The sequence below is a fragment of the Janthinobacterium sp. PLB04 genome, assembly GCF_021165895.1.
GTDB lineage: Bacteria > Pseudomonadota > Gammaproteobacteria > Burkholderiales > Burkholderiaceae_D > Janthinobacterium > Janthinobacterium lividum.
On sequence record NZ_CP088968.1, the window covers coordinates 5,766,162 to 5,994,061 of the forward strand.

At 63.7% G+C, this 227,900-nt stretch carries 206 protein-coding genes and 1 pseudogene (2 of these 207 cut by a window edge); 84 read left to right on the plus strand and 123 right to left on the minus strand.

Annotated features, from left to right (window positions below):
• From LSO07_RS25455 to LSO07_RS25490, 8 genes are all read right to left on the minus strand, one after another.
• Window positions 1-297, minus strand: partial view of an ABC transporter substrate-binding protein gene (locus LSO07_RS25455; RefSeq protein WP_151096952.1) — the 5' portion only. It extends 723 nt beyond the left edge of the window; the window shows 297 of its 1,020 coding nt (coding positions 1-297); it begins with the start codon at window positions 295-297; its stop codon lies beyond the left edge, outside the window.
• Window positions 298-546: 249 nt separating this feature from the next.
• Window positions 547-1,833 (minus strand): MFS transporter, encoded by a 1,287-nt coding sequence (locus LSO07_RS25460; protein WP_151096954.1) that lies wholly within the window; start codon window positions 1,831-1,833, stop codon window positions 547-549.
• A 544-nt stretch (window positions 1,834-2,377) separates the two neighbouring features.
• Window positions 2,378-2,701 (minus strand): thioredoxin family protein, encoded by a 324-nt coding sequence (locus LSO07_RS25465; protein ID WP_151096956.1) that lies wholly within the window; start codon window positions 2,699-2,701, stop codon window positions 2,378-2,380.
• A gap of 18 nt (window positions 2,702-2,719) precedes the next feature.
• Window positions 2,720-3,415 (minus strand): fumarylacetoacetate hydrolase family protein, encoded by a 696-nt coding sequence (locus LSO07_RS25470; RefSeq protein ID WP_151096958.1) that lies wholly within the window; start codon window positions 3,413-3,415, stop codon window positions 2,720-2,722.
• A gap of 71 nt (window positions 3,416-3,486) precedes the next feature.
• Window positions 3,487-4,782 (minus strand): MFS family transporter, encoded by a 1,296-nt coding sequence (locus LSO07_RS25475; RefSeq protein WP_034780684.1) that lies wholly within the window; start codon window positions 4,780-4,782, stop codon window positions 3,487-3,489.
• A 153-nt stretch (window positions 4,783-4,935) separates the two neighbouring features.
• Window positions 4,936-6,138 carry a 3-oxoadipyl-CoA thiolase gene (gene pcaF, locus LSO07_RS25480; RefSeq protein WP_151096960.1) on the minus strand — a complete coding sequence of 401 codons (1,203 nt, stop codon included), beginning with the start codon at window positions 6,136-6,138 and terminating at the stop codon, window positions 4,936-4,938.
• A gap of 55 nt (window positions 6,139-6,193) precedes the next feature.
• Window positions 6,194-6,835, minus strand: a complete 642-nt coding sequence (locus LSO07_RS25485) for a 3-oxoacid CoA-transferase subunit B (protein ID WP_151096962.1) — start codon at window positions 6,833-6,835, stop codon at window positions 6,194-6,196.
• A 10-nt stretch (window positions 6,836-6,845) separates the two neighbouring features.
• Window positions 6,846-7,544 (minus strand): 3-oxoacid CoA-transferase subunit A, encoded by a 699-nt coding sequence (locus LSO07_RS25490; RefSeq protein ID WP_151096964.1) that lies wholly within the window; start codon window positions 7,542-7,544, stop codon window positions 6,846-6,848.
• A 166-nt stretch (window positions 7,545-7,710) separates the two neighbouring features.
• On the opposite strand from LSO07_RS25490, the gene LSO07_RS25495 reads away from it, so the two are divergent.
• Window positions 7,711-8,538 carry an IclR family transcriptional regulator domain-containing protein gene (locus LSO07_RS25495; RefSeq protein WP_151096966.1) on the plus strand — a complete coding sequence of 276 codons (828 nt, stop codon included), beginning with the start codon at window positions 7,711-7,713 and terminating at the stop codon, window positions 8,536-8,538.
• 14 nt (window positions 8,539-8,552) lie between these two features.
• Here the strand turns inward: LSO07_RS25495 and LSO07_RS25500 are convergent, their stop codons facing one another.
• Genes LSO07_RS25500 through LSO07_RS25515 form a run of 4 tightly spaced genes read right to left on the minus strand, consistent with a single transcriptional unit; the run spans window position 8,553 to window position 10,680 of the window.
• Entirely contained in the window at window positions 8,553-9,410 is an 858-nt protein-coding gene (locus LSO07_RS25500; protein ID WP_151096968.1) for a ChaN family lipoprotein, read from the minus strand.
• Window positions 9,411-9,452: 42 nt separating this feature from the next.
• Entirely contained in the window at window positions 9,453-9,884 is a 432-nt protein-coding gene (locus LSO07_RS25505; RefSeq protein WP_151096970.1) for a YeeE/YedE family protein, read from the minus strand.
• Window positions 9,885-9,892: 8 nt separating this feature from the next.
• Window positions 9,893-10,318 carry a YeeE/YedE family protein gene (locus LSO07_RS25510; protein ID WP_034780106.1) on the minus strand — a complete coding sequence of 142 codons (426 nt, stop codon included), beginning with the start codon at window positions 10,316-10,318 and terminating at the stop codon, window positions 9,893-9,895.
• 8 nt (window positions 10,319-10,326) lie between these two features.
• Window positions 10,327-10,680 (minus strand): ArsR/SmtB family transcription factor, encoded by a 354-nt coding sequence (locus LSO07_RS25515; RefSeq protein ID WP_034780109.1) that lies wholly within the window; start codon window positions 10,678-10,680, stop codon window positions 10,327-10,329.
• Window positions 10,681-11,013: 333 nt separating this feature from the next.
• Between LSO07_RS25515 and LSO07_RS25520 the strand changes: the two genes are divergently transcribed.
• Window positions 11,014-11,418 carry a PEP-CTERM sorting domain-containing protein gene (locus tag LSO07_RS25520; RefSeq protein ID WP_034780112.1) on the plus strand — a complete coding sequence of 135 codons (405 nt, stop codon included), beginning with the start codon at window positions 11,014-11,016 and terminating at the stop codon, window positions 11,416-11,418.
• Between the two features lie 70 nt (window positions 11,419-11,488).
• Here the strand turns inward: LSO07_RS25520 and LSO07_RS25525 are convergent, their stop codons facing one another.
• The 4 genes from LSO07_RS25525 to LSO07_RS25540 are packed head-to-tail and all read right to left on the minus strand — an operon-like array spanning window position 11,489 to window position 14,246.
• Window positions 11,489-11,668: a hypothetical protein gene (locus LSO07_RS25525; protein WP_034746783.1), complete on the minus strand. Its 180-nt coding sequence runs from the start codon at window positions 11,666-11,668 to the stop codon at window positions 11,489-11,491.
• The gene (locus LSO07_RS25530) at window positions 11,665-12,066 is read right to left on the minus strand and encodes a DUF3224 domain-containing protein (protein ID WP_151096972.1); all 402 of its coding nucleotides are present in this window, start codon (window positions 12,064-12,066) and stop codon (window positions 11,665-11,667) included. The genes LSO07_RS25525 and LSO07_RS25530 overlap by 4 nt, the downstream gene beginning before the upstream one ends.
• Window positions 12,066-12,653 (minus strand): DUF1697 domain-containing protein, encoded by a 588-nt coding sequence (locus LSO07_RS25535; RefSeq protein WP_151096974.1) that lies wholly within the window; start codon window positions 12,651-12,653, stop codon window positions 12,066-12,068. Before LSO07_RS25535 ends, LSO07_RS25530 begins: the two co-directional genes overlap by 1 nt.
• A 15-nt stretch (window positions 12,654-12,668) precedes the next feature.
• Window positions 12,669-14,246 (minus strand): sensor histidine kinase, encoded by a 1,578-nt coding sequence (locus tag LSO07_RS25540; RefSeq protein WP_070257436.1) that lies wholly within the window; start codon window positions 14,244-14,246, stop codon window positions 12,669-12,671.
• 205 nt (window positions 14,247-14,451) lie between these two features.
• On the opposite strand from LSO07_RS25540, the gene LSO07_RS25545 reads away from it, so the two are divergent.
• Together LSO07_RS25545 and LSO07_RS25550 are read left to right on the plus strand one after the other, a co-directional pair.
• Window positions 14,452-14,790: a hypothetical protein gene (locus LSO07_RS25545; protein WP_070257435.1), complete on the plus strand. Its 339-nt coding sequence runs from the start codon at window positions 14,452-14,454 to the stop codon at window positions 14,788-14,790.
• Window positions 14,787-15,632 (plus strand): HDOD domain-containing protein, encoded by an 846-nt coding sequence (locus LSO07_RS25550; protein ID WP_151096976.1) that lies wholly within the window; start codon window positions 14,787-14,789, stop codon window positions 15,630-15,632. The genes LSO07_RS25545 and LSO07_RS25550 overlap by 4 nt, the downstream gene beginning before the upstream one ends.
• A 162-nt stretch (window positions 15,633-15,794) precedes the next feature.
• Here the strand turns inward: LSO07_RS25550 and LSO07_RS25555 are convergent, their stop codons facing one another.
• The gene (locus LSO07_RS25555) at window positions 15,795-16,121 is read right to left on the minus strand and encodes a hypothetical protein (protein WP_034746769.1); all 327 of its coding nucleotides are present in this window, start codon (window positions 16,119-16,121) and stop codon (window positions 15,795-15,797) included.
• A 650-nt stretch (window positions 16,122-16,771) separates the two neighbouring features.
• Between LSO07_RS25555 and miaB the strand changes: the two genes are divergently transcribed.
• From miaB to LSO07_RS25610, 11 genes are all read left to right on the plus strand, one after another.
• Window positions 16,772-18,139 (plus strand): tRNA (N6-isopentenyl adenosine(37)-C2)-methylthiotransferase MiaB, encoded by a 1,368-nt coding sequence (gene miaB, locus LSO07_RS25560; protein WP_151096978.1) that lies wholly within the window; start codon window positions 16,772-16,774, stop codon window positions 18,137-18,139.
• Window positions 18,136-19,200, plus strand: coding sequence for a PhoH family protein (locus LSO07_RS25565; protein WP_151096980.1), 1,065 nt, complete (start codon window positions 18,136-18,138; stop codon window positions 19,198-19,200). The genes miaB and LSO07_RS25565 overlap by 4 nt, the downstream gene beginning before the upstream one ends.
• Complete coding sequence (gene ybeY, locus LSO07_RS25570; protein WP_034780171.1) at window positions 19,184-19,648, plus strand: rRNA maturation RNase YbeY; 465 nt, start codon at window positions 19,184-19,186, stop codon at window positions 19,646-19,648. Before LSO07_RS25565 ends, ybeY begins: the two co-directional genes overlap by 17 nt.
• A 4-nt stretch (window positions 19,649-19,652) precedes the next feature.
• Window positions 19,653-20,072: a DUF4259 domain-containing protein gene (locus LSO07_RS25575; protein ID WP_151096982.1), complete on the plus strand. Its 420-nt coding sequence runs from the start codon at window positions 19,653-19,655 to the stop codon at window positions 20,070-20,072.
• 117 nt (window positions 20,073-20,189) lie between these two features.
• A complete protein-coding gene (locus tag LSO07_RS25580; protein WP_034746750.1) occupies window positions 20,190-21,068 on the plus strand; it encodes an HlyC/CorC family transporter in 879 nt (292 codons plus the stop codon).
• A gap of 79 nt (window positions 21,069-21,147) precedes the next feature.
• Window positions 21,148-22,665: an apolipoprotein N-acyltransferase gene (gene lnt / locus LSO07_RS25585; RefSeq protein WP_081345693.1), complete on the plus strand. Its 1,518-nt coding sequence runs from the start codon at window positions 21,148-21,150 to the stop codon at window positions 22,663-22,665.
• Window positions 22,666-22,812: 147 nt separating this feature from the next.
• Window positions 22,813-23,730, plus strand: coding sequence for a glycine--tRNA ligase subunit alpha (gene glyQ / locus LSO07_RS25590; protein WP_151096984.1), 918 nt, complete (start codon window positions 22,813-22,815; stop codon window positions 23,728-23,730).
• 39 nt (window positions 23,731-23,769) lie between these two features.
• A complete protein-coding gene (gene glyS, locus LSO07_RS25595; RefSeq protein WP_151096986.1) occupies window positions 23,770-25,872 on the plus strand; it encodes a glycine--tRNA ligase subunit beta in 2,103 nt (700 codons plus the stop codon).
• A complete protein-coding gene (gene gmhB, locus LSO07_RS25600; protein WP_052139990.1) occupies window positions 25,872-26,459 on the plus strand; it encodes a D-glycero-beta-D-manno-heptose 1,7-bisphosphate 7-phosphatase in 588 nt (195 codons plus the stop codon). The genes glyS and gmhB overlap by 1 nt, the downstream gene beginning before the upstream one ends.
• Window positions 26,460-26,475: 16 nt before the next feature.
• Complete coding sequence (locus LSO07_RS25605; protein ID WP_034780186.1) at window positions 26,476-27,216, plus strand: lysophospholipid acyltransferase family protein; 741 nt, start codon at window positions 26,476-26,478, stop codon at window positions 27,214-27,216.
• Window positions 27,217-27,260: 44 nt separating this feature from the next.
• Window positions 27,261-28,184, plus strand: coding sequence for a M48 family metallopeptidase (locus LSO07_RS25610; protein WP_070281534.1), 924 nt, complete (start codon window positions 27,261-27,263; stop codon window positions 28,182-28,184).
• 123 nt (window positions 28,185-28,307) lie between these two features.
• Here the strand turns inward: LSO07_RS25610 and waaA are convergent, their stop codons facing one another.
• The 4 genes from waaA to LSO07_RS25630 all read right to left on the minus strand — a co-directional run bounded on the left by waaA (window position 28,308) and on the right by LSO07_RS25630 (window position 32,411).
• A complete protein-coding gene (waaA, locus tag LSO07_RS25615) occupies window positions 28,308-29,582 on the minus strand; it encodes a lipid IV(A) 3-deoxy-D-manno-octulosonic acid transferase (protein ID WP_151096988.1) in 1,275 nt (424 codons plus the stop codon).
• An 18-nt stretch (window positions 29,583-29,600) separates the two neighbouring features.
• The gene (waaC, locus tag LSO07_RS25620) at window positions 29,601-30,623 is read right to left on the minus strand and encodes a lipopolysaccharide heptosyltransferase I (RefSeq protein ID WP_151096990.1); all 1,023 of its coding nucleotides are present in this window, start codon (window positions 30,621-30,623) and stop codon (window positions 29,601-29,603) included.
• Window positions 30,624-30,627: 4 nt separating this feature from the next.
• A complete protein-coding gene (locus tag LSO07_RS25625) occupies window positions 30,628-32,010 on the minus strand; it encodes a phosphomannomutase/phosphoglucomutase (protein WP_034780201.1) in 1,383 nt (460 codons plus the stop codon).
• A 92-nt stretch (window positions 32,011-32,102) separates the two neighbouring features.
• Entirely contained in the window at window positions 32,103-32,411 is a 309-nt protein-coding gene (locus tag LSO07_RS25630) for an H-NS histone family protein (RefSeq protein WP_034780203.1), read from the minus strand.
• Between the two features lie 455 nt (window positions 32,412-32,866).
• Between LSO07_RS25630 and LSO07_RS25635 the strand changes: the two genes are divergently transcribed.
• The 7 genes from LSO07_RS25635 to LSO07_RS25665 all read left to right on the plus strand — a co-directional run bounded on the left by LSO07_RS25635 (window position 32,867) and on the right by LSO07_RS25665 (window position 39,314).
• Entirely contained in the window at window positions 32,867-33,706 is an 840-nt protein-coding gene (locus LSO07_RS25635; protein ID WP_092607863.1) for a symmetrical bis(5'-nucleosyl)-tetraphosphatase, read from the plus strand.
• A 107-nt stretch (window positions 33,707-33,813) separates the two neighbouring features.
• Window positions 33,814-34,734, plus strand: a complete 921-nt coding sequence (locus LSO07_RS25640) for an AraC family transcriptional regulator (RefSeq protein ID WP_099394842.1) — start codon at window positions 33,814-33,816, stop codon at window positions 34,732-34,734.
• A gap of 118 nt (window positions 34,735-34,852) precedes the next feature.
• Window positions 34,853-35,407: a carboxymuconolactone decarboxylase family protein gene (locus LSO07_RS25645; RefSeq protein ID WP_034780208.1), complete on the plus strand. Its 555-nt coding sequence runs from the start codon at window positions 34,853-34,855 to the stop codon at window positions 35,405-35,407.
• Window position 35,408: 1 nt separating this feature from the next.
• Complete coding sequence (locus LSO07_RS25650; RefSeq protein ID WP_092607857.1) at window positions 35,409-36,488, plus strand: acyl-CoA dehydrogenase family protein; 1,080 nt, start codon at window positions 35,409-35,411, stop codon at window positions 36,486-36,488.
• The gene (locus LSO07_RS25655; RefSeq protein ID WP_034780212.1) at window positions 36,485-37,285 is read left to right on the plus strand and encodes an ABC transporter ATP-binding protein; all 801 of its coding nucleotides are present in this window, start codon (window positions 36,485-36,487) and stop codon (window positions 37,283-37,285) included. The genes LSO07_RS25650 and LSO07_RS25655 overlap by 4 nt, the downstream gene beginning before the upstream one ends.
• A 17-nt stretch (window positions 37,286-37,302) precedes the next feature.
• The gene (locus LSO07_RS25660; protein ID WP_151096994.1) at window positions 37,303-38,547 is read left to right on the plus strand and encodes an ABC transporter substrate-binding protein; all 1,245 of its coding nucleotides are present in this window, start codon (window positions 37,303-37,305) and stop codon (window positions 38,545-38,547) included.
• A gap of 2 nt (window positions 38,548-38,549) precedes the next feature.
• Window positions 38,550-39,314, plus strand: coding sequence for an ABC transporter permease (locus LSO07_RS25665; protein ID WP_034780216.1), 765 nt, complete (start codon window positions 38,550-38,552; stop codon window positions 39,312-39,314).
• On the opposite strand, the gene LSO07_RS25670 is transcribed toward LSO07_RS25665, so the two are convergent.
• From LSO07_RS25670 to LSO07_RS25695, 6 genes are all read right to left on the minus strand, one after another.
• Window positions 39,311-40,057 (minus strand): lysophospholipid acyltransferase family protein, encoded by a 747-nt coding sequence (locus LSO07_RS25670; protein WP_092607848.1) that lies wholly within the window; start codon window positions 40,055-40,057, stop codon window positions 39,311-39,313. The two genes, LSO07_RS25665 and LSO07_RS25670, sit on opposite strands and share 4 nt — an antisense overlap.
• An 87-nt stretch (window positions 40,058-40,144) precedes the next feature.
• A complete protein-coding gene (locus tag LSO07_RS25675; protein ID WP_070255919.1) occupies window positions 40,145-41,446 on the minus strand; it encodes a dihydroorotase in 1,302 nt (433 codons plus the stop codon).
• Between the two features lie 24 nt (window positions 41,447-41,470).
• A complete protein-coding gene (locus LSO07_RS25680; RefSeq protein WP_034780223.1) occupies window positions 41,471-42,436 on the minus strand; it encodes an aspartate carbamoyltransferase catalytic subunit in 966 nt (321 codons plus the stop codon).
• The gene (pyrR, locus tag LSO07_RS25685; protein WP_151096996.1) at window positions 42,429-42,953 is read right to left on the minus strand and encodes a bifunctional pyr operon transcriptional regulator/uracil phosphoribosyltransferase PyrR; all 525 of its coding nucleotides are present in this window, start codon (window positions 42,951-42,953) and stop codon (window positions 42,429-42,431) included. The genes LSO07_RS25680 and pyrR overlap by 8 nt, the downstream gene beginning before the upstream one ends.
• Window positions 42,954-42,992: 39 nt before the next feature.
• The gene (gene ruvX / locus LSO07_RS25690; RefSeq protein ID WP_034747830.1) at window positions 42,993-43,376 is read right to left on the minus strand and encodes a Holliday junction resolvase RuvX; all 384 of its coding nucleotides are present in this window, start codon (window positions 43,374-43,376) and stop codon (window positions 42,993-42,995) included.
• 165 nt (window positions 43,377-43,541) lie between these two features.
• Window positions 43,542-44,144 carry a YqgE/AlgH family protein gene (locus tag LSO07_RS25695; protein WP_034746689.1) on the minus strand — a complete coding sequence of 201 codons (603 nt, stop codon included), beginning with the start codon at window positions 44,142-44,144 and terminating at the stop codon, window positions 43,542-43,544.
• A gap of 442 nt (window positions 44,145-44,586) precedes the next feature.
• Here LSO07_RS25695 and LSO07_RS25700 point away from each other — a divergent pair, with 442 nt between their 5' ends.
• A complete protein-coding gene (locus LSO07_RS25700) occupies window positions 44,587-46,050 on the plus strand; it encodes a cryptochrome/photolyase family protein (protein WP_151096998.1) in 1,464 nt (487 codons plus the stop codon).
• Here the strand turns inward: LSO07_RS25700 and LSO07_RS25705 are convergent.
• The 7 genes from LSO07_RS25705 to LSO07_RS25735 form a co-directional block, all read right to left on the minus strand.
• Complete coding sequence (locus LSO07_RS25705; RefSeq protein ID WP_151096999.1) at window positions 46,043-46,672, minus strand: hypothetical protein; 630 nt, start codon at window positions 46,670-46,672, stop codon at window positions 46,043-46,045. The genes LSO07_RS25700 and LSO07_RS25705 overlap by 8 nt on opposite strands.
• A 29-nt stretch (window positions 46,673-46,701) precedes the next feature.
• The gene (locus LSO07_RS25710; RefSeq protein ID WP_151097001.1) at window positions 46,702-51,981 is read right to left on the minus strand and encodes a hybrid sensor histidine kinase/response regulator; all 5,280 of its coding nucleotides are present in this window, start codon (window positions 51,979-51,981) and stop codon (window positions 46,702-46,704) included.
• A 40-nt stretch (window positions 51,982-52,021) separates the two neighbouring features.
• Window positions 52,022-54,259, minus strand: a complete 2,238-nt coding sequence (locus LSO07_RS25715; protein ID WP_034780233.1) for a methyl-accepting chemotaxis protein — start codon at window positions 54,257-54,259, stop codon at window positions 52,022-52,024.
• A complete protein-coding gene (locus tag LSO07_RS25720) occupies window positions 54,259-54,840 on the minus strand; it encodes a chemotaxis protein CheW (RefSeq protein WP_070256117.1) in 582 nt (193 codons plus the stop codon). The genes LSO07_RS25715 and LSO07_RS25720 overlap by 1 nt, the downstream gene beginning before the upstream one ends.
• 59 nt (window positions 54,841-54,899) lie before the next feature.
• Entirely contained in the window at window positions 54,900-55,265 is a 366-nt protein-coding gene (locus LSO07_RS25725) for a response regulator (protein WP_034780235.1), read from the minus strand.
• A 36-nt stretch (window positions 55,266-55,301) separates the two neighbouring features.
• Entirely contained in the window at window positions 55,302-55,724 is a 423-nt protein-coding gene (locus LSO07_RS25730) for a response regulator (RefSeq protein WP_070255929.1), read from the minus strand.
• Between the two features lie 85 nt (window positions 55,725-55,809).
• Entirely contained in the window at window positions 55,810-55,962 is a 153-nt protein-coding gene (locus LSO07_RS25735) for a rubredoxin (RefSeq protein WP_034780237.1), read from the minus strand.
• A gap of 96 nt (window positions 55,963-56,058) precedes the next feature.
• Between LSO07_RS25735 and thiD the strand changes: the two genes are divergently transcribed.
• On the plus strand, window positions 56,059-56,916 hold the full coding sequence (thiD, locus tag LSO07_RS25740; protein WP_034780239.1) for a bifunctional hydroxymethylpyrimidine kinase/phosphomethylpyrimidine kinase: 858 nt from the start codon (window positions 56,059-56,061) through the stop codon (window positions 56,914-56,916).
• 45 nt (window positions 56,917-56,961) lie between these two features.
• A complete protein-coding gene (hemL, locus tag LSO07_RS25745) occupies window positions 56,962-58,251 on the plus strand; it encodes a glutamate-1-semialdehyde 2,1-aminomutase (protein ID WP_034780241.1) in 1,290 nt (429 codons plus the stop codon).
• A gap of 5 nt (window positions 58,252-58,256) precedes the next feature.
• On the opposite strand, the gene LSO07_RS25750 is transcribed toward hemL, so the two are convergent.
• The 9 genes from LSO07_RS25750 to mpl form a co-directional block, all read right to left on the minus strand.
• On the minus strand, window positions 58,257-58,973 hold the full coding sequence (locus tag LSO07_RS25750; protein WP_151097003.1) for an HAD family hydrolase: 717 nt from the start codon (window positions 58,971-58,973) through the stop codon (window positions 58,257-58,259).
• A 286-nt stretch (window positions 58,974-59,259) separates the two neighbouring features.
• Window positions 59,260-60,225 (minus strand): magnesium/cobalt transporter CorA, encoded by a 966-nt coding sequence (gene corA, locus LSO07_RS25755; protein ID WP_034746658.1) that lies wholly within the window; start codon window positions 60,223-60,225, stop codon window positions 59,260-59,262.
• Between the two features lie 222 nt (window positions 60,226-60,447).
• Window positions 60,448-61,173, minus strand: a complete 726-nt coding sequence (gene mtgA / locus LSO07_RS25760) for a monofunctional biosynthetic peptidoglycan transglycosylase (RefSeq protein WP_070255932.1) — start codon at window positions 61,171-61,173, stop codon at window positions 60,448-60,450.
• Window positions 61,170-61,997, minus strand: coding sequence for a shikimate dehydrogenase (aroE, locus tag LSO07_RS25765; RefSeq protein ID WP_151097969.1), 828 nt, complete (start codon window positions 61,995-61,997; stop codon window positions 61,170-61,172). Before aroE ends, mtgA begins: the two co-directional genes overlap by 4 nt.
• Window positions 61,998-62,008: 11 nt before the next feature.
• Window positions 62,009-62,866, minus strand: a complete 858-nt coding sequence (locus tag LSO07_RS25770; protein WP_034780245.1) for an energy transducer TonB family protein — start codon at window positions 62,864-62,866, stop codon at window positions 62,009-62,011.
• 139 nt (window positions 62,867-63,005) lie between these two features.
• Window positions 63,006-65,093: a ribonuclease catalytic domain-containing protein gene (locus LSO07_RS25775; RefSeq protein ID WP_151097005.1), complete on the minus strand. Its 2,088-nt coding sequence runs from the start codon at window positions 65,091-65,093 to the stop codon at window positions 63,006-63,008.
• A 2-nt stretch (window positions 65,094-65,095) separates the two neighbouring features.
• Window positions 65,096-65,710, minus strand: coding sequence for a chorismate--pyruvate lyase family protein (locus LSO07_RS25780; protein WP_070281552.1), 615 nt, complete (start codon window positions 65,708-65,710; stop codon window positions 65,096-65,098).
• On the minus strand, window positions 65,707-66,291 hold the full coding sequence (locus LSO07_RS25785; protein ID WP_151097007.1) for a YqiA/YcfP family alpha/beta fold hydrolase: 585 nt from the start codon (window positions 66,289-66,291) through the stop codon (window positions 65,707-65,709). The genes LSO07_RS25780 and LSO07_RS25785 overlap by 4 nt, the downstream gene beginning before the upstream one ends.
• Window positions 66,288-67,628, minus strand: a complete 1,341-nt coding sequence (gene mpl / locus LSO07_RS25790; protein WP_231773024.1) for a UDP-N-acetylmuramate:L-alanyl-gamma-D-glutamyl-meso-diaminopimelate ligase — start codon at window positions 67,626-67,628, stop codon at window positions 66,288-66,290. The genes LSO07_RS25785 and mpl overlap by 4 nt, the downstream gene beginning before the upstream one ends.
• A gap of 151 nt (window positions 67,629-67,779) precedes the next feature.
• Between mpl and LSO07_RS25795 the strand changes: the two genes are divergently transcribed.
• The 8 genes from LSO07_RS25795 to LSO07_RS25830 all read left to right on the plus strand — a co-directional run bounded on the left by LSO07_RS25795 (window position 67,780) and on the right by LSO07_RS25830 (window position 74,741).
• The gene (locus tag LSO07_RS25795) at window positions 67,780-68,418 is read left to right on the plus strand and encodes a hypothetical protein (protein WP_151097011.1); all 639 of its coding nucleotides are present in this window, start codon (window positions 67,780-67,782) and stop codon (window positions 68,416-68,418) included.
• A 19-nt stretch (window positions 68,419-68,437) separates the two neighbouring features.
• Window positions 68,438-69,004 (plus strand): TlpA family protein disulfide reductase, encoded by a 567-nt coding sequence (locus LSO07_RS25800; RefSeq protein ID WP_034780251.1) that lies wholly within the window; start codon window positions 68,438-68,440, stop codon window positions 69,002-69,004.
• 82 nt (window positions 69,005-69,086) lie between these two features.
• Complete coding sequence (gene aroQ / locus LSO07_RS25805) at window positions 69,087-69,524, plus strand: type II 3-dehydroquinate dehydratase (RefSeq protein ID WP_034746628.1); 438 nt, start codon at window positions 69,087-69,089, stop codon at window positions 69,522-69,524.
• 91 nt (window positions 69,525-69,615) lie between these two features.
• The gene (gene accB / locus LSO07_RS25810) at window positions 69,616-70,077 is read left to right on the plus strand and encodes an acetyl-CoA carboxylase biotin carboxyl carrier protein (protein ID WP_151097013.1); all 462 of its coding nucleotides are present in this window, start codon (window positions 69,616-69,618) and stop codon (window positions 70,075-70,077) included.
• A gap of 101 nt (window positions 70,078-70,178) precedes the next feature.
• Window positions 70,179-71,594 carry an acetyl-CoA carboxylase biotin carboxylase subunit gene (gene accC / locus LSO07_RS25815; protein WP_034746622.1) on the plus strand — a complete coding sequence of 472 codons (1,416 nt, stop codon included), beginning with the start codon at window positions 70,179-70,181 and terminating at the stop codon, window positions 71,592-71,594.
• Complete coding sequence (gene prmA, locus LSO07_RS25820; protein ID WP_034780253.1) at window positions 71,591-72,535, plus strand: 50S ribosomal protein L11 methyltransferase; 945 nt, start codon at window positions 71,591-71,593, stop codon at window positions 72,533-72,535. The genes accC and prmA overlap by 4 nt, the downstream gene beginning before the upstream one ends.
• Window positions 72,536-72,543: 8 nt before the next feature.
• The gene (locus LSO07_RS25825) at window positions 72,544-73,791 is read left to right on the plus strand and encodes a DUF3426 domain-containing protein (RefSeq protein ID WP_151097015.1); all 1,248 of its coding nucleotides are present in this window, start codon (window positions 72,544-72,546) and stop codon (window positions 73,789-73,791) included.
• Window positions 73,792-73,802: 11 nt separating this feature from the next.
• Window positions 73,803-74,741: a carbohydrate kinase family protein gene (locus LSO07_RS25830; protein ID WP_070281558.1), complete on the plus strand. Its 939-nt coding sequence runs from the start codon at window positions 73,803-73,805 to the stop codon at window positions 74,739-74,741.
• A gap of 49 nt (window positions 74,742-74,790) precedes the next feature.
• Here the strand turns inward: LSO07_RS25830 and LSO07_RS25835 are convergent, their stop codons facing one another.
• Entirely contained in the window at window positions 74,791-75,324 is a 534-nt protein-coding gene (locus LSO07_RS25835; RefSeq protein ID WP_034780256.1) for a YggT family protein, read from the minus strand.
• 253 nt (window positions 75,325-75,577) lie between these two features.
• Here LSO07_RS25835 and LSO07_RS25840 point away from each other — a divergent pair, with 253 nt between their 5' ends.
• The gene (locus tag LSO07_RS25840) at window positions 75,578-76,585 is read left to right on the plus strand and encodes a hypothetical protein (RefSeq protein ID WP_191909762.1); all 1,008 of its coding nucleotides are present in this window, start codon (window positions 75,578-75,580) and stop codon (window positions 76,583-76,585) included.
• A 512-nt stretch (window positions 76,586-77,097) separates the two neighbouring features.
• Here the strand turns inward: LSO07_RS25840 and LSO07_RS25845 are convergent.
• Window positions 77,098-77,499 (minus strand): hypothetical protein, encoded by a 402-nt coding sequence (locus LSO07_RS25845; protein WP_151097019.1) that lies wholly within the window; start codon window positions 77,497-77,499, stop codon window positions 77,098-77,100.
• The gene (locus LSO07_RS25850) at window positions 77,486-78,406 is read right to left on the minus strand and encodes a LysR family transcriptional regulator (protein ID WP_151097021.1); all 921 of its coding nucleotides are present in this window, start codon (window positions 78,404-78,406) and stop codon (window positions 77,486-77,488) included. Before LSO07_RS25850 ends, LSO07_RS25845 begins: the two co-directional genes overlap by 14 nt.
• A 121-nt stretch (window positions 78,407-78,527) precedes the next feature.
• On the opposite strand from LSO07_RS25850, the gene LSO07_RS25855 reads away from it, so the two are divergent.
• Window positions 78,528-78,857 (plus strand): nuclear transport factor 2 family protein, encoded by a 330-nt coding sequence (locus LSO07_RS25855; RefSeq protein WP_191909763.1) that lies wholly within the window; start codon window positions 78,528-78,530, stop codon window positions 78,855-78,857.
• Window positions 78,854-79,630, plus strand: a complete 777-nt coding sequence (locus LSO07_RS25860; RefSeq protein WP_151097025.1) for an SDR family oxidoreductase — start codon at window positions 78,854-78,856, stop codon at window positions 79,628-79,630. Before LSO07_RS25855 ends, LSO07_RS25860 begins: the two co-directional genes overlap by 4 nt.
• Before the next feature lie 85 nt (window positions 79,631-79,715).
• On the opposite strand, the gene LSO07_RS25865 is transcribed toward LSO07_RS25860, so the two are convergent.
• The 8 genes from LSO07_RS25865 to LSO07_RS25900 form a co-directional block, all read right to left on the minus strand.
• Window positions 79,716-80,867 (minus strand): ribonucleotide-diphosphate reductase subunit beta, encoded by a 1,152-nt coding sequence (locus LSO07_RS25865; protein WP_070281563.1) that lies wholly within the window; start codon window positions 80,865-80,867, stop codon window positions 79,716-79,718.
• Window positions 80,868-80,985: 118 nt separating this feature from the next.
• Window positions 80,986-83,949, minus strand: coding sequence for a ribonucleoside-diphosphate reductase subunit alpha (locus tag LSO07_RS25870; protein WP_151097028.1), 2,964 nt, complete (start codon window positions 83,947-83,949; stop codon window positions 80,986-80,988).
• 391 nt (window positions 83,950-84,340) lie between these two features.
• Complete coding sequence (gene ampD / locus LSO07_RS25875) at window positions 84,341-84,952, minus strand: 1,6-anhydro-N-acetylmuramyl-L-alanine amidase AmpD (RefSeq protein ID WP_034780263.1); 612 nt, start codon at window positions 84,950-84,952, stop codon at window positions 84,341-84,343.
• A complete protein-coding gene (locus LSO07_RS25880) occupies window positions 84,930-86,000 on the minus strand; it encodes a sigma 54-interacting transcriptional regulator (protein WP_151097030.1) in 1,071 nt (356 codons plus the stop codon). Before LSO07_RS25880 ends, ampD begins: the two co-directional genes overlap by 23 nt.
• 111 nt (window positions 86,001-86,111) lie before the next feature.
• Window positions 86,112-86,372 (minus strand): PP0621 family protein, encoded by a 261-nt coding sequence (locus tag LSO07_RS25885; RefSeq protein WP_034780264.1) that lies wholly within the window; start codon window positions 86,370-86,372, stop codon window positions 86,112-86,114.
• Window positions 86,369-87,172 (minus strand): cytochrome C assembly family protein, encoded by an 804-nt coding sequence (locus LSO07_RS25890; protein ID WP_034780265.1) that lies wholly within the window; start codon window positions 87,170-87,172, stop codon window positions 86,369-86,371. Before LSO07_RS25890 ends, LSO07_RS25885 begins: the two co-directional genes overlap by 4 nt.
• 229 nt (window positions 87,173-87,401) lie before the next feature.
• A complete protein-coding gene (locus tag LSO07_RS25895) occupies window positions 87,402-88,391 on the minus strand; it encodes an ABC transporter substrate-binding protein (RefSeq protein ID WP_404811511.1) in 990 nt (329 codons plus the stop codon).
• A gap of 205 nt (window positions 88,392-88,596) precedes the next feature.
• Complete coding sequence (locus LSO07_RS25900) at window positions 88,597-89,484, minus strand: LysR family transcriptional regulator (protein WP_151097032.1); 888 nt, start codon at window positions 89,482-89,484, stop codon at window positions 88,597-88,599.
• Window positions 89,485-89,617: 133 nt separating this feature from the next.
• Between LSO07_RS25900 and LSO07_RS25905 the strand changes: the two genes are divergently transcribed.
• On the plus strand, window positions 89,618-90,820 hold the full coding sequence (locus tag LSO07_RS25905) for an MFS transporter (protein ID WP_208672435.1): 1,203 nt from the start codon (window positions 89,618-89,620) through the stop codon (window positions 90,818-90,820).
• A 90-nt stretch (window positions 90,821-90,910) separates the two neighbouring features.
• Here the strand turns inward: LSO07_RS25905 and LSO07_RS25910 are convergent, their stop codons facing one another.
• The 8 genes from LSO07_RS25910 to LSO07_RS25945 all read right to left on the minus strand — a co-directional run bounded on the left by LSO07_RS25910 (window position 90,911) and on the right by LSO07_RS25945 (window position 100,435).
• Window positions 90,911-92,905: a MacB family efflux pump subunit gene (locus LSO07_RS25910; protein ID WP_151097034.1), complete on the minus strand. Its 1,995-nt coding sequence runs from the start codon at window positions 92,903-92,905 to the stop codon at window positions 90,911-90,913.
• 5 nt (window positions 92,906-92,910) lie between these two features.
• A complete protein-coding gene (locus LSO07_RS25915; protein WP_052139997.1) occupies window positions 92,911-94,098 on the minus strand; it encodes an efflux RND transporter periplasmic adaptor subunit in 1,188 nt (395 codons plus the stop codon).
• A gap of 91 nt (window positions 94,099-94,189) precedes the next feature.
• Entirely contained in the window at window positions 94,190-94,531 is a 342-nt protein-coding gene (locus LSO07_RS25920) for a DUF3325 domain-containing protein (RefSeq protein ID WP_151097036.1), read from the minus strand.
• Complete coding sequence (locus tag LSO07_RS25925; protein WP_191909764.1) at window positions 94,528-96,231, minus strand: PepSY-associated TM helix domain-containing protein; 1,704 nt, start codon at window positions 96,229-96,231, stop codon at window positions 94,528-94,530. The genes LSO07_RS25920 and LSO07_RS25925 overlap by 4 nt, the downstream gene beginning before the upstream one ends.
• A complete protein-coding gene (locus tag LSO07_RS25930; protein ID WP_092607777.1) occupies window positions 96,228-96,509 on the minus strand; it encodes a hypothetical protein in 282 nt (93 codons plus the stop codon). Before LSO07_RS25930 ends, LSO07_RS25925 begins: the two co-directional genes overlap by 4 nt.
• A 116-nt stretch (window positions 96,510-96,625) precedes the next feature.
• Window positions 96,626-98,824, minus strand: a complete 2,199-nt coding sequence (locus LSO07_RS25935; RefSeq protein ID WP_151097038.1) for a TonB-dependent siderophore receptor — start codon at window positions 98,822-98,824, stop codon at window positions 96,626-96,628.
• Between the two features lie 112 nt (window positions 98,825-98,936).
• Window positions 98,937-99,929 (minus strand): FecR domain-containing protein, encoded by a 993-nt coding sequence (locus LSO07_RS25940; protein WP_191909765.1) that lies wholly within the window; start codon window positions 99,927-99,929, stop codon window positions 98,937-98,939.
• Entirely contained in the window at window positions 99,926-100,435 is a 510-nt protein-coding gene (locus LSO07_RS25945; protein WP_070255996.1) for a sigma-70 family RNA polymerase sigma factor, read from the minus strand. The genes LSO07_RS25940 and LSO07_RS25945 overlap by 4 nt, the downstream gene beginning before the upstream one ends.
• A gap of 239 nt (window positions 100,436-100,674) precedes the next feature.
• On the opposite strand from LSO07_RS25945, the gene ffh reads away from it, so the two are divergent.
• Window positions 100,675-102,042 carry a signal recognition particle protein gene (ffh, locus tag LSO07_RS25950; RefSeq protein ID WP_034780269.1) on the plus strand — a complete coding sequence of 456 codons (1,368 nt, stop codon included), beginning with the start codon at window positions 100,675-100,677 and terminating at the stop codon, window positions 102,040-102,042.
• A gap of 161 nt (window positions 102,043-102,203) precedes the next feature.
• Here ffh and LSO07_RS25955 read toward each other — a convergent pair whose 3' ends face one another.
• A complete protein-coding gene (locus tag LSO07_RS25955) occupies window positions 102,204-102,401 on the minus strand; it encodes a hypothetical protein (RefSeq protein WP_143451043.1) in 198 nt (65 codons plus the stop codon).
• 77 nt (window positions 102,402-102,478) lie between these two features.
• Between LSO07_RS25955 and LSO07_RS25960 the strand changes: the two genes are divergently transcribed.
• Complete coding sequence (locus LSO07_RS25960) at window positions 102,479-102,874, plus strand: SWIB/MDM2 domain-containing protein (protein WP_071653383.1); 396 nt, start codon at window positions 102,479-102,481, stop codon at window positions 102,872-102,874.
• A gap of 186 nt (window positions 102,875-103,060) precedes the next feature.
• Here LSO07_RS25960 and LSO07_RS25965 read toward each other — a convergent pair whose 3' ends face one another.
• A complete protein-coding gene (locus LSO07_RS25965) occupies window positions 103,061-103,687 on the minus strand; it encodes a lytic transglycosylase domain-containing protein (RefSeq protein WP_151097040.1) in 627 nt (208 codons plus the stop codon).
• Window positions 103,684-105,423, minus strand: a complete 1,740-nt coding sequence (locus LSO07_RS25970) for a proline--tRNA ligase (RefSeq protein WP_092607771.1) — start codon at window positions 105,421-105,423, stop codon at window positions 103,684-103,686. The genes LSO07_RS25965 and LSO07_RS25970 overlap by 4 nt, the downstream gene beginning before the upstream one ends.
• Before the next feature lie 204 nt (window positions 105,424-105,627).
• On the opposite strand from LSO07_RS25970, the gene LSO07_RS25975 reads away from it, so the two are divergent.
• On the plus strand, window positions 105,628-106,260 hold the full coding sequence (locus LSO07_RS25975) for an RNA pyrophosphohydrolase (protein WP_034780273.1): 633 nt from the start codon (window positions 105,628-105,630) through the stop codon (window positions 106,258-106,260).
• 102 nt (window positions 106,261-106,362) lie between these two features.
• Here the strand turns inward: LSO07_RS25975 and mqo are convergent, their stop codons facing one another.
• Window positions 106,363-107,961: a malate dehydrogenase (quinone) gene (gene mqo / locus LSO07_RS25980; protein WP_034780274.1), complete on the minus strand. Its 1,599-nt coding sequence runs from the start codon at window positions 107,959-107,961 to the stop codon at window positions 106,363-106,365.
• A 468-nt stretch (window positions 107,962-108,429) separates the two neighbouring features.
• Here mqo and LSO07_RS25985 point away from each other — a divergent pair, with 468 nt between their 5' ends.
• Together LSO07_RS25985 and LSO07_RS25990 are read left to right on the plus strand one after the other, a co-directional pair.
• Window positions 108,430-108,897: a DUF1203 domain-containing protein gene (locus LSO07_RS25985; protein WP_034780275.1), complete on the plus strand. Its 468-nt coding sequence runs from the start codon at window positions 108,430-108,432 to the stop codon at window positions 108,895-108,897.
• Between the two features lie 59 nt (window positions 108,898-108,956).
• A complete protein-coding gene (locus LSO07_RS25990) occupies window positions 108,957-109,379 on the plus strand; it encodes a DUF1841 family protein (RefSeq protein ID WP_077408521.1) in 423 nt (140 codons plus the stop codon).
• Window positions 109,380-109,514: 135 nt separating this feature from the next.
• Here LSO07_RS25990 and LSO07_RS25995 read toward each other — a convergent pair whose 3' ends face one another.
• From LSO07_RS25995 to nirK, 3 genes are read right to left on the minus strand one after another with little or no spacing between them, the layout of a single operon-like run.
• Window positions 109,515-111,800 carry a nitric-oxide reductase large subunit gene (locus LSO07_RS25995; RefSeq protein ID WP_151097042.1) on the minus strand — a complete coding sequence of 762 codons (2,286 nt, stop codon included), beginning with the start codon at window positions 111,798-111,800 and terminating at the stop codon, window positions 109,515-109,517.
• Between the two features lie 14 nt (window positions 111,801-111,814).
• The gene (ytfE, locus tag LSO07_RS26000; RefSeq protein ID WP_092607756.1) at window positions 111,815-112,492 is read right to left on the minus strand and encodes an iron-sulfur cluster repair protein YtfE; all 678 of its coding nucleotides are present in this window, start codon (window positions 112,490-112,492) and stop codon (window positions 111,815-111,817) included.
• Between the two features lie 26 nt (window positions 112,493-112,518).
• Entirely contained in the window at window positions 112,519-114,003 is a 1,485-nt protein-coding gene (nirK, locus tag LSO07_RS26005) for a copper-containing nitrite reductase (protein ID WP_151097044.1), read from the minus strand.
• 150 nt (window positions 114,004-114,153) lie between these two features.
• Here nirK and norR point away from each other — a divergent pair, with 150 nt between their 5' ends.
• The gene (gene norR, locus LSO07_RS26010) at window positions 114,154-115,710 is read left to right on the plus strand and encodes a nitric oxide reductase transcriptional regulator NorR (RefSeq protein WP_151097046.1); all 1,557 of its coding nucleotides are present in this window, start codon (window positions 114,154-114,156) and stop codon (window positions 115,708-115,710) included.
• A 14-nt stretch (window positions 115,711-115,724) separates the two neighbouring features.
• Here norR and LSO07_RS26015 read toward each other — a convergent pair whose 3' ends face one another.
• Entirely contained in the window at window positions 115,725-116,066 is a 342-nt protein-coding gene (locus LSO07_RS26015) for a c-type cytochrome (RefSeq protein WP_034780283.1), read from the minus strand.
• Between the two features lie 11 nt (window positions 116,067-116,077).
• Entirely contained in the window at window positions 116,078-116,407 is a 330-nt protein-coding gene (locus LSO07_RS26020; RefSeq protein ID WP_034746524.1) for a c-type cytochrome, read from the minus strand.
• 234 nt (window positions 116,408-116,641) lie between these two features.
• On the opposite strand from LSO07_RS26020, the gene LSO07_RS26025 reads away from it, so the two are divergent.
• The 8 genes and pseudogenes from LSO07_RS26025 to LSO07_RS26060 all read left to right on the plus strand — a co-directional run bounded on the left by LSO07_RS26025 (window position 116,642) and on the right by LSO07_RS26060 (window position 126,399).
• Window positions 116,642-117,511 carry an AAA family ATPase gene (locus LSO07_RS26025; RefSeq protein ID WP_034780284.1) on the plus strand — a complete coding sequence of 290 codons (870 nt, stop codon included), beginning with the start codon at window positions 116,642-116,644 and terminating at the stop codon, window positions 117,509-117,511.
• Window positions 117,512-117,520: 9 nt separating this feature from the next.
• Window positions 117,521-118,171, plus strand: a complete 651-nt coding sequence (locus LSO07_RS26030; protein ID WP_034780285.1) for a GNAT family N-acetyltransferase — start codon at window positions 117,521-117,523, stop codon at window positions 118,169-118,171.
• Window positions 118,165-119,334 carry a vWA domain-containing protein gene (locus LSO07_RS26035; protein ID WP_070256030.1) on the plus strand — a complete coding sequence of 390 codons (1,170 nt, stop codon included), beginning with the start codon at window positions 118,165-118,167 and terminating at the stop codon, window positions 119,332-119,334. The genes LSO07_RS26030 and LSO07_RS26035 overlap by 7 nt, the downstream gene beginning before the upstream one ends.
• Window positions 119,335-119,645: 311 nt before the next feature.
• Window positions 119,646-120,833 (plus strand): cation:proton antiporter, encoded by a 1,188-nt coding sequence (locus LSO07_RS26040; RefSeq protein ID WP_034780723.1) that lies wholly within the window; start codon window positions 119,646-119,648, stop codon window positions 120,831-120,833.
• Window positions 120,834-121,964: a YbdK family carboxylate-amine ligase gene (locus LSO07_RS26045; protein ID WP_070256033.1), complete on the plus strand. Its 1,131-nt coding sequence runs from the start codon at window positions 120,834-120,836 to the stop codon at window positions 121,962-121,964.
• A 390-nt stretch (window positions 121,965-122,354) separates the two neighbouring features.
• Window positions 122,355-122,837: pseudogene (locus LSO07_RS26050) on the plus strand (sigma-70 family RNA polymerase sigma factor); the annotation flags it as partial.
• A 54-nt stretch (window positions 122,838-122,891) separates the two neighbouring features.
• Window positions 122,892-123,671 (plus strand): FecR family protein, encoded by a 780-nt coding sequence (locus tag LSO07_RS26055; protein ID WP_225317483.1) that lies wholly within the window; start codon window positions 122,892-122,894, stop codon window positions 123,669-123,671.
• A 256-nt stretch (window positions 123,672-123,927) separates the two neighbouring features.
• Entirely contained in the window at window positions 123,928-126,399 is a 2,472-nt protein-coding gene (locus LSO07_RS26060; RefSeq protein ID WP_151097050.1) for a TonB-dependent siderophore receptor, read from the plus strand.
• Here LSO07_RS26060 and LSO07_RS26065 read toward each other — a convergent pair whose 3' ends face one another.
• On the minus strand, window positions 126,400-127,479 hold the full coding sequence (locus LSO07_RS26065; protein WP_151097052.1) for an alginate lyase family protein: 1,080 nt from the start codon (window positions 127,477-127,479) through the stop codon (window positions 126,400-126,402).
• Window positions 127,476-128,483 (minus strand): gamma-glutamyl-gamma-aminobutyrate hydrolase family protein, encoded by a 1,008-nt coding sequence (locus tag LSO07_RS26070; RefSeq protein ID WP_034780288.1) that lies wholly within the window; start codon window positions 128,481-128,483, stop codon window positions 127,476-127,478. Before LSO07_RS26070 ends, LSO07_RS26065 begins: the two co-directional genes overlap by 4 nt.
• Before the next feature lie 212 nt (window positions 128,484-128,695).
• Between LSO07_RS26070 and LSO07_RS26075 the strand changes: the two genes are divergently transcribed.
• Genes LSO07_RS26075 through LSO07_RS26085 form a run of 3 tightly spaced genes read left to right on the plus strand, consistent with a single transcriptional unit; the run spans window position 128,696 to window position 130,558 of the window.
• Window positions 128,696-129,004, plus strand: coding sequence for a hypothetical protein (locus LSO07_RS26075; protein ID WP_225317423.1), 309 nt, complete (start codon window positions 128,696-128,698; stop codon window positions 129,002-129,004).
• Window positions 129,001-130,038, plus strand: a complete 1,038-nt coding sequence (dapA, locus tag LSO07_RS26080) for a 4-hydroxy-tetrahydrodipicolinate synthase (RefSeq protein WP_151097054.1) — start codon at window positions 129,001-129,003, stop codon at window positions 130,036-130,038. The genes LSO07_RS26075 and dapA overlap by 4 nt, the downstream gene beginning before the upstream one ends.
• Window positions 130,016-130,558: a ParA family protein gene (locus LSO07_RS26085; RefSeq protein WP_151097056.1), complete on the plus strand. Its 543-nt coding sequence runs from the start codon at window positions 130,016-130,018 to the stop codon at window positions 130,556-130,558. Before dapA ends, LSO07_RS26085 begins: the two co-directional genes overlap by 23 nt.
• 55 nt (window positions 130,559-130,613) lie before the next feature.
• Here the strand turns inward: LSO07_RS26085 and LSO07_RS26090 are convergent, their stop codons facing one another.
• The 7 genes from LSO07_RS26090 to kdpF all read right to left on the minus strand — a co-directional run bounded on the left by LSO07_RS26090 (window position 130,614) and on the right by kdpF (window position 139,623).
• Window positions 130,614-131,363, minus strand: coding sequence for a TorF family putative porin (locus tag LSO07_RS26090; RefSeq protein ID WP_151097058.1), 750 nt, complete (start codon window positions 131,361-131,363; stop codon window positions 130,614-130,616).
• 132 nt (window positions 131,364-131,495) lie between these two features.
• On the minus strand, window positions 131,496-132,194 hold the full coding sequence (gene kdpE / locus LSO07_RS26095; RefSeq protein ID WP_034746496.1) for a two-component system response regulator KdpE: 699 nt from the start codon (window positions 132,192-132,194) through the stop codon (window positions 131,496-131,498).
• Entirely contained in the window at window positions 132,191-134,932 is a 2,742-nt protein-coding gene (locus tag LSO07_RS26100; protein ID WP_151097060.1) for a DUF4118 domain-containing protein, read from the minus strand. The genes kdpE and LSO07_RS26100 overlap by 4 nt, the downstream gene beginning before the upstream one ends.
• Window positions 134,933-135,054: 122 nt before the next feature.
• Window positions 135,055-135,630 carry a potassium-transporting ATPase subunit KdpC gene (kdpC, locus tag LSO07_RS26105; protein WP_070256047.1) on the minus strand — a complete coding sequence of 192 codons (576 nt, stop codon included), beginning with the start codon at window positions 135,628-135,630 and terminating at the stop codon, window positions 135,055-135,057.
• 10 nt (window positions 135,631-135,640) lie between these two features.
• On the minus strand, window positions 135,641-137,719 hold the full coding sequence (gene kdpB, locus LSO07_RS26110; RefSeq protein ID WP_092607725.1) for a potassium-transporting ATPase subunit KdpB: 2,079 nt from the start codon (window positions 137,717-137,719) through the stop codon (window positions 135,641-135,643).
• A gap of 9 nt (window positions 137,720-137,728) precedes the next feature.
• On the minus strand, window positions 137,729-139,534 hold the full coding sequence (gene kdpA, locus LSO07_RS26115; protein ID WP_151097062.1) for a potassium-transporting ATPase subunit KdpA: 1,806 nt from the start codon (window positions 139,532-139,534) through the stop codon (window positions 137,729-137,731).
• Entirely contained in the window at window positions 139,534-139,623 is a 90-nt protein-coding gene (kdpF, locus tag LSO07_RS26120; RefSeq protein WP_034746483.1) for a K(+)-transporting ATPase subunit F, read from the minus strand. Before kdpF ends, kdpA begins: the two co-directional genes overlap by 1 nt.
• 462 nt (window positions 139,624-140,085) lie before the next feature.
• Here kdpF and LSO07_RS26125 point away from each other — a divergent pair, with 462 nt between their 5' ends.
• The 5 genes from LSO07_RS26125 to LSO07_RS26145 all read left to right on the plus strand — a co-directional run bounded on the left by LSO07_RS26125 (window position 140,086) and on the right by LSO07_RS26145 (window position 148,400).
• The gene (locus tag LSO07_RS26125; RefSeq protein WP_151097064.1) at window positions 140,086-142,083 is read left to right on the plus strand and encodes a DNA topoisomerase IV subunit B; all 1,998 of its coding nucleotides are present in this window, start codon (window positions 140,086-140,088) and stop codon (window positions 142,081-142,083) included.
• On the plus strand, window positions 142,083-143,792 hold the full coding sequence (locus LSO07_RS26130) for a molecular chaperone HscC (protein ID WP_092607719.1): 1,710 nt from the start codon (window positions 142,083-142,085) through the stop codon (window positions 143,790-143,792). The genes LSO07_RS26125 and LSO07_RS26130 overlap by 1 nt, the downstream gene beginning before the upstream one ends.
• 12 nt (window positions 143,793-143,804) lie before the next feature.
• Window positions 143,805-145,607, plus strand: coding sequence for a J domain-containing protein (locus LSO07_RS26135; RefSeq protein WP_151097066.1), 1,803 nt, complete (start codon window positions 143,805-143,807; stop codon window positions 145,605-145,607).
• Window positions 145,608-145,655: 48 nt separating this feature from the next.
• The gene (gene parC / locus LSO07_RS26140; RefSeq protein WP_034780316.1) at window positions 145,656-148,010 is read left to right on the plus strand and encodes a DNA topoisomerase IV subunit A; all 2,355 of its coding nucleotides are present in this window, start codon (window positions 145,656-145,658) and stop codon (window positions 148,008-148,010) included.
• A gap of 201 nt (window positions 148,011-148,211) precedes the next feature.
• Entirely contained in the window at window positions 148,212-148,400 is a 189-nt protein-coding gene (locus LSO07_RS26145; RefSeq protein ID WP_034780317.1) for a helix-turn-helix domain-containing protein, read from the plus strand.
• Here LSO07_RS26145 and LSO07_RS26150 read toward each other — a convergent pair.
• From LSO07_RS26150 to LSO07_RS26210, 13 genes are all read right to left on the minus strand, one after another.
• Entirely contained in the window at window positions 148,391-148,744 is a 354-nt protein-coding gene (locus LSO07_RS26150; RefSeq protein WP_151097068.1) for a hypothetical protein, read from the minus strand. The two genes, LSO07_RS26145 and LSO07_RS26150, sit on opposite strands and share 10 nt — an antisense overlap.
• 26 nt (window positions 148,745-148,770) lie before the next feature.
• On the minus strand, window positions 148,771-151,086 hold the full coding sequence (locus LSO07_RS26155; RefSeq protein WP_208672436.1) for a M43 family zinc metalloprotease: 2,316 nt from the start codon (window positions 151,084-151,086) through the stop codon (window positions 148,771-148,773).
• A 164-nt stretch (window positions 151,087-151,250) separates the two neighbouring features.
• Window positions 151,251-151,727, minus strand: a complete 477-nt coding sequence (locus tag LSO07_RS26160) for a hypothetical protein (RefSeq protein WP_034780321.1) — start codon at window positions 151,725-151,727, stop codon at window positions 151,251-151,253.
• A 215-nt stretch (window positions 151,728-151,942) separates the two neighbouring features.
• Window positions 151,943-153,160 carry an acetate/propionate family kinase gene (locus LSO07_RS26165; RefSeq protein WP_151097070.1) on the minus strand — a complete coding sequence of 406 codons (1,218 nt, stop codon included), beginning with the start codon at window positions 153,158-153,160 and terminating at the stop codon, window positions 151,943-151,945.
• Window positions 153,157-154,572 (minus strand): bifunctional enoyl-CoA hydratase/phosphate acetyltransferase, encoded by a 1,416-nt coding sequence (locus LSO07_RS26170; protein WP_151097072.1) that lies wholly within the window; start codon window positions 154,570-154,572, stop codon window positions 153,157-153,159. The genes LSO07_RS26165 and LSO07_RS26170 overlap by 4 nt, the downstream gene beginning before the upstream one ends.
• Before the next feature lie 9 nt (window positions 154,573-154,581).
• Window positions 154,582-156,846, minus strand: a complete 2,265-nt coding sequence (locus tag LSO07_RS26175; protein WP_151097074.1) for a DUF3141 domain-containing protein — start codon at window positions 156,844-156,846, stop codon at window positions 154,582-154,584.
• A 47-nt stretch (window positions 156,847-156,893) separates the two neighbouring features.
• The gene (locus LSO07_RS26180; RefSeq protein WP_034780330.1) at window positions 156,894-158,018 is read right to left on the minus strand and encodes an ABC transporter permease; all 1,125 of its coding nucleotides are present in this window, start codon (window positions 158,016-158,018) and stop codon (window positions 156,894-156,896) included.
• A gap of 1 nt (window position 158,019) precedes the next feature.
• Complete coding sequence (gene rbbA, locus LSO07_RS26185) at window positions 158,020-160,764, minus strand: ribosome-associated ATPase/putative transporter RbbA (protein ID WP_151097076.1); 2,745 nt, start codon at window positions 160,762-160,764, stop codon at window positions 158,020-158,022.
• A gap of 2 nt (window positions 160,765-160,766) precedes the next feature.
• On the minus strand, window positions 160,767-161,840 hold the full coding sequence (locus LSO07_RS26190) for an HlyD family secretion protein (protein ID WP_034780332.1): 1,074 nt from the start codon (window positions 161,838-161,840) through the stop codon (window positions 160,767-160,769).
• Window positions 161,841-161,858: 18 nt separating this feature from the next.
• Window positions 161,859-163,307 (minus strand): efflux transporter outer membrane subunit, encoded by a 1,449-nt coding sequence (locus LSO07_RS26195; RefSeq protein ID WP_151097981.1) that lies wholly within the window; start codon window positions 163,305-163,307, stop codon window positions 161,859-161,861.
• A gap of 10 nt (window positions 163,308-163,317) precedes the next feature.
• Window positions 163,318-164,103, minus strand: a complete 786-nt coding sequence (gene fabI, locus LSO07_RS26200; RefSeq protein WP_191909766.1) for an enoyl-ACP reductase FabI — start codon at window positions 164,101-164,103, stop codon at window positions 163,318-163,320.
• A complete protein-coding gene (locus tag LSO07_RS26205; RefSeq protein WP_139144621.1) occupies window positions 164,100-164,285 on the minus strand; it encodes a hypothetical protein in 186 nt (61 codons plus the stop codon). The genes fabI and LSO07_RS26205 overlap by 4 nt, the downstream gene beginning before the upstream one ends.
• 427 nt (window positions 164,286-164,712) lie before the next feature.
• Complete coding sequence (locus tag LSO07_RS26210) at window positions 164,713-166,155, minus strand: IgA Peptidase M64 (RefSeq protein ID WP_151097078.1); 1,443 nt, start codon at window positions 166,153-166,155, stop codon at window positions 164,713-164,715.
• A gap of 209 nt (window positions 166,156-166,364) precedes the next feature.
• Between LSO07_RS26210 and LSO07_RS26215 the strand changes: the two genes are divergently transcribed.
• Both LSO07_RS26215 and LSO07_RS26220 read left to right on the plus strand, forming a co-directional pair.
• Entirely contained in the window at window positions 166,365-166,967 is a 603-nt protein-coding gene (locus tag LSO07_RS26215; RefSeq protein WP_151097080.1) for a TetR/AcrR family transcriptional regulator, read from the plus strand.
• A gap of 8 nt (window positions 166,968-166,975) precedes the next feature.
• On the plus strand, window positions 166,976-168,184 hold the full coding sequence (locus tag LSO07_RS26220) for a DUF418 domain-containing protein (RefSeq protein ID WP_191909767.1): 1,209 nt from the start codon (window positions 166,976-166,978) through the stop codon (window positions 168,182-168,184).
• A gap of 144 nt (window positions 168,185-168,328) precedes the next feature.
• Here LSO07_RS26220 and LSO07_RS26225 read toward each other — a convergent pair whose 3' ends face one another.
• From LSO07_RS26225 to LSO07_RS26235, 3 genes are all read right to left on the minus strand, one after another.
• Window positions 168,329-169,582 carry a cyanophycinase gene (locus LSO07_RS26225; protein ID WP_151097084.1) on the minus strand — a complete coding sequence of 418 codons (1,254 nt, stop codon included), beginning with the start codon at window positions 169,580-169,582 and terminating at the stop codon, window positions 168,329-168,331.
• Window positions 169,583-169,743: 161 nt separating this feature from the next.
• A complete protein-coding gene (locus LSO07_RS26230; RefSeq protein ID WP_070281601.1) occupies window positions 169,744-172,536 on the minus strand; it encodes a TonB-dependent receptor in 2,793 nt (930 codons plus the stop codon).
• Between the two features lie 31 nt (window positions 172,537-172,567).
• Window positions 172,568-173,569, minus strand: a complete 1,002-nt coding sequence (locus LSO07_RS26235; protein ID WP_151097086.1) for a MurR/RpiR family transcriptional regulator — start codon at window positions 173,567-173,569, stop codon at window positions 172,568-172,570.
• Window positions 173,570-173,770: 201 nt separating this feature from the next.
• On the opposite strand from LSO07_RS26235, the gene LSO07_RS26240 reads away from it, so the two are divergent.
• On the plus strand, window positions 173,771-174,907 hold the full coding sequence (locus tag LSO07_RS26240; RefSeq protein ID WP_151097088.1) for a succinylglutamate desuccinylase/aspartoacylase family protein: 1,137 nt from the start codon (window positions 173,771-173,773) through the stop codon (window positions 174,905-174,907).
• 18 nt (window positions 174,908-174,925) lie between these two features.
• Complete coding sequence (locus LSO07_RS26245) at window positions 174,926-176,314, plus strand: YfcC family protein (RefSeq protein WP_151097090.1); 1,389 nt, start codon at window positions 174,926-174,928, stop codon at window positions 176,312-176,314.
• A gap of 5 nt (window positions 176,315-176,319) precedes the next feature.
• On the opposite strand, the gene LSO07_RS26250 is transcribed toward LSO07_RS26245, so the two are convergent.
• Together LSO07_RS26250 and LSO07_RS26255 are read right to left on the minus strand one after the other, a co-directional pair.
• Window positions 176,320-176,745, minus strand: coding sequence for a GNAT family N-acetyltransferase (locus LSO07_RS26250; RefSeq protein ID WP_034780346.1), 426 nt, complete (start codon window positions 176,743-176,745; stop codon window positions 176,320-176,322).
• A gap of 183 nt (window positions 176,746-176,928) precedes the next feature.
• Window positions 176,929-177,135, minus strand: a complete 207-nt coding sequence (locus LSO07_RS26255) for a hypothetical protein (RefSeq protein WP_092607672.1) — start codon at window positions 177,133-177,135, stop codon at window positions 176,929-176,931.
• A gap of 273 nt (window positions 177,136-177,408) precedes the next feature.
• On the opposite strand from LSO07_RS26255, the gene argH reads away from it, so the two are divergent.
• The gene (argH, locus tag LSO07_RS26260; RefSeq protein ID WP_099389069.1) at window positions 177,409-178,806 is read left to right on the plus strand and encodes an argininosuccinate lyase; all 1,398 of its coding nucleotides are present in this window, start codon (window positions 177,409-177,411) and stop codon (window positions 178,804-178,806) included.
• 51 nt (window positions 178,807-178,857) lie between these two features.
• Here argH and LSO07_RS26265 read toward each other — a convergent pair whose 3' ends face one another.
• A complete protein-coding gene (locus LSO07_RS26265) occupies window positions 178,858-179,514 on the minus strand; it encodes a hypothetical protein (RefSeq protein ID WP_034780353.1) in 657 nt (218 codons plus the stop codon).
• A gap of 671 nt (window positions 179,515-180,185) precedes the next feature.
• Between LSO07_RS26265 and LSO07_RS26270 the strand changes: the two genes are divergently transcribed.
• From LSO07_RS26270 to LSO07_RS26325, 12 genes are all read left to right on the plus strand, one after another.
• The gene (locus LSO07_RS26270) at window positions 180,186-182,717 is read left to right on the plus strand and encodes a M4 family metallopeptidase (protein ID WP_034780355.1); all 2,532 of its coding nucleotides are present in this window, start codon (window positions 180,186-180,188) and stop codon (window positions 182,715-182,717) included.
• A 250-nt stretch (window positions 182,718-182,967) separates the two neighbouring features.
• Complete coding sequence (locus LSO07_RS26275) at window positions 182,968-184,161, plus strand: type II secretion system F family protein (RefSeq protein WP_070281608.1); 1,194 nt, start codon at window positions 182,968-182,970, stop codon at window positions 184,159-184,161.
• 25 nt (window positions 184,162-184,186) lie between these two features.
• Window positions 184,187-185,884, plus strand: coding sequence for a GspE/PulE family protein (locus LSO07_RS26280; RefSeq protein WP_151097092.1), 1,698 nt, complete (start codon window positions 184,187-184,189; stop codon window positions 185,882-185,884).
• Complete coding sequence (locus LSO07_RS26285) at window positions 185,871-186,659, plus strand: hypothetical protein (RefSeq protein ID WP_151097094.1); 789 nt, start codon at window positions 185,871-185,873, stop codon at window positions 186,657-186,659. Before LSO07_RS26280 ends, LSO07_RS26285 begins: the two co-directional genes overlap by 14 nt.
• Complete coding sequence (locus LSO07_RS26290) at window positions 186,650-187,192, plus strand: hypothetical protein (protein ID WP_034780361.1); 543 nt, start codon at window positions 186,650-186,652, stop codon at window positions 187,190-187,192. Before LSO07_RS26285 ends, LSO07_RS26290 begins: the two co-directional genes overlap by 10 nt.
• On the plus strand, window positions 187,180-187,800 hold the full coding sequence (pilO, locus tag LSO07_RS26295) for a type 4a pilus biogenesis protein PilO (RefSeq protein ID WP_092607661.1): 621 nt from the start codon (window positions 187,180-187,182) through the stop codon (window positions 187,798-187,800). Before LSO07_RS26290 ends, pilO begins: the two co-directional genes overlap by 13 nt.
• Window positions 187,797-188,333, plus strand: coding sequence for a hypothetical protein (locus LSO07_RS26300; protein WP_092607657.1), 537 nt, complete (start codon window positions 187,797-187,799; stop codon window positions 188,331-188,333). Before pilO ends, LSO07_RS26300 begins: the two co-directional genes overlap by 4 nt.
• A 17-nt stretch (window positions 188,334-188,350) precedes the next feature.
• Window positions 188,351-190,234, plus strand: coding sequence for a secretin and TonB N-terminal domain-containing protein (locus tag LSO07_RS26305; RefSeq protein WP_151097096.1), 1,884 nt, complete (start codon window positions 188,351-188,353; stop codon window positions 190,232-190,234).
• A gap of 8 nt (window positions 190,235-190,242) precedes the next feature.
• Window positions 190,243-190,725, plus strand: a complete 483-nt coding sequence (locus LSO07_RS26310; RefSeq protein ID WP_070281613.1) for a type II secretion system protein — start codon at window positions 190,243-190,245, stop codon at window positions 190,723-190,725.
• Between the two features lie 5 nt (window positions 190,726-190,730).
• Window positions 190,731-191,114, plus strand: a complete 384-nt coding sequence (locus LSO07_RS26315) for a type II secretion system protein (RefSeq protein WP_099389305.1) — start codon at window positions 190,731-190,733, stop codon at window positions 191,112-191,114.
• Window positions 191,101-191,637: a type II secretion system protein gene (locus tag LSO07_RS26320; RefSeq protein WP_225317424.1), complete on the plus strand. Its 537-nt coding sequence runs from the start codon at window positions 191,101-191,103 to the stop codon at window positions 191,635-191,637. Before LSO07_RS26315 ends, LSO07_RS26320 begins: the two co-directional genes overlap by 14 nt.
• Window positions 191,638-191,682: 45 nt before the next feature.
• A complete protein-coding gene (locus LSO07_RS26325) occupies window positions 191,683-192,906 on the plus strand; it encodes a M24 family metallopeptidase (RefSeq protein ID WP_151097098.1) in 1,224 nt (407 codons plus the stop codon).
• A 70-nt stretch (window positions 192,907-192,976) separates the two neighbouring features.
• On the opposite strand, the gene LSO07_RS26330 is transcribed toward LSO07_RS26325, so the two are convergent.
• The 20 genes from LSO07_RS26330 to paaA all read right to left on the minus strand — a co-directional run bounded on the left by LSO07_RS26330 (window position 192,977) and on the right by paaA (window position 213,495).
• Window positions 192,977-194,551 (minus strand): methyl-accepting chemotaxis protein, encoded by a 1,575-nt coding sequence (locus LSO07_RS26330; RefSeq protein WP_151097100.1) that lies wholly within the window; start codon window positions 194,549-194,551, stop codon window positions 192,977-192,979.
• A 65-nt stretch (window positions 194,552-194,616) separates the two neighbouring features.
• Window positions 194,617-195,024, minus strand: a complete 408-nt coding sequence (locus LSO07_RS26335; RefSeq protein WP_070281618.1) for a hypothetical protein — start codon at window positions 195,022-195,024, stop codon at window positions 194,617-194,619.
• A 10-nt stretch (window positions 195,025-195,034) separates the two neighbouring features.
• A complete protein-coding gene (locus LSO07_RS26340; protein WP_151097102.1) occupies window positions 195,035-196,297 on the minus strand; it encodes a hypothetical protein in 1,263 nt (420 codons plus the stop codon).
• A gap of 565 nt (window positions 196,298-196,862) precedes the next feature.
• Complete coding sequence (gene paaZ / locus LSO07_RS26345; protein WP_151097104.1) at window positions 196,863-198,914, minus strand: phenylacetic acid degradation bifunctional protein PaaZ; 2,052 nt, start codon at window positions 198,912-198,914, stop codon at window positions 196,863-196,865.
• A gap of 32 nt (window positions 198,915-198,946) precedes the next feature.
• Window positions 198,947-199,561: a phenylacetic acid degradation protein PaaY gene (gene paaY, locus LSO07_RS26350; RefSeq protein WP_151097106.1), complete on the minus strand. Its 615-nt coding sequence runs from the start codon at window positions 199,559-199,561 to the stop codon at window positions 198,947-198,949.
• A gap of 90 nt (window positions 199,562-199,651) precedes the next feature.
• Entirely contained in the window at window positions 199,652-200,383 is a 732-nt protein-coding gene (locus LSO07_RS26355; RefSeq protein ID WP_099394905.1) for an ABC transporter ATP-binding protein, read from the minus strand.
• Window positions 200,383-201,138, minus strand: a complete 756-nt coding sequence (locus LSO07_RS26360) for an ABC transporter ATP-binding protein (protein ID WP_034780381.1) — start codon at window positions 201,136-201,138, stop codon at window positions 200,383-200,385. The genes LSO07_RS26355 and LSO07_RS26360 overlap by 1 nt, the downstream gene beginning before the upstream one ends.
• A 1-nt stretch (window position 201,139) precedes the next feature.
• Window positions 201,140-202,123, minus strand: a complete 984-nt coding sequence (locus tag LSO07_RS26365; RefSeq protein WP_151097109.1) for a branched-chain amino acid ABC transporter permease — start codon at window positions 202,121-202,123, stop codon at window positions 201,140-201,142.
• Complete coding sequence (locus LSO07_RS26370; protein ID WP_034780386.1) at window positions 202,120-202,998, minus strand: branched-chain amino acid ABC transporter permease; 879 nt, start codon at window positions 202,996-202,998, stop codon at window positions 202,120-202,122. Before LSO07_RS26370 ends, LSO07_RS26365 begins: the two co-directional genes overlap by 4 nt.
• 72 nt (window positions 202,999-203,070) lie before the next feature.
• Window positions 203,071-204,222 (minus strand): ABC transporter substrate-binding protein, encoded by a 1,152-nt coding sequence (locus LSO07_RS26375; protein WP_151097111.1) that lies wholly within the window; start codon window positions 204,220-204,222, stop codon window positions 203,071-203,073.
• 73 nt (window positions 204,223-204,295) lie between these two features.
• On the minus strand, window positions 204,296-205,501 hold the full coding sequence (pcaF, locus tag LSO07_RS26380; protein WP_151097113.1) for a 3-oxoadipyl-CoA thiolase: 1,206 nt from the start codon (window positions 205,499-205,501) through the stop codon (window positions 204,296-204,298).
• 26 nt (window positions 205,502-205,527) lie between these two features.
• Window positions 205,528-206,856, minus strand: coding sequence for a phenylacetate--CoA ligase PaaK (paaK, locus tag LSO07_RS26385; RefSeq protein WP_151097115.1), 1,329 nt, complete (start codon window positions 206,854-206,856; stop codon window positions 205,528-205,530).
• Window positions 206,857-206,924: 68 nt separating this feature from the next.
• Window positions 206,925-207,350 (minus strand): hydroxyphenylacetyl-CoA thioesterase PaaI, encoded by a 426-nt coding sequence (gene paaI / locus LSO07_RS26390; RefSeq protein ID WP_370385414.1) that lies wholly within the window; start codon window positions 207,348-207,350, stop codon window positions 206,925-206,927.
• Between the two features lie 10 nt (window positions 207,351-207,360).
• Window positions 207,361-208,929, minus strand: coding sequence for a 3-hydroxyacyl-CoA dehydrogenase PaaH (paaH, locus tag LSO07_RS26395; RefSeq protein WP_151097117.1), 1,569 nt, complete (start codon window positions 208,927-208,929; stop codon window positions 207,361-207,363).
• 1 nt (window position 208,930) lies between these two features.
• Complete coding sequence (paaG, locus tag LSO07_RS26400; RefSeq protein WP_151097119.1) at window positions 208,931-209,722, minus strand: 2-(1,2-epoxy-1,2-dihydrophenyl)acetyl-CoA isomerase PaaG; 792 nt, start codon at window positions 209,720-209,722, stop codon at window positions 208,931-208,933.
• A gap of 50 nt (window positions 209,723-209,772) precedes the next feature.
• Window positions 209,773-210,852, minus strand: a complete 1,080-nt coding sequence (paaE, locus tag LSO07_RS26405) for a 1,2-phenylacetyl-CoA epoxidase subunit PaaE (RefSeq protein ID WP_034780398.1) — start codon at window positions 210,850-210,852, stop codon at window positions 209,773-209,775.
• A 40-nt stretch (window positions 210,853-210,892) separates the two neighbouring features.
• Window positions 210,893-211,426: a 1,2-phenylacetyl-CoA epoxidase subunit PaaD gene (paaD, locus tag LSO07_RS26410; RefSeq protein ID WP_151097121.1), complete on the minus strand. Its 534-nt coding sequence runs from the start codon at window positions 211,424-211,426 to the stop codon at window positions 210,893-210,895.
• The gene (gene paaC, locus LSO07_RS26415) at window positions 211,426-212,178 is read right to left on the minus strand and encodes a 1,2-phenylacetyl-CoA epoxidase subunit PaaC (protein ID WP_151097123.1); all 753 of its coding nucleotides are present in this window, start codon (window positions 212,176-212,178) and stop codon (window positions 211,426-211,428) included. The genes paaD and paaC overlap by 1 nt, the downstream gene beginning before the upstream one ends.
• Before the next feature lie 14 nt (window positions 212,179-212,192).
• Window positions 212,193-212,477: a 1,2-phenylacetyl-CoA epoxidase subunit PaaB gene (paaB, locus tag LSO07_RS26420; protein ID WP_034746356.1), complete on the minus strand. Its 285-nt coding sequence runs from the start codon at window positions 212,475-212,477 to the stop codon at window positions 212,193-212,195.
• A gap of 28 nt (window positions 212,478-212,505) precedes the next feature.
• Complete coding sequence (gene paaA, locus LSO07_RS26425) at window positions 212,506-213,495, minus strand: 1,2-phenylacetyl-CoA epoxidase subunit PaaA (RefSeq protein ID WP_058048221.1); 990 nt, start codon at window positions 213,493-213,495, stop codon at window positions 212,506-212,508.
• 267 nt (window positions 213,496-213,762) lie between these two features.
• Here paaA and paaX point away from each other — a divergent pair, with 267 nt between their 5' ends.
• Window positions 213,763-214,692: a phenylacetic acid degradation operon negative regulatory protein PaaX gene (gene paaX / locus LSO07_RS26430; protein ID WP_151097125.1), complete on the plus strand. Its 930-nt coding sequence runs from the start codon at window positions 213,763-213,765 to the stop codon at window positions 214,690-214,692.
• Between the two features lie 111 nt (window positions 214,693-214,803).
• Here the strand turns inward: paaX and LSO07_RS26435 are convergent, their stop codons facing one another.
• Window positions 214,804-215,064, minus strand: a complete 261-nt coding sequence (locus tag LSO07_RS26435) for a hypothetical protein (RefSeq protein ID WP_151097127.1) — start codon at window positions 215,062-215,064, stop codon at window positions 214,804-214,806.
• Between the two features lie 141 nt (window positions 215,065-215,205).
• Here LSO07_RS26435 and LSO07_RS26440 point away from each other — a divergent pair, with 141 nt between their 5' ends.
• From LSO07_RS26440 to LSO07_RS26455, 3 genes are all read left to right on the plus strand, one after another.
• The gene (locus LSO07_RS26440; RefSeq protein WP_034746346.1) at window positions 215,206-216,330 is read left to right on the plus strand and encodes a M14 family metallopeptidase; all 1,125 of its coding nucleotides are present in this window, start codon (window positions 215,206-215,208) and stop codon (window positions 216,328-216,330) included.
• Between the two features lie 371 nt (window positions 216,331-216,701).
• Complete coding sequence (locus LSO07_RS28410) at window positions 216,702-218,399, plus strand: methyl-accepting chemotaxis protein (RefSeq protein WP_151097129.1); 1,698 nt, start codon at window positions 216,702-216,704, stop codon at window positions 218,397-218,399.
• Between the two features lie 223 nt (window positions 218,400-218,622).
• Window positions 218,623-219,732 carry a cytochrome-c peroxidase gene (locus LSO07_RS26455; RefSeq protein WP_225317426.1) on the plus strand — a complete coding sequence of 370 codons (1,110 nt, stop codon included), beginning with the start codon at window positions 218,623-218,625 and terminating at the stop codon, window positions 219,730-219,732.
• Window positions 219,733-219,775: 43 nt separating this feature from the next.
• On the opposite strand, the gene LSO07_RS26460 is transcribed toward LSO07_RS26455, so the two are convergent.
• Both LSO07_RS26460 and LSO07_RS26465 read right to left on the minus strand, forming a co-directional pair.
• Entirely contained in the window at window positions 219,776-221,101 is a 1,326-nt protein-coding gene (locus tag LSO07_RS26460; protein ID WP_151097133.1) for an aminotransferase class V-fold PLP-dependent enzyme, read from the minus strand.
• 11 nt (window positions 221,102-221,112) lie between these two features.
• A complete protein-coding gene (locus LSO07_RS26465) occupies window positions 221,113-223,524 on the minus strand; it encodes a TonB-dependent receptor plug domain-containing protein (protein ID WP_208672437.1) in 2,412 nt (803 codons plus the stop codon).
• Window positions 223,525-223,922: 398 nt separating this feature from the next.
• On the opposite strand from LSO07_RS26465, the gene LSO07_RS26470 reads away from it, so the two are divergent.
• Window positions 223,923-224,924 carry a hypothetical protein gene (locus LSO07_RS26470; RefSeq protein ID WP_143450383.1) on the plus strand — a complete coding sequence of 334 codons (1,002 nt, stop codon included), beginning with the start codon at window positions 223,923-223,925 and terminating at the stop codon, window positions 224,922-224,924.
• 66 nt (window positions 224,925-224,990) lie between these two features.
• Here LSO07_RS26470 and pmbA read toward each other — a convergent pair whose 3' ends face one another.
• Window positions 224,991-226,343 (minus strand): metalloprotease PmbA, encoded by a 1,353-nt coding sequence (pmbA, locus tag LSO07_RS26475; RefSeq protein ID WP_034780420.1) that lies wholly within the window; start codon window positions 226,341-226,343, stop codon window positions 224,991-224,993.
• A 92-nt stretch (window positions 226,344-226,435) separates the two neighbouring features.
• Between pmbA and yjgA the strand changes: the two genes are divergently transcribed.
• From yjgA to LSO07_RS26490, 3 genes are all read left to right on the plus strand, one after another.
• A complete protein-coding gene (gene yjgA, locus LSO07_RS26480; RefSeq protein ID WP_070281632.1) occupies window positions 226,436-227,035 on the plus strand; it encodes a ribosome biogenesis factor YjgA in 600 nt (199 codons plus the stop codon).
• 73 nt (window positions 227,036-227,108) lie between these two features.
• A complete protein-coding gene (mog, locus tag LSO07_RS26485) occupies window positions 227,109-227,738 on the plus strand; it encodes a molybdopterin adenylyltransferase (RefSeq protein WP_099394915.1) in 630 nt (209 codons plus the stop codon).
• Window positions 227,735-227,900 carry the 5' portion of an alpha/beta hydrolase gene (locus tag LSO07_RS26490; protein ID WP_151097135.1) on the plus strand. It continues 503 nt past the right edge of the window, so only the first 166 of its 669 coding nucleotides appear in the window; the start codon lies at window positions 227,735-227,737; its stop codon lies beyond the right edge, outside the window. Before mog ends, LSO07_RS26490 begins: the two co-directional genes overlap by 4 nt.

Here is a 227,900-nt window from a genome sequence, read left to right on the forward strand (position 1 = left end):
TGACTTGTATTCTTCCGTATAGCCTTCGGCGGCGGCCTGCAGGTGCGGGTCGCCCGTGCCGCCCCACCAGATGTCCGATTTCGGGTTCGACGCTTCGGCGCGGATCTTCGCATACGCCTCGCCGGCGCTCTTCCTGATCATCGACACTTTGATCTTGCTTTCCGCCTCGAAGCGGTTCTTCATCAGCTGGCACCATTCCATGTCGGCCGAGCACAGCACGGACAGGCGTTCGTCGGCGGCCATGGCCGTCATCGGCAGGGCCAGGCTTATAGCGATCGCAACATTGCGCATCTTCATCGTCTCACTCCAAGTTTGTTGTCGTTGTGGTACTTCAGACCGCACCGCTATCTTGCGGTGTCACTGTCCCGGGATGTGCTTTTTCAAGACTTGCACTGCATTGCACACGTGTGCACACCTTACCACCAGCCGATTTTGACTGTCAACAAGAATCTCGGCAGGCGTGCGGCGTGGTGTTTTACCGACAAAAAAAACCGCCAGCTGTACGTACAGCTGGCGGCTTTCGGGGGCTCCGGGATCAGAGGCGTGTTACTGCCAGGCTTCCTTGCCCGCGCGTGGCTTGCCCACCATCAGCAGCGCGCCCAGTGTCAGCACGGCCGCCAGCGACAGGTAGTAGCCCACGTATTGCAAGCCGTAGTTGGTGGCCAGCCAGGTGGCGATGTACGGCGCCAGCGAGGCACCCAGGATGCCGGCCAGGTTGAACGTCAGCGAAGCGCCCGTGTAGCGCACTTCAGGCGGGAACAGCTCGGACAGCATCGTGCCCAGCGGTCCGTAGGTCATGCCCATCAGGCCCAGGCCGACGGCCATGAAGACGGTCACTTCCCAGGTCACGCCGGAACCGAACATGGGCGCGAGCACCAGGCCGAAGATGGCGATGGCGACGGAGACCCAGATCATGGTCGCACGGCGGCCGCGTCGGTCGGCCAGCACGGCCGAGAAGGGTATCGTCAGCGCAAAGAACAGCACGGCAAACAGCTGCACGATGAGGAATTCCTTGCGCGTGAAGCCCAGCTTGGTCGTACCCCAGCTCAGCGCGAACACCGTCATCAGGTAGAACAGCACGAAAGTGGCCAGGGCGATGATGGTGCCCAGGAACAACATGCGGCCATGCTGGCGGAACACGGTGGCGACCGGCAGTTTGACGACCTCTTTCTTGTCGATGACTTTCTGGAAGTCCGGCGTTTCCGTGATCTTCAGACGCACATACAGGCCGACGATGACCAGCAGCGCGCTGGCCAGGAACGGGATGCGCCAGCCGTAGCTGAAGAACTGTTCATCAGTCATGGTTTCGCTCAGCAGCAGGAAGATGCCGCCAGACAGGAAGAAGCCGATCGGCGCACCCAGCTGCGGGAACATGCCGTACCAGGCGCGCTTGCCCGGTGGCGCGTTTTCCGTGGCCAGCAGCACCGCGCCGCCCCACTCGCCGCCCAGGCCCAGGCCCTGGCCGAAACGGCACAGCGCCAGCAGCAGCGGCGCCAGGGTGCCGATGGCGGCATAGGTCGGCAGCAAGCCGATGATGACGGTGGAAATACCCATGGTCAGCAAGGCTGCCACAAGAGTAGCCTTGCGGCCGATGCGGTCGCCGAAGTGGCCGAACACGGCCGAACCGATGGGGCGCGCGAAGAAGGCGATGGCAAACGTGGCCAGCGACTGCAGCACGGCGGCCGACGGGTCGCCGGCGGGGAAGAACAGTTTCGGGAACACCAGCACGGCGGCGGTGGCGTAGATATAAAAGTCAAAGAACTCGATGGTGGTGCCGATCAGGCTGGCGAACAGCACCGTGCCGGGGGAATTTTTCTTGGGGGGGGTGCTCATTTACTGCGCTCCTTGGGGAGGGTGTCTAAAGGCCATTCTCTGGATGTTTTTTCAGGCAGCAGCACAGCACGTTGTCTCCGTGTCGTTCGCATATCATAGCCTTGCGCGCAGGCATTTGCCGCGCATTTGCTATTAAATTTGCAAACAAAAAACAACGGTTTTAGTTGCCGCAGCGAACTGCCGGCAACGCGCGCTAACGGGCCGTGATCAGTGCTGATTTAGAGAAACAACGGTCGTGCGCCATCCGGTTACCCGGGGCACGGCAGGAAAGGCGTCAGGGGATGGGCGACGTGTATCAGGCCCGGCGTATCGCCAGGCATTCCGTACCAGACCCGCGCGTCGGCATCGCGGCATCGGTCATTTGTGGTGAATCCTTGCCTGCGGCCCCTCCGGGTGGAGCGGGCCGGCGATGATCGCGCCTGCATCACGAAGGATGCGGTTGATCTTGCTGTAAGCGGCTTATGATACGCGCAGTGGTGCAGTGCGGCAAGAAGTTGTGATGGAGCATGTGCGGTGGTGTCGGCTTACGCTGCGCTAAGCCGACCTACGCATCAATCAATGCAAAAGTCTGCTCAATTTCGCGGCTGTCGAGCGGGCGCACGAGGCGCGCCACTTCCCGGCCATCCTTGAGGAAAATCAAGGTCGGCCACAGTTTTACACGGAACGAACGCCCCAGCGCGCGGCCGGGGCCGTCTTCCACGCGCAGATGCGGCACCGCGGAGTGCTGCGCAAACGCGGCGGCCAGCGGCGCCTGGGTGGCGCGGCAGTGGCCGCACCAGCCCGTGCCGAATTCAAGCAGGGCCGGCCCCGTCAAAGCGTCGATCTCGGCACGCGCCGGTTGCGCTGCAGAATACGTATCGTGCATCATGCCAGTCTCCCAGACAATTTAGACCACTTTGAGGCGCAAGGTCTCCAGGCCATCGATGGCGCCCACCAGCTCGTCGCCGCGCTGCACGGCCGCCACGCCAGCCGGCGTTCCCGTGTAGATCAGGTCGCCCGGCTGCAAGGTAAAGTAGGTCGACAGGTCGGCAATGGTTTCAGCCACGTTCCAGATCAGCATGTCGATCGTGCTGCCCTGGCGCAGCTCGCCGTTCACGTGCAGGGTGATGGCGGCATGCTTGACGTCGCCCGCCTTCGCGGCCGGGGTGATGGGGCCGATGGGCGCCGAGTGCTCGAAGGCCTTGCCCGTATCCCATGGACGGCCCAGTTTTTTCGCTGCGCCCTGCACGTCGCGGCGCGTCATGTCCAGGCCGATCGCATAGCCCCACACGTGGCCCAGCGCATCGGCCACGCCGATGTCGCTGCCGCCCTTGCCGATGGCCACCACCAGTTCCATCTCATGCTGGAAATCCTGCGTCTGCGCCGGATACGGCAGCTCGCCCGTCGTGCCGGCAGGCACGGGCAGCACGGCGTCGTTTGGTTTCATGAAGAAAAACGGCGCCTCGCGGCCTGTGTGGCCCATTTCCTTGGCGTGGTCGACATAGTTGCGACCCACGCAATAGATGCGGTGGACGGGAAAGCTGTCGGCGCTGCCCGTGACGGGAACGCTGGGCTGGATCGGTGCGGGAATGACATACGGCATAAAAACTCCTGATCGGCACGATAACGGTGATGAAAAAGGGACACCGCAGTGTCCCCCATTTTACGGCAAGCTTACTTCAACAGTCCCGAGCGGCTCGGGTCCGGCATGCGGATGGCAACGATGAAGGAAATCAGGCACATGACAGTCACGTACCAATAGAAATACTCTTCCACGTGCCAGGCCTTGAACTGCAGCGCCACGTATTCGGCCGAACCGCCGAACATGGCGTTGGCAACCGCGTACGACAGGCCCACGCCCAGCGCGCGCACTTCGACGGGGAACATTTCCGCCTTGATCAAGCCGCTGATCGACGTATAGAAACTGATGATGGCCAGGGCGATGATGATCAGGCCAAACGCCGCGTACGGGCTGGTGATGTCCTTCAAGGCATGCATGATCGGCAGCACGCACAGGGTGGCCAGGCCGCCGAAGAACAGCATCGAGGTGCGGCGGCCGATGCGGTCGGACAGGGCGCCGAACACCGGCTGCAGCACCATGTAGACCAGCAAGGCGCAGGTCATCACGGCGCTGGCCGTCTTGGTGTCCATGCCGGCCGTGTTGACCAGGTATTTCTGCATGTAGGTGGTAAACGTGTAGAACACGAGCGAGCCGCCGGCCGTAAAGCCGAGTACCGTGATGAAGGCGCGCTTGTGCTTGAGCAAGCCGCGCAGGCTGCCCGCGTCCTTGTCCTTGCGCTCGCTGGCGGTGGTTGTTTCCGTCAGGGATTTACGCAGGTTCAGCGATACCAGGGCCGCCAGGGCGCCAAACACGAACGGGATGCGCCAGCCCCAGGCACGCAATTCTTCCAGGGTCAGCAATTGCTGCAAGACCACCAGTACCAGCAAGGCCAGCAATTGGCCGCCGATCAGGGTCACGTACTGGAACGAGGCAAAGAAGCCGCGCTTGCCCGATTCCGACACTTCGCTCATGTAGGTGGCGCTGGTGCCGTATTCGCCGCCCACGGACAAGCCCTGGAACAGACGCGCCACCAGCAGCAGGAACGGGGCGAAGGCGCCGATGGTTTCATACGTGGGCAGCACGGCGATCATCAGCGAGCCGCCGCACATCATCAGCACGGAAATCATCATCGACTGGCGGCGGCCGTATTTGTCGGCGATGCGGCCGAACAGCCAGCCGCCCACCGGGCGCATGAGAAAGCCGGCGGCAAAGATGCCGGCCGTCTGCAGCAGCTGCGTCGTCGGGTTACCGGACGGGAAGAAGGCGTGCGAGAAGTACAGCGCGCAGAACGAGTAAATGTAGAAGTCGAACCATTCGACCAGGTTACCGGAGGAAGCGCCAATGATGGCCTTGATGCGCTGCTGGGATGTCAGCTGCGCAACGTCATGCGGAGTATCGTGGGATGTCATATCAGTCTTCTTGTTCGTGTGAAAAAGCCAACGCCAGCCGGGTTGCCCGGGCTGGTTTTGCATCATACGCCCTTGATCGGGGTCAAAAAGCCGCCCGGCATACGCGTTAATACGTATCGCCGGCAACTTTTTTTCGCCTGCGGGCGCGTGGAATCAGACCCGTTCCAGCACCAACGCGATGCCCTGGCCCACGCCGATGCACATGGTGCAGAGTGCATAGCGGCCGCCCGTGCGATGCAGCTGGTTGACGGCCGTCATCGCCAGGCGCGCGCCCGACGCGCCCAGCGGGTGGCCCAGGGCGATGGCGCCGCCATTCGGGTTCACGCGCGGGTCGTCGTCAGGCAAGCCCAGCTGGCGCAGCACGGCCAGGCCCTGGGCGGCGAACGCTTCGTTCAGTTCGATGACGTCGAAGTCGGCCAGGGTCAAGCCCGTCATGGCCAGCACTTTCAGGGTGGCGGGCGCGGGCCCGATGCCCATGATGCGCGGCGCCACGCCAGCCGTCGCCATGGCCACGACGCGGGCGCGCGGCGTCAGGCCAAAGCGGGCCGCGTTCGCTTCATCGGCCAGCAGCAGGGCCGCCGCGCCATCGTTCACGCCGGACGCGTTGCCGGCCGTGATCGTGCCGTCCGCGCGCACAACGGGTTTCAATTTGGCCAGGGTGTCGAGCGTAGTGGCGCGCGGATGCTCGTCACGGCTGACAACGACAGGATCACCTTTCTTTTGCGCGATGCTGACGGGGCAGATTTCACTGTCGAACACGCCCGCCTGCTGCGCCGCCAGGGCTTTCACCTGGCTGGCCAGAGCAAACGCATCCTGGTCCGCGCGGCTGATGCCGAAGTCGACGGCCACGTTTTCCGCCGTTTCCGGCATCGAATCGACGCCGTACTGCGCCTTCATCAAGGGATTGATGAAGCGCCAGCCGATGGTCGTATCTTCCATTTTCATGCCGCGTGCAAAGGCACTGTCGGCCTTGCCCATGACAAACGGTGCGCGGCTCATGCTTTCCACGCCGCCGGCGATCAGCAAGCCCGCCTCGCCGCTCTTGATGAAGCGGGCGGCACTGCCGATGGCGTCCAGGCCCGAGCCGCACAGGCGGTTCAGGGTGGCGCCCGGCACGCTGTCGGGCAAGCCCGCCAGCAAGGCCGCCATGCGCGCCACGTTGCGGTTGTCCTCGCCCGCCTGGTTGGCGCAGCCATACAGCACGTCGGTGACAGCCGTCCAATCCACGTGCGGATTGCGTGCCATCAAGGCACGGATGGGCACGGCGCCCAGGTCGTCGGCGCGCACGCCGGCGAGTCCGCCGCCATAGCGGCCAAACGGCGTGCGCTGGGCGTCGCAGATATATGCGTGGGTCATGTTCTTTCCTCCAAGAAAGTAGTTTGCGTATTGATGGTGACGTATTGATGGCGAACTAACGTCCGTCCGTCAGCGGCACGGCCGTCAAGGCTTGCAGCTGCTCAAAACTCAAGCCGTCGACCAGTTCGACGACCGTGGCGCCGGCGGGCGACAGGTCGAGCACGGCCAGGTCGCTGTAGATGCGGCTGACGCAGGCGATGCCCGTCAGCGGATAGGTACAGGCCTGCACCAGCTTGCTTTCGCCTCCCTTGGTCAGCAATTCCATCATGACCCAGGTTTTTTTCGCGCCGATGGCCAGGTCCATGGCCCCGCCCACGGCGGGAATGGCGTCCGGCGCGCCCGTGTGCCAGTTGGCCAGGTCGCCCGTGGCGGACACTTGAAACGCCCCGAGCACGCAGATGTCCAGGTGGCCGCCGCGCATCATGGCAAAGCTGTCGGCATGGTGAAAATAGCTGCCGCCCGCCAGCAGGGTGACGGGCTGCTTGCCCGCGTTGATCAGGTCGTAGTCTTCCTCGCCGGGTGCGGGCGCAGGTCCCATGCCGATCACGCCGTTTTCGCTGTGCAGGATGATGTCTGCGCCAGCCGGCAAGTGGTTCGCCACCAGGGTCGGCAAGCCGATGCCCAGGTTGACGACGGCGCCTTCATGGATGTCGGCCGCCACGCGGGCCGCCATTTGATCTCGATTCCATTTATTCACTTGATACTCCTCAGGCAGCTTTGAAGCCGGCGGGGCCGGTGGCCGTGCGCGGCACTTGCACGATGTGCTGCACGAACAGGCCCGGCGTGATGACGTGCTCGGGATCGATGCTGCCCAACTCGGCAACTTCATGTACGGAAGCAATGCTGACTTTCGCGGCCATGGCCATGATCGGGCCGAAGTTGCGCGCCGTCTTGCGGTAGGTCAGGTTGCCCCAGCGGTCGCCCTGCTCCGCCTTGATCAGCGCGAAATCGGCGTGGATCGGTGACTCGAACACATACATGCGGCCATCGATCTCGCGCGTTTCCTTGCCTTTGGCCAAGTCCGTGCCATAGCCCGTGGGCGTGAAAAAGCCGCCGATGCCGGCGCCGGCGGCGCGGATGCGCTCGGCCAGGTTGCCCTGCGGTACCAGCTCCAGCTCCAGCTTGCCCGCACGGTACAGGGCATCGAAGACGTGGGAATCGGCCTGGCGGGGAAATGAGCAGATGATTTTGCGCACCTGCCCGTTTTTCAGCAGGGCAGCCAGGCCCGTATCGCCATTGCCCGCATTATTGTTGACGATGACGAGGTCGCGCGCCCCCTGGGCGATCAAGCCGTCGATCAGCTCGGCCGGCTGGCCGGCGCCGCCAAAACCGCCAATCATGACGGTGGCGCCATCGTGGATATCGGCCAGCGCATCAATCACGCTGGAACGCAGTTTGTCGATCATTGCCTGCCTCCTCCAAATCAAAGCCATCTGTTATTTGTTCGCATAAAGAACAAATATTCGTATTTAGAACTTATTCGTGAGAATATGCCTGATCGGGGCGCTTGTCAATTTGCCGTTTTCGCCAGCGCCATGGCTATAATTGCCACCTTGATCAATTGGAATTGCCATGACCGACCTCCGCAGCACGCCCCTTTCCGCCGCAGACACCCTTGACGCCGACGGCGCACCGCGTCCCGGCGACAGCTATGTGCAATCGTTCGCGCGGGGGCTGGCCGTGTTGCGCAGCTTTGGCGCGGACGCGCCGCAACAGACCCTGAGCGAAGTGGCGGAGCGGGCGCAGCTGACGCGCGCGGGCGCGCGGCGCATCCTGCACACCTTGCTGCATCTCGGTTATGTGGAAGCGGATGGACGGCTGTTCCGTTTGACGCCCAAGGTGCTGGACCTCGGTTACGCCTATCTGTCGTCCTTGCCCGTGTGGACGCAGGCGCAGCCGCTGCTGGAAGAATTGATGCAGACCTTGCGCCAGTCGTGCTCGGCCACCGTGCTCGACGGCGATGACATCGTGTATGTGGTGCGCCTGTCCGCGCACCGCACCATGTCGATCAACCTGGGCATCGGCAGCCGCCTGCCCGCCTACTGCACCTCGATGGGACGGGTTTTACTGTCGGGCCTGGCGCCAGACGTGCTGCGCGCACGGCTGTTGAAGATGGCACTGCTGAAAATCACGCCGGCCACCAAGGTCGATATCGATCTCTTGATGGACGAGATTGCGCAAGTGCGGCGCCAGGGCTGGTGCCTGGTGCAGGAAGAGCTGGAACAGGGCTTGATCGCCCTGGCCGCGCCCGTGTTCGACCGGGCCGGCAAGGTGGTGGCGGCCATCAACGTCAGCGGCCAGACGGCGGGGCCGTCCGTGGCGCACCTGCTGGAACACAGCTTGCCGAAACTGCTCGAGACGGCCAGCCGGGTCAGCGCCCTGGTGCGGGTGCAGCAGTGATTATTTCTTAAACCTTATTTTTTAAACTTCAAGCACGGGTCCGCGCGCGGCTGCGCCGGCATCGTTTGCGTCAGGTCAAATGTGCCCTTGTAGCCGCTGCCGCCCTGCTCCAGGTAGCCGATGCTGCGCACGTTCAGCTGCGGGTCCGCCAGCTTCAGCCAGCGGGGCACGCCGATATCCTTGCGCACATGGGCATTGCCGGCGATCAGCACCACGTCGCGCGGCGCCTGGTCGCGGATCAGCTTGGCCATCCAGATATCGCGCGCCATCTGGGCGTTGACGACACCGTTGATCATCATGTCGGGCAGCATATTGCAGCGGGCCGCCTGGACTTCCTTCTGTTGCCCGTCCAGGATATCGGCCGGCACGGGTGCGGCCAGGTAAGTGGCCACCATGGCGGGCGGCATGGACCACTGGATGCCGTCGCGCACGATACGCGACGCATCGGCCGGCGACAGGTTGCCGGCGACCAGGCTCAGCTGGTAGCTGATGACGAGGTCCAGCACGGGCCGGTACAAGCTCCAGTCCCAGCGCGGCTGTTCCATCACGCGGATGATGCAGTCGGGATCGGCGCAATCGCGCGCGGCGCGCGTCAGCAAGTCCTGGTTTTCGCGGTCGAACTGCTCCATCACAATCACGGGGCGCCAGCCGGCTGCCAGGCGGCGGCGCAATTCTTCGACGCGCAGGCGCTGGCCTTGCGCATTGTCATGGACTTCGCCCAGCAGCAAGACTTGCGGATTGGGCAAGGTGTCGGCCACGGGCACGGGAGCGGGCGGCGCTTCCTTCTTCAGCAAGCTGCCGCAGGCGGCCAGCGCCAGCACGCTGGACAGCAGGGCGGCGCGCGCGCCGGCGCGGAAAATCACGGTCTTCATGTAAGCAGTATCCAAAGTGGCGATGCGCCAGATTGTACCGTCTCAGACCGGCGCGGGCAGCTTGCGGCGCTCCAGCACTTCAAACAGGACCATGCCGGCCAGCATGGCGCCCACAAACAGCCACGCTTTCGGCTGGCCCGCCAGCAGGGATACGAGGGCGGGACCGGGACAAAAACCGGCGATGCCCCAGCCCGCGCCAAAGGCCAGGCTGCCCAGCAGCAAGCGCCGGTCGCTGCGCCGCGATGCCGGCAACTGCATGGGCTCGCCCAGCAGCGCCGTGCTGCGCCGGTGCGCCAGCCAGAAGGCCGGCAGGGCCACGCCGATGGCGCCGCCCATCACCAGCGCCAGCGACGGATCCCAGGCCCCGGCCAGGTCGAGGAAAGCGAGCACCTTGGCCGGATTGCCCATGCCGGAGACGATCAGGCCCAGGCCAAAGAGGAGGCCGCTCAACAGGGAAAGGATCAGCTTGCTCATAAGCTTGCTCACAGATGGCGCAACAGATAGACGGTGAGGAATCCGGCCGCCATGAAGGCGATGGTGGCCGCCAGCGAACGCGGGGACAGGCGCGACAGGCCGCACACGCCGTGGCCGCTGGTGCAGCCGGCGCCATAGCGCACGCCCACGCCCACCAGCAGGCCCGCGACGATCAGGGCCGGCGTGCCCGCGTCGATCTGCACGGGCGGCAAGGCTTGCCACAATTGGTACAGCAGGGGCGTGCCGATCAGGCCGGCAAGAAAGGCGATGCGCCAGCCCAGGTCGCCACTGCGCGGCCGCAGCAAGCCGCCGAGGATGCCGCTGATGCCGGCGATGCGCCCATTGAACAAAATCAGCAGGGCAGCCGCCAGGCCGATCAGCATGCCGCCGGCCAGCGAGGCCCACGGCGTGAAGTGCTGCCAGGCTATGCTCATGGCAGCGTTCAGTCCGCTTCGTCGTTGAAGGCGGGGCGCGGCGCGCAAAATTGCGCGTACAGCACTTGCAGCACGGCCAGCACGGGCGGGCTGGCGACGCGGTAATAAATCTGCTTGCCATCGCGCCGCGTGGCCACCAGCATCTCTTCGCGCAGCACGCCCAGCTGCTGCGACAGGGTCGGCTGGCCGATGCCCACTTTTTGTTCGAGGTCGCTGACGCAATGCTCGCCCTGCGATAGCTGGCATAGCAGCATCAATCGGTCGGCATTGCCCATGGCCTTGAGCAGCGAGCTGGCCTTGTAGGCCGAGCCACGCATGGCGTCGAGGTTGTATGCGTGTTGCGGTGTTGCGACTGTCTCCATCTTGCCCTCCCACAGGCGGTCATATTGATCATCATGCGATAAACAATATACTAATCAATATACTGTTTTCCTGCTGGCGATTCGCACAAAAAAACAACAGTGTTTTTTGGCGATAGCGTGCTCATGCAAAGTGTGCGGCAACGATCATGTTTACACTATCAAAATGACAAATATTCGTAATAAAGAGGAAATAAACGTATCAAAATTGTCACGATCTGTGCTGTAATGGGAGAACAGCAGAAAAATCATGATACGCCCCCGTACAGGCGAATTATCCGTCCATGCGCAAGCCGGTTTCGGCTGCGCCGCGCGGTGAACAACAGGGAGAGCACGATGAGTATCTATCAGCCGTTATGCGTGGCCTTGCTGGCGCTGTCGGCCAGCACATGGAGCGTGGCGGCAGTCAGCGACACGGCGGCCGGCAAGCAGCAGGAAACCGGTGAACGCGTGGCGATCGATGAAAGCATCAGCTTGAATAATAATCCCGGCTGGGAAACGCCGGACTTGCCGTATGCACGCCTGCTTGCCAGCAGCGCGGCCGCGGCACCGCACTGGAGCACCAGTGGCGCGCACCATGTGGCCCTGGCGCCGCCCAGGCCCTTGACGGCCGCGCCCGCACAGCAAACCCACGTGCCGGCCCCCGTGCCTGAAGCGAGCATGTACTCGATGCTGCTGGTGGGATTGGGCCTGGTGGCCTTGAGCCTGCACGGCGAAAAACAGGAAAAATTCGATAACTGACGGCGCCAGCACTGGCAAGGCGCTGCTGAAAAACATTCCGCCTGGCGCGGAATGTTTTTTTATGGCGTCATCATTTGTCCAGCAGGCGGCAGACCCGTTCGATATTCCCCACCGGAATGCCCGACTTCAGGGCCCGCGCGATGCAGCCCGCCTTGTCCGGGCCCGAGGCGGAAATGAGCACGAAGGCCGTCACCACCACGCTGATGGCCACGAGCACGATCAAGACCCCCTTGACGATATCCCAGTTCATTGCGTCTCAACAATGTCATACGTAAAGTCATAATAATGCTTGCCGTCCTCAATGCGGATGGCCAGGCTGCCGGTGAGCCCTTGCAACTGCTGCGTCCCCGTATCGGGCACCACCGTCACCGACAAGGCGGGCGCGCCGCGCGTCATGGTGCCGCTGTGCTGCAAATAAAAACTGCCATGGCGCCCGTCCAGGCTGCCTTCCACCCGCTCCAGCGCCACATAGCCTGCCGAACCGGCCACGCTGGCGCGCGCGCTGAGCATCTCGCCCTGCGCGCTGGCGTCGAGGGCACCGTGGTAGCGCTTGTCGAGCGACATGCGCCCCAGCCCCGATTGCGCGGCCGTGTCCGACAAGGTTTCCGGGGTGAGGCTGACGTCGAAGGTTCCCGTAATGAAAGGCATCAGTACTCCTTGGTGAGTGAGGATGTGGCTGCCGCTTCCGGCCCGTTCAGCAGCGCATGTAATTTTTGCATGGTGGCCCAGTTGCGCGAAGTGACGCCATCGCCCAGCAGCACGCCCAGGGCCGCCACCACCTTGCTGGCCAGCACGCCATCGGGACACCAGGCATACGCGGCCCATCGCCCCAGCGCCAGCGCTTCCGGCTGCCACGGCTGCTGCAAGAGCGGCGCCAGACGCTGGACGTCGGCCGGATTGTTCAGCACCAGCACCAGCAGCCGGGCCGCATCGGCCGCCGGCGCCAGGGGGTTTTGTTCGATCAGTTCGGCAAACTGGCTGGCCGACAGCACCGTCACCCTGGCCGCCACGCCCAGTTTCAGCACCAGCGCTTCCTCGATGCGGGCAGCGGCGTCGGCCGGCGCAACCTTGCCCCCGTCATACACGACGTTGCCGCTGTTGAGCACGGTACTCACCTGTGCAAACCCCAGGTCGCCCAGCAGCTTGCGCAAGTCGGCCATGGCCACGCGCTTGGCGCGGCCCACATTGATCCCGCGCAACAGCGCCACCTGCTGACTGTTTTCCATCTGTGCCATATATTGTCTCCTTGCCTATGCCTGGCCGGCAGGACCGCTGGCGGCGCCTTCCGGCAATGGCGTCACCTTGGGCAGGCGCAGCAGGAACGTCGCGCCCTGCCCCAGCGTGCTGCTGACCGTGATGGTGCCGCCAAATTGCTTGGCAATCAAGTTGAATACGATATTCAAGCCCAGGCCCGTGCCGCCCTGCCCGCGCCGCGTGGTGACAAACGGGTCGAACACGCGGTCGAGCATGTCGGGTGCGATGCCGCGGCCATCGTCGCGCACCTGCATGGCGATCCAGTCGTTATCGCCAAGCACGCCGATATGGATATGGCCGTCCGTATCCGCATCAAAGGCGTGCTCGACGCAGTTCAAGACCAGGTTGGTCAGCACCTGCGCCAGCGCGCCCGGATAGCTGTCGAGCATGATGCCGGGCGGGCAATCGATATCGATGCGGATGCGCGTCTTTTTCAGGGTCGGCTGCAGGCTCGAAATCACTTCACCGATATAGTCGCGCAATTCGAACAAGCGGCGCGCCTCGCTGACCTGGTCGACGGCGATCTGCTTGAAACTGTGGATCAGGTGCGCGGCGCGATAGGCATTGTTCATGATCAGCCGCGCGCTTTCGCCGGCCGTTTCCAGGTAGCGCACGATATCGGTCTTCTTCACGCTGCCGCCGGCCACCGCCGTGCTGATGGCATCGGTGGCCTCCTTCAGCACCGAGGCGCTGGTCAGCGCGATGCCGACCGGGGTGTTGATTTCATGCGCCACTCCGGCCACCAGGCTGCCCAGCGAGGCCAGGCGTTCCGACTGCAGCAACGATTCCTGCGCGCGGCGCAGCTCGTCCATGGCCTGCGCCGTTGCCTGCTGCGAGCGGCGCGCCATGTCTTCCGCCTCGCGGCTGCCCTCGATGATGGACTTGAGCTTGCGCTGCACGGCATTGAAGCCGCGGATCACGTCGCCCAGCTCGTCGCGCCGGTTTTCCGGCAGCTCTTCGACATCGTCACTGCCGCGCGTGGCCAGGTCGAACAAGCCGTCGCGCAACTGTTTCAGGGGCCCGAAGACGATGCGCAGGCTCAGCGCGAGGGCGCCCACCAGAATGATGTCAAGCAGCAACACTTCCAGCACCTTGCGCCGCACTTCGCCGCGCAGGGCCGCATCGATCTGGGCGCGGCTGAAATTGACGATGACCTTGCCGACGATCACGGGCTTGCCGCCCGTGGCTGCGGCCACGGCGTCGCGGAATACCAGCGGCGCCTCGACGGGCGTGCCGCCCATGGCCACGTCGGCCGTCAGCGGCACCAGGGTGCCCGCCGCATCGCGCACTTCGCCCGCGAACAGGCCGACGGAGGCGTCGTAGACGCGGATGCCGACCAGTTCCGGCGGCAGCATTTCGGCCGCCACGATGCTGTCGACCTTGGATTTATCGAGATCCCACAGGGCGGAAGGCAAACTCGTCTGCAAGCGCGTGAGCACGCCGCTGCGCAGGCGCGCGCTGCCCGATTCGAGTTCCTTGCTCAAGGTATATTGGGTATAGGTACCCGAAATGCCCAGCACCAGGGTGACGATCACGACAAAAAGCAGGGTCAGCCGGACTTGGATACTCACCATCAATCAACACTCCCCGGGCCAGGCCGGTCGCCGGCCCGCGGCGCGGGCGCAGATACGTCAGCGGATAACAGCCTGAATCAAATGTACGGTATGACATGCTTATTGGCAAGATTTACAGCAATACCGTTTTCCACCGGGCCTTGATACAGGTTGAGACATTGCGTCATGGCAATGGTAATATCCCGCAATCATCTAAGGAGTCGTCATGGCGGTCATGCATCAACATCTACCCCTGGAACAAGTTCGTCCTGGCATGGTCTTGTCGGATGTCTTGCTCGATGCGCATGGACAAGTGCTGTTGCCGCAAGGCGCGGTATTGACTGAAAACATGCTGGCTCTGATGCCGCGCCACAACATCGACATGCTGCCGATCCAGGCGCCGCCACCGTCGCCCGAAGAAATCGCCGCACAACAGGCGGCCGACAGCGAACGGCTGGCCTACCTGTTCCGCAAGCATGACCCGGAGGATCCCCTGGACGCGGCCACCACCTTGCTGCGCAGCTATGTCACGGCATACCGCCTGGGCACGGGAGAGGCCGCATGAGCACCCAGCTGACCCTCGACGATATCGTCGCCCACCTCGACGATTTGCCCTCGCTGCCCGCCGTCGTCATGGAACTGCTCAACAGCATCGACCAGGAAGACGTCGATATTTCCGTACTGGCCAAAAAAGTGTCGTACGACCAGGCACTGACGGCGAAAACCCTGCGCCTGGCCAACTCGTCGCAATACGGCTTGCAAGTGAAGGCCACCACCATCCAGCAGGCGATCACGTACCTGGGCTTCCAGACCACGCGCAGCCTGATCATGTCGGCCGCCATCACGGGCTGCTTCCCGGAAGGTCGCTGCCCCGGCTTCGACGACAAGGCCTTCTGGCGCCATTCGGTGGCGACAGCCGCCTGCGCCAAGGTGCTGGCGCGGCAGATCCGCTTCAACCAGGATTACGCCTTCACGGCCGGCTTGCTGCACAACATCGGCCGCCTGGTGCTGGTCAGCAGCTTTCCCGCGCACTACGCGCAAGTCATCGCGCACCAGGCGGCGCACGATTGCAGCCTGCTCGAAGCGGAGCAAACCGTGCTGGGCGTGGACCACGTGCAGGCCGGCGTGGCGCTGGCCGAACACTGGAATTTTTCCGATACCATGCGCCTGGCGCTGGCCAACTACCTGCAGCCGGAAACGCCGGGGGCAGGCTTCCTCGCATCGCTGATCCACGTGGCCAATGCCATCGTGTGCGCGCTCGACCTGGCGCAGGCGGGCGACGACATGGTGCCGCGCGTCTCGCCGGTGGCCTGGGATGCGCTGGGACTGGGCGAAGACACGTATCTGCAGCTGTTCCGCGAAACGGAGCTGCGCTACGATGAAATCACCTCGGCCTTGCTAAGCTGATTGCTTAAGCGAACTCGGCAGGCACAGCCGCAAACGCAAACGGCTCTCGCTGCGAGGCGAAAGCCGTTATAGGTACTGCGGTACGTCCATGCTGCCCGGTCCACGCCAGCCTGTTGCCGCCAGCAGCTACGCAAGCGGCACAGTCAGCGTACAACCACCACATCAGTGCGCGTAATTCGATTCTTGCGCATCGCCGCGGTCTTCCGCTTTTGGACGGCCCTGGGCGTCGGACAGACGATACTTGGTGCGGCGGTCGCCCATCAAGTCACGCAGGTCACGAATGCTCATGCCCGTCACTTCGTGCATGCGGATCAGCAGCGAGGCGCCGACCGGCAAGCGGTGGTGGCGGATCTTGCTGATGACCGGTGGCGCCACTTCAAGCAGACGCGACAGGGCTGCATCGTTTTTCAGCTGCATCTTGCTCAGCAGAATGTCCAGCAGGTGGTTCGGGTTGTAACTCTCTTGCGATGCTAATGCATGATGTGCCATGATTTTTCCTCGTCTGGTGAATGTAGAAAATAATGCCGATACGAACTTAAGGCTGGCTTAGAGTGTTCAAATAAACGTCTTCCATCGGATTCAGCCCTCCCTCCTTATCGCACTGCCTGTACAGGACTCGCACTGCCACGCCCAGCCAACGTACGCAACTTGCCGCGTGAATAAAGACACTCAAAGCACGTATGACTCGCCAAAAATGAATTGCATATAAGGCAATATACTAGCCCAAACACGCAGCATCTGCGCCTCGCGCAAACTTCCTGATTGTTAAATATCAATCAAGCTGCTGGTTGGCTTGGCAACGATGCTATTTCAACACATTAGGATGCCAGCGGGCGCACACAAGGCTTTGCAGCAACTTGTTACAAATCAATGGTGTCGCACGGCAATAAATGCTTTTGAGCACCACGACACATGGCGGCATATGCAGGCGGCAACCTTGTCGGCAAGGTAAGCACAACATGGCCCGCCCCGGCGTTTTACGCTAAACTATGGCCTGAACTTGCAGCGAGCCTGCCGCCGGGCAGCCAGAGGCGCCAGGCCGGTCATCCACCGCGCCCGCTCTGAGCGGCCCCCTGCGCTGCAGCATCCCGCCCAGCCATCTTGTTTGCCGCCACATTTACCGATAAGCGCCCAACTCCATGCAGAAAAAAGTATTCATTAAAACCTTCGGCTGCCAGATGAACGAGTACGACTCGGACAAGATGGCCGACGTGCTGGGCGCCTCCGATGGCCTGGTGCGCACGGACACGCCGGAAGATGCCGATGTGATCCTGCTCAATACCTGCTCCGTGCGCGAAAAGGCGCAGGAAAAAGTGTTTTCCGACCTGGGCCGTCTGCGCGACCTGAAGCTGGCCAAGCCGCACCTCTTGATCGGCGTGGGCGGCTGCGTGGCGTCGCAGGAAGGCGACGCCATCGTCAAGCGCGCGCCGTATGTCGACATGGTCTTCGGCCCGCAAACCCTGCACCGCCTGCCGCAGATGATCGAGTTGCGCCGCGCCAGCGGCGCCTCGCAAGTGGACATCAGTTTCCCGGAAATCGAAAAATTCGACCACATGCCGCCGGCCAAGGTCGAGGGCGCTTCGGCGTTCGTCTCCATCATGGAAGGCTGCAGCAAATATTGCAGCTATTGCGTCGTGCCCTACACGCGCGGCGAGGAAGTGTCGCGCCGCTTCGAGGACGTGCTGACGGAAGTGGCGGGCCTGGCCGCCCAGGGCGTCAAGGAAATCACCCTGCTGGGCCAGAACGTGAACGCCTACCGCGGTGCGATGGAAGGCGGAGAGATCGCCGACTTCGCCCTGCTGCTCGAATACGTGGCCGACATCCCCGGCATCGAACGCATGCGCTTCGTCACCAGCCACCCGAAAGAATTCACGCAGCGCCTGATCGACGCCTATGCGAAGATCCCGCAGCTGGTCGACCATTTGTATCTGCCGGCGCAGCACGGTTCCGACAAAGTCCTCGGCGCCATGAAGCGCGGCTACACGGGCCTCGAATACAAGTCCATCATCCGCCGCATCCGCGCCGTGCGCCCGAACATGGCCATTTCGTCCGATTTCATCGTGGGATTTCCCGGCGAGACGCAGGCCGACTTCGACGCCATGATGAAGCTGATCGCCGACGTGGGCTTCGACAACAGTTACAGCTTCATCTTCAGCAAGCGCCCCGGCACGCCGGCCGCCAGCCTGGAAGACGATACGCCGCACGAAGTCAAGCTGGCCCGGCTTCAGCAGCTGCAGGCGGCCATCGACGCCAACACGCGCAAATACAGCCTGGCCATGGTGGGCAGCGTGCAAACCATCCTCGTCGAAGGCCGCTCCAAAAAGGATACAGACGATAGCGAACTGCAAGGCCGCACGGAAAACAACCGCGTGGTCAATTTCGACGCCGGCCCCGACGGTCTGCAATTGATCGGCCAGCTGGTCGACGTGCGCATCACCGAAAGCCATTCCTACACCCTGCGCGGCGAACTCGTCGCCAGCGCACCCGCATTGAAAAGAGCCAGTTGAAAACCAAAGCCCCGATACAGCCGCATTACTTCATCCCCGAGCCGCTGGACAACACGCGCCTGGCGCACCTGTGCGGCCCCCTCGATGAAAACCTGCGCCAGATTTCCGCCGCCCTCGACGTGACGATCTTCCGCCGCGGCGAGAAATTCATCGTCGGCGGCAGCAATGCCGAACGCGCCGTGGAAATCCTCGAGCAGTTCTACGCCATCGCCAACAAGGTCGTGCCGCTGGAAGAAGTGCAGCTGGCCCTGGTGGAACAGCGCGCGGGACTGTCCGCCGCCTCGGAACACCACGCCAACGCGCCCGTCAGCACCTTCGTCGAGCCGGACATCGCCAGCCCCGTGCTGAAAACGCGGCGCGCCGACCTGCGCGGCCGTACGCCGCACCAGATCGCCTACCTGCGCGACATCCTCGAACACGACATCAGCTTCGGCGTGGGCCCGGCCGGCACGGGCAAAACCTACCTGGCCGTCGCCTGCGCCGTCGATGCGCTCGAAAGGGACGCCGTCAAGCGCATCATCCTCACGCGCCCCGCCGTCGAAGCGGGCGAGCGCCTGGGTTTCCTGCCCGGCGACCTGGCGCAAAAGGTCGACCCGTATCTGCGTCCCCTGTACGATGCGCTGTACGATTTGCTGGGCTTTGACCGCACGCAAAAACTGTTTGAAAAACAGGTGATCGAGATCGCCCCGCTGGCCTACATGCGCGGGCGCACCCTGAACCACGCGTTTGTCATCCTCGACGAGGCGCAAAACACCACCGTCGAACAGATGAAGATGTTTTTGACGCGCATCGGCTTCGGCAGCAAGGCCGTGGTGACGGGCGACGTCACGCAAGTCGACCTGCACAAGAGCCAGACGAGCGGCCTGATCGACGCCGTACACGTGCTGAAAGACGTGCGCGGCATCGGCTTCACGCAATTTAACAGCACCGACGTGGTGCGCCACCCGCTCGTCGCGCGCATCGTCGACGCCTATGAAACGGCGCAGGCGGCCGGCGCCGACGCCGCCCAGTTACTCCCCTTGTTGAAACCAGCTGCCGCCAAAAATGTCCGAAAAAAATAAACTGTCCCTGTCCGTGCAATACCCGGATGCCCGCCTGGAAACCCTGATCACGCGCCCGAAAGTGCGCCGCTGGGTCAAGGCGGCCCTGTTCGCCCCTGCCGAATTCACGATCCGCTTCGTCGATGCGGAAGAAGGCCGTACCCTGAACCGCGACTACCGCGAAAAGGATTACGCCACCAACGTGCTGACGTTCGCCTACAACGAAGGCGAAGAGTTGAATGACGACGAGCCGACGCGCGCCGACATCATCCTGTGCACGGACGTGCTGGAGAAGGAAGCGGCGGAGCAGAAGAAGAGCGTGGAAGAGCACACGGCCCATTTGATCGTGCACGGCGTGCTGCATGCGCAGGGTTACGACCACATGGATGACGAGGAAGCCACCGAGATGGAAGGTCTGGAAACGGACATCCTCGCGAAACTCGGCATTACCGACCCGTACAAGGAGTAAGAGCATGGGAACCTGGGCACTGGATGCCTTCGGCAACGACTACGCCATGGATTGGGCGCAGGACTTGCACGAATATAAAACCCTGGAACTGGTCGAGACGACGCTCGACAACGTCATCGACAGCCAGGAAGCGCAACTGGAGGCGCCGTTCGCCGCCGAAGCGCTGGCCGCGCTGGAAGTGATCGCGCGCCTGCTGGGCAAGCCGGGCGAGGGCGACCCGGCCACCGCGGAAGTGGACGAATGGGTGGCCGCCTGCAAGAAGAAGGTCACGCCGCCGCTGCTGCAAAAAGCACGCCTGGTCTTCGACAAGATCGGCGGGGAAGCGTCGGAACTGCGCCAGCTGTGGCAGGACAGCGAGCATTTCGCCGACTGGCAGGCCGACGTGGCGGCCCTGCGCGCGCGCGTGCTGGGCGCGGACGCCTGAAACGTCGGGCAACGGCGCACTTCAACATATTAAATTTGCATCAAAAGCGGGGAAATCCGGTATTCCCCCACTTTTGGTGTATCCTATATCCCTTCGCAACAACGGCTCACGCCTCCTATGCCCGAGCACCCTAGTGGCGTCAGAACTGACGTCAAGCCCCACCGGTCACTGTTTGAACGCCTGACCGCACTCATTTCCCCCGAGCCAGAGAACCGTGCAGAATTGCTCGAAGTTCTACACGATGCGCATGAACGCAAGCTGATCGACGCCGACGCCCTGTCGATGATCGAAGGCGTGTTTCAGGTATCGGATCTCTGCGCGCGCGACATCATGATTCCCCGTTCGCAAATGGATGTCATCGACATCAGCAAGCCGATCGAGGAATGGATGCCGGAAGTCCTGTCCACCGCCCACTCGCGCTTCCCCGCGATCGAAGGCGAGCGCGACAAGGTCATCGGCATCCTGCTGGCGAAAGACTTGCTGCGTTATTACGCAGAAGAAACTTTCGACGTCCGCGACATGCTGCGCCCCGCCATCTTCATCCCCGAATCGAAACGCCTGAATGTGCTGCTGCGCGATTTCCGCGCCAACCACAATCACATGGCCATCGTCGTCGATGAATACAGCGGCGTCGCCGGCCTGATCACCATCGAAGACGTGCTGGAACAGATCGTCGGCGATATCGAGGATGAATACGACTTCGACGAAGCCGAGGACAATATCCTGTCGCTCAAGGAAGGCCAGTTCGGCCCCCGCTGGCGCGTCAAGGCGCTGACCGAGATCGAGCAGTTCAACGAAGAAGTGGGCAGCCACCTGGTCGACGACGACGTCGACACCATCGGCGGCCTCGTGTCGAAGTACCTGGGCCGCATGGCGCACAAGGGCGATATTTTCGACCTGGGCAATTTGCGCTTCGAGGTGCTGCGCGCCGATGCGCGCCAGGTGCACGTGCTGCTGGTCGAGCGCCTGCCCAACGTGCCGGAACTGGAACTCTGACATGCGCGTGCTGTAAATGCGTTTCAGACGCGCTGACCCCAACGCCCCCGCCAAACCGCCCCGCAGCATAGGGGCGCGCATGCTGACTGCCGCCGTTGCCGGCGCCGTCGCGGTGCTGGCGTTCGCCCCTTTCGGCTACTGGCCCCTGCAGATCCTCAGCCTGGGCGTGCTGTTCTACCAGGTGCTGCGCGCGGCGAACGTCAAGGCCGGCGCGCTGATCGGCTGGGCCTACGGTTTTGGCTGGTGTGCGGCCGGCACGCACTGGCTGTATATCTCCATGCACCGCTATGGCGACATGGCCGCGCCGATCGCGGTCATCGCCGTGGCCCTGCTGGCCCTCCTGATGGCCATTTACGTGGCCCTGGCCATGGGCGCGGCCGCCTGGCTGCGCCAGCGCTGGGTGCTGTCCCTGCCCGCCATGACCTTGCTGGTGCTGCCCGCCACCTGGACGCTGTTCGAATGGACGCGCGGCTGGCTGTTTACGGGTTTCCCGTGGCTGGCCACCGGTTACGCCCACAATGCCAGCCCGCTGGCCGGCTTTGCCCCCATCGTCGGCGCGTATGGCCTGGGCTGGCTGGCGGCGCTATCGGCCGGCGCCCTGCTATTGCTGACGCACCGCACGCGCTGGTTTGCGCTGGGCGGCGTCATCGCGCTGTACGCGGCAGGCATCGGCTTGCAGTACGTGGCGTGGACGCACCCGGTCGGACGCCCGATCACGGTGCGCCTGTTGCAGGGCAATGTGCCGCAGCAGCAGAAATTCGACCCCGGCTTCGTGCTGGGCGCCCTGCAAATGTATCAGAGCGCCATCACCAGCGCGCCGGCCGACCTGATCGCCACGCCGGAAACGGCCGTCACCGTGCTGCCGCACCAGCTGCCGCCCGGCTATCTGGATAGCCTGGCGGCTTATTCGCAGCAGACGGGCAGCACGATTTTGGTCGGCATGCCCGTGCTCGACGAGCAGCAGCGCTTCTACAATGCGGCCCTGGGAATCACGCCCAACGGCGCGCCGGGACCGTATTACCAGTACCGCAAGCACCATCTGGTGCCGTTCGGCGAATTCGTGCCGCCCGGCCTGCACTGGTTTGTCGCCATGATGGCCATCCCGCTGGGCGACATGGGCCGCGGCGCGGAAGTGCAGGCGCCGCTGCAGGTGCGCGACCAGCTGGTGCTGCCGAATATCTGCTACGAAGACTTGTTTGGCGAGGAAATCGCCGGCCAGCTGGCCAGCGCCCACCGCCATGGCAAGCAGTCGGCATCCGTGCTGCTGAATATCTCGAACCTGGCCTGGTTTGGCGATTCGATCGCCATCCCGCAGCATTTGCAGATTTCGCAGATGCGCAGCCTGGAAACGGGCCGCCCGATGCTGCGCTCGACGAATACGGGCGCCACCGCCGTCATCGACGGCAAGGGCGTGGTGCAAAGCCTGCTGCCGCCGGAACAGCAAGCCACGCTGGCGGCCAAGGTACAAGGCATGGGCGGCATGACGCCATACATTCTGTACGGCAACAAACTGGTGCTGGCCCTGGCCGCGCTGGCCCTGCTGGCAGCCTTCCTGCTGTCGCGCGCCGCCCGCCGTGGCCGCGCCGGGCAGCAATAAGCGGCCGATATTGCCCGAAGAGTCACAGTGGGCCCGTAAAAACCGCTAAAATTAGCAAAACTCCGGCCCGGACGCGCTTCCAAGCATGCGCCCGGGCTTCAAGCAAACCTTAACAGCGCGCAGTCTCCCGCGCGGCGAACTCATACGATGCTCACATTTCAACAAATTATCCTGACCTTGCAAACCTATTGGGACAAGCAAGGTTGCGCCCTGCTCCAGCCTTACGACATGGAAGTCGGCGCCGGCACCTTCCACACCGGCACCTTCCTGCGCGCGATCGGCCCGGAACCCTGGCGCGCCGCGTATGTGCAGCCGTCGCGCCGCCCGAAAGATGGCCGCTATGGCGAAAACCCGAACCGCATGCAGCACTACTACCAGTACCAGGTGGTGCTCAAGCCCGCGCCGGAAAACATCCTCGACCTGTATCTGGGTTCGCTGGCCGCGCTGGGCCTGGACTTGAAGCAGAATGACGTGCGCTTCGTCGAAGACGACTGGGAAAGCCCGACCCTGGGCGCCTGGGGCCTGGGCTGGGAAGTCTGGCTGAACGGCATGGAAGTGACCCAATTTACCTACTTCCAGCAAGTGGGCGGCCTCGATTGCAAGCCCGTGCTGGGCGAAATCACCTACGGCATCGAACGCCTGGCCATGTATCTGCAAGGCGTGGAAAACGTGTATGACCTGGTGTGGACCGAGTGGGAAGAAAACGGAGTCACGAAAAAACTGACCTATGGCGACGTCTTCCACCAGAACGAAGTGGAACAATCGACCTACAACTTCGAGCACGCGAATACGGACCTGCTGTTCGAACAGTTCGGCAACTACGAAGCGGAAGCGAAGCGTTTGATCGAGCTGCAACTGACCCTGCCCGCCTACGAAAAGATCATGAAGGCCTCGCACAGCTTCAATATGCTCGACGCGCGCGGCGCCATCTCGGTGACGGAACGCGCCGCCTACATCGGCCGCGTGCGCACCCTGTCGCGCCTGGTGGCGCAAGCGTATTACGACTCGCGCGAGCGCCTCGGTTTCCCGATGCTGCCCGCCGCAGACCAATCCGCCGCCGCTTGATCGCCTAGCTCATACACCGCCGTACCAGACAAGAACACCATGAACCAAACACTGCTCATCGAACTGCTGACCGAAGAACTGCCGCCGAAAGCGCTGGCCAAACTGGGCGCCGCCTTCACGGCCGGCATCGTCAACGGCCTGAAAGCGCGCGACTTCCTGGAAGCCGACAGCGTCGCCACCAGCTACGCCTCGCCGCGCCGCCTGGCCGTCTCCATCACCAACGTGCGCGAAGTCTCGCCCGACAAATCGATCCGCGAAAAAGTCTTGCCCGTCTCCGTGGCGCTGGACGCGAACGGCAACGGCACGCCGCCGCTGGCCAAGAAACTGGCCGCACTGGGCTTCCCCGAGCTGACGGTGGCCGAGCTGGAACGCGCCGTCGACGGCAAGGCCGAAAGCTTCTTCTACACCTACACGGCGCCAGGCAGCCAGCTCGCCACCGGCGCGCAGGCGGCATTGACGGAATCTTGCGCCAAGCTGCCGATTCCAAAGCTGATGAGCTATCAGCGCCCGGACGGCACCACCGTGCAATTCGTGCGCCCGGCCCACAGCCTGATCGCCCTGCACGGCATTAATATCCTGCCCCTGACCCTGCTGGGCTTGACGGCCGGCCGCACCACCCTGGGCCACCGCTTCCTCACCGATGGCGAACCGATCACCATCGCGCACGCGGAAAACTATGCGCCTTCGCTGATCCTCAACGCCAGCGTCATCGCCAGCAACGAGGAACGCAAGGAGCGCATCCGCGCCCAGTTGCTGGACAAGGCAGGCGCCGACCAGGTGCTGATGCCCGAAGCGCTGCTCGATGAAGTCACCGCCCTGGTCGAATGGCCGGTCGTGTATGAATGCCATTTCGAGGAAGAATTCCTGGCCGTGCCGCAGGAATGCCTGATCCTCACCATGCAGACGAACCAGAAATACTTCGCCCTGACGGACAGCGAAGGCAAGCTGCGCTCGCGCTTTTTGATCGTCTCGAACATCGAGACGGACACGCCTGAGCACATCATCGGCGGCAACGAGCGCGTCGTGCGCCCGCGCCTGTCCGACGCCAAGTTCTTCTTCGAGCAAGACAAGAAGAAGACCCTGGCATCGCGTCTGCCGCTGCTGGCTAACGTGGTCTACCACAACAAGCTGGGCACGCAAGCGGCCCGCACAGAGCGCGTCAAGTCGCTGGCCGGCGCCATCGCCGCCAAGCTGCAATATGACGTGGCACTGGCCGAACGCGGCGCCCTGCTGGCCAAGGCCGATCTGCTGACCGATATGGTGGGCGAATTCCCCGAACTGCAAGGCATCATGGGCACGTATTACGCGCGCCATGACGGCGAACCGGAAGAAGTGGCGCTCGCCGCCTCCGAACACTACCAGCCGCGCTTTGCCGGCGACAGCCTGCCGACCACCGGCACCGGCACCGCCGTGGCCCTGGCCGACAAGCTCGAAACTTTGGTCGGCATCTGGGCCATCGGCCTGGCGCCGACGGGCGACAAGGATCCGTTCGCGCTGCGCCGCCACGCCCTGGGCGTGCTGCGCATGCTGCTGGAGAAACGCTTGCCACTGTCGATCCAGGGCTTGCTGGCCGATGCCGCCGCGCAGTTCGCAACGGTGCCCGGCTTCAAGGATCCGGTCGCGGATGTCACCACCTTCATGCTGGACCGCCTGCGCGGCATCCTGCGCGAGCGCGGTTTCTCGCCGAATGAAATCGAAGCCGTCGTGGCGCAAAACCCGGACCGCCTGGACGACATCGTGCAGCGCCTGGAAGCCGTGCAGGCGTTTGCCGCCCTGCCGGAAAGCGCCTCGCTGGCCGCCGCCAACAAGCGCATCACGAACATCCTGAAAAAGAACGAGGAAGCCGTCAGCCAGGTCGCCGCCGGTGGCGTGAACGTGGCGCTGCTGCAGGACGAAGCGGAGAAAAAACTGGCCGCCGCCGTTTCGCGCGTGCAGCCGGAAGTCGACGCGGCCTTTGCCAAGGGCGATTTCACCAGCACCCTGCAAACCCTGGCGCAGCTGCGCGACGATGTCGATGGCTTCTTCAATGACGTGATGGTGATGGCCGAGGATGTCGCCCTGCGCAACAACCGCCTGGCCTTGCTGTCGTCCTTGCACGGCATGATGAACCGCGTGGCCGACATTTCCAAGCTGGCGGCATAATGGGTACTCCGGCGCTGAAACTGATTATTCTCGACCGCGACGGCGTCATTAATCATGACTCGCCGGACTTCATCAAGTCGCCGGCCGAATGGCTGCCGATCCCCGGTTCGCTCGAAGCGATCGCCCGCCTGAACCAGGCTGGCTATCGCGTCGTCATCGCCTCGAACCAGTCGGGCATCGCGCGCGAATATTTCGACATGACGGTGCTGAACGCGATCCACCAGAAGATGCACACCCTGGCGCAGCAGGTAGGCGCCGATATCGACGCCATCTTCTTTTGCCCGCACGCGGGCGCGGACAATTGCGACTGCCGCAAGCCCAAGCCCGGCATGTTCCATGAAATCTCGCAGCGCTACAACACCAGCCTGAAAGGCGTGCCCACCGTCGGCGATTCGCTGCGCGACCTGCAGGCCGGTTTCATCAGCGGCTGCGTGCCCTACCTGGTATTGACGGGCAAGGGCGAAAAGACCAACGAAACGGGTGGCCTGCCGCCTGGTACCCAGGTCTTCCCCGACCTGGCCGCCGTCGTCAGCCACCTGCTCAAGGCGCCCGCCGCAGCGGCGCCCAGCGTGGCATTGAGTATCTAATCTTCGGAGAACCGCATTGCGTAATATTTCCCTGTTCCTGCGATCCCTGCTGTTCATGATCATCATGATCGTGGCCACCATCGTCTGGGCCTGCGTGTGCTTTTTTGCCGCGCCATTGAGCTACAACAAGCGCTATTGGGTCACCTCGCGCTGGAACGTGTTTATCCTGTGGTGTGCCAAGGTCATTTGCGGCATCCGCTATGAAGTCAAGGGCGCCGAGAACTTCCCCGACGCGCCGGCCATCGTGCTGTCGAAGCACCAGTCGGCATGGGAAACCATCTTTTTACTTCCCAGCCTGCCACGCCCGCTCGTGTATGTGTTCAAGAAGGAGATTTTGTACATCCCGTTCTTCGGCTGGGCCATGGCGCTGCTGCGCATGATCCCCATCGACCGCAAGCAGGGCAAGCATGCGTTCAAGAGCGTCGTCGCGCATGGCAAGCGCCGTCTGGCCGATGGCCAATGGATTATCATGTTCCCTGAAGGCACGCGCATTCCCGTGGGCCAGACGGGCAAGTACAAGAGCGGCGGCACGCGTCTGGCCATCGCCACGGGCGCCGTGGTGGTGCCGATTGCACACAACTCAGGCGAGTGCTGGCCCAAGCAGTCATTCCTCAAACGCCCGGGACTGATCACCGTCTCGATAGGCAAACCGATTTCGCCGGAAGGGCAAACCCCGGACAGCATGATGCAACAGGTGGAAAATTGGATAGAATCAGAAATGCGCGTCATTTCGCCTCACGCCTACAACGCTGGCTAGACGGCATCAGCGCGGTCATCCAGGAGCCGACACTGCGCCAGCAGATGAAGACCATCAAGGTCGGCGACCAGCAACTGGATTTGTTCGCGCATGACGTCTCGACCAGCACGCCCCCGGCGGTGCGCCCCACGGCACCGCCAGCGCCGCCCGTGGCGCCACCGGTAGTGGCGCCCGCGCCCCCCATCATTCGTCCTGCCCCGCCTCCCCTGCCTTCCCCGCCACGCACCGCCGATGGCCCGCCGCTGCGCCAGCTGCAGTTGGGCAGCCACCTCGTCGAATTCGCCCTGCGCCGCTCCACGCGCCGCTCCATCGGCTTCATGATCGACGATAACGGCTTGCGCGTCACGGCGCCCAAGCGCGTCACCCTGGCCGAAATCGACAACGCCATCCGCGCCAAGCAAGGCTGGATCGTCTCGAAGCTGCTGGAGCGGGGCGAGCGCAAGGTGCAGCGCCAGCAGCGTCCGCCCGTGGCCTGGGTCGATGGCGCCGTGCTGCCCTACCTCGGCGGCGAAATCACCCTGCGACTGCACCAGGCGCCGCGCCACCGCGCCAGCTTCCAGCGCGAGACGAATGAGCTGCACGTATGGGTCACGCCCACGGGCAGCGAACAGCAATTGAAGGAAAAAGTGAAGGGCTGGTTCCAGCATGAAGCGCGCCAGCTGTTCGAGGCGCGGCTGGACCTGTATGCGGACAAGCTGGGCGTGCGCTACGACTCATTATCGCTATCGTCGGCCGGCACGCGCTGGGGCAGCTGCACCATCGAGCGCAAGATCCGCCTGAACTGGCGTTTGATCCACTTCGCCCTGCCGCTGATCGACTACGTGGTGGCGCACGAACTGTCGCACCTGCTGGAAATGAACCACAGCCCCCGCTTCTGGGCCACCGTGGAATCGATCTATCCCGATTACGACGGCGCCAAGCAGGCGCTGAGGAAGCGCTCGCAAGAGCTGCCAGTCCTGTTCGCGTAAACAACATTGTTGGCGTCGCCTGTCGGATTACGCGCAAGCGCTAATCCGACCTACCTCGATCACGGCAGTAGGTCGGATTAGGCCGCAGGCCGTAATCCGACAACATTGTTGGCCGTGCATCCATCACGGCAACAGGGGCTTGATGGCCGCTATCGTGCGCGGCGTGGCGCCCCGGTGCTGGTTGGCAAACGCCAGCGCTTTTTCTCCCATAGCCGCCAGGCGCGCGGGATCCTGCAGCAGGGCCGACGCCTGCGCCATCAGCGCATCGGCGTCCGCCACGCGTGCCGCGCCGCCGGCGGCAATCGCCTGCTCCGTGACCAGCGCAAAATTGAAGGTGTGGGGACCGATCAGCACGGGCTTGCCCAGGGCTGCCGGCTCGATCAGGTTTTGCCCGCCCAGCGGCAGCAGGCTGCCGCCGACGAAAGCGCAATCGCAAGCCGCATAGTACGCAAACATCTCGCCCATCGAATCGCCCAGCAGCACCTGCGTGGCCGCCGCAACGGAATCGCCATGCGCCAGGCCGGACCTGCGCTGCACGGCCAGGCCCTGCGCCGCGATCAGTTTTTCCACTTCGTCGAAGCGCTGCGGATGGCGCGGCACGACCAGCAGCAGCGCGTCAGGTGGCAGGCTGGCGCGCGCCAGTGCTTCGAGGATCAGCTGCTCTTCCCCTTCGCGCGTGCTGGCGCACAGCAGCACGGGACGTGCGCCGATGGCTGCGCGCAGCGCCGCCCCCGTCGCCAGCGCCGCCTCGGGCACGACGACGTCGAACTTGATGCTGCCCGTGACGACCACGTCACGCACGCCCAGCTGGCGCACGCGATCGGCGTCGTCCTGCGTCTGCGCCGCCACCAGGGTGATGCCGCGCGCCGCATCGGTGATGAGCTTACCCAGGCGCTGCGCCTTGCCCAGCGAGCGCTGCGACAATCGCGCATTGGCCAGCACCACCGGCACTTTGTAGCGATTGCATTGGTGGATCAGATTCGGCCACACTTCCGTCTCCATCAGGATGCAGATGCGCGGCGCGAAATGGCGGATGAAGCGGGCCGGCATGGCGCCCGTGTCGTACGGCAGATAGCTTTGCACGAGACGCGTGCCGTGTTTGGCGAACAGGGACTTGCCCGTGGCGCGCCCCGTCGGCGTCATGTGCGTGAGGACGATGCGGCAAGCGGGCCATGCGGCCAGCAGCGCATCGATCAGCGGCTCGGCCGCGCGCGTCTCGCCGACGGAAACAGCGTGCAGCCAGATGGTGTCCATGGCAGGGGCTGGCCGGCGCCCGTAAAAGCCCAGGCGCTCGCCCCAGTGCCGGCGGTAGCCGGGTTCCTGGCGTCCGCGCAGCCACAGCCGCGCCAGCACCAGTGGCAAGGCCAGCCACCAGGCAAGGGTATAAAGAAGTCGCATGATTGTTTGATGTTGAAGTCAGGCGGGAGGATAGTCGGCCAGCAGGCGCTGCGCCGCGGCCAGCACTTCCGGCACGCCGGGCGGCGCACCCTTGTCGCCCAGGTTGATGATTTTCGGCGACCAGTTGCCTTCCGTTTTCCACAACGGGGAATCGGCATAGATTTCCACGGTCGGGCGCACAAAGGCGGCGGCGATATGCGTCAAGCCCGTGTCGACGCCGATCACCAGCGCCGCATGGCGCGCCAGCAGGGTGGCATCGCCCATCGACAGCTTAGGCAGCACGCGCGCATTCGGCAGGCCGGCCGCCACTTGTTCGGCTTCCGCCTTTTCCTTGGGCGAACCCCAGGGCAGCAGAATCGGCATGGGCGCGAGCGCCTGGCCCAGGGCGATCCAGTTTTCCGGCGCCCATTTCTTGGCGTCGCGCGCCGTGCCGTGGAAATACACGCAGTAAGGCGCCTCGCCCATCCAGTCCGGGCGCGGCTCGCTGCCTGATACTTCCGGCAAGCCGAAATCGGCCGGCGTGTCGACCATGTAGCCGAGTGCCGCGGCGGCCACCAGGCGGCCGCGCGCTACCGCATGCGTGCGCGGGTCGAGGGGAATGCTTTTCGTGTGAAACAGGCGCGAGATGCCTTCATAGCCGGAACCTTCGCTGCCATTGGCCAGGCCGACTTTCTGTCCGCCCGGCGCCAGGCGCGCGGCGCCCATGATGATGCCCGTCTTGAGCAGGCCCTGGGTATCGAACACATAATCGTAGCGCGTCTGCCGCAGGCTGCGGAAGAAGGCGGCGATTTCCGCGCGCGTCTCTTTCTTGCCCAGGCTCTTGCGCCAGCGCCGTAGCGCAAACGGGAAGATGGTAGCCACGCGCGGGTTCAGGCGCACCAGGCTGGTATAGCCCTCCTCGACCACCCAGTCGATGGTCGCGTTCGGAAAATGGCGGGCGATGTCCGCCACCATCGGCAAGTTATGCAGCACGTCGCCCAGCGAAGATACCCGCACCAGCAGGATTTTCAAGGGCGCCTGTGCGTCAGGTTGACCGGCCATGCTGTCAGAACGGCAGGACAGCGTCTGGCTTGGCCGCCAGGATCACGCTCTTGAACTGCCCCTGGATGCGCGCCAGGGCTTCCGGCGTTTCCGCTTCGAAGCGCATGACGATCACCGGCGTGGTGTTCGACGAGCGGGCCAGGCCGAAGCCGTCCGCGTATTCCACGCGCAAGCCGTCGATGGTGATGATCTGTTCATTGCCGGGGAAGACGGCGTCGCGGCGCAGCATGTCCATCAGCGCGACGTTCTCGCCCTCCTTCAGTTCCAGGTGCAGTTCCGGCGTGCTGTCGGACTGCGGCAGGGAATTGAGCAGGCTTGACGGATCCGCTTCGCGCGTGAGGATTTCCAGCAGGCGCGCAGCCGAATACAGGCCGTCGTCGAAACCGTACCAGCGGTCCTTGAAGAAGATGTGGCCGCTCATTTCGCCGCCCAGCGGCGCGCCCGTTTCCCGCAGCTTGGCTTTCACCAGCGAGTGGCCCGTCTTGTACATCAGCGGCACGCCGCCATGCTTGCTGATCCACGGCGCCAGGTGGCGCGTGCATTTCACGTCATACAAAATCTGCGCGCCTGGGTGGCGGGTCAGCACGTCGGCGGCAAACAGCATCATCTGGCGGTCAGGGTAGATGATCTGGCCATCCTTGGTGACCACGCCCAGGCGGTCGCCGTCGCCGTCGAAGGCGATGCCGATTTCCGCATCCGTCTCGGCCAGGCAGCGGATCAGGTCTTGCAGGTTTTCCGGATGCGCCGGGTCCGGGTGGTGGTTCGGGAAATTGCCATCGACTTCGCAGAACAGTTCGATGACTTCGCAGCCCATGCCGCGGAACAGGTCGCCCGCGAATGCGCCGGCCACGCCATTGCCGCAGTCGACGGCGATCTTGATCGGGCGCGCCAGCTTGACGTCGCCCAGGATGCGCTCCAAATAGGCGGCGCGGATATCGTGCGTGGCATAGCTGCCCGGCGTGCTGCTGGCGCTGCCGTCGTGCGCGACGATGCTGTGGTACAGGGCCTGGATCGCTTCGCCGTGAATGGCTTCACCGGCCAGCACCATCTTGAAGCCGTTGTAGTCGGGCGGATTGTGGCTGCCCGTGACCATGATGCCGGAGCGCGTGTCGAGCACATTCGTGCCGAAATAAACCATCGGCGTGGCCACCACGCCCAGGTCGATCACGTCGATGCCTGCCGCTTGCAAGCCCTGCGCCAGCGCTGCCGTCAATTCCGGTCCCGACAGGCGGCCATCGCGGCCAATCACGACCCGCTGCTCGCCCTTGGCCAGGGCGGCCTGGCCAAATGCCTGACCGATCTTGTGCGCCACGCTGGCATCGAGGGTTTTAGCGATGATGCCGCGGATATCGTAGGCCTTGAAGATCGTTCTGGACAATGGAAGCATGGTGTGGGCGATATAAGTAAGGGAATAGTAGGGTGCCTGGCAAGGTGCAGCGAGCGGCTGACAGCTTGCTACTGCGCCAAGAGTATACCGAATTATACGCGCAGCAGATCGATCGACTTGCCCGATTCCACCCACTGCTTGACCCACAGCGGCTGGCGGCCACGGCCTGTCCATTGCTCGGTCGCATTGTCAGGGTGGCGGTAACGCACCGCGACCTTGCCCGTGCGCGGGTGCAAACCATCGAGTATCAGCTGTTTCAGCGGAATGCCCGCCTGCTGCGCGATGGCCATGATCTGTTCGCGCGCCTTGTTCAAGTCTTCGCGCTCGCGGCCGTTCAATTCCTGCTTCACATTATCTTCCAGCTTGCGCAATTCCAGCATTGTCATCGTTGACAGATCCATCCGCTACATCCTTTACATTAATTTAAATAATAAAATCACGGGAAATATACTACATTGTATAAACAGCTGCGCACCGTTGCATAATCCATCAACTATTGAATCGCGGCCATCAGCGTATTTATCTGCTCAACATTAAGATTCAATGAAGAATATGCCGAAAGCACGTGTGAAAAATAAATAAACAAGGATGCGTGGCATTCCGGAATGGCTGCGCATGCCGCTTGCAAGGCTGGCATGGCGCATGCCATCCATGCCGATAAACGCGCTGGCCGATTATTATCGATGTACGACAGAGGGAAATGCAGCCCTATTAAATCCCCATGCGGCATAATCGGCATCCGCTTTTTCCTTCCCTCCGGCCATGCGCGCAATTGCTCGCAGACCCGCAATGTCCCCAACGCCAAAGGACTGGCATGCTTATAATGCAGGCGCGTAGTTCACTTCACCCGGCACATATGAAAACTTACTTTATCGGCGATCTGCAAGGCTGCCACGCACAAACCGTCGAGCTGATCGAACGGATCCAGGCGGCAGCGGATGGCCCCTACCGCCTGCTGTTCGCGGGCGACCTGATCAATCGCGGCCCCGCATCGCTGGCCACCCTGCGCCACGTGCATGCGCTGGCGCGGCAGGGCCTGGCCGACAGCGTCCTGGGCAACCATGACTTGCACCTGCTGGCCGTGGCCAACGGCATCCGCCCCGAGCATGCGTCCGATACGCTGGCCGAGATCCTCGATGCGCCCGACCGCGAGGAATTGCTCGCCTGGCTGCGCCAGCGGCCACTGGCACTGGAACACGACGGCCATGTGCTCGTGCATGCGGGCTTGCTGCCGCAATGGAGCGCTGCCCAGGCCCTGTCGCTGAGCGGGGAAGTGTCCGCCATGCTGCGCAGCGACGGCTGGGTGGCGTTCCTGCGCACCATGTACGGCAACGAGCCGGCCGCCTGGCGCGACGACCTGCAGGGCGCCGACCGGCTGCGCTGCATCATCAACGCCATGACGCGGCTGCGCTTTTGCACGCCGGACGGCGTGATGGACTTCAAGATGAAGGAAAGCGGCAGCCCGCCGCCCGGCTCCGGCCTGCTGCCGTGGTTCGACGTGCCGGGACGGCGCAGCGCTGGCGACACCATCGTCTTCGGCCACTGGTCGGCGCTGGGACTGCAGTTGCGGCCACACCTGATTGGCCTCGATAGCGGCTGCGTGTGGGGCGGAAAACTGTCGGCCGTGTGTCTGGAAGACCGCTCGCTGCTGCAAGTCGACTGCCCTGCCTTCCAGCAGCACAGCGGCAAGCGGTAAGTGACAAGCATGGCGCGCATATGCTTAGTCGAAATCGGTCGTTGGCCTTGCCGCGCGTGGCCCTTATGATGCAACTTTTATGATGCAGCTTTTGTCTGTGCGATCCCATGCCCCCTGATACCGACAGACTGGCGCGCTGGCTGCTCGGCAGCCTGGAACTCGACACCGCCGTCCTGCATGTGGGCCAGTACTGCGGTCGCTGGCGCGCCTCCACGGCAGGCCGGGAACTGGGCAGCTTTCACCTGGTGCTCGATGGCCACTGCTATCTGCACCTCGATGGCGCGGCGCCAATCGCGCTCGGCCCGCGCGACGGCGTCTTCCTGCTACGCGACTTGCCGCACTTTCTGAGTCCCCACAGCGACCCGCTGCAGGCGGTCAGCGCGCAAGCCATGCTGCCGCTGCAGGCGCCCACGAAACTGCCGGCGACGGCGCTGGCCTGCGGCTTCTTTCAATTTCGCGGTGCCCTCTCAGCGCTGATCGTCGACTCCTTCCCGCCATATCTGCTGATACGCGGCGACGCGCCCGCCTTCAGCGCCGCCGCCGCGTTGTTCGACCTGATCCTGGCGGAAGCGGGCGGCGATCCGGAACAACCGTCGCCGCTCATCGCGCGCCTGGTCGAACTGCTGTTCTTTTACCTGATCCGCCATGTGGCGCAGGGCGAGCAGGTGGCGGCCGGCCTGCTGTCGCTGCTGCACCAGCCCGCGTTTTCGCCGCTGCTCGAACGCATGCTCGACGCCCCCGCCGCCGACTGGTCGATCGAGAACATGGCCAAGGCAGCGTGCATGTCGCGCGCCAGCTTCTGCAAGCATTTCGCCAGCGCCAGCGGCCACTCGCCGGCCCAGTTCCTGCTCCTGCTGCGCATGAAGATCGCGGCGCGCCGGCTGCACGACGGCGTCTCCGTCGAACGCGCGGCCGAACTGGTGGGCTACCGCTCGCACGCCGCCTTTACGCGCGCCTTCAAGCGGGTCACGGGCGAGCAGCCGGGCGCCTACCGGCGCGACCAGCGCCTGCGCCAGTTGGCCAGCTGAAATCAAGGATCTCACAATCGCAGACGAACGAGCACAAAAGGGCGACGCTGACGTCTGTTGCGCGCACGGCATGGCCGATATAATGGCCGGGTGACTTACCAACTTAGCAAGGTACCCCATGTCCCGTCTGACGCTGCACACTCTCGATACCGCTCCGGCCGATAGCCGTCCCTTCGTGGAAAAGGCCATCGCCAACAATGGCTTCCTGCCCAACCTGATCGGCGTGCTGGCCAATGCCCCGCTGGCCCTGGAAACCTATCTGACCGTCTCCGGCATCAATGGACGCGCCAGCCTGAGCCTGATGGAACGCGAAGTGGTGCAAATCACGGCAGCGCGCATCCATGGCTGCGATTTCTGCATCGCCGGCCATAGTGCCATCTCGCTGAAAAAAGCGGGCCAGACACCAGACACGGTGCGCGCCCTGCAGCACGGCCAGCCGACGGGTGACATCAAACTGGACGCCGTCGCCGCCTTCGCCACGGCCGTCATCGCCACGCGCGGCGCCGTCAGCGACGCCGAATATCAAGCCTTCCTGGCCGCCGGCTACGAGGAACAGCAGGCGCTGGAAGTCGTGCTGGGCATCAGCCTGGCCACCCTGTGCAATTTCTCCAACAGCCTGGCCGGCACGCCCGTCAATCCGCAGTTGACACCCTACCTGCCTGGCGCCGTCTGACATGGGCCGCCTCAATCACTGGCTGCACATGCATGCCGACCAGCTTGACCAATCATCGGAACTGGCTGAAACCGTTTTGCCGGCCCTCGCTGGCGACCAGCTGCTGGCCATCGGCGTGCCGCAGGCACATGGCGGCGCGGGCGGCGACGTACGCGACGCCATCGACGCCATCGCCAAAGTGGCCGAGCAATCGGTGACGGCAGCTTTTGTTTTCTGGGGCCAGCGCTGCTTCATCGAATTCCTGCTGCAAAGCGAGAACCGCGCGTTGGCCGAGCGCCGCTTGCCAGGCCTGCTGGCAGGCACGCAAGCGGGCGCCAGCGGTTTGTCGAACGCCATGAAATTCTTGTCCGGCATCGAGCAGCTGCAGATCACGGGCGCGCGCCATGATGACGGCCTGCTGGTCGACGGCGGCCTGGCCTGGGTGACGAACTTGCGCAAGGCGGGCTTTGTCGCGGCCGCCGCCGTGGCGCCGAACGACGGCGCGCCCCCCGTCATCGTCGCCTTCGACAGCGGCACGGCAGGCGTCAAGCGCAGCGAAGACCTGGACCTGATCGCCCTGCGCGGCAGCAATACGGCTTCCGTCAAGCTGGCGCAGGTGCACATTCCCGCCGCGGACATCATCAGCGACAATGCGCCAGCCTGGCTGCCGCAGGTGCGCCCATCGTTCCTCGGCATGCAGTGCGGCCTGTCGATCGGCCTGGCGCGCGCCAGCCTGGCAAAAGCGGCGCAGATTTCCGCCGGCTCGCGCAACCAGCTCACGCCCCGCATCGAAGCGCTGCAAGCCACCCTGGAAAACGCCGTCGCTACGCTGCTGGCCGGCGTGCATGATGGCCGCTTCCAGACGCAGGCACCAGCCATGTTCCGCTTGCGTATACAGCTGGCCGACGTGCTGCAGCAGGCGCTGATGCTGGAACTGCAAGCCATGGGCGGGCGCGCCTACCTGAACGCCGAGCAGCAGGGCTTTGCCCGCCGCTGGCGCGAATCGTCGTTCATCCCCATCGTCACCCCCAGCCTGACGCAATTGCAGGCTGCCTTGCAGCTGTTCGACAGCCAGCAGGCGGCAGCGGGAGCCCCGGCATGACGGCAGCGGCGCAAGACTGGGCGCTGCAGGCGCAGGACCTGAGCTACGCCTATCCCGGCACGGCGCCTGTGTTCCAGCACGTCTCGCTGGGCGTGCGCAAGCGTGAAATCGTCTGCCTGCTGGGCGGCAGCGGCTGCGGCAAATCGAGCCTGCTGCGCGTGCTGGCCGGCTTGCAGCCGCCATCGACGGGCGAGATCCAGTTCCTCGATGCGCCCATGCGCGAACCGGATCCGCGCAGCGCCCTCGTCTTCCAGCAAGCCAGCCTCTTGCCCTGGCTGAATGTCACGGGCAATGCCGGTTTTGGCCTGGACTTCAAGCACCAGCCGCAGCTCACGCGCGAGGCGCACCAGGCGCGCGTGGCGCAAGCCATCGAAGCGGTCGGCTTGAAGGGCCGCGAAAAACTGTACCCGTCCGCCCTGTCGGGCGGCATGGCGCAGCGCGTGGCGCTGGCCCGTGCGCTGGCGCGCGAACCGGAACTGCTGTTTGCCGATGAACCGTTTTCCGCGCTCGACGCCATCACGCGCGCCGAGATGCAGTCGCTGCTGGTCGACGTGGTGCACCGCTGGCACACGGCCGTGCTGCTCGTCACGCACGATATCGATGAAGCGATCCTCGTGGCCGACCGCATCTTGCTGATGGGCGGCAAGCCGGGCAACATCGTGCGCGAATGGCCTGTCGCCATCGCCCAGCCGCGCATCGGCCACAGCGCCGACGTGATCGCCCTCAAGATGGACATCCTTGACGCCCTGCAGGCGCTGCAAAAGCAGGATCAAACGCCCGCCTTTGCTCCTCATTAATCGACCGGAACATTCCCATGACATTCGAAGACCAAAACAAACCCCTGCACATCTGCGCCTCGTCCGATTGCGACTGCGGCCTGACGCGGCGCGACTTCCTGCGCATGTCGGCCCTGGCCACGGCCAGCGTCGCCTCGCCGCTGCTGTTCGCCGGCGACGCCATGGCCCAGCAAGGTCCGAAAGGCGACGACCAGCCCGTGAAGATCGGCTACCTGCCGATTACCGACGCCACCCCGCTGCTCGTCGCGCACGCCCGCAAGCTGTTCGAGGCCGAGGGCTTGCAGGCGGAAACGCCGCGCCTGTTCCGCAGCTGGGCGCAGATCATCGAAGCCTTCGTCGCCGGCCAGGTCAACGTCATCCACCTGCTGTCGCCGGCCACCCTGTGGGTGCGCTACGGCGCCAAGTTCCCCGCGAAAGTCGTCGCCTGGAACCACGTCAACGGTTCCGCGCTGACGGTGGCCAACGAGATCAACAAGGTCTCCGACCTGGGCGGGCGCACGGTCGCCATCCCGTTCTGGTACTCGATCCACAACATCCTGTTGCAGCAAATCCTGAGCGCCAATGGCTTGACCCCGGTCACGCGCGCGCGCAACGCAGCCATCAAATCGAATGAGGTCAATCTGATCGTGCTGGCGCCGGCCGAAATGGTCTCCGCGCTGGCCAGCAAGTCGATTGCCGGCTACATCGTGGCCGAGCCGTTCAATGCGGCGGCGGAAAACGCCGGCATCGGCAAGATCCTGCGCTTCTCGGGCGACGTGTGGAAAAACCATGCATGCTGCGTCACGTTCCTGTCCGAACGCGACATCAACACGCGTCCCGAATGGGCGCAAAAGGTCACCAACGCCATCGTCAAGGCGCAGCTGTGGACGCGCTCGAACCAGGTCGACACGGCCAAGCTGCTGTCGAACGTGGGCGAGCACCGCTACACGCCGCATCCGCTGCAAGTGCTGACGAAGGTGCTGGCCACCACCGATTACGCCAGCTATGAAAAACAGGGCCTGATCGCGCACAAGAACTGGCAGCAGCGCCGCATCGACTTCCAGCCATATCCGTTCGCCTCGTACACGGAAGAGCTGGTGCGCGCCATCAGCCGCACCAAGGTCGAAGGCGATACGCGCTTCCTGGCCAACCTCGATCCGAAGTTCGCCGCGCGCGACCTGGTCGATGACCGCTTCGTGCGCAAGGCCATCACGGCAGTCGGCGGCCCGGCCGCCTTCGGCTTGCCGGCCAACCTGCTGCGCAGCGAAACCGTGGCGGTCTGACGATGGCAAGCAAGTTGTTCACGAAGTTCGGCCTGCCCCTGGTGGGGCTGGCCTGTGCCTTGCTGCTGTGGTCCATGGGCGTGACGGCGCTGGAGAAATCCACGCCGATCGCCACCGCCTTCGCCCCCTTGCCCACGGCGCTGGCGTTCCAGGAGATGGTGGGCGGTTCGGATATCTGGCTGCACGTGGTACTGAGCCTGCAAAGGGTAGCCGTGGGCCTGGGACTGGCCATCGTCATCGGCGTGCCGCTGGGCGTGCTGGTGGCCATGTCGAAGAGCTTTTCCGGCGCGGCCATGCCGCTGTTCCAGCTGCTGCGCATGATTTCGCCGTTATCGTGGATGCCGATTGCCGTGATGGTGCTCGGTGTCGGTGACGCGCCCGTGTACTTCCTGCTGGCGTTTGCGGCCGTCTGGCCGATCCTGCTCAATACGGCGGCCGGCGTGGCGCGGCTCGATCCGAACTGGCTGCTGCTGGCCCGTAGCCTATCGGCCACGCGCAGCGAGATCGTCTTCAAGGTGATTTTGCCGGGCATTACGGCCGATATCCTGACGGGCGTGCGCCTGGCCATCGGCATCATCTGGATCGTGCTGGTACCGGCGGAAATGCTGGGCGTGTCGGCGGGCCTCGGCTACTTCATCCTCGACACGCGCGACCGGCTCGCGTACTCGGAGCTGATGGCCGCCATCGTGCTGATCGGCATACTCGGTTTCATCCTCGACTATCTGGCCCGCGCCGCGCATGCGCGCTGGCTGCACGTGAAGAACTAAGCCGCCTTGTCCAGCGGCAGCGTGGCGGCGATAGTCGCCTGCGTTGCCGCTGCCAGTTCACGGCGGTGCGCGTCGAGCGTCGCCACTGGCGCCAGACAGGTCAGGCGCGCCGTGATGGGCGGGCCGCTCAGAATCGCCACCATGCTTTGCGCAAAGCTCATGTCGCCGATGAAGTCGACGGCGTGGTGCAAGGCTCCCTTGTCATCCACATACACGAGCGCGAACGGCTGCACCGGCACTTGCGCGTCGATGGCAGCCTCGAACAGGTTGGCGTGAAACGGCAGGATCTGTCCTTGCGCGGCGGTCGTGCCTTCGGGGAAGAACGCAATGCGCTCGCCCGCCGTCAATTTATCCACCAGGCCCTGGAAAATCAAACGCAGGTCGCGCTTGCTGCCGCGCGAAATGAAGATGGTGCCGGCGCGCCCCGCCAGCCAGCCCAGGATCGGCCAGGCGCGGATTTCCGCCTTGGCGACAAAACGGCAGGGGTGGACGGCATTAATGACGAAGATATCGAGCCACGAAACGTGGTTCGCCACCACCATCGCATGGTCGAGTGCCGGCACGCTGTCTGCCGGCTGCGCCACGTGCACGCCGCAGATGTCGAGCAGTTGCGTCGACCAGCGGCGGATCCGCCGGTTGCGCCCCTCCAGGTCCAGCCAGGGAAAGAGCACGGCGCTCTTGGCCATGCCGCAGCCCAGGTGAATGGCGATGCGCGCGAGGCGGTAGGTAAGCAGAAGTTTCAAATCACACCAACAAATAAACCAGAACCGAAATCCGGGAGCAGACAAGGGATACCGGGGCAGCGCGCCCCGGTCCATGGATCTGATTTTTTAACGCTGAAACGCCACCTGTCCGGCAACGATGGTCGCCTTGACGATGCCGCTCAGCTCATAGCCGAGGAAAGGCGTGTGCTTGCCCTGGCTGGCCAGCGACGCCGACGACACGGTCCAGCGCGCGGCGGGATCGAAGACGCAGATGTCGGCCGCTTCGCCCACGGCCAGGCTGCCGGCCGGGATGCCGGCGACACGGGCCGCGTCGGCCGTGACCTTGGCCACGGCGCGCGCAAGCGGACGGGCGCCCGCTTGCGGCTGCGCCAGCGCATAGTCGTCGGCCCATTTCAGGGCCAGCGACAGCAGCAGCTCCAGCCCCGTGGCGCCGGGCGACGCTTCGCCGAACGGCAGCAGTTTTTCATCGTCGTCGACCGGCGTATGGTCCGAGCACATGGCGTCGACCGTGCCGTCAAACAGGCCGGCGCGGATCGCATCGCGGTCGCGCTGGCTGCGGAACGGTGGCGTGACGCGCGCATTCGGGTCGAAGAAGCCGATATCGGCGTCCGTCAGGTGCACATGGTGCACGCCCACGTCGCAGGTGACGGGCAAGCCTTCGGCCTTGGCCGCACGGATCAGTTCCAGGCCGGCCGCCGACGAGATGCGGCACAGGTGCACGCGCGCGCGGCTGGCGCGCATCAATTCGAAAATCGTGTGCAGGGCGATGGTTTCGGACATCACGGGCACGCCGGACAGCCCCAGGCGCGACGCCAGCGGGCCGCTGTGGGCGATGCCGCCACGGCCGATATGCGGGTCTTGCGGGCGCAGCCAGACGGTGTAGCCGAAGGTGTTCGCATACTGCATCGCGCGCAGCAGCACGGTGGTGTCTTCGATCGGCTCTTCCGCCTGCGCGAAGCCGATGCAGCCCGCTTCCGTCAGTTCCGCCATTTCCGTCAGCGACTTGCCCTTCAAGCCCATGGTCAGCGCGCCCAGCGGGTGCACGTGGGCCTTGTTCTGCGTCTTGGCGCGGTATTTCAGCATTTCCACCAGACCCGGCTCGTCCAGCACGGGGTCGGTGTCGGGCGGGCAGACCAGGCTCGTGACGCCGCCTTGGAGAGCTGCCTGCAATTCCGATTCCAGGGTCGCCTTGTATTCGTAGCCCGGCTCGCGCAGGCGCGCGGACAGGTCGACCAGGCCGGGGGAAACCACCAGGCCGGCCGCGTCAAACGTGGTGTCGGCCTTGAAACCGGCCGGGGCGCTGCCCACGGCCAGCACCTTGCCGTCGGCGATAAACAGGTCTTGCAAGCCATCGATGCCGTTGGCAGGGTCGATCAGGTGGCCGTTCTTGATATGTAGTGTCGTCATGCTCGCTTACTCGTCCTTGGGCTATCAGCCCTGATTACCAGCCAAAATACTCATCACCGCCATGCGCACGGCGATACCGAAGGTCACCTGCGGCAGGATCACCGCCTGCGGACCGTCGGCCACGGCCGAATCGATTTCCACGCCGCGGTTCATCGGGCCCGGATGCATGACGATGGCGTCCGGTTTCGCCAGCGCCAGGCGCTCGGGCGTCAAGCCATAGCTCTTGAAGTATTCCTGCGCCGATGGCAGCAGCGCGCCGCTCATGCGTTCATTTTGCAGGCGCAGCATGATGATCACGTCGACGCCCTTGAGGCCTTCATCCATGTTGGTGAAGGTGCGCACGCCCATCTGCTCCAGGCCGCCTGGCAGCAGGGTGTGCGGGCCGATGGCGCGCACTTCCGGCACGCCCAGCGTGGTCAGCGCGTGGATGTCGGAACGGGCCACGCGGCTGTGCAGGATGTCGCCCACGATGGCCACCGTCAAGTTGGTGAAATCCTTCTTGTAATGGCGGATCGTGTACATGTCGAGCAAGCCCTGGGTCGGGTGCGCATGGCGTCCGTCGCCCGCGTTGACAACGTGGACGTGCGGCTGCCTGGTGTCGATCAGGTGCTTGGCGATCAGGTAGGGCGCGCCCGACTGCGCATGGCGCACGACGAACATGTCGGCATGCATGGCCGACAGGTTGTCGATGGTGTCGAGCAGGGACTCGCCCTTGCTGGCCGACGACGCCTGGATGTTCAGGTTGATGACGTCGGCCGACAGCCTTTTTGACGCGATCTCGAAGGTGGTGCGGGTGCGCGTGGAGTTTTCAAAGAACAGGTTGAAAACGCTCTTGCCGCGCATCAGCGGGACCTTTTTCACATCGCGGTCGGAGATGCCGACGAACGAGGAAGCGGTATCGAGAATGTGGTTGACGATAGACTTCGGCAAGCCTTCGATCGTCAGCAGATGTTGCAGTTCGCCGTGTTTATTCAGTTGCGGATTAAGCATGGTGGGTATCTATGGTGAGCGTGAATTTTCCATCGTCGGCTTGCTTCAGGACCAGGGCCTGGCCCGGCGGCACGGCTGTGAAGGCGGCCACGAAATCGGCGGCCACCGGCAACTGGCGCTCGCCGCGGTCGACCAGGGCGGCCAGCATGATCTTCGCCGGGCGGCCATAGTCGAACAATTCGTTGATGGCCGCGCGCGTGGTGCGGCCCGTGTACAGCACGTCGTCGACCAGCAGGATGGTGGCGCCGGCCACGTCAAAACTGATCTGCGTCGGCTTGACGTCCGCATGCAGACCCTTCTGCGCAAAGTCGTCGCGGTAGAACGAGACATCGAGCACACCCAGGCGGTCGAGCAGGTTCAGGTCGCGCGCCAGGCGTTCGGCCAGCCAGGCACCGCCCGAATGGATGCCGACGATGGCCACGTTGGGGATGCCCGCCAGGCCGCTCTGCACTTGCTGCAGCAAGACCGCGTACAGGGCCTCGGCGTCGAGTTGGGAAGGATTCATAGGATGCGGCATAGAGTTCTTGATCATTCAGGGAGGAAGTCTAGGGTCAGATTAATAATTCGCGTCGAAATACTGTTGCAGGATGATGGCGGCGGCGCGGTCGTCGATCACTTCACCGCGCTTGGCGGCGATGACGGCCGAGGAGTAACGCTCATCGACAAGTTCCACCGGCAGGTTGAAGCGGCCATGCACCTGGTTGGCGAAACGGCGGCAGCGCGCGCTCATCTCGTGTTCCGTGCCATCGGGATGGCTGGGCAAGCCCACCACGATGCGGCTGGCGCCCCACTCCTTGATCAGGCTATCGATGGCGGCAAACTTCGGCTCGTTCGCCGTGGCCGTGATCACGCTGAGCGGCTTGGCCTGGCAAATCATGGTATTGCCGATGGCCACGCCGATGCGCTTCAAGCCGAAATCGAAGGCGAGGATGGTATCGATGGCGTCACTCGTCACAGCATTTTTCCATAATAAAGATCAACATAGGTGGTGCCAGAAACCGTAGCGAGCAAGCTCAATGTCGGGTTGAGTAGCGGAGCTGTACGAAGGTACAGCGAGCAACGGATGCCCGAAAGTGGGCTGCGCAGTAGGTTTATGGCATCCACCTCATGCGTGTCCGGCCTCGCTCGCCAGCATGAGGGGGTCGATGCCCAGCAACTTGATGGCCGCCACGTAGCGCTGCTCGATGGGGAAATCGAACAGGATGTCGGCCGAGGCGCCTACCGTCAGCCAGCCGTTGCGGCCGATCTCGTCTTCCAGCTGGCCCGGGCTCCAGCCCGAATAGCCGATCGAGACCAGCATGCGCTCGGGGCCATCGCCTTTGGCGACGGCTTCGAGCACGTCGATCGACGTGGTAAACGCCACTTCATCGGTCACCGTCAGCGACGAGGAATAGCGCGCGCCCGGCGTGTGCAGCACGAAGCCACGGTCGTCCTGCACGGGGCCGCCGAACATGATCGGTTCGTTGATGATGGGCGTGTCGCTGCCGGCCGCCAGTTTCAGGTCGATGCGGTCGAACAGCACTTCCATGGTCATGTCGGTGGGCTTGTTGATGACGACACCCAGCACGCCGTTTTCATTATGTTCACACACGTACACGACCGTGCCGCCGAAGATCGGATCTTGCATAGCCGGCATCGCAATCAGGAAATGGTTGGCCAGATTCAGGGTGGAGGAACCGGTCGCGGCCGGCTCTCCCACACCCTGCATCAGACGATGTCCTGGTAGAGTCTGGTCGATTTTACTCTTTTTCATACGCGATGCTCTCTCTGTGGGCTTGCTGGCAAGTCTCGCTTACCCCGCTATCGTACGCCTGGCACATCCTGCCGCGAATGCTGGGCGGCGGGAACCGTATTGCCAGGCGCTATTCTTGTTATGTTATAAATTAGTTATCAATTTGCTGTGCCATGCGGCGACATCCTGCACGCTGAGTGACTTGCTTGATAGGAAACGTCGCTTTCCCTGCAAGCGCATTTCAATGCCAATTGTAAAATTGATTGCAAAATCGCTGTCGCACATAAAGCACCATGAACATACCCGGTAGTTTACACTGAATTGCCGCCGCAGCGACGCCAAAGGCACGACGCGAGCGGCCATAAAGCCCTGTTGGCGGCAAAAAATCGCCTATCTTTGACCCTGAACACGCGAAATAATGACAATCAAGACTTCCCTGGTGTGGTTCCGGCGCGATCTGCGCGCGTTTGACCATGCTGCACTGCATCACGCCCTGCGCCAGAGCCAGGCCGTGCATTGCGTCTTCGTGTACGACACCGCCATCCTGGCAACGCTGCCGCGCCGCGACCGGCGGGTCGACTTCATCCATGCCAGCGTGGCCGAGCTCGCCAGCGAGCTGCGCCAGCTGGGCGGCGACCTGATCGTGCTGCACGCGGACGCGGCCGAGACCATCCCGCGCCTGGCCGCCGAGTTGAACGCCGACGCCGTTTTTGCCAACCACGACTACGAGCCGCAAGCGATCGCGCGCGATGCCGGCGTGGCCGCCGCGCTCACGCGCGACGCGCGCCTGTGGTTCAGTTTCAAGGACCAGGTCATCTTTGAAAAGGACGAGGTGCTGACGCTCTCGGCCAAGCCGTATACCGTCTACACGCCGTACAAGAATGCCTGGCTGAAGAAAATGCGCGCCGAACCCGCCTGCCTGGCGCCGTTCGATATCGAGCCGCATGCGGCCAGCCTGGCGCCGCCGCGCGCCGGCACGCCGGCGCCGCTGCCCACCCTGGGCGAACTGGGTTTCGAGGCCAGCAACCTGGCCGAACTGGCCATCCCCACCGGCATGGCGGGCGCCAGTCAACTGTTCGAGGATTTCCTGCCGCGCGTGGCCCGCTATGACGTGGCGCGCGATTTTCCCGCCCTGAAGGGGCCATCCTACCTGTCCATGCATCTGCGCTTCGGCACCGTGTCGCTGCGCTATCTGGTGCGCACCGTGGTCGACCTGATGGACCGCGGCGGTGGCGGCGATGGCGCGCCCGTGTGGCTGGCGGAACTGATCTGGCGCGATTTCTATGCCATGATTTTGTACCAGAACCCGCACGTGGAAGGCGGCGCCTTCAAACCCGCCTACGACGCCATCGCCTGGGAAACGGGCCCCGAGGCCGATGCCTTGTTTGCCGCCTGGTGCGAGGGGCGCACCGGCTATCCGCTGGTGGATGCGGCGATGGCGCAGCTGAACCAGACGGGCTACATGCACAACCGCCTGCGCATGGTCACGGCCTGCTTTCTGATCAAGGATCTGGGCATCGACTGGCGCCGCGGCGAAGCGTATTTCGCGCTGCACCTGAATGACTTCGACCTGGCCTCGAACAACGGCGGCTGGCAATGGGCCTCGTCGTCCGGCTGCGATGCGCAGCCCTACTTCCGCATCTTCAACCCCGTCACGCAGTCGGAAAAATTCGATGCCAGCGGGCGTTTCATCCGCCGCTACCTGCCGCAGCTGAAGGCGCTGGGCGACAAGGAAATCCATGCTCCCTGGCTGGTGCCGCGCATGCTGCTCGAGCAAAAAAACATCATACTGGGGCGCGATTATCCGGAACCGCTGGTGCAGCACGACGAGGCGCGCAAGGAGACCCTGGAGCGTTATGAAGTGGTCAAAGTGGTCAAGTAAGGCCACCGGCTTCCTGTGCGGTGAACGGCGTCCACACCGACCGCCAGGCGCCGTGCGGAAGTTTCGCCTGCATGGAAAGGGATAGTCCGCCCGTCCCCAGCTTGTCGCCGGACTGCCATTGCGCATTGTCAAGGCTCAGTGCCCGCGCCCTTCCCATATCCACATTGATCATTTCGCGCGTGTCATAGCCGACTTCCAATATGGGGTGCAGCACCCTCCCCATGCCTGACAAATACAGGGTATCGACATGGACATCGGGCTTGTCGAAACGTTCATACTGCCTCGTCGCGGCGGATTTGAACCCCTTGCCCATGGCGATGCCGATGGTGGCCGGACCATCGCACCCCAGCAGCGCGGCGAGTGCCCAATAGTCATGATCGGCAATGACCAGCCTTGCCAGGCAGCGTACTATCCATGCCGGCTCATCGGCCCTGAACGCATTCCAGTAGGGCTTCAGCGAGTTCTGCAGATAGCCCACTTCATGCAACGCCCCGACGAGGTTGATTTGCCTGTCGATGGAGTCGATATCCTGCAACAGATGGGCGACGGCCGCGGCGACCGCATGCTCACCTTTGGCCATGGCTTTGTCTTCGAGTTTTTTCAGTTTGGCGTGAAGGCTCATTGTTTTCCTGATTTGGCGATGCACGCCTGTTATGGCTGCCGCGGTGTTTCGGCACCAGCCTCCGTTTGCAGGCGCTGCACTTCCGCCAGCAATTCCTCTTCCTGGAACGGCTTGCCGAAATACGCATTCACGCCCAGCTCGAACGCATGCGCGCGGTGCTTGTCGGCGCTGCGCGAGGTAATCATGATGACGGGGATGGCGCGCGTCTTGTCGTCGCTGCGCACATTGCGCGTCAAATCAAAACCATCCATGCGCGGCATTTCCACGTCGACCAGCAGCAGGGCCGGCATGGCAGCCGGCTCCAGCGCATGCAGCTGTTCCAGCGCATCGACGCCATCCTTGGCCAGCAGCACCTGGTAGCCTTCGCGCTCGAACAGGCGCTGCATCACGCGGCGCACCGTCAGCGAGTCGTCGACCACCATCACGCGCACGGCAGGCACGGCCAGCGCGCTGGAAGCGGCATGCTGCTCGCTGCTGGCCAGCGCATACTGCGCCAACAGTTCCGGATGGTGCTCCAGATGCTGTGCCAGCGCCACCGGATTGAGGATCAGCACGATATCGCCCGTGCCCAGCACCGTGGCGCCGGCGATGCCCGGCATGCGCGCCAGCTGCGGGCCCACGTGCTTGACCACGACTTCGCGGTTGCCCACCACGTCATCGACCTGCAAGGCCAGCCTGTCATTGCCATTCCTCAGCAACAGCACGGGCGCATAGCGCTGCGTGGCCTGCGCCGCCGGCGTCTCGCCCAGCATGGCCGACAGGTGATGCAGCGCCAGCGACTGCCCGTGCGACTCGATGCGCCCGGCCGCCCGCACCTGCTCCAGCTGTTCGCCTTTCAGGTGCAGCACCTGCTCCACCAGCACCGATGGCAGGGCATACGTCTTGCCGCTGGCCGCCAGCAGCACCACTTGCGTGACGGCCAGGGTCAGCGGCAGGTGGATGGTGAAGCGCATGCCCAGGCCCGCCTGCGTCAGCGTTTCCACGCGCCCGCCCAGGGCCAGCGCTTCGGAGCGCACGATGTCCATACCAAAACCGCGCCCGGCCAGTTCCGTCAGGCTGTCGGCGGTGGAAAAGCCGGGCGTGAAAATCAGTTCGGCCGCCTGCGCGTCGGTCAATGGCGCATCCGTCGCCACCAGACCGGCGCCGTGCGCCTTGGCGCGGATGCGTTCCAGGTCCAGCCCCGCGCCATCGTCGGAAAAGGCGATCGCCACTTCATTGCCCTGCTGGCTGACCTGCACCAGCAGCTCGCCCGTTTCGCTCTTGCCCGCGGACAGGCGCGCGTCGCGCGGCTCGACGCCGTGCACGATGGCGTTGCGCAGCAGGTGCTCGAAGGGCGCCGCCATGCGTTCCAGTACACTGCGGTCGATTTCCACGCCGCCGCCGCGGATGTCGAGGTTGACGCGCTTGTCGACTTCCTTGGCGCTTTGCCGCGCCACGCGGAACAGCCGTTCGGCGATGCTGGCAAACGGCACCATGCGGATCTGCATCAGGTCGCGCTGCAGCTCGCGCGTCAGCCGCGCCTGCAGCACCAGGTCGTCCGTTACCGCATCGACGCTGTGGCTGAGGTTTTCGTGGAACGAGGCCACGTCGTTGACGCTTTCGGCCATCATGCGCGTGAGTTCCTGCAAGCGCGTAAAGCGGTCGAATTCGAGCGGGTCGAAATCGCGCTCGCTGCCGACGGCCATCCGCGAGGCGATCTGCGATTCGGCCTGCATTTCCACTTCGCGCAGCTGGCGCCGCAAGCGCGCCAGGTTGTCGGAAAACTCGGCCAGCGAAGCGCCCAGCACGCCCACTTCATTTTCCATCTTGGAGCGCGTGATCGACACTTCGCCAGCCTGGTTCACCAGGCGGTCGAGGATATCGGCGCGCACGCGCACCAGGGCCGCCTTCGGTTCGGCGGCCGGCGTGTCTTCCATGCCCGGCAAGGGCAGCAAGGGCTGCTGCAACTGTTCGAACAGGTGCAGCGCATGGTCGTAGTGGGCCAGCAATTCCTCGAAGGCCTGCGGCGTGGCGGTACCCGCATGCAGCATGTTTTCGATATGCGTCTCGATTTCATGCGCATGCTGGCCCAGGCGCATGGCACCGGCCATGCGCGCGCTGCCCTTGACCGTATGCAGGGTGCGCAGCAGCATCTGCGCCTGGCCACTGTCGTGCGGCTGCTGCTGCCAGCTGCGCAGCGCCTCGCCGATCTGCGGCAACAGGTCGGCGCCCTCCTCCAGGAAGACGGACAATAAATCGAGGTCGAGTTCATCGCTGATGCCGGCGCTCGCCGCCAGCAGCGCGGCCGCGTCGGCCGGCATGATGGCGGGCGCCGGCGCTTCCGGTGCCGCGTGCTCCAATGGCGGCGCGTGCTCGAAACCGGCGTCGAACAAGTCGTCGCTGGCGCCGCTGTCCTGCATCGGCGCCGGTGCCGGCACTTCGGCAGCAGCCGGCTGCAGCGCGTCGGCGACGATGCTCGCATACGTCGCCTCGAACAGGGTCTCGAGCTGGGGTACAGGAATCTCGGCCAATGCGTCGGCCGGCGCGCCGACGATGCTGGCGTAGGCGGCCGCAAACAGGGCGTCGAGCCGGTCTTCCTGGCTCTCGCCGGGCGGTGCCGTCAGGGCGCGCCACAGGGTGTTGAGCGCTTCGATCATGTCCGGCTGCGTTGGCGCCAGATCGCCCAGCGCGAACGCCTGCAGCATTTGCCCGATGCGCTGCGTGGCTTGCTCCAGCACGTCGTGCTGTTCGGCGCGCAGGCCGGCCAGCGGCGGCACCACCGTCTCGATCACCGTTTCAAGCGCATGCGCCAGGTCGCGCAGGGACTGGAAACCCACCGTGCCCGAGGTTCCCGCCAGCGTATGCACGGCTTGCAGCGCCTCCGCGCTGACGGCGCGCTGTTCATGGCGCCACTCGCCGAAGTCGCGCGTGAGCACGCGCAGCAATTCATCCGTTTCGGCCAGGTAGATGTTGTACAAGGGAAGGCTGATGCGCAGTTCGCCCACGTGCTTGAGGTGATCGTCCGGCGCTTCGTGCAGCGTGGGCGCCGTGGCCAGGGGAAGTCCGATCACATTGCCATTGCTGGCCACGGGCGCGGGCGGGCGCGGCTTGCGCAATTCGAACGGGCCGCCTTCGCGCACGCGCTCGGCCGCCATCAGCAGCATGCCGGCCTCGCGCTCGCGTCCCGCTCCGCCTTCCAGTTCGGCCACCCATTCGCTGAGCTGGTACCAGCCGTAATTCAGCAAGGTGAACAAGTCGTCGCTGACGGGGCGCGCCTCGGCCAGCCAGGTATTCATGACGCGTTCAATGGCGCCGGCCGCTTCGGCAAACTGCGCCAGGCCGATCATGCGGCTGCTGCCTTTCAGGGTATGGAACGAGCGGCGCAGCATGGCCAGGTGGTCGCCGCTGGCGGCCTGCTCTCGCGGCAGGGCCAGGGTGGTGTCGATAAAGGCAAGCACTTCGCGCGCTTCGGCCAGGAAGATATCGAGCATCTCCCCATCGACGTCGGTCACGGCGGGCGCGGCATCCATGCCAGCAGGCGCGGCGGGCGCCAGGGTCTGGTCGAGCAAGGGCACCGGTACGGCACCGGCGGCGGCGACTTTCTCAAATGGCAGGGCGCGGAAGGTGCCGGCGGCAGCATCGAAATGGAAACGCCCGCTGGCCGCCTGCGCATTGCGGCCCAGCATATCGACAAAAAAGCCCAGCGCGCTGACATTTTGCGCGATCTCGTCGAGCGCCTCCGCATGCGCCTCCGCCTTGGCGCCACTACCGGCCAGCTGCCGCACGGCCGCGTCGACCTGCAGCACGGCGGCGCACGCGTCTTCCTGTCCCAGCCCGGCCAGTTGCTGCTGCAACTGGCCCAGCACGGGCGCGACGCCATCGAGTGCCCCCTCCGGCCGCAACGTATCCGCGTAATAAGCGTTGAGCACCTTTTCCACCTGGCGCAGGCCCGTCTTCATTTCCTCGGCCAGCGCGGCCACCGTCTGGCCCTGTTCGATCTGGCGCGACATCTCGCCCGCCGTGACGGGCGGCGGCGCTTCGCCAGCCAGCAATGCCTGCAGGCGCGCGGCGATGGTTTCCGCATTGCCGGCAAAATCGTCGGGCAGGCGGCGCAGCTGCTCCAGCCCCGTGTCGGCAAACAGCAGCGCCACGCCGATTTCATTTTCCAGGGCCGCGCTGCGCCCGCTGGCCACGGCTTGCCGCGCCACGGCAGCGCATTCGCGCAGCAGGCTGGCCAGGGCCGGCTGCTTCAAGGACTCCACATGTGCGGCCACCTGTTGCAGCGACTCTTCGAAATCCGTGCCCAAGGCTGGATCGAGGTCGGCTTGCGCCAGGCGGCTCCAGCTGGCGCGCGCCTGCGCCAGGGCCGTGCGGGCGCCTTGCAAGGCATCCTGGTCAACCTGGCCGTAGCGCCGCGTTTCCACGTCGGCGGGAACCTGCCCCTCCAGGGCGAAAGCGGCGCGCAGCTGGCGTGCCTCCGGCGTCGGCTCGGTGGCGGCCGCGATGAAGAACAGGGCGTCGCGCAGCATCGATTCGGGCAGGCTGGCCGTACCCTGCGCCAGGCGGCGCAATTGCAGGTTGATCAGGCCGAACAGCTGTTTGACGTTGAGCGTGCCCATGCCCTCGCCGCTGGCCGCCAGCCCGGCAAAGGCCTGCATGGCGAACCAGAAGGTGCGCGCTGGTGCTTCCTGCTGCGCGTCGGCTACCAGGGTCAGGGTGGCGTGCAAGTCGCTGGCATGCTGGCGCCGCGCCGCGTCATCCTGCGCCTTCAGGAAGGGCAACAGGGACTTTTCAAAGCGTCCGCGCCAGGCCGGATAATCGGCCACCGGAGGCGCCTGCGCCAGCGCGATGGCATGCCCTTCCAGCATCGATGCCGGCGGAAAGAACAGGTCGGCCGGGTGTATACGCTCGGCGCCCAGCATGGCTTGCAGGTCGCGGTAGTAGGGAAACAAACGCGTGGGCTGCGGCGGCGTGCCGGCCACCAGATCTTCCAGGTATTCGGTCAGGGCCTGATACAGTTCGGCGACGACTTGCGCATGGTCCAGCGTGTATTCGAGGCTGCCGTCACGAAAGCGCGCCAGCGCCTGTTCCGCGCCGTCCGTCAGCAGGCTGGCGCCGGCCACGTCCACCATCACCAGCGCGCCATGCGCCTGGTGCAGATGCGAGCGTGCATGCTGCAGGGCCGTGGCGCGCTCCTCGCGCTCGCGGCCACCCGCCTCGAACAGGGCCGTTTTCGAGCGTCCCAGCGCTTCGCGGATTTCCACCATCACCCACGACAAAGGTTCGCTGTCGAACGGCTTGGACTGCTGTGGACTATCAGGTGTGCTCATGCATGCCTCGGTAAGGAAATCGCCTGGACTGGCGCGGCGTTCAGGCGGCGACGCGGAAGCGCGACACCGAATTCTTCAGTTCCTGCGCCAGCATCGACAGTTTATGGATCGATTGCGCCGTTTGCTGCGTGCCATCCTGGGTCTGCTCCGTCACGCTCAGGATATGCTGGATATTCAAGGCCACGCCGCTGGCCGAACCGGCCTGGGTTCCGGTGGCGAACGAAATGCCCTGGATCAGTTCTGCCAGGTGTTTCGACACCTGGCTGATGTCGTTCAAGGCTGCGCCGGCCGCGTCCGACAGGCGCGCGCCCTCGACCACGCCCTGCGTGGACGTTTCCATCGCCCGCGTCGCATCCTGGGTATCGGCCTGGATGGTGCGCACCAGCGCGCCGATCTGCTTGGCGGCGGCGGCCGAGCGTTCGGCCAGGCGCTGCACTTCCTCGGCCACGACGGAAAAACCGCGCCCCGCCTCGCCGGCCGATGCGGCCTGGATGGCGGCGTTCAGCGCCAGCACATTGGTCTGCTCGGTGATGTCGGAAATGAGCTCGGTGATCTCGCCGATTTCCTGCGACGATTCGCCCAGGCGCTTGATGCGCTTGGACGTATCCTGGATCTGCTCGCGGATTTCATGCATGCCCTTGATGGCGTTTTCCACCGCCGTCGAACCCTGCTGCGCGGCCGCCACCGATTGGCGCGCCACGTCGGCCGAGACGCTGGCCGACTTCGACACGTCGGTAATCGCATTGGCCATCTTGACCACGGTGGCGCTGACGCCCTGGATTTCGCGCGACTGCTGCTGCGACGCGATCAGCAGCTTGCTGGAAATGCTTTGCGCCTGCGTCGAGGCGCGATTGACCTGTTCGGCCGTCGCCGTCACCCTCCCCACCAGGCCGCGCAATTCCTCCACCGTGTAGTTGACGGAATCGGCGATGGCGCCCGTGATGTCTTCCGACACGGTCGCCTGCACCGTCAGGTCGCCATCGGCGACCTTCTGCAATTCATTCATCAGGCGCAGGATGGCCGCCTGGTTCTGCTCATTCCTGGCCTTCGCCTCTTCCTCTTTTCCCTGCGACTGGAGCCGCAGGATTTCCGCTTCCTGGCGCCGCCGCTCGGCGTCGCGCGTGCGGTTGACGGAGTCCTGCAGCAGCACGCGGCCGATGCCGGCCGCCGCGATCAGGGTCAGCAACACGCCGCCGACCATCATCCAGAAGGCGATGCCCAGGGTTTCCTGGTTCACGTGATACATCTGCTGCAGCAGGGTCAAACGCTGGCGCAGGTCTTCGTTCTCGTTGAAGATCAGCTGTTCGGCGCTTTTCGCCGAACTGAATTTGTCGAGCCGGTCGAGTATCGACGACACCAGCTTCTGGTACGTGTCGAAACTGGCTTTCAACGCCACCAGGCGGTCGCGCAGTTCGGCGTCGCGCGTGGGCGCCAATTGCAGCGACACGCTGCCATTGAGCAAGCCTTCCACGGCGGTGCGGAAATACGTCGTGTCGCGTCCCAGCGAAAATGCCGTTTCCGAGCTGATGCTGCCCGACGAGAGAAACTCGCTGGCGCTGCGGCTCATGCGCTGGCTCAGCATCATCAGGCGGCCGATGACGGCCAGGTCGCGCGCATTGCCGCCACGCTGCACCTTGAGCGCGGCGATTTCCTCGGTCTGCGCCAGCAGCGCCGGCGACAGCCCATTCAATTGCTGCAAGGTCTTGTCGAATTCGCCCAGCTCCGGCTTCAGGCGCAAGATGGTGCTGGCCGCGCGGTCGCTGCTGGCCCACTTCTTGCGCGCGTCGGCCACCGCCGCCAGCAGGGCGGCACGCGACTCGCCGATATCGCGGCCGTGATACGTCCCGCCGCGCAGCATCAGGCGGAAATCCTGGTTCAGTTCATTGCGGCTTTCCTCGAGCTGGCGGAAGGCTTCCGGATTGCCTTGCACGGCGTTGGGCGCGGCCTTGCCGATGCGCTGCGAATGCATCAGCGCATCGCTGGCCAGCTGCGTTTGCGCCGAGGCGATATTGCCGCTGCGCGTGTTCAGCCCCACGAACAGCAGGCTGGCGGCCAGGCTCAGGGCCATCAGCGTCGACAGGATGCTCAGCTGCTTTTGCAGCGGAAAATGGCCGATCAGCGGCAGCTTCAAGTCGCTGACCGGCGCGCTGGCCAGCGACTTGCGCCGTCCCAGCGCGTCGCGCAGGCGCAGCGGCAGGTCTGCCGCCGATGCCGGCGCGTCCGCAGCGTGCTGCGCTTCGGGCATGCCGGCCGCCAGAATGGGGGAATTGGCGCCCATCAGCAAATATCCTTGTGGTCGGGGTAGCCGTCAAAGCCGGCATCGAGGAAGCGTTCCGATTGCGCCAGCTGCGCCAGGTCCAGGCGCAGCCACTGCTGCCCTTCGCTGTCGCGCAGCGCCTGCGCCGCCCACGATGGGAGCACACCCTGCGCCGCATCGTGAACGCGCACGGATTGCATCGCGCGCAACTGGCGCAAGCCCAGCACGCGTTCGACCAGCAGGGCGCAATTGAGGCCCAGACGGGGAGAAAACGTGATGATGCGGCAGTGATTGCCCGACACGCAAGCCGGCTCGCCCATGTAGCGGGCCAGGTCGACGACCGCCGTCAGCCGTCCGCGCATGGCCGCCAGGCCCAGGTACCAGTCCTGCGCCAGCGGCACGCCCTGGATCTGCACGCCGGAAGCAATCACGATTTCGCCCAGCTGCGTCAGGTCGAGCAGGCACGGCCGGCCACCGAGCATCACGCCCAGTTCCTTGCGCGCTGCCAGCGCGCCGCTGCGCGCGGCCTGTATCCGCTCGATCAATTGCAGCTGATACTGGCGCAAGCGCCCCTGCCGCGCGCCCGTCTCGAAAGATGGCATGGCAGCGGCAGGCGAAAGGGCCGCTGTGGACACGCCGTGACCTGGCATCGTGTGCATTCTCAGGAAATCGCGGCGATCTTGGCCAGCAGCTCGGCTTCGACCACCGGCTTGACCAGGTAATCGCGCGCGCCCTGGCGCAAGCCCCAGATGCGATCCGTTTCCTGGCTCTTGCTGGAGCAGATAATCACCGGCACGTCCTGCAGTTCGGGATCGCGCGCAATCGCGCGCGTGATCTGGAAGCCATTCGCACCGGGCATCACCACGTCCATCAGGATCAGATCCGGCCTGGCCTGCTTGAGCTGCGCCAGCGCGTCGGCGCCATCCTGCGCCGTGAGGACGGCATAACCGGCACGCACCAGCATCTCGCTCAGGTAATAGCGTTCTGTCGGCGAGTCGTCGACGATCAGAATTGTGTGTATGGCCATCTGCTTCCTTGCTGCGTTGTCAATCAATAAAAACACTTATTCAAAATGCCCGGCCAGGTGCAACCGCACGGCCTCCAGCAACGCCTCGCGCGCCAGCGGCTTGGCCAGGCAGGCGCTGGCGCCCGCCATGGCCCCGCGCGCGCGGTCGAACAAGCCTTCCTTCGACGACAGCATCAGCACCGGCGTGGCGTGGAAGGCCGCACTGGCCTTGATCAGCGCGCAGGTACGGTAGCCGTCCAGGCGCGGCATCACAATGTCGCACACGATCAGCGCCGGCCGGCAATCGGCGATCTTGGCCAGGGCATCGAAGCCGTTTTCCGCCACCACCACGCGATAACCGGCCTCGCCCAGGATCTTCGCGGCCGCGCTGCGTATCGTCGCGCTGTCGTCGATGACGAGTATCGTGGCGCTGGCGCACACGGCATCGGGCGGCGCCTCGGGCAAAAAGGGACGCGTCATGTGATTATTCGACAATCTTTCATACCATAGCACAGGCAGCCGCCATACCTGCGTGCGGCAGCGGCATCCCATGAATCTCGATTGATTACAGCGCCACCATCTCGAAATCATCCTTGCGCGCACCGCATTCAGGACAGGTCCAGTTCATCGGAACATCGGCCCAACGCGTGCCCGGAGCGATGTCTTCGTCGGGCATGCCGGCCGCTTCATCATAAACCCAGCCGCAAATAAGACACATCCACGTTTGGAATTGCTGCGTTGTTTCGTTGCTACTCACGTTCTGCCACCCTTCAATCAAGTAAAATGCTGAATTAGGTATCTTAATCTACCCGCCGTGCAAAACCAAACTTCTCCCCTCATATTAAGCTTCGGCGTGTCCGATCCGGTCGGTGCGATCGGCATCCAGGCCGACCTGGCCACGTTTTCAGCCTTCGGCTGCCATGGCCTGTCCGTCACCACGGGCCTGTTGATCAGCGATACGGCGCGCGTGGAAGACGTACAGGCGGTCGACCCGGACTGGGTTTCCGACCAGGCGCGCGTGCTGCTGGAAGACATGTCCGTCTCGGCCATCAAGATCGGCGCGCTGGGCAGCGTGGAAAACGTCACGGCCATCGCCGAAATCGTCTCCGACTATCCGAACGTGCCGCTGATCCTCGATCCCTTCATTTCGGCGCTGCCGGAACAGGGCATGGACGATGAAGACATCCTGACGGCCGTGCGCCAGCTCCTGATCCCGCAAACCACCCTGCTGGTGCTCTCGCCGGTGGAACTGGAGCGCCTGGCCGAGACCTGGCGCGACGCCGATCCGGACGACACCCTGCAAAACGACGTCGACTACCTGGTCGCCCTGGGCTGCGAATACGTGCTCGTCACCGGCATGCCGGCCGACGCCAGCAAGTCCGGCACGGCCGAAGGCAAGCTGCGCGCCAACACCCTGTTCGGCGAGGACGGCGTGGTACGCCACGACGAATGGCAGCACCTGCCCGGCATCTTCAACGGTGCCGGCAGCACCCTGTCTGCCGCCGCCACCGCCCTGCTGGCCCTGGCGAATGATGAAGACGATGTGCCGCAGGTGGTCGTGGCGGCGCAGGAATTCACGGCCGGCGCCCTGGCCCACGCGCAGCGCCACGGCATGGGCAAGCTGGTGCCGAACCGCCTGTTCCGGCAACAGCGCCAGCGCGGCGCCCAATAAGCACAGACGACACAGACAACGATCCACTTTCAAGGCACGATTATCATGACGACGACTTCACAAAACGACATCCTGTTTGCCCGCGCACAAAAAACCACGCCAGGCGGCGTCAATTCGCCCGTGCGCGCCTTCCGCTCGGTCGGCGGCACGCCGCGCTTCATCACGCGCGCCGAAGGCCCGTACTTCTGGGACGCGGACGGCAAGCGCTATATCGACTACATCGGCTCGTGGGGCCCGGCCATCGTCGGCCACGCCCATCCGGAAGTGGTGAAGGCGGTGCAGGATGCTGCCGCGCTGGGCCTGTCGTTCGGCGCGCCGACGGAAGGCGAAGTGCTGATGGCCGAGGAAATCACGCGCCTGGTGCCATCGATCGAACAGGTGCGCCTGGTATCGTCGGGCACGGAAGCGACCATGAGCGCCCTGCGCCTGGCGCGCGGCGCCACGGGACGCGACAAGATCGTCAAGTTCGAAGGCTGCTACCACGGCCACGCCGACTCGCTGCTGGTGAAAGCGGGCAGCGGCCTGCTCACCTTCGGCAACCCGACGTCGGCCGGCGTGCCGGAAGATTTCGTCAAGCACACCCTGGTGCTCGACTATAACAACGTGGAGCAGCTGAAAGACGCCTTCGACAGCTTCGGCGCGGAAATCGCCTGCGTCATCGTCGAACCGGTGGCCGGCAACATGAACCTGGTGAAAGCTACGCCGGAATTCCTGCAGGCGATGCGCGAACTGTGCACGCAGCACGGCGCCCTGCTCATTTTCGATGAAGTCATGTGCGGCTTGCGCGTGGCCCTGGGCGGCGCGCAGGCGCTGTACGGCATCAAGCCCGATCTCACGGCGCTGGGCAAGGTGATCGGCGGCGGCATGCCGGTGGCGGCCTTCGGCGGCAGCGCGGCGCTGATGCACAACATGGCGCCGCTGGGCGCCGTCTACCAGGCCGGCACCCTGTCCGGCAACCCGGTCGCCGTGGCGGCCGGCATGGCTACCTTGAAACTGATCCAGCAGCCTGGCTTCTACGAGCAGCTGGGCGCCACGGCCAAGCGCCTGGCCGAAGGCCTGACCGCCGCCGCGCAAGAAGCGGGCGTGGTCTTCTGCGCCGACTACATCGGCGGCATGTTCGGCATCTATTTCAGCGCCACCCCGCCGACCAGCTACGCGGAAATGATGGCGGGCGACCGCAGCAAGTTCAACGCCTTCTTCCACGCCATGCTGGACGAAGGCGTATACTTCGCGCCCGCCGCCTTCGAGGCAGGCTTCGTCTCGGCGCAGCACGATGACGCCGTCATCGACGCCACCATCGCCGCCGCGCGCAAGGTCTTTGCCAAACTGGCCTAAGCGTTTTACACGGCCGCGGTGTCCATCACCGCGGCCACCAGCGCCGGCAGCCTGGCCATGTCGTTGAACACGACATGCGCACCGGCCGCCTTCAGGCGCGCTTCCTGGCCGGGCGCGATATGCCCGCCGCCAATAAACCCCAGCACCGTCATGCCCGCCGCCACGGCCGCCGTCACGCCCGTGACGCTGTCTTCCAGCACCAGACACTGGCCTGGCGGCACGCCGAAGGCGGCAGCTGCCGCCAGGTAGACGCCCGGATGCGGCTTGGCGTGGCCCACCAGGTCCGGCGTAAAGACGCGCTTGTCGAACAGCGGCGCCATGCTGGTCCGCTCGAGCGCCGACAGCACGCGCGCGCTGACGCTGTTCGAAGCGACGGCCTTGGGCAGGGGAATGGCTGCCAGCGCCTGCGCCACGCCAGGCACGGCGCGCAGCTGCGCGTCGCAGGCCGCATCGACGGCGTTGCCGATGGCCATGATCTCGTCGGCCGGCAATGGCGGCAAACCCAGCTCCTTGTAGATATCCTGCATCAGCGGCACCAGGCGCTGGCCCAGGCGCGGCTCGATCAAGCCTTGCAGGGTGACGCCCTCGGGCAGGTTCTGCAGGCGCGGTCCCAGCAATTCCAGCAGCGCTTGCAGGGCCACGGCTTCGCTGTCGATCAGCACGCCATCGCAGTCGCTGATCAAATGGGTATAGCGCAGTGGGGTGGTGGCGGTATCAGGCATGGACTCTCCAGAAGGCAACGGTGACGGGAAATGCGGCGGCCAGCCGGCCAAGGCAGGCATCGCAACGATCATAGGTGGAACAGGCGGACGCTACCACGCAGAAAACGTCTGAATGACGATACTTTTCTGCAAAAGGCAGCCAACGGGGGAAAGAATCGGGCGCCAGGCAGGCGTCGACGCGTAAATACCAATTCAATACCACGCAATACCAGTGATTATCGCTGATTTTTGAATTCGCTGCGTTCGTCTTGAAACCGGGACGCGGAAAGCGCCCCGGCGATGCGGTTTACTTCAGCCAGCCGCGGTGGCGGAAGTACAGGAACGGCGCGATGGCGCTGGTGATCATCAAGCCCCAGGCCCACGGATAGCCGAACGACCATTCCAGTTCCGGCATCAGCTTGAAGTTCATGCCGTATACGCTGGCGATCAGGGTCGGCGGCAGGAAGGCCACGCTGGCCACCGAGAAGATCTTGATGATCTTGTTCTGGTTGATGTTGATGAAACCGACGGTGGCATCCATCAGGAAGTTGATCTTGTCAAACAGGAACGAGGTATGGCCGTCCAGCGATTCGATGTCGCGCAAAATCTGCCGCGCTTCCTCGAACTGCTCGGAATTGAGCAAGCGGCCGCGCATCAGGAAACTCACGGCGCGGCGCGTATCCATCATGTTGCGGCGGATACGGCCATTCAAATCTTCCTCGTGGGCAATCGCATTCAGCGCTTCGGCCGCGTGCGCATCGGTAAATTCCTTTTGCAGCACGCGCGTGCTGACTTCTTCCAGGTTCTGGTAGATGCCTTCGAGCACGTCGGCCGAATATTCGGCATCGGTGGCGTACAGGTCGAGCAGCACGTCCATGTAGTCGGCAATCGAGCCGGGCCGCGAACGGGCGCGCATGCGCACCAGGCGGAACACGGGCAAGTCGTCCGTATGCATGGAAAACAGGATCTTGCGGGCCAGGATGAAGGCGACCGTGATGACGCGCGAGGGACCATCGTCCTCTTCGCGCAGGAAATCTGTGCGCAGGTGCAAATCGCCGTTTTCCGCTTCGTAATAGCGGGCCGACGCTTCAATATCCTTGACTTCGTCTTCGCCCGGCAGGGTGACGTTGTAGATGGCCTTGACCCAGGCCCGTTCATCATCGGTAGGGTCGGTCAGGTCGACCCACACCGGTTCGGCATTTTCGAGGTCTGCGCGGCTGTCGATCGGCACCTGGTTGAGCCGGCCATTCTGTAATACAAAGACATTGATCATGCGCGCTCTCAGCCGGATGTTGGGTTATCGTGATGTGCTGGCGCTGGCGCCAAAAATGAAAACAGCGCAAGTGTACCCGCAAAGGCCTTTTCACGACCACCCCCGGCACCGCTTTTTCACGGAAAAAGTGCGGCGTTGCACCAACCGGTGCCGATTAAGATGCTGCGCCGCAATAGTGCCAATCAGGCAGCTTTAACTTTATACAAAGAAAGCCGGCTGCCATCAAGGCAGTTCCGCCGCTCCCATGCGGCGCAGGATCACGCCCGTACGCCGGTTCAGGTAGCCCGTATCGCGGTGACGGTCATAAAAGCGGGGGTTCGGCAGCATCACGGCCAGTTTTGCCGCCTGCCCGGCGCTCAGGCCCGCCGCGCTGACCCGGTAATAGTGGCGCCCGGCCGCCTCGGCGCCGAAGATGCCCGTGCCAAACTCCACCACGTTCAAATAAATCTCGAAAATGCGCTGCTTTTCCATCAGGCTTTCCAGCATATACGTGATGATCAGTTCCTGGCCCTTGCGCACATAGCTGCGCGAGCCGGACAGGAACAGATTCTTCGCCAGCTGCTGCGTGATGGTGGAACCGCCCGCCACGACCTTCTGCTTCTTGCTGTTTTTTTCATATGCCTTTTGCAAGGCTTCCCAGTCCACGCCTTCATGCTCGGAAAAATTCGCGTCTTCCGAAGCGATGATGGCCCGTTTCAAGTTGTTCGAAATGCGGTTGTACGGCACCCACGTCTGCTTGATGGTGGCATTGGGATTCTTATCCTGCAAGACAGACAACTGTTCGCGCATGAAAGCCGTACTGGACGGGTTATGCTCGACCCACCACCAGATTTGCAGGAAGAAATACAGCTGCACGACGATAAACGCCAGCACGGGAACGATGAACAGCCACTTGATCCAGCCGTAGCGGCTGCCGCTGCGGCGCTGGCCCTTCTTGCCGGCGCTCACAGGGCACTGCGCAATTGCGCCAGCAAATCCTGCGTCCGCGGCCGCACGCCGCGCCACACGTAAAACGCTTCGGCCGCCTGCTCCACCAGCATGCCCAGGCCATCGCGCACCTGCGCGCCATGCTGCGCGGCAAAGTCCATGAAGACGGTGGGCTGGGCGCCATACATCATGTCCAGCGCCAGCGTGTGATCGCCGAAGATTCCCGGCGGCACGGGCGGCAAGTCGCCCGCCAGGCTGGCCGAGGTGGCATTGATGACGATATCAAAGACGCCATCGGGCTGCGTGTAGCCGCCGGCGCGCAACTGACCGGGGTGCGCCAGCGCATCGGCAAACTGCGCCACCAGCGCCTCGGCCGTGGCCACGGTGCGGTTGGCAATGTAGATTTCCTGCGGCCCCTGTTCCAGCAAGGGCAGCACGACGCCGCGCGCCGCGCCGCCCGCGCCCAGCAGCAGGACGCGCTTGCCGGAGACACTCACGCCCGCGTTGCGCACGATGTCCTCCACCAGGCCCGCGCCATCGGTATTGTCGCCAAGAATGGTATCGCCATCGAAACGCAGGGTATTGACGGCGCCGGCCGCTTGCGCGCGCGGCGTCAGGACGGTGGCCAGCGCGCACGCGTCCAGTTTGAAGGGCACCGTCACGTTCGCGCCCTTGCCGCCCTCGGCGGCAAACGTACGGGCCGCCAGGGCAAAGCCATCGAGCGGCGCCAGGCGGCGATCGTAGACGATGGGCTCGCCCGTCTGCAGGGCAAACGCGGCGTGGATCAAGGGGGACTTGCTATGGGCGATGGGATTGCCGAAGACACAATATTGATCGGGATTCATTTCTTGCTTGTTCAATTGCTGCCGCCAGTCAGGTTAGCTTCCATTTTTTCTTCGCGCGTAAATTTGAAGCGGGTAATGACGACCCACAGGTCATCCTTATCACTTGACAACATGTTCGGTGGGAAACGCCCATACGGCGCCGCGCGGCGCACGATGGCCAGGGCCGCCGCATCGAGCGCGGGGTTGCCCGAGCTTTTCTCCACGCGGGCGCCGCCTTCCTTCTGGTAAATCGTGCCATCCTGGAAGATGGGGATGTAGACAACCAGTTCGCCATACATCTTGCGGCCATTCTTTTGCGGGAAATTCAGGGTGCCGATTTCCTCGATGCGCTTTTGCAGGGTCTTGTAATACATGGCGTAGCCGACTTCCTGCGTGCTGGGCGTAATGAAAGTCTTGCGCGGACGCTTGTTCTGGTCTTCCACGGTCTGGCTGATCTCGGCCGCCATGCGCGCGATGGCCTTGCTGCTTTCCATCAAGTCCGAACCGGATGCGAGCGGATTGGGCTTGTCTTTTTCCGTAACGGGCGCGGCGCTGTAGGGCGTCGGCCTGGCCGCCTGCGTCAGCAGCTCCTGCTGCTTCTGCTCGAGTTCGGCAATGCGCCGGGCGCTGGCCTTGACGCTGTCGCCCTCTTCCACCTGGCGCATGTCGGGCAAGGGCGACTTGGCGCGGCCCTTGTCGGCTTGTCCGCCACCGTCGAGATTGGCTTGCGCCAGGGCATCGGCCTTCAGCGGCTTGTTCGCATGCTTGGCGTTGACCAGGATCACTTCCAGGCCGGGATCGGTAGCCACGGCCCGCTGCGGGGCCGGGGCGACAAAATGCATCGCCAGCAAGGCGCCGTGCGCCAGCAGCGATACCGCCACGGCAATCATCAGGAAACGATTCTCTCGGAAAGACTTCACGCGCAACCCAATTCGCAACAAACACACCATAACAAGATGGCTGAATTCTACGTCAAAGGGCGGTGCCGGCAACAGTTTTCAGCACCGCCTTGATGGCCTGACGACGGCCTTACTTGACCTCGGGTTCGCTGACCACGTCTTCGCTGGCCAGTTCCGCCACTTCCGCATCGGCGTCGCTGACCTGGTTCGCCGCTTCCGGCGATGCTTCCGGCGCCACGTCGCCCTCGTCGGCGCCTTCGTCACCCGATTCTTCTTCGTAATCCAGTTCGGCATCGGCCGCCGCATCCGGTACGGCGGCGATTTCCAGCAGGCGCGCTTCGATGCTCAGGTCGACCTCATCCCAGCGCAACAAGTCCAGTTTTACCTGGGCGCCGCGCGCCACCGATGGCATGCCCGGCAGCTTGATGACCAGCGGAATGTCGACCAGGCGCAGGATCTCGTCTTTCAGCACGACGGCATCGACCTGGCGCGCGTTTTCCTGGTGCAGCCAGCGCAAGCACCAATAGCGTTCCATGTTCGACTGGAAATCGCCATACGCGGCATACGCGGCGTCGAAGGCCGAAACGATGGCGAACAGATTCGCATCGCGCGGCTTGAACGGGGCCACCAGCGGCGCCGTCACGCCATGCTCGGCGCAAGCGATGATTTGCCATTGGTTCACCAGGTCCGTATAGCGGCGCAACGGTGAGGTGCTCCACGCATATTGATCGACGCCCAGGCCCTGGTGCGGCGCCGCATGGGTGACCATGCGCACCTGCATCTTTGCCGCCCAGCTATTGCCACTGCCGCCGCCCTGGCTGCGGTAGATCCCGGGCACGCCATGGTCGTGCAGCATCTTGCCCCAGGTACTGTTGGCAAAAATCATCAGTTCCGCGACGATCTTGTCGAGCGGCGCGCCACGCTTGCGGCGCGCCACGGTGACGATGTCGTTTTCCACATAGAAATTGAAATCGACGCGGTTATTCTGTTCCGGCTTCAAGCCGAACGCTTCGCGTTTCTTCATGCGGCCCTGTTCCAGCTGCTGCGCCCATTGCCACAGCACGGCAAAATCGGCCTTGTGCGGGTACTCGCCTTCGCCGCTGGCCAGGGTTTCCTCGTTGACCAGGTCATCCAGCTGGTTATGGCGCAAATTGCTGGCAATCGGCACCAGCTCGGCGCGCGTCTGCGTGCTGACCACGGCCCAGTCCGCTTTCGGGTCCAGCGTGGCGTACAGCGACAGGGCCGGGCACGTCGTGCCTTCCGCGAGCGTGAAGGCGTTGACGATTTCGTCCGGCAGCATGGTGATCTTGTCGCCCGGCATGTAGACGGTCGACATGCGCTGGCGCGCCATCTTGTCGATCACGTCTTCCGGGCGGATGCCCAGCCCCGGCGCGGCGATGTGTATACCCACTTTCACGGTGCCATCGGGCAGCGGCTGCACGGAGAAGGCATCGTCGATCTCGGTCGTGGTCACGTCGTCGATCGAGAAGGCGGCCACGTCGGCCAGCGGCAGCTTGGCCGTCACGGACGGCACGGGCACGCTCGGGAAGCCGGCGCCTTTCGGGAAGTTTTCGAAGAGGAATTTCGACAGGTGCAAATCTTTCGGTGAAGCAATACCGCCGACAGCCAGCATCAAACGCGGCGGCGTCGTGTGCAATTCCGTGCACGCCGCTTCCAGCGCCTTGTATTCAATCGTGTTCTTGTCCGGCTTGAACAGCAGTTGCAGCACCATGGGCTGCATCGAGGCAGGCAAGCGGTTCTGTTTCAGCTCTTCCACATAGGCGGCTTGCACCAGCGCCTGCTGCTTTTTCTTTTCGATACCGGCCAATGCCGCCTTCAGCGACGCTTCCGGCGCCGCCTTGTAGCGGCCACGGCCTTTCTTGTAGAAATACACGGGCGCCGAATGCAGGGCCAGGATCAGGCCGGCCGCTTCCGGCGGCAACGGTGCGTGGCCGAAATACTCGGCGCCCAGCTCGGCAAAGCCGAACTCGTCTTCGCCCGCCACTTCCCACAGGAAATCGAGGTCAATCTCGGCAGCAACGGCCTTGGCTTGCTCCAGCAGCTCGGCCGGAGCCGGTTTTTCATACTGCAGCAGCACATCCTTGACCTTGACCTTGGTACGCTTGCCGCTGGCCATTTCGACCTGGTACGCTTCACCCGCTTGCGACAGGACCGTGCCGACCTTGAAATCGCCGGATTCTTCAAAAAATAGATTCATTGTTATGCTTTGTTTATTAATGTGTCGGTTGCAACGGTGCGAGTGACGGACGTCAACTCCAGCACCGCCGGCAAAAATACTTCGGTTACCAGCAGCAATCCCTGGTGACGCTGGTACAGGCAGCGGCGGGCAAAAAACAGCGCCTGCTCGCCGGCGCGCTGCCCTTCCAATGCCAGCGCCGCCTGCGCCCGCTGCACCAGCGGGTGGCCGGCGCGCAAGCGGGCAAATTCCAGTTCGCCGCGCCGCACCATGCGGTCGCCAAACAAGGTCGTGCCCAGCGAGCGCTCGCCCAGCGCGGAAAACAAGGGCCAGTCCGTGGCCGTCGCCTGCATGGGCACGACGGTATGGCCAAACACGGCCGGTTTGTTATCACAACGCAACAGCACTTCGCGTTCCCATACCCGGCCCGCGCGGTGCAAACCAATGATGGCGGCCTCGTCCGTCAAACAGCGCGATGTTTTCTGATGCAAACATTGCACGCGGAACGCCTGGCTATGCGCTTTCAGTTTGGCCGTCAGCGAACCGCCGCCCGTGAGCCAGTGGCGCAAGGCCGGCGGCGCATTGACGGCGTTCACGTGCGCATGCCATTGCGCCTGCCGCAGCGATCCCGGCCTCACTTGGCCGCGTCCGCGTCGATGCCGCAAAATGCCAGCACGGGCGCCAGGTATGCGGCAAATTCGCTGATGCCATGGTCGCTGCCATCGATGACGCACTGCTGCGCCCCCTGATAATGCGCCACCATGTCGCGGTAGTCGAGCACTTCATCGCCCGTGGCGGCAATCAGGAAATAGCGTTGCGGCTCGGTAATTTTCTCTACGGCAAAGGTTCGCAGCTCGTCGATGTATTCGCGCTTGAACTCGAATGGCTTGTCCGAATGGAACTCGGTCGTCACGCCCACATGCTGTTCCAGGTCGATCAGGGGCACGATGGCAGGGTTCAGCAGCACGGCGCGGCAACCGAGCCGCTCCGCCAGCCAGGTGGCGTAATAGCCGCCCAGCGAGGAGCCGATGATCGTCAGGTCCGCCGACGCCACATCCTTGACCAGCGACAGGGCCAGTTCGATGGCCAGCTTGGGCGAGGCCGGCAATTGCGGGCACAGCCATTCGGCCTCGCGGCCCAGCGCCTGCATCTGCGCGGCCAGCAGGCGCGACTTCATCGACAGGGGCGACGAGCGAAATCCATGCAGGTACAGAATCATCGGCCCAGCGCCTCCAGCAACTTCTGGTGCACGCCGCCAAAGCCGCCGTTGCTCATGACCACGATCTGGTCGCCGAGACGGGCGCTGGCGGCCACGGCGGCCACCAAGGTATCGATGTCTTCGTAGGCGCTGGCAATCTTGCCCAGCGGCGCCAACGCGTCGCCCAGGCTCCAGCCCAGCGCGGCATGGCTACCGAAACCGAAGACCAGGTCGGCATCCTTGAGGCTGCCCGGCAGCGCATCTTTCATGGCGCCCAGCTTCATGGTGTTCGAACGCGGTTCCAGCACGGCCAGGATACGGCCGCTGCTGCCTATCTTCTGGCGCAGCCCGCCCACGGTGGTGGCAATGGCCGTCGGGTGGTGCGCGAAATCGTCGTACACGGTAATGCCGTTGACCACGCCGCGCACTTCCATGCGGCGCTTGACGCTCTCGAAGCTGGCCAGCGAAGCGCAGGCCTGGGCAATCGGCACGCCCACGTGGCGCGCGGCGGCGATGGCCGCCAGCGCATTGCTGCGGTTGTGCTTGCCCGTGAGCGCCCATGCCACATGGCCTTCCTGCTGGCCATTGAAATACACGTCGAAGCTGCCATCGGCCTGCTCTTGCAGTTGCCAGTTAGCATCTTGACCAAAACTTTCCTTTTCACTCCAGCAACCGCGCGCCAGCACGCGCTGCAGCGACGCTTCGTCGCCGTTGAACACGAGACGGCCAATGCCGGGCACGGTGCGCACCAGGTGATGGAATTGCGTCTCGATCGCGTGCAGATCGGGGAAGATGTCGGCGTGATCATATTCCAGGTTATTCATGACGGCCGTCTTCGCGTGGTAATGCACGAACTTGCTGCGCTTGTCGAAGAAGGCCGTGTCGTATTCATCGGCTTCGATGACGAAGAAGTCCGAGTCGGCGCTCTTGCCCTCGATTTTGCCGCTGAGGCGGGCGGAAATGCCAAAGTTCATCGGTACCCCGCCGATCAGGAAGCCCGGCGCGTAGCCCGCGTCTTCGAGTATCCAGGCCAGCATGGCCGAGGTTGTCGTCTTGCCATGCGTGCCCGCCACGGCCAGCACCCACTTGTTGCGCAAGATGTGTTCACCGATCCACTGCGGGCCGGATACATACGGCAGGCTGCGGTTGAGGATTTCTTCCACCAGCGGGTTGCCGCGCGAAACCACATTGCCAATCACATACAAATCCGGGTTCAGCTTGGTTTGTTCCGGATCAAAGCCCTGGATCAGTTCGATTCCCTGCGATTCCAGCTGGGTGCTCATCGGCGGATACACGTTGGCATCGCAGCCAGTGACTTTATGGCCGGCTTCCTTGGCCAGGACAGCCAGGCCGCCCATGAAGGTACCGCAAATGCCGAGAATATGAATATGCATGTGATCAGTGCGAAAGGTGCACGCTTAAGTAAGTAAGACGGTGAGATAAAAAACAGCAAGTGCAGGATTTTACCTGACGCCATGACTTTTTCCGCTTCGGAGTATCATCTCGCTCATGACAAACGATGCATTTGACGATAGCGCGCAGTTGCGCCTGGAAATCGCTGCCGCTGCCGCGCGCCTCGTGGCGCAGGATGGCGCCGACTATGGCAGCGCCAAGCGCAAGGCGGCGCGGCAAGTCCTCGGTGACGCGCCGAACCTGCCCAATATACTGCCTGACAACGACATGATCGAAGAACAGGTGCGCCAATACAATGCCCTGTTCCTGGCCGACAGCCAGCCGGCGCGATTGTTCCAGCTGCGCACGATCGCGCTGCAGGTGATGGAGGCATTGCAACAATTTCATCCTCTGCTCAGCGGCCCCGTGTTCAATGGCACGGCCGGCCCCCACGACGAGATCTATTTGCAGCTGTTTGCCGAGAGCGCCAAGGAAATCCACATCTTCCTGCTCAATAAAAATGTCGTGCTCGACATGTCCGAAAGCCCGCATTTCAAGGGAGCGCGTTATGATGCGGTCGAGACAGCCAGTTTCTTGTGGAAAAACGAAGGCGTGCACGCGGCCCTGTATGAGCTCGACGATATGCGCGGCGCGCTGAAAGCCAAGGCGGACGGCAAGGTGCTGCGCACCGATATCGCCGGGCTGCGCAGCCTGCTGGCCGCCAGCCTCGCCGATGGCGTGCCGGCTGCCGACTAACATTGATATAGATAAAGTTATGACAAAAAAGAATTGGATCGCCTGTGCCATCGTGGCGTTGATGTTTGGCGGCATGGGCGCTTACGTCGGTTTGAGCAAGGAAAAAGCGAAAGAAGCGGAGAAGGAAGCGGGACCGCTGACGACCGCCATCGCGCCAGGCGCGACGGGTCCCGTCAACGAGCTGTATGCGCTGTCCCTGCCGGACGCGGCAGGCGCCACGCAAGCCTTGTCGCAATGGAAAGGCAAGAATTTGCTGGTCAATTTCTGGGCACCGTGGTGCCCGCCGTGCGTGGAAGAAATGCCGGAGTTATCCGAAGTGCAAGGCCACTACGGGGCGAAAAACCTGCAGGTGATCGGTATCGGCATCGATTCGGCCAGTAATATTGCCACTTTTGCCAGCAAGGTCAAGATCGCCTATCCCGTGTATGTGTCCGGCATGAGCGGCACCGACCTGTCGCGTCATTTTGGCAATGCCACGGGCGGTTTGCCCTTTACGGTGCTGATCGGCGCCGATGGCGAAGTCAAAAAGACCTATCTGGGCCGCTTGAAATTTGATCAGTTGCGCGCCGATCTGGATAAATTGTAAATTCGGAGCGTGCTTTTTTCTCTTGCCAATGCGTATCTTTGGCGGCAAAATGCGGAACTTTCGCTAAAACGGTCTTCCATACATGGCAAAAAACCTCCTTCTGCTCAACGGTCCCAACCTGAATTTGCTGGGAACGCGCGAGCCTGAGGTCTACGGCGCCAGCACCTTGGCCGATATCGAGCAGGCAGCAATGGCGCAAGCCATGGCGGCCGGTGCCGACCTGGTTTGCTTTCAAAGCAACCATGAAGGCGCGCTGATCGACCGCATCCATGCCGCGCGAGCGGAAGGGATCGATGCCATCGTCATCAATCCGGGCGGCCTGACCCATACCAGCGTTGCTTTGCGCGATGCGCTGGCCGGGGTCGCCATCCCGTTCGTGGAAGTCCATATCTCGAATATTTATCAACGCGAAACGTTTCGACATCACTCATTTCTCAGCGCGATCGCGCAGGGGACGATCTGCGGCCTGGGTATCGATGGATATCGGTTTGCCATCGACTTTGCGCTTAAAAAACGTTAATCTACGCGATCTGCACGCATTTAGCGCGGCGATAGGTTCTTGGACATCACCGCATCACTCATAAAACAAACTACATTCCTAGGGGTTTTACATGGATCTACGAAAACTCAAGACCTTGATCGACCTGGTCGCCGAATCGGATATCGCAGAGCTGGAAGTTACCGAAGGCGAAAGCAAGGTTCGCATCGTCAAATCGTCGGCCATGCCGCAAAACCAGATGGTCATGATGCAGCCGCAAGGCATGCAAGCCCAATACCAGCCAGCCGCGCCAGCCGCAGCACCAGCGGCTGCTGCTGCCGTGGTCGCCGCCGAGCCAACCGGCTATGTGGTCAAGTCGCCGATGGTCGGTACCTTCTACCGTTCCTCCGCTCCTGGCAGCGCCGCCTATGTTGAAGTGGGCTCGACCGTCAAGGAAGGTGATACCCTGTGCATCATCGAAGCGATGAAGCTCCTGAATGAAATCGACTCCGATAAAGCCGGTGTCGTGACCCAGATCCTGGTTGAAAACGGCCAACCGGTCGAATTCGGTCAACCCTTGTTTGTGATCGGCTAAAACCCAGTCCACACGGCCGGCAACGGCCGTTTGCAGTTTTAGCCCCTCACACTTGTTGTTTCGCCGGCTCGCCGGCTCTCACAGACATACGCGAACCTACCATGTTTGAAAAAATCCTGATTGCCAACCGTGGTGAAATTGCCCTCCGTATTCAGCGCGCCTGCCGCGAAATGGGCATTAAAACGGTTGTAGTCCACTCCGAAGCCGACAAGGACGCGAAATACGTCAAGCTGGCCGACGAATCCGTTTGTATCGGCCCGGCACAGTCGTCCCTGAGCTACCTGAACATGCCCGCCATCATCAGCGCTGCTGAAGTGACGGATGCGCAAGCGATTCACCCAGGCTATGGCTTCCTGTCGGAAAATGCCGACTTTGCCGAACGCGTCGAGAAATCGGGCTTCGTCTTCATCGGCCCCCGCTCCGAATCGATCCGCTTGATGGGCGACAAAGTGTCGGCCAAGCAAACCATGATCAAGGCTGGCGTACCGTGCGTACCCGGCTCGGAAGGCGCGTTGCCGGACGATCCGAAAGCGATCGTGCAAATTGCCCGCAAGATCGGCTACCCGGTCATCATCAAGGCCGCCGGTGGCGGTGGCGGACGCGGCATGCGCGTGGTGCACACGGAAGCGGCCCTGATCAACGCCGTGGCGATGACCAAGACGGAAGCCGGCACGGCCTTCGGCAACCCTGAAGTGTATATGGAGAAGTACCTGGAAAATCCGCGCCACGTGGAAATCCAGATCCTCGCCGACGAACACAAGAACGCCGTCTGGCTGGGCGAGCGCGACTGCTCCATGCAGCGCCGCCACCAGAAAGTGATCGAAGAAGCACCAGCGCCGGGCATCCCGCGCAAACTGATCGAGAAAATCGGCGACCGTTGCGCCGAAGCTTGCCGTAAGATCGGCTACCGCGGCGCCGGCACGTTTGAATTCCTGTACGAAAACGGCGAGTTCTATTTCATTGAAATGAATACCCGCGTGCAAGTGGAACATCCGGTTACCGAGATGATCACCGGCATCGACATCGTGCAAGAACAGATCCGCATCGCGGCCGGCGAAAAACTGCGTTTCCGCCAGCGCGACGTCCTGCTGTCGGGCCACGCCATCGAGTGCCGCATCAACGCCGAAGATCCCTTCAAGTTCACGCCATCGCCAGGCAAGATCGTGTCGTGGCATGCACCGGGCGGTCCTGGCATCCGCGTCGACTCGCACGCCTACGCCGGCTACTACGTGCCGCCGCACTACGACTCGATGATCGGCAAAGTGATCGCTTACGGCGCCACGCGCGAGCAGGCGATCCGCCGCATGCAGATCGCCCTGTCCGAAATGGTGGTCGAAGGCATCAACACGAACATCGCCCTGCACCGCGAACTGATGATCGACGCGCGCTTCATCGAAGGCGGCACCAACATTCACTATCTGGAACAGAAACTGGCCGACATGCCGGACCTGGGCAAGAACCTGAATGGCGGCAGCCCCAGCATCGCCAAGAAGTCCGAAATCAAGGCGGGCGCATGAGCTGGACGGAAATCGTCATCGAAATCGCCCGTGACAACGCCGAGGCCATGTCCGACGCGTTGATGGAAGCGGGCGCCCTGTCGGTCTCGGTGGAAGACGCCGATGAAGGCACGGATGCCGAGCAGCCGCTGTTTGGCGAACCGGGCATGGAACCGAAGGAAGCGGCGTGGGAACGCAGCCGCGTGGTGGCGCTGACGGACGTCGACGCCGACCAGGCCGCCATCGTGGCCGCTGCGGCCCAGGCGGTCGGCATGGCGGAAGTTCCCGCCTTTGCCATGCGCCCCGTCGAAGAGCAGGACTGGGTGCGCCTGACCCAGTCGCAATTCGCCCCGATTCACATCGGCAAGAATATCTGGGTCGTGCCCAGCTGGCACGAGGCACCGGATCCTGACGGCCTGATCCTGGAACTGGACCCTGGCCTGGCCTTCGGTACGGGCAGCCACCCGACCACGCGTTTGTGCATGGAATGGCTGGAAGCCAATCCGGCCCCTGGCAAGACCGTGCTCGACTACGGTTGCGGTTCCGGCATCCTGGCCATGGTGGCCAAGAAACTCGGTGCGCAAACGGTGGCCGGCGTCGACATCGACCCGCAAGCGATCGAATCGGCGCGCGACAATGCCGAACGCAACCAGTGTGAGATCGAATATTTCTTGCCAGACACGTTTGCCACTTCGGCACACGCCACGGCCAAGTTTGACATCGTCGTCGCCAACATCCTGTCGAGCCCATTGAAGCTGATGGCGCCGATGCTGTCGGGCCGTGTCGCCGATGGCGGCGCGCTGATCCTGTCCGGCGTGCTGGCACGCCAGGCGGAAGAAGTGGCGGCTGCCTACGCACCATTCATCCAGCTGGGTGTGTGGGCCGAGCAAGATGGCTGGGTGGCCCTGCATGGCCGCCTGGGCAGCACGCAAGCACCTGCGCCCCGCGCGGAAGGTGCATAAGCACAGCAATGGCCCTCGCCACCAAATGCCCCCATTGCAACACGATATTTCGGGTCGCTGCTGACCAATTGAAGTTACGTGGGGGCATCGTGCGCTGTGGCACGTGCAGGGAAGTGTTTGACGGCAATGCCGCGCTGATCGATCCAGCCGCGGCATCGCCGTTTTTAACGTCCGCCCCCGGCACTGCCGCTCCCCTGCCAACCAGTTATCCGGCCGACAACAGCCTGCCGTCCGCCACGGACGACGAACCCATTTATTCCCTCGACTTCGACACCTCGTTCGACCCGTTCGGCATCCTGCCGGAAACGGCGCAGCTCAAGGAGAACGAAGACGATGGCGAGCACATCGAGCTGGACCTCGACGTGGCACTGCCTGACGAGGCGCTGGCCGACACGCCTGCCGCTACACCGCTCGACCTGCCTGAATCTGCTGCAACACCGGCAGAGCTGCCCGAACCACCATTGCCCCAGCCGATGGCGCCCTTCAAGCGCCGCCAGATCGATGACGCGCCCGCCTTCGCAACGTATTTGCGCGATAGCCGCCGCGAACCAAACCTGGAAACGGTGGCAGCCCCGGCCGCTCCGGCATTGCCTGCCGCTGAAAAAGTCAGTCTGGACAAGCCCGCGCGCCGGGAACCCACGCTGGCCGACCATTCCTTCACGCCATTGCCCGCCGCCCCCGTCGCGCCGGATGCCGCCGAAGAGCAGGAAGAACCCATCCTGCCGCCGGCCGACGACGAGCCGGCCTTTGTGACCTTGGGCCGGCGCCGCGAACAGAGCGGCAAGGCCTTGCGCGTGGCCATGGCCATCGGCTCGGTAGCACTGCTGCTTTTACTATTCCTGCAAGTGATGACCACCTTCCTCAATCCGCTGGCGGCGCAATTTCCGCAGTGGAAGCCGACCCTGGTCGCGCTGTGCAAGCTCAGTGGCTGCCAGGTCGACTTGCCGGCGCAGATCGAGGCGCTGGCCATCGAGCAAGGCGAGTTGCAAACCTTGAAGGAACAGACCTTTTCCTACGTCTCGCTGCTGCGCAACCAGAGCCGCAGCGTGCAAGCCTGGCCCAGCATCGAACTGATACTCAACGACGCCAACGACAAGCCGGTCTTGCGCCGCGTGATCGCGCCGCGCGACTACCTGCCGGCCACGATCGACGTGAGCACGGGGTTTGCGCCGCGCTCGGAACAAACCATCAAACTGTATTTCGCATTAGACCAGCTCACGGCGTCTGGCTACCATATCGCCATCTTTTACCCTTAACAGACACTATCATGACCAAAACATCGCTGATCTGCGGCTCGCTTGCCACCGACACCATCATGCAATTCCCCGGCCGCTTCGGCGAATCCCTGCTGGCCGACCAATTGCACAAGGTGAATGTCTCCTTCCTCGTGCCCACCATGCGCACGGAGTTCGGCGGCTGCTCGGGCAACATCGCCTACAGCCTGAAAATGCTGGGCGGCGACCCGCGCATCGTCGGCGTCATGGGGCAAGATAGCGCCGCCTACCTGGAACGCCTGCAAAAGCTGGGCATTTCCACCGCCAACATCCTCATCAAGGCCGACAGCTACAACGCGCAGTGCTTCGTCACGGCCGATGCGGACAATAACCAGATCAATGCCTTCCACCCGGGCGCCATGTCGTTTGCGCATGAAAACCCGATCGCCAATGCGGGCCCGGCCAAGGTGGCCATCATTTCGCCGGACGGCGACCAGGGCATGCTCAAGCACGCCGCCGACCTGGCCGGGCTGGGCATCCCCTTCATGTTCGACCCGGGTCAACAGTTGCCACGCTTCAATGGCGAACAGTTGATCGACTTCATCAACAAAGCCACGTATGTATCGGCCAACGATTATGAGATGGAAATGTTGATGGAACGCACGGGATTGACCCTGCCGGACATCGCCAGCCGCCTGGAAGCGCTGATCGTCACGCGTGGCGAAAAAGGGTCGGAAATCTATACGGACGGCAAGCGCATCGACATTCCTGTCGTGACCGCCAAAGAAGTGCTGGACCCGACCGGCTGCGGCGACGCCTACCGTGCCGGCTTGCTGTTCGGTATCACCAACGACCTGGGCTGGGAAACCAGCGGCCGTCTGGCCAGCCTGCTGGGCGCCATCAAGATCGCCACCCAGGGCGCGCAAAACCATGTGTTTACGCCCGAGAGCATCGCCGAGCAGTTCGAAGCGGCGTTCGGCTACCGCTATTAATATGTAGTCCGGTCGGCTTGCGCCCAAGCGCCAGGCCGACCTTCTCGCATTACCTCACCACAATAATCATCCCCACCAGCACCTGCGCGATCTGCAGCAGGATCAAAGCCACCAGCAGCGACAGATCCAGGCTGCCGACCAGCGGCACGACCTTGCGTATCGGACGCAGCAGGGGCTCATTCAAGGCCCGTACAAACGGCGCCAGCGGCGCATGCGGGTTGACCCAGCTGAAGATGGCTTCGATGATCAGCAAGGCCATGAAACCGTAGAGTATCCATTGCAGGAAGCGTTGCAGCGACTTGAGCAGCACCACTTCGACAGGATAGCCGGAAATAAACAGCACCGAGCTGGCCAGCAGCACGATCAGGAAGGCGCCGATCAGGCTGGCCCAGTCATACCCGCCCACGCCCGGCACCACGCGGCGCAGGGGGCGCACCAGCCAGTCGGACAATTGAAACGTGAATTGCGCCACCGACGAAGGCGGCCGCACGCGCACCGCCTGCATCCAGAAGCGCAGCAGCAACACGCCGCCCAGCAAGGTGGCGATGGTATCAACGATCAATGTAAGGATAACGATCAGCACGACTAATTCTCCAAAAAAAAACCGCTGTGTGATTGAGTCACACAGCGGCGTGTTGCCTCATCCAGGCACCCGTATCGTTGGAATTACGATGGGCGGGTGCTGGTTGGGAATGGCCAGGCTGCAGCCGGAGCCAACACGGTTTTTGCTACAGGTGCGATAGGTGCCGATGGCTTGGCGACAGGAGCTGCCTTCTTCGGTGCGGCCTTTTTAGGCGCCGCCTTCTTGGCGGCTGGCTTGGCTGCCACGGCGGCTGGTGCCGCTGGGGCTGCTGCCGGCGCTGCTGCCGGTGCGGCTGCCACGACTGGCGCTGCGGCTGGCTTGGCGGCAGGTTTCGCTGCTGCTTTCGCTGCCGGCTTCGCGGCTACCTTGGCGGCTGGCTTGGCTGCAACTTTTGCTGCTGGCTTCGCTGCTACCTTGGCCGCTGGCTTCGCTGCAGGTTTTGCTGCAACCTTGGCCGCAGGTTTCGCTGCTGCTTTGGCTGCCGGCTTGGCTGCGACTTTCGCTGCTGGCTTGGCGGCAACTTTCGCTGCCGGCTTCGCTGCTACCTTGGCCGCTGGCTTGGCTGCAGCTTTTGCTGCCGGCTTCGCTGCTACCTTTGCCGCTGGCTTGGCTGCAGCTTTCGCTGCTGGCTTCGCTGCCGGTTTGGCTGCTGCTTTTGCCGCTGGCTTGGCTACCGCTTTTGCCGCTGGCTTCGCTGCAGCTTTTGCTGCTGGCTTGGCTGCTGGCTTGGCTGCTGCTTTGGCGGCCGGCTTCGCTGCTGCCTTGGCGACGACTTTTTTCGCTGCTGGCTTGGCTGCCGCTTTGGCGGCCGGTTTCGCTGCTGCCTTGGCTGCAGGTTTCGCTGCGGCTTTTTTCACTGCTGGCTTGGCTGCAGCTTTTGCTGCTGGCTTGGCGGCTGCCTTGGCGACGACTTTTTTCGCTGCTGGCTTGGCTGCTGCCTTGGCGGCCGGTTTCGCTGCTGCCTTGGCTGCTGGCTTCGCTGCAGCTTTTTTCACTGCTGGCTTGGCTGCTGCCTTGGCCGCTGGTTTTGCAGCGGCTTTTGCTGCTGGCTTGGCGGCCGGTTTGGCTGCGGCTTTTTTCGCTACAGGCTTGGCTGCTGCCTTGGCTGCAGGTTTCGCTGCCGGTTTTGCTGCTGCCTTGGCCGCTGGTTTCGCTGCGGCTTTCGCTACTGCCTTGGCAGCCACTTTTGCTGCAGGCTTGGCTGCGGCTTTGGCGGCTGGTTTTGCGGCTGGTTTCGCTGCGGCTTTGGCAGCTGGTTTAGCGGCAACCGTCTTTGCTGCGGCTGCCGGCTTCTTCGCGGCAGGAGCAGCCTTGGCGGCTGGTTTCTTTACTTCTGATTTCTTAGCGGCTGTTGCCATTTGTCTCTCCTTCATCTGAGATGAGAAATTTAAGCTACAAGATTTAAACCCGTCCGACCCACCACAGGGATAGGCCAGGCGAATTATTCATCGGCGCAAACGGTCGTTTGCGCTAATGAATTCGGCACCAGCTGAACTGCTGCAACTCCTCACGTTTGCAGCACTTCAGCCATCGTCGGTGCCACCCTGCTTTATCTCGCAGCTGGTGGCAAAGTCTGAATTCGGTCATTCGTTTTCGATGCCGTGCGTTTTTTCGCTCCTCGCATCGCGCTCGCTACAACACCGATGCGTCAAATAAAAAACCGCCATGCCTGAAAAAATTCGGGCACGGCGGCAGACGAAAACGGTGTGGTTTTGTGCATATCCGTGTAAATCTGTATCCCTGTTTTGCGAGGTTTTTTCGCTACCGCGCTGGTTAAAAAACCCCGCATTCTAACGCTCGCATTTGCAATCTCATAAAGTACACGAAAACCTTGTCAATGCGCAACCGGCACGACACGTTTTCGCCCGCTTTTTTGCACGTTACGCGTGCTATCGCACAATCGCGCGCCAAATGCCGCCGCCAGCGTGTCCGGAAACGATATTTACTAGCTGTCTCGCGCGCATTGGCGCCATCAAAAAAATGCGTCGCGGCGCGCGCGATGCGGCGAAAAAATGGCCGCACTTTTCTGTGCCGCCGCATGCGATGCACATGCGCCGCCGCGCCGCTGCGCGCCACGAAAAAGCGGCTAACAAAAAGCGGCATGCGATGCCGCAGCCTGTCTTCAGAACGATGGCGGCGGGCTGGATAAAAACAGGCCAGGCTAGCGCGCGTCATTGGACGACGCGAGCCGGGAGAGGGCCAGCGCAGTATCGATGAAAGCGCGTAGTTTGGGCTGGCTCTGGGTACGGGCAGGAAAATACAGGAACAATCCACTCGTCGGCGGCACGTAGTTTTCAAGCACCCGCAGCAAGCTGCCGCTTGCCAGGTCACCTTCGATTTCCACATCCGGCATATACGCCAGGCCCAGACCCGAGCGGGCGAAATCGGCGATCAGCGTGGTGTCGTTGACGACCAGGGGCGCGCCGGTTTCCACCAGAAATTCCTCGCCATCGCGCACGAAGCGCCAGCGGTGCAAGGCGCCGGAAGTGTGGAAGCGGTAGGCCAGCGTGTCGTGGCGCACCAGGTCTTCCGGGATCAGCGGCTGCCCTTTCCGCTCGAAGTAGCCGGGCGCGCCAACCACGGACCAGCGCAAGTCCCCCGTCAGGCGCACCGCCACCATCTCCTGCTCCACGGACTGTCCCAGGCGGATGCCGGCGTCGTAACCGTGCGCCAGCAGATCGACCGCGCCATCGTCGAGCGACAGGTCGATGGTCACGTCAGGATAGCTGCTGCGAAAACGCGGTATCAATGCGCGCATGACCAGCGCGCTCAGCGCGCGCGGCACCGTCAGCCGCAGATGGCCGGCAGGCCGGTCGCGAAACATGGTCAGCGCCGCGAAGGCGTCATCGATCTGCCGGGTAGCGCCGGCCAGGCTGGCGTACAGGCCCGCACCGGCTTCGGTGAAGGCGACATTGCGCGTATTGCGCTTGAAGAGCAGCACGCCATGCTGGCGCTCCATCACCTTGACCGCCTTGCTGACGGCCGTCACCGTCACGCCAAGCTGCAGTGCCGCGGCGCTGAAACTTTTGCGCTCGGCGACCGCGAGAAAGGTACGGATACCATCGAGAGAGTTATTTTTCATGCGCGCTCACGCAGCCAATAATGAACCTGAAGTTTAAAGCCTATCGCCGCTGCTGTACTATTTCTCTGCAATTGAACGCCATATGATGGTCGCTCCCTACCTCCCCCCAAAAGGAAGCACCATGTCTCTCCTCATGCCGGCAATCGTCGGCGACTACTTTACCGCTGAAAACCATCACGATAGCAACGCCGTGGCGCAGTGCTTCGCAGCCGATGGCGTCGTGCATGACGACGGCCATGCGCACGCGGGCCATGCCGCCATCAAGGCCTGGAAGGAAGCTGGCAGCAAGCAGTACGGCGCCACCGTCAGCCCCACCTCGGCCGACACCCGGGGCGCACGCTGCGTGGTCACCAGCAGCGTCAGTGGCAGTTTCCCCGGCAGTCCGCTGGAGCTGCGCTTTGCCTTCACGCTCGCCAGCAACCGCATCCAGACCCTGGAGATCAGCGCATGAATACCGATTTCAAGGACAAGCGCGTGCTGATCACGGGCGGCACCAAGGGCATGGGCGAGGCGACGCTGAAACTGATGCTCGAGCGCGGCGCGCGCGTGGCGACCACGGCGCGCGCCGCCAGCGGCAGCTTGCCGGCCGGCGTGCATTTCATCGCGGCCGACCTGCGTACCCGCGCGGGAACCGACACGCTGATCCGGGAAGCGCTGGCCAGCCTGGGCGGGGTCGATATCCTGATCAATAACGTGGGCGGTTCGACGGCCGCGGGCGGCGGCGCACTGGCCCTGGACGACGATGCCTGGCAAGACGCGCTCGATGGCAACCTGCTTGCCGCCGTGCGCCTCGACCGCGCCCTGCTGCCGGCGATGGTGGCACGCCAATACGGGGTGATCATCCACATCTCGTCGATCCAGCGCAGCCTGCCGCTGTACGAGTCGACGCTGGCGTATGCGGCCGCCAAGGCTGCGCTGAGCAACTACAGCAAGGGGTTGTCGAAGGAATTCGGCCCGCAGGGCATCCGCATCAATACCGTCTCGCCGGGCTTCATCGAAACCACGGCGGCCCACGCGATGATACGGCGCTGGGCCGGCCACGCCGGCATCACCGAAGATGCGGCCCGCCAGAAGCTGATGCAGACGCTGGGCGGCATTCCCATCGGCCGCCCGGGCAAGCCGGAAGAAGTGGCCGAACTGGTTGCCTTTCTGGCCTCGGACCGCGCCGCGTCGATCCACGGCGCCGAGTATGTGATCGACGGCGGCACCATCCCGACCGTCTAAGCCCGCTGCAACAAGCGCTCCACATGGCAAAAGGCCCCGCATCCGCGAGGCCTTTGTGACATGACTGGTAACGCTATCGGCTGGCTTATTCCCAGTTCAGCGCGCCGCCGGTCTGGTATTCCGTCACGCGCGTCTCGAAGAAGTTGCGTTCCTTCTTCATGTCGATCATCTCGCTCATCCATGGGAATGGATTTTCCTCCTGGGCGAACAGCGGCTCGATGCCGATCTGCTGCGCGCGGCGGTTGGCGATGAAGCGCAGATAGCCCTTGAACATCGGCGCATTCAGACCCAGCACGCCGCGCGGCATGGTGTCTTCCGCGTACGCGTATTCCAGTTCCACGGCCTTCATGAACAGGTCCTTGATCTCTTCGCGGAAGGCGGCTGTCCACAGCTGCGGGTTTTCCATCTTGATCGTGTTGATCAGGTCGATGCCAAAGTTGCAATGCATCGATTCATCGCGCAGGATGTACTGGTACTGCTCGGCAGCGCCCATCATCTTGTTCTGGCGGCCCAGCGCCAGGATCTGCGTGAAGCCGACGTAGAAGAACAGGCCTTCCATCAGGCAGGCAAAGACGATCAGGGACTTCAGCAGCTTCTGGTCGTTTTCCACCGTGCCGGTCGTGAACGCCGGATCGGTCAGGGTGTTGATGAACGGGATCAGGAATTCATCCTTGTCGCGGATCGACTTGACTTCGTTGTAGGCGTTGAAGATCTCGCCTTCGTCCAGACCCAGCGATTCGACGATGTACTGGTAGGCATGCGTGTGGATCGCTTCCTCGAACGCCTGGCGCAGCAGGTACTGGCGGCATTCCGGCGCCGTGATGTGGCGGTAGGTGCCCAGCACGATGTTGTTGGCGGCCAGCGAGTCGGCCGTCACGAAGAAGCCCAGGTTGCGCTTGACCAGGCGGCGCTCGTCGTCCGTCAGGCCATTCGGGTTCTTCCACAGCTCGATATCGCGCTGCATGTTGACTTCCTGCGGCATCCAGTGGTTGGCGCAGCCGGCCAGGTATTTGTCCCACGCCCATTTGTACTTGAACGGCACCAGCTGGTTGACGTCCGTCTTGCCGTTGATGATGCGCTTGTCGTCGGCATTCACGCGGCGCGCCACTTGCTCGGCGTTCGCTTCGGACGGCTCGGCACCTGCCGGCAGGTTCAATTCGGTATTTCCCAGTGGCGCTTGCTGCGCCGGACGCGGCACAGCTGCCGACGTGGTTTCATCATCCCAAGACAACGACATATTCTTCTTCCTTTCCATGCCGGCGAGCCGGCGATCCGCAACAGGCCCGTTGTATCGGACAATGCGGACATTGACAACATTGAATCAGCCCGGCCGTGCCGGGCTGACAACTAAAATCTTACTGGCAGGCTTCGCATTCCTCGAAGCCATCGTCACCCGGACGCAGGTAGCAGGCTTCGCCATCGGCGTCGTCCGCTGCCGCTGCCACTACCGGCGCCACGGCCACTGCTGCTGCCGCCACAACGGCTGCCTGGGCGCTGGTTTGTGCACTTTGGGCGCTGGCCGACATGCCGCCATCGACTGCCACGGCGTTCAGGGCGCCCGTCTTGGAGGTCGATTTCTCCATGTGGGTAGCGGCGATGGTACGCAGGTAGTAGGTGGTCTTCAGGCCACGCAGCCATGCCAGCTTGTAGGTTTCGTCCAGTTTCTTGCCCGATGCGCCAGCCATGTAGATGTTCAGCGACTGGGCCTGGTCGATCCACTTCTGGCGACGCGAAGCCGCTTCCACCAGCCAGCTTGGCGACACTTCAAAGGCGGTGGCATAGATATCGCGCAGGTCTTGCGGGATGCGGTCGATCTTCACCAGCGAGCCGTCGAAGTACTTCAGGTCGGAGATCATGACTTCATCCCACAGGTCGCGCGCCTTCAGGTCGCGCACCAGGTAGCCGTTGATTTCGGTGAATTCGCCCGACAGGTTCGATTTCACGTACAGGTTCTGGAACGTCGGCTCGATACAGGCCGAGACGCCGATGATGTTCGAAATCGTCGCCGTCGGGGCGATCGCCACGCAATTCGAGTTGCGCATGCCGAACTTGGCGATGCGTTCGCGCACCGGGGTCCAGTCCATGGCCGACGAGGAATCGACTTCCAGGTAACCGCCGCGCTCTTCGGCCAGCAGTTTGACCGAGTCTTGCGGCAGGATGCCACGGTCCCACAGCGAACCGGCATACGATTCATAGCGGCCGCGCTCTTCGGCCAGTTCCGTCGACGCCAGGTAGGCGTAGTAGCAGACGGCTTCCATCGAGGTGTCGGCAAACGACACGGCGGCGTCCGAGGCGAACGGGATGCGCATCATGTGCAGGCAGTCCTGGAAGCCCATCACGCCCATGCCGACCGGACGGTGGCGCATGTTCGAATTGCGCGCCTTGTCGACGGCGTAGTAATTGATGTCGATGACGTTGTCGAGCATGCGCATGGCGGTACGCACGGTCTTGGCCAGCTTGACGTGATCGAGCTTGCCTTCCTTCATGTGCGCCGGCATGTTCACGGAACCGAGGTTGCAGACGGCGATTTCATCGCTGCTGGTGTTCAGGGTGATTTCCGTGCACAGGTTCGAGCTGTGGACGACGCCGACGTGCGACTGCGGGCTGCGGATGTTGCAAGGGTCCTTGAACGTGATCCATGGGTGGCCCGTTTCAAACAGCATCGACAGCATCTTGCGCCACAGGTCCAGCGCCTGGATTTTCTTGAAGACACGGATTTCGCCGGCGGCGGCCTTGGCTTCATAGCCCAGGTAAGCCTGTTCAAAAGCCTTGCCGACCTTGTCGTGCAAGTCTGGCGTGTCCGACGGCGAGAACAGGGTCCATTCGCCTTTTTCCATGACGCGCTTCATGAACATGTCGGGAATCCAGTTCGCCGTGTTCATGTCGTGCGTGCGGCGGCGGTCGTCGCCCGTGTTCTTGCGCAGGTCGAGGAATTCCTCGATATCCATGTGCCAGGTTTCCAGGTAGGCGCAGACGGCGCCCTTGCGCTTGCCGCCCTGGTTGACTGCCACGGCCGTGTCATTCACCACCTTCAGGAACGGCACCACGCCTTGCGACTTGCCGTTGGTGCCCTTGATGTGGGCGCCCAGGGCGCGCACTGGCGTCCAGTCGTTACCCAGGCCGCCGGCAAACTTGGCCAGCAGCGCGTTGTCCTTGATGGCGTCGTAGATGCCTTCCAGGTCATCCGAGACGGTGCTCAGGTAGCACGACGACAGCTGCGAGCGCAGGGTGCCCGAGTTGAACAGGGTCGGCGTCGAGCTCATGAAGTCGAACGAGGACAGCAGGCTGTAGAACTCGATGGCGCGCGCTTCGCGGTCCGCCTCGTTCAGCGCCAGGCCCATGGCCACGCGCATGTAGAACGCTTGCGGCATTTCGATGCGCACGTCCTGGATGTGCAGGAAGTAGCGGTCATACAGGGTTTGCAGGCCGATGTAGCCGAATTGCAAGTCGCGGTCGGCCACGATGGCTTTGGCCAGGCGTTCCAGGTCGAAGCTGGCGAGTACCGGGTTCAGCAGCTCGGCGGCGATGCCCTTGGCGATGTATTGCGGGAAATACGTCAGGTATTCGGCGGCAGCGGCCGCTTGCGGCACTTCCTTGCCGAACACTTCCTTGCGCACCGTGTGCAGCAGGATGCGGGCCGTGACCTGGCTGTAGGCCGGGTCTTTTTCCATCAGCGCGCGCGCCGCCAGAATGGCCGACTTGTGCAGCTCTTCGACGGGCACGCCGTCGTACAGGTTTTTCACTGTTTCAGCCAGGATGGCGTCGGCATCGACGTGCTTTTCCAGGCCGGCGCAGGCGGCGTTGATCAGGTCGCGCACTTCCTGCATGTCCAGCAGGCGGCGCACGCCGTTGTCGGTGACGTTCAGCTGGGGCGCGGTGACTTGCGCGGAGGCGCCTTGCGCTTCCTTCTGCAGGCGGCGCTCTTCCATGTGCTTGGCGCGGTACAGCACGTAGGCACGCGCCACGTCGTGTTCGCCCGAACGCATCAGCGACAGTTCCACCTGGTCTTGCACGTCTTCGATATGGAAGGTGCCGCCGCCCGGATGGCGGCGCACCAGCGCGGCGACGACGCCGTCGGTCAGTTGTTCCACCAGTTCGCGGATGCGTGCCGAGGCTGCGCCCTGGCCGCCGTTAACGGCCAAAAACGCCTTAGTCATGGCGATGGCGATCTTCGAAGGCTCAAATGCCACCACCGCGCCGTTGCGGCGGATGATGCGATAGTCGCCCAATGCCGCGCCCGTGCTCGCCACACTGTTGGCCGCGCCTGGCGCTGGCGATACTGGCGTTGGATGGATGGAAATATCTTGTGGTGATTGCATTGAAGCTCCCGTTGTCAGCTAAAGTCAGCCTGCAGTTTTGCTGCCGCGTGTGTTGTTGAATAGAACGCCCGATGGTCAGGGTTTCTTCAGGTATTTGTTGCTAAATAGTAAATTCATAGTGCATAAAACAGGTCAGTATCCATCTCGCCACACCGCACTGCCCGGCTGGCGCGAAACACGATCAAGGGTGATAAACCGCCAGTTCCAGTGCTTTATCAGCAATCCGGATAGCTTTGACAATAATTCTGAAAACGTCTGTGATGGCACTAGATATAGTCTTTACATCCAACTTCTGCACTAATTGTAGTACCCATCGAAGGGTGATGCAATAGTTTTCCGGCATCCGCCAGCGTAATTTTTTGTCTTTTCTTATACGATTTCGGTTGACTTTTCAGGGCATGGATGGAAAGCCCAATCCCCGCGAAGTAAGCGCTAACGCAGGCTGCCCGCGCAAGGTTTCCAGCCAGCATACTTGGTAAAAATGCCAGTCAAAAAACGGTCCCGGATCCGTCTTCCTTCCCGGCGCGATATGCTCGTGGCCGCGCACCTGGGACAGCCCGTAGCGCGCCGCCAGCGCCACCGTCAGCGCCGCCAGGACATGGTATTGCCGCCGCTGAAAGGGCACATCGTCCGCGCCTTCCATTTCGATACCGATGGAATAGCCATTGCACTGCGGACGTCCCTCGAAGGTGGACGCGCCGGCATGCCAGGCACGTTTATCAGCAGAAACATATTGCAGCAACGCACCATCGCGCCGCACAAAAAAGTGCGCCGAGACTTGCAAGCCACGCAGGTCGGCGAAAGAAGGATCGGCATTATAATCTACCCGGCCCGTAAACAAGTCCGACACATGCGGTCCGCCAAAGTGGCCGCCCGGCAAGCTGATGTTATGGATCACCAGCAAATCGACTTGCGCGCCGTCCGGTCGCGCATCGTAGTATTGGGAGTCATAGCGCAGCGCGCCATCGCACCAGCCGTCTTCATCTATCGTCCATGCGCTCATCAAATAGGGCTTCCTGTATCGTCAATTTCTGCATGCGGTAACGCAACTGGCGCACGCTCAGGCCCAGTTGGCGCGCCGCCCGCGCGCGGTGGTAGCGCGCCTGCACCAGCGCCAGCATGATCATGTCGCGCTCGGCCTGGCGCAAATACATGTCCAGCGGCAAGACGGGGGGCACGCCATACGCCGCCATGCCGGGCAGGCACAGTTGCCGCTCCGGCAAGGCCGGCGGCGCCCGCGACGGCATGCTGCCCACCGCCGGCGGCAAGGCCAGCCCCTCGAGCGCGATCACGCCGCCGTCGGCAAAGGCCAGCGCCCGCTCCAGCACGTTTTCCAGTTCGCGCACATTGCCGGGAAACGCATACGCGGCCAGGGCCGCCAGCACGGGCGGCGCCAGGCTCACGGCCCGGCGCGGCGACAGGCGCGCGAGGATCACCTCACATAATACCTGCAGATCGCCGCGCCGTTCGCGCAGCGGCGGCAGTGCCAGCTCGATCACATTCAGGCGGTAAAACAGGTCCTGGCGAAACGTGCCGGCCGCCACGCCGCGCCCCAGGCCATGCTGGCTGGCGCACAGGATGCGCACGTCGACGGCCTCGTCAGTACTGCCGCCCAGCTTGCGCACGCGGCGCTCCTGCAGCACGCGCAACAGTTTCACCTGCATGGCCAGCGGCAGGTCGTCGACTTCGTCGAGCAGCAGGCTGCCGCCGTGGGCTGCCTGGAACAAGCCCTGGCGTTCGTGCAGCGCGCCCGTATAGGCGCCCGGGCGGCAGCCGAAGAATTCCGCTTCCATCAGCGCTTCGGGAATGGCGCCACAGTTGACGGCGATAAACGGGAAGCTGGCGCGCGCGCCCTGCGCATGGATGGCGCGCGCCGCCAGTTCCTTGCCCGTGCCCGATTCGCCGCGGATGGCCACCGGCGCGCCACAGCGGGCGATGCGGCCGATCTGCGCGCGCAGCGCCTGCATGGGCAGCGAGTTGCCGCTCAGTTGCGGCGCCGGCGGCATGCCGGCGGCGGTGACGGTCTGCGGACTGGGGCTGGGACGGGACATGGGAGCGCGCCTTTCTGCAATGGCGGCGACGAACCGCCTGCTGCAGATGCTACGCCGGACGGATGCCGGAGGCCGTTACGATACGGATGAGCAACGCGCGCCGGCACGCCCTTACAAGGTGGCGTGCGCGTGGCTGCAGTAATCGTGGCCCTTGGCCTGCACGTTTTCGGAGGCCGGGTAGTACACGCCGCAATGGGCGCAGCACAGCATCAGTTCGGCATCAGGCAATTCCTGCGGCCGGCCCGGCGGCGCAAACGGATTCGGCTGCTGTTGCTGCTGCGCGCGGGCCCGTTGCTGCATGCTCCGGATCTTGCTGCGGATAGCAAACAGCACCAGGAATACCAGCGCCAGCCAGAATAAAACACGTGTCATGCGAATCCTCGGTGTAAAACCACTTCCAGTACAAAACGGCTGCCGACATAGGCCAGCAGCAAGGTGGCGAAACCGGCCAGGGTAAAACTCAGGGCCGTTTTGCCGCGCCAGCCGCGAAAGCGGCGGCCTGCCAGCAGCGCGGCAAACAACAGCCACGACAGCATGGTAAACACGGATTTGTGATCCCAGTTCAGGGCCTTGCCAAATAGTTGTTCGGAAAACACGATACCCGACAGCACGGTCAGGCTCAGCAGGATGAAGCCCAGGCCGATCATGCGGAACAGCAGTTTTTCCATCGTCAGCAGGGCTGGCAACTGGTCCAGCGCCGTGCCGATGAAGCCGCGGCTTTCGCTGCGCGTATGCAAACGCGATTCCTGCAGCGCCATCAGCACGGCGTGGAAGGCGGCAATCGTCAAGGTGCTGTAGGCAAGCACGGCCACGGCAATATGCCAGCCGAAGACGGCCGACTTGCCTTCCATGTTGACCTGGCTGCCAGGAAAGGCCCAGGCCAGGCCGATGGCGAGGACGGCGCTGGGCATGACCATGCGGCGCAGTCCGTCCAGGCTGAAATTGCGGTTCTCTATCCAGTAGGCGCCCACCGAGACCCACAGCGCGGCCGACAGCATGGCGGAAAAACCGAAGCGCAAGGTGCCCGGCGCCATCAGGTCGAACCACAAGGTGGCGGCGTGCGCCAGCCAGGCAACGCCGGTCAGGCCGGCAATGAGCCGGGCACGGGACGAGGGAAGCACCGCGCACGCCGCGTACAACAGGGCGGCGATGAAAAAGAAATAGATCTGCATAGTTTAAGTTTACACCATAGCCGACAAGCGCGATTCAGGCGACAGCCCGGTGACAGGCACGACGCCGCCATCCAATGCCGCAAGCCTGCCATGATATCGCGCCTGAGGCATGACGGGGTGGCGCACCCTCAAGATTTCGGCAATCTTTCACGCTACCTCTATATATTAGTATGCCGCAAAAAAATGATGGCCCGCTTAAGCGGGCCATCGGGCATTGCCAATATCCGGTTTACTTCACGTTCAGGCTCTTTTTCGCCTGCTCCAGCAAGTCGGTCTTGACCCAGTCCTTGGCCACGGGTGGTTTCGTCATGCGGCCCACGCCCGTTTTCACCATCACGTCCGTGGTGATCTGGATATGCTCGGGCGAGATGTCATACGAATACGGCGAATTGCTGATCGCGTCGTCGAAGTCATCTTTCGTGATCTGGCCCCGGAACACCACTTCGCGCACATACTTTTCTGCCGTCGCCTTGTTGTCGATAAAGGTCTTGGTGGCTTCGACGAAGCAGCGCATGAATTTTTCCGCCACGGGACGGCGCTCCTTGTAGAACTTTTCCGTCATCACCATGGTCCGCACGGGTTCGCCGATCGGCGTGTCGTACGGTTTGATGACTTCGGTGCCGAAACCCTTGTTGATGGCCTGCGACGATTGCGGCTCGGACTGCATCATGGCGTCGATATTCTTGCCCATCAGCGCCTGGTTCAAGTCGGCGTAGGCCAGGAATACCAGTTGCACATCCTTGCCCTTGGTTTCGGAATACGTCAGGCCAGCTTGCGACAGCTCGGCCAGCAGCAGCACTTCCTGGATGCCGCCGCGCGTCACGCCCACGCGCTTGCCCTTGAGTTCCTTGACGCTGGCAATCTTTTGCCCCGCCCCGCCCACCAGGCGCGCGCCGCCCTTGGCAAAACCGGCCACCACGTAGATGGGCGCGCCGCCGGCGCGGCCGGAAATGGCCGCTTCGGACGCCGTCGCCCCCACGTCCAGTTCGCCCGCGATAATCGCCTGCATCACGTCGAGGCCCTTGGCGAAGATATGCTCTTCGACCTTGATGCCGCACTTGGGCGCGATTTCCTTGATGTACGACACGGCTCCGTAATGGGCGAATTTCAAGTTACCCAGGCGCACGACTTCCTGCGCCTGTGCCTGGACAGCGCCCATGCCGAAGGCCAGCATGAGGGCGGCGGCAATACCGCTCTTCAAGGTTGATTTTTTCTGCATCGGGTTCTCCTGTGGTGGTTGGTATGTGCCCGCAAGGGCACGCGAAACACTGCTTTTTTGTTATGGGGAGATAGTACCGTGTGTTAAGCCAGGAGCAATCTTTTTTATTTCACGATGGCTCCAGCAGCGAAATTCGCTGGACTACGCCACAGCCAGGCACTGCAGGTTGATCAATGACACAAGCGAGTGCAACATATGCCCACTGTCAAAGCGGAAACAAGTTCTGCACGATGAAGTCCACGAACACCCTGAGCTTCGGCGAGAGATGTTTGCTGGAGGGCCACAGTATGCGCAATGTGGTGCAGTCCTGGTTGTATTCGTCCAACACAGTGACGAGTCGGCCTTCGTCCAGCTGACGACGCACAGCGATGTCAGGCACACAGGCAATGCCGAGACCTTGTTCGGCAAAGCATATCTGTGGGTCCAGCGAATTCGTGACCATGCTGCCCGGCAGATCCATGCAGAGGGGCTGACTGTTCCTACTCAACGGCCATGCGTCCATTTTGCCCGTCGTGGGATAGCGGTACAGCAGGCAGGCGTGGTTGGCCAAGTCTTCAGGTTGCTGCGGAAAACCGGCCCGCTGGAAATAGCTGGGAGCGCCGACGATGACTCTTCGATAAGCGCCGAGCGTGCGTGCCATCAACCGGGAATCGCTGGGTTCTCCGGTACGGATCACGGCATCGAAGCCTTCCTCGATCACTTCCACCAGGCGATCCGAGCAGTCGATGTCCAGCGCGACAGCGGGATAGCACCGTTGGAAGGCCGCCAGCCTGGGCATGAACAAGGTGCCGACCGATGGCAGACTGATGCGCAGCTTGCCATGAGGGGCGCTTTGCGTTTGCAAGAGTTCGGCTTCGGCCAACTCCACCTCGCAAAGAATACGGCGGCAGCGCTCCAGGAACAACGCGCCTTCCGATGTCAGGCTGATGGTGCGCGTAGAGCGGTGGAACAGGCGCACCCCCAGGCGTTCTTCCAGCCGCGCGATGGCCTTGCTGACGGCTGATGCAGAGATGCCCAACTGCTGCCCGACAGCAGTGAAGCTGCGGGACTCCCCCGCGCGTACGAAGAGATCCAGAGAACCAAGATTTTCCATTTAAACCCGTCAATTAATGACAGTTATGTCACATATATTGTTCACTGTAGCCCATTTTTCTTTTGTTAGTAAGCAGGCAGCATACGTACTGATACTTCACACCAGAACGACTCCAATTTGAGGAACTTAGTTTATGAATCAGACAACAGCACCTGCTCTACACAAGAGCGCCGAGCGATTGCCCTTGGGTGGACTGCTTGCCTTGGCAATGGCAGCCTTTGTCACGCTGCTGACCGAGATCATGCCGGCCGGATTGCTTTCTTCCATTGCGCAAGGCTTGAGCGTCTCTGAAAGCCTGGCAGGCCAGTTCATTACAGCCTACGCAGTCGGTGCGCTGGTCGCCGCTATTCCGGTCACCACGCTAACGCAAGGCATGCGGCGGCGTCCGCTGCTATTGACGGCGATCTTTGGCTTTGCGCTTGTCAATCTCGTCACCGCGCTTTCCGATAGCTATGGCATCTCGCTGGTGGCGCGCTTTTTCGCCGGAGTCTTCGGCGGAATCGTCTGGACGCTCCTGGCTGGATATGCGGTGCGCATGTCGCCGTCTCATCTCAGCGGACGGGCGATTGCGATATCCGGCGCCGGCGCGACCATCGCTTTGGTGCTCGGTGTACCGCTCGGAGCGCTGCTTGGGCGCGCCATCGGCTGGCAAGGCGCCTTTGGCCTGATGAGTGTCCTGGCACTCTTGCTCATGGCGTGGATCATTGCCATCGTCCCCGACTTTCCTGGCCAGCCCAGGGGGCAGCGCCAAACTCTGTCCAGTATATTTTTCAAGACCGGTATTCGCGCCGTGCTATTCGTTGTCTTCACCTTCGTTGTTGCCCACAACATTCTCTACATCTATATCGAGCCGTTGCTCGCGCCTTCGGGGCTGTCAGCGAACGTGGAAAACATTCTGTTCGTGTTCGGACTGGGTTCAATCATCGGCCTCTGGTTCATCGGTGCCATGGTCGATCGTCGGCTGCAATTTCTTTCCGTGGCAAGCATCATGGTCTTCGCCGTTGCCTCCGTACTGCTGGGCCTTTGGGGCGACCTTTCGCAGGTGGTATACCCCTCTGTAGCGATATGGGGCCTCGCTGTCGGCGGCTTTGCCACGATCACTCAAACGGCATTGTCCCGCTTTGCCGGCGATTCGGTTGATATGGCGCAATCCATGTACACGACCGTCTGGAACACCGCGGTGGCCAGCGGCGGCGTTGTCGGTGGAATCTTGCTTGCTCAGTCAGACGTGGCATCGTTCGCCTGGACCGTTCTCGGATGTCTCGTCGTCTCGTTGCTGGGTACGGTCTTCGCCATGAACAAGGCGCTGGCAAGCAGGAGTTGCAGCGGGGGTTGATACGTGTGGCCGCGCAACTCGCCCTTGACGCAGGCGCAATCCCTGGCCGCGATGGCAGGCACTGCGCCGGCGTTTTTACAACAGCCGACCTTACTGGCCAGCCAGCGCCACCACGGGGTCGAGTCCCGACGCCTTGCGCGCCGGCATGAAGCCAAACACCAGCCCCGTCACCACGGCGCAGGCAAACGCGCCGGCGATGGCGCTCAGCGAAAAGATCACCGGCACGTCCCATATCAGCAGCAGGCCGGCGACCGTCACGCCAACCACGATGCCGGCCACGCCGCCCACCACCGACACCAGCACGGCTTCGGTGAGGAACTGGCGCAGGATGTCGCGCCGGCGCGCGCCCGTCGCCATGCGGATGCCGATTTCGCGCGTGCGCTCGCGCACCGTCATCAGCATCACGTTCATGACGCCGATGCCGCCCACCACCAGGGAGACGGCGGCGATCAGGCTGAGCATCATGGTCATGTTGTCCTGCGTCTTCGCTTCGGCGGCGATCGACGCGGCCGCGTTGCTGATGCCGTAGTCGCGGATGCGGTGGCGCTCGAACATGGTGGCGTCGACCGCCGCCTCCACCTCCGTCACGCGCTTGACGTCGGCCACCGCCATCACCGTGTACGTCGGCTCGCGCTGGCCGAAGACGCGGATGCCGGCCGTGGAAAACGGCAGCAGCAGCACGTCGTCTTCATCCTTCTCGCCCGTCAGCGCCCCCTTCGCGCTCATCACGCCGATCACCTGGAAAGGCACGTTGCCGATCAGGATGCTCTGCCCCACGGGGTTGGCCACGTCGGGCATCAGCTTTTCCGCCAGGTGGGCGCCCAGCACGGCCACGGTGGCCATCTCGCGCTCGTCTTCCTCGGCAAAGAAGCCGCCCTTGGCCACCGGCCAGGTCTGGATCTGCGGCAGGGCCGGCCCCGTGCCGCGCACATAGGTCTGCACGTCGAGGTTACCGTGGCGTATCACCTTGTTGCCCGTGACATTCGGCAGCACGTGGGTGATGCCCGGCACTTCCTTCAGCGCATCGAGGTCGGCCAGGGTGATGCTGCGTCCGGGGATGCGCGAGCTTTCGCCGCGCGACGCCATGTACAGCAGGTTCGAGCCGAATGCGCCCAGCTGCGCCATCACTTGCTGGCGCGTGCCCAGACCGATGGCCAGCATGACGATCACGGAAGCGACGCCGATGACGATGCCCAGCAGGGTCAAGCCCGTGCGGAAGCGGTTGATCCACAACACGCGCCAGGCGGCGCGCGCCGCGTCGAGCAATTCCGTTCCCAGCGACGCGCCCGTGTCGTGGGCGGCGCGCGACATGTCCAGCGGCGGCAGGGCCGTCGACGTGGCGGGAATGGCGACGGCGCCCGAGTCTTCGATGATTTTGCCATCGCTGATCTCGATCACGCGGCGCGCCTGTGCCGCCACCTTGCGGTCATGCGTAATGAGGATGATGGTGTGGCCCGCGTCGGCCAGTTCGCCCAGCAGGGCCATGACTTCGGCGCCGCTGCTGCTGTCGAGCGCCCCCGTCGGTTCATCGGCGAGGATGATGCGCCCGCCATTCATCAGGGCGCGCGCGATCGACACGCGCTGCTGCTGCCCGCCCGACAACTGGTTTGGCCGGTGATCGAGCCGCTCGCCCAGGCCCAGGCGCTTGAGCAGCGCTTCCGAGCGCGCATGGCGGGCCGCGGCCGGCATGCCCGCGTACAGGGCCGGCACTTCCACGTTTTCCCGCGCCGATTCGGTGGCGATCAGGTGATAGCCCTGGAAGACGAAGCCGAACGCTTCGCGCCGCAGCCACGCCAGTTCATCGGGATTCAGGCTGGCCACGTCCTGGCCGGCGAAACGGTAGGTGCCGTCGCTGGGCCGGTCAAGACAGCCAAGCAAATGCATCAGGGTCGACTTGCCGGAACCGGACGCGCCCACAATGGCGACGAATTCGCCGGCGCCTATCGACAAGGTCAGGCCGCGCAGCACTTCCACGGCCGGCGCGCCGTCATGGCCGCCATAGCGCTTGCGGATGCCTTGCAGTTCAATCAACGGCGCCGCTTGCTCCGGCTGCCCGGGTTGCCCGAGCGACGCGGCCTCGCTCATGGCGCTCACAGCTGGAACCTGCTGCTGCCGCTGCCGGCCGGCTGCTCGCCCGTGACCAGCAATTCGCCTTCGCGCAAGCCTTGCAGCACTTCCGCGCTGAGGCGGTTGCGCACGCCCACGGTGACGGTGCGCGTATCGACCTTGCCGTCCGCATCCATCACGCGGGCCGTAAACTGCCCCGGCTTGGCGCCTTCTTGCGTCGAGGGTTTCAGGGCCGGCAAGGGCACGGCCAGCACATTGTTCGCCGCGGCCGTGACGAATACCACTTGCGCCGTCATCTGCGGCATCAATTCGCCATCGGCGTTATCCACGTCGAACAGCACGGTATATAAAATCACCTTGCTGGTCGACGGCGCCAGGGCCGTGCCGGCGGCAGAACCGCCTGGCACCGGCGGGGCCGGCAGCACTTGCCGCACCTTGCCGCTCCAGCGCCGCTGGTCGCCGCCCAGGGTGGTGAAGTACACGGGCATGTCCGGGCGCACGCGGCGCACGTCCGCTTCCGACACTTCCGTCCACACCGTCATGGCCGACAGATCGGCGATGCGCAGGATATTCGGCGTCTGGTACGTGGCGTTCAGGGTTTGCCCTTCCTTCGCGTCCAGGCCCACCACCTTGCCGGCCATCGGCGCATAGATGCGCGTATAGCCGAGGCGCGCCTCGTCCGCCTTCAGGCTGGCCTGGGTCTGGTCGATCTGCGCCTTCAGGTGGTCGATCTTGGCGCCGGCCGAGGCCAGGGTGGCTTCGGCCGTTTCCAGGTCGGCCAAGGGGGTGGAGTCGAACTTGGCCATCTGCTTCTGGCGCACGTGCTGCTGACCCGCCAGGCGGTGCTGCGCCTGCTGGTCGGCCAGCTGCGCACGCAATCCGGCCAGCGCGGCGCGGCCCGCATCGACCGTGGCTTGCTGCACGCTGGGGTCGATCTCGGCCAGCAGCTGGCCTTTTTCCACGGCGCTGCCGGGCTGCACGTGCAGGCGCGTGATCTGGCCCGACACCTGCGCGCCCACGTCGACATAGGTTTGCGGCTGCAGCGTGCCGATGGCCGTGACGCTGGCCTCGATATTGCCGCGCTTGACGGGCGCCGTGTCGAATACGGTGGCCGGGCCGCGCGTGGCCCACAGTGCGCCGGCGCCAAACAGCGCCAGCAAGACCACGCCGCCGAGGATGCGGGCGCGGCGGGAAGGCAGGCGGGCCGCCATCAGGAAACCACTTTCAGTACATTCAAAACATCAATCGGTGTCGCCAGGCGTGAAAAGTGCATCGGTCTATCCTTGAAAATGGCAGTCAAAATTACTGCAGAAACGTCACAAGACCTGCCAGCGCGGCGACGGCTGCCAGCAGGGAACTACGAAACAGCAAGCGGGGGGCGTACGGCAGCAGAAGGGCCACCAGCAAGGCTCCCACGCCGATGAAGCCCAGCCAGGCGACCACGCCGACGGTGGCGCTCCAGCCAGCCACGCAAGGCCAGATGGCCAGCGCCAGCAGGACGGCACCGGCCAGTTGCAGCGCGCGCCGCACGTTCGGCGCCGCGTCCCTGCCCCAGACCTGGCCGTGATGGCGGTCCATCGCCAGGGAGAGGCTGGCCATGCCCGCATACGACAGGCCCAGCGCACAGAGGATGGTATTGATCATGACTGTCCTTCCGTATTGACTTGCAGGCTGGCCGAGGGCGCAGCGCTTTCCTTCGGTGCAGCCTTCTTGACCGGTTTTTCCTTGCGCTTGTGGACTTTCCACGCGCCCCTGGCGGCCAGCAGGCCGAAGGCCATGCTGCCCAGTTCCACGCCGGCGCTTTCCCAGTCGCCGCGCGCGATCTGCGCCGCCAGGTTGTCGCCCGTGCTCAAGACATTGAGCACCGGCAGCAGCAGGCACAGGGAGGCCAGCAAGCCCAGTTGCTCGATCCACGCGCGCTTTTCCCCGCGCAGGCAGGCGTGCACCAGCATCAGGAACCACACGCCGAAGAAGGCGCGCACTTCCCAGCCGGCGCGCTGCTCGATGCCGACGGGGATCAAACGGTTCGCCCACAGGAAGCCCACGCAGGCGATGGCCAGGCCGGCAATCGCCGCCACGTTCAGGCATTCGATGACGCGGTACACGCGTTGCGTGTAGGCGCCGAACTCGCCGCCGGACTTCTGGCGGCGCTTGACCATGAACAGGATGGCGCCCGTGCCCATCATGGCCGTGCCGGCCAGGCCGCAGAAGAAGTACAGCCAGCGCATCGGCGTGCCGCCAAAGCCCACCATGTGCAGGTTCGACATGACGGAGCGCGTCAGGCCCGCGCCGCCCGTGTCCGACTCGCCCGGCCGGCGCACGGCGACCTGCTCGCCCGTGGCCAGCGCGTAGCAGGCCCGGCCCGAATTGGCGCTGAGGCGCGTGAGCAGTTCCGCGTCTTCATTCCAGCCGTACATGCAGACGCGCATGGAGGCGTCATTCGGATTGTCCAGCACCACGGCGCGGATTTCCTGGCCGATGGCCTGTTCGGCGCGCAGCGCGAACGATTCCAGCGCGGGAATGGCCAGCGGCTGGCCTGTCTTCACAGGCTTGCCCGCATCGTTCCAGTCGGCCAGGAAGGCCTTCTTGGGATTGTCCATGCCGTATTGCGCCACCACGGGGGCCGGCACATAGTCATCGCTGAAGAATGCCAGGCCCGTGTAGGCGATCATGAACTGGAACGGCAAGGTCAGCACGGCCACCGCATTGTGCGCGTCGAGCCACGAACGCTGGCCCTTGGCCGGGCGGAAGGTGAAGAAATCCTTGAAGATGCGCTTGTGCGTGATGACGCCGCTCACCAGCGCCACCAGCATGATCATGGTGGTGATGGCGACGATCCACACGCCGATGCGTCCCGCGTGCAGCTCGTAGTGGAAATCGACGAAATGGTGGCCGCCGATGGTTTCCCGTTCCGTTGCCTCGCGCGCATGCTCGATGACGGCGCCCGTCAGCGGATCGAGGTCTGCCGAGCCATATCCGCCGCTGGGCTGGAACCAGTAGGCGGACAGGCCGTGGCCGGGACGCTGCACGGGCCAGATTTCCCACATGTCCGCCTTCGGGTGCTCCTTCGCCATGAAATCGAGCGCCAGCTCCAGGCGGTGCCCTCGGTCCGTGACCTTCGGCAGCGGCGGATCGTTCGCATGCGCCGCCTCTTCCAGTGCGTGCTCGGGCGTCATCCAGTGGCCGATCGGGTCGTCGAAGACGGCCAGGGTGCCGGTCAGGAAAATGGCGAACAGGAGCCAGGAAATCCACAGGCCGCTCCACGTATGCAGCCAGGCCATGGCCTGGCGCAAGCCGCCCTGCTGCGGCGTCTTGACCACTTTGCCTACCTTGACGGCGTTCATGCGGCACCTCGCGACAGCAGCATGCCGATGCCGCCGCAGGCGATGGCAGGCAGCAGCATGCCCAGCCAGACGCGGCGCAGGTCCTGCACGGCAAAGACCCAGATCACGGCGCAGGTATATACAACGAAGGCGCTCAGGGTGGCCGTCAGCACGGCTTCGGCGCGCGACAGCGGCAGCACGGCCGACAGCAGCACTGCCACGCCGGACGTAAGCGCATAGCCGCCAAAAATGGCGGCCAGCACGCGCGAGAACAACATCATGTTGGCCGATTTCATCATCGCGGCGCTCCCTGCGGCACACGCTGGCTCACGCCATTGCTGGCGTGGGCCAGATTCAACTGCACATTCATAAGCCATGCATCCTTCATCAAGATAGGTCATTCAAAAGTGATTATTTACAGTTTGTAGTTCAAGGTCAGCATCAGGTTGCGCGGCGTGCCCACTAGATTGCCGAAGACATCGGAATAGATGCTCTGGTAATAGTGCTTGTCGAGCGCATTGTTGACGTTCAGGCGCAGCTCGGCGCGGCTGTCGATCTGCCACGCCGCATTCAAGCCCAGGATCGCATAGCGGCCCTGGCGCAGATGGTAGGTGCCGTCCGTCGACTCGGTCGCGCCCTGCCCGTACACCGAGGCGCCGACGCGCCAGCCCTGCGCGGCGCCGGACAGGCGGTAGCTGGTGGCCAGCTTGAGCTGCTGGCGCGGATAGCGGCTGTTGAAATCCTTGCCGATATTGGCCGGATCGCTGTCGCGCGTAAATTGCGCCTTCACATACGTAAAACCGGCCGACAGCTGCCAGTCGGGCGTCAGCGCGCCCGCCACGTCCAGCTCCACGCCTTCGCTGCGCACTTCGCCCGACGCGCGCTGGCAATAGCCCCAGGTGCTGCCGGGGCAGGGATTGGGGCCAGCCAGGTCGTCCACGCCGCGGTTTTGCTGGCGGATCTGGAACACGGCCGCGCTGGCATTGAGGGCGCCGCCAAAGTATTCGCCTTTCACGCCCGCTTCATAGTTGGTGCCGCTGATCGGCTTCAAGGGCTGCCCATTGGCGTCGGTGGAAGCCTGCGGCTGGAAGATTTCGGTCCAGCTGGCGTACACGGAATGCTGCTTGTCGAGGTCATACACGACACCGGCGTACGGCGTGAATTCGCGCGCCACCGAGTAGCCGGCATCGTCCTTGTACCAGCTTACGCGTCCGCCCAGCACCAGCGACAGCGGCTCGGCCAGGCGCATGCGCGTGCCCGCATACACGCCGCTTTGCTCGGTGATGCTGGCCGTGCGCCACTGCGCGTAATTGATGACGGGACGCGCCACGCTGCCCGTATCCCAGTTGAACGGGTCGAGCACCGGCGCCGCCGCGCCCCAGCTGTACGGCGCCCAGCCGCCATAGCTGTTTTTCGACGAACGGCGGTGGCTGGCGCCGACCGTCAGCTCGTGCTCGCGGCCGAACAGGCTGTAGCTGCCAGTGGCATATGCGTCATAGCTGGTGTTGGCCAGTTCGGCGCGGTAGCTTTGCGAATTGAAGCGCAGGGTGTCGCCGCGGCGGCTGATGCCGGAAAACGTCGTGTCGATCTCGGGCGTCTTGCGCGTGGCCGCCAGCTTGGCCTTCCAGCCGTTGGCGAAGCGGTGTTCCAGTTCCGCGAAGATGGTCTTGTCCGTCTGGCGCCAGCCATCGAAGTCGGTGCCCAGATAAGTCGAGCGGGGCAAGTTCAGAAAAGTGCCGTCGGCGGCCGTTACCACGCCCGTGGTGACGCCGTCGTTATCCGTCTTGCGGTAGTGGGCGCCCAGGGTCAACGTGGTATCTGGACGCAGGTCGGCCTCGATGATGCCGTACAGCTGGTGATTGCGGCCATGCAGCACGTCGACAAAATCCTTCTTGTCCTGCACCGTCGCGACGATGCGCCCGCGCAGGGTCTTCGCTTCGTTGAGCGCGTTCGCCGCATCGGCTTCCAGGCGGTAGTTGCTCCAGCTGCCGATGCTGGCCGAGAACGACGCTTGCGGCGTGGCCGTCGGGCGCTTGCGCACCAGGTTGATGGCGGCGCTGGGCGTGCCGCTGCCCGTCATCAAGCCCGTGGCGCCGCGCACCACTTCGATGCGGTCATAGATGGCCAGGTCGTCATTGTCTCCATTGAAGGTGCCGTTCGCACCCAGGCTGGTAGGCAAGCCGTCGAACAGGATGTTGTCGACTGGAAAGCCGCGTGCGCTGAAACTGCCGGAATCGCCCGTAAAGTTGCCCTTTTGCATGACCAAACCCGTGATCGACTGCACGGCGTCATCCAGGGTGGTGATGCCCAGGTCGTCGATCTGCTGGCGCGTCAGCACGCTGACGGACTGCGGCGTCTCGCGCAGCGACAGGTTCAGCTTGGTTGCCGTATTGCTCACGCCCGTCGTATACGAGCCGCTGCCTTCCGTCGTCGCATCGCGCCCTGCCGTGACGGACACGCCAAGCATGGTTTGCTCGGTGGCGGGCGTGGCTGGCACCTGCTGCGCCAACGCGGAGGTACCGGCGGCCAGACACAAGGCCGTCACGGCCAGCGCCAGCGGATGCCGCTGAGGACGATGCGATACGAAATTGACAAGATGCAAAACCTGTTGCATGAAAAATCCTGAAAAGTGGCGTCATGAGACGGTAAAAAACAACCGCCCTACCCTGTAGGTGCCGCGAAAACGAAAAACGGGCAGTCCGGCTGCAAATATTTTTTGTGGGGTGCTACGGCGCCGGTTCGACCGTCACCCAATACCGCGTGCGGCTGCGCACCTGCACCGGCAGCGAGTTGGGCAGCATGTTCAAAATGCGCTGGGTGTCGGCCAGCGGGAACACGCCCGACAGGCGCAGCTGGGCCACTTGCGGCGCGCAGTCGATCACGCCGGGGCGGTAACGGGCCAGGTCGGCCAGGAAATCGCCCAGAGTCACGTCGTCGACGATCAGCTGCCCGCGCGACCAGGCGTCCGCATATGCACCGATGGCGTGCGGCACGTCTGGCGCCTGACGGGAAAATGCCACGCCGTGCCCGGCCGCCAGCAGCAAGGGCGCGCCGATGCCATCGCGGGGGCGGATTTCAACGGCGCTTTCAAACACGTCCACCGTGCTGTAGTCATCCTGCTGGCGCACGGAAAAGCGCGTGCCCAGCGCGCGCACCAGGCCTTCGCGCGTGGCCACTTCCAGCGGCGCGTCGCTGCCGATGCCGTGACCGCTGACGACGAGGATTTCGCCGGCCAGCAGCTCGATCAGGCGGCGACTGGCGTCGAAACGCACATTCACGGCCGAATCCGTATTCAAGCTGAGTACGCTGCCATCGTCCAGCACTATCTCGCGCCAGTCGCCCGTGGCCGTGCGGTAGTCGGCACGCAGGACGCGCACGCCATCCCAGGCGCCCGTCTGCGCGGCCAGCATGCCGCCGCCGGCCGCCACGCCCAGCCACGCCAGCAACTGGCGCCGCTTGCCGTTGACGGCTTTCTGCTGCGTACCCGCCAGCGCCTGCGCGGCCGCACCGCGGTGCAAGCCGCGGAACCGCTGCGACACCGCTTCGATATGCTGCCAGGCCAGTTCATGCTCAGGGTCGGCTTCGCGCCAGCACTGCCAGGCGGCGTGTTCCTGCTCGCTGGCCTCGTCCGACATCAATACGGTCAGCCACTCGGCCGCCTGCAGCTGCACTTCCTCGCCGATGGCCGCAGCGGCCGCGGGTTCTGCCACCGTGCTCATGCCGGCAGGGAGAAAAACACCTGGCGGTTGGCGCGCGTCAGGTATTGCTTGACCGAGCTGGCCGATACGTTCAGGCGCGCGGCGATCTCGGCGTAGCTGAGGCCTTCGAGCTGCGCCAGCAAGAACGCCGTGCGCACGGGACCCGGCAAGCCGTCGAGGGCCACATCGATCTGCTGCAAGGCTTCCAGCGCCAGCAGCCGTTCTTCCGGCGCGGGCGCCACCTCGGGCGGCAGGCAGGCCAGCGCCTCCAGATAGGCGTCTTCCAGCACCTGCCGGCGGTAGCGGTGCGCCACCAGACGCCGCGCGATGGTGGCGAGAAAAGGCCGCGCCTCGCGGATCTGCGGCGCCGTGCCGTTGGTCAGCACGCTGATGAAGGTGTCTTGCGCCAGGTCCGCCGCCTCGCCCGCATTGCCCAGCTTATGCCGCAGCCAGCCCTGCAGCCAGCCATGATGGCTGCTGTAGAGCGCGTGCAGGTCTTGTTGCTGTGCAAAATCGGCGGCCGACATGGCATCCCTTTCCGCTCAGGCGTACGGCACCCGAGAATGTAAATAAGAATTATTCTCATTTTAACCGTGTTTTTGACTTTCATGCAATCGCGGCATTGCCAGAAATACCAACTAATTCAAAAGCAGGCCAACCGCCAGGCGATGCAGCGCAGGACCGCCAGCCAACCGCGATAAGGTAAAATGACGGCCATCGTCCGGCTTTCGCCGCCCACTCCCAAGCTTTTCATTGCAGGTTCATCATGCTAGATAATCTCACCCAACGGCTTGCCAAAGTCGTCAAGACCATGCGCGGCGAGGCGCGCCTGACCGAGGCGAACACCGCCGACATGCTGCGCGAAGTGCGCCTGGCGCTGCTCGAAGCCGACGTCGCCCTGCCCGCCGTGCGCGAATTCATCGCCAAAGTCAAAGAAAAAGCCATGGGCGAGGATGTCATTTCCTCGCTCACGCCAGGCCAGGCCCTGGTTGGCGTGGTACAGCGCGAGCTGGCCGCCCTGATGGGCGCCGACCTGGGACCGGAAGCGTCGCAGATCAGCTTTGCGCAGCAGCCGCCCGCCATCATCCTGATGGCCGGTCTGCAGGGTGTGGGTAAAACCACCACCGTCGGCAAGCTGGCGAAATACCTGAAGGAAGAAAAGAAGAAGAAAGTGCTGACCGTCTCGGCCGACGTGTACCGTCCCGCCGCGATCGCCCAGCTGCAATCGGTCACCGCCCAGGTAGGCGCCGACTTCTTCCCGTCTTCCAGCACGGACAAGCCGGTCGATATCGCCCTGGCCGCGCTGGACTGGGCGAAAAAGCACTACCACGACGTGCTGATCATCGATACGGCGGGCCGCCTCGGTATCGACGAAGAGATGATGCGCGAAATCGCCGCCGTCCACGGCGCCGTGAAACCGATCGAAACCCTGTTCGTCGTCGACGCCATGCTGGGCCAGGACGCCATCAACACGGCGAAAGCGTTTAACGATGCGCTGCCGCTGACCGGTATCGTGCTGACCAAGCTCGATGGCGATGCGCGCGGCGGTGCGGCCCTGTCGGTGCGCCACATCACGGGCAAACCGATCAAGTTTGCCGGCGTCTCGGAAAAACTCGACGGTCTGGAAGCATTCGACCCGACCCGCATGGCCAACCGCATCCTCGGCATGGGCGACATCCTCGCCCTGGTGGAAGAGGCGCGCAAGGGCGTCGACAGCAAGGCGGCGGCCGACCTGGCGCAAAAAATCAAGGTCGGCGGCAAGTTCGACATGAACGACTTCAAGGCGCAGCTGGGCCAGATGAAGAAAATGGGCGGCATGGCCAACCTGATGGACAAGCTGCCAGCCCAGTTCCAGCAGGCGGCAGGCGGCAAGAACATGGATCAAGCCGACAAGCAGGTACGCCGCATGTGCGGCATCATCGACTCGATGACGCCGCAGGAACGCGCCAAGCCTGAACTGATCAAGGCCACGCGCAAGCGCCGCATCGCCGCCGGCGCCGGCGTGCAAGTGCAGGAAGTGAACCGCATGCTGACGCAATTCGAGCAAATGCAGACGATGATGAAGAAATTGTCGGGCGGCGGCATGATGAAGATGATGCGCTCCATGAAGGGCATGATGCCCGGCATGAGGTAGTGGAAGGCTTCAAAATCCGCTGCGCGGGGCGCTTTGCGGCCGGCGATGCTCACCGTACTTCAGTACGGTTGCGCTTCCCGGCCACAGATACCATCCGCTCGCTGTGATTTTGAAGGCCTTTTTTACGCCGCGTGAGACGTAGTTCAAGTCAAGAAACACCGTTATAAAATCATGCCGGATTGCATTTTCATGGCGTCCGGCATCATTTCCTTGCTCCCCGCAGTACCCCTCCCCGCATAGCCAGCAACCATGCCATTTACGGGCAAAAACGCCGTTCTGCGCCCCCAAGCGGTGCGCCCGGGCGACAGCATGGTCATTTCCCTGCTTTTTCCTCGTGAAAACGTGAAAAACACTTGCATACAAGGTAAATCCACACCAATATTAGCCGTGCGATTAATTGCGCAATTTCCCATGTGTTTGTTAAGGAGGCTCGAAGATGGCAACAGCCAAAAAAACCCCAGTAGCAGCGCCAGCCAAAGCAGCAGCAGCCAAGCCTGCAGCCGCCAAGAAAGCAGCACCCGCAGCCAAAGCAGCAGCTAAACCAGCAGCGGCGAAGAAAGCGGCAGCACCGGCAACACCACGCAAGCCAAACGCAGCATTCATGAAAGCAATGACGCCATCGAAAGAGCTGGCCGCCGTTGTTGGCGCAGCACCACTGCCGCGCACGGAAGTGACCAAAAAGGTATGGGATTACATCAAAAAACTCGATCTGCAAGATCCGGCCAACCGCCGCATGATCAATGCGGACGACAAGCTGAAAGCAGTTTTCGGCGGCAAAGCCCAAGTCTCCATGTTTGAAATGACGAAACTGATCTCCGATCATTTGAAATAATCAGATACGCACAGGGCGTTCCGCGCCGTGTGAGTGCCCCGCCGCATCACTGCGAGCGGGGCATTTTTTTGGGGTCAGACCCTGTCGGGTCTGACCCCGGCCGTTGCGGTGGGTTTAAAAACGCATAAAACCCGGCACATACCGAGATCAGACGAGGACGGTCCCACAGGGTCAGACCTCAAACCATCACCCTGCCGGCTTGAACTCCCACTGCCGCCACGCCGCCCTTACCGCATTCGGATACTCGGGCCTTCCCCGGCTGCCGTTATACCGCCCCAGCGCCAGGTACAAGTCGCCCTTTTCCATATCCAGGTACATGCGCAGGATGGCGCAGCCGTAGCGCAGATTCGTCTGCATGTGGAACAGCTTGCTGCGGTCGCTGTCGCCGATGACGCCCGTCCAGAACGGCATCACCTGCATGTAGCCGCGCGCGCCGGCCAGCGAGACGGCGTATTTGCGGTAGGCCGACTCGACCTGGATCAGGCCCAGCACCAGGGCCGGTTCCAGGCCCGCGCGGCGCGCTTCATACCAGACGGTTTCCAGGAATTCCGTGCGCAGCTGCGCATCCGGCAGCTTGCGCTGCAGACGTTGCGACATCTGCGCCAGCCATTGCTGGTAGCGCTGCAAGTCGGCGGGAGTGGCAAATTTGGGTTGCGGCGGGCGCTCGTCGCGGATCGCGTGCGACAGGGCCAGGCGGACGGAGTCGGCCAGCGCCTCCTCCTTCTGGTTGCCAGCCTGCGCAAAGGGAGCGCAGGCCAGGCCAGCGGCCAGCGCGAGCGCGCCAGCCGTTTTACTTACAGATATGCGCTTCACTGCGCCATTTTGCCCTGGATGAAGGCGACGATCTCGTCCGGCGCCACGCCGGTGGCTTCCGCATCGCGGCGGCCCTGATATTCCAGCTTGCCTTCTTTCAGGCCGCGCTCGCCGATGACGATGCGGTGCGGCACGCCAATCAGCTCCCAGTCAGCAAACATGGCGCCAGGGCGCAAGCCGCGGTCGTCGACGATGACGTCCACGCCGGCGCCTTGCAGGGCCGCGTACAGCTTCTCCGTCTCTTCCTTGACCAGTTCGCTGCGGTCCATGCCCATCGGGCACAGCACGACTTCAAACGGTGCGATCGACGCTGGCCAGATGATGCCCTTGTCATCGAAGTTCTGTTCGATGGCGGCGCCCAGGATGCGCGTCACGCCGATACCGTAGCAACCCATCTGCAGCGGCGCAGGCTTGCCGTTTTCGTCGAGGAAGGTGGCTTTCATGCTTTCCGAGTACGCCGTGCCCAGCTGGAACACGTGGCCCACTTCGATGCCGCGCTCGATGGCGAGCGTGCCCTGGCCGTCCGGCGACGCGTCGCCGGCGACGACATTGCGCAAATCGGCCACGATGGCTGGCTCGGCCACGTCGCGGCCCCAGTTGGCGCCCGTGTAGTGGAAACCGGCGTCATTCGCGCCGCAGACGAAGTCGCTCATGTGGGCGACCGTGCGGTCCGCCACGACGGTGACGGGGGCGCGGGTAGCAATCGGGCCCAGGTAGCCGGGAATGGTGCCGTAGACTTCCAGGATTTCCGCTTCCGTCGAGAAACGGTGGCCGGCCAGGCCGGCAACCTTGCCGACCTTGATCTCGTTCAATTCATGGTCGCCGCGCAGCAGCAGCATGAAATGCTGTTTCGTGACTTTTTCATCCTTGCCAACGGTTTCCACCGTCAGGGCGATGGTTTTCACGGTCTGCGCCAGGTCGATACCGAGCAGGGCCGCCACGGTTTCGCACTTGACGGTATCCGGCGTGGCTGTTTTCGTCAGCGCCTGGGCCGCGGCCGGACGCTCGCCCGCTGGTGGCAGCGCTTCGGCCGCTTCCATGTTGGCGGCGTAGTCGGACGTCGGGCAGTACACGAGCGCGTCTTCACCCGTGTGGGCGATGACGTGGAATTCATGCGAACCGGAACCGCCGATGGCGCCGTTGTCGGCGGCCACGGCGCGGAATTGCAGGCCGAAACGCGTGAAGATGCGCGTGTAGGCGTCAAACATGACCTTGTACGACGCCTGCATGCCAGCCAGGTCGCGGTCGAACGAGTACGCATCCTTCATGGTGAATTCACGGCCGCGCATCAGGCCGAAACGTGGGCGGCGCTCGTCGCGGAACTTGGTCTGGATGTGATAAAAGTTCAACGGCAACTGGCGGTAGGACTTGATTTCCGTGCGCACGACGTCGGTGATGACTTCTTCCGATGTCGGCTGGATCGCGTATTCGCGGCCGTGGCGGTCTTTCACGCGCATCAGTTCGTCGCCCATCTTGGTCCAGCGGCCCGTCTCTTGCCACAGTTCGGCTGGCTGCACGAGCGGCATCAGCAGTTCGATGCCGGCGGCTTTGTTCATCTCGTCACGGATGATGGCTTCCACCTTGCGGATCACGCGCAAGCCCATCGGCATGTAGGTATAGATGCCGGAACCGAGGCGTTTGATCATGCCTGCACGCATCATCAACTGGTGGCTGACGATTTCCGCGTCAGAAGGTGCATCTTTAAGTGTGGAAATAAAAAAACGGGAGGCGCGCATAACGGTGAATTCTTTTTAAAAAGAGAGGGTTATAATCAACCTAATTTTAAAGGATTAGCTGGCTGATGCGTCCATACTTTACACAAATGCGCTCAATTGGTGCGATTCCGGCGCTTTTCGCACCCCGAAAAGGTCACCGGCTTGCGAAGTTGTGGGTAATTATGTAAAAAAAGACGCACTGTCGCAGAAAGTTTGAGGTGCATTATGCTCGACCGTGAAGGGTTTCGGCCCAACGTCGGCATCATCCTGCTAAACGCCCAGAACGAGGTGTGGTGGGGCAAGCGGGTGCGCGAGCACTCATGGCAGTTTCCGCAAGGCGGTATCAAATATGGCGAAACACCGGAACAAGCCATGTTTCGCGAACTTGAAGAGGAAATCGGACTCAGACAGGAACACGTCAAAATTGTCGGCCGCACCCGCGACTGGCTGCGCTATGAGGTGCCAGACCACTTCATCAAGCGCGAGATTCGTGGCCATTACCGTGGCCAGAAGCAGATTTGGTTTCTGCTGAGAATGTGCGCGCGCGATAACGACGTCAATCTGCGCCTGACCGACCATCCCGAGTTCGACGCCTGGCGCTGGCATGAATACTGGGTCCCGCTCGATGTCGTCATTGAATTTAAACGCGATGTCTACCAGCGTGCCTTGCAGGAGCTGTCCCGCTTCCTGACCTGGCCCGTGCATGGCAACGCACAGCAAGCGCACCGCCACACGTCGCGCTACCTGCGCCAGCCCCATGCGCCACGGGCACAGGATGGTACGGCACTGGCCAAGCCTTGCGACGGCATTGCCGCCGAAGGGTGTACGCCGGAGCTGATTTTGCCAGGCAAGGAGTAGTCCGCCGCACCATGAACGCACTCTCCCACGCAAAAGGGGCAGCCTGAACAGGCTGCCCCTTTTTTCATGCAGGCAGGAAACTCCCCTGCCGGTCAGGCCGACTTAGTTTGCTGCCGGCGCTGGCGCAGCGGCGGGAACGTCCAGGGTAATCGCTTTGAGACCCAGGATATTGCTGCTGTAGTGGCGAATCTTGTTGGCCAGAGCCGGATCATTGTTCAGCTTTTGACCGTACGACGGCACCATTTCCACCATCTTGGCTTGCCATTCCGGCGTAGCCAGGCGGCTCTTGAATGCCGTTTGCAGCACCTTGATCATGATCGGCGGCGCGGTCGAGGCGCCTGGCGATGCACCCAGCAGGGCAACGATGCTGCCATCGGCGGCGCCGACGACTTCCGTACCGAACTGCAGCAAGCCGCCTTTGACAGGATCATCCTTGACGATCTGCACGCGCTGGCCCGCGTTTTGCAGGGTCCAGTCTTCCATCTTGGCGTTCGGCAAGTATTCGCGCAGGGTTTTCAAACGGTCTTCCGGCGTGTTCATGACCTGTTCGACCAGGTATTTCGTCAGCGGAATATTGTCATAGCCGGCTTGCAGCATGGGTTTCACATTGCCCGTGCCGATCGAGGCAGGCAAATCGATCCACGAACCGTTTTTCAGGAACTTGGTCGAGAAGGTGGCAAACGGGCCAAACAACAGGGCTTTCTTGCCATCGATGATGCGCGTATCGAGATGCGGCACGGACATCGGCGGCGAACCGACGGATGCCTTGCCGTAGACCTTGGCCGCATGCGCCGCCACCAGTTCCGGATTGGTCGTCACGAGCCACTGGCCGCCGACCGGCACGCCGCCGTAGCCCTTGGCTTCAGGAATACCCGATTTTTCCAGCAGAGGCAGCGAACCGCCACCGGCGCCGATGAAGACGAACTTGGCGCGCATGGTCTTTTCCTTGCCGGCGTTCAAGTCTTTCACCGTCACGTTCCATACGCCATCGGCGCCGCGCTGGATGTCTTCCACCTGGTGGCGCAGGTGCAGGACCATGCCGTGGCTGTCCGTCAGGTATTTCACGAGGCCGCGCGTGAGATTGCCGAAATTGACGTCGGTACCGATTTCCATGCGTGTCGCGGCCACTTTCTGGCCCTTGTCCCGCCCTTGCATGACCAGCGGTGCCCACTGTTCGATCTGCGCCTGGTCTTCCGAGAACAGCATGCCCTTGAACAGGTTTTCCTTTTGCAGCGCGGCATAGCGCTTCTTCAAGAAGGCAATATTGTCGTCGCCCCAGACAAAGGCCATGTGCGGCACGTTGTTGATGAAGGTTTGCGGCGCGCCCAGGTGCTTGTTGGCTACCTGATAAGCCCAGAATTGCTTGGAAATTTCGAATTGCTCGTTGATGGCAACGGCTTTCTTGGTCTCGATGCTGCCATCGGCCGCTTCCGGCGTGTAGTTCAGTTCAGCAAATGCCGAGTGGCCCGTGCCCGCGTTGTTCATCGCATCCGAGCTTTCGGCGGCCACCGAATCGAGGCGCTCGACCATTTCCATCGTCAGCGACGGATCGAGTTCCTTGAGCATGCTGCCCAGGGTGGCGCTCATGGTGCCGGCGCCGATCAGCAGCACGTCGACCGGTTTTTCGGACGAGGCCGGAGGGGTCTTGTCACATGCCGCCAGGATCAGGCACGACATCAAAAGTAATAGCGATTTACGCATGGGTAACTCCGTTATGAATACTGAGGGTTGGTTCTTCCAGGCCACCCGGGCGGCAAGCGCAAGATCATCGGAAAATGGCTATCCCTCCAGCGCAAGAACGGCCGGATCAAGGGGCAACGATGGTGATGACGCATGCATGCAGCCGCCGCGCCGCAGCTTGCGGCAGCGATGGAGTGGCGATGGTGCGGACAAGGAAACACGGCGCCGCTGCTGTTTTGGCCCTCGCGCGGGGCAAAACTCACAACACGGCGATTGTCTATAGCAAATATCAAGAACAGCGATTTTATCACCGTTATTTGCCCTTGCCGGGCCGCCAGGATCGTGGATAACACTTACTGTGGAGTATTAATTTGGCAGTAACCAGGCGTCAAAAAGCCAGTTGGTGCAGGAATGCACGGAGCAAGAAACGGATGGCAAGCCCCCATCCATCATGGTCTGATAACGCTTTGACCACACCGGAGCCTGACCATGTCTTTTCGTATCCGCGGCCTGTCGCCCGCCCCTTTCCTGGCCTGTTTCGGCCTGCCCGACGCCGAACTGGCCGCGCTGGGCATTATCCGCCATGTGGTCGACAGCCAACCCGGCTACCCGGACCGCATCGAACTGCGCGACGCGGCGATCGGCGATACGGTGCTGCTGCTGAACCATGTCTGCCAGGATGCGGACACGCCCTACCGCGCCTCGCACGCCATCTTTATCCGCGAGGGCGCCACGCAAGCCTATGACGCCGTCGACCAGGTGCCGGAATCGATGCGCATCCGGCTGCTGTCGCTGCGCGGCTATACGGAAGGTGGGATGATGGTCGATGCCGACGTGGTGGAAGGCACGGCCATTGAAACCGTGATCGCGCGGCTGTTTGAGAACCCGGCTGTCAGCTATATCCACGTGCACAATGCCAAACGTGGTTGTTATGCGGCCAGGATCGACCGGGCCTGAGAACTTATTACGGCTACGCGGTACAATGCCGGCTGCCCTTTAGCCATAGTCCTTCAGCCATGTTCAACCCTTCTTCCGACGATGTTCGCCGTTTCTTTTGTGAAACATTGCGCAAGCATCGCGCCCATGAAATCCTCACGCCGATGGAAGCCATCGCGCTCGACTGGATCCTGGAACACCCCGAGTATGAAAGCGAGCTCTCCGACGTCGAGGCGGCGCTGGCGCGCGATTACTCCGTCGAAGGCGGACAAGCCAATCCTTTCCTGCACCTGTCCATGCATCTGTCGATCACGGAGCAGGTGCAGGTGGACCAGCCGCGCGGCATCCGCCCGGCCGTCCAGCAGCTCACCCAGCGCCTCGATTCGGCCCATGCCGCCCAGCACGAAGTGATGGAATGCCTGGGCCAGATGATCTGGGCTTCGCAACGTTCGGGCTTGCCGCCGGACACGGACGCCTACATCGACTGCGTGCGCCGCCGGTAGGAACACCTGTCAAAACCTGCTGCGCATCGCGCTTTGCGGCCTGCGATGCTCACCGTACTAGAGTACGGTTGCGCTTCTTAGCCACAAATCGCTGCCGCTCGCTACGGTTTTCCCAGGTGTTGTGCCAGTACTACCTCACATCGGTTTTGCCGACTGCTTCATGCGCTGAGGCAAGGCCTGTGCAGGCCCTCTTCCCAGCAACCCCAGCACCACCTGCAGCGCCATGGCGATGGCGCCGACGATGAATACCACGTCGCCGAAGGTGCGTATCCAGCGCAGGTTCTGCAACAGCGGCTGCTGCATGAATTCCTCGCTGCGCGCATACCACAGACCCTCCGTCACGCTGGCGTGGAACTGGATGATGCCAATCGGCAGCAGGCTGGTAAAGATCATCAGCACCAGGCCCGCGTTCAAGCCCCAGAACGCCGTCTTCATCAACGCAGGGCTGAAACGGTAGTCGGGCCGCAAATAGCGCAGCACCAGCAAGGTAAAGCCCAGCGCCAGGAAGCCATACACGCCGAACAGTGCCGCATGCGCATGCACGGGGGTCGTGTTCAGGCCCTGGATATAGTACAAGGCCACGGGCGGATTGATCATGAATCCCAGCACGCCCGCGCCCAGCATGTTCCAGAAGGCGACGGCGACAAAGCACATCATGGGCCAGCGCAGGTTTTCCATCCATGACGCGCGTTCCTTCAGGCGCCAGTTTTCCCACGCTTCATGCCCCAGCACGATCAGCGGCACCACTTCCAGCGCGCTGAAGCTTGCGCCGATGGCCATCACGGGCGTGGTGGTGCCGGCAAAGTACAGGTGGTGGAAGGTGCCGGGTATCCCGCCCAGCATGAACAGCGAGGCCGATGCCAGGCTGGCCGTCGTGGCCATGCGCACCGACACCAGGCCCAGGGTCGAGAAGATGAAGGCCAGCGCCGTCGTGGCGAACACTTCGAAGAAGCCTTCCACCCACAGGTGCACCACCCACCAGCGCCAGTATTCCATCACCGACAGATGCGTGCGTTCGCCGTAGAACAGGCCGGCGCCATAGAACAGGCCGATGGCGCCGACGGACGCGGTCAGGAGCGCCAGCAGGTTCTTGTCGCCGCCCGGCTTGCGCAGGGCCGGCACCACGCCGCGCAGCATCAACACCAGCCACAGCAGGATGCCGATATATTTGCCGATTTGCCACAAACGTCCCAGGTCCACATATTCATAACCTTGATGGCCGAGCCAGAAATTCCACTCGGGCGGCATCACTTGCGCAATGGCCAGGTAGTTGCCGATGAAGGAGCCGACCACCACGGCGACGAGGGCCCAGAACAGCACATCGACGCCCAGACGCTGCCACTTGGGATCCTTGCCGCCATTGATCAGGGGCGCGAGGAACAGGCCGGCAGCCAGGAAGCCCGTGGCGATCCAGAACAGCGCGGCCTGGATATGCCAGGTGCGCGTGAGCGCATACGGGAACCAGCGCGACACGTCGATGCCGTAGAACTGCTGCCCTTCCACCGTGTAGTGCGCCGTAAAGCCGCCGATGAAGACCTGGAAGGTGAACAGCGCCACCACCAGGAACAGATATTTTCCCAGTCCCCGCTGCGAAGGCGTCAGGGCGAACGTGGTGAGCGGATCGCGCGGGCCGGCGGCCGGCAGCGCTTCGTCGTGGTCGCGCAAGAAGGCCCAGCCCCAGACGAGGAAGCCCACGCCGGCCAGCAGCACCACCACGCTGGCGACCGACCAGACGAGGTTTTCGCCGCTGGGCTGGTTGCCGATCAGCGGTTCATGCGGCCAGTTGTTCGTATAGGTCACTTTCTGGCCAGGACGTTCGGTGGCGGCGGCCCACGCCGTCCAGAAGAAGAACTGCGTCATCTGCGCGCGCCGCTCGGCACTGGGCAGGGTGTTTTCCTTCATGGCGAAATGCTCGCGGCTTTTTTGCAGCGCCGGCGCGTCGGAGAACAGCTGGTCGTAATAGTGCGCCGTGTTGGCGATGGCTTGCACGCGGCGCGGCGACAGGCGCAGCACTTGCGCATCATCGGTACGGTTGCCGCGGTATTCGATCTTGAGCGCTTCGCGCAGCGCCGCCTGCGCGGGGCCGTCAAGCGCCGCGTACGCCTTGCCATGCAGCTCTTGCGCGGCCAGTTCCAGCCAGGCCGTCAGTTCGCGGTGCAGCCAGTCGGCCGTCCAGTCGGGCGCCTGGTAGGCGCCGTGGCCCCAGATGGAGCCCAGCTGCATGCCGCCGACGGATTGCCAGGCCGTCTGGCCGTCGAGGATGCCCTCGCGGTCGAACAGTTGCCGGCCATCCTGCGCCAGCACTTGCGCGGGGATCGGCGGCGCCTGCCGGTAGACTTCCGTGCCGTAGTAGCCGAGCAGCGAAAACGTCACGATCAGCACACCGATCAAGGTGAACCAGAGTTTTTTGTAGGGACCCATGGGTCTTTCCTTTGTCAGTGCACCACGGCCGGCGCAAAGCGCTCGAACAGGATATTGTTTTCAGTATGGATGTGCGCCATCAGGTCTGCACGGAAGGTGCGCAATCCCGTGTACAGCGCGCGCCAGGTAGTGCAGGCGCCGGCCGGCGCGGTGATATCGTTCGTCATCGCCTCCATGGCGCGCAAGGCCACGCCATGATCGTCGTGCTCCATGCGCATCACGTTGATGGGCGCGCCGGCCCGGGGCCCCTGGCCGCGCACGATCATCGGGAACAGCACGTCTTCTTCCTTGCGCATATGGCTTTCCAGCTCCTGCGCCATGGCCGACAGGTGTTCCGCCAGCCCGTGCGGACAGTCGGCGCGCTCGCCATGCACCTGCTCGACCTTGCGTGCCAGGCGTATCAGCTCGGGCAGCTGCTCGCGGTGCACGGCGTGGTAGCGCGCCAGGATGTGTTCCACCAGCTCGGTGGCCGAGGCTTCCTGCCAGTCACGCTCGCCGCTGGTATCTGCGCGCCCTGCCAGCAGCCGCAGTTCCTCGACGATGGGCGCCGTGTCCACGCCGGCCGCTTCGGCCGCTGCGCGCAGGGTCTTGTTGCCGCCGCAGCAGAAATCCAGGCGGTGCGCATCGAACAGGCGCGTGGCGCCAGGGATGCGGCGAGCCAGTTGGCCCAGGGATAGCTCGATCATTTCCATAACAGTTCCTTGATGATGAATAGGGTTTATTGGCGGGCGCCCGCGTGGTAGACGCCGGGCACGGGTTCGCCAGTCACTTCCAGCACGCCCACGGCGCCCTTGCCGGCGCGCGACAAGGCATGGTCGACCAGCAGATAGCTGCCCGGATGCTGTACCTTGAGTTCGACGATGGTCGCGCCGCCCGGTGCCACCAGGGTGGTTTGCACGTCGTGTTTCGGGCTGCTGATCGAGCCTTCGCTGTACACCTTGTCGAATATCTCGCCGATGATGTGGAACGATGAAATCTTGTTCGGGCCGCCGACGCCAAAATAGATGCGCACCGTCTCGCCGACTTTCGCCTGCAATTTGTGCGTCTTGCTCAGGGCGCCCACTTCGCCGTTGAAGACGTAGTAATCGGGCAGTTCATTGGCCATTTTTTCCAGGTTCGGTTCCTGGTGCACGGGCGCGCCGTGCGGACGGCCCGTGTACATCTCGCCCTGCATCACGTAATACTCGCGGTCGACTTTTGACAGGCCGCCTTCCGGTTCGACCAGGATCATGCCGTACATGCCGGCCGCGATATGCTGCGGCACCAGGGGCGTGGCGCAGTGATACACGTACAGGCCCGGATTGAGCGCCTTGAAGGTGACCGTTTTTTCCTGCCCCGGCGCCACCTGCGTGTGCTGTCCGCCGCCATGGCCGCCCGTCACTGCGTGCAGGTCGATCGAGTGGATCATCTTGCTGTCCTTGGCATTGAACAGGGTCAGTTCCACCGTGTCGCCCACCTTCGCGCGCAGCATCGGGCCGGGCACTTGCCGGTTGAAGGTCCAGTACGTAAAACTGGTGCCGTCATCGAGCTTGCCCGGCAGTTCCACCGTCTCCATGCGGTATTTCAGGGTTTGCGGCGCGCGCGCGCCGATGGCGGCCGGCACGGAGGCCGGATTGGCGGCAACGCTGACGGCCGATGGATCGGGACCGCGCATCGGCGACGGTGCGGGCGTGTACAGAGCCAGCGCGGCGGCCTGGCTCGATTCGCTGGCAGCGCTGCCGGCGCCAGCAGCCTTCGGTGCCCCGGCTTCAGCCAGCGAGGTGCCGCTCACTTCCAGCTTGCCTTCCATGCCGATCTGGCGGTGGCCGGGAATCGAGCAGTAATAGGTGAACGTGCCGGCGCGCGTGACCTTGAAGCGCACGGTGGTGCTGCCGCTATTGGCGCTGAACTTGGCCGAGGCCACGTTGAGTTCCGGGATCAGCAGGTCGTGCTCGGCGCCTTCGCCGCTTTTCAGCACAAGTTCGACCGTGTCGCCCACCCTGGCCGCCAGCACGGGATTGACCTGGCCCTTGGCATCGATGAACACCATCTTACCGTCGACGATATTGGTTTGCAGTTCATAGCGCTTGAGCGTGGCGGCGGCGGGTTTGGCCGCAGTGGCGGCAGCGCTGGCCGGCAGGCTCGCCTGGGCTTGCACGGACAGGGGCATGGCCAGTACGCAGACGGCGGCGGCAATGGCGCGGAGGGGGGGAGTCGTTTTCATCAAGCTTTCCTTGGTCTTGTATGCCGGTTCGGCCCCCTTACCTAGGCAAACGACGTGCCAGGAAAAACTTGTTTTAAATCAATGATTTGAAAATTGCAGGGTCGGTATGACCCTTTTAAAGCATGGTCCGTTGTACCCTGCATGGTACTTATGACCACCACTGCCATCCACCTGCTGCTGCTCACCGACCTGGTCGCCGACCTGCCCGTGGCCGTGCGCCTGCAGCGCCTGGTCGGCAGCCTGCGCGCCCACTTCGGCTGCGAGGCCGTGGCCTTGCTCAAGCTCGATGGCGAGCATTTGCGCCCCGTGGCGATGGCCGGCCTGGCCAGCGACGCGCTGGGACGCCGCTTCGCCGTCGCCGATCATCCGCGCCTGGCCGCCATCCTGCAGCGGCGCGGCGTGCTGTGCTTCCATCACGACAGTTCCTTGCCCGACCCCTACGATGGCCTGATCGCCGAGCGGGCCGGCGAGCCGCTGCCCGTGCACGACTGCATGGGCATGGCGCTGGATCTGGAAGGCGAACGCTGGGGCGTGATCACGCTCGACGCGCTGCAGGTGGGCACTTTCGATACGCAGGCGCAGCGCGACCTGGGCGAGCTGGCCTGCGCTATCGAGGCGGCCGTACGCGTCACGCGCCTGGAGGCGGAAATCCGCGCCCTGCGCCTGTCGGGCGGCGCCATGCTGGCCGATGCGCAAGCGCCGCGCGAGGAACACGATTTCGTCGGCCAGAGCAGCGCCATCACGCACTTGCTGCACGAATTGCAGGTGGTCGCCGATTCCGAACTGCCCGTGCTGCTGCTGGGGGAAACGGGCGTCGGCAAGGAACTGTGCGCGCACCGCCTGCACCGCCTGTCGCGCCGCGCCGGCAAGCCCCTGATCCATGTCAATTGCGCGGCCTTGCCCGAGTCCCTGGCCGAGAGCGAATTGTTCGGCCATGTACGCGGTGCGTTTTCCGGCGCCGTCAGCGACCGGCCCGGGCGTTTCGAGGCGGCCGAAGGGGGCACCCTGTTTCTCGATGAAGTGGGGGAATTGCCGCTGTCGATACAGGCCAAGCTGCTGCGCACCTTGCAAAATGGCGAAATCCAGCGCCTGGGCGCGGACCGGCCGCGCAGGGTCAACGTGCGCGTGATTGCCGCCACCAACCGCAGCCTGCGCGAGCATGTGCGCGACGGTTCGTTCCGCGCCGACCTGTACCACCGTTTATCCGTGTATCCCGTGCCGATTCCGCCGCTGCGCGAGCGGGGCAATGACGTGCTGCTGCTGGCCGGTGGTTTCCTGGAACTAAACCGCGCGCGCCTGGGCTTGCGCAGCCTGCGCCTGTCCGCCGCGGCGGAAAACGCCTTGTGCCATTACCGCTGGCCGGGCAACGTGCGCGAACTGGAACATGTGATCAGCCGGGCCGCGCTGAAAGCCGTGATCCGCGGCGCGGACCGCAAGGACATCGTGACCCTGGAAACGGATATGCTCGACCTCGATGCGCTGGAAGCGCCGGCCGGCGAGAACGCGCTGCCGCTGGCGCCAGCCGTGTGCGGCACGCCAGCGGCGCCGCTGCTGTCCATGCATCAGATCGTGGAAGCGAGCCAGCGCCAGGCCATCCGGCAAGCGCTGGTCCTGCATCAGGATAACTGGGCCGCTGCCGCGCGCCAGCTGGGGCTGGACGCCAGCAATTTACATAAGCTGGCGCGCCGGGTCGGCTTGAAAGCCTGAACCGGGGTAAAAACTCAGCGGTGAGTGACCAGGGTGCTCGGCAGGCTGTGGAAGTAGGCGGCCAGGTCCTTGATGTCCTGGTTGCTCAGCGGTTTTACCTGGCCCGTCATGATGGCGTTGTTGCGGCCATTGGGCTTGTCGCCCCGTTTATACGCCGTCAGGGCGTGTTCCAGGTAGTCCTTGTGCTGGCCCGCCAGTTTCGGATAGGACGGATCGATGGGCGAACCGTAATCCTTGCCGTGGCAGGTGGCGCAGCTGTATTTTTCGGCCAGGGCCTTGCCCGTGTTGATATTGCCGGCGGCGCTGGCGCCGAACGAGACGGTGGCGCAAACGAGGGCGGCGAGTAGTTTTTTCATCTGACTGGTCCTCAGTTCGTCTTGGCTTGTTGCGCATAATACGCGGCGACATCAGCGATATCCTGGTCCGACAGGCTGCTGGCGATGCCCTTCATGCTGGGGTGCTTGCGGTCGCCCTTCTTGTAGGCTTGCAGCGCATTCTCGATATATTTTGCCGGCTGGCCGCCGATCATCGGCACCTGGAATACTTCAGGAAAGGTTGCCTTGTAACCGGGAATGCCGTGGCAGCCGATACACATTTCCACCTTGGCAGGGGCTGCCTTGGCGTTTCCTACAATGTCAGCCGCTGTGACGGCATTTGCTATGCCGGCAAGCACGAGAAGTGCAAATATTTTTTTCATAGTGGCAATGTGAACAAAGGTAATCGGAGAAACGCCAGAGCTGGTTTTTTATTGATTTTATGTATTGACAATTAAGGTTGACAATTAATCTGCTGCTTGCCGATTCTAGCCAAGATATTCTTGCAAGTCCACCTATAAAACCCGCAGTGTAGGCAGGCAGGCACAGGCCGTCCGCGTGGCAGTGCGCCACAGTTCTGTTTATACTCACCATTTCCCTACTTTGGCAGACCGCTCATGCAAGCACAGCACACCCAGCAAGGCCAACGCTTCGAAGGTTCCGACAGCTATGTCGCCACCGCCGACCTGAAACTGGCCGTGAATGCGGCGCTGACCCTGCAACGCCCGCTGCTGATCAAGGGCGAACCGGGCACGGGCAAGACCATGCTGGCCGAGGAAGTGGCCGCCGCGCTGAACATGCCGCTGATGCAATGGCATATCAAATCGACCACCAAGGCGCAGCAGGGCCTGTACGAATACGACGCCGTCTCGCGCCTGCGCGATTCGCAGCTGGGCGACGAGCGCGTGCGCGACATCCAGAACTACATCGTCAAGGGCGTGCTGTGGCAGGCGTTCACGGCGCCCGAGCCGGTGGTGCTGCTGATCGATGAGATCGACAAGGCCGACATCGAATTCCCGAACGACCTGCTGCGCGAACTGGACCGCATGGAATTCTATGTGTATGAGACGCGCGAAATGGTCACGGCGCGCCACCGTCCGCTCGTCATCATCACCTCGAACAACGAGAAGGAATTGCCGGACGCCTTCCTGCGCCGCTGCTTCTTCCATTACATCAAATTCCCGGACAAGGACACGATGGAGCAGATCGTCGCCGTCCACTACCCGCACCTGAAACAGGAATTGCTGGCGCAGGCGCTGCAAACCTTCTATGAAGTGCGCGACGTGCCGGGCCTGAAGAAAAAACCGTCGACATCGGAATTCCTCGACTGGCTCAAGCTCCTGCTGGCCGAAGACATCCCCTTTGACGCGCTGCGCAGCAAGGACAACAAGGCAGTCGTGCCGCCGCTGCACGGCGCGCTGCTGAAAAACGAGCAGGACGTGCACCTGTTCGAGCGCCTGATGTTCATGTCGCGCACCAACCGCTAAGGAGCGCCGGTGAACGACATCAGCCCGGACAAGGTCTTCGTCCCCCTGGAACTGCACGGCATCCGCCTCGAAGCGCTGGCGCCGCACCACGCGCCTGGCCTGCGCGCGGCGGCCACGGACGGCGAGCTGTGGAACCTGCGCGTCACCTCCGTGCCCGAGCCGGACCAGGTGGACCAGTACATTTTCAAGGGCATCGAGATGCGCCCTTCGCGCTTCGCCTTTGCCGTCATCGACGTGGCCAGCGGCGAGGTGCTCGGCACCACCAGCTACCACGACGTGGTGCCGGCCATCGGGCGCCTGGAAATCGGCTACACCTGGTATGCCAAGCGCTGCCAACGCAGCCACGTCAACACCACCTGCAAATTGCTGCTGCTGGCGCACGCCTTCGACACGCTCGGCTGCGCGCTGGTGGGCCTGCGCACCGATAATTTCAACCACGCCTCGCAGGCGGCCATCGAGCGCCTGGGCGCGAAAAAGGACGGCGTGCTGCGCCACCATGCGCTGCGCCGCGACGGCACCGTGCGCGATACCGTCATGTACAGCATCACGCGCGGCGAGTGGCCCGAGATTGCCGCCCATTTGCGCTACAAGCTGGCGCAGCGCCCCATCGCCGCGCTGCCCCGCGCGGGAGCCGCCGGGGCAGAGGAAGCGCCATGCTGATCGACTTCTTCTTCACGCTCAAGGATGCGAAGATTCCCGTCTCGATCAAGGAATTCTTGACCCTGCTCGAAGCGCTGCAAAAGAACGTCATCGACGCCTCGATGGACGATTTTTACTATCTGGCGCGCCTGACCCTGGTCAAGGATGAAGCCCATTTCGACAAGTTCGACCGCGCGTTTGCCCAGTACTTCAAGGGCGTCAACGCGGCCTTCGACACGAACGCGGCGATTCCCCTCGACTGGCTGCTGAAACGCATGCAGCGCGAGCTGTCCGAGGAGCAGAAGGCGCAGCTGGAGAAATTCGGCTACGACAAGCTGATGGACCGCCTGAACGAGCTGCTGAAGGAACAGAAGGAGCGCCACGAAGGCGGCAGCAAATGGATCGGCACGGGCGGCACGTCGCCATTCGGCAATGGCGGCACGAACCCGGAAGGCATCCGCATCGGTGGCAAGGGCGGCAACCGCACGGCCGTGAAAGTGTGGGAAGCGCGCAGCTACAAGGATTACGACGGCGAGCGCGAACTGGGCACGCGCAACATCAAGGTGGCCTTGCGCCGCCTGCGCAAATTCGCGCGCGAAGGCGCGGAAGATGAACTGGCGCTGGACGCCACCATCGCCGCCACGGCCAATAACGCGGGCTATCTCGACATCAGGATGCGGCCCGAGCGCAAGAACCGCATCAAGGTGCTGATGCTGCTCGATGTTGGCGGCAGCATGGACGACCATATCGAGCGCACCGAGGAACTGTTTTCAGCGGCGAAGACGGAATTCAAGAATATGGAGTTCTTTTACTTCCATAACTGCGTCTACGACTACCTGTGGAAGAACAACCGGCGCCGCAACGCCGAGCGTTTTCCCACCTGGGACGTGCTGCGCAAATACCCGCCCGACACCAAGCTGATTTTCGTCGGCGACGCCACCATGAGCCCCTATGAAATCCTGCAACCGGGCGGCAGCGTCGAATACAACAACGAGGAAGCGGGATCGACGTGGCTGGCCCGCTTTACCCAGGCGTTCCCGAAATTCATCTGGCTCAATCCCGAATCGGAGGGATTATGGCAGTACCGCCAGTCGATCGGCGTGATGCGGCAACTGATGAACAACCGCATGTTCCCCCTGTCGATCGACGGGCTGGAACGGGGCATGCGTCTGCTCAGTAAATAAAGGCACGCAACAAAAAGTCCATGGCGGCAGGGGGCCGCCATGCCGTACACTGCGACACGGCACTACCGTGCGGAGCATCTCCGCTGCGGGCGGGTACCATACGCTGATACCAGCCCTGCCCAACCTGCTGCATCCTGTGCGCGGCCGCCATGGCCGCGACACTGTTCGATTGCGCACATCGTGCGCGCCTTCTGCTCCGGTAGAATCGGCGCATCGCTCTGCGCAAACAATGCACCATCGCTGCACCACGACATTGCCGCGCCAGCCCCGTGCTGCCGGCCGGTGCCAGCGCCATTTTCAAAGGAATGAGCATGCAAAGTCTGATCTCGATCGCCGCCGACCTGTCCTGGCCGTTCGCCATTACCCTGGCCTGGGTGGTGGGCGAATTCGGCCACCGCTGGACTGGCCTGCCGCGCATCAGTTTTTACGGCGTGATCGGTTTCGTCCTCGCGCAAACGCAGGTGGGCATCCTGCCGCAGACGGACGCGGGCCCCATGCTGGTGCTGGCCGACGTGGCCTTCGGCCTGATCCTGTTCGAGGTGGGCTACCGCATCAACCTGCGCTGGCTGAAGAACAATCCCTGGATCGCCGTCACGGGCCTGGTGGAATCTCTGCTGACCTTTGCCGTCGTCTACTTCATCGGCATCGAATTCGGCAGCACTTCGATGACGGCGCTGCTGCTGGCGTCGCTGGCCATGTCCACCTCGCCGGCCACCATCATGCGCGTCATCAACGAGGAACGCAGCTCGGGTCAGGTCACGGAACGCATCGTCCACCTCACCGCCCTCAATTGCGTGCTGGCCGTCTTCACGTTCAACATCATCGTCGGCTTCTGGATGTTCCAGAGCTCCACCGACCTGATCGAGGCGAGCAGCAGCAGCGCCGCCGTGCTGGCCGCCTCCGTGGCCGCCGGCACCGTCTTCGGCATCGTCGTGCCGGCCATGCTGCGCCGCCTGGGCAACATGGCGCAGGATGCCACCGTGGCGTTCGCGCTGTCGGTGATGCTGCTCGTCGCCCTCACCTACACCACCAGCCTGTCGCCGCTCTTGGCCACCCTCACCTTCGGCCTGGTGGCGCGCCACCGCCGCGTCGCCTTCAGCCAGGCGCAGCGCAATTTCGGCGCGCTGGGCGAGCTGCTGACGGTGCTGCTGTTCGTGTATGCCGCCTCGACCCTGGAATGGGCCAGCGTGGCAGCCGGCGCGGGCCTGGCACTGGCCGTCGTCGGCGGACGCCTGCTGACGAAGGTCGTCGGCGTCGCCGCGTTTTCGCATGTGAGCGGCATTTCCTGGCGCAAGGGCGTGCTGACGGGCGTGGCGCTGACGCCCGTCTCCGTCTTCATCATCCTGCTGCTGGAACACGCGCGCCAGCATGGCGTGAACTTCGGCGACGAATTGAACGCCCTGGCCGCCATCACCCTGGGCCTGGAACTGGTCGGCCCTGTGCTGGTGCAGCGCGTGCTGATGCTGGCCAAAGAAACCCACGAAATCAAGGAGCGCTAAATGCCGCTGGAACCCTTTGGCCAATCGGCCGCGCTGACCTTCGGCGTTGAACTCGAACTGCAACTGGTAAACCTGTCGGACTATGACTTGACGGCCGCCAGCCCCGACCTGCTGCATCTGCTGAATAAAAAACCGTTCCCCGGCAACGTCACGCCGGAAATCACCGAGAGCATGATCGAGATCAACTCGAGCGTGCACACGCATCACGGTCCCCTGCTGGAGCAGTTGCAGGAAATCCGCGACACCTTGATCACGGCCGGCGACAAGCTCAATATCGGCATCGCGGGCGGCGGCACGCACCCGTTCCAGCAATGGTCGTCGCAAAAGATCTTTTCCAAGCCCCGTTTCCAGGAAATCTCGGAACTGTACGGCTACCTGGCCAAGCAGTTCACCATCTTCGGCCAGCACGTGCACATCGGCTGCGCCTCGGGCGACGACGCCATGTTCCTGCTGCATTCGCTGAACCGCTACATCCCCCACTTCATCGCCCTGTCGGCTTCCTCGCCCTACGTGCAGGGACGCGACACCCTGTTCGATTCGGCCCGCCTGAACTCCGTGTTCGCGTTTCCCATGAGCGGGCGCGCGCCGTTCACCCTCAGCTGGGACCAGTTCTCCAACGAGTATTTCGCCAAGATGGAGAACACGGGCATCATCAAGAGCATGAAGGATTTTTACTGGGATATCCGTCCCAAGCCGGAATTCGGCACCATCGAACTGCGCGTGTGCGACACGCCGCTGACGGTGGAGCGGGCCGCCGCGCTGGCCGCCTACCTGCAGGCCCTGTGCCGCTACCTGCTCGAACGCCGCGAAACGCCGCCGGTGGAAGACGACTACCTCGTGTATAACTACAACCGCTTCCAGGCTTGCCGCTTCGGCCTCGATGGCGCCATCACGCACCCGAAAACCTACGAAACGATGTCGCTGCGCGAAGACATCATGACCACCCTGCGCAAGATGGAACCGCACGCCGAGGCGCTGGGCAGCACGCCAGCCCTGAAACACCTGTCGGACGTGGCCAAGCAGTGGAGCGACGCCCAATACCTGCGCAAGCAGCACAATGTGCAGGGCAGCGCCGAGGGCATGGTCGATTCGGCGATCCGCTGCTTCCGGGGCGAACCCATGAATTATTGAGGCCTGGCCCGTTCACCCCAACACCTGAACTGCCGGGGTCGGCCCCTCAGGGTCCGACCCCGGATCTTGCTTTTGGGGTGCAATCAGAAGCGTAGGTCGGATTAGCCCATAGGGCGTAATCCGACAATATTGTTAGCGCCAGTGCTGGCGTCGGATTACGCGCTTGCGCGCTAATCCGGCCTACAGTCTTCTTGGCCGCCTCTCCCTTCAGCTCGCGACGGTTTTGCCGGTCATCGTGACTTTTCCCCCAACAGCGCAAAGCCAAAAAACCACACCCGCCGCCCCCGTCATTTACAGCCCCTGCCCCCGCTTGTTACAATAAGTGAGAATGATTCTTATTATTGTTTAAAAACACCAGCCCAGCAGGGCCGGCCATGCAAGGGGAATGCGATGCCGCTGGCAGAGCCGCTACAACGCCAGGACATTGCGACACTGTATGCCGACCACCATGGCTGGCTGCAGGGCTGGCTGCGCAAAAAACTCGGCAGCACGGCGTGCGCGGCCGATATGGCGCATGACACCTTCGTGCGCCTGCTCGACCGCGAAGACGCCGTCGCCGCGCGCGAGCCGCGCGCCTTTCTCGCCACCGTCGCGCAGCGCGTGCTGTTCAACCATTACCGCCGTCAGAAACTTGAAGAGGCTTACCTCGACGTGCTGGCGCAACTGCCGCCCCGGCATGCGCCATCGCCCGAGGAACGGTCGCTGCTGCTGGCCACCGTGTTTGAACTCGACCGCATGCTCGACGGCTTGCCGCCTCCCGTGAAACGGGCTTTTTTACTGCGCCAGCTCGACGAGCTGCCGCAGGAAGACATTGCGCGCCAGCTCGGCATCTCGCTGGCGACAGTAAAACGCCATCTGCAGCGGGCCGCCAGCGCCACGCAAGCGTGGCAGCAGCTGCAAACGCAGCATGAACACCTGCCGCCCGCCATGCAGGCGACCCTGCTGCGCGCCTGCGTGCAGGCGAATGCGCCGCGCCGCCATGCCGTCAAGACCCTGGCCCTGCTGCTGGCCTGCGGCACCTCGCTGTATGCATTCGAACGCCGCGGCCCGTGGCGCGGCTGGACGGCCGACTACCGCACCGGCGTCAACCAGCGCCGCGTCGTGACCCTCGATGACGGCACGCGGCTCACGCTCAACACCAGCAGCGCCGTCAATATCGTTTACAACGGCGAACAGCGCCGCATTCAACTGCTGGCCGGTGAAATCTTCATCGCCACCGGCAAGGACGCGGCACAGCGGCCGTTCTTCGTCGACACGCCGCATGGCAGCCTGCAGGCGCTGGGCACGCGTTTCACCGTGCGCCTGCACGAGCAATATGCCAGCGCCGGCGTGCTCGAAGGCGCCGTCGCCGTGCTGGCCGACGACGGCGGCCAGCGCCTGGTGCTGCGTCCCGGGGAAGGCGCCCATTTCGACGGCGCCGGCTTACACCGCCAGGCGCTGGCGCCTTATGGCGGCGCCTGGCTGGACGGCATGCTGGTGGCGCGCGACATGCGCCTGGCCGATTTCCTCGCCGAGCTGTCGCGCTACAGCGACCATCCGCTGGCCTGTGCACCCGCCGTCGCCAGCCTGCGCGTGTCCGGTTCCTACCCACTGGCCGATGTCAGCGCCATCCTCGACGCGGTCAGCGCCAGCCTGCAGCTGCGGCGCAATACCGTCACGCGCTTCTGGGGCCATCAGGTGGTGCGCATCGAACTGGCGGCCCGCTGAAAAAATATTTTCTGCAAAGTGAGCTGTTTCGCCGTGCTCGCGTGACTTGGTAAGTAATGCTCGGGAAATTATTGTGAATTTATGAAGAACAGAACCGGATGCTGTGCAAGGCGCCTGCAGCGACGCAGTGCGAGCACTGCTAGCTGCGGGCAACACCGCACAGCGCCGCTTATGGAAGTCAGAAAACACAATAACTTATTGAGGGTTACTTAGATAGGCAGTCTCCATCTTGCGCATCCACGAAAGGTTTTATTCCATGCACCACGCTTCGCGTTCCCTCCTTACCCGTACCGTCCTGGCCTGCGCCCTGTCGCAAATCGGCATGGCCCTGGCCCTGCCGGCATCGGCCCAGGCGCAAACCCGGCAAGTACGCGCCTACAGCATTCCGGCCGGCGCGCTGGGCGACGTGCTGACGCGCTTTGGCAGCGACAGCGCCATTTTATTGTCGTTCTCCAGCGAGGCCACGCAAGGCTTGCGCAGCGCCGGCCTGCAAGGCAGCTACAGCCTGCAGGAGGGTTTCAGCGTGCTGCTGGCGGGCAGCGGCCTGCAAGCCGTGCCGCAATCGAATGGCGGCTACCTGCTGCAAAAGATCGCCGCCAGCGCCGGCGCCCCTTCGGCGGACAGCCGCGGCGTGGCCGTCATGAGCGGCGTCACGGTGGTGGCGGCCGCCGAGCGCAGCGCCGCCACCAGCGGCACGGGCAGCTATACGGGCGGCCCCGCCAGCGGCGCCACGGGACTGGCGTTGACGCAACGCGAAACGCCGCAGTCGCTGACCATCGTCACGCGCCAGCAGATGGATGACCAGAACAGCAATGCCGTCTCCGACGTCATGAAAAACGTCAATGGCGTGAGCGTGCAAAACTACGACAGCGACCGCTGGAGCTTCCAGGCACGCGGCTTTGCCGTCACCAATTTCCAGTACGACGGCGTGTCGGCCATCTATGACGGCGTCTACGACTGGGGCACGACGAACAGCGACATGGCCATCTATGACCGCATCGAGGTGCTGAAGGGCGCGACGGGCCTGATGAGCGGCTCGGGCGACCCGTCGGCCACCGTCAACATGGTGCGCAAGCGCCCCACCGCCAGCTTCGAAGGTTCGGCCACCCTGGGCGCGGGATCGTGGGACAACTACCGCGGCGAAGCCGATGTCTCCGGCCCGCTCAATGCCAGCCGCACGGTGCGCGGCCGCCTGGTGGGCGCCTACCAGGACAAGCATTCCTACCTGGACCGCTACACGCAGCAGAAATCCGTCGCCTACGGCATTATCGAGGCGGACCTGACACCCGTCACCCTGCTCACGGCAGGCTTCACGCACCAGGATTACAAGCCGCGCGGCTCGACCTGGACAGGCTTCCCCGTCCTGCTTTCCGATGGCACCCGCACGGATTTCCCCACCTCGTGGAACCCGGCCACGGACTGGAGCCGCCGCGACATGCAGAACACCACGCTGTTTACCTCGCTGGAACATACGTTCGCCAACGAATGGAAAGTGAAATTGAGCGCCAACCAGCTGCGCAGCAAGCATGACAGCGTGCTCGGTTCGGCCAGCGGCGGCAATCCCGCGCCTGTCACGGGCGCAGGCACGTATTTCTTCATGGGCAAATACAAGGGCGACCGCCGCCAGACCACCGTCAACGTGGATGCCAGCGGTCCATTCACGGCATTTGGCCGCCGGCATGAAGCGATGATCGGGTATTCCAGTTCGACGGCAAAGCAGGATGGTCCCGTCTACGAATCGGTCTACCCTCCCGTGGAAGGCAGCTATTTCGACTGGCGCGGCCAGTATGCGGAACCGGCATTCAAGCGCCTGGGCGACGACAACGACAGCACGCGCCAGAGCGGCCTGTATGGCGCCGTGCGCCTGCATCCCGTCGATGCGCTGTCCGTCATCGTCGGCGCGCGCGTCAGCAACTACAAGCAGGAACAGGACCGCACCTTCTTCGACGCCGGCACCGCGCGCATCACCTCGCGCATCGAGGAAAACAAGGTCATCACGCCGTATGCGGGCATCGTGTATGACCTCGACAAGACCTATTCCGTGTTCGGCAGCTACACCAGCATCTTCGCGCCGCAGAGCAACCGCGACATCAACCGCAACTTCCTGTCGCCCGTGCGCGGCAAGGGCGTGGAAGCGGGTGTGAAGGCGGAGTACCTCGACGGCAAGGTCAATGCCAGCGCGTCCCTGTTCCAGATCCGTCAAAGCAACGTGGCCAGTTCCGTGGGCGAAGTCAACGGCGAAGAGGCGTATAAAGCCATCGACGGCGTCACCAGCCGCGGCGTGGAAATGGAAGTGACGGGCGAAGTGGCCAAGGATGTGAAGCTGAGCGCCGGCTACACCTACACCCACGTGCGCGACGCGGATGGCAAGGATGTGTTTTCCACCATGCTGCAAACGACGCAGCCTGCCCACCTGGTGCGCGTGCAAGGCACGTGGCGCCTGCCGGCCAGCCTGGACAAGCTGACCATCGGTGGCGGCATCAACTGGCAAAGCAGCTACGAAGGCAATATCTGGAATCCCGCCATCGAGGACTATTCACGCATCAAGCAGGGCGGCTACGCGCTGGTCAACCTGTTGGCCCGCTACGAGATCAGCAAGAACGTCACGGCCAGCCTCAACGTGAACAACCTGCTGGACAAGAAGTACCTGACGGGACTGGGCCTGTTCCAGACGGGCTTCTACGGCGAACCGCGCAATGTGATGTTCACCGTGCGCACGAAGTTTTAATCAGCTTCCGTACAGCGCCAGCGCCCAGGCTGGCGGACGCAACTCCAGCGCCAGCGACAGGCAAGCGTGATCGAAGCGCGCCGCCAGCAGGTACACATTGGCAGCGCCCTTCGGCTCCCAATTCCCCGTAAAGCCCTTTTCACCGGCCGCCACGCGCTTGCGGTCGAAGGGCACGGCGCTTTTCGCGAACTCCTCGTGCGTCTTTCTGCCCTGAGCATAGGGCGCCAGCCAGGCCAGCGCCTCGGCCAGGCGCCGCGCTTCCGGCGCGCCATACCAGTCGTCGCCATGCCCCTGCGCCATCAGGGCTGTCGTCAGCAGCGGCTCCAGGCTGTAGGTGGTGTAATGCAGGGCGTCGCGCTGCTCGAAGTCGAAGGGTACGCCGCCGGCGCCGATATTGCGCGGCACGTGCGCCAGGAAGCGTTCCTTCGCCCGCGCGATCAGCAAGGCGTCGCCCGTGACATACGCGGCGGCCGTGCCGATCTTGATGCGGTGGCTGTGCCAGTTGTTGCGCGCCGTGGACGGGCCGCCCACCTTGATGTGATCACTCAAATACCCGTGCGCCAGGGTGCGGCAAAACGCCTGCACCTGCTCGCGCTCGACGCCGTTCAAGCGTTCCTGTACCAGGTCATAGCCCATCAGCAGGCTGGCCAGCTCCGTCTCGTCGACGGGGCTGAACGAGGGCTGATAGCTGCCGCTCCAGGCCAACAGCAGCTGGCGCGCCGCCTCGAAATGCGCCATCTCGCCCGACAGCCGCCAGGCCAGCGCCTGCAAGCGCGCCTGGCGCCAGTCTTCCTGCGCCTGCTGGCTGGTCTCGCGTCCGCCCTCTCCCTTCAGCAAGCCGCCCGTGCGCACTTCGGCCATCAAGTGCACGGGCCGCGCCGCATCCTTGCGTGCCGCCTTGACCACCTGTTCGGCAATGGCCGGCGCCACCCGCGCCTTGAGCGTGCGGGCGCGCGCGGCGGACGTCAGCGCAAACGGCAGCGGCCCCTCATGCGGGCGCGGCGCCGCGCGCAAGCCCGCCAGGGGCAACGCCAACAGTGCCGCCAGCACAGTGCGCCGGCGGATCAGGTGCGTACTCAAAACCGCGTCTCCCGCGCCGCGCGCAAAAAGTTATCGAGGATGGGCGTGCAATCGAGCAGCTCGACGCCGCCCGCCGAATGGAATTCCGGGTGCCACTGCAAGCCCATGACGAAGCGCGCCCGCTGGTAGCGGATGGCTTCGACGATATTGTCCCCTTGCGAATACGCTTCCACGGTGATGTCGCGCCCCAGGTCCTTGACCGACTGGTGGTGGATGGAATTGACGAGCGCCTCGCCCGCCTTCGGGAACATGCCCGCCAGCGACGAGCCTTTCGGGAAGACGATGCTGTGACGGTGACGGTCATACAGGTCGTTGACGTGCGAGGTGGCGCCTTCCACATCCGAGGCGATGTCCTGGTACAGGGTGCCACCAAAGCCCACGTTGATGAGTTGGCAGCCGCGGCAGATGCCCAGCACGGGTTTGCCCGCATCGACGAATTCGTGCAGCAGTTCCAGTTCGTACAGGTCGCGCGCGCGGTCGCCGTTCCATTCGGGCCGCGTGGCTGCCTCGGAATACGTCTGCGGCGAGACGTCGGCGCCGCCCTGCAGCACCAGGCCGTCCAGGTGGCGCGCATAGTGGCGCAAGGTGATATTGCTGGGATGTAGCTGGCCGCTGGTATTGACCGTCGGGATCATGAAGACCAGCACGTCGCGCGACATGACCCATTGGGCGATCGATTCTTCCAGGTATTGCAGGTTCTTGCTGCGCAGGCCAGTGGCGCCCGGCTCGGGGTGGAAAATGCGTGCCGAGATGCCGATGCGCAGGGTGCGCCGCATGAAATCGCGGCTGGCCTTGTCGCGCATGGAGCGGTAGCGCGACGAGATCACCCGCCAGGCCAGCGCCAGCGGCGTATCGTTGTCCTTCAGGTAGCGGGGGGCCGCGTCGCGCGCACGGTGCTCATCATCGGGTGCCCGGCGGCCCACCCGGTCAGGCCGCGACGGCGGTGATGCTGGCGCTGCGGGATCGGTGGAAGGAGGAAGCTGGGGATCTTTTTCGTCTGACATGGCAGGGCTGACTGAAAGCGGAGACGTTTTCAATATAAACCCCTGCCCCCGAAAGCACGATTCAATTTTGTAACAAAAGCATACGCACGGGGCATCCACGCAACACGCTCAACGCATACGGCCCGTTTACGCTGGCGGCCCCGCTTTTTAGAGAATCTTTACGCCGCCGCTGCTAATCTTGAACGTACCTCAACCACCGCTGCAAAGCCACCATGGAACCCCATTCACGCCTGCAAACGCATCAAGCGCATCAAGCACTGCCCCACCGCCATCCCCGCCTGCCCACCTTCCTCATGCATATCACGGTCGACAAAGCCTGCCTGGCCGAGCTGCGCCAGTTGGTCGTCAAGACCTGCGGCGGCATGCTGTCATTCATGCGCGTCGAGGCGGTCGACCATGCCGAGCGCATGAAAGTCTGGCTGTGCGTAACGGAACCGGCCCTGCGCCTGACCATGGATGCCGTCATGCGCCTGCTGCCGGCGGCGGAATTTGGCCGTATCAGCCAGGGGAAATCGCTATGAACCAGTATGCCTGCGAGCAGGCGATGTCTTCATCGCGCATCACCGCGCACTTTCAGGGCATCTGGGTGCCGATGGTCACGCCATTCCTCGATGGCGATGGCGAAATCGACTTCGACGCCGCCCAGCAACTCGCGTGCGAGCTGGCCGCCAGCGGCATCGACGGCCTGGTGGTGTGCGGCACCACGGGCGAGGCGGCCATGCTGAGCGCCGCAGAACAGACCATGCTGCTCGACAGCGTGCTCGAAGCCGTCGGCCCCCGCTTCCCCGTCGTGATGGGGATCGGCGGCAGCGATACGCACAGTGTCGTCGCCACGGTGCAGCGCTACAACGACCATCCGCTGGCCGGCCTGCTCATCTCCGCACCCGCCTATGTGCGCCCTTCGCAGGATGGCATCGTGCGCCATTTCCAGGCCATCGCCGCCGCCACCGACCAGTCCATCGTGCTGTACAACGTGCCGGCACGCACGGGCGTCAACATCGAACCGCAGACGGCGGCCCTGCTGGCGCGCGACTCGCACTTCGTCGCCATCAAGGAAGCGGGCGGCAAGCTGCAGCAGCTGGGCGAACTGCTGCTCGACACGCGCCTGGACGTCTTGTGCGGCGACGACGCGCTGCTGCTGGCCAGCCTGTCCATGGGCGGCCACGGCGCCATGTCGGCCGCCGCCCAGGTGCGCCCCGACCTGTATGCGCAGCTGTACCACCTCGTCAAGCAGGGCCGCCACGGCGCCGCGGGCGCGCTGTTCAAGACCATGCTGCCCGTCATCCGCCTGCTGTTTGCCGAACCGAATCCCGCTCCCGTCAAGGCGGCGCTGGCCATGCAGGGCAAGGTGCGCGACGCATTGCGCCTGCCGATGACGCCCATGTCTTCCGCCGGCCAGGCCGCCCTGGCCGCGGCACTCGATCCATTGATGCAGCTGCCCATATGGACAGCCAGCGACAGGGAAGAGCCGCGCGAAGGCTGTCTGCTGCAGCTGATCTCCCCTGCCAACATCATGCCAGCCGTACGCCAAGATGATCATCGCCATCACGGATGAACGCGGGGGGATGGAGAAATCCATCCTGGCCGGGCGGCTGGCCGCCTCGCGCGCGCTGGCCGGACGCAAGGTATTGCTGCTCGATGCCGATCCGCGCCAGGGCGCCATGGCGCAAGCCAGGAACATGCACGACGGCGCCATGCACGGCAGCCTGACGCGGCCGCGCCTGATGGCGCGCGCCATCAGTGCCAAGGGTTTGCAGCCGGAGCTCGAGCACTTGGTGCACTGCTACCACGACATCGTCATCGACAGCGAAGGCCGCGACTCCATGGGCAGCCGTTCGGCCCTGATCGCCGCGCGCGTGCTGGTGGTGCCGCTCGACGGTGTCGTCGATGGCGCCGCGCAGGCGGGCCTGGCGCGCCGCATCGCGCACGCGCGCAGCGTCAATCCGGGCCTGCGCGTCCTGCTGGCAACGGACACGCAGGCGGCGCCCGCCCATGCCCTGGCCGCGCAGATTCCCGCCGCCCGCGTAGTCAGCCTGGGACAGCTGTACTGCGCCGTTTTCAACCTGCCGGCCTAGCCTGGCGCATCACGTAAAAAAAGGCGGCGCATGCGCCGCCTCTCCTCCCTGTCAATTAAAACGTCTTGCTGACGGTCAGCTGCAGCGCCGTCTTGCCCATGAATTTGCCATTCACGGGCGAGGCATAGGCGGACTTGCCCGCGTTCGTGCCGATCACGGCCAGCGCGCCCGTCACCACGCCGAAGTCGCGCGTGACGCCCACTTTCCAGTCCGTGTAGCTAGCCGCGTCGTTGTTTTTGACCTTCTGGTGGCCCGCATGCAGGTTGCCGGTCCAGCCGTTCGTCAGGTCGATGGTGGCGCCGATGTCCAGGTAGCCGCTGTTCTTGCTGTTGACGATGCCGAACAGGTTCGAAACGGCGTGCGAATATTTGACGTAGGCGGGACCATACGACAGCTGGCCGTAGACTTCCTGCGTGTCCGCGTCGGCCAGGCCGGCGATATGCTTCAAGCCGTTGTCCGCATACACGTACGCCAGCACGCCCACGTCATAGCCAACGTCGCTGGTCAACTGGCCGCGCTTGCCCGCATACAGGTCCACTTCCACGTCGCCGCTGCCGCCCGCGTCCTTGGTCCACTTGATGGTGGAGGCCCAGGCGCCCGCGTACAGGCCCGTCGGGTTGTTGACGTAATCGACACCGCCCTGCAGCGCGGGTTTCAAACGCGTCTGCGAAATGCCGCGATAACGGTAGTCGGACACGCCGGCCACGTTGAAGCTGACTTCATTGTCGGGCTTGGCCTCTTCCGCGTGGGCCAGGCTGCCCGTAAAGGCTGTGGCGACGGCAAGTGCAAGTAACATTTTATTCATGGTTTTTTCTTCTTCATTGGTGGTATGGGCCTTTGCCAACATGGCGCAGCTGGCCCGCCGCTGCAAAAATTTTGGGTAAAGCGTCCCCCTGGCGCGCGCGGCGCCTGTTTTCCAACAGGGGATTGACAGGTGTTAGAGCGGCAGCAGCAGCCGGTAGCCGACGGCCGTTTCCGTCAACAGGTACTGCGGCTGGGCAGGATCGGCTTCCAGCTTCTGGCGCAGATGCCCCATGTAGATGCGCAGGTAATGGCCGTTTTCGCTGTTCGACGGCCCCCACACTTCGCGCAGCAGCTGCGGATTGGTGACCACCCTGCCCGCATTCTTCACGAGTACCGACAGCAAACGGAATTCCGTCGGCGTCATGTGCACCAGTTGCTTGTTGCGCGTCACCAGCCTGTCCTTCAGGTCGACCCGCACGTCGCCGAACTGCACCACGCCATCGTCGCTGGCGGCGGGCTGGCGCTGACGGCGCAAGGTGGCGCGCACGCGGGCCAGCAGTTCGCCCACGCCGAACGGCTTGGTCAGATAATCGTCGGCGCCCGCGTCCAGCGCGCGGATCTTGTCCTGCTCGTCGACCCGCGCCGACAGCACGATGATGGGCACGGCCGACCATTTGCGGATGTCGGCGATGAAATCGATGCCGTCGCCGTCGGGCAGCCCCAGGTCCAGCACGATCAGGTCGGGCCGGCGCGTGCCGGCATCGATCAGGCCCCGCTGCATGGTGGCGGATTCGAAAATCTGCCAGCCCTCGTCTTCCAGCGCGGCGCGCACGAAGCGGCGGATTTGCGGTTCATCCTCGACCAGCAAGGCGGTGGCGGAAGGTTCGTTCATGTTGGTTTTCCTGTTTCATGGTCGTTGGCGTCATCGAGCTCGGTCTCCGGCGGCGCCGGGGGCGTGCCCAGCGGCAGGCTGAAGACGATGGCGGCGCCCTGTCCCGGCGCGTGCGGCTGCGCGTGGATGGTGCCGCCGTGGGCTTCGACGATGGCGCGGCAAATGGCCAGCCCCAGCCCGACGCCCGGCTTGTTCGATTCGCGCTCGCCGCGCGTAAATTTTTCAAAGATGGCTTCTTCTCGGCCCGGCGGCAAACCCGGGCCATCATCAGACACCGCCACCTGCAGGAACTGGCCGTGCACCCCGGCCGCGACCGTGATGGTGCTGCCCGGCGGCGTGTACTTGGCCGCGTTTTCCAGCAGGTTGCACAGCACGCGCTCGACCAGCACGGCATCGTAGCGCACCAGCGGCAAGTCCGGCGCCAGCTGCGTCTGCACGGCATGCTGCTGCAATTGCGGGCCGCTGGCGCGCAGCGCGCTGCCCACCACTTCTTCCAGCGCCTGCCATTGCAGGTTCAGGCGCACCTGTCCGCTCTCGATGCGCGCCATGTCCAGCAAGTTCGCCACCAGGGCGCTCATGCGCACGGTTTCGGACTGCAGCGAGCGCGCCATGTCCAGCTGCGCGGGCGACAAGGCGGGCCGCGACAGGGCCAGCGATTCGGCCAGGCCAACCAGCGACGTCAATGGCGTGCGCAAGTCGTGCGACAGGGCCGCCAGCAGCGAATTGCGCAGCCGCTCGGACTCCATCTGCAGCAGCGCGCCCTGGGCCACATCGATATAGTGCACGCGTTCGAGGGCGATGGCCGCCAGGGCGGCAAAGGTATCGAGGTGCTGGCGCTGTTCCGGCACCAGCAGCCAGCGCCCGCGCTGCGCGCCATCGAGCGGCAGCAGCGCCAGCACACCCCGCGTGCGCATCGGCGCGATCAGCGGCAGGTAGAAAACGGGTGAAGCCGGCAAGGTATCGGTCCCCGTCCCCGCCGCCTGCGCATGGTCGAAGGCCCACTGCGCAATGCCGATATCGAGCGCCTCGCCGCCGTTCGGGGCCTGCAAGCCGCCCTCGTCATCGGGCAGCAGCAGGGTGGCGCGCGCGCGGAAAGCCCGTTCGATGGCGCTTTTCGTAATGTCGAAAATCTGCTCCGTCTGCAGCACGCCGGACAGCTCGCGCGAGAATTCATACAGGGCGCGGGCGCGCGCTTCGCGGTGCGAGGCCACGCGCGCCTGGAAGCGCAGGCCCGCCGTCAGGTGGCCCGTGATCAGGCCCACGGCCAGCATCACGCCAAAGGTGATCACATACTGGAAATCGCCCACGGCAAACGAGAAGCGCGGCGGCACGAAGACGAAATCGAAGCAGGCCACGCCCACCAGGCTGGCCAATGCCGCCGGCCCGCGCCCCAGGCGCACGGCCACCAGCACCACCGTCAGCAAGGACAGCATGGCGATATTGGCCAGGTCAAGATAAGGCTGCAGGGGGACGGAGGCGAGCGCCGTGGCCAGGCTGGCGCCGGCGGCCAATATGTAGCGCCAATGGCGCGGGGGCCGGCGCGGCGCCTCCGCATCTTCGCCGGCCGCGCGCCGGGGCGCCGCATCGGCAGGCGGCAAGCCCACCTCGATCAAATCGATATCGGGCGCCAGGCTGGCCATGCGCGCGGCCGGCGGCGCGTGCCACAGGCGCGTCAGCGTGCCGGCGCGGCCACGGCCCACGATGACTTTCGAGATATTCGCGTTGCGCGCATACTCGACCACGGCGCCGGCGATGTCGGCGGACGGCACAATGGCCGTGCGCGCGCCCAGGTCCTGCGCCAGTTTCAGGGTTTTCAGGATGCGCTCGCGCTGGACCGCCGGCAGGCGCTGCAAACGCGGCGTTTCCACGTACAGCGCATGCCATTCCGCATTCAGCTGGCTGGCCAGGCGCGCCGTGCTGCGGATCACGTGCTCGCCGCCCGCGTGCGGTCCCACGCAGGCCAGCAGCGCGGCACCCGTCTTCCACACGGGATTGATGGATTTCTCGACGCGGTAAGCCTGCACGTCGTCCTGCACCCGGTCCGCCGTGCGGCGCAAGGCCAGTTCGCGCAAGGCGATCAGGTTACCCTTGCGGAAAAAATGCTGCGATGCCCGCTCGGCCTGCAGCGGCTGATACACCTTGCCCTGCTTCAGGCGGCGCAGCAGTTCATCGGCCGGGATATCGACCAGCACCACTTCATCGGCGCGGTCGAATACCGTGTCGGGCAAGGTCTCCGCCACGCGCACGCCCGTGATCCCGCCCACCACGTCGTTCAGGCTTTCCAGGTGCTGCACATTCACGGTGGAGAGCACGTCGATGCCGGCCGCCAGCAATTCCTCGACATCCTGCCAGCGTTTCGGATGGCGCGAACCGGCCACGTTCGAGTGGGCCAGTTCATCCATCAGTATCAGCGCCGGCGCGCGCCGCAGCGCTTCGTCCAAGTCGAACTCGAACAGGGTCTTGCCTCGGTACTCGATGGCCTTCAGGGGCAGCACGGGCAAGCCGTCAAGCTGTGCCGCCGTATCCTGACGTCCATGCGTCTCCACCACCCCCACCAGCAAGTCCTGGCCATCGGCCAGCAATTTGCGCGCGGCCGCCAGCATCGCGTAGGTCTTGCCGACGCCGGCCGAGGCGCCAAAATAGATGCGCAGCCGGCCGCGCGCGGCTTTCTTTTCCTGCGCCTGCACTTGCGCCAGCAGGGCATCAGGGTCGGGGCGTTGGCTGTCGTTGGGGAGCATGTTGTATTTTAATCTTCCTGGGCATTGTAGGTCGGATTAGCGCGCTAGCGCGTAATCCGACGACATCGTTGGCCTGGCCGGTGGTGATGTCGGCTTACGCCGGCCAACCAACCGTTGTCAGCTTACTTTGCCATGGCATCCAGCGCCAGATTCAGTTCCAGCACATTCACGCGTGGTTCTCCGAAAAAGCCGATATACGCGGTTTTCTGCACCTTGGCGATGGCGTTTTCCACCTGCGCCAGCGGCACGGCGCGCACGCGGGCCACGCGCGGTGCCTGGTACAGGGCTCCCGCCAGACTGATTTCCGGATCCAGGCCGCTGCTCGACGCCGTCACCAGGTCGACGGGGATCGGGTTGCGATTGCCCGGATCGGCAGCCTGCAGGGCGGCGATGCGCGCCTTGACGGCGTCCACCAGGGCCGGATTGGTCGGCCCCTGGTTCGAGCCGCCCGAACCGGCGCCGTTATTCGCCATCGGCGCGGTAGCCGATGGGCGGCCCCAGAAATACTTGGGCGAGGTGAAGGACTGGCCGATCAGGGTCGAGCCGACAGGCTTGCCACCACGCTCGACGATGCTGCCGTTGACTTCATCGTTGAAAGCCAGCTGCCCGATGCCGGCCGTGGCAAACGGATAGACGACGCCGCAGATCACGGTCAGCGCGGCAAACAGGACCAGGGCGGGACGTACGATAGTGTTCATGACGGTTCCTTTAGACTAAATTGAGTGCGGACAGCAGCATGTCGATCAGCTTGATGCCGATGAAGGGCAGGACGATGCCGCCCAGGCCGTAGATCAGCAGGTTGCGGCGCAACAGGCTGGCCGCGCCGATGGCCCGGTATTGCACGCCTTTCAGCGCCAGCGGAATCAGCACGACGATGATCAATGCATTGAAGATCACGGCCGACATGATGGCCGAGGCGGGACTGGCCAGGTGCATGATGTCCAGCGCTTTTAGCTGCGGATAGGTGCCCACGAAGGCGGCCGGGATGATGGCGAAGTACTTGGCGATGTCGTTCGAAATCGAGAACGTCGTCAGCGAACCGCGCGTCATCAGCATCTGCTTGCCGATTTCAACGATTTCCAGCAGCTTGGTGGGATTCGAATCCAGGTCCACCATATTGCCCGCTTCTTTTGCCGCCTGCGTGCCCGAGTTCATGGCCACGGCCACGTCGGCCTGGGCCAGCGCCGGCGCATCGTTGGTGCCATCGCCCGTCATCGCCACCAGGCGGCCTTCGGCCTGGTAGCTGCGGATGAGTTTCAGCTTGTCTTCCGGCGTCGCTTCGGCAAGGAAATCGTCCACGCCCGCTTCGGCGGCAATCGCCGCGGCCGTCAGCTTGTTGTCGCCCGTGATCATGACGGTCTTGATGCCCATGCGGCGCAGTTCCGCGAAGCGCTCCTTGATGCCGCCCTTGACGATATCCTTCAGCTCCACGGCGCCCATGACGCGGCCGTCGTCAACCACCACCAGCGGCGTGCTGCCGCGGCGGGCGATGTCGTCGACGGCGCGCCCCACCTCGGCCGGATACGGCTGGCCCAGCGCTTCCACGTACTTCTTCATGGAGTCAGCCGCGCCCTTGCGCAGCTGGCGCACCTGCTGTTCGCCCGCGATATCCACGCCGCTCATGCGCGTTTGCGCCGTGAAGGGCACGAAGGTGGCGTGCAGGCTGGCCATCTCGCGTTCGCGGATATTGAACTTCTGCTTGGCCAGCACGACGATGCTTCGCCCTTCCGGCGTTTCATCGGCCAGGGAGGCCAGTTGCGCCGCATCGGCCAGTTGCTGCTCCGTCACGCCGGGCGCCGGCACGAAGCTGGAAGCCTGGCGGTTGCCCAAGGTAATGGTGCCCGTTTTGTCGAGCAGCAGCACGTCCACGTCGCCGGCCGCTTCCACGGCGCGGCCCGACGTGGCGATCACATTGGCCTGCATCATGCGGCTCATGCCGGCCACGCCGATGGCGGACAACAGGCCGCCGATGGTGGTCGGAATCAGGCACACGAGCAGTGCGATCAGCACGGTGATGGTCACCGGCGTGCCACTGCCGGCCGCCGCCACGGAAAACAGCGAATACGGCAGCAGGGTCACGGTGACGATCAGGAACACGATCGACAGGGCGACGAGCAGGATCGTCAGGGCGATTTCATTCGGCGTCTTCTGGCGCTTGGCGCCTTCGACCATGGCGATCATGCGGTCGATGAAGGCTTCGCCAGGGTTGACGGAAACGCGCACCAGCAGCCAGTCCGACAGCACGCGGGTGCCGCCCGTGACGGCGGAAAAGTCGCCGCCCGACTCACGGATGACGGGCGCCGATTCGCCCGTGATGGCGCTCTCGTCGACGGAGGCCACGCCGGCCGTCACTTCGCCGTCGGCGGGAATCACGTCACCTGCTTCCACCAGCACCGTCATGCCCTTGCGCAGGTCGGTGGCCGGCGTGGGCAGCCAGGAAGTGCCGTATTTCGGCGTCTGCATTTTCTTTGCCATCACCGTTTGCTTGAGGGCGCGCAGCGAGGCCGCTTGCGCCTTGCTGCGGCCTTCGGCCAGCGCCTCGGCAAAGTTCGCGAACAGCACGGTAAACCACAGCCACACGGCGACGGCGACGATGAAGCCGAATGGCGCTTCGCCCTGGCCATTCAGGGCCTGGATGGCCAGCAAGGTCGTGATGATGCTGCCCACGTAGACGACGAACATCACGGGGCTGCGCCACTGCGTGCGGGGGTCGAGTTTTTTGAACGCATCGACGACGGCGGGGCCGATCAGTGCGGAATCGAACAAGGTCAGGCTTGTGCGTGACATGGTAGCCTCTTATTTGATGAAAAGTTGCAGGTGTTCGACGATCGGGCCCAGGGCCAGCGCGGGAACGTAATTCAAAACGCCGACGAGCACGACAACGCCGATCAGCAGGCCGATGAACATGGGGCCGTGCGTGGGCATGGTGCCGGCATTGGCCGACAGGCGCTGCTTGGCCGCCAGCGAACCGGCCACCGCCAGCACGGGCACGATCACGCCGAAGCGGCCGAACCACATGGCGATCGCCAGCATCACGTTGTAGAACGGCGTGTTGGCGGACAGGCCGGCAAACGCGCTGCCGTTGTTGTTGGCCGCCGACGTGAAGGCGTAGAGGATCTCCGAGAAGCCATGCGCGCCCGGATTGGCCACGCCAACCGTGCCCGGTTCGACCATCGCGGCGATCGCCGTGCCCGTCAAGACCAGGGCTGGCGTGACCAGGATGGCCAGCGAGACCATCTTCATTTCATAGGCCTGGATTTTCTTGCCCAGATATTCGGGCGTGCGGCCTATCATCAGGCCGGCGATGAAGACGGCCAGGATGGCGAACATCAGCATGCCGTACAGGCCCGTGCCCACGCCGCCGAAAATCACTTCGCCGAACTGCATCAGCAGCAGCGGCACCATGCCGCCCAGGGGCATGTAGGAATCGTGCATGGAATTGACAGCGCCGCACGATGCGGCCGTCGTCACCGCCGCGAACAGGGTCGAGGAGCTGATGCCGAAGCGCGTTTCCTTGCCTTCCATATTGCCGCCCGATTGCAGGCTGCTGGCCTGCTGGTCCACGCCCAGGGCTTGCAGGGCGGGATTGGCCTGCTGCTCGGCGCTCATCACGCCAGCCGTCATGACGACAAAGATCAGGGTCATGGCGGCCAGCACGGCCCAGCCCTGGCGCAGGTCGCCCACCATGCGGCCGAACGTGAAGCACAGGCCGGCGGGGATGATGAAGATGGCCAGCATCTGCAGGAAGTTCGACAGCACGGTGGGGTTTTCATACGGATGCGAGGAATTGGCGTTGAAGAAGCCGCCGCCATTCGTGCCCAGCAGCTTGATCGACTCCTGCGACGCGACAGGGCCCATGGCGATCGTCTGCGTCGTCGCCACTTGCGCTTCCATCACGGGCTTGCCGGCCGCATCCAGCACGGGCTGGCCGTCGGCCGTCACTTTCGGCGTTTCATACGCCACGTGGTCGAGCAGGGTCACTTCCTTGTAGGCGGAAAAATTCTGGATCATGCCTTCGCCCATGAAGACGACGGACAGGGCCAGGGACAACGGCAGCAGGATGTACAGGGTCGAGCGCACCAGGTCGACCCAGAAATTGCCGATCGACTTGCCCGAGCGCGAGGCGAAACCGCGTACCAGCGCGAAGATCACGGCGATGCCGGTGGCCGCCGAAAAGAAGTTCTGGCAGGCCAGGCCCAGCATCTGCGTCAGATAGCTCATCGTCTGTTCGCCGCCGTAACCCTGCCAGTTGGTATTGGCGACGAAGCTGACGGTGGTATTGAACGAGGAATCGGGGCTGACGGCGCCCAGTCCCTGGGGATTGAGTGGCAGGAAGCCCTGCAGGCGCTGCAGGCCGTAGACGAAGACGGCGCCCACGGTATTGAAGACGATCAGGGCGATGGCATAGCTTTTCCAGCCCATGGCCTTGTCGGCGGGAAGGCCGGACCAGCGGTACAGCAGGTTTTCCAGCTTTTGCAGCCAGCCCAGGCCGCGCACGGGGCCATCGCCGGCCACCCTGGCCATGTACAGGCCCAGCGGATAGCCGGCGGCCAGCAGCACGGCCAGGAAAGCCACCAGTAACAGTATCGATTGCGTCGTCATCACAGTTCCTCCGCCTTCAGCAGCGCCACCAGCAAATACACGAGCAGGCCAGCCGAGACGACGGCGCCCAGCACATAAAACGCGTTCATTTGACGCTCCCTAATTTGTCGCAGGCGACGGCAAAGCCGGCCGCCACGACGAAAAACACGGCAATCAAGCCGAGATACACGAGATCCATTCCCACCCTCATTCAGGTTTGTTTTGATAGTGAGCAGATTAGCCAAAAGGGTCTAAAAAATTCGTAAAGACTGGGGAGGCAGCTGTAAACAAGATGTAAAAACGGCGGCTTTACCGCATAAAATCCAGCACAATTGGCGCAAAACCACGCGCGCGGCGCACTGTTGTTGCCTTGGAGTAGCGCTATTGCCCGCCGATCAAGATAGAATGCGCGAGCGTCCGCACAAGGACGCCAAGCCTGCCGCACTGCCCTCCCCCAGTGACGCTGGACGGGATATACTGTATATTCATACAGTTATCGCCGCCGCTGTCATTGCGCCAGCAGTGCCCTGGCCTGGCGTTCCAACCACTGTCTTTACTTAGCTTGAACACGTATGGCCACTAAAAAACCAGCATCCGACTACAGCGAATCATCCATCCGTGTCCTGAAAGGACTGGAACCCGTCAAGCAGCGCCCGGGGATGTACACCCGCACTGAAAATCCGCTGCACATCATTCAGGAAGTGATCGACAATGCCTCCGACGAGGCGCTGGGCGGTCATTGCACGCATATCGCCGTCACGCAAAACACGGATGGCAGCATTACCGTCGAAGACAATGGCCGCGGCATTCCCGTCGGCCTGCACCCGGAAGAAGGCGTGCCGACGGTGGAAATCGTGTTTACACGGCTGCACGCGGGCGGCAAGTTCGACAAGGGTTCGGGCGGCGCCTATGCGTTCTCGGGCGGCTTGCACGGCGTCGGCGTGTCCGTCACCAATGCGTTGTCGACGCGCCTGGAAATCACCGTCTGGCGCAAGGAAAGCGACGGCAACGGCTTGCACCACATGGTGTTTGCGAATGGCGACGTGATCGAGCCCTTGAATTCCCGCCCCGCCCCGCGCGATGGCAAGAAGTCGGGCACGCGCGTCACGGCCTGGCCCGACGCAAAATATTTTGATTCGCCCAACATCTCGCAAACGGAGCTGCAACGCCTGCTGCGCTCGAAAGCCGTGCTGCTGCCGGGCGTCACCGTGACGCTCACCAACGCGAAGACGGGCGACACGCAAACCTGGCAGTACGCGGAAGGCTTGCGCGGCTACCTGACCGAAACGCTGGCGCAGGTATCGAATGGCGAAACCCTAATTCCCCTGTTCGAAGGCGCGCAATACGCGGGCCCGGACTCGGAAGGCTTTGCCGAAGGCGAAGGCGCGGCCTGGGTGGTGGCGTGGACGGAAGAAGGCGCCATCGTGCGCGAATCGTATGTCAACCTGATCCCCACCTCGAATGGCGGCACGCACGAATCGGGCTTGCGCGACGGCCTGTTCGGCGCCGTGAAGAACTTCGTCGAAATGCACTCGCTGCTGCCGAAAGGCGTGAAGCTGCTACCGGAAGACGTGTTCGCGCGCGCTTCCTTCGTGCTGTCGGCCAAGGTGCTGGACCCGCAATTCCAGGGCCAGATCAAGGAACGCCTGAACTCGCGCGACGCCGTGCGCCTCGTCTCGACCTTCACCAAGCCGCCGCTGGAACTGTGGCTGAACCAGCATGTCGACTACGGCAAGAAGCTGGCCGATCTCGTGATCAAGCAGGCGCAGTCGCGCCAGCGCTCGCTGCAAAAAGTGGAAAAGAAAAAATCCTCGGGCGTGGCCGTCCTTCCCGGCAAGCTGACCGACTGCGAATCGTCGGACATCGCGCGCAATGAACTGTTCCTCGTCGAGGGCGACTCGGCGGGCGGTTCGGCCAAGATGGGGCGCGACAAGGAATTCCAGGCGATCCTGCCCCTGCGCGGCAAGGTCTTGAACTCGTGGGAAACGGACCGCGACCGCCTGTTCGCGAATAACGAGATCCACGACATTGCCGTCGCCATCGGCGTCGATCCGCACAGCGTGGGCGATACGCCCGACCTGTCCGGCCTGCGCTACGGCAAGATCTGCATCCTGTCCGACGCGGACGTGGACGGCTCGCACATCCAGGTACTGCTGCTGACGCTGTTCTTCAAGCACTTCCCGGCCCTGATCAACAAGGGACACATCTGCATCGCCCGCCCGCCTTTGTACCGCGTGGATGCGCCGGCGCGCGGCAAGAAGCCGATGCAGAAAATCTATGCGCTCGACGACGGCGAACTGCTCGCCATCGAGGACAAGCTGCGCAAGGAAGGCGTGAAACAGGGCGCCTGGTCGATCTCGCGCTTCAAGGGCCTGGGCGAGATGAATGCCGAGCAGCTGTGGGAAACGACGATGAACCCGGACACGCGCCGTTTGCTGCCCGTCACGCTCGGTGAAGTCGACCACATGACTTCGGCCTCCCGCTTCAATATGTTGATGGGCAAAGGCGAAGCGGCCGGACGCCGCGCCTGGATCGAAGAACACGGCAATGAGGCGGAGGCGGATATCTGATGATCATCGGTATCGACCTGGGCACCACCAACAGCCTGGTCGCCATCTGGCGCGACGGCAAGGCTTCCATCATCCCGAATGCGCTCGGTGAACACCTGACGCCGTCGTGCGTCAGCATCGACGACGACGGCACCGTGCTGGTGGGCCGCGCCGCGCGCGAGCGCCTGCAGACGCACCCGCAACTGACGGCGGCCGTCTTCAAGCGCTACATGGGCAGTGAAAAGAAGATCACCCTCGGCACGCAGCAATTCCGTCCGGAAGAGCTGTCGTCGATGGTGCTGCGCGCGCTGAAGGAAGATGCCGAAGCCTTTTTGGGGCACAAGGTCGAGGAAGCCATCATCACCGTGCCCGCGTATTTCAGCGATGCGCAGCGCAAAGCCACGCGCATCGCCGGCCAGCTGGCGGGCTTGCGCGTGGAACGCCTGCTGAACGAGCCGACGGCCGCCGCGCTGGCCTACGGCATCCGCGACAAGGAACAGGAAAGCAAATTCCTCGTCTTCGACCTGGGTGGCGGCACCTTCGACGTGTCGATCCTGGAGCTGTTCGAAGGCGTGATGGAAGTGCGCGCCTCGGCCGGCGACAATTTTCTGGGCGGTGAAGACTTCGTCACCGTGCTGGTCGACGCCTTTTTGGAAGGCAGCGGCTTGCGCGATGCGGCCGGCAGCCGCCTGTTCGACCCGCGCCAGCAGCAGCTGCTGCGCGATGAGGCCGAGCGCGTCAAGCGCCTGCTGTCGGACCAGCCATCCGTGCGCATGGCCACGCGCTACCAGGACAAGGAATACAGCTGGGAGATCAGCGAAGACAAACTGGCGCAATTGTGCGAGCCCCTGCTGGCCCGCCTGCGCCTGCCCGTGGAACGGGCGCTGCGCGACGCCACCATCCGCGCCGCGGAATTGAATGAAGTAGTGCTGGCCGGCGGCGCCACGCGCATGCCGCTGGTGCGCAAACTCGTCTCGCGCATGTTCGGCCGCTTCCCCGCCATCCACCTGGATCCGGACGAAGCCGTGGCGCTGGGGGCCGCCGTGCAAGCGGGGCTCAAGATGCGCGATGCGGCGCTCGACGAAGTGGTCATGACGGACGTGGCGCCGTACTCGCTGGGTATTTCCATTTCGCGCCAGGTCGGCGCGAACCAGTATGAAGGCGGACATTATCTGCCCATCATCGAGCGCAATTCCGTGGTGCCCGTCTCGCGCACGGAAAACATCACCACCATCCACGACAACCAGAAGGAAATCAACGTGGCGATCTTCCAGGGCGAGTCGCGCCTGGTGGCCGACAACGTCTTCCTCGGCAAGATCAGCTTCCCGATTCCCGCGAAAAAGGCGGGCGAGATCGGCATCGACGTGCGCTTCACCTACGACGTCAGCGGCGTGCTGGAAGCGGAAGTGACGGTGCTGGCCACGCAGGAAAAGCACAAGATGGTCATCAGCGACAACGCGGGCGTGATGACGCCGGAACAGATCGAGCAGCGCTTTGCGGAACTGGCCGACCTGAAGATCCACCCGCGCGAGCAGATGGAAAACCGTACCCTGGTCACGCGCGCCGACCGGCTGTACGAACAGTCTCTGGGCGACGTGCGCCAGTACCTGGCGGCGCACACGGCCAACTTCCAGGCCGCGCTGGAAACGCAGGATCCGAACACCATCCGCAAGGCACGCCAGGCGCTCGACGAAGTGTTGCGCCAGGTCGAGAGCGAGAGCTTCCTGTAAATGGACGGCGGCATGGACAACGGACAGCGCAGCCTGTGGGCAATCCTGGGCACGGAGCCGACGGGCGACGAGCGCACCCTCAAGCGCGCGTATGCGAAGCGTCTGAAGGTGACGCGTCCCGAAGACGATCCGGCCGCCTTCCAGGAACTGCGCGAAGCGTATGAATACGCGCTGCGCCATGCGCACCTGTTTGCCGAGGAATTGCCGGAACCGCCAGCGGCCGAAGCGGAAGCGGAAGCGCCAGAAGCACCGCCGATGGAACCGGCCGACTTGTGGGGCGTCATCGACGAACCCGCGCAGGAGCCGCCCGCAGAACTGTGGGGCGTCATAGCCCAGGAGCAGACGCCGCCGCCAGAACAATGGGGCGTGGTCGCCATCGATCCGGCGCAGGAAGCGGACAACCTGTGGCAGGGCTGCCTGGCGCTGGCGCGGCACGCGGATGCCGGCGAGGTGCTGGCCCGCATCCTGCAGGACGACGCCATGCTGAATCTCGACGTGCGCGAGGAATTCGACCTGTGCGCGCTGCGCTATTGCGCCAGCGCCGGCTATAAGCTGCCGCTGCGCCAGGCCCTCTTCGAGCAGCTGGGCTGGGACCACGATTTTTCCTACCTGGCGCGCAGCCATGCGGACCTGGTGCGCGGCGCCGTGCAGCGCTACCGGGCCGACCGCTCGTTTGCCCATTTCAGCGACAACCGCGACAGCTATCCCGGCCTGGACTGCATCATGTCGCAGCAGCCGCCATCGGCCTACGCGCGCCAGCTGTTCGACCAGAAATTCAACCTGCAGCTGCGCGAACTGCTGCACGCGATACGCTGGCAGCACGGCGAAATGCTGGCTTACAAGCTCGATACGGACCTGTTCGAGCAATGGGAACAGGCCGTCCATGCCAAGCGCTACTTCAAGCAGACGGCGCTGGCCTCGGGCGGCCTGGGTTTCGTGCTGCACTTCATGCTCGCTGGCGTGCTCGATGCGGCCGGCTTCAAGCTCGGCGACACGGCCGCCTATGCCAGCCTGCTGGGCTTCCAGGCGCTCGCCTTTGCCCTGCTGGCCATGCATGCCTTGCGCTGGCCGGCGCCCCTGTTCGCGCGGTTCGATACGCTGCAGGAAGCGCTGCAGGAACGCCTGCCCACGCTGTGGCAGCGGCCCGGCTTGCGGCAACTGGGCTGGATCGTGCCCTACCTCGTGCTGGCGCTGCTGCTGTTCCTGCCCGAACGCAGCGAGACCATGCGCCTCGTTACCGCGGCCGGCTTGTGCGCGTCGGCCCTGCTCGCGTACGCGATGAACCGCCAACTGCTGCATGGCATGCTGCTGCTCCTGTGCCTCGGCCTGTCGCTGTTCGCCGCCATGTTCATGAGCGGCAAAGGCCCTGCGGCGCTGGCCATCGGCGAAGCCATGCCATTGATATTCTGCCTGGCGGCGCTGGCCCTGCGCAGCGCCACCGGCCTGTATGGCGATTGCGGCTTCCCCGAGGCGCTCTTGCCCCGCCTGCGCGCGGCATGGCTGGTCGGCTGCGCGGGCTTGCTGTCGCTACTGTATGTGCAACAGCTACCGGCCGCCCTCGTCGGCGCCGCGCTGTATGCCTGGTCGTGCGCCGGCTTGCTGTTTTCGCCCACCGATTTCAAATGGAAGACGATCTGGCCGGTGGTGCTGGTGCCGTCGCTCGCCAGCTTCGTGCTGGCCGGCCACGCCCCGGCCATCCGCGCCATGCCGATGATGCATAACAGTGTCGAACTGGCCCTGGCCGTGCTGTATCTGACCTTGCGCTACATGTATCTGACGTATGGCAAGTCTTTTTCCAAACCCGGGCTGTCATAATCAACCCCACGAATTCAACCGCAACCACTTAACACCGAAACAAGCGCCATGTCCACACAAACCAATTTATTTGACGATGCCCAGCCTGAGCCGATCGAGCCGGATGAACCGGTATTCGACGGCGAAGCGCTGACCCTGTCCACCTTTGCCGAGCGCGCCTATCTCGATTACGCCATCTCGGTCGTCAAGGGCCGCGCCCTGCCCGACGTGTGCGATGGCCAGAAGCCCGTGCAGCGCCGCATCCTGTATGCGATGAACGAGCTGGGACTCAATTCCACGGCGAAGCCCCGCAAATCGGCGGCCGTGGTCGGCGACGTGCTGGGTAAATTGCATCCGCACGGCGACCAGTCCGTGTACGACGCGCTCGTGCGCATGGCGCAGGATTTTTCCCTGCGCTACCCGCTGATCGATGGCCAGGGCAATTTCGGCTCGCGCGATGGTGATGGCGCCGCAGCCATGCGTTACACGGAAGCGCGCCTGACGCCGATCGCCAAGCTTCTGATGGATGAAATCGGCATGGGCACGGTGGACTTCCAGCCCAACTACGACGGTTCGACGGAAGAACCGAAGCTGCTGCCGGCGCGCCTGCCGATGGTGCTGCTCAACGGCGCCTCCGGCATCGCCGTGGGCCTGGCGACGGAAATCCCGTCGCACAACCTGGCGGAAGTGGCGAAAGCGGCTGTCGCCATGATCCGCGATCCGAAGATGACGCACGCCGAGCTGATGGCCATCATTCCCGGCCCCGACTTCCCCGGCGGCGGCCAGATCATCACCCCGCCATCGCAGATCCAGGACATGTACGCGAGCGGCCGTGGCAGCATGAAGGTGCGCGCGCGCTGGAAGATCGAAGAGCTGGCGCGCGGCCAGTGGCAAGCCGTCGTGACGGAACTGCCGCCCGGCACCTCGTCGCAGAAGGTGCTGGAAGAAATCGAGGAACTGACGAATCCGAAGATCAAGCTGGGCAAGAAGGCGCTGTCGCCGGACCAGGTGGCCCTGAAGGCGCTGATCCTCAATTCGCTCGACACCATCCGCGACGAATCTGGCCGCGCCGCGCCCGTGCGCCTCGTGTTCGAGCCGAAGTCGAAGAACCAGGACCAGACGGAATTCATGCTGATGCTGCTGGCGCACACCTCGCTGGAATCGTCGACCTCGATCAACCTGGTGATGATAGGCGGCGATGGCCGTCCACGCCAGAAAGGCCTGGGCGACATCCTGCGCGAGTGGATCGACTTCCGCTTCGAGACCGTCACGCGCCGTACCGGCTACAAACTGGGCAAGGTCAAGGACCGCATCCATATCCTGGAAGGGCGCGAAGCGATCCTGCTCAATATCGACAAGGTGATCCAGATCATCCGCAATTCGGATGAACCGAAGGCGGCCCTGATCGAAGCGTTCAAGCTGTCCGAACGCCAGGCCGACGACATCCTGGAAATCCGCTTGCGCCAGCTGGCACGCCTGGAGACGATCAAGATCCAGCAGGAACTGGCCGAGCTGCGCAAGGAAGAAAAGTCGCTGCAAGACCTGCTCGACAACCCGGGGTCGATGAAGCGCGCCATCATCCGCGAAATCGAAGCGGACGCCAAGCAGTTCGGCGATGCGCGCCGCACCCTGATCGAGGAAGCGCAGAAAGCCGTGGCGGAACAGAAGGTGGTCGATGAACCGGTCACCGTCATCATCTCGGAAAAAGGCTGGGTGCGCGCGCGTACCGGCATCGGCCACGATGCGGCGCAGTTCACGTTCAAGGCGGGAGACTCCCTGCATGGCGCCTTCGAGTGCCGCACGGTCGACACCCTGCTGGGCTTTGGCAACAACGGCAAGATTTACTCGGTTCCCGTCTCCGCGCTGCCCAACGCGCGCGGCGATGGCGTGCCGATCACGACCTTGTGCGACCTGAGCGGCGGCACGCCGGGCAACGCCGTGCGCATCCTCCATTACTTTGCGGGCAATGGCGCCACCAATTTGCTGCTGGCGTCGAGCGCAGGCTACGGCTTCATCGCCAAGGCGGGCGACATGACGAGCCGCCTGAAAGGCGGCAAGGCCTTCATCACCCTGGACGATGGCGACGTGCCTTTGGCGCCAAAAGTCATCCCCGAGGCGGCCAGCGCCCTGGCCTGCCTGACGGAAGGCGCACGCCTGCTGGTGTTCGGCCTCGATGAAATGAAAACCCTGTCCAAGGGCGGCACCGGCGTCAAGCTGATCGACCTTGATGCGAAAGACAAGCTGCTGGCCGTGCAGCCGATCACCCAGCGTGGCGTGGTGGTCTCGGGCATCGGCAGGGCTTCGAAACCGCAGGATGCATCGCTGGGCGCCACGGCCCTGGCCGAGCACTTCGGCAAGCGCGCCAAGAAAGGCAAGGCGCTGGCGGCCAAGCTGAAACCGGTCTCCATGGCGGCCATCGGCTGATCGGCACCCGGCCATACGAAAAGACAGGTTCGCCTGTCTTTTTTTTTCGCCCATCGCCGCGCAGCGGCACAGGAAAAAATAGTTTCACAGATAATTTGACAGATATGTCCCGCGCTCCCGTTATCCCTGCAGGCATGCCACCGGCACGCCGCCCAGCGACAGGAGAGCAAGGATGAAAAACAAGGTTTCAGGCAGGCTGCCATGCAGCGCCTGACCCCGGCCGAACGGCTGGTGGCGGCCATGGCGGCCGAAGGATTGCCGTATAAAAGCATCGCCAGGGAACTGGGCAAGTCGCCGGCCACCGTGCGCAACCAGCTGCATGCGATTTACCAGAAACTGGGCGTGGGCAACCGCACGGCGCTCGCGCACAAGCTCCGGGGTCATCCTTGACGCCGCGACAGGCGCAGCATCTCAGGCGTCGCTTCGACGATGTCGATCACGTCCTGCACCCCGCCAGCATCGCCCACCGCATAGCGGCCCATGCCCACGGGTACCAGCCGGGTCACGGGGCCGGCGCGGGGGCGGTCATCGGGGCCGGGCGCCATGGACGTCAATGTCGCCTCCCCTTGCGCCGTGGCGCCGGCGGGCGCGCCGAACTCGAGCACCTTGCGCCCCTTGCGGCTGGGAGGAAAGACGAACGTGGCCGTGGGCCGGTACACCTCGATACCGTCTGCATCCTCCTCGAAGGAATGCGTCCAGCTGCCGCTGGGCAGTGCCGTTGTCATGCCGTGCATGCCGCCTCCCGTATCAACCATGGATGTCAGAAACACGATACCACGCCGCCCAGGCTTTCATAGCCGCTCACGGACGGCGACCAGGCCGTGCCGTTCCACGCCTTGTGGAACAGGGCGCCATTCGTACCCGTGACAAACACGTCGAGGCGGTTCGGCGCCCATGCCGTGGCGCGCGGACGCGAGGTGCATATGCCGCCCAGGCTTTCAAAGCCCGTCACGGATGGCAACCAGGCGGATCCATTCCACGCCTTGTGATACAGGGCGCTGTCCGTGCCGATGACGAACAGGTCGAGCCGGTTGGCACCCCACGACACGGCTTCCACTTCGCCCACGCATATACCGCCCAGGCGCTCGAAGCCGTCGATGGACGGCCCCCATTTCGCGCCATCCCACCACTTGTGGTACAGAGCGCCATCGGTGCCCGTGACGAAGACGTCGAGGCGGTTCGGTCCCCACGCCACGGCCTTCGGCGCCGAGGTGCAGATGCCGCCCAGGCGTTCATAGCCCGTCAGCGACGGTCCCCAGGCCGTGCCGTTCCACCACTTGTGGTACAGGGCCCGGTCCGTGCCGACAACGAAGACATCGAGGCGGTTCGGCCCCCAGGCCACGGCTTCCGGCTGGCCCAGGCAGATACCGCCCATGGCTTCGTAACCCGTCAAGGACGGCCCCCAGGCGGCTCCGTTCCACCACTTGTGATACAGGCCGCGGTCCGTGCCGACGACAAACACGTCGAGGCGGTTCGGTCCCCAGGCCACGGCGCGCGGGTCGCCCACGCACAAGCCGCCCATCGCTTCATAGCCGGTCAGCGACGGTCCCCAGGCCGTGCCATTCCACCACTTGTGGAACAAGCCGCTGTCGGTGCCCGTGACGAACACGTCGAGCCGGTTCGGTCCCCACGACACCACCTGCGGGGCACTGGTGCAAATGCCGCCCTGCCCTTCATAGCCGGTGACGGACGGCGCCCAGGCCGTACCATTCCATGCCTTGTGGTAGAGCGCGCGGTCCGTGCCCAGCACGAACACGTCGAGGCGGGTCGCGCCCCAGGCCACGACGGGAGACGAGCTCTGGCGCGGCGTGGCGCCCGCGCCTGTGCCGCCCGTGCCGATGCTGGCGCGCGGGCCATCGAGACAGGCCTGCATGCGCGCCACCTGTCCCGCCGTGAACATGAACATGGCGGGATCGTCGACGTAATCCATATAGTTCATGAACATGTCGCCATTCGGCCCGTTGCTGCAGGACACCTGCGGAAACGAGGGCTGGCCCGTGTTCGGCCCGCCCTGGTTGGGCGTGTCGGCCACGTTGTCCGTGCCCGAACACCCGGTACCGTCGTCGCCCCAGATATGGTTCAGATTCAGCCAATGGCCGATTTCATGCGTGGCCGTGCGCCCCAGGTGGAACGGCGGCGCCGCCGTGCCGGTCGTGCCAAAGGCCGATTGCAGGATCACCACGCCGTCGGTGGCGGCCGGGCCGCCGGGAAACTGCGCGTAGCCCAGCAAGCCGCCGCCCAGCTGGCACACCCATATATTCAGGTAGCTGTCGGCCGGCCAGGCATCCATGCCGCCCGTCGCCTGCGACTTGACGGCATCGTCCGCGCCAAACGAGGCCGCCGTCGTCTGGCGCCGCTCGATGCCGCTGGTGGCCGCGCCATGCGGATCGGTCGTGGCCAGCGCGAACTCCACGCGCGCATCGGCCGTCAGGGGCAGGAATGGCGCCGGCGTGCTGTTGACATCCGGGTTGACGCGCCGGAAGTCACGATTGAGCACATCGATCTGGCTGGCGATCTGCACATCCGAAATATTCTGTGCGGCCGTATTCCACACCACGTGCACCACCACCGGTATCTGCGTCACGCCGGAACGTCCGGCAATGCTGCCGTCGCCCTCGTAGAGCCCGGCCAGGTTTTCGATATCGGCGCGCACGTTCGCATACGATGGATCTTCGCTCAGCAGGCGGCGATGCACGTCCATCGTGGCGCAGGTGCGCTTCTGCGGTGTACCGCCGCCCTGTCCACCGTCGCTGCCCCCCATGCCACCGCCACCATCGCCACCCATGCCACCGCCAGCCCCAAGCTGCATGCAGCTGGTGGCCGCCATGCCCTGAGGTGCCTGCTGCATGCCGCCGCCCGGCATGGCGCCGGCATCCGCGGCGGCCGCGCCCTGGGTAAGCGCAGCCTGGTCGGCATACGACATGCCCAGGCGCGGCCCAGCCATGGCGTCGCCGTCCGCCGCAGCGTCGCCAGCCTGCATGTCGCCTTCGACCGGCATGGGCTGCATGGCGGACACGGCAGGCGCGCCTTCCGCCGAACCGGTAGCCGGCGTTTTTTTCGTTTTAGCGGTGCTCATGATGTCTCCCTTCGTCTGTTTGCCAATTCACTATGGCACGGCGAAAAGAGGAGCATTTGCGCCAGATCAAGACTGGCAAGCGGTGCAAAAGAAAAGTGGCAGACGAAAAAAAGACAGCCGAAGCTGTCTTTTGGGCTTGCAGGCCGTGGCCCGCAAACAGGGAATTACTTGGCGGCGGCGGCCTTGACTTCAGCGTCGGCCTTGGCCTTGGCTTCTTCCGTCTTGGTGGCGGCGATGGCTTTATCGGCGTTCGCTTCCACTTTTTCCTTGGCGACCTTGGCATCCGCTTTCACGGAGGTTTTGCCTGCTTTCGCATCGGCCTTGGCGGCAGCCTTGTCAGCCTTGGCTTGCGCCTTCATCTTGTCTTCCGGATCGGCATCGGCCACTTTGTCGTGGGCCTTGGCCTTGGTTTTATTCGCCTTGTGCTGGGCGTCGGCTTTCTTTTCGTCAGCCTTCATTTCAGCCTTGGCGACATTGGCGTCAGCCTTGGCATCGACTTTGGCTTCCTTGTTGGCAGCCTTGTTGATGTCGTGCTGCGCAGACGCCTGGGCGCTGGCAACGGCTGGGGTGACTGGCGACGTTTGCGCGATGGCAGCGGTGGCAAACAGGGTAGCGATCAGGGCGGCGAGTAATTTGTTCATGATGAGACCTTTCAATATGGTTTAATTTTATTCTTACTAAAGGCGGGCAAAATGTTCAAAATTTGCCAGGCATCGCGCTGTTTCTTGATGTAGCGCAATGGCATGACTTCATAGTAAAGATAACTGGCAAACCACACAGTGCGTTAGCGCACTCAACGGAAAATATGTGCAATTCGGCAAATTTCCCATCGAGCGCGGCTGTACGCTTCAGGACCTCATGCGCGCACTGCCAGCGCCGCGTGGCGCGCCGCCACCCACTCCTCGTTGGCCGGCTCCACGCCCACCACGATGCGGCTGGCATCGGTGGAAATACGGCTGGCGTTGCGCGCATTGGCATCCGCATCGAGCACGGGACCGATGAAGCCCAGCTCGGCACAGATGCGCTGGCGCAGCTCGGCGCTGTGTTCGCCGATACCTGCCGTAAACACCAGCATGTCCAGTCCGCCCAGCACGGCCGTCAGGGCGCCGATCTCGCGCACGATACGGCGGATATACAAGGCCAGCGCGGCGCGGATACGCTCGCCTGTGGCATCCTGCCGGTCCTGCTGCGCCAGCAAGACCGGCGGGTCGGCCGACACGCCGGACACGCCCAGCAAGCCCGACTCGTGGTACAGCACATGCGCCACTTTTTCCAGCGACAGCTTTTCGATCTCCATCAGGTAGATGACGGCGCCCGGATCGAGCGAACCGCAGCGCGTGCCCATCATCAAGCCGTCGAGCGCGGAAAAGCCCATGGTGGTAGCCACGCTGTGCAGGTTCTCCATGGCGCACAGGCTGGCGCCGCTGCCCAGGTGGGCCACGATGACCTTGCCGCGCGCGACGGCACCGAAGCGCTGCTCCAGCACCAGCGACTGGTATTCATACGACAGGCCGTGGAAGCCATAGCGGCGCAAGCCCCGTTCCCACGCATCGTACGGCAGGGCCAGCATCTGCTCGACCTGCGGCACCGTGTGGTGGAAGGCCGTGTCGAAGCACGCCACCTGGGCGATATCGGGCCGCGATTCGAGCAGCACCTCGATCGCCTCCAGCGCGAACGGCTGGTGCAGGGGCGCCAGCGGCACAAAACTTTTCAGGTCGGCCAGCACTTTGAAATCGATGCGCACGGGGGTGAAATACTTGCTGCCGCCATGCACCACGCGGTGCGCCACGGCGCGCAAGGAGCGCCCGTCCAGCTGCGCCACCACTTGCGCGCGGATGTATTCGAGGGCCGCGTGATGCGGTTGCTCCGGGTCCAGCTGCAAAGCGACGGCAGGCAGGCCGCCGGCGCGGTACGTGGCGTTTTCGCGGCCGATGCCTTCGACCTTGCCGCTCCATTGCGCCTGCTGCGGCAGCACGCCGTCCGCTTGCTCGAACAAGGCGAACTTGATGCTCGACGAGCCGCAATTGAGCACCAGGATCAGGGTGCCGTCGGCATGTTGGAGTGAATCGTTCATGGCGGCGTGCTCCGGTAATGGTTGGCCAGCATCACGGCGATGGCGCACGAGGCGATGCGGCTGGCGCGCGAATCGGCGCGGCTGGTCAGGATGACGGGGACTTTCGCGCCCAGCACGATGCCGGCGCTGTCCGCGTCGCCCATGTATTCGAGCTGCTTGGCCAGCATGTTGCCGCTTTCCAGGTCGGGCACCAGCAAGATGTCGGCGCGGCCCGCCACCTCGGAAACGATGCCCTTGACGGTGGCGGCGGCGATCGAGACGGCGTTGTCGAAGGCCAGCGGGCCGTCGAGGATCGCCCCCGTGATCTGGCCGCGGTCGGCCATCTTGCACAGGGCGGCCGCGTCCAGGGTGGCCGGCATGTCCGCATTCACCGTTTCCACGGCGGCCAGGATGGCCACGCGCGGGCAGGCCACGCCGATCACGTGCGCCAGGTCGATGGCGTTGCGCACGATGTCGGCCTTCATGGCCAGGTTCGGCGCGATATTGATGGCTGCGTCCGTGATGATGAAGGGACGCGGATACGCAGGCGTCTGCATCAGGAAGCAGTGGCTGATGCGGCGCTTGGTGCGCAGGCCGGCGCTGGCCGACAGCACGGCCGACATCAGCTCATCCGTGTGCAGGCTGCCCTTCATCAGCGCCTCGACTTCCCCTTTCCCCGCCAGTTCGGCGCCGCGCGCGGCGGCGGCATGGCTATGTTCGACGTCTTCGATGGCGATGCCGTCCAGGCTCAGGCCCGCCTCCAGCGCCACCGCCTCCAGGCGCGCGCGCGGCGCCACCAGCACGGGCGTGATCAGGCCAGCCGCGTAGGCGTCGAGCGCGCCGGACAGGCTCAGTTCATCGCAGGGGTGGATCACGGCCACCCTGATCGGCCCCAGGGTGCGCGCGTGTTCCAGCAGGCGCCGCGTGCCGTCGCCGTTATGCAGGCGTACTTCGGGCAAGGTGGCGCGCGTCCTTTCGATCTGCTCGGCGGGCGCGATCACCTGCGCCTCGCCATCGAGCACCACGGCGCCGTGCTGGTTGACGCAGCGGCAAGCCAGCGTCACGTGGCGGCTGCACGGCTCGAGCGCCGTGACGGTGACGCTGATGGCCAGGGTATCGCCCACGCGCACGGGTTGCAGGAAGCGCAAGGTCTGGCCTGTGTAGACGGTGCCGGCGCCGGGCAGACGCGTGCCCAGCACGGCGGAAATGAGGGCCGCGCCCCACATGCCGTGCGCGATCACGCCCTGGTAGCGGGTGGCGGCGGCAAATTCGGTATCGAGGTGCTGCGGGTTGTCGTCGCCCGACATCACCGCGAACAGGGCGATATCGTCCATGCTCAGGGTGCGCGTGATGCTGGCAGTGTCGCCGATGGCGATCTGGTCGAAGGTGCGGTTACGCACGATATGCAAATCATCGTCTTGGGTAGTGGTCATCGTGGTCTTCTATACAGGGGTAATGTGTTTGGCCGGCTTGGCTTTTGGCCCGGCAGGGGATGCGCCCGCGTCCGACGGCAAGGCCTTCGCTTGCACCTTGACCGCGCGGTCGAAGACGTCCAGCATCTGCTGCAGGCTCGCCTCCTCGTCCGGCGTCGGCGCCTCGGGCACTTGCAGCACTTGCTGCAGCCACTCGGCCAGCGCGCCGATGTCGTCCGGGTCGGCGCGCGACAGCAAGGCAGGCAAGGCCGCGATGGCCGCATCGAAATCATGCAGCATCAAGCGCGCCTGCTGGCGCACGATACCGCGGAATTCCTCCATGCCGACATCCTGCCGGTATTGCGGCTTGATCAATTTCAGGGCCAGGTTGACCCTGCGCTCGTCGGCGATCATGCGGAAGCGGTAGATGTAGAACAGCGCGCGCACGGCCGCTTCCACCAGGCCGCCCCGCTGCATGTCCTCGTCCATCTTGCGCGTTTCGCAGCGCACGTATTCGCAATGCTCGGGCGAAATGCCGGGATGGGGGCGCGGCGGCGCCGTATCGCCGATGGCTTGTCCCGTCAGCGCCTGCACCAGCGGCGAGCCGTACACCAGGTCGAAGGTGGTTTCCTGCAGCGTATCGCGCCAGTCGCGCCAGCTGTTCAAGCCGGCCGTGATGGCGCCGGAGATGGCTTCCTGCATGGCCAGCAGCGGGTTGTCGGGCGATACCGGCTGGCGGTGGGCGCGCACTTTTTCCGCCTCCTTGGCCACCAGCCTGGCCAGCGGATTATGGTCCGTCCAGCGCTCGTACGACACGCGCAGCGGATGTGCGAGCTGCAGGAAGCGCGCCGTCTGCGGCGTGACCATGGCGCGCACCCACGGCTGCGCAAACGTGCGATACAGGGCCAGGTTCACTTCGGACACGCGCGCGGCGGCGGCGAATTTGCGGTCGTTTTCCACGCTTGGCTGCACGATGGCGCGCACGTCGTCGATGCCGCGGTGTTCGACCTGCAGCACATAGTCGCCGCTGGCCAGGTCCGCGTTCGGCGTATCGGGCGTCTTGTCGACGATCCTCGCTTCGTAGATGCCGGCTGGCAGCAGGTTGATCAGGTCGATATTGCTGGCGAATTTCTGGTGTTCCTTGTGCCCCACCTTGGCCGAGACGAAGATACCCAGGTGGCCGATGCTGTCATGCACGGCATACACGATGGTCTGGTCGTGCATCAGCACATCCTTGTCGTCGCGGTACAGGTCCGTGATCCAGCCCAGCGCCTGCGGCGGCGGCGTGATGTTGTCGCCGTTCGAGCAGAACACGACGATGGGCGAACGGATATTGCGCAAGTCCAGGCGCACGCCGTCGGAGGTAATCAATTCCGCCGTGGCCAGGCGGTTGCCGATGAACAGATTGTCGACGATGTACTGCATCTCGACGTCGTTGAGGAAGACATGGCCGCCCCAGTATTTTTCAAATTCCAGGTAGCGTGGCGCTTCCGTGTCGATGTTCGCATACAGGTTGTACTGCTTGCTCCACAGGGTATTGGCCGGGTTGAGCTTTTCGAAATTCTGCACCAGGCTGGCGCCGTCGAAGCGGCCGTTGCCCAGGTCGCCCGCCAGCGCCGTGGCCCAGCTTCCGCCCATCAGCCCACCCGCGTAGCGCATCGGGTTGCGGCCATGCCAGCCGGCCCAGTAGGACACGGGCGCGCCGGCCACGATGATGGGGCCGAACAATTCCGGGCGCATCGCCGCCGTCATGAGGATTTGCCAGCCCGCCTGGCAATTGCCGATGACGACGGGCTTGCCTTCGCTGAGCGGATGCAGGGCGATGACTTTTTCCAGGAAGGCCGCCTCGGCGTGCATCACGTCTTCCACCGTCTGTCCCGGCACGGGATCGGGCAGGAAGCCGATGAAGTAGCACGGGTGGCCGGCGCGCAGGGCCACGCCGATCTCGCTCTCGGCCTTGAAGCCGCCGATGCCGGGACCGTGTCCGGCGCGCGGATCGACGACGACGAATGGCCGCTTCGACGGATCGGGTTCCGGCGCATCGGGCGTCAAGATGCGCGCAAGGCCGTAGTTGACGGGACGCGCCAGTTCCAGGCCCGACATCACCAGTTCGGCGGGGAAGTCCAGCACGTTCGGCACTTCCTCGGCCATGTGCTCCTGGTACTGGTTGCCGCGCCGGCGCATCACGTCCGCATACAGCACGATGCGCTGCCACGAGTCGCGCGCATAGTCGCCCAGCACGCCCAGCGACGGCAAGCCGCCGGTGGAGAAAAATGGTGCAGCTTCGATCTTCATGGCTATCCTTTTCATGCAAAAAACGCCGGACCATTCCGGCGCGGGGGCTACGCCATCTGGCTGATGGTCTTGCGAAAGCGCGCCAGCGCGAAGGTAAACAGGGCCGTGCCGATGGCCAGCAAGGCCAGGAACGGTTTCCACACCACGTCGATGCCGGCACCCCGGTACAGAATCGCCTGGCTCAACTCGACGAAATGCGTGGTCGGGGCGATCAGCATGATGTTCTGCACCAGTTCGGGCATGCTTTCGCGCGGCGTGCTGCCGCCCGACAGCATCTGCAGCGGCAGCAGCACGAGGATCAGGAGCATGCCGAACTGCGGCATGCTGCGCGCCACGGTGGCGAGGAAGATGCCCATCGAGGTGGTGGCAAACAGGTGCAGGGCCGCGCCGCACAGGAACAGCGCGATCGAGCCTTCGATGGGCACGTGCAGCATGCCGCGCACCACCAGGTTCAGCGACAGGGCGGCAGCCAGCAGCACCACAAGGCCCATCGACCAGACCTTGCCCAGCATGATCTCGGCCGGCGTCACGGGCATCACCAGCAAATGCTCGATGGTGCCGTGTTCGCGCTCGCGGATCAGGGCCGCCCCCGTGAGAATAATCGACAGCATCGTCACCTGGTTGATGAGCTCCATCAGCGAGCCAAACCAGGCCTGGCTTAGCGACGGATTGAAACGCGCGCGCATCACCAGCTCCACGGGCGAGACGGTCGCGCCCCGATAACGCTTGGCGAATTCGGACACTTCGCCGGCGACGATCTGCTGGATGTAGCCGCTGCCGCTGAAAGCCTGGCTCATGCGCGTGGCGTCGACGTTCAGCTGCAATTCCGCCTGGCGCCCGCCCAGCACGTCCGCCTGCAGCTTGGGCGGTATCGTCAGCACGAAGGTGTACTGGCCCGCGTCCAGGCCCGCATCGACCTGGCTCTGGTTGATCATGGCCGGCGGCGTGAACTGCGGCGGGAAGAAGGCAGAGGCGATGCGCCCGGACAGGGGCGAGCCATCCTCGTCGACGATGGCGATCGACGCCATGTGCAGGGTTTCCGGCTTGGCCGTGGCGGCCACGTAGATCGCCAAGGTAAACGTGTAGAGGATCAGGATCAGCATCATCGGGTCGCGGATCAGGCTCCAGATTTCCTTCACGCCCAGGCGGTAGATATTTTCAAGATGCCGCATATCAGCTCTCCTGTTTCTTCAGCAGCGCCACCGTCACGCCGAGGATCACGGGAATGGCCACGATCAGGGGCCAGAACGAGGCGTGCAGATCGCCAAAGCCCAGCGCCTTGTTGAACACGCCCCTGCTGATATTGAGCATGTGCGTGGCCGGGTACATCAGGCCGATGGCCTTGCCCACGCCTTCCATCGACGAGACGGGATTGAGCAGGCCGGAAAACTGGATGGCCGGGATCATGGTGCCGATCATGGTCACGAACAGGGCCGCGATCTGGCTGCGCGTAAACGTCGAGGCGAACAGGCCGATGCCGGTGGCGCAAATATTGAAGATGAAGGTGGCGCCGATCAGGGTCGGCAAGCTGCCCTTGATCGGCACACCAAAGGCGGTGACGGCCAGCAGCGCCATGAGGACGAAGTTGAACATGGCCAGCACGACGTACGGCACCTGCTTGCCGAGCAAGAATTCCAGGCGCGTCACGGGCGTCACGTACAGGTTGATGATGGAGCCCAGTTCCTTTTCGCGTACCACGGACAGCGCCGCCAGCATGGCCGGCAGCATCAGCAGCAGCAGGGGAATCACGGCCGGCACCATGGCCGGCAGGCTTTTCACGTCCGGGTTGTAGCGGTAGCGCGTCTGGATGGCGACGGGGTTGTTCATGGTGATGCCATAGCGGTGCAAGGCCTGGTCGGCCAGCCACAGCTGGTGCATGCCCTGCACGTAGCCCTGCACGGTTTCGGCGCGCATCGGCATGGCGCCGTCGATCCACGCGCCCACCTGTGCCGGCGCGCCGCGCTGCACGTCGCGCGCGAAGCCGGGCGGGATCTCGATGGCCAGCGACAATTCGCCGCTGCGCATGCGCTTGTCGATATCGGCATAGTCGCGCAGAGGCGGACGTTCGACGAAGTAGCGCGAACCGGCCAGGTTGTTCGTGTAATTCTGGCTCAGGGTGGTCTGGTCGTGGTCAAGCACCGCATAACTGAGATCTTCGACATCCAGGCTGATGCCGAAGCCGATGACGAACAGCAGCAACACGGAGCCGCCCAGCGCCAGGGTCAGGCGCACGGGGTCGCGCCGCAGTTCCAGTGTCTCGCGCCACATGTAGCTGAGCATGCGGCTCAGGCTGAAACGGCTGCGCCGGTGTTCCTGCTGCGGTGCGGCCACTTCCGCCTTCTGCGCGGGCACCTCGCTTTCCTGCTCCGCCGGCGCCGTGCCGCCGCCCGCCTCTTCCAGGTAAGCGATGAAAGCCGCTTCCAGCGACGGCGCGCCCTTCTTGCGCACCAGTTCGGCCGGCGCATCGCTGACCAGCACTTTACCGGCATGCATCAGCGAGATGCGGTCGCAGCGCTCGGCCTCGTTCATGAAGTGGGTGGAAATGAAAATGGTGACGCGGTCGCGCCGCGCCAGCTCGATCATCAGGCGCCAGAAATTGTCGCGCGCAATCGGATCGACGCCGGACGTCGGTTCGTCGAGGATCAGCATTTCCGGCTTGTGCACCATGGCCACGGCCAGCGACAGGCGCTGGCGTATGCCCAGCGGCAGGCTGTCGGGCAAGTCGTCCATCACCGCGCGCAAGTCGAAGCGCTGCGCCATTTCGTCGATGCGCGCCCCTATTTCGCCGTCGGGCACGTGGAACAGGCGCGCATGCAGCACCAGGTTCTGGCGCACCGTTAGCTCGCTGTACAGAGAGAAGGCCTGCGACATGTAGCCGACCCTGCGGCGCGTGTCGATATCGCTGGAGTCGACCTCCTTGCCGAACAGCCAGGCCTTGCCTTCGGTGGCCGGCAGCAGGCCCGTGAGCATCTTCATGGTGGTCGACTTGCCGCAGCCGTTCGAGCCGAGAAAACCAAAGATCTCGCCGCGGCCGATGCGGAAATTCACATGGTCGACAGCCGTAAAATCGCCAAAGCGCATGGTCAGGTCTTGCGCCTCGATGGCCACGTCCTGCGCGCTGGCAGCGTCCAGCGGCGTGATGACCACGGGCTGGTGGCCCGCGCGCTTGGCTTCCGGCAGCAGTTTGATGAAGGCCGCTTCCAGGTTGCCGCTGTCCGTGCGCGCCAGCAGTTCGGCCGGCGTGCCCGTGTCGAGCACCTTGCCGTCGTCCATGGCGACGAGCCAATCGAAGCGCTGCGCCTCGTCCATGTAGGCGGTGGCCACCATCACGCTCATTTGCGGGCGCTGCACGCGGATGCCGGCGATCAGGTCCCAGAACTGGGCCCGCGCCAGCGGATCGACGCCGGTGGTGGGCTCATCGAGAATGAGCAGGTCGGGATCGTGGATCAGCGCACAGCACAGGCCCAGCTTCTGCTTCATGCCGCCCGACAGCTTGCCGGCCGGACGCGCCAGGAAGGGCTGCAAGCCCGTGCTGCGGGTCAGCTGGTCGATGCGGCGGCGGCGTTCGGCCGCGTCGTGGCCGAACAGGCGCGCGAAAAACTGCAGGTTTTCCTCGACCGACAGGGTCGGATACAGATTCTTGCCCAGGCCTTGCGGCATGTAGGCGATACGCGGGCAGACGTCGTCGCGGTGGCGCGCATCGCGCATGTCGCCACCCAGCGCCATGACGCTGCCTTCCTGTACCGCGCGCGCGCCGGCCACCAGCGACAGCAGGCTCGATTTGCCCACGCCATCGGGCCCGATCAGGCCCACCATGCAGCCGGCCGGCACATCGAGGTCGATGCCGTCGAGCGCCACCGTCTTGCCGTAATGCTGGCTGACGCCCCGGATACTGACGACGAAATTGTTCACGTCCATGGTCACTGCGGGACCTTCGCCGTCAGTTCAGCGGGCCATGCCTGCTTCGCATCGAGACGCACCCAGGCCACGCCGGGCAGGCCCACTTTCACCAGCGCCAGGTGCTTTTGCAGCAGCTCGCGGCTGATCTGCGCTTTCACGCGGAACATCAGTTTCTGGCGTTCGCTGGCCGTTTCCACCGTCTTCGGCGTGAACTGCGCGCTGGCGGCGACAAACGAGATCGTTGCCGGAATCACGTAGTTGGGCGCCGCGTCGAGGATGATGCGCACTTCGCCGCCCAGCGCCACCTTGCCGGCCGCCGTCTCGGGCAGGAAGAAGGTCATGTAGACGTCCGACAGGTCGACCAGGTTGAGCACCTTGCCGCCACCGGCCAGCACTTCGCCCTGCTGCGCCACCAGGTATTGCACGCGGCCGTCGCGCGGCGCCGTCAGCTGGCCATCGGCCAGGTCGGAATCGATGCGCGCCGTGGTCGCCTCGGCCGCGACGACGGCGGAGCGCGAACCGACCACCTGCGCCCGGGCCGCGTCGATGGCCGCCTGCGCCGCCGTCACCTGCGCCTTGGCCGCATTCAGGGCGGCGGCCACGCTGCGCACGCGGGCGCGGTCGTCGTCGAGTTCCTGCACCGAGGAAGCGCCCTCTTTCGACAGGGTTTCGGAACGGGCCAGACGGCGGCGCGCCGCATCGAGTTCGCTTTCGCGCTGCGCCACGATGGCCAGCGCGGCGGCCTTGTCGCTCTCGCGCACGGCCACTTGCGCCTGCGCGCCGACCACGGCGTCGGACGCCTGCTGCTGGCGCGCGCGCGCCTCGTCGCGCTGGGCCGTCAGCGAATCGACCTGCATGGTGGCCAGCGGCTGGCCCGCCTTGACGAAGTCGCCCTCGCGCACGAGGATCTCCTTGACCCTTCCTGCCAGCTTGGTGGCGACGTCGATTTCCGTCGCTTCGATGCGGCCATTGCCGCTGACAAAGCCTTCGCCAGGGCCCGTGGGACGCATTTTTTGCCAGGCCACATAGCCCAGCACGAGAACGGCCACGACCAGCGCGGCGGGGATGAGTTTTTTCTTCAGTTGTGGAGTCATGGTATCGGGGCGATCAAATTAGTGGGTGGAAGCGGCGGCGGAAGTGGCTGGCGCGCCACCGCCCAGCGCCGCATACAGGCTGACCTGGCTCGAGAGCAGCGCGCGGCGCGTCTGCACCAGTTGCTGCTCGACCGTCAGCAAGTCGCGCTGTGCATCGAGCACTTCCAGGTAGGGGGCTGCGCCATTGTCGTAGCGCAGCTTGGCCAGGCGCGCCCGTTCGCTCTGCGCGGCCAAAGTCGTCTTGCCGATGTCGACCTGCAGCGCCAGCCAGCGCCGGTTCGACAGCGCGTCGGCCACTTCGCGGAAGGCGCCCTGCACGCTCTTTTCATAATTGGCCACGGCCACGTCGCGGCGCACCTCGGCCAGGTCCATATTGGCGCGGATGCGGCCCGCGTCAAAGATCGGCAACACCAGGCGCGGCGCGAAATTCCACGCGCCGCTGCCCGAATCGAACAAGCCGCTCAATTCCGCGCTGGCCGTGCCGTAAGCCGCCGTCAGCGAAATCGTCGGGAAGAAGGCGGCGCGCGCGGCACCGATATTGGCCTGCGCGGCGCGCAGCTGGTGTTCGGCCGCCATCAGGTCGGGACGCTGCGTGAGCAAGGCCGAGGACAGGCCCGCATGCAGCGGCTGCAGCACGCTGGCGTCGTCGAAGCGGCGCACCTCGCCAGCCACCGGCGTCAGGTCGACGGGGCCGCCCACCAATTGGGCCAGCGCGTGCGCCTGTACGGCGCGCGCCTGTTCCAGCTGCGCCGACAGCGACAAGGCCTGGCTGAGCAGGGTTTCCACCTGCGTCAGGTCCAGCTTGGAAATCGACCCCACCTCGAAGCGGCGCGTGAAGATGCGCAGCGATTCGGCGCGGCTGTCGACCGTGGCGCGCGCCAGTTCCACCCGTTCATCGAGTTCACGCAAGCCCAGGTAGCCATTCGCCACCTGCGCCACCAGGGCCACGCCGACGGCGCGGCGCGCCTCGTCGCTGGCCAGCAAGGTTTGCAGCGCGCTGTCCTTCAGGCTGCGCACCCGGCCCCAGAAATCGAGCTCCCAGGCACTCACGTTCAAGCCTGCCTGGTACTGCGCGCTCGTCATGGGGAGGCCCGTCACGCTCAGGTCACCTGGCACGCGCGCGCGGCTGCCGGAGGCGCCCAGCGCAATGGTGGGAAATTGTTCGGCGCGCTGGATGCCATATGCGGCGCGCGCCTCTTCCACGCGCAGGGCGGCGATGCGGATGTCGCGGTTGCTGGCCAGCGCCTGCGCAATCAGCGCCTGCAGGCGCGCGTCGGCAAAGTAGGCTTGCCAGGCGACGTCGGGGGCGTGCGCGCCGGCCGGATCGGTTTCCGGATATTGCGCCGCCACCGGCAGCGGCGGTGGCGCGTACGGCGGCGCCATCGAGGCGCAGCCGGCCAGGGCCAGCATGGTGGCCAGCGCGGCCATCCTGGCGCGGTTGGGCAAAGTAGGAACAGCCATGGTCATCATCTTCCAGTCAATTCAGAATGTTGTAGCCGCCATCGACGTACAAAGTGCCGCCCGTGATGGCGCGCGCGCCGTCGCCGGCGAGGAAGGCGCACAGCGCGCCCACGTCCTCGATGGTGGCCAGGCGCCGCATGGGCGAGCGTGCGATGGCGTCGGCCATCAGGCGGTCGAAATGGGCAATGCCGGAAGCGGCCCGCGTCTCCAGGGGGCCGGGCGAAATGGCGTTGACGCGGATGCCCTGCGGCCCCAGTTCGGCGGCCAGGTAGCGCACCGACGCTTCCAGCGCCGCCTTCACGGGACCCATCAGGCCATAGTCGGCGATGACTTCCTCCGCGCCCAGGTAGCTCATGGTCATCAGGCTGCCGCCGTCCGGCATCAGCGGTTCGGCCAGTTTCGCCATGCGCATGAAGGAGTGGCAGGAGACATCCATGGCCTGCGCAAAGCCGTCGGCGGAACTGTCCGTCACGCGGCCATGCAAGTCCTGCTTCGGCGCGTAGGCGATGGAATGGACGACGAAATCGAGCCGCCCCCACTGCCGTTCGATCTGCGCGAACAGCGCTTCGAGCTGGCCCGGCACGGCCACGTCGAGCGGCGCCATGATGGCCGCCTGCACTTGCTGCGCCAGCGGCTCCACGTGTGGCCTGGCCTTGTCATTGAGCCAGGTGACGGCCAGTTCGGCGCCGGCCGCGCGCAGGGCGCTGGCACAACCCCAGGCGATGCTTTGCCCATTGGCAATGCCCACCACCAGGCCCCGCTTGCCCTGCAAAGGCAAGTGCTGCGGCAAGGCGGCCATCATGCCTGGACTGGACGCAGGGCGGGCCACGGCGTGGCCGCATGCACGCAGCGCACCGCGCCGGCGCGCATGGCGGCGGCGCACATGGCCAGGGTGACGCCACCGGCGCGCGCATACGGCAAGGCAATCGGAGTGTGGGGGTGTAAGGTACTGCACGCGCCAGGCGCGGGGGTCTGCATCTTCATGAATCGGCTTCCGTCACTGAAATTCGAGGCCGGCACCAGTGCATTCTCGGGGAACTGGTACAGGGCGAAAATTACTCTACAGCATTTAGATACGTGATTCGCGATGAGTCCGGTCCACATGCTTATCGTTTTGAGCTAGGTCAACTATAAGTGCGATTGCGGCAATGCAACATTGATGTAAATCAAATTTTACCGCAATATTATCTAAATGAAATATTTTTCAGGCAAGCGTGCGGGCGTATTTATTTGATAATATCAAGGGCTAGCGAGAAGAAAATCGCGCAGGTGAGCGACAATTGGTATTGCCTGGAAGACAAGCAGTGCTGAGCAGTGGCGGAAGGCAGGCGGCAGGACGAGGCAGAAAGGGGGCCATGCTATTGCGTTGCAACATGGCCCACCATGCATTACAGGACAGACTTGAACGGTCTTATTTTTCCGGCGCCGGTGCGGGACGCGAATACAAGTCGATGATGGTGCTGATGCCATCCTGGCATACGGAGCAGAACGTCTCGCTGCGGTCGAACATGATGCACTGCATCTCGGGCCGGTAGTAGCCGGACGACTCGTAGTTCGCGCCCTCGAAGGCGCCCACCGCATGGCGCTGCGGCGCTTTCGAGAACAACTGCTGCGTGTACGCCAAGTCGGCCTTGAACAGGTCGCTCATCTCGCTTTCAGGACGGTTGGCCGCGCGCAGGGCCGCGCGCTGCTTCTGGTATTCGCGCGCATGGCTGTCGTATGCTTCCTTCGGCCATGGCGTGGGCAGCGGCGTGCCCGCCTTGACGTGGTTTTTCCATTTCAGCCTGGCCGGATCGCGCAGCGCGGTGGCGTTCGGCTCCCACGGCTCCTGGCGCTCGCCATTCGACTGGTAGGCCACGGGCGAGGTGTAGTACTCGTCGGCCAGGCCGGCGAAATGGTGGCCGAATTCATGCACGAACAGGTAATTGGCCCAGTCGCTGTTCGCTGCCGCCGTGCTGAACTGGCCGAAGATGCCGCCGCCGCCATAGGTATCGTTATTCACGAGGATTTCGATGAATTCATACGGCGCATATTGCGCCAGGTCGCGCAGCGCGCGGTTGTCCGTCGTCAGCACATAGCGCTCGCTGCCGAAGATGTCGTAGCGCGTGCCCAGCGGCGAGGCGTGATGCACGCCCGTCGATGGACGCGACACGCCCGATTCCTGCGTCGGCGCGGCCATGGCCCACACATTGAAGTCATTGGCCCGCTCGCGAAATGGCGAGACGGTAAACAGGTGCTCGGCCAATTTGCGCGCCGTCGCTTCGAACTTGCCCATTTCGGTGGCCGTATAGCCATCGCCCATGATCAGCAGGTCAACCTTGCCGGACGAGGGGCCACTGATGCGGATCGGGATAGGCTTGACGGGCGCCGGCGGCTGCTTGCGGATCACGTCCTGCGCCGCCGGGTCGACATCGGTGCTCCATACGATGGAAAACAGGCCGCGCTCGTCGCGCTTGAGGATGCGCACGCGCACGGGGTGCTCGGGCTGCGGGAAGCGCACGGATTCCTGGAAGGCGCGCGTGGTGGTTTTCGCTTCATCGGTGCTGGCCCATTCGCCGAAGATGGTGGAAAAACCGCGCGAGTACAGCACCTTGCCCGACTTGATGTCGACCACTTCCAGCAGGTTGTTGCCACGATTGCTGTCATCGATGGGACGCGCCAGGTTGCCCGGCCATGGCAGGGGCTCGACCAGCACGCGCTCGACCGCATAATGCTCGCCCAGCGCATTGCCGCTGTGCTGGTAATCGAGGCGCATGGTGGCCGGCAGCGGGGCGTTGTCCGCCTGCGCGGCAGGGACGATGCCGGCGGCCAGCGCCAGCGCGCAGAGGAAGGATCGAATCGGGGTCTGCTGCATGTTATTCCTAAAACGGTAGAAAAACAGGTGAAGGGATCGGTTTTCCAAACAATCGGCGGGCCAGCCGGCAGGCGCGGGAAAAACCGCTGCGGCACATTGTAGCGACAGGAAGGGAGCGTGCAAAGCGCCCATTTCAGACGATGCGCTTGACCAGGCGATGCAATCGCCTTATATTAGATCGACTAGTCGATTTATAAAAGGACAGAACCATGCGCACCATCGATCCCGGCAAACACGCGGCCCGCCGCGACGCCATTCTCGCCGCCGCGCGCAGCTGCTTCGCGCGCAAGGGTTTTCACCAGACCAGCACCGCCGCCATCTGCGCGCAAGCGGGCATGAGTCCCGGCAACCTGTTTCATTACTTCCCCACCAAGCAAGCCATCATCGCCGCCATCGTCGACCAGGAAGGCAGCGAGACGGCGGCCTACTTCGCCGGCGTGCAGGGCAGTGCCGATGCCTACGGCGCCCTGCTCGATTTCATGGACCTGGTGCTGGCGCTGGCGGCCGATGGCGACTTTGCGGGGCTGGCGCTGGACATTTCCGCCGAGGCGATGCGCGACACGGATATCGCGGCCAGGGTGGCGCGCAACGACGCTACCCTGCGCCGCGGCCTGCAAACCTTGCTGGAAGAGGCGGCCGCAGCGGGCCAGGTCGACGCCGCGCTGGACGCCGCGCAGACGGCCAGCTGGATCGCCGCGCTGATCGACGGCATCTTCAACCGGGTCGCCGTCGTTCCCCAATACGCCCCGCTGGCGCAGCGCGCCAGCCTGCACCTGTTATTGGCGCGCTTCCTGCGCCCTGCCCTGGCATGAGCGGCGCCATGAAAACCCCGTCCGCGCGCATCGCCGACGTCGACGCCCTGCGCGGCTGCGCCCTGTTCGGTATCCTGGTCGTCAATATCGGCGCCTTCGCCACGCCCTGGTTCGGCCTGGGCTTGACCGATCCCGCCTTTCACGGCGGCGTGGACCGCGCCACGCACTTCCTCGTCGCCCTGCTGTTCGAGACCAAGTTCTACCTGCTGTTTTCCTTCCTGTTCGGCTACAGCTTCACCTTGCAGATGCAGGCGGCGGTGCGCGCCGACGCGCCGTTCGTGCCGCGCATGCTGCGCCGGCAAGCGGGCCTGTGGCTGATCGGCGCCCTGCATGCCGTGTTCCTGTTTCATGGCGACATACTCACCACCTATGCCGTGCTGGGCATCGTGCTGCTGGCGCTGCACCGCTGCGGCGAACGCCAGGCACTCACTCTGGCCGGCATCCTCGTCACCGTCTGCGTGGCATTCTGGGCCGGCATGGCGTGGCTGCAAAGCCTGCAACCGGCGGGCGACGTCGCGGACAACGCCGTGGCGATGGCGCAAAAGGCGGCAAGCGCGCTGGCCGCCTATCACGCCACGCCGGCCGCCGTCGTCAAGCAGCACCTGCGCGAACTGCGTGAAATCTGGATCGTCCTGCTGCTGGTGCAGGCACCGTGCGCGCTGGCCATGTTCCTGTGCGGCCTGGCCGCCGGCAAGCGCGAGATGCTGCTGCATGCCAGCGATTATCTGCCGCTGCGCCGCCGCCTGCTGTGGGCCGGCGCACTGGCGGGACTGCCCGGCGCCGCCTTCTATGCGTGGACCTCCGTGTATGCGCAAAGCCAGGCATGGCAGGTGGCGGGACTGGCCGTGGGCCTGGCAAGCGCGCCGCTGCTGGCTGGCGCTTATGTGGCGCTGGCGCTGGCCCTGTTCGAGCGCCTGCGCGACGGCACGCTGTTTTCCCTGCTGGCCGACACGGGCCGCATGGCCCTGTCGAACTACCTGCTGCAGTCGGCCATCTGCGCCGTGCTGTTCCTCGCGTATGGCGCGCGGCTGATGGGCAGCGTCTCGCCGCTCGGTGCCCTGGCGCTGGCGCTCATCATCTTTTGCGTGCAGTTGCCGTTGAGCCGCTGGTGGCTGCGCGGCCACGCGTATGGCCCCGTCGAGTGGCTGCTCAGGGCCTTGACGATCGCCGCGTGGCCGCGCTGGCGGCGCCAAGTAACCCCCAATAAATTATTGTGATTTCTGACTTCCATAACCGGCGCTCTGCGGCGTTGCCCGCTGTTAGCAGTGCTCGCACTGCGTCGCAGCAGGCGCCTTGCATAGCATCCAGTTCTGTTCGTCATAAATTCACAATAATTTCCTGAGGATTACTTAGCGCGGCGCTTACTTGTAGCGGTACAGCGGCTGGCGCAACTGGATGGGGCGGATATCGAGGCGCAGCTTCAGCACCGAATACGCTTCCGCCTCGGTCGAGCTGTAGCCGACGCTGTTGACGGTTTTGCTGAAGCGGAATTCAAAGCCCAGGTCCGGATACGGATCGCGCGGATTGCCGAAGGCGATGCCGATGGCTTCCTGCTGCGCGTTGTCGATCAGGTTGCCCATCAGGTCCAGCACGGCGTTATTGCCGAGGATATCGTTGGTGAACACGGGTTCGCGCATGTCGGGCTGGTTCGGATCGAGCTTGTTGTCGGCCTTGTCCGGCGAGGGCGTAAACACGCGCGTGACGAGGTTGAATTTGTCGCCCCGGTCCAGGTAGCTGATGGCCGCATTGCTGATATTGAAATTTTTCACGCCGCGGTCGCTGATGGCGCCCGACAGGTCGATCAGCAAGGCGCCGCTGTAGCCGATGACTTCCACGTCGCGCATGGCGTCGACCACCATGGCGCTGTTTTCATCGATGCCCAGGCCCAGGTGATAGCCTTTTTTCAGCATCACGGGAATCATGCGGGCGAAACGGCCGCGCACCAGCAAATGCTGGTCCACGAAGACATCGCTGCCGATGAAGCCCAGGCCAGGCGCGATCTCGCGGCCATCCGTCACGCCCATCTTGAGCATGTCGAGCACGGGTTTGGCGTCGTAGAACATGGTGGTGCTCATGATGGCGGCGCCGGCGCTGGAACCGGCGATCACGCCGCCGTTGCGGTAGACCGACCAGATGGCTTCCAGCGCGGCAGTGCGGCTGCCGTCCGGGCGCAGCAAGGCTTGCGTGATGCGTCCCTGGTCGCCGCCGGCAAAATAAATGCCGCTGGCCGACTTGATCTGCGTGACGATGGCCGGGTCTTCGGCGGCCTTGCGGTAATCCCTGTTCGGCAGCTTGACGGCCAGCGGCACGAAAAAGGCATCGGCGCCATATTGGTTCAACTTTTTGATGATGCTTTCGCCCGATTTTTCCGGGTTCATCGCGGCCGAGGCCAGCACGGCGATGCGCGCGCCTGGCCCGCCCGACAACTTGACGATGCGCTGCCAGACTTCGGCATTGTCGGCGCGCAGGCCGCCGCCAATGATGACGAGCGTTCCCTGCGGCGCGCTGCCGATGGTACTGCCACCCGGCGCCGCCACGGCATGGACGCTGCACAATGCCAGCGCGAACAGCAGCGCGGCGCGGAAGGTGTGATACAGGCTTGCGGATGATTTCATGGTGCCTCTCAATACAAGGAAAGTGGCGCACGCCGGCTGATACAGGCGCGCGCCCTTGCTGCCAAAACTGCTGCTTGCAACCCTACTGCCCCGAACTACGATACTACTTGCTGCATATGACAGCGTTGTTGCGCCATCTCCACGCTTCTATGTAAAACTGCTTACTTGAAGCTGTAATTGGCGCTGGCATAGAAGCGCCGGCCCCGCGGATCCGTGTAGGTCGGGTCATAGCCGGACAGGAAAAAGTAGGCCTGGTTCGAGTATGGCGGGCTGGTATTGAACAGATTCTGTATGCCTGCGCGCAGCTTGAACTGCTTGCTGACGGCATACGCGCCCGACATGTCCCACAGCGTGTAGGCCTTCACCCGATTCGGCTTGACGACGCTGCCGTTATCCGTGTTGATGGCCGAGTTCTGGTCATCGTAGCCGCTCGAATACGTGTTCGACAGGCTGGCCGAATACGGGCCATTGTCCCAGTCGAGCGTGATCGTATGGCGCCAGCGCTGCACCACGCCTTCCGTGACGAATTTATTGAGGTTGCTGATAAAGACGTCGCCGGGGCTGGTCTGGATTTTCGAATCGAGCACGTAGGTGCCGCTCAGGTGGGCACCGAATCGTCCCCACGCCGTTTGCACGCCATGCAGGTCGGCCGTGATGTCGAGACCCGCCGCCTTTTGCGCGCCGCGGTTTTCCTTGCGCAGCTCGATGTAGTCGATTTCATTGTCTTCGTCGCGGTGCACCAGGTCGCCATACTTGGCCAGGTTGCCCAGGATGATGTCGTCGCCGATTTCGCTGATCAGGTCCGTGCGCTTGATGTTCCAGTAGTCGGCACTGAAGGTCCAGTGCCGGCTCGGCTCGAGCACCAGGCCGGCCGTGAACTGGCGGCTGCGCTCCGGTTTCAGCTTGTCGTTGCTGTAGCGGCGCGTATCCCAATTATCGGCGCAGACGGAGTAATCATTGTTCTCGCTCGCGCAATACACGGGATCCGGCAGCGTCGCCGTACTGCTGTAGGCCGTGGGCCGGTGCAGATCGGACATCGATGGCGCGCGGAAGCCCTTGCCTGCCGAAGCGCGCAGCAGCACCTGCTTGCTGGGCATATAGGTCAGCCCGATCTTCGGACTGAGGGCGCCGCCCACCTGCTGGTAATGGTCATAGCGCCCCGACAACTGCGCCTGCCACTGTTTGGTAAACGGCAGCAGCAATTCGCTGTAGATGGCTTGCACCATGCGGCTGTCGCTGGTGGCCACGCCGCCTTCGGGCGCCGCGTCGTTGTTGATGTTGTCGCTCATCAGCAACGCCGAAGGACGGAACTCGGTGCGCTCGCGGCGCACTTCGCCGCCCACGGCCAGCGCCATGTCGCCGCCACCCAGGGCCATCAGCGCGCGCGATGCCTTGAAGTCGAGCGCATCCATGGTGCCGCGCGCATGCCGTACTTCGTCATTGACCTGGATGCTGTCGAGCAGCGCCTTGCCCTTCGCGCCCGATGGGCCAAATGGGTTGATGTCGCCGGAGGCGATGCCTTCCAACAGCTTGTCGTACAGGACATAACCATGCGTGTCGCGGTCCTTCACGACGTTGACGCTGTGATTGAAGCCCACGTCGTAATCCCAGCCGGCGAGCGTGCCGCTGGCGCCCACCACGACACGCTGGCTCTCGCTGGTCAACTGGCTGGTGCGCATGCCCGCCTCGTTCAGCCGCATGCGCAGCTCCAGTTCGCGCGCAGTCGGATTGCCGTCTTCGTCGACGATGCTATCGAGGCCGGTATTGGCCAGCTGCGGCACCTTGCTGTAATCGAGATAGCCGATCACGCGCGCCGACGAGCCCACGTAATAGCTGCGCGAACGGCTCAGCGCCACTTCCGCGTACAGCTGGTGCTCGTTATTCAGTTTCAGTACGCCGCGCGTGAGCAGGTTCTGCTTGTCCGTCTTCGGATACAGCTCCGTGTCGCCCATGTAATCGTAGGTACAGGCATCGACGCCGCCCGTTCCCGCTGGCAGGTACAGATTGGCCGGCGGCGAACAGTTCGGGATCGACGGATTGATCTGCCGGCCGCTGATCGGCTGGCCATTGAGCAGGAAGCCCTGTTCCTGCAAATAGTCGCGCTGCTCCCCCGACAGGCGGATATTCGCCGGGCTGGTAAAACTCGACAGCAAATGCCCCAGGCGCTGCGGAACCTGCAGGTTCGGAATGAACTTGCGTTGCGAGGAACTGAGGCGGTCGGTTTTTTGCAGGTCGACCACGGCGAAGATATTGTAGCCATCCGTGCCCAGGTCGCCCGTGCCGGCCGTGATGCTGGCCGTGCGCTTGCCGGCGCCGCCTTCATCGGTGCGGCTGCCGTAGACGTTCAACTCCACGCCCTGGTAATCCTTGCGCGTAATGAAATTGATCACGCCGCCGATGGCGTCCGTGCCGTACAGGGCCGAAGCGCCGTCGAGCAGCACTTCCACGCGCTGCAGGGCGGCGGCGGGAATATTATTCAGATCCACGCCCGCATCGTCGCCGGGCGAGGCAAAGTTGGCCATGCGCCGGCCATTCAGCAGCACCAAGGTCGATGACGTGCCCACGCCGCGCAGGTTGGCGCTGTTGAAGCCGCGCTGGTCGCCGCCGATATTGATGCTGGCGCCGTCCGTCAGGCCTCCCACGTTGGCCGACACGCGCGCCATCAGCTCGGCCGCCGTCGTCACGCCCGCCTTTTCGATCTCGGCGCGCGTGATGATCTGCACCGGCAGCGCCGTCTCCGATTCCAGCCGCTTGATGGCCGACCCCGTGATTTCCACGCGCTGCATTTTTTTCGGCGCGGCGTCGCCGTCCTGCACCTGCTCCTGCGCCTGCGCGCCGCCGGCCAGCATGCCCAGCGCCGCCGACACGCTCAGGGCGCCCAGCGCCAGTCGCACGCCTTGCGCCAGCACCGACTCGCGTGGCAAGGAGCCGCCATCCTGTCTTTTCATGTGCATTGCCACTCTCCCCAATGATGATGCCTGATTTTTATAATGACTTTGAGACTGCCTTGCGTTGCTTTGAAGCTGTTTTCCGGGGTCCCTGCACGCCATGCTCGCCGCCGTACAGATAGGCGGCGATGACTTCGCTCAGACGGGCCGCTTTTTCAACGTTCTTCTTGTTCGACACCATCAGCGCCACGGCCAGTGCCTCGATCATGGCCAGCGCCGTGCTGGCGCTGCTGGGCAGGACGGGGTGTGTGCTTTGCGCATACAGCGCGTGATCGGCCAGTTCGGCCAGGGGGGAGGCGGGCGAATCGGTAAGCGCCACGATGCAGGCGCCGCGGTCGCGCGCGAAGCTGGCCAGGCCGATGCAGTCGAGCGTGTAGCGGGGGAACGAGATCACCACCAGCACGTCGTGCGCCGTCAGGTTGACTAAATGGCCGGCCGCCACTTCCGAGCCGCCGATGCCCACCACCTCCACCACATGCGGGCAAAATGGCTGCAGATGCTGCACCAGCATGCCTGCCAGGTTGGCCGACAGGCCAAAACCCATCACATACACCACCCTGGCGCGCGTCAGACGGCGCACCACGGCCTGCATGGCGTGCGGCGACAGGGCAGCGGACGTGGCGGCGATATTCGCCGCCGCATATTCCAGGCTTTCCGTGATGGGCGACGTGGTGCGCGCGCGGCGCTCTATCGTGCGGCGCAATTTGTCGACTGGCTGCAACAGCGATTGCAGGGTTTCGGCCATGGCGCCGCGCATGGCCGAATAATTCTTCTGGCCGATGTCGCGCGCGAAGCGGCTGATGGTGGCCGTCGATACCTGGCAGCTGTCGGCCAGTTCCTCGATGCCCAGCGCCGTCACCCGCATCTGGTTGCGCAGCAGGTAGTCGGCGATCTGCCGCTGCGAAGCCGAGCCGCCGGCCAGCACGTGCATCAGCGCCTGCCCCAGCGGAGACTGCGCGAACGCGGCATCGGGCGACGCCAGCGTGCCAGCCCGTGGCGTGTGGGGACTGCTGTGTGCAGGATTGGCGGATGCTCTCATATCACTGGCGGCCTGTATTCTGGGGCACTGCGGATCACTGGCGGAAGGCGAAATCGGGTCGCTGGAACTTACTGTACTCATATCAAAAAGAAAACTCAACAAATATTTGTAAAAGGATTTTCATTGATTTACTTCGTGAAAATATTGCTACATAATCGACCGAAATCCATCAACCGCGCCCCGTTTTGGGGCGAATTCACCATGCAAGTACAACAGCACCCCATCTCCACCGCGCACGCCAGCGTAGCGTGCCAATTGAGCAGCTTTCACTTCGGCACCGCGGCAGCCACCAGCCGCAGCGGCAAGAAGGTCTACATCCAGGCGGCGCTGCATGCGGATGAAGTGCCGGGCATGCTGGTGTCGCAATTCCTGCGCCGCGAACTGCTGGCGCTGGAGGCGGCGGGCAAGGTGCATGGCGAAATCATCCTGGTGCCGGCCGCCAATCCGATCGGCCTGGCGCAAGCCATCCATGGCGCGCCGTTCGGCCGCTTCGACCTGACCACCGGCATCAACTTCAACCGCGCCTACCGCCACGTGGCCGATGAATTGAAAACCACGCTCGATGGCCAGCTGGGACAGGATGCGCAAGCCAACGTGGCGCTGATACGCGAGCATGCGCGCGCGGCCGTCGCCGCCTGGCGGCCGGGCACGGATGCGGAGACCTTGAAGAAAACCCTGCTGGGCATGGCCATCGACGCCGACATCGTGCTCGACCTGCATTGCGATAACGAGGCGGCCCTGCACATTTATACGGGCACGCCGCTGGCGGCGCAGATCGCGCCCCTGTCCGCGCTCTTGGGCGCGCGCGCCGTGCTGCTGGAACTGGCGGCTGGCGAAGAGCCGTTCGATGAAGCCTGCAGCCGGTTGTGGTGGGATCTCGACGCGCACTTCGGCGGACGCTATCCGATTCCCGCCGCCTGCCTGTCGACCACGGTCGAGTTGCGCGGCGAAGTGGAAGTGAGCTACGCCCTGGCAGAGCGCGACGCCACCGCCCTGCTGCGCTTTCTCGCCATCGAGGGCGTGCTGGAGATAGCCGGCGCCGCCGACGATCTGCCCGCGCCGCAATGCGAACCGACGCCGCTGGCCGGCGTGGAACCGATCCTTGCGCCGCATCATGGCGTGCTGGTGTATCTGCGCGAAATGGGCGACGTGCTGGCCGCCGGCGACGCCGTGGCCGACCTGATCGACCCCGTCAGCGGCGAGACGACAACCTTGCGCTGCACCGTGGCCGGCGTCTTTTTTGCGCGCAGCGCCCACCGCCACGTCCTGCGGGGCATGAACGTCGGCAAGGTCGCCGGCGCCGTCGCCTTCCGCGGCGGCAGCCTGCTGAGCCAATAAATGTCACAAAAAAGCGCCATGAGAAAATTCAAGCTCCCCAATACCTTCGTCCTGCTGTGCGGCATCCTGGCCATGATCGCCCTGGCCACCTGGCTGGTGCCGGGCGGGAAATTCGATACCCAGCTGGTGAACGGCAAGCAGCTGATCATCCCCGGCACGTTTCATTATGTCGACAACAAGCCGCAGGGACTCGCCGCGCTGATGATGGCGCCCATCAAGGGCTTCGTCGACGCCAGCCTGATCATCGGCTTCGTGCTGATCGTCGGTGGCGCCTTCGCCGTGCTGCAAAAAACGGAAGCCTTCGATTCGCTGATCAAGGCCATCGCCAAGGCGCATACCAGTTCGCGCTTCGTGCGCGCCGCCATCATCCCCGTCTTCTTCACGATGTTCTCGCTGGGCGGCGCCACCTTCGGCATGAACGAGGAAGCGATTCCCTTCATCCTGATCTTCGTGCCGCTGGCCCTGGCCCTGGGCTATGACACCATCACGGGGGTGTCGATTCCCTTCATCGGCTCGCAAGTGGGCTTTTCCGCCGCCTTCCTGAACCCGTTCAACGTCGGCATCGCGCAGGGCATCGCCGGGGTGCCGATCTTTTCCGGCATAGGCTACCGCCTGATCGTGTGGGGCATCGCCACGGCGGTCAGCATCGTGTTCTTGATGTGGTACGCGGCGCGCATCAAGCGCCATCCGGAAAAAAGCCCGACCTACCTGCTCGATATCGAAAAGCGCAGCGAGCACACATTGGACCTGAACAGCTTTGCCGGCATGACGCGCACGCACCGCGCGGTGCTGTGGATTTTCATGGCAACCCTGCTGACGATGGTCGTCGGCGTCGTCAAGTACGACTGGTTCATCGATGAAATCGCCGCCCTGTTCCTGGTGATGGCCATCGTCGTCGGCCTGGTCGGCCGGCTCGACATGGACAGCCTGGTGGCGTCGTTCGTGCAGGGCGCGCGCGACATGGTCAGCGTGGCGCTGGTCATCGCGCTGGCGCGCGGCACCATGATCCTGGCGCGAGACGCGCAGATCATCGACACCATGCTGCACGCATTGACGCCCTTGGTGGCGTCGTCGAGTCCCGTCTTCGCCGCGCAAAAGATGTTCTTCATGCAGTCGGTGATCAACTTCTTCATCCACTCGGGCAGCGGCCAGGCGGCTCTCACCATGCCGATCATGGCGCCGCTGGCCGACCTGGTGGGCGTGACGCGCCAGACCGCCATCCTGGCCTTCCAGTTCGGCGAATTCACCACGCCGATGATCCCCACTTCCGGCATCACCGTCGGCGTGCTGGCGCTGGCGCGCGTGCCCTGGATTACGTGGGCCAAGTGGATGATCCCGCTGCAGCTGATTTACCTGGTGCTGGCGCTGCTGCTGCTGATTCCGCCCTGCCTGATGCACTGGCAGTGAGCCAGTCAGCGCCGGTAGATGTCCGGCACATACCGCTCCATCAGCGTCTCCGGCCTGAGCGGCGCCGTAAAGCCGTGACGCGCATACAAGCCATGCGCCGTGCTGGTGGCCAGCATGAAACGGCGCAGACCCTGCAAGTCGGGATGCGCCATCACGGCCTCCATCAGGCGCTTGCTGTAGCCGCGGCCGCGGCACTCTTCCAGCACATACACGTCGACCAGATAGGCAAACGTGGCGTAGTCGCTGACCACTCGGGCGAATGCCACTTGACGGCCGTCCAGCGTGCCTCCGAAGCAGAGCGAATGGTCGATCGCGCGCTGTACGGTGGCCTGCGCGATGCCGATGGCCCATGTCGATTGCGTGCTGAGAAAATGGTGAATGGCCGGAACGTCAAGTTCCGCCTTGTCGCTACTGATCTTCAAGTGTGGCATCACGCTGTCCGCCTGTCGTGGAAAAAAACTGATCATCGGCGATTTGCGCGCTGCTGTCACCTGGGCGGGAGAGAAACGGGGGCGCCGCCCGTTCGAATTGCCCGTGATGAGATACTGCAAGGTGCTGCGAGGTACGGTGCTGCTACTGCTGTTACCGATACTGCGTGCATGGCATGGCCGCGCTTACAGGGCGGCTTTTTCTTCGGCGCTCAGGCGCTTGGCGCTGACATACACGGTGTGCATGGTGGCTTGATCGGCGCTGGCGACGAAGGTGACGGAAGCGGCTGGCGCGGCGCGGAACTTCGGCACGGCGGCGGTGGCCAGGCTGGTGGCGGCGGCGATGGCGATGATGGCGACGAAGATGGCTTCCATGTTTTTAGCGATGTTCATGAAATTTTCCTTGAGGTTAAGGGGCGTTGCTGTTTGTCCTGCGATGATTGAACTGTAGGCCGATCCCCCCTGAACTGCCATCGGATTGCGACCAAACGCACGATTCGCGGGACAGAATACAAAAAGCCCGGATGGAACGCACAACGTGCCCGCGTCGTGGAATTTGAGGCTTGCCAGCCCCATTCCTGGCCATTTCAGCGCCCTGCAAGGCCCTAAAAGCCCTACCGCCGGCCAACCTTGTTTATAATCGCCGTACACTAAAGGACTTCTTTCATGACTGATCAATTCTCCAAAAAGGGCGAAGCCTGGTCGGCCCGGTTTTCCGAACCGGTCTCGGACCTCGTCAAGCGCTACACAGCTTCTGTATTTTTTGATAAGCGCCTGGCGCTGTTCGACATCGAAGGTTCGCTGGCCCATGCGGAAATGCTGCATGCGCAAGCCATCATCAGCCCGGCCGATTACGCGGAAATCCAGCGCGGCATGGCGCAAATCTCGCAGGAAATCGCCGCCGGCCAGTTCGAATGGCTGCTGGACCTGGAAGATGTCCACCTGAATATCGAAAAACGCCTGACCGAACTGGTAGGCGACGCGGGCAAGCGCCTGCACACGGGCCGTTCGCGCAACGACCAGGTGGCGACCGACATCCGCCTGTACGTGCGCTCCGCCATCGACGACATCACCACCCTGCTGGCGACGTTCCGCAGCGCGCTGACGGACCTGGCCGAGCAGCATGCCGACACCATCATGCCGGGCTTTACCCACATGCAGGTGGCCCAGCCGATCACCTTTGGCCACCACATGCTGGCGTATGTTGAAATGTTCGGCCGCGACGCCGAGCGCATGGCCGACTGCCGCAAGCGCGTCAACCGCCTGCCGCTGGGCGCCGCCGCACTGGCCGGCACCACCTTCCCCATCGACCGCTTGCGCGTGGCAAAAACACTGGGCTTTGACGACGTGTGCCACAACTCGCTCGACGCCGTCTCGGACCGCGATTTCGCCATCGAATTTTGCGCCGCCTCCGCCGTGCTGATGATGCACGTGTCGCGCATGGCCGAAGAACTGGTGATCTGGATGAGCCCACGCATCGGTTTCATCGACATCGCCGACCGCTTCTGCACCGGCTCGTCGATCATGCCGCAAAAGAAAAACCCGGACGTGCCGGAACTGGCGCGTGGCAAGACGGGCCGCGTGTACGGCCACCTGACCGGCCTGCTGACCCTGATGAAAGGCCAGCCGCTGGCCTACAACAAGGACAACCAGGAAGACAAGGAACCGCTGTTCGACACCGTCGACACCGTCATCGACACCCTGCGCATCTTCGCCGACATGGCCGGCGGCATCACGGTGAAGCCGGAAGCGATGCGCGCGGCAGCCCTGCAGGGCTATGCCACGGCGACCGACCTGGCCGACTACCTGGTCAAGAAGGGCTTGCCGTTCCGCGACGCCCATGAAGCGGTGGCCCTGGCCGTGCGCGCCTGCGTCGATGCGGGCTGCGACCTGGCCGACCTGTCGCTGGAGCAGTTGCGCGCCTTCTCGCCACTGACGGGCGAAGACGTGTTTGAAGTGCTGACCCTGGAAGGCTCCGTGGCCGCGCGCGACCACGTGGGCGGCACCGCGCCAAACCAGGTGCGCGCCGCGATTGCCCGCGTGCGCACGCAGCTGGAAAAATAAGCGGCGTCCATCCCGCAAACGCCCCGCTGCAGCGCTGCAGCGGGGCGTTTTTCATTGCGCGACGATCTTCGACAGCACGGAAAAGGCGGCCCCCGTCTGCGATGCTTCCAGCAGCAAGGTCAGCTCCGTATACGTGCAGATGATATTGATCAGGTTGATGCGCTCCCAGGCCAGGCGCTTGAGGATGGCGTGATACACGCCTGGCGTATAGCAGGTCTCGGGCGCCAGGTGCAGGGTCACGGCCGTCACGCGCTCCAGGCGCGCCAGTTCCTGCTCGCCGCCGAAGACCTCTTCCACCAGCGCGTGCAGGCTGCGGCTGCAGATCACCATCACCTCGTTGACGCCGCGCGTGACCGTGATGAAGGTGCCGCGCTGGGGTGCGGCCAGCGCCAGCAACTGGCGCTGGCAATCATAGGTCTGATCGGAATAGCGGTAGGTAAAAATCATCAATTCACTGCGCGTGGAAAGTTCTCCCGCGCGGTGCGCCAGCACGATTTCGCCGCTTTTCTGCTGCGGCATCCGTTCGGCCAGGCGGCGCAGCGCCATCACCACGGCGGCCTGCCCCACCGGTTTCCATAAGTCGCTCTGCAATTGCGGCTGCAGCTGGCGCGCCAGTTCCGACAGGTTCAGCAAGCCGCGGCCCAATCCCTCGCTGAGAAAGGCCGATTCCATCACGATCTGTTCCACTTTGGTCGCTATCGAAAGCATAGTTCGTCGGGCCGGTGATTCCGGTGCACGCACCAGGAGCCGGCAACCCTTCCTGAAAAAAGGATGCACTGCGCCAGCGGCCGCGCCGGGCGGCGCGGTCGGACTCGCGGAAAAGAACCCCCTCGCGGGGGGAAGAACCGGCTGGCGGCGGCTAGGAAGGCGGATGCAGCATGAATGCCGCTCCAGAGGGGAAATGGCTGAAACCAACAGCAGAAAACAGAACTGACGTCATGTGAAACTCCCGAATTTTTTTCCCGATGCGCTGTATCTGGACGCGGTCATTGCCGCGTGCGCTTTTTTTGTCTTCGCCTGGTCCGTTGGGGCCACGCGAATACCTAGTGTAGATCGCAACATTTAGAAAATGCAACAGTGTTTTTCCAACAGAACGCGCCATTAGGGGAAGTAGTCCAAAACAAAAGTTACAGCTTGTGGTAGATCAAACTTTGCGCTGATGTAGCACCGATAAATGTTCAATTCTTAACAAAAATTCGCGTAGTGACCCATTTCTTGAATTTTTTGACATGGCGATATCGACAAGTTTAGTGTCCCCCTACCCGGCGTCATGCCACCACAAAACGGCAGGCTATCCGCCTGTCAGGCACGCCGGGGTGGCCATCAGGCATCGCGGCCAGCTCATTCACCATTTCCTTAACCGATACCATGGAGCAGAAATGAATTTACGTTTGACGATAGTTGCCGCATCCATCGCCGCCCTGCCGCTGATGGCTACCACGGCAGACGCCGCCACGCCGCTGCCACAGACCCTGATGGCCGCCCCGGTCGCCCTGGCTTCTCCACAAGAGACCGCCAGCCTGGTCAACAAGCTGGCTGCGCAGGCGCGCAGCCGCGGCCTGAATACCGAACATGGCTTTGCCGTCGGCGCCCAGCATCCTGGCGTCAGCGGCACACGCGTGAGCCGCGTGCAGCACACCTACAAGGGTTTGCCCGTCTTCGGTTCCGAAACGGTCGTGGTCAGCAACAGCGCCGGCGACATCGTCAGCGAATCCGTGTCGGACCGCGCTTCCGGCCTCGGTAGCGGCGGTGTCAATTCCGTCACCCGCAGCGCCACCACCGATATCGACACCACGCCCGCCATCAGCGCGGCGGCAGCCATCGCCGCCGCCGTGGACAGCATTGGCGTGCGCGCCGTCGACCACGTGCCGCCGCATGCGCAACTGCTGATCTACCCCGTCATGAAAACCGTGCGCGTGGCCGGCGCCGAGAACAAATCGGAAGCCGCGTTGAACGCCCTCGACGTGCAGGACGTGGTCGACCACTACGAGCTGGCCTATCTGGTGCAGACGCGCATGATCAGCGGTAACAAGCCCGTCTACTACGACACCGTCGTCAGCGCCAAGGATGGCCGCATCCTGCGTCAATGGAAAGCCCTGAAAACCGTGGCCGGCATCGGCAACAGCCAGTACAACGGCCAGGTACCCCTTAACACCACGCTCACGGGCAGCACCTACACCATGAAGGACCCCAGCCGCGGCACGGGCGGCAGCTTCGGCGGCATGGCCATCACGAATGCCAATCACGGCACCAGCTCGGGCAGCGTGTACAGCAGCACCAGCAATACCTGGGGCGACGGCCAGCAATACATCAACGGCGGCAGCACCACCAACGCCAATGGCCAGACGGCGGCCGTGAACGCGATGTGGGGCCTGATGAACACCTACGACACGCACAAGAATGTGCTGGGCTGGTCCAGCCTGGACGGCAACAACACGGCCACCCACATCGCCGCCCACGTCAACACGGCCTACGACAACGCCTACTACGACAGCAGCTGCAAGTGCATGTATATCGGCGACGGCGGCAGCTCGTTCAACAACCTCGGTTCCATCGACGTGATCGGCCACGAAATGGGCCACGGCATCACCGACGCCACCTCGGGCCTGATCTACTCGCAGGAGTCGGGCGGCTTGAACGAATCGAGCTCGGACATCGCCGGTGAAATGGTGGAAGCGTATGCGCGCGCCGGCGGCACGGGCACCACGATCCCCAACACGGGCAACGATTGGATGACGGGCAAGGAAATCGCCAAGAATGGCCAGCCGCTGCGTTGGCTGTACAAGCCAAGCAAGGATGGCAGCAGCCCGAATGCGTGGAGCAGCACCATCAAGAACCTCGACGTCCACTATAGCAGCGGCCCGAACAACCGCATGTTCTACTTCCTGTCGCAAGGGTCGAACTCCACCTCCAGCAGCGACTACTACAGCTCCTACCTGAACAAAAGCCCGCTGGCCATGACCGGTATCGGCAGCGACAAGGCTTACCGCATCTGGTTCAAGGCCGCCACCACCAAGTTCACTTCGTCGACCAACTACGCCGACGCGCGCAACAAGGTGCTGCTGGCAGCCGAGGAACTGTATGGCGTGGGCAGCGCCGAGGCGATCGCCGTCAAGCGCGCGTATGCGGCCATCAACGTGGGCGCCGACGTCGATGAATCGACGACGGGCGGCGCGGTGACCATCACCAGCCAGCCGGCCAGCATCACCGTCGCACCGGGCGCCACCGCCTCGTTCGCCGTGGGCGCGGGCGGCGGCACGGCACCGTACACCTACAAGTGGTATCGCAACGGCGCCGTGATCAGCGGCGCCACGTCGCCCGCCTACAGTTTCACGACTGTAGCGGCCGACAGCGGCGCCGTCTTCAAGGCCACGGTGACGGATTCGTCCTCGCCTGCCGTGACGGCCACGTCGAACAACGCCACGCTGACGGTGGGCACGAGCAGCGCCACCGAACGCGTGACGAACGGCGGCTTCGAGTCCGGCGCCACGGGTTGGAGCGGCACCACGGGCGCCATCGGCACCTTCACGGGCCAGACCGCGTACGAAGGCACGAAGTACGCCTGGCTGGGCGGCAATGGCGCCACGGCCAGCGAATCGCTGACCCAAAGCGTGGCCATTCCGGCCGCCGCCACCTCGGCCAGCCTGACCTTCGCGCTGCATATCGACACGGCGGAAACGGGCAATACCGTGTACGACAAGCTGGTCGTCACCGTGAAGAACAGCGCCGGCACGGTGCTGGGCACCCTGGCCTCGTACTCGAACGTGAACAAGGCTGCCGGCTACCAGATCCGCACGTTTGACCTGATCGCCTACAAGGGCCAGACCGTGCAGATCTCGTTTGCCGCGACCGAGGACGCATCGCTGCAAACCTCGTTCGTGATCGACAAGGTCAGCCTGGTCACCCAGTAAGCGGCTGAACATGCGGGCAAGCCATCGCGACAAGGCTTGCCCGCACGGCACGATTGATTTCCTGGCAATTCCAGTCTACCCTGAGGCAGTGATTGCATCTTGCCTGCTGCTGGTACCCGCGACGAATTGAACTTTTTTTTGGATTGTTCCTGACCGATGCCTACTTCGACCTTGTCCGCACGCGCATTCCCTTCTTCCGCTTACCCCATTTTCACGCCCCAGGCCCTCGCCATGCTCGCCTGAGCCGACGATGCAGTTCCACCTTCAGGTGCAGGGCCCGGCGGGCAGCCAGGCGCTGGCCATCGACGCCGCCAGCGAGGCCGAAGCGATCCGCGCGGCCGTGCGCGGCGGCTGGCGCGTGCTGGCCGTCGACGCTGGCGCTGCGCAGGAGACGGGCGTCGCGCTGCGTCCCGGCAAACAGGGCCTGCCTCTGCTGCAATTCAGCCAGGAGCTGCTGGCCCTGCTCGAAGCGGGCCTGAACCTGGGCGAGGCCATGGCCACCCTGCATAACAAGGAAACGCGGCCAAGCGCAAAGGCCACGCTGGCCGCCATCGTGCTCACCCTGCAACAGGGCCTCAGCTTTTCCGACACCCTGGCCGGTTTCCCCGACATCTTCCCCGACATTTACATCGCCACCGTGCATGCGGCCGAACGCTCGGGCAACCTGCCCGAGGCGCTGGCGCGCTTCGTCGGCTACCAGCTGCAGTTCGACGCCATCCGCAAGAAACTCATTTCCGCCGCCATCTACCCGTGCATGCTGCTCGTCGTCGGCGGCCTGGTGACCCTGTTCCTGCTCGGCTACGTGGTGCCCAAATTCAGCGTCGTCTACGAAAGCTCGGGCCGCGAGATTCCCTGGATGTCGCAAATGCTGCTCGGCTTTGGCCAGACCCTGGCCGCGCATCCGCTGCTGTGCGCCAGCGCGCTGGCCGCCGTGGTGGCCGCCGTAGTCTTCGGCATCGCCAATGCCGGCGCGCGCCAGGCCCTGGTCTTGCGCCTGCTGCGCCTGCCCGTGCTGGCGGAGAAGGCTGCCGAATTCCGCCTGGCCCGCTTCTACCGGGCTCTCAGCCTGCTGCTGCACGCCGGCATCCCCCTGCACAAGGCGCTGGCCATGGTCGCGCCCATGCTGCTGCCGGCGCAGCAGGAGCAGCTGGCGCAGGCGCGCCGCGCGGTGCAGGAAGGCATGCCGTTTTCCACCGCGCTGGAACACGCCGGCATGGCCACGCCGGTGGCGCAATCGCTGCTGAAAGTGGGCGAGAACACGGGCCGCCTGGGCGACATGCTGGAACGCTCGGCTAAATTCCACGACGAGGAATTCGCCCGCTGGGTGGACTGGGCCTCGCGCCTGCTCGAACCGCTCTTGATGACCATCATCGGCGTCGTCATCGGCGGCGTGGTGGTGCTGATGTACATGCCGATCTTTGAACTGGCCGGGAGCTTATCGTGACGGTTTTTACCATGTGGTGCCTGCCATGAACGCACGCGACGAAGAACGGGCCGTGCTTGATGCGGCCATGCTGCGCCGCGCCCACGCCAGCGCGCTGGAACAGGGCCGCCCGCGGATGGCCGTGCTGCAGGAAACGGCGGCCCTGCCGCCCGAAGTCTTTTTGCGCCAGCTGGCCGCCCTGTTCCGCTACCCGGCATGGACGATGGCCGAACTGCAGGCCGCCTTGCCCGCCTTTGCCCTGCTGCCCTACACGGATTGCGCCCAGCGCGACTGCGTGCTGCTGCAGCCGGGCGCCCCCGGCGCACCGCCCGTGCTCGTCATCGGCAACCCGTTTGCGGAAGACCTGCTGCAATGGGCCGACTTCGCCCTGTCCACGCCCTTCACGGTGGCGCTGGCGCACCCGGACGACCTGGCCGCCTATCTGCTGCAGCAGGAAAGCGTGCAGCAGGCGATGCAGGAAATGCAGCACGGGGATGACGTGCCGGGCCTGGACCAGAGCATCGAGGATATCTCGCTGATCCGCATCAGCGAGGACAGCAGCCCAGTGGTGAAACTGGTGAACTCCACCATCTACGATGCCCTGAAATTCCAGGCCAGCGACATCCACCTCGAATGCGACGTGGCCAGCCTGGTCATCAAATACCGCGTCGACGGCGTGCTGGTACAGGCGGGCCAGGTGCAGGGACTGGCGATGGCCGAGCAGATCATCTCGCGCATCAAGGTCATGGCCGATCTCGACATCGCCGAGCGCCGCATCCCGCAGGACGGCCGCTTCAAGGTGCGCGTAAAAGGGGCGGAAATCGACTTTCGCGTCTCCATCATGCCGAATATCTTTGGCGAGGACGCCGTGCTGCGCCTGCTGGACCGACGCGCGCTGACGGAAGCGGCGCAGGCGCTGCGCCTGGAAAGCCTGGGCCTGAACGAGGACGCCATCGAGCAGATACGCCGCCTGGCCGCCAAGCCGCACGGCATGCTGCTGGTGACCGGGCCCACGGGTTCCGGCAAGACCACCACCCTGTATGCGGCCATCACGGAAATCAATACGGGCCGCGACAAGATCGTCACCATCGAAGACCCCGTCGAATACCGCTTGCCGCGCGTGCTGCAGATCCCCGTCAATGAAAAGAAGGGGCTGACGTTCGCGCGCGGCCTGCGCTCCATCCTGCGCCACGATCCCGACAAGATCATGATCGGCGAAATCCGCGACGACGAGACGGCGCAGATCGCCGTGCAGGCCGCGCTCACGGGCCACCTGGTGTTTACCACCGTGCACGCGAACAACGTCTTTGATGTGGTCGGGCGCTTCCTGCACATGGGCGTCGATGCCTACAGCTTTGCAGCGGCCCTGAACGGCATCGTGGCGCAGCGCCTGCTGCGCCTCAATTGCGCCCATTGCGCCGTCGATGCCAGCGCCGAGGTGCTGGCCGATGCGCAGCAGCTGCGCGACAGCGGCCTGACCCTGCACCAGGTGCAGGACTGGCAATTCATGGCCGGCAAGGGCTGCGGCCACTGCCGCGGTACCGGCTACAAGGGCCGCAAGGCCGTCGCCGAAGTGCTGATGCTCAGTGACGCCATGCGCGAAATGATCTGCACGCGGGCGCCCTTGAGCCAGATGAAGGAAGAAGCGGCGCGCAACGGCTTTCGCCTGGCGCGCGAAGCGGGCCTGGACCTGGTGCGGCGCGGCGAAACCACTTTAGCGGAGCTCAATCGTGTCACTTATTGAACGCCTTACCCGCGCCACCCTGTGCCTGCACCTGGCGCCGCACGGATTGGACGGCGTGCTGCGCCGCGCCGGCCGTCCCGTGCCCGACAGCGCCTTCCACCTGCCCATTGCGAACCCCGACGCCAGTTGGGAAGTGGCGCTGGCCGCCCTGCGCGGCTGGCTGGAACAGCACAATGCAAAAAAACTGCCGTTGGCCGTCAGCCTGGCCAGCCGCTGGTGCGCCATGCTGATGGTACCGTGGAGCGGCGCCCTGCTCGACCGAACCAGCGCACAGCGTTTCCTGCACAGCCAGTTCGCTGCCGTCTACGGCGATGGCGCGCGCGCCTGGCGCCTGGCTGCCGACGATGCGCCCTATGGCAAGCCACGCCTGGCCTGCGGCATCGATGCGGCCCTGCTGCAAGGCGTGCAGGATGCGGCAGCCGCGCATGGCCGGCGCTGCCTGTCCCTCGAACCCATCGTCGGACCGGCCTGGCGCAGCATCGCCGGCGGCAAACCTGCCGCCTTCGCCCTGGTGGAAGCGGGACGGCTGCTGCTGGCAACGACGGGCGGCGGGCGCATCACGGGCCTGCATAGCCAGTCCTGCGGCGCCGCCTGGGGCGACGAACTGGATCGGGCGTGGCGGCGCTGGAACTTGCGCGCACCACAGCTGGACGTGATCGAATACGTGGCGCTGCTCGACTTGAGCGGCATGCCGCAGGACGAATTGCCGGCGCGCTTCCAGTCCCTTCCCGTGGCCGGCGCCGCCCACCTGATGCGGGAGGCCGCATGGGCCTGAGCCGCCTGGAATTGCTGGCGCCCGGCGCAGTGCAGACGTTCAAGGGCTGGCGCCTGGCCCTGTGCCTGGCGGGCGGCTTGCTGCTGCTGCCGGCCGCCGTGTACTGGCTGGTGCAGGCGCAGGAAACACGGCGCCTGGAAGCGCAGCTGGCGCAGCTGCAGCCCGCGCGTCCCGTGCGCGCGCCCTTGTCCGCCAGCCAGCAGCGCGAACGCGACATCGAACTGAAACAGGTGGCCGCCGCCGTGCGCCAGCTTAACCTGCCCGTCACGCGCCTGGTCAAGACCGTGCAGGCGCCGCGCGACGTGCGCGTGGCCTTGCTGGGGCTGGACCTGAACGCGCAGCAGGGACAGGATGGCGCCAGCGTCCTGAAGATCGCCGCCGAGGCGGAAACGCCGCAGGACATGCTCAACTACCTGGCCTTCCTGAACCAGCAGCCCATGTTCAGCTCCGTATATCTGCTCAAGCACGAGATGAATGCGAACGCCCCCGAACACCCTTACCGTTTTCAGCTGGAGGCGCAATGGCGGCAATAAAACCCGTATTCAAAGCCAGCACGCCCGTGGCCCGCGCGCGCCTGCAGCTGCGCATGCCGCCGCGCCTGGCGTGGGAAGCGCAACGTTTGTGGCGCACCCTCGGCTGGCCCAGCGCCCTCGGCGCGGCCTGCCTGGCGCTGGCCGCTTTCGCCATGCAGCAGGGCGATGCGCTGGCCGCACGCCAGCAGCAATTGGCGGCGCAACTGGCCGCTGCTGCCAGACAGTCGGCGCTGCCGCCGGCACCCATCACGCTCGATGCCGATGCGGACAGCCTGGCCGCCTTTCACGCCTACCTGCCCGCGCATGACAGCATTCCCGACCAATTGAAGGCCTTGCTGGAAGTGGCGCAAAAGAGCGGCGTCACCCTGGCCAAGGCCGACTACAAGCCGCAGGAAGACGGCAACACGGCCTTCCTGCGCTACCAGATCACCCTGCCCGTCAAAGCCGAATACGCGCAGCTGCAGACCTTTATCGTCGATGCCCTGCAGGCGCTGCCCACCCTGACGCTCGACTCCGTGCTGTTCAAGCGCGAGCAGATCGAGGCGGGCGAGATCGACGCGCGCATCCAGTTCATCCTGCTGGTGAAAAAGGCGGAGGTGCGCCGATGAAAAAAGCCGTACTGGGAGGCGCCGCCGTGGCGACCTTGCTGGCCGCCCTCTTCGCGCCCGAGGATGAAGGCAGCATCGTGGGACCGGCCACGGCCACCACGCGCCAGGTGGAGCGGGTGGCGCCAGCCCCCCTCGCCGCAGCCGCCGTTCCGCAAACCCATCGTGCGCTGGCCATCGAACCGCGCCGGGGACTCGATGACGACGAGGCAGCAACCCTGTTCGCCAAGCAGAGCTGGCAGCCGGAGACGCCGAAGAAGATCATGCTCGACCAGCAGGCAGCCCAGGCGGCACTACCCGCAGCCCGCGTGGATGCAAACGCGCCGCCACCGCTGCCATTTCAATTCCTGGGCCGCTTTGTCGACGAAGGCAAGGCCGCCTACTTCCTGCAGGCGGGCGAACGCAACGTGGTGGCGCGCCCCGGCGACACGCTCGAAGAGCGCTATCGCTTCGATGGCGTGGTGCAGGGTTCTCTGCAATTTACCTATCTGCCGCTCAACCTGAAACAGACACTCGCCGTAGGGGACCTCAATTGAAACGACGCGCCGCACGTATGTCTCGTACTATCCTCACCTTGCTGCCGGTGCTGTCCCTGCTGGCCGCCTGCGCCGGCAACCAGGCCTATAACGATGGCCAGGCCATGCTGGGCGCGGGCCGCACGGAACAGGGGCTGGCCCTGCTGGAACAGGCGGCGCAGGCCGAGCCGACCAACGCCAAGTACCGTATTGCCGTCACGAATGGCAGGATGCGCGCGCTGAACAAGCTGAATGGCGCTGCGGAGGCGCTGCGCCAGCAGGGCAAGCTGCCCGAAGCGCAGGCGTTGTACCAGCAGGCGCTCGCGCTGGACGCCAGCAACGACGTGGCGCAGCGGGGCCTGGCCGGCGTGGCACAGGATGAACGGCACCGCAAGCTGGTGCAGGAAGCGCAGGCCAGCTACCAGCGCGGCGGCGAAGCGAATATCGCGCAGGCGCAGGAAGCCCTGCGCCAGGTGCTGCAGGAGCGCCCCGCACAGCGCGAGGCGCTGGCCCTGAAAAGCCGCATCGGCGAGGCGCAATCCAAAAGTCTGCCGGCCGGCGGCAAGCTGGCGGCCGCCTACAGGAAACCAGTCACCCTGGAATTTCGCGACGCGCCGCTGCGCTCCGTGTTCGATTTCATCAGCAAGGTGTCGGGCCTGAACTTCGTCTTCGACAAGGAAGTCGATCCCGCCCTGCGCGCCACCATTTCCGTGCGCGACACCAGCATCGAAGAGGCGATTGCCATGCTGCTGGGCGCCAACCAGCTGGAACAAAGCGTCACCAGCGACAAGTCGATCACGATCTACCCGAACACGCCGCAAAAGGTGAAGGATTACCAGCAGCTCGTGGTGCGCACCTTCTTCCTCGCCAATGCCGACGTCAAGACGGTGGCGTTTTCCATCAAGACCCTGCTCAAGGCCAAGGACGTCGTCACCGACGAGCGACTGGGCATCATCATGCTGCGCGATACGCCGGAAATGGTGCGCATGGCCGAACGCATCATCAACGTGCAAGACCTGGCCGACCCGGAAGTGATGCTGGAAGTCGAGGTGCTGGAAGTCAAGCGCACGCGCCTGATGGAACTGGGCGTGCGCTGGCCGGACCAGGCCAGCCTGACGCTGGCCGGCGTCGCAGGCAGCGCGGGAGGACTCGGCGGCCTGAAGGTGGCGGACCTGCACCGCATCAATGGCGACAATATCAACCTGGGTATCGGCGGCGTCACCCTGAACGCCAACAAGACGGACAGCGACAGCAATATCCTGGCCAATCCGCGCATCCGCGTGCGCAACAAGGAAAAGGCGAAGATCCTCATCGGCGACCGCGTGCCCGTCATTACCGTCACGACGAATAACGGCGTCAGTTCCGACAGCGTCAACTACATCGACGTGGGTTTGAAGCTCGACGTCGAACCGAACGTCTACCTGGACGACGAAGTGGCCATCAAGATCAACCTGGAAGTGTCGAACGTCGTCAAGGAAGTGATCAGCAAGACGGGCACGCAGGCTTACCAGATCGGCACGCGCAGCGCTTCCACGGTGCTGCGCCTGAAGGATGGCGAGACGCAGGTGCTGGCCGGCCTGATCAGCGATGAAGACCGGGGCACGGCCAACAAGGTGCCGGGCGTGGGCGAGCTGCCCGTGCTGAACCGCCTGTTCGGCAGCCAGAAGGACGACGCCATGCGCAGCGAGATCGTGCTGTCGATCACGCCGCGCCTGCTGCGCAGCATCCGCCGCCCGGATCTGACGACGGCCGAATTCAATTCCGGCACCGAGACATCCGTGGGCGGCCGCGCCAGCGTCGGCGGCTCCCCCGAGGCTATCGCCGCACCAGAACAGGCCGCGCCGCGCACCGGTTCGCCCATGACGGGTGGCGACGAAGCGCCTGCCGCCGGCGACAAGGCCACTGTCAAGGGTGGCCAGTGAGGTTGCCAATGAGGTGGCCAGTGAAAGAGCGGGGCTTTACCTTCATCGAGCTGATGATCACCCTGGCCATCATGGCGACCCTGGCCACGGTGGCCGTGCCGATGGCGCAGGTGGCCTTACAACGGGCGAAGGAACAGCAATTGCGCAGCGCCCTGATCGAGATGCGCGAGGCCATCGATGCCTACAAGCGCGCTTCGGACAATGGCCGCATCAAGCTGTCGCTGGGCGCTTCCGGCTATCCGAAAAAACTCGAGGAACTGGTCGAGGGGGTGCCCGATCAGCGCAGCGTCTCGAAGCAGAACATCTATTTTTTGCGCCGTCTGCCACGCGACCCGTTCCAGCCCAGGGAAGAAGGCAGCGCCGCCGACAGCTGGAGCAAGCGCGCCTATGCCTCGCCGCCCGACAATCCCAGCGAAGGCGAGGACGTGTTCGACGTCGCCTCGCGCTCGACCAAGGTGGGCCTGAACGGCGTGCCGCTCAATCAATGGTGAACTTGATGCCCGCTTCTATCTCACGCCGCGGCTTTACTTTGGTCGAACTGCTGGTGGTGCTGGCGATCATCTCGCTGCTGCTGACGATCGCCATTCCCCGCTATTTCGGTTCGGTGGAAAAATCGAAGGAGGTCGCGCTGAAGGAAAACCTGCAAGTGCTCAGGAGCGGCCTGGATAAATATTATGCCGACAAGGGCGAGTATCCGGCCGCCCTGGACGACCTCGTGACCCACCATTACTTCCGCAGCGTGCCGCTGGACCCCGTCACGGAGTCCAGCGCCACCTGGCAATTGATCCCTTCGCCCAATGGCGAGATCGGCGGGGTGGCCGACGTGCGCAGCGGCGCCAAGGGCAAGACGCGCGAGGGCATCCCCTTTGAGCAGCTCTAGTTTTCAACGCCGTGCGCAGGGTTTCGCGTATATCTGGACCCTGATGCTGGTGGCCTTTATGGGCGTGGGCCTGGTGCTGGCCAGCGAACTGTTTGCCACGGCAGCGCGGCGCGACAAGGAGCGCGAGCTGCTGTTCATCGGCCATGAATTCCGCAACGCGCTGGGCCGCTACTACGACAGCACGCCGGGCGACGGGCGGCCCCGCTATCCCTTGACCTTGCAGGAACTGCTGCGCGACCCGCGCTTTGCCAACGCCCGGCGGCACTTGCGCCGCCTGTATGCGGACCCTGTCACGGGCAAGGCGGAATGGGGGCTGCTGCGGCAGGAGGGACGCATCGTCGGCATCCATTCGCTGTCGCCACAGCTCCCCATCAAGCAGGACAATTTTCTCGACGAAGACGCCAGCCTGCGCCGCAAGCAACGCTACGCGGACTGGCACTTCACGTATCCGCACGACCTGGTGCTGGCCCCGCCCGATGCCGCCGGCGGCGCGCCCGGACTCAAGCCGAAAGGCGCAAACTGATATCATGCCCGCATTCCATATTCAGCATCGAGCAAAGGAGCAGGCATGAGCATAGGTGGCACTTCCATCGAACAGGCATTGGCATCGCTGTCGGACATGACGGGCGGCATGGTCGCCATCGGCAAGGACGAACATGCGCAACGCATCGCCAGGGCGCAGGCATTCATGCGCAAACAGGGCATCGCCGCGGTCTACCTGAACGCGGGCGCCAATCTCACCTATTTCACTGGCACCAAATGGTATGCCAGCGAACGCATGGTGGGCGCCATCCTGCCGGCCAGCGGAGAGATCGAATACATCGCCCCCGCCTTCGAGGAAAGCACCTTGCAAGGCTTCATGCTCATCGAAGGCAAGGTCAATTGCTGGGAAGAGCATGAAAGCCCGTACCAGCTGTTCGTCGACGTGCTGGCGCGCATGGGGATAGCCCAGGATGCGGCCGCGCCGCCGCGCGTGGGCATCTGCGAAAGCGCCGCCTTCTTCATCTACGACGGCATCAAGCCGCTGGCTCCCGGTTACGCGCTGGAAAATGCGCGCGCCGTCACCGCGTACTGCCGCACCCGCAAGTCACCGGCGGAAATCGCCCTCATGCAGCGCGTGATGGACATGACCCTGGCCGTGCACGTGGCGACGGCCAGCATGCTGTACGAAGGCATCACGACGGTGGAAGTGGAAGAATTCATCCAGCGCGCGCACCGCAAGGTGGGCGCGCCCCGCTCGTATTTTTGCATCGTGCTGTTCGGCGAAGCGACGGCCTACCCGCATGGCGTCAACTACGTACAAACCTTGAAAGCGGGCGACACGGTGCTGATCGACACGGGCTGCCAGGTGATGAACTACATCTCGGACATCACGCGCACCTATGTGTTTGGCGCCATCAGCGCGCGCCAGCGCAGCGTATGGAACAGCGAAAAGGCGGCGCAGGCAGCTGCATTCGCGGCCGCGCAGCTGGGCGTGCCCTGCGGCGACGTGGACCGCGCCGCGCGCGTCTCGCTGGAAGCGGACGGCTTCGGCCCCGGCTACAAGCTGCCCGGCCTGCCGCACCGCACGGGCCACGGCATCGGCCTCGATATCCACGAGTGGCCTTACCTGGTGGGCAATGACACGACGCCGCTGGACGTGGGCATGTGCTTCTCGAACGAACCGATGATCTGCATCCCCGGCGAATTCGGCATCCGCCACGAAGACCATTTCTACATGACGGAGAACGGTCCGCGCTGGTTCACGCAGCCGGCGCACAGCATCGATGATCCGTTCGGCTTGCACGCGTAAGCAGATGCCCTTGGGTTGGATGACGCTGCGCTAATCCAACCTGCGCCATGCCATGCACGCCAAGCTGGTATCACCGCAATGCCAGGCAGGTCGGATCAGCGCCCTGCGCGTAATCCGACACAGCGCTTCCCTGCGCCAGCTTGAACACGGCCAGCGCCGTGCCCAGCTGCACGGCCTGTTCCTGCAGCGATTCGGCGGCCGCCGACGCCTCTTCCACCAGCGCGGAGTTTTGCTGCGTCATCTGGTCCATGCTGCCGATGGCCACGCCGATATCGCCGATGCCGGCGCTTTGCGCCTGGCTGGCGGCGCTGATCTCGGCCATGATGTCGGCCACCTTTTTCACGGAGTCGACGATCTGGCCCATGGTCAGACCCGCCTCGTCGACCAGCTTCGAGCCGACATTCACCTTGGCCACCGAATCGCCGATCAATTGTTTGATTTCCCGCGCCGCTGCCGCGCTGCGCTGCGCCAGGTTGCGCACTTCGGACGCCACCACGGCAAAACCGCGCCCCTGCTCGCCCGCGCGCGCCGCTTCCACGGCCGCATTCAAGGCCAGGATATTCGTCTGGAAGGCGATGCCGTCGATGACGCCGATGATGTCGACGATGCGTCTGGATGAATCGTTGATCTCTCCCATGGTGGTGACTACCTGACTGACCACCTGCCCGCCCTTCACAGCAACCGAAGATGCCGACACCACCAGTTCATGCGCCTGGCCCGCGTTGGCGGCGTTGTCGCGCACGGTGGAGGTCAGGCTGTCCATGCTGCGCGCCGTCTGATCCAGGCTGCCCGCCTGCGATTCCGTGCGCGCGGCCAGGTCCGCATTGCCCTGGGCGATTTCGGCACTGGCCACCTGGATGGTTTCGGCCGACGCCTTGATACCGGACACCATGCCGGCCAGCCGGCCGCGCATCTCTTTCAATGCCGCCAGCAGACTGGCCTGGTCGCCCGCCTCGGTGGCGATCTCCATCGACAGGTCGCCATCGGCCACGGCACGCGCGATCTGGCGCGCATATTCGGGTTCGCCGCCCAGCTGCTGCCAGATGGCGCGCACGACGAAATGCGACACGGCCACCAGGCAGACGATGACGGCCAGCGCCACGGCGATGCTGGTATTGAGCGCATTGCGCACATTGGCCGCACTGCGTTCGATGCCCTGTTTGAATTGCAATTGCGCCTGTTCGTTGGTCTTTGCCAGGTCCGTGTTGAGTACCGCCAGCGCGCCCTGCATGCGCGCGACGGTCGCTTGCGGGTCGCCCTCTTCCATTTCCAGCATGATGCGCGCCGCGCTCAGGGCCGGCGCATAGTAGGCATCGAATTCCCTGGCCAGGCGCAGGCCCTGCTCGCGCTGGCCAGGGATCGCCGCGAAGTCGCCCAGCCTGGCGCGCAGCTTGACTGCCTGGCCGCCGACTTGCCCGATGCGCTCCTTGTCGCCTTCACTGACGGCATCGCGCAGGGCGTCGCCGACGGCGGCCACGTCCAGGGTCAGCGACTTGGCCATGTCGAGCACGGGATAGTCGGCACTTTCCGTGGCGTGGATGGAATTGAGCGTGGCCGTGGACAGGTAGGCGCTGACGGCCAGCCCCAGCCCGAAAATCACGGCCGAGACGACAGGCAGCGCCCATATCTTGCGTTTGATGCTCATTGCTGTCTCCTGATGTTATCTCGTGCAAAAGACGGCATGCGTCGCCGCATGCCGTCATGGCGGCCTTATGGCGTCGTCAGCACCACTTTGACGGTGCCGTCGACGGCACTCTTCTCGATATAGCCGATGGCTTTCGGATCGGCGGCCACGGCCTTCTTCACGTCAGCGCTATTGGCCACTTCCTTCGGCAAGGTCGCCTTGCCCGTGAAGACCAGCTTGGACCACAGGGCCTTCGCCTGCGACGGCTCCTTGTCCGTCACCTTCTTGTAGAACTCCGCGCGCACGGGGGCGCTTTCCGGCTGGTCGACCGGCGTCATGGCCGTCGATTTACCGAGGAAGAATTGCGCCACCTGTTCGTTCGTCATGGCGCCGGCGGCGCTCTTCGGATTGACCACCACGACCACTTCGGCCATGGCGGGAACAGCGGTCGACAGCGCCAGCAAGGCAGCCACATTCAAGATCAATGGTTTCATGCGGCGCTCCTTAGAAAACGAAATCGATGGCGGCGGCAGCCACCGTGACGGGGCCATGGAAACCCGGCTTGGCTTGCACGAACAGGCCCGGGCCATTCTTCGGCTTGATGCGGTCGATCTGCACTTTCAGCGCGGCCGAACGGTGGAAGTCCCAGCGCACGCCGATGCTGTCCGTCGATTGCTCCAGCTGATTGCGCATGTACGCGAGGGTGTCGACGCCGGCCGACAGGGCGCGCAAGGTCGGCGTGCAGGCGGCTGGATAACCGGCAGGACAGGATGCGGGCACGGTGTTGTTCACGCGGCCATCGGCCTTCAGGCTGGCGTGGCTGTAGTACGGCAGGAAGGCGCCGATGCGGTAGCCGCCCATCACGTACCAAGAGGTACTGTCGCTGACATAGCTGTCCGTCTTGCGCTTCGCATATTCGGACTGCACCAGCACATTGTTCCAGTCCAGGCACAGGCCCACGGACGTAAACGATGCCTTCTTGTCCTTGACTTCCAGCGCATCGGCCAGGGCGCCCAACTGGGCGATCCTGTAGCCGCTGCCGGCCGCGCGCAAGCTGCCCATCAAGGTATTCAGGCTGGGCGAATCGTTGATCGTCAGCTTGGTCTCGGCCCGGCCGAAACGCACGGTGACGGGACCATGTTCGGCCACCACGTTAAGAGCGACGATGGACTTGCCTTCCACCTGCACGGTCGAATCGGGACCCGTGGCCAGGGTGGCCTTGGTGCGGCCCAGCGCCAGCTGCGTGGTGATGCTGGTGTCGCCCGCGCTGAACTGGTAGGTGCCATCGATGCCGTCGATGCTGTTCAGGGGAACCTGCGAATACATTTCGCCGGGCGGACGCAGCATGGTGTTGGCATAGCCGACGTTACGGTAATCGGAAATCATGAAGACAGGCAGGCCCATGCGGCCGACGCGCACGCTGAAGCTGTCCGATACCTTGGCCTTGGCAAAGGCCCACGCCAGTTCGGCGCCAAAATCGTCTTCGCCATCCTTGCGCGCCAGCCCTTGCACGGTGGCCGACAGCCAGGGATTGACGGTGACATTGGCCTGCAAGCCCAGGTTGGAATCGACGCCTGTGCGGGCGGTGCGGCCTGTGCCGGCAGCCTGGTTCGGGCGCGCGAACTGCGCGCTGTCGGTATCGGCCATGGTCATGGCGGCGGTGCCGTAACCGCTGATCTTGACCGCAGGACCAGGGACCTCTTCGGCATAGGCATGGCTGATGGCCAGGGGCATGGCCAGCAGGAAAATCAGGACGTGTTTATTCATAGTAATTAAATACCCGTAGCGGTGAACGTTAATCGTGGAATGGGACTCGAGGTCGATGGCTCACCGGCCGTAAAAGGCCGGGTCCGTTTTTTTCGCGCCGCCATCGCCTTGGGCGTCCATGGCGGCGTGACCAGTGAGTAAAACCATGCTACAGAGAAAAGGTTTTACGTTGGAAAGTTTTCTTGAGGCAATGAGCGAATTCGCCCATTTCCATGAAAAAAGCACGCGTTCTAGAGGGGTTTATCTAAATAGCACGCCGTGCAAAACCACACTTAGAGCCTATCCCAGTAGATGAATACATCCCCCGCTGGCGCGCCTCAGAAGCGGGGACTGCGTTGATCGTCGTCGCGTGGCTCGCCACGCGTCCTCCTCACGCCTTGTCCGCGCTCCTGATCCGCTGCCAGCAGAAGATGCTCCCTACTGGGATAGGCTCTTAGCCTATATTTTTCATACACTTATGGATAATTCAAGACGAAAAAGATCCACATAAAAAAAGCGCCGCCCGCGCGAAGATCGCGGGCGGCGCCGTTCAAACCAATCCTGCCAGATACGCTTACTCTCGGACTTACTCGCGCTTCGACACCAGGGTCAGAATGTCGTAGCTGGCCACCAGTTCCTCGTTCTGGTTCGTCACCTGCACGTCCCAAGCGACCACGCCCTGGCCCACGCCAAACACGTCCTTGCGGTTGCGGTCGACCTTGCGCTTGCACGTCAGGCGGGCGCGGATGGTGTCGCCAATCGCCACCGGCGCGACGAAGCGCAGGTTGTCCAGGCCATAGTTGGCCAGCACGGGACCGACGCCTGGCGAGACGAACAGGCCGGCGGCGGCCGACAGCACAAAGTAGCCGTGGGCGATGCGCTTGCCGAACTGCGATTCCTTGGCCGCGATTTCATCGAAGTGCATGTAGAAGAAGTCGCCCGAGATGCCGCCAAAGGCGACGATGTCCGCTTCGCTGACGGTGCGGCGGTGCGTGAGCAGCGAGTCGCCCGTCTTCAAGTCCTCGAAGTGCTTGCGGAACGGGTGGATCGGGCTTTCATTGACGTCCGCGCCGCGCACGTATTCGCCGGTGATGGCCGCCAGCATGGTCGGCGAGCCTTGCACGGCCGCCCGTTGCAGGTAGTGGCGCACGGCGCGCACGCCGCCCAGCTCTTCGCCGCCGCCCGCGCGGCCAGGGCCGCCGTGCTTCAGTTGCGGCAGCGGCGAGCCATGGCCCGTCGAATCGACGGACGCCACGCGCTCGAGCACGTGCACGCGGCCATGCGTGGCCGCCACTTGCGGCACCACGCGCGCGGCGATCTTCGGATCGCGCGTCACCAGGGTGCTCACCAGGCTGCCCTTGCCGCGTGCGGCCAGGGCCAGCGCTTCATCGATGTCCTTATAGCCCATCATGGTGCTGACGGGGCCGAACGCTTCCACGTCATGCACGGCATCGTTGCTGAAGGCGTCGCGGCACAGCAGCAGGGTCGGCGAGAAGAAGCTGCCGTCAAGGGCACCATCGCCCAAAGGACTAAAACCGTCGGCCGCGCCGAACACCACTTCATTACCCTGCGACAGGGTGGCGACCCGTTCGGCCACGTCGTTCTGCTGTTCCTTTGACGCCAGCGCGCCCATGCGCACGCCTTCGATGGACGGATCGCCCACCACCACCTTGGCCAGGCGTTCGCGCAGGCGCGTGCCGACGGCGTCCATCAGGTGCTCGGGCACGATGATGCGGCGGATGGCCGTGCACTTCTGGCCCGATTTTCCCGTCATCTCGCGCACGACTTCCTTGACGAACAAGTCGAATTCCACGTCGTCTGGCGTGACGTCCGGCGCGAGGATGGCGCAATTGAGCGAATCGGCTTCGCCGTTGAAGGGCACGGATTGGGCGATCAGGTTCGGATTCGTACGCAGCTTGGCGGCCGTGGCAGCCGACCCCGTGAATGTCACGAAATCCTGGCCATTCAGGCGGTCCAGCAAGTCGCCCGTGGAACCGATCACCAGCTGCAAACTGCCGGCCGGCAGCAAGCCCGATTCATGCATCATGCGCACGACGGCCTGCGTCAGGTAACTGGTCGCCGTGGCCGGCTTGGCGATGCAGGGCATGGCCGCCAGGAAGCTGGGCGCGAATTTTTCCAGCAAGCCCCAGATGGGGAAATTGAAGGCGTTGATGTGCACGGCCAGGCCGCCGCGCGGCACCAGGATGTGCGTGCCGGCGAAACCGCCTTTCTTGCCCAGCGCGATGGCCGGGCCTTCGTGCAGCACGTTCGACGACGGCAACTCGTGGCTGCCCATGCTGGCGTAGGCGAACAGGGTACCCGTGCCGCCTTCAATATCGACCCAGCTGTCGGCACGCGTGGCGCCCGACAGGTGCGAAATCACATACAGTTCTTCCTTGCGCTCGACCAGGTACAGGGCCAGCGCCTTCAGGCGCGCGGCGCGCTGCTGGAAGTCCAGCGCCATCAGGCCCGGCACACCCGTCTTGCGGGCATACGTGACGGCTTCGTCGAAGTCGATCTTTTCCGCATGCGTGTGATAGATGACGCGGTTGTTCAAGGCGCTGTGCAAGGGCACGGCAGCGCTTTCGCCCAGCCAGCGGTCGGCGATCAGGCTTTGCAGGGTGGATATATGAGCCATGTGGTTTACTCCTATGTTGGTTTACTGCTTGCTTACTGCGCTGCTGCGTTCTTGTGCAAATGCAGCGGCAAGGCGGATTCGAAATTCAGGCGCTGGCGGCCGGCCTCGACTTCCGTCAGGGCCTCCACCTCACGCATCGTCTGCATGGAACGCACGGTCAGTTCGTGATATTGGCCCGTTCCCGAGCTTTTCCATTTGATTTCATCGTCGGTCAGCGCGCGGATGATCTTGGCCGGCGTGCCCACCACCATGCTGCGCGGCGCGACGATCATGCCCGCCTTCACAAAACTCATGGCCGCGACGATGGATTCCTCGCCGATGACGGCGTTATCCATCACCACGGCGTTCATGCCGACGAGCGCATTGCGGCCGATGCGGCAGCCATGCAGCACGGCACCATGGCCGACATGGCCGTCGACTTCGACCACCGTGTCGCAGCCGGGGAAGCCGTGCATGACGCAGGTGTCCTGCAGGTTCGCGCCCTCTTCCAGGATCAGGCGGCCGAAGTCGCCGCGGATCGAGGCCAGCGGACCGATATAGCAGCGCGGACCGACGATCACGTCACCGATCAGCACGGCCGATGGGTGCACATAGGCGCTGGGGTGGACGACGGGGGTGACGCCGTTGATTTCGTAGACTTTGACCATGTTGCGCTCCTATTCATCTTTCGTGCCACGCACGTTATTACTAGACGCAGCGGAAAACTGGGGTCAGACCCCAGCCCTCCGCTGCTGTCCTCACATCCCCAGATAAGCGCTCTGTACCTGCTCGTTATGCAGCAATTCAGGCCCCGGACCGGACAACGTGATGGCGCCCGTCTCGATCACGTAGCCGACGTCGGCGATCGACAGGGCGGCGTGCGCGTTCTGCTCGACGAGGAAGATGGTGATGCCCTGGTCGCGCAGCTCGGCCACGATGCGGAAGATTTCGGCGATCAGGAGCGGTGCCAGGCCCATGCTCGGCTCATCGAGCAGCAGCAGTTGCGGGCGGCCCATCAGCGCGCGCGCCATGGCCAGCATCTGCTGCTGTCCACCCGATAACGTCCCGGCCAGCAGCAAGCGCTTTTCCTTCAGGATCGGGAACAGGCCGTACATGCGCTCCATGTCACCGGCCACGTCCTGCGGTGGGCGTGTAAACGCGCCCAGGCGCAGGTTGTCTTCCACCGTCATGGGACCGAACACTTGCCGCCCTTCCGGCACCTGGCAGATGCCGGCGCGCACGCGCTTGTCGGCGCTCATGCGGCTGACGTCCTGGCCGGCGAAGGCGATGCTGCCGGCGCTGATCGGCTGCACGCCGGAGATCGCCCGCAGCAGGGTAGTCTTGCCGGCGCCATTCGCGCCCACCAGCGCCACCAGCTGGCCCTGACGCACTTGCAGGTCGATGCCGTGCAAGGCCTGGATGCGGCCATAGTGACTGGTCAGACCGGCGATATCGAGCACCAGCGGAGTCTGAGGTTTTTCCATTGTCATCATGCCGCCACCCCCAGATATGCCGCCACCACGTCGGGATTGGCGCGCACTTCGGCGGCGGTCCCTTCGGCCAGCTTCTTGCCATAGTCGAGCACCAGGATATGGTCCGACAGATTCATCACCAGTTTCATGTCATGCTCGACCAGCACCACCGTCACGCCCGATTGCGCCACCTTGCGGATCAAGGTTTCGATCTCGCCCGTTTCCGTGTGGTTCAGGCCCGCGGCCGGTTCATCGAGCAGCAGCACTTTCGGCTTGGCCGCCAGCGCGCGGGCAATTTCCAGGCGCTTCAAGGCGCCATACGACATCTGTCCCGCCTCGTCATCGATATGCCGGCCCACGCCGACGAATTCCATCAGGCCCGCCGCCTCGTCGCGGCAAGCCGCATCCGCGCGGCGCACGGACGGCAAACGCAGCATGGAAGCGAACAGGTTCTGGTTCAGGCGCAGATGCGCGCCCACCATCACATTGTCGATGGCCGTCATGTTCATGCACACTTGCAGGTTCTGGAAGGTGCGGCTCATGCCGCGCCGCGCCAGCGCATCGGGCGGCATGGCGGCCACGTTCTCGCCATTGAGCAGGATTTCGCCCTTGCTCGGCGTGTAGACGCCCGTGATCAGGTTGAACAGGGTCGTCTTGCCGGCGCCATTGGGACCGATGACGGAGTGGATATTACCCTCCTTGACGGTAAAGCTCACATCCTGCACCGCGTGCACGCCGCCGAAGCTCTTGCTCAGATTGTTAATCGTCAGCATCTCACACCTCCTGCGCGGATTTGACGGGCGCCTTGGGCGTGGCGGCCCGCTTGCGCGAACGGCTGGCCAGGCTGGGCACGAGGCCTTTCGGCATGAAGATCATGGTAGCCATCAAGATCACGCCAAACACCACCGTTTCCCAGCCTTCAAAACTGGACAGCAGCTGCGGCAGGATCGTCAGCAGGGCCGCGCCGATGATGGAGCCGAAGATCGACGCCATGCCGCCCACCACCACCATCGTCACCAGCTCGATCGAGTGGAAGAAGCCCGCCAGGTTGGGCGTGATGAAACCGATGTAATGGGCACTGATGCTGCCCGCGATGCTGGCAATGACAGCCGACAGCACGAACACGCGTACCTTGAAGCGGGTCGTATCGACGCCGACCACGCGGGCCGCCACTTCCGAACCGTGGATGGCCTGCAGCGCGCGGCCGACAGGCGAATCGATCAGGTTCAGGGCCAGCCACGTCACCAGCAACAGCAGCACGGCGCACAGGATGTACCACGATTTTTCGCCGGCGATTTCCAGCCCGGCGACCGAGAAGGCGGACACGCCGATGCCGTCAGGGCCGCCCGTCCACTGCGTCTCGTTGTTGATGACGATGGAAATGATGATGCCCAGGCCCAGGGTCGCCATGGCCAGGGTGTGGCCCTTGAGTTTCAGCACGGGACGCGCCAGCAGCAGGGCCAGCAAGCCCGTGGCAACCGCTCCTGCGGCCAGCGCGGCCAGCGGCGGCCAGTTGTAGTGGGTGGTCAGCACGGCAGACGCATACGCGCCCAGGCCGTAGAAACCGGCGTGGCCCAGGCTGATCTGGCCCGTATAGCCCATCAGCAGGTTCAGGCCGATGACGACGATGGCGTTCAGGGCAATGCGGATCGCCACGTCATAATAGAACGCATTGGTGAGGAACAGGGGCAGGATGGCCAGTACCAGGGCCAGCAACAACAGGCCACCGTGGCGTGAGCGGGCAAAGAAACTCTTCATACACGCTCCGAATTTTTAGCGCCAAACAAGCCTTGCGGCAGGAAGAACAGGATCAATAAAATCAGCACGAAGGGGACGGCATCTTTATAAGCCGACGAGATGTAGCCGGCCGTCATGGCTTCGGCGATGCCGAGGATCAGGCCACCGGCAATCGCGCCCGCGCCGCCACCCAGGCCGCCGAGGACGGCGGCGACAAAGCCTTTCAGGCCCAGCATGATGCCCGCGTCATACGAGGTGTACGTGATCGGTGCAACGAGGATGCCGCCGGCAGCGCCCAGCAGGGCCGACAGGCCGAACGAAAACAGCAGCACCTTGCGCGTGTTGATGCCCACCAGTTGCGCGGCCAGCTTGTTGTGCGAGGTGGCCAGCATGGCCTTGCCCATCAGCGTGCGGCCGAAGAACCAGCCCAGCACCAGCACGATGACGACGGTGACGCCCAGCACCCACAGGCTTTGCGGCAGCAGGCTGGCGCCCAGGAATTCGATCGGCGCGTCGCCGGAAAACGCGGGCAGCGAATGCGTGTCCTTGCCCAGCCAGATTTGCACCAGGCCGCGCAGCACGAGCGAGGCGCCAATGGTGATGATCAGGAGCGTGATGACCTGTGCATTTTGCGCCGGTTCGATCACGGTTTTTTCCATCAGCAGGCCAACGATACCGGTGGCGATGACGGCCAGGATGATGGCCAGCGGCAGCGGCACGCCGGCGGCCGACATCACTGCAGCCAGCATCCCGCCCAGCATGATGAATTCGCCCTGGGCGAAATTGATCACGCCGCTGGTGTTGTAGATGATGGTGAAGCCCAGCGCCGCCAGCGCGTAGGCGGAACCGACCGTCATCCCGGAATACAGAAATTGTAGAAATTGTGCGACTTCCATGGTGTCTCCATTATGTTCGGCTATGCGCGGACCGCCTTCGAGGGCGGCCCGCGCAGGTACTTCTGGCTTACATCATTTCGACAATTGCCATTCGCCGTTCTTCACTTCGACCATGCGGAAAGCCGACAGATCCAGGCCCATGTGGTCTTTGGCCGACATGTTGAAGACGCCGGTGGTGCCGACAAAACCCTTGGTCGACTCCAGCGCCGCCCGCACTTTTTCGCGGTCCGTGCCGCCGGCGCGCTTGATGGCGTCGACCGACAGGTTCAGGGCGTCGAGCGCATAGCCGCCAAAGGTCGATGGGTCGATCTTGTAGCGGTCCTTATACGTCTTGTCGTAGCCGACGACGATCGCCTTTTGCGCATCGCTGTCCGGCAGCATGGCGCCGATCAGGAGGGCTGGCGTCGGCAGGCGCACGCCTTCGGCGGCCTTGCCCGACAGTTTCAGGTATTCGTCGGACGCCACGCCATGCGACTGGTACAGCGGCAGCGCGGCCATCCCCAGCTGGCCATAGTTCTTGGTCACGACCGCCGGGCCCTGGCCCAGGCCGAAGACGAAGACGGCTTGCACGCCAGCAGTATTCTTGATGCGCGTGAGCTGCGCAGTGATGTCCGTGTCTTTCGGGCCGTAGGTTTCATCGGCCACCAGGGTGATGCCGTATTTCGAGGCGACGATCTGCGATTCCTTGCGGCCCGAAGCGCCAAAGCCGCTCGTTTCCGACAGCAGGCCCACCTTGCTGATGCCGCGCTTCTTCATGTCCTCGAATACCTTCTCTGCCGCCATGCGATCCGTATGCGGCGTCTTGAACACCCATTTCTTGACCGGATCGATGATGACCACGGCGCCCGCCAGCGACATGAACGGCATGCTGGCGCGCTCCACCAGCGGCGCCATCGCCATCGTCGCGCCGGTGGTGGTGCCGCCGATCAGTACATCGACCTTGTCGGACTCGATCAGGCGCTTGGTGAAACCGTTGGCCTTGGCGGCATCGCTGCCGTCATCGTAATGCACGAGTTCCAGCTTGCGTCCCAGGACGCCGCCGGCCGCGTTGATCTTCTCGATATACAGCTGCAGGGTTTTCAGTTCCGGGTCGCCCAGGAAGGCGGCAGGCCCCGTGACGGACAGCACGGAACCGATCTTGATGTTATCGGCCGCATACGCGCCCACGGCGGACATGGCCAGCACGCCGGCGATCAGGGTTTTCTTGAAGATATTGGCAATCATTGTGGTCTCCACCAGGTTGGCACTACGGTCAAATTGGGTGGTGCTATCTTGCACCTTGTTTTATATACTGCTTTTATACGCGTTCAATAACGACGGCAATACCCTGCCCCACGCCGATGCACATGGTGCACAGCGCATAACGGCCGCCCGTGCGTTCCAGCTGGTTCAGGGCCGCCATCACCAGGCGCGCGCCCGATGCGCCCAGCGGGTGGCCGATGGCGATCGCACCGCCATTCGGATTTACGTGGGCCGCATCGTCCGCCAGCCCCAGGTCGCGCGTCACCGCCAGTGCCTGCGCCGCAAACGCTTCATTGAGTTCGATCACGTCCATCTGCTCGATGCTCAATCCCGTTTGCGCCAGCACCTTGCGCGACGCGGGCGATGGACCAAAGCCCATGATGCGCGGCGCCAGGCCGGCCGTGGCCATGCCCAGCACTTTTGCGCGCGGCGTCAGTTTGTATTTGTCGACGGCGGCGGCGGACGCCAGCAGGATGGCGCAGGCGCCATCGTTCAAGCCCGAGGCATTGCCGGCCGTGACCGTGCCGTCCGGCTTGACCACGCCCTTGAGCTTTGCCAGCATGTCCAGCGAGGTATCGGGACGCGGATGTTCGTCGCTCGTGACCATCTTCGGCTCGCCTTTTTTTTGCGGCACGGCGACAGGCACGATCTCGCGCTCGAACACGCCTGCCGCGTGGGCGGCCGCCCAGCGCTGCTGGCTGCGCAGGGCCAGCGCATCCTGGTCGGCGCGGCTGATGCCAAATTCCACGGCCACGTTTTCCGCCGTTTCCGGCATGGTGTCGATGCCGTACTGTGCCTTCATCTTGCCGTTCACAAAACGCCAGCCCAGGGTCGTGTCTTCGATTTTCGCCGCGCGCGAAAACGCGCTGTCGGCCTTGCCCATCACGAAAGGCGCGCGCGTCATGCTTTCCACGCCACCGGCGATGATCAGTTCCGCCTCGCCCGCCTTGATGGAACGGGCAGCCATGCCGACGGCATCCAGGCTGGAGCCGCACAGGCGGTTGATGGTATTGGCGGGCACTGCCGCCGGCAAGCCGGCCAGCAGCGCAGCCATGCGGCCCACGTTGCGATTGTCCTCGCCCGCCTGATTGGCGCAGCCGTAGAAGACGTCGTCGATGGCGGCCCAGTCGACGGACGGGTTGCGGGCGATCAGCGCGGCAATCGGCAGCGCACCCAGGTCGTCCGCGCGCACGCTGGACAGCGCGCCGCCATAGCGGCCAAACGGGGTGCGTACGGCGTCACAGATAAAAGCGTCATTCATGTCTGGTTCCTTGTTCGGGCGGGCTATCAGGAAAAAATCTTCGGGCGCTGGTCAACCACGCGGCGGGCCTTGCCCGTCAGGGTGCGTTCGATGCCGGCGGCGGCCACGAGGCGCACGCGCGTGCTCACGCCCACGTGTGTCTTGATGCGGTGTTCCAGCTCGCGCGCCAGCGCGTCCGTTTCACTGGCCGAGATGGTGGCAGTGAGGTCGATACGCAGCTCGGCCACCACTTCCAGCTTGTCAAGGTGGCCGTCGCGCGTGACCACCAATTGATACTGTGGCGCCAGCTTCGGCATTTTTAGGATCAGCTCTTCGATCTGCGTGGGGAAGACGTTCACGCCGCGGATGATCAGCATGTCGTCCGAGCGGCCCGTGATCTTGCCGATGCGGCGCATCGAGCGCGATGTCGGCGGCAGCAAGCGGGTCAGGTCGCGCGTGCGGTAGCGGATGATGGGCAGCGCTTCTTTCGACAGCGAGGTAAACACCAGTTCGCCCTCTTCGCCGTCCGGCAGCACTTCGCCCGTTTCCGGATCGATGATTTCCGGGTAAAAATGGTCTTCCCAGATGACGGGACCGTCCTTGCTTTCGATGCATTCGGATGCCACGCCAGGGCCCATCACTTCGGACAGGCCGTAGATGTCGACGGCGTCGATGCCGGCACGCGCCTCGATTTCCGCACGCATGGCGTCCGTCCACGGCTCGGCACCGAAGATGCCCACCTTCAGCGACGATTCGGCCGGGTCCAGACCCTGGCGCGTGAATTCCTCGATGATGTTGAGCATGTACGATGGCGTAACCATGATGATCGACGGTTTGAAATCCTGGATCAGTTGCACCTGCTTTTCCGTCTGCCCGCCGGACATCGGAATGACCGTGCAACCCAGGCGCTCGGCGCCGTAATGCGCGCCCAGGCCGCCCGTGAACAGGCCATAGCCGTAGGAGATATGCACCATGTCGCCCGCGCGGCCGCCGCCGGCGCGGATCGAGCGCGCCACCACGTTGGCCCAGGTATCGATGTCGTTCTGCGTGTAGCCGACCACCGTGGCCTTGCCCGTGGTGCCGCTGGACGCGTGGATGCGCACCACTTGCTCGCGCGGCACGGCGAACAGGCCGAACGGGTAATTGTCGCGCAAGACCTTTTTATCGGTGAACGGGAATTTGGCCAGGTCGGACAGCGATTTCAGGTCGTCCGGATGCACGCCCGCTTCGTCAAAAGCGGCGCGGTAATGGGGCACGTTGTCATACGCGTGCTTGAGCGTCCATTGCATGCGTTCGAGCTGCAGCGCCTGCAGTTCATCCTTGCTGGCACGCTCGATCGGCTCGAGGTCATTCGGTGCTGGGGTTCTCTGGACCATCTCTGTCTCCTGATTCGGTTCTATAACTATGTAATTCGTTCCGGCAGTTCAAGCCTGCTCTCGTACCTTCAATTGCTGATGACTTCACCCGCCACGCGAATCGACTTGCCACGGAAGAGCGCGATGGCGCGCCCTTCCTGGTTGCTGACCTTGACGTCGTAGACGCCGCTCTTGCCGGCCAGCGCCTGCTCGACGGCGTGCGCCGTCAGCACGTCGCCTTCGCGGCCCGGCGCCAGGTAATCGATGGTGCAGCCGGCTCCCACGGTGTTCATGTTGTAGCTGTTGCAGGCAAAGGCGAAGGCGCTGTCGGCCAGGGCAAAGATAAAACCGCCATGGCAGGTCTGGTGGCCATTGAGCATGTCTGGACGCACCGTCATCGTCATGCGCGCATGGCCAGGGCCCACTTCGGCCAGGGCGATGCCCATGGCGGCGGTGGCGTTATCGCGCGACAGCATGGAGGCAGCGGCCGCTTCGGCCAGGGCTTGTGCGGTCATGTTGTGGTCTTCATTCGGCATGGAAGCGATCTCCATTGGCAAGTTTGCGGCGCAGCAGCGGCGAGACCCGGTAGCGGTCTTCGCCATAGCCTTGCGCCAGGTGGTGCAGCACCGACACGATGTGCTGGACGCCGACGGCATCGGCCCAGGCCAGCGGTCCGCGCGGATAGTTGACGCCCTTCTGCATGGCGATATCGACGGCGGCCACCGTGCACACGCCCTGGTTGACGGCGTCGGCCGCCTCGTTGGCCAGCATGGCGACAGTGCGCATGACGGCCAGGCCAGGCACGTCGTCCAGGCGCGTGACGATGAAACCGGCCGCCTGGAACAGGCCGACGACAGCCGCATAGGCGGCGTCGCTGCACTGGTCCGCGCGGGCCACGGCAATGCGCCTGGCACCGGCATAATCGAGCGCCAGGTCGAACAGCACCGTGTCCGGATGCTGGTTGTCGTGCGCGCGCTGGGTGGCGCTGCGGCCATCGGTCAGGTAAATCGCGGCGCCATGGCAATGCAGGGCCGGCGCCTCGTCGTTTGCCTGGCCTTCCTGCGTCACGCGGCGGCTGACGGTGATGCCCGCCTGCTCCAGGCGCTGCACCAGGCTGTGGATGATGCCGCTGTGGCCACGGCCATCGCCGCCGATGGCGGCCGACAGGGCGACGAATTCGGGCTTGGCCTGCGCGCCTTCCGCCTGCGCCACGGGGGCAGCAACGCCTTCACCATACAGGTAAAAACCGCGGCCCGATTTGCGGCCGAGGAAACCGGCGTTGACCATTTCCTGCTGCAGCACGGACGGCGTGAAGCGCGGGTCGTTGAAATAGGCGCCGAACACGGATTGCGTGACGGAGAAATTGACGTCGTGGCCGATCAGGTCCATCAATTCGAATGGCCCCATGCGGAAACCGCCCGCTTCGCGCAGCACGGCGTCGATGGTGGCGGCGTCACCCGCCTGTTCGTTCAGCAGGCGCCAGCCTTCCGCGTAAAACGGACGGGCGACACGGTTGACGATGAAGCCGGGCGTCGATTTTGCATGCACGGGGTTCTTGCCCCAGGCAATCGACGTGTCATACACGGTGGCGGCCACTTGCTCGCTGGTGGCCAGGCCACTGATCACTTCGACCAGCGCCATCAGAGGTACGGGATTAAAGAAATGCATGCCGACCAGGCGTTCCGGGCGGCGCAGCTTGGCGGCGATGGCCGTGACGGAAATCGACGACGTATTCGTCGCCAGAATGCAGTCGTCGCCGACCAGCGCTTCCAGTTCCGCGAACAGGCCGCGCTTGACGTCGAGGTTTTCCACGATGGCTTCCACCACCAGGGATGCATCGCTCACATCGGCCAGGCTGCCGGCCGCCTGCAGGCGCGCCGTGGCGGCAGTGGCTTCGTCAAACGTCATGCGGCCCTTCTCGGCCAGCTTCGCATACATCTTGCCGATATCAAGCAAAGCCTTGCTGACGGCTTCTGCGCGCGTGTCGTACAGTTTTACGCGGTAACCGGCGGCGGCGGCCACCTGCGCGATGCCGGCACCCATGGCGCCGCTGCCGATGACGGCGACGATACTGTTGTTGTCCAAAGCTGCCATATCAATGTCCCTTGAATTGCGGTGCGCGCTTTTCCATGAAGGCGGCAACGCCTTCGCGGTAATCGTCGCTGTTACCAAGATCGCTCATCATGCGCGCTTCCAGCGCCAGCTGCTGCGGCAAGGTATTGGCGCCGCTGGCAGCCAGTGCCTGCTTGGTGTAGGCCAGGCCCTTGGTCGGCGCCATGGAAAAGTGCACGGCCAGCTTGCGCGTTTCTTCCGCCAGTTGGGCATCCTCGACGCATTTCCAGATCAAGCCCCAGTCTTCCGCTTTTTCCGCCGTCAGTTTTTCACCGAGCATGGCCAGGCCCATGGCGCGCGCGGAACCGATCAGGCGTGGCAGGAAGAAGGTACCGCCCGTGTCCGGGATCAGGCCCAGCTTGCAGAACACTTCAACGAAGCTGGCCGACTTGCCGGCGATGACGATGTCGCAAGCCAGCGCCAGGTTGGCGCCCGCGCCGGCGGCCACGCCGTTGACGGCGCAGATCACGGGCATCGGCAGCGCTTTCAGGGCCAGCACCAGCGGCGCATAGTTCTTTTCCACCGACTCGCCCAGGTCCACGCCCTTCGAGCCAGGTTCCACGGCGCGGTCGGACAGATCCTGGCCCGCGCAAAAGCCGCGGCCCGCGCCCGTCAGCACGAAGACGCGCACGGTACTGTCGGCGTTCACTTTCGCAATCGCGTCGCGCACTTCCTCGTGCATGGCTTGCGTAAAACTATTGAGCTTGTCGGGACGGTTCAGGGTCAGCGTGGCGATACCCTGCTCGATGGTGAAGAGGATGTTTTGGTAGGTCATGGCGTCTCGCTTGTGTAATAGGTAAGGCAGGGCCCGTGCCCTGCACCGGCTTATTCAGCCTGGTCGAAGTCGACCACGACCTTGTCTGTGAGAGGGAAACTCTGGCAACTGAGGACGAAGCCGCGCGCCACTTCGTAGTCTTCCAGCGCGTAGTTGACATCCATTTCGACTTTGCCGTCGAGGATCTTGCAGCGGCAGGTCGAACATACGCCGCCTTTGCACGAGTAGCGCATGTCGATGCCTTGGCGCAGGCCCGCGTCGAGGATGGATTCCTTGTCCTTGTCCATGGTGAAGGTGGTGTGGTTGCCATCCATGATGACGGTCACTTCCGTTTCCTGCACCACGCCCGCGTCGAGCTGCGCGCGCGGCTTGTGGGCGTTTTTCGGGATGCTGGCGGCGAACAGTTCGATCTTGATATTCTGCTTGGGCATGCCGGCCGCCTGCAGGGCAGCGGAGACACCGAGCATCATGTCTTCCGGGCCGCAGATGAAGGCATTGTCGTAGTCTTCGACTTTGATCCAGTGCTGCAGGAATTGCTCGCATTTTTCCTGCGTGATGCGGCCGTTGAACAATTCGATGTCCTGCTGCTCGCGGCTCATCACGTAGACCAGGTTCAAACGCTCCAGGTACACATCCTTCAAGTCCGTCAATTCTTCCTTGAAGATGACGGACGACGAGGCGCGGTTACCGTAGAACAGGGTGAAGCGGCTCAGGGGTTCCGTCAGCAGGGTGGTCTTGATGATGGAGAGGATGGGCGTGATGCCGCTGCCGGCCGCGAACGCCAGATAGTGCTTGCGGTTGACGCAGTCGAGCGGCACGTTGAAGTGGCCCATGGGCGGCATCACCTCGATGGTGGCGCCGGCTTTCAGGGTATCGTTCGCCCAGGTGGAGAAGGCGCCGCCCGGCGTGCGCTTGATGGCCACGCGCAGGGTGCCGTCCTGCACCGCCGAGCAGATGGAATACGAGCGGCGCACGTCTTCCGCATTGATATTGGCGCGCAGGGTCAGGTGCTGGCCCTGCTGGAAGCGGAACTGCTGCTGCAGCTCGGCTGGCACGTCGAACGTGACGGCGATGGTGTCGCGCGTTTCGTTGCGCACGTTCGCTACGCACAGCGGATAAAATTTACTCATGCTTCATCTCCAGTTTCTTCGGAACGTGTGCCTGATTTTTTTAGTGGCACTTGAAGTAGTCAAACGGTTCGCGGCAAGCCAGGCACTTGTACAGGGCCTTGCACGGCGTGGAGCCGAACTGGCTGGTCAGCTGCGTATGCGTCGAGCCGCAGTTCGGGCAGATCACGTCCAGCTTTGGCATCGTTTGGCGCCTGACGCCACCCTTCAAGCCGCTGATGTCGATCACCTGCTGCTGCGGCGGGGCGATGCCATAGCCTTTCAGCTTGGCCTTGCCCGCTTCGCTCATCCAGTCCGTGGTCCATGCGGGCGCCAGCTGGTTCACCAGGGTCACCTTGGCCACGCCATGGCTGCGCAAGGCATCCGTGACGGCGTCGGCGATCACCTGCATGGCCGGGCAGCCCGAATACGTGGGCGTGATCGTCACGATGCATGCGTCGCCATCCGTGACTTCGACGGCGCGCACGATGCCCAGGTCCACCACCGAAATGACGGGGATTTCCGGGTCCGCGACGTCGCCGAGCCAGGCCCAGACCTGGGCGGCGTCCAGCGCCGCAGCGCCAGCGGCCGTGTTCATTACCACTCCGCCCCGGGATAGGCACGCTGCAGGAACTGCATCTCGGCCAGGATAAAACCCAGATGCTCCGTGTGCGTGCCCTGCTTGCCACCCTTTTGCATCCAGGCGTCGGGCGCCGGCATGACAAGCGTCGCTTCGGCGAAGATCTCGGCCACGTGCTCCAGGAAAGCCCGGCGCAGCACGTCCGATGGCGGCGCGATGCCGGCGGCGACCATGGCCTGGTCGACGGCGTCGTACTTGAACATCTCGCCCGTGTACATCCACAGCTTGTCGGCGGCAGCCTGCGTCTTGGCATGGCTGTCGGCCGTGCCGTCGCCGAGGCGCACGATCAGGTCACCGCTGCGGCGCAGGTGATAGGTCACTTCCTTGATCGACTTTTGCGCCACTTCGACGATGCGCGCATCCGTCGATTTCGTCAGTTCCAGCAGCTGGAAGTAGTGCCAGCTGTCGAAGAAGAACTGGCGCATCATGGTGTCGGCATAATTGCCGTTCGGCTGTTCGACCAGCAGGCAGTTCTTGAAATCGTGGGCGTCGCGCAGGAAGGCGATGTCGTCCTCGTCGCGGCCCGCGTTTTCCAGTTCGGCCGCATAGCTGAACCACAGACGCGTCTGGCCCAGCAAGTCCAGCGCCACGTTGGTCAGCGCCATGTCTTCTTCCAGCGCGGGACCCTTGCCGCACAGCTGAGACAGCTGCTGGCTGAGGATCAGGGCGTTGTCGCCCAGGCGCAGCAAGTAGTTAACTTTGTCATCCATTGCCGGCGCTCCCATCACAGGTTCTTGACTTCTTCCGGCATCGGGAAGAAGGTGGGATGGCGGTACACCTTGCTGTTCGACGGCTCGAACAGGGCGCCCTTGTCGCCGGGGCTGCTGGCGACGATATCGGCCGCGCGCACCACCCAGATACTCACGCCTTCATTGCGGCGCGTGTAGACGTCGCGCGCATGGTTGACCGCCATGGTGGCGTCGGAAGCGTGCAGGCTGCCCACATGCTTGTGCGCCAGGCCGTGCTGGCTGCGGATGAAAACTTCCCACAAAGGCCATTCTTTGCTCATGTTGCTATCCCCTATCTGTCTTATGTATTTACGCTGCCGCTTTGTTAGCAGCTTGCTTGTCTGCATACGCGACCAAGGCATCGCGGAACCATGCACCGTCTTCATACGCTTTCACGCGCGTTTGCAGGCGTTCGCGGTTGCATGGGCCATTGCCCTTGAGGACATTGTTGAACTCGGACCAGTCGATCTCGCCGAATTCATAGTGGCCCGTTTCGGCGTTGAACTTCAGGTCGGGATCGGGCACGGTCAAGCCCAGGTATTCGATTTGCGGCACGGTCTGGTCGACCATGCGCTGGCGCAATTCATCGTTCGAGAACAGCTTGATGCGCCATTGCGCCGATTGGGCGCTGTTGACGGAGGCGGCGTCGGACGGGCCGAACATCATCAGCGATGGCCACCACCAGCGGTTCAGCGCATCCTGCGCCATGGCTTTCTGCGCCGGCGTACCCTTGCACAGCGACATCATGATGTCGTAGCCCTGGCGCGCATGGAACGATTCTTCCTTGCAGACGCGGATCATGGCGCGCGCATACGGTCCATACGAGCAGCGGCACAGGGGAATCTGGTTGATGATGGCGGAACCGTCGACCAGCCAGCCGATGGCGCCCATGTCGGCCCACGACAGGGTCGGATAATTAAAGATGCTGGAATACTTGGCTTTGCCCGAGTGCAAGGCGGCCAGCAAGTCGTCGCGCGACACGCCCAGGGTTTCCGCGGCGCTGTACAGATACAGGCCGTGGCCCGCTTCGTCCTGGATCTTGGCCAGCAGGATGGACTTGCGTTTCAGGGTCGGCGCGCGCGTGACCCAGTTACCTTCGGGCAATTGGCCGACGATTTCCGAGTGCGCGTGCTGCGAAATCTGGCGGATCAGGGTCTTGCGGTAGGCGTCAGGCATCCAGTCCTTGGCCTCGATCTTGATGCCTTCGTCGATGCGTGCCTGAAAAGCGCGCTCTTCCTGGCCCATGTCGTCGAGGGAACGGACGTTCTTGAGGCCGGTTTCAACCATTTGTGCGTACATGATCTGTCTCCCATGTCTTTGATTTTGCGCAGCAACGCGGTGCGATGAACAGATAATACGATACAAAAAACGATTTGCATACACTTGATATGAATCATTTTAAAAATTCGTATCTTGTGCAGCTTTTTTGTGCGTATGATATTGCTGATGAGAAAACACTACAGAGCGCCACCAGCGCTTCCGGCAAATTATTGCCGCGCTACCCGCGCAGCCAAGTAAACTGCTGCTTTTATTGATTCGACCGCAACACGGCCAGACCGGAACCACATGAAGAACACCCGCTGCACGGCATGGATAGCCGATTTCCTGGAAAGCGACCCACCGCGCTCGAAGTCCCTGGTGATGACCATCTTTGGCGACGCCATCGTGCCGCGCGGCGGCGCCATCTGGCTGGGTAGCCTGATCGAACTGCTGGCGCCATTCGGCGTCAACGACCGTTTGTTGCGTACCAGCGTGTTCCGCCTGGCGCAGGAAGGCTGGCTCAGCTCGCAGCGCGATGGCCGCCGCAGCGCCTATACGATACGCCCGGAGGCGCTGGCCCGCTTCGAACGCGCCTATCGCCGCATCTATGCACCGCTGGTCGTGCACTGGGATGGCAGCTGGACCCTGGTGATCGGGCCGGCCGGCAGCATCGGCGCTGCCGAGCGGGGGGCGCTGCGCAAGGAATTATTGTGGGCCGGCTATGGCCTGATTTCACCGGGTATCTTTGGCCACCCTGCCAGCAATACGGAAGCATTGGAAGATATCCTCGTGCGCAATGAGGTGCAGGGCAAGCTGTATGTTTGCCACACTACAGAGTTGCCGGGCGTCAGCACGCGCCCGCTGCGTGACATGGTGGGCGACTGCTGGGACTTGTCGGAAGTGATGGCTGGCTACGAAAAATTCATCGCCAGCTTCCAGCCGCTGCTGACCCTGCTGCAAGAAGCGCCCGTGTTCGATGCGGAGCAAGCGTTCGTCATCCGCTCACTGCTGACGCACGCCTACCGCCGTGTGCAGTTGCACGACCCGCAACTGCCCGTCGAACTGCTGCCCGAACCGTGGCCCGGCACGCAAGCGTATGCGCTGGCCCGCGACCTCTACCGCCTTACCTACGCGGCGGCCGAGGAACATATCCTGGCCACCCTGCGGCGCGAAGATGAACAGGCGCCGGACGTGGAGCCCTGGTTTTTTGAACGTTTTGGCGGCCTGAACACCTGACAAAACGTCCATGGCGGCATTGCAGGGCCTGGGCCTACGTTCGTACTGCCTGCGGCCCTGCGCCTTGCCCTGGCCATTTTCCAGGCGTTCAGGATTTGCTCACTACTGCGTTCACTGCTTGTTCATGGCGACGACCTGCTTGGCCCCTGCCAATAAATCCTGTCCCAGCTTTTCCAGCGCATTGGCCTGTACCAGCATGGTGTCGAGGATGGCGACATTGAAGGTGAATTCGGCCGGCGTCGTATAGCCGGGGAAACGTATGACGCGCAGCAATTCCTGCAAGGTCGTACCCTTGCCTAGGTGCGCCAAGGCATCGCTGAGGGCGCTGATTTTCTTTTCCAGTTCGCGTATGTGTTTGCCGTTGTCATCCATGATGGCCTCCCCGTGTCGGAGCTATCACGTTAGCAAAGCGAGTCCGTCGTCGTTTGCGCCAGCACAAAGACCACCGCAAAACAGGTATCATCGCGCCATTGCACACGATGCAAAACCCATACGTTTTTATCAGGAACACTCATGACCATTAAAATCAGCCAGCAATTCGACGCCGGCGCGATCGAGGTGCTGCGCGCCGACGATGCCCAATCCATCGAGCTGAACATCCGCAAGGATTCCCACGCCGACATCACGCAGTGGTTTTACTTCCGCCTGCAAGGCGCGCAAGGCGAGGCGTGCACGATCCGCTTCATGAATGCCGGCAAATCGGCCTATCCGGACGGCTGGAAAGATTACCAGGCCGTGGCCAGCTACGACCGCGAAACCTGGTTCCGCGTGCCAACCAGCTTTGACGGCACGGTGATGACTATCGAACACACGCCCGAGGAAGAAAGCGTGTACTACGCCTACTTCGAGCCGTATCCATGGGACCGCCACCTGGCCCTGATCGACAGCGCGCAAGCGTCGCCGCTGGTGCGCCTGATCGACCTGGGCAGCACCGTGGAAGGCCGCGACATGAACCTGCTGGTGGTCGGCGACGCCGATGCAGAGAAGAAAGTCTGGGTCATCGCGCGCCAGCATCCCGGTGAAACGATGGCCGAATGGTTTGTCGAAGGCATGCTCGAAGCCTTGCTGGACCAGGCCAATCCGTTTGCCCGCCAGTGCCTGCAGGACGCCGTATTCTATGTGGTGCCGAACATGAACCCGGACGGTTCCGTGCACGGCAACCTGCGCACCAACGCGGCCGGCGCCAACCTGAACCGCGAATGGATGACGCCGACGATGGAGCGCAGCCCGGAAGTGTTCCTGGTGAAACAAAAAATGCATGAAATCGGCTGCGATCTGTTCCTCGACGTGCATGGCGACGAAGGCTTGCCTTACGTCTTCGTGGCTGGCAGCGATGCGCTGGAAAATTTCACGCCGGCACAAAAGGCCGAGCAAGACCGCTTCATCGCCGACTTCAAGGTGGCCAGCCCCGACTTCCAGGATGAACACGGTTATGAAGACGGCCCGTTCACGCCGGAAGTGCTGACCATGGGTTCGCCCCATATCACCCACGCCTTTGGCTGCCTGTCGCTGACCCTGGAACTGCCGTTCAAGGACAACGCCAACGATCCCGACCCGCAAACGGGCTGGAGCGGCGCCCGCAGCGCCGCCTTGGGTGCTGCCGTATTGCAACCGATCCTGTCCACCTTGCGCGCCTGAGCACCAGGGCCGAAGCGGCCTGCTTGACCCCATGCCCCGCTCGCCGGGGCTTTTTTTTTTGGCTGCACGGCAAGCGTTGCTGGCCGGCTTGTTTTCTTTCCGAACTTCTTGCCTGCCAGAAATTATCGTCCTACACTGAACAACAGAATCGGACCGTGCCACGCCGCGCGGCCCCCCCCCAACAATACGCCGCCGGGCGGGTCGCCATGACTTCCCGGCCACCGGAAATACCCATCCACGGCCCTATCCCTGCCGAATACGCTTTCTGTAACGCACACTGACCGCATCAACATCGTCATGCACGGACGCCGCTAGTCCGCAGGACGATGCCAAGCGCACGCTTTCCGCTTTTCGCCGAGGATGAATGACCTATGTCTACACTTAAAATCAGCACACGCCTGGCCTTCAGTTTCGGCTTGATCATTGTCCTGCTTGCCATGGTGGCATTTGTTTCCATCAGCCGCATCCGCAACATCAATGCCTCGACGGAAAAAATCCTCGACGACCGCTATGTCAAGGTCATGCTGTCCAATACGATCCAGTCCGAAATCAATATCCAGGCCCGCCTTTTGAGCAACGCCATCATCGGTGCCAACGATACCGACGAAGTCAGCAGTTCCGTGGCCAAGATTCAGGCGTCGGCCAAAAAGAACGTGGAACTGCTGGCGCGTCTGAAAACCCTGGTCAACACGCCCAAGGGCCAGGAATTGTTTCAGGCCGTGACGACCAGCCGCGAAAGCTATGCCAGGACGCGCGATGCGAATATCAAGCTGTTGCAAGAAGGTAAAGCGGAAACGGCTGGCATCTTCCTGCTGACGCAGTTGCGCTATCCGCAGGAAAAATTCTTGACGGCACTGGCAGCCATGGCCGGCTTCCAGGAATCACTGATGGCCGCCGAAGGCAAGCAAGCCCTCGCCGACGGGCGCCAGGCCATCATGCTGACGCTGTCGCTGTCCGTCGCCGCGGCCATCATCGCCATCGCGCTGGCCGTGCTGATCAGCCGCTCCATCAGCCGCCCCATAGCCGAAGCCGTCAAGGTGGCGCAACGGGTGGCGGCCGGTGACCTGTCGGGCAGCATCGACGCGCGCGGCGACGATGAAACGGGCCAGTTGCTGCGCGCCCTGAAGGAGATGAACGACAATCTGCAAGGCATCGTGGCCCGCGTACGCCATGGCACGGATGCCATCGCCCACGGCTCGCGTGAAATCGCCTCCGGCAATATGGACCTGTCGTCACGCACGGAACAGCAAGCCAGCTCGCTGGAAGAAACGGCGTCGTCGATGGAGGAACTGACGTCGACCGTCAAGCAGAACGGCGAGAACGCACGCCAGGCCAACCAGATGGCGCAATCGGCTTCCAGCGTGGCCAGCAAGGGCGGGCAAGTGGTGGCGGAAGTGATCACCACCATGGATTCCATCAATGCCTCGTCGAAGAAAATCGTCGACATCATCGGCGTCATCGATGGCATTGCGTTCCAGACCAATATCCTGGCCCTGAATGCGGCCGTGGAAGCGGCCAGGGCGGGCGAACAGGGACGGGGCTTTGCCGTCGTCGCCACGGAAGTGCGCAACCTGGCCCACCGCTCCGCCTCGGCCGCCAAGGAAATCAAGATCCTCATCGACGATTCCGTGCACCAGGTCAATCTCGGCAGCACCCTGGTGAACCAGGCTGGCAGCACCATGGAAGAGATCGTCAGTAGCGTACGGCGCGTAACCGACATCATGGCCGAGATCACGTCCGCCAGCAACGAGCAGGAGGCGGGCATCGAGCAGATCAACCAGGCCATCACGGAAATGGATGCCGTGACACAGCAAAATGCGGCCCTCGTGGAAGAGGCGGCCGCCGCGTCCGAAGCGCTGCAGGATCAAGCGGGCATCCTGGCCGAGGCCGTCAGCGTGTTCAAGCTCGACGGCACGCAAGCGCTGCCGCTCGTCGTGCCGGCTTCGCGTCCCGCGCCACGCGCCACTGTCGCCAGGGTGGACAAGCCCCGTCTCGTCGCCAGCGCGCCCGCCAGCCGCAAGCACGCCGTCCCCGCCGCAGTGGCGGAAACAGAATGGGAACAGTACTGATCGACCGCAGCCGGAGCGCCGCGCCGCCATGGCGCAGCGCAGCATCGCTAATCGTTGCCACATCGGCCATTGCTGCCTATACTGGGCGCAGCATTGCCCGTCCCTCCACTTGCCGATCACTACCCTGCATATGACCATCAAAGACCAGCCACGCGCTGAGGCGCGATTTTCACCGACCCGACTTGCACACGTGTGCATATTCTTGTTTCTTGGCTTGCACGTCATGCCAGGCACGACGGCCGAACTCAGCCCTGCCGCACAGCTGGGGCGGAGCATCTTCCACGATGCAAGCCTGTCCGCCTCGGGCAAGCAGTCGTGCGCCAGCTGCCACGACCCGGCCCACGCCTATGCGCCCGGCAACAAGCTGGCCGTGCAACTGGGCGGCGCCGATGGCCAGGCGCCCGGCTACCGCGCCACGCCATCGCTGCGCTACCTGGAACACACACCGCCCTTCCGCTTTGATGAGGAAGGCGTGCCCAACGGCGGCATCAACTGGGACGGCCGAGCCGCCAGCCTGGCGGAACAGGCGGAACGGCCGTTCCTGGCGGCGCACGAAATGGCCAATGCCAGCACGGATGAAGTGGTGGAACGGCTGCGCAACGGCAGTTACGCGGAAGCATTCCAGCACGTCTTTGGCGACGCCATCTTTGCTCAACCACAACAGGCATTCAAGCGCATCACCTATGCCTTACAGCAATTCCAGCAGGAGGAGCCGGACTTCCACCGCTACGATTCCAAATATGACCTCTACCTGGCCAACAAGGTTCCCCTGGAACTGGCGGAATTGCGGGGCCTGGCCCTGTTCAACGATGAACGCAAGGGCAATTGCGCCGCCTGCCACCCCAGCGTGCGGGGCGAACACGGCGCGCCCCCCTTGTTTACGGACTTCAGTTTCGACAATCTGGGCGTGCCGCGCAATACGCGCATCCCCGCCACGGCCGACCCCACCTATTTCGACCTGGGTTTGTGCGGCCCCGACCGCACGGACCTGGCGACGAAAAGAGACTTATGCGGCGCCTTCAAGGTGCCCAGCCTGCGCAATGTGGCCACGCGCCAGGTATTCTTTCATAACGGCGTCTTCGACAACTTGACGGATGCGCTGCGTTTTTATGTGCGGCGCGATACGCATCCGCAAGAATGGTATCCGCGCGACAAGCGGGGGAAAGTGCAGAAATTCAATGACGTACCCACCAGATACCGCGCCAATGTGAACGTCAGCGAGGTGCCGTTCGACCGCAAGCGCGGCATGGCGCCCGCGCTGACCGCGGGCGAGATCGAGGACATGGTGAAGTTTCTGGCCACCCTGACGGATGGCTATCAGGTCCAGCAGTAAAGCGTGGGGCGTGCCAGCGCCGGAACGCCCCCACCCCTGGCAACTACCCGCGCGCCACCTTGCGCAAGGCTTCCACCAGCCGGTCCAGATCCGACTCGGGCGTAAAGATGCCCGGCGTCACGCGCACGCAAGCGCCGGAAGCGAGACCGTCGCGCGGCACGGCAAAGATGCCGTGTTCCTGTACCAGCTTTTTCGACAGCGCATAGCTGTCGGCCACGCTCGTCTTGCCCTTCAGGCGGAACGAAGCGATGGCGCTCGTCAGGCGCGGATCGGCTGACGCCAGCACCTCGATGCCTTCGATGGTGCGCGCCGCTTCCACCCAGCGGTTGCGCAGCAGTCGCAGCCGCGCCTGCTTGTTGGCCACGCCGATCTGCGCATGCAAGTCCAGCGCCGTCGGCAAGCTCAGATAAGCGGCGAAATTGACCGTGCCCGTGTGCACGCGCGTGCGGATATCGTCGCCCGCCTTTTCTCCCCGCAGTTCCCCCATGTACGGGTCGATATCGGCCACCCTGCCCCGCTTTATATACGCAGCGCCCACGCCGACAGGCGCGCCTATCCATTTATGCAGGTTGATGCCGGCAAAATCCGCCTGCAGGTCAGGAATCGTCATGTCCAGCTGGCCGAAGCCGTGCGCCGTATCGACGATCACGTCGATGCCCCGTGCGCGTGCCAGGCGGCTGATCTCGGCCACGGGCAAGACCATGCCGTTGCGGTGATTGACGTGCGTGAGCAGCATCAGTTTCAGCGCCGGATGCCGTTCCATGGCAGCAACATAGGCGGCGATGACGCCATCATACGTAAACGGTTCCGGCATGGCAATCGACACGACCCGGGCGCCGCGCCGCTGCTGCAGCCAGCGCGTGACGGTGATCATATTGTCGTAATCGATGTCCGCGTACAGCACCGTGTCGCCCGGTCGCAAGCGGTTGTAGCCGGCGATCAGAACTTGCAGCGCTTCCGTCGCACCGCGCGTCAGCACGATTTCATCGATGCCCACGCCCAGCGCCCTGGCCGCCGCCGCGCGCGCCGCCTCGAAGTCGGCAGGAAAGCGCATGCGCGCATACCAGGCGTTGTCGCGGTTGACCATGGCCAGCTGCTGCTCATAGTGGCGCAGCACGGGCCTGGCCATCGAACCCCAGAAAGCATTGTCGAGTTGCACGATGGCATCGGTCGTGTCGTACTGCGCGGCCACGGCCTGCCAGTAAGCCTGGTTGCTGGCCAGGACTTCCGGCGTGGTGCCGGCCGGCACCGATGGCAAGGACGGAGGCAGGGCGGCAGATGCTGCCGCAGCCGATCCTGCGCCCGCCGCCATGGGCAGCGCTGCCGCCAGCGAACCCGCGCGCAACAGGGCGCGGCGTTGTGGATTCATCGTCATCTCCCTTAGAATTTCACTTTGTACTCGACGTACAGGTTACGCCCGTCCGTGTCGTACGGCGCATTGCGCGAATAGATCAGACCGCGGCTGGCCTGGAAGGTTGCTTCGTCAGGATACTTGTCCAGCACGTTGTCGATACCCACGCGCACGGACTGCTTGTCGCTGATCTTGTAGCTGGCGGCCAGGTCGAGGAATTGCATGGCGCCAAAACGCTGGAAGATATCGCCCGTGGCGTTGCCGGAATTGTCCGTCCACGCGCCGTAATAGCGCACGCGGGCCAGGGTATTCCAGTTGCCCAGGTCATAGTTGCCGCTGATGGTGGCTTTCTGGCGCGGCAAGCGCTCCTCGAAGACCTGGCGCTGGGCCGCATTCGTCACCAGGCTGGACTTGCCGTCGTCGACTTTCGTCGTGTTGTAGTTGTAGGCCAGGGTCAGGTTCAGCTTGCCGTCGCCGATACGGCTCAGGTGGCTGCCGACGATATCGATGCCGCGCGTGGTGGTGTCGAAGTCATTCGTGAAGTAGCTGACCGAGGTATAGCGCAGCGGATTGGCCACGCCGGCCGGCACGGCAAACGCGGCGGACGTGCTGAAGCGGTCGCTGACCTTGATGTCATATACGTCGACGGAACCGGAGAAGCCCGCCGGCGTCTTCCACGTAAAGCCCAGCGACAGGTTCTTCGATTTTTCCGGCTTCAATGCCTTGGCGCCCAGCAGGATGGCCAGCGGATCGTTGTTGGCCAGGCGGCCGCTGGTAAACAACAGCAGGGTCTTGGTGTCGAGGCCTTGATTCGTGCTGTTGGTGTTCGACTGGCCCGGCGTTGGCGCACGGAAACCCGTCGAATAGGAACCGCGCAAGGCCATGTCTTCGCTCAAGGCATAGCGGGCCGACAACTTGCCGTTGACGGTGCTGCCGAATTCCGAGAAATGTTCATAGCGGGCCGCGCCGCCCAGGCTCAGGGCCTTCGTGACGGGCACTTCCACGTCCAGGTAGGCCGCATAGCTGTCCTGGCCCCAGCTGCCCGCCTGGCGGTTGCTGAAGCCTGGCGCGCCATTCGCATTCGCGTCGAGGCCGATGGCCGCGCCCGGCCCCACCGTCCAGGACGCCACGTCGCCCGCCTTCACGCCATAGGTTTCATTGCGCGCCTCCGCGCCGAAGGCGATGTTGACCGGTTGCGGCAGAGACGCTACGGGCAATTCATAGTTGAAGTTGGCGTTGAGAATCTTTTCCACCTGCGACAACTGGCCCAGGTAAAACGACGTCGGGCTGCCAGGTCCCATCGAGGCGTTGATGGAATTGGCCAGCTTGTAATCGATGCGGTTGCGCCCCCAGGACGCGCTCACGTCCCAGCCGAAGCGGTCGTTGAAATGGCCTCGCACGCCGGCCACCACCTGTACATCATCCTGCTCGTTCGAATAGCTGGGGCTGAAGCCCAGCGGATAGATGCTGCGCAAGTCCCAGCCAGGGAACAGGCTGCTGGTTTTATACGCGCCCGTGCTGGTATCGGGATTGCGCCAGTTGAAATCCGAGGTGCCGTCACTGCGGCTGAACAGGCCGAAACCGTACAGTTCCGTCGTGTCGGACAGGGCCATGCTGGCGTTGAAGCCGATGCGCTTGCTGTCGAGTTCAGGCTGGCCCCAGCGCTGCACGGGATTCGGCACCTTCAGTTCCGGATGCGCATTCTGGAAAGCGATGGCGTCGGCCCGCTGGCGCGTGCGCGACGTGGGGTCGGACTTGGCCAGCGCGCCGAAAATCGTCGCCTTGCCCGTCTCGCCAAAGACAAAGCCCGTCTTCAGGTTCACTTCATTGCCCTTGCCGTCGCCTTCCGAATATTGCGAATGGTGCAAGGAGACCTCCGTGCCGAGCGTATCGTCGAGAATGATATTGATCACGCCGGCAATCGCGTCGGAGCCGTACTGGGCGGAAGCGCCGTCGCGCAGCACCTCGATGCGCTTGATGGCGGAGACGGGAATCTGCGCCAGGTCCGGCGCCTGCGCACCGCGCGCGCCGAGCAAGGCGCTGCGGTGGAAACGCTTGCCATTGACCAGCACCAGCGTCTGGTCCGGCGACAGGCCGCGCAAGGTGGCGGGACGCACGAACACTTGCCCGTCAGCCATCGGCAGACGCTGCACCACATATGAAGGCACAAGTTGCGCCAGCACATCGTTCAAGTCCGACGATTCAACGGCGCCGATATCTTCGCGGTTGAACACATCCACGGGCGCCATGGTGTCGAACTGCGTGCGGTTGCTGCCGCGCGTGCCCGTGACGATCACGGCTTGCGGGGCTTCACTGGCGTCGCTGGCGGAAGCTGGCGCAGCGGGCGCGGCGCCATAAGCTTGGGCCGGATGGGCGAACAGGGCGTTCATGGCACACAACAGGGCCACCGCGCGGGCGATGCGGGTACGGGAGTAGGTCATGGAGAGGGTCACTATGCAGGTTGAATCAACAACGACGCGTCACGGCAAGACTCGCATCTTGCATGAAATATCACGAAGTTCGGCTTACTTACATTAAAAGCATCTAAATAGCGCAGATAACGTCAGATGGCGACATCATACGAAGGCAATATTTCATCCGTATGACGAGCTGATCACTACTACCAAGCCGCCGCATGCACACTGCCCCGGCGGCCGGCGGCGACTGGCATTCCCCTGACCGCCAGTTTGCATTCGCGCGCAGAGAGAAACATGCGGTGGCAGCGAGAGGGGAAATGGGGGCAACAACGAGACAATTCGATAGATTTCCTACAATCAACACTCCCTATAATGCGACCGCGCAACGACACGCATGCTTGTCGCTATATTAGGTTGTGAAGATGAAGAAACAAACCATACTGTGCGCGCTCGTCAGCCTGCTCACCCTCTCCGCTTGCGGCGGCGGAGGTAGCGGAGGTAGCGGCGGGAATGGCAGCAATCCGGATCCTAAACCGGTGGTGCCACCGACACCGGTGCTGGCATCCATCAATGCCGCAGATGCATTAAAGAAATTCCTGGGCAGCGACCTGACCATCTCGAATCTGGCCTCCAATGATGGCTATCTGGGGTCGGCGACGTTAATCGTCAGCCAGGAATTCGGACAGCCTGCACCATTCATTACCAATGGCGTATCGCAACAAGCGGCGTCCGTCAAAGTCATTTCACTGCTGCGCAGCAATGCCAGCGGCAAGCTGCTATACCGGAACACCTGGAAACTGCATCTGGACGCAAACATGCAGCCCATCGGCATGGCACTCGGCTATGCCGATGCCGGCTACAAAGCGTGCATGTCCGTCACGGGCCACGAAGCATTGCCCGCTCTCAGCAATGCATCCGGCACGTATTTTTCGGGCGTGCAAACGTCGGCCTATGTCGAAGGTTTCAAAGCGGGGAAGTACGCGAATTACTGCGACCCCAGCGCCACCACGACCACCAATGTAGAATGGTCGGTTGCGGCAGGTTCGCCAAATCCCTATTTCTGCCTGACCATGCCTGGCAGCATGTCCAAGACCAAGACGCGGATGTGCGTTCCAGTCGATGCGGCCGGCACGCAGAATAATTCCGCATGGGTCCGACTTTACAACGAGGACGGCAGTGTCGCGATCGACTACAAGAACACGGTCCTGAATAAACCGGTGGAACAATTGGGAACCGCCGTCGATGCCAACAACTATTGGTACGGCGCCGTATGGCGTCCGCAAGACGGCTATGTCTACCAGCGCTACCAGGATAGCAAATTTGCATCCGAGCAAGCATGCAGGGACCAGACGGCAATTAACTGGAAAGCCACCTGGGACGCCTCGAATATTGCGTGGATGTGCGTCAACGTCAAAACGACGTAGAACGGTAAGGTAGTCCCCCGGCCTGCCGGCAACCATGCCGCTGGCCGGGGTGTGTCAGGGCGGGGCTTAACCGCCCGCCACCACCATGCTCTCGATGAGGATGGAGCCGGTTTCCTTGGTGCCGCGGCGCAAGGCGTCGGCGCCCACGGCCACGATGTTGCGCAGCATGTCCTTCATGTTGCCGGCGATGGTGATTTCTTCCACCGGATACTGGATCACGCCATTTTCCACCCAGAAACCGGAGGCGCCGCGCGAATAGTCGCCCGTCACGTAATTGGTTCCTTGCCCCATCAGTTCCGTCACCAGCAAGCCCGTGCCCAGCTTTTTCAACATGGCACTAAAATCGTCGCTGGCGGCCGTCTGCTTCGAGGTCAGGTACAGATTGTGCGAGCCGCCCGCGTTGCCCGTCGTCTGCATGCCCAGTTTGCGGGCCGTGTAAGTCGACAGGAAATAGCCTTGCACCACGCCATCCTTGACGACGTCGCGGCTGACGGTTTTCACGCCCTCTTCATCGAACGGGGCCGAACCGACGCCGCCGATCACGTGCGGGTCTTCGAAGATCTGCACGTGCGACGGCAACACTTGCGTGCCCAGGGAATCGTTCAGGAAAGTGGACTTGCGGTACAGGGCGCCGCCCGAGGTCGCTTGCACGTAGGTACCGAGCAAACCGGCCGCCAGCGGCGCCTCGAACAGCACGGGACAGGTGCGCGTGCCCAGCTTGCGCGCGTTCAGGCGCGACAAGGCGCGCTCGGCGGCGTAGCGGCCGATGGCTTCCGGGCTCGACATCTTGGAGGCGTCGCGCACGGACGAATACCAGTCGTCGCGCTGCATCTTGGCGCCCTTGCCGGCGATGGGCGCCACGGACAGGGTGTGGCGCGAAAACGGGTAGCCGCCGATGAAGCCGCGCGAATTGGCGGACACAAAGTGCGATTGCTGCACGTGCACACCGGCGCCTTCGCTGTTCGTGATGCGCGGATCGACGGCAAACGCGGCAGCTTCGGCCCGCTGGGCCAGCACGACGGCTTCCTCGGCGGAAATGAGCCAGGGATAGAACAGTTGCAAATCGCGGGGCGCCATTTCCAGCATGTCGGCGTCGGCCAGTCCCGCGCAATCGTCCTCGGCCGTGAAGCGGGCGATGTTGTAGGCGGCGTCCACCGTGGCGCGCAGGGCGGACGGCGAGAAATCGGAGGTGCTGGCATTGCCGCGCTTCTTGCCCACAAACACGGTCACGCCCATGCCCTTGTCCTTGTTTTGCTCGATCGTCTCGATCTTGCCTTTTCGGACAGAAACGGACAGGCCACCGCCTTCGCTGACTTCGACGGCAGCGTCGGTGCCGCCCGCTTCCCGCGCAAAAGACAACACATCACGGGCTAGTTGCTGCAATTGCTCTTGACTATGGGTAAATACGGAGTCGTTCATGCGCTGTTTTCTTCGGAAAGCCGCTAAAAAGGTTATCATAGCAGTCGTTTACAGTTTACAGGTGCGGCCTACGCGGCCAATCCCGCCTTATCATGCCAAATCCAAACCGGGGAGCTTGCGGCTTCCAATCGACCGAATTCGAACAGGAATATGAACGTCCTTCGAAGTCGGAACTCAAGCGCCAGATGACCGTCCTGCAAAAGCTGGGCGAAGAACTCGTCAATGAGGCACGTGACCGCGTCAAGCGCGTCCCGATGCCGGAAGACGTGCGCGACGCCATTCTCGAATGCCAGCAAATCAAGGACCACGAAGGCCGCCGCCGCCAGCTGCAATACGTGGGCAAGAAGATGCGTACCCTGGATGAGGAAGAAGTTGCCGCCATCCAACGCACCATCGATAGCTGGAAAGGCTTGTCGAAAGCCGACACGGCCAATATGCACGCGATGGAGCGCCGCCGCGACAAACTCTTGACGGATGACAAGGCATTAACCGTCTTGCTGTCGGAAAACCCGGAACTGGACGTGCAGCACCTGCGCACCCTGATCCGCAATGCCCGCAAGGAGCAGGCCGAGAACAAGCCACCAAAAGCTTACCGTGAAATCTTCCAGATCTTGAAAGAGATCGCCAAGAAGAACAACAGCGGCAAGAAAGATGCCGATGAAGATGACGTTGAGCAAGAAGAAGACGAATAAACCCCAGCTCCAGGGCTTGGGTTGACAAAAACCGGGATCAGCCCGGTTTTTTTACGACATAGACAGGTGCCCCATGACCACGATAGAAGACGAATTGATTATCGGCCTCGTGTCGATCTCGGACCGCGCCAGCGGCGGCGTGTATGAAGACCTGGGCATCCCGGCCCTGGAAAGCTGGCTGTCCGCCGCCATCCGCACGCCATTCCGCCTGGAAAAACGGCTGATCCCGGACGAGCGCTCGCAAATTGAAAACACCCTGATCGACATGGTCGACCTGAGCCACTGCCATCTGATCCTGACGACGGGCGGCACGGGCCCGGCGCGGCGCGATGTGACGCCGGATGCCACGCTCAGCGTCGGAACCAAGGAAATGCCCGGTTTCGGCGAACAGATGCGCCAGATCAGCCTGCGCTTCGTGCCGACGGCGATCCTCTCGCGCCAGGTGGCCGTGATCCGCGAGACGCCAGAGCGTGCCGCCCTGATCATGAACTTGCCCGGCCAGCCGAAAGCCATCAAGGAAACCCTGGAAGGCTTGAAGGATGCCGACGGCGTGCAACTGGTCAACGGTATCTTTGCCGCCGTGCCGTATTGCATCGACCTCATCGGCGGCCCCTACATGGAAACCGACCCGGCCATCTGCAAGGCCTTCCGTCCCAAATCGGCGCTGCGTCCGGCGCAACCTTTACCTGAGGAAAATACATGAGTACCTTGCTGGAAACCATAGAACTCGACAGCGCACCGAATCCCACCGTCTCCATCATCTGGATGCATGGCCTGGGCGCGGACGGCAACGACTTCGTGCCCCTGGTGAAAGAACTCGATTTGCGCGGCTGCCCCGCCATCCGCTTCATCTTCCCCAGCGCCG

What these genes read in the sequence shown, in the direction of transcription:
- LSO07_RS25460 (WP_151096954.1), bottom strand. Translation starts at nt 1,833, where the DNA reads ATGAGCACCCCCCCCAAGAAAAATTCCCCCGGCACGGTGCTGTTCGCC.
- LSO07_RS25465 (WP_151096956.1), bottom strand. Translation starts at nt 2,701, where the DNA reads ATGATGCACGATACGTATTCTGCAGCGCAACCGGCGCGTGCCGAGATC.
- LSO07_RS25470 (WP_151096958.1), bottom strand. Translation starts at nt 3,415, where the DNA reads ATGCCGTATGTCATTCCCGCACCGATCCAGCCCAGCGTTCCCGTCACG.
- LSO07_RS25475 (WP_034780684.1), bottom strand. Translation starts at nt 4,782, where the DNA reads ATGACATCCCACGATACTCCGCATGACGTTGCGCAGCTGACATCCCAG.
- pcaF (WP_151096960.1), bottom strand. Translation starts at nt 6,138, where the DNA reads ATGACCCACGCATATATCTGCGACGCCCAGCGCACGCCGTTTGGCCGC.
- LSO07_RS25490 (WP_151096964.1), bottom strand. Translation starts at nt 7,544, where the DNA reads ATGATCGACAAACTGCGTTCCAGCGTGATTGATGCGCTGGCCGATATC.
- LSO07_RS25495 (WP_151096966.1), top strand. Translation starts at nt 7,711, where the DNA reads ATGACCGACCTCCGCAGCACGCCCCTTTCCGCCGCAGACACCCTTGAC.
- LSO07_RS25500 (WP_151096968.1), bottom strand. Translation starts at nt 9,410, where the DNA reads ATGAAGACCGTGATTTTCCGCGCCGGCGCGCGCGCCGCCCTGCTGTCC.
- LSO07_RS25505 (WP_151096970.1), bottom strand. Translation starts at nt 9,884, where the DNA reads ATGAGCAAGCTGATCCTTTCCCTGTTGAGCGGCCTCCTCTTTGGCCTG.
- LSO07_RS25510 (WP_034780106.1), bottom strand. Translation starts at nt 10,318, where the DNA reads ATGAGCATAGCCTGGCAGCACTTCACGCCGTGGGCCTCGCTGGCCGGC.
- LSO07_RS25515 (WP_034780109.1), bottom strand. Translation starts at nt 10,680, where the DNA reads ATGGAGACAGTCGCAACACCGCAACACGCATACAACCTCGACGCCATG.
- LSO07_RS25520 (WP_034780112.1), top strand. Translation starts at nt 11,014, where the DNA reads ATGAGTATCTATCAGCCGTTATGCGTGGCCTTGCTGGCGCTGTCGGCC.
- LSO07_RS25525 (WP_034746783.1), bottom strand. Translation starts at nt 11,668, where the DNA reads ATGAACTGGGATATCGTCAAGGGGGTCTTGATCGTGCTCGTGGCCATC.
- LSO07_RS25530 (WP_151096972.1), bottom strand. Translation starts at nt 12,066, where the DNA reads ATGCCTTTCATTACGGGAACCTTCGACGTCAGCCTCACCCCGGAAACC.
- LSO07_RS25535 (WP_151096974.1), bottom strand. Translation starts at nt 12,653, where the DNA reads ATGGCACAGATGGAAAACAGTCAGCAGGTGGCGCTGTTGCGCGGGATC.
- LSO07_RS25540 (WP_070257436.1), bottom strand. Translation starts at nt 14,246, where the DNA reads ATGGTGAGTATCCAAGTCCGGCTGACCCTGCTTTTTGTCGTGATCGTC.
- LSO07_RS25545 (WP_070257435.1), top strand. Translation starts at nt 14,452, where the DNA reads ATGGCGGTCATGCATCAACATCTACCCCTGGAACAAGTTCGTCCTGGC.
- LSO07_RS25550 (WP_151096976.1), top strand. Translation starts at nt 14,787, where the DNA reads ATGAGCACCCAGCTGACCCTCGACGATATCGTCGCCCACCTCGACGAT.
- LSO07_RS25555 (WP_034746769.1), bottom strand. Translation starts at nt 16,121, where the DNA reads ATGGCACATCATGCATTAGCATCGCAAGAGAGTTACAACCCGAACCAC.
- miaB (WP_151096978.1), top strand. Translation starts at nt 16,772, where the DNA reads ATGCAGAAAAAAGTATTCATTAAAACCTTCGGCTGCCAGATGAACGAG.
- ybeY (WP_034780171.1), top strand. Translation starts at nt 19,184, where the DNA reads ATGTCCGAAAAAAATAAACTGTCCCTGTCCGTGCAATACCCGGATGCC.
- LSO07_RS25575 (WP_151096982.1), top strand. Translation starts at nt 19,653, where the DNA reads ATGGGAACCTGGGCACTGGATGCCTTCGGCAACGACTACGCCATGGAT.
- LSO07_RS25580 (WP_034746750.1), top strand. Translation starts at nt 20,190, where the DNA reads ATGCCCGAGCACCCTAGTGGCGTCAGAACTGACGTCAAGCCCCACCGG.
- lnt (WP_081345693.1), top strand. Translation starts at nt 21,148, where the DNA reads ATGCTGACTGCCGCCGTTGCCGGCGCCGTCGCGGTGCTGGCGTTCGCC.
- glyQ (WP_151096984.1), top strand. Translation starts at nt 22,813, where the DNA reads ATGCTCACATTTCAACAAATTATCCTGACCTTGCAAACCTATTGGGAC.
- glyS (WP_151096986.1), top strand. Translation starts at nt 23,770, where the DNA reads ATGAACCAAACACTGCTCATCGAACTGCTGACCGAAGAACTGCCGCCG.
- gmhB (WP_052139990.1), top strand. Translation starts at nt 25,872, where the DNA reads ATGGGTACTCCGGCGCTGAAACTGATTATTCTCGACCGCGACGGCGTC.
- LSO07_RS25610 (WP_070281534.1), top strand. Translation starts at nt 27,261, where the DNA reads ATGAAGACCATCAAGGTCGGCGACCAGCAACTGGATTTGTTCGCGCAT.
- waaA (WP_151096988.1), bottom strand. Translation starts at nt 29,582, where the DNA reads ATGCGACTTCTTTATACCCTTGCCTGGTGGCTGGCCTTGCCACTGGTG.
- waaC (WP_151096990.1), bottom strand. Translation starts at nt 30,623, where the DNA reads ATGGCCGGTCAACCTGACGCACAGGCGCCCTTGAAAATCCTGCTGGTG.
- LSO07_RS25625 (WP_034780201.1), bottom strand. Translation starts at nt 32,010, where the DNA reads ATGCTTCCATTGTCCAGAACGATCTTCAAGGCCTACGATATCCGCGGC.
- LSO07_RS25630 (WP_034780203.1), bottom strand. Translation starts at nt 32,411, where the DNA reads ATGGATCTGTCAACGATGACAATGCTGGAATTGCGCAAGCTGGAAGAT.
- LSO07_RS25635 (WP_092607863.1), top strand. Translation starts at nt 32,867, where the DNA reads ATGAAAACTTACTTTATCGGCGATCTGCAAGGCTGCCACGCACAAACC.
- LSO07_RS25640 (WP_099394842.1), top strand. Translation starts at nt 33,814, where the DNA reads ATGCCCCCTGATACCGACAGACTGGCGCGCTGGCTGCTCGGCAGCCTG.
- LSO07_RS25645 (WP_034780208.1), top strand. Translation starts at nt 34,853, where the DNA reads ATGTCCCGTCTGACGCTGCACACTCTCGATACCGCTCCGGCCGATAGC.
- LSO07_RS25650 (WP_092607857.1), top strand. Translation starts at nt 35,409, where the DNA reads ATGGGCCGCCTCAATCACTGGCTGCACATGCATGCCGACCAGCTTGAC.
- LSO07_RS25655 (WP_034780212.1), top strand. Translation starts at nt 36,485, where the DNA reads ATGACGGCAGCGGCGCAAGACTGGGCGCTGCAGGCGCAGGACCTGAGC.
- LSO07_RS25660 (WP_151096994.1), top strand. Translation starts at nt 37,303, where the DNA reads ATGACATTCGAAGACCAAAACAAACCCCTGCACATCTGCGCCTCGTCC.
- LSO07_RS25665 (WP_034780216.1), top strand. Translation starts at nt 38,550, where the DNA reads ATGGCAAGCAAGTTGTTCACGAAGTTCGGCCTGCCCCTGGTGGGGCTG.
- LSO07_RS25675 (WP_070255919.1), bottom strand. Translation starts at nt 41,446, where the DNA reads ATGACGACACTACATATCAAGAACGGCCACCTGATCGACCCTGCCAAC.
- LSO07_RS25680 (WP_034780223.1), bottom strand. Translation starts at nt 42,436, where the DNA reads ATGCTTAATCCGCAACTGAATAAACACGGCGAACTGCAACATCTGCTG.
- pyrR (WP_151096996.1), bottom strand. Translation starts at nt 42,953, where the DNA reads ATGCCGCATCCTATGAATCCTTCCCAACTCGACGCCGAGGCCCTGTAC.
- LSO07_RS25695 (WP_034746689.1), bottom strand. Translation starts at nt 44,144, where the DNA reads ATGCAGGGTGTGGGAGAGCCGGCCGCGACCGGTTCCTCCACCCTGAAT.
- LSO07_RS25700 (WP_151096998.1), top strand. Translation starts at nt 44,587, where the DNA reads ATGACAATCAAGACTTCCCTGGTGTGGTTCCGGCGCGATCTGCGCGCG.
- LSO07_RS25705 (WP_151096999.1), bottom strand. Translation starts at nt 46,672, where the DNA reads ATGAGCCTTCACGCCAAACTGAAAAAACTCGAAGACAAAGCCATGGCC.
- LSO07_RS25710 (WP_151097001.1), bottom strand. Translation starts at nt 51,981, where the DNA reads ATGAGCACACCTGATAGTCCACAGCAGTCCAAGCCGTTCGACAGCGAA.
- LSO07_RS25715 (WP_034780233.1), bottom strand. Translation starts at nt 54,259, where the DNA reads ATGGGCGCCAATTCCCCCATTCTGGCGGCCGGCATGCCCGAAGCGCAG.
- LSO07_RS25720 (WP_070256117.1), bottom strand. Translation starts at nt 54,840, where the DNA reads ATGCCATCTTTCGAGACGGGCGCGCGGCAGGGGCGCTTGCGCCAGTAT.
- LSO07_RS25725 (WP_034780235.1), bottom strand. Translation starts at nt 55,265, where the DNA reads ATGGCCATACACACAATTCTGATCGTCGACGACTCGCCGACAGAACGC.
- LSO07_RS25730 (WP_070255929.1), bottom strand. Translation starts at nt 55,724, where the DNA reads ATGACGCGTCCCTTTTTGCCCGAGGCGCCGCCCGATGCCGTGTGCGCC.
- LSO07_RS25735 (WP_034780237.1), bottom strand. Translation starts at nt 55,962, where the DNA reads ATGTGTCTTATTTGCGGCTGGGTTTATGATGAAGCGGCCGGCATGCCC.
- hemL (WP_034780241.1), top strand. Translation starts at nt 56,962, where the DNA reads ATGACGACGACTTCACAAAACGACATCCTGTTTGCCCGCGCACAAAAA.
- LSO07_RS25750 (WP_151097003.1), bottom strand. Translation starts at nt 58,973, where the DNA reads ATGCCTGATACCGCCACCACCCCACTGCGCTATACCCATTTGATCAGC.
- corA (WP_034746658.1), bottom strand. Translation starts at nt 60,225, where the DNA reads ATGATCAATGTCTTTGTATTACAGAATGGCCGGCTCAACCAGGTGCCG.
- aroE (WP_151097969.1), bottom strand. Translation starts at nt 61,997, where the DNA reads ATGAATCCCGATCAATATTGTGTCTTCGGCAATCCCATCGCCCATAGC.
- LSO07_RS25770 (WP_034780245.1), bottom strand. Translation starts at nt 62,866, where the DNA reads ATGATTGCCGTGGCGGTATCGCTGCTGGCGCACGGCGCCTTGCTGGCG.
- LSO07_RS25775 (WP_151097005.1), bottom strand. Translation starts at nt 65,093, where the DNA reads ATGAATCTATTTTTTGAAGAATCCGGCGATTTCAAGGTCGGCACGGTC.
- LSO07_RS25785 (WP_151097007.1), bottom strand. Translation starts at nt 66,291, where the DNA reads ATGATTCTGTACCTGCATGGATTTCGCTCGTCGCCCCTGTCGATGAAG.
- mpl (WP_231773024.1), bottom strand. Translation starts at nt 67,628, where the DNA reads ATGGGCGGCCTGGCTGTCCTGGCCAAGGAAGCCGGCCATAAAGTCACT.
- LSO07_RS25795 (WP_151097011.1), top strand. Translation starts at nt 67,780, where the DNA reads ATGACAAACGATGCATTTGACGATAGCGCGCAGTTGCGCCTGGAAATC.
- LSO07_RS25800 (WP_034780251.1), top strand. Translation starts at nt 68,438, where the DNA reads ATGACAAAAAAGAATTGGATCGCCTGTGCCATCGTGGCGTTGATGTTT.
- aroQ (WP_034746628.1), top strand. Translation starts at nt 69,087, where the DNA reads ATGGCAAAAAACCTCCTTCTGCTCAACGGTCCCAACCTGAATTTGCTG.
- accB (WP_151097013.1), top strand. Translation starts at nt 69,616, where the DNA reads ATGGATCTACGAAAACTCAAGACCTTGATCGACCTGGTCGCCGAATCG.
- accC (WP_034746622.1), top strand. Translation starts at nt 70,179, where the DNA reads ATGTTTGAAAAAATCCTGATTGCCAACCGTGGTGAAATTGCCCTCCGT.
- prmA (WP_034780253.1), top strand. Translation starts at nt 71,591, where the DNA reads ATGAGCTGGACGGAAATCGTCATCGAAATCGCCCGTGACAACGCCGAG.
- LSO07_RS25825 (WP_151097015.1), top strand. Translation starts at nt 72,544, where the DNA reads ATGGCCCTCGCCACCAAATGCCCCCATTGCAACACGATATTTCGGGTC.
- LSO07_RS25830 (WP_070281558.1), top strand. Translation starts at nt 73,803, where the DNA reads ATGACCAAAACATCGCTGATCTGCGGCTCGCTTGCCACCGACACCATC.
- LSO07_RS25845 (WP_151097019.1), bottom strand. Translation starts at nt 77,499, where the DNA reads ATGACGCGCGCTAGCCTGGCCTGTTTTTATCCAGCCCGCCGCCATCGT.
- LSO07_RS25850 (WP_151097021.1), bottom strand. Translation starts at nt 78,406, where the DNA reads ATGAAAAATAACTCTCTCGATGGTATCCGTACCTTTCTCGCGGTCGCC.
- LSO07_RS25855 (WP_191909763.1), top strand. Translation starts at nt 78,528, where the DNA reads ATGTCTCTCCTCATGCCGGCAATCGTCGGCGACTACTTTACCGCTGAA.
- LSO07_RS25860 (WP_151097025.1), top strand. Translation starts at nt 78,854, where the DNA reads ATGAATACCGATTTCAAGGACAAGCGCGTGCTGATCACGGGCGGCACC.
- LSO07_RS25865 (WP_070281563.1), bottom strand. Translation starts at nt 80,867, where the DNA reads ATGTCGTTGTCTTGGGATGATGAAACCACGTCGGCAGCTGTGCCGCGT.
- LSO07_RS25870 (WP_151097028.1), bottom strand. Translation starts at nt 83,949, where the DNA reads ATGCAATCACCACAAGATATTTCCATCCATCCAACGCCAGTATCGCCA.
- ampD (WP_034780263.1), bottom strand. Translation starts at nt 84,952, where the DNA reads ATGAGCGCATGGACGATAGATGAAGACGGCTGGTGCGATGGCGCGCTG.
- LSO07_RS25880 (WP_151097030.1), bottom strand. Translation starts at nt 86,000, where the DNA reads ATGTCCCGTCCCAGCCCCAGTCCGCAGACCGTCACCGCCGCCGGCATG.
- LSO07_RS25885 (WP_034780264.1), bottom strand. Translation starts at nt 86,372, where the DNA reads ATGACACGTGTTTTATTCTGGCTGGCGCTGGTATTCCTGGTGCTGTTT.
- LSO07_RS25890 (WP_034780265.1), bottom strand. Translation starts at nt 87,172, where the DNA reads ATGCAGATCTATTTCTTTTTCATCGCCGCCCTGTTGTACGCGGCGTGC.
- LSO07_RS25895 (WP_404811511.1), bottom strand. Translation starts at nt 88,391, where the DNA reads ATGCAGAAAAAATCAACCTTGAAGAGCGGTATTGCCGCCGCCCTCATG.
- LSO07_RS25900 (WP_151097032.1), bottom strand. Translation starts at nt 89,484, where the DNA reads ATGGAAAATCTTGGTTCTCTGGATCTCTTCGTACGCGCGGGGGAGTCC.
- LSO07_RS25905 (WP_208672435.1), top strand. Translation starts at nt 89,618, where the DNA reads ATGAATCAGACAACAGCACCTGCTCTACACAAGAGCGCCGAGCGATTG.
- LSO07_RS25910 (WP_151097034.1), bottom strand. Translation starts at nt 92,905, where the DNA reads ATGAGCGAGGCCGCGTCGCTCGGGCAACCCGGGCAGCCGGAGCAAGCG.
- LSO07_RS25915 (WP_052139997.1), bottom strand. Translation starts at nt 94,098, where the DNA reads ATGGCGGCCCGCCTGCCTTCCCGCCGCGCCCGCATCCTCGGCGGCGTG.
- LSO07_RS25920 (WP_151097036.1), bottom strand. Translation starts at nt 94,531, where the DNA reads ATGATCAATACCATCCTCTGTGCGCTGGGCCTGTCGTATGCGGGCATG.
- LSO07_RS25925 (WP_191909764.1), bottom strand. Translation starts at nt 96,231, where the DNA reads ATGAACGCCGTCAAGGTAGGCAAAGTGGTCAAGACGCCGCAGCAGGGC.
- LSO07_RS25930 (WP_092607777.1), bottom strand. Translation starts at nt 96,509, where the DNA reads ATGATGAAATCGGCCAACATGATGTTGTTCTCGCGCGTGCTGGCCGCC.
- LSO07_RS25935 (WP_151097038.1), bottom strand. Translation starts at nt 98,824, where the DNA reads ATGCAACAGGTTTTGCATCTTGTCAATTTCGTATCGCATCGTCCTCAG.
- LSO07_RS25940 (WP_191909765.1), bottom strand. Translation starts at nt 99,929, where the DNA reads ATGAGCACGGTGGCAGAACCCGCGGCCGCTGCGGCCATCGGCGAGGAA.
- LSO07_RS25945 (WP_070255996.1), bottom strand. Translation starts at nt 100,435, where the DNA reads ATGTCGGCCGCCGATTTTGCACAGCAACAAGACCTGCACGCGCTCTAC.
- ffh (WP_034780269.1), top strand. Translation starts at nt 100,675, where the DNA reads ATGCTAGATAATCTCACCCAACGGCTTGCCAAAGTCGTCAAGACCATG.
- LSO07_RS25955 (WP_143451043.1), bottom strand. Translation starts at nt 102,401, where the DNA reads ATGCAAGTGTTTTTCACGTTTTCACGAGGAAAAAGCAGGGAAATGACC.
- LSO07_RS25960 (WP_071653383.1), top strand. Translation starts at nt 102,479, where the DNA reads ATGGCAACAGCCAAAAAAACCCCAGTAGCAGCGCCAGCCAAAGCAGCA.
- LSO07_RS25970 (WP_092607771.1), bottom strand. Translation starts at nt 105,423, where the DNA reads ATGCGCGCCTCCCGTTTTTTTATTTCCACACTTAAAGATGCACCTTCT.
- LSO07_RS25975 (WP_034780273.1), top strand. Translation starts at nt 105,628, where the DNA reads ATGCTCGACCGTGAAGGGTTTCGGCCCAACGTCGGCATCATCCTGCTA.
- mqo (WP_034780274.1), bottom strand. Translation starts at nt 107,961, where the DNA reads ATGCGTAAATCGCTATTACTTTTGATGTCGTGCCTGATCCTGGCGGCA.
- LSO07_RS25985 (WP_034780275.1), top strand. Translation starts at nt 108,430, where the DNA reads ATGTCTTTTCGTATCCGCGGCCTGTCGCCCGCCCCTTTCCTGGCCTGT.
- LSO07_RS25990 (WP_077408521.1), top strand. Translation starts at nt 108,957, where the DNA reads ATGTTCAACCCTTCTTCCGACGATGTTCGCCGTTTCTTTTGTGAAACA.
- LSO07_RS25995 (WP_151097042.1), bottom strand. Translation starts at nt 111,800, where the DNA reads ATGGGTCCCTACAAAAAACTCTGGTTCACCTTGATCGGTGTGCTGATC.
- ytfE (WP_092607756.1), bottom strand. Translation starts at nt 112,492, where the DNA reads ATGGAAATGATCGAGCTATCCCTGGGCCAACTGGCTCGCCGCATCCCT.
- nirK (WP_151097044.1), bottom strand. Translation starts at nt 114,003, where the DNA reads ATGAAAACGACTCCCCCCCTCCGCGCCATTGCCGCCGCCGTCTGCGTA.
- norR (WP_151097046.1), top strand. Translation starts at nt 114,154, where the DNA reads ATGACCACCACTGCCATCCACCTGCTGCTGCTCACCGACCTGGTCGCC.
- LSO07_RS26015 (WP_034780283.1), bottom strand. Translation starts at nt 116,066, where the DNA reads ATGAAAAAACTACTCGCCGCCCTCGTTTGCGCCACCGTCTCGTTCGGC.
- LSO07_RS26020 (WP_034746524.1), bottom strand. Translation starts at nt 116,407, where the DNA reads ATGAAAAAAATATTTGCACTTCTCGTGCTTGCCGGCATAGCAAATGCC.
- LSO07_RS26025 (WP_034780284.1), top strand. Translation starts at nt 116,642, where the DNA reads ATGCAAGCACAGCACACCCAGCAAGGCCAACGCTTCGAAGGTTCCGAC.
- LSO07_RS26035 (WP_070256030.1), top strand. Translation starts at nt 118,165, where the DNA reads ATGCTGATCGACTTCTTCTTCACGCTCAAGGATGCGAAGATTCCCGTC.
- LSO07_RS26040 (WP_034780723.1), top strand. Translation starts at nt 119,646, where the DNA reads ATGCAAAGTCTGATCTCGATCGCCGCCGACCTGTCCTGGCCGTTCGCC.
- LSO07_RS26045 (WP_070256033.1), top strand. Translation starts at nt 120,834, where the DNA reads ATGCCGCTGGAACCCTTTGGCCAATCGGCCGCGCTGACCTTCGGCGTT.
- LSO07_RS26055 (WP_225317483.1), top strand. Translation starts at nt 122,892, where the DNA reads ATGCAGGCGACCCTGCTGCGCGCCTGCGTGCAGGCGAATGCGCCGCGC.
- LSO07_RS26060 (WP_151097050.1), top strand. Translation starts at nt 123,928, where the DNA reads ATGCACCACGCTTCGCGTTCCCTCCTTACCCGTACCGTCCTGGCCTGC.
- LSO07_RS26070 (WP_034780288.1), bottom strand. Translation starts at nt 128,483, where the DNA reads ATGTCAGACGAAAAAGATCCCCAGCTTCCTCCTTCCACCGATCCCGCA.
- LSO07_RS26075 (WP_225317423.1), top strand. Translation starts at nt 128,696, where the DNA reads ATGGAACCCCATTCACGCCTGCAAACGCATCAAGCGCATCAAGCACTG.
- dapA (WP_151097054.1), top strand. Translation starts at nt 129,001, where the DNA reads ATGAACCAGTATGCCTGCGAGCAGGCGATGTCTTCATCGCGCATCACC.
- LSO07_RS26085 (WP_151097056.1), top strand. Translation starts at nt 130,016, where the DNA reads ATGATCATCGCCATCACGGATGAACGCGGGGGGATGGAGAAATCCATC.
- LSO07_RS26090 (WP_151097058.1), bottom strand. Translation starts at nt 131,363, where the DNA reads ATGAATAAAATGTTACTTGCACTTGCCGTCGCCACAGCCTTTACGGGC.
- kdpE (WP_034746496.1), bottom strand. Translation starts at nt 132,194, where the DNA reads ATGAACGAACCTTCCGCCACCGCCTTGCTGGTCGAGGATGAACCGCAA.
- LSO07_RS26100 (WP_151097060.1), bottom strand. Translation starts at nt 134,932, where the DNA reads ATGCTCCCCAACGACAGCCAACGCCCCGACCCTGATGCCCTGCTGGCG.
- kdpC (WP_070256047.1), bottom strand. Translation starts at nt 135,630, where the DNA reads ATGAACACTATCGTACGTCCCGCCCTGGTCCTGTTTGCCGCGCTGACC.
- kdpB (WP_092607725.1), bottom strand. Translation starts at nt 137,719, where the DNA reads ATGTCACGCACAAGCCTGACCTTGTTCGATTCCGCACTGATCGGCCCC.
- kdpA (WP_151097062.1), bottom strand. Translation starts at nt 139,534, where the DNA reads ATGACGACGCAATCGATACTGTTACTGGTGGCTTTCCTGGCCGTGCTG.
- kdpF (WP_034746483.1), bottom strand. Translation starts at nt 139,623, where the DNA reads ATGAACGCGTTTTATGTGCTGGGCGCCGTCGTCTCGGCTGGCCTGCTC.
- LSO07_RS26125 (WP_151097064.1), top strand. Translation starts at nt 140,086, where the DNA reads ATGGCCACTAAAAAACCAGCATCCGACTACAGCGAATCATCCATCCGT.
- LSO07_RS26130 (WP_092607719.1), top strand. Translation starts at nt 142,083, where the DNA reads ATGATCATCGGTATCGACCTGGGCACCACCAACAGCCTGGTCGCCATC.
- LSO07_RS26135 (WP_151097066.1), top strand. Translation starts at nt 143,805, where the DNA reads ATGGACAACGGACAGCGCAGCCTGTGGGCAATCCTGGGCACGGAGCCG.
- parC (WP_034780316.1), top strand. Translation starts at nt 145,656, where the DNA reads ATGTCCACACAAACCAATTTATTTGACGATGCCCAGCCTGAGCCGATC.
- LSO07_RS26145 (WP_034780317.1), top strand. Translation starts at nt 148,212, where the DNA reads ATGCAGCGCCTGACCCCGGCCGAACGGCTGGTGGCGGCCATGGCGGCC.
- LSO07_RS26150 (WP_151097068.1), bottom strand. Translation starts at nt 148,744, where the DNA reads ATGCACGGCATGACAACGGCACTGCCCAGCGGCAGCTGGACGCATTCC.
- LSO07_RS26155 (WP_208672436.1), bottom strand. Translation starts at nt 151,086, where the DNA reads ATGAGCACCGCTAAAACGAAAAAAACGCCGGCTACCGGTTCGGCGGAA.
- LSO07_RS26160 (WP_034780321.1), bottom strand. Translation starts at nt 151,727, where the DNA reads ATGAACAAATTACTCGCCGCCCTGATCGCTACCCTGTTTGCCACCGCT.
- LSO07_RS26165 (WP_151097070.1), bottom strand. Translation starts at nt 153,160, where the DNA reads ATGAACGATTCACTCCAACATGCCGACGGCACCCTGATCCTGGTGCTC.
- LSO07_RS26170 (WP_151097072.1), bottom strand. Translation starts at nt 154,572, where the DNA reads ATGACCACTACCCAAGACGATGATTTGCATATCGTGCGTAACCGCACC.
- LSO07_RS26175 (WP_151097074.1), bottom strand. Translation starts at nt 156,846, where the DNA reads ATGAAGATCGAAGCTGCACCATTTTTCTCCACCGGCGGCTTGCCGTCG.
- LSO07_RS26180 (WP_034780330.1), bottom strand. Translation starts at nt 158,018, where the DNA reads ATGCGGCATCTTGAAAATATCTACCGCCTGGGCGTGAAGGAAATCTGG.
- rbbA (WP_151097076.1), bottom strand. Translation starts at nt 160,764, where the DNA reads ATGGACGTGAACAATTTCGTCGTCAGTATCCGGGGCGTCAGCCAGCAT.
- LSO07_RS26190 (WP_034780332.1), bottom strand. Translation starts at nt 161,840, where the DNA reads ATGACTCCACAACTGAAGAAAAAACTCATCCCCGCCGCGCTGGTCGTG.
- LSO07_RS26195 (WP_151097981.1), bottom strand. Translation starts at nt 163,307, where the DNA reads ATGACCATGGCTGTTCCTACTTTGCCCAACCGCGCCAGGATGGCCGCG.
- fabI (WP_191909766.1), bottom strand. Translation starts at nt 164,103, where the DNA reads ATGATGGCCGCCTTGCCGCAGCACTTGCCTTTGCAGGGCAAGCGGGGC.
- LSO07_RS26205 (WP_139144621.1), bottom strand. Translation starts at nt 164,285, where the DNA reads ATGAAGATGCAGACCCCCGCGCCTGGCGCGTGCAGTACCTTACACCCC.
- LSO07_RS26210 (WP_151097078.1), bottom strand. Translation starts at nt 166,155, where the DNA reads ATGCAGCAGACCCCGATTCGATCCTTCCTCTGCGCGCTGGCGCTGGCC.
- LSO07_RS26215 (WP_151097080.1), top strand. Translation starts at nt 166,365, where the DNA reads ATGCGCACCATCGATCCCGGCAAACACGCGGCCCGCCGCGACGCCATT.
- LSO07_RS26220 (WP_191909767.1), top strand. Translation starts at nt 166,976, where the DNA reads ATGAAAACCCCGTCCGCGCGCATCGCCGACGTCGACGCCCTGCGCGGC.
- LSO07_RS26225 (WP_151097084.1), bottom strand. Translation starts at nt 169,582, where the DNA reads ATGAAATCATCCGCAAGCCTGTATCACACCTTCCGCGCCGCGCTGCTG.
- LSO07_RS26230 (WP_070281601.1), bottom strand. Translation starts at nt 172,536, where the DNA reads ATGCACATGAAAAGACAGGATGGCGGCTCCTTGCCACGCGAGTCGGTG.
- LSO07_RS26235 (WP_151097086.1), bottom strand. Translation starts at nt 173,569, where the DNA reads ATGAGAGCATCCGCCAATCCTGCACACAGCAGTCCCCACACGCCACGG.
- LSO07_RS26240 (WP_151097088.1), top strand. Translation starts at nt 173,771, where the DNA reads ATGCAAGTACAACAGCACCCCATCTCCACCGCGCACGCCAGCGTAGCG.
- LSO07_RS26245 (WP_151097090.1), top strand. Translation starts at nt 174,926, where the DNA reads ATGAGAAAATTCAAGCTCCCCAATACCTTCGTCCTGCTGTGCGGCATC.
- LSO07_RS26250 (WP_034780346.1), bottom strand. Translation starts at nt 176,745, where the DNA reads ATGCCACACTTGAAGATCAGTAGCGACAAGGCGGAACTTGACGTTCCG.
- LSO07_RS26255 (WP_092607672.1), bottom strand. Translation starts at nt 177,135, where the DNA reads ATGAACATCGCTAAAAACATGGAAGCCATCTTCGTCGCCATCATCGCC.
- argH (WP_099389069.1), top strand. Translation starts at nt 177,409, where the DNA reads ATGACTGATCAATTCTCCAAAAAGGGCGAAGCCTGGTCGGCCCGGTTT.
- LSO07_RS26265 (WP_034780353.1), bottom strand. Translation starts at nt 179,514, where the DNA reads ATGCTTTCGATAGCGACCAAAGTGGAACAGATCGTGATGGAATCGGCC.
- LSO07_RS26270 (WP_034780355.1), top strand. Translation starts at nt 180,186, where the DNA reads ATGAATTTACGTTTGACGATAGTTGCCGCATCCATCGCCGCCCTGCCG.
- LSO07_RS26275 (WP_070281608.1), top strand. Translation starts at nt 182,968, where the DNA reads ATGCAGTTCCACCTTCAGGTGCAGGGCCCGGCGGGCAGCCAGGCGCTG.
- LSO07_RS26280 (WP_151097092.1), top strand. Translation starts at nt 184,187, where the DNA reads ATGAACGCACGCGACGAAGAACGGGCCGTGCTTGATGCGGCCATGCTG.
- LSO07_RS26290 (WP_034780361.1), top strand. Translation starts at nt 186,650, where the DNA reads ATGGGCCTGAGCCGCCTGGAATTGCTGGCGCCCGGCGCAGTGCAGACG.
- pilO (WP_092607661.1), top strand. Translation starts at nt 187,180, where the DNA reads ATGGCGGCAATAAAACCCGTATTCAAAGCCAGCACGCCCGTGGCCCGC.
- LSO07_RS26300 (WP_092607657.1), top strand. Translation starts at nt 187,797, where the DNA reads ATGAAAAAAGCCGTACTGGGAGGCGCCGCCGTGGCGACCTTGCTGGCC.
- LSO07_RS26305 (WP_151097096.1), top strand. Translation starts at nt 188,351, where the DNA reads ATGTCTCGTACTATCCTCACCTTGCTGCCGGTGCTGTCCCTGCTGGCC.
- LSO07_RS26310 (WP_070281613.1), top strand. Translation starts at nt 190,243, where the DNA reads ATGAGGTGGCCAGTGAAAGAGCGGGGCTTTACCTTCATCGAGCTGATG.
- LSO07_RS26315 (WP_099389305.1), top strand. Translation starts at nt 190,731, where the DNA reads ATGCCCGCTTCTATCTCACGCCGCGGCTTTACTTTGGTCGAACTGCTG.
- LSO07_RS26325 (WP_151097098.1), top strand. Translation starts at nt 191,683, where the DNA reads ATGAGCATAGGTGGCACTTCCATCGAACAGGCATTGGCATCGCTGTCG.
- LSO07_RS26330 (WP_151097100.1), bottom strand. Translation starts at nt 194,551, where the DNA reads ATGAGCATCAAACGCAAGATATGGGCGCTGCCTGTCGTCTCGGCCGTG.
- LSO07_RS26335 (WP_070281618.1), bottom strand. Translation starts at nt 195,024, where the DNA reads ATGAAACCATTGATCTTGAATGTGGCTGCCTTGCTGGCGCTGTCGACC.
- LSO07_RS26340 (WP_151097102.1), bottom strand. Translation starts at nt 196,297, where the DNA reads ATGAATAAACACGTCCTGATTTTCCTGCTGGCCATGCCCCTGGCCATC.
- paaZ (WP_151097104.1), bottom strand. Translation starts at nt 198,914, where the DNA reads ATGGCTCATATATCCACCCTGCAAAGCCTGATCGCCGACCGCTGGCTG.
- paaY (WP_151097106.1), bottom strand. Translation starts at nt 199,561, where the DNA reads ATGGTCAAAGTCTACGAAATCAACGGCGTCACCCCCGTCGTCCACCCC.
- LSO07_RS26355 (WP_099394905.1), bottom strand. Translation starts at nt 200,383, where the DNA reads ATGACAATGGAAAAACCTCAGACTCCGCTGGTGCTCGATATCGCCGGT.
- LSO07_RS26360 (WP_034780381.1), bottom strand. Translation starts at nt 201,138, where the DNA reads ATGCTGACGATTAACAATCTGAGCAAGAGCTTCGGCGGCGTGCACGCG.
- LSO07_RS26365 (WP_151097109.1), bottom strand. Translation starts at nt 202,123, where the DNA reads ATGAAGAGTTTCTTTGCCCGCTCACGCCACGGTGGCCTGTTGTTGCTG.
- LSO07_RS26370 (WP_034780386.1), bottom strand. Translation starts at nt 202,998, where the DNA reads ATGGAAGTCGCACAATTTCTACAATTTCTGTATTCCGGGATGACGGTC.
- LSO07_RS26375 (WP_151097111.1), bottom strand. Translation starts at nt 204,222, where the DNA reads ATGATTGCCAATATCTTCAAGAAAACCCTGATCGCCGGCGTGCTGGCC.
- pcaF (WP_151097113.1), bottom strand. Translation starts at nt 205,501, where the DNA reads ATGAATGACGCTTTTATCTGTGACGCCGTACGCACCCCGTTTGGCCGC.
- paaK (WP_151097115.1), bottom strand. Translation starts at nt 206,856, where the DNA reads ATGGTCCAGAGAACCCCAGCACCGAATGACCTCGAGCCGATCGAGCGT.
- paaI (WP_370385414.1), bottom strand. Translation starts at nt 207,350, where the DNA reads ATGACCGCACAAGCCCTGGCCGAAGCGGCCGCTGCCTCCATGCTGTCG.
- paaH (WP_151097117.1), bottom strand. Translation starts at nt 208,929, where the DNA reads ATGGCAGCTTTGGACAACAACAGTATCGTCGCCGTCATCGGCAGCGGC.
- paaG (WP_151097119.1), bottom strand. Translation starts at nt 209,722, where the DNA reads ATGACCTACCAAAACATCCTCTTCACCATCGAGCAGGGTATCGCCACG.
- paaE (WP_034780398.1), bottom strand. Translation starts at nt 210,852, where the DNA reads ATGAGTAAATTTTATCCGCTGTGCGTAGCGAACGTGCGCAACGAAACG.
- paaD (WP_151097121.1), bottom strand. Translation starts at nt 211,426, where the DNA reads ATGAACACGGCCGCTGGCGCTGCGGCGCTGGACGCCGCCCAGGTCTGG.
- paaC (WP_151097123.1), bottom strand. Translation starts at nt 212,178, where the DNA reads ATGGATGACAAAGTTAACTACTTGCTGCGCCTGGGCGACAACGCCCTG.
- paaB (WP_034746356.1), bottom strand. Translation starts at nt 212,477, where the DNA reads ATGAGCAAAGAATGGCCTTTGTGGGAAGTTTTCATCCGCAGCCAGCAC.
- paaA (WP_058048221.1), bottom strand. Translation starts at nt 213,495, where the DNA reads ATGTACGCACAAATGGTTGAAACCGGCCTCAAGAACGTCCGTTCCCTC.
- paaX (WP_151097125.1), top strand. Translation starts at nt 213,763, where the DNA reads ATGAAGAACACCCGCTGCACGGCATGGATAGCCGATTTCCTGGAAAGC.
- LSO07_RS26435 (WP_151097127.1), bottom strand. Translation starts at nt 215,064, where the DNA reads ATGGATGACAACGGCAAACACATACGCGAACTGGAAAAGAAAATCAGC.
- LSO07_RS26440 (WP_034746346.1), top strand. Translation starts at nt 215,206, where the DNA reads ATGACCATTAAAATCAGCCAGCAATTCGACGCCGGCGCGATCGAGGTG.
- LSO07_RS28410 (WP_151097129.1), top strand. Translation starts at nt 216,702, where the DNA reads ATGTCTACACTTAAAATCAGCACACGCCTGGCCTTCAGTTTCGGCTTG.
- LSO07_RS26455 (WP_225317426.1), top strand. Translation starts at nt 218,623, where the DNA reads ATGCCAGGCACGACGGCCGAACTCAGCCCTGCCGCACAGCTGGGGCGG.
- LSO07_RS26460 (WP_151097133.1), bottom strand. Translation starts at nt 221,101, where the DNA reads ATGAATCCACAACGCCGCGCCCTGTTGCGCGCGGGTTCGCTGGCGGCA.
- LSO07_RS26465 (WP_208672437.1), bottom strand. Translation starts at nt 223,524, where the DNA reads ATGACCTACTCCCGTACCCGCATCGCCCGCGCGGTGGCCCTGTTGTGT.
- LSO07_RS26470 (WP_143450383.1), top strand. Translation starts at nt 223,923, where the DNA reads ATGAAGAAACAAACCATACTGTGCGCGCTCGTCAGCCTGCTCACCCTC.
- pmbA (WP_034780420.1), bottom strand. Translation starts at nt 226,343, where the DNA reads ATGAACGACTCCGTATTTACCCATAGTCAAGAGCAATTGCAGCAACTA.
- yjgA (WP_070281632.1), top strand. Translation starts at nt 226,436, where the DNA reads ATGCCAAATCCAAACCGGGGAGCTTGCGGCTTCCAATCGACCGAATTC.
- mog (WP_099394915.1), top strand. Translation starts at nt 227,109, where the DNA reads ATGACCACGATAGAAGACGAATTGATTATCGGCCTCGTGTCGATCTCG.